Origin of the sequence: Pedobacter sp. AK017, from assembly GCF_014200825.1 — a bacterium.
Lineage (GTDB): Bacteria > Bacteroidota > Bacteroidia > Sphingobacteriales > Sphingobacteriaceae > Pedobacter > Pedobacter heparinus.
Genome location: NZ_JACHCW010000006.1, coordinates 57,672 through 288,357, shown reverse-complemented (window position 1 = coordinate 288,357; position 230,686 = coordinate 57,672). Strand labels below are relative to the sequence as shown.

General features: G+C 40.3%; 210 protein-coding genes and 5 tRNA genes (2 of these 215 only partly in view). 82 read left to right on the top strand and 133 right to left on the bottom strand.

Going from position 1 to position 230,686, the window contains the following annotated elements; genetic code table 11:
• On the bottom strand, positions 1 to 2,533 hold the 5' portion of the coding sequence (locus HDC92_RS11035; protein ID WP_183874473.1) for a TonB-dependent receptor. It extends 863 nt beyond the left edge of the window; 2,533 of the gene's 3,396 nt are visible here — the first part of the coding sequence; it begins with the start codon at positions 2,531 to 2,533; its stop codon lies off the left edge, out of view.
• A 185-nt stretch (positions 2,534 to 2,718) separates the two neighbouring features.
• Positions 2,719 to 3,870: a FecR family protein gene (locus HDC92_RS11030; protein ID WP_183874471.1), complete on the bottom strand. Its 1,152-nt coding sequence runs from the start codon at positions 3,868 to 3,870 to the stop codon at positions 2,719 to 2,721.
• Positions 3,871 to 4,039: 169 nt separating this feature from the next.
• Between HDC92_RS11030 and HDC92_RS11025 the strand changes: the two genes are divergently transcribed.
• Complete coding sequence (locus HDC92_RS11025; RefSeq protein WP_183874550.1) at positions 4,040 to 4,633, top strand: RNA polymerase sigma factor; 594 nt, start codon at positions 4,040 to 4,042, stop codon at positions 4,631 to 4,633.
• A 39-nt stretch (positions 4,634 to 4,672) separates the two neighbouring features.
• Here HDC92_RS11025 and HDC92_RS11020 read toward each other — a convergent pair whose 3' ends face one another.
• From HDC92_RS11020 to HDC92_RS10990, 7 genes are all read right to left on the bottom strand, one after another.
• Positions 4,673 to 6,088 (bottom strand): BNR repeat-containing protein, encoded by a 1,416-nt coding sequence (locus tag HDC92_RS11020; protein WP_183874469.1) that lies wholly within the window; start codon positions 6,086 to 6,088, stop codon positions 4,673 to 4,675.
• A gap of 290 nt (positions 6,089 to 6,378) precedes the next feature.
• Positions 6,379 to 6,723, bottom strand: coding sequence for a hypothetical protein (locus HDC92_RS11015; protein WP_183874467.1), 345 nt, complete (start codon positions 6,721 to 6,723; stop codon positions 6,379 to 6,381).
• Between the two features lie 37 nt (positions 6,724 to 6,760).
• Positions 6,761 to 9,418 carry a S9 family peptidase gene (locus tag HDC92_RS11010; RefSeq protein WP_183874465.1) on the bottom strand — a complete coding sequence of 886 codons (2,658 nt, stop codon included), beginning with the start codon at positions 9,416 to 9,418 and terminating at the stop codon, positions 6,761 to 6,763.
• A 15-nt stretch (positions 9,419 to 9,433) separates the two neighbouring features.
• Complete coding sequence (locus tag HDC92_RS11005; protein WP_183874463.1) at positions 9,434 to 10,834, bottom strand: RagB/SusD family nutrient uptake outer membrane protein; 1,401 nt, start codon at positions 10,832 to 10,834, stop codon at positions 9,434 to 9,436.
• Between the two features lie 10 nt (positions 10,835 to 10,844).
• Positions 10,845 to 14,051, bottom strand: coding sequence for a SusC/RagA family TonB-linked outer membrane protein (locus HDC92_RS11000; RefSeq protein ID WP_221270952.1), 3,207 nt, complete (start codon positions 14,049 to 14,051; stop codon positions 10,845 to 10,847).
• A gap of 247 nt (positions 14,052 to 14,298) precedes the next feature.
• Positions 14,299 to 15,462 carry a FecR family protein gene (locus tag HDC92_RS10995; RefSeq protein ID WP_183874461.1) on the bottom strand — a complete coding sequence of 388 codons (1,164 nt, stop codon included), beginning with the start codon at positions 15,460 to 15,462 and terminating at the stop codon, positions 14,299 to 14,301.
• A gap of 119 nt (positions 15,463 to 15,581) precedes the next feature.
• On the bottom strand, positions 15,582 to 16,193 hold the full coding sequence (locus tag HDC92_RS10990; protein WP_183874459.1) for a sigma-70 family RNA polymerase sigma factor: 612 nt from the start codon (positions 16,191 to 16,193) through the stop codon (positions 15,582 to 15,584).
• A gap of 123 nt (positions 16,194 to 16,316) precedes the next feature.
• On the opposite strand from HDC92_RS10990, the gene HDC92_RS10985 reads away from it, so the two are divergent.
• On the top strand, positions 16,317 to 16,859 hold the full coding sequence (locus tag HDC92_RS10985) for an NADPH-dependent FMN reductase (RefSeq protein ID WP_183874457.1): 543 nt from the start codon (positions 16,317 to 16,319) through the stop codon (positions 16,857 to 16,859).
• A 330-nt stretch (positions 16,860 to 17,189) separates the two neighbouring features.
• The gene (locus tag HDC92_RS10980; RefSeq protein ID WP_183874455.1) at positions 17,190 to 17,522 is read left to right on the top strand and encodes a hypothetical protein; all 333 of its coding nucleotides are present in this window, start codon (positions 17,190 to 17,192) and stop codon (positions 17,520 to 17,522) included.
• 40 nt (positions 17,523 to 17,562) lie between these two features.
• Here the strand turns inward: HDC92_RS10980 and HDC92_RS10975 are convergent, their stop codons facing one another.
• The 5 genes from HDC92_RS10975 to arr all read right to left on the bottom strand — a co-directional run bounded on the left by HDC92_RS10975 (position 17,563) and on the right by arr (position 22,359).
• Positions 17,563 to 18,321 (bottom strand): LytR/AlgR family response regulator transcription factor, encoded by a 759-nt coding sequence (locus HDC92_RS10975; RefSeq protein WP_183874453.1) that lies wholly within the window; start codon positions 18,319 to 18,321, stop codon positions 17,563 to 17,565.
• Positions 18,322 to 18,328: 7 nt separating this feature from the next.
• Entirely contained in the window at positions 18,329 to 21,058 is a 2,730-nt protein-coding gene (locus HDC92_RS10970) for a sensor histidine kinase (RefSeq protein WP_183874451.1), read from the bottom strand.
• A 184-nt stretch (positions 21,059 to 21,242) separates the two neighbouring features.
• Positions 21,243 to 21,743: a DUF6169 family protein gene (locus tag HDC92_RS10965; protein WP_183874449.1), complete on the bottom strand. Its 501-nt coding sequence runs from the start codon at positions 21,741 to 21,743 to the stop codon at positions 21,243 to 21,245.
• The gene (locus tag HDC92_RS10960; RefSeq protein WP_183874436.1) at positions 21,727 to 21,888 is read right to left on the bottom strand and encodes a hypothetical protein; all 162 of its coding nucleotides are present in this window, start codon (positions 21,886 to 21,888) and stop codon (positions 21,727 to 21,729) included. Before HDC92_RS10960 ends, HDC92_RS10965 begins: the two co-directional genes overlap by 17 nt.
• Before the next feature lie 57 nt (positions 21,889 to 21,945).
• Positions 21,946 to 22,359 carry an NAD(+)--rifampin ADP-ribosyltransferase gene (arr, locus tag HDC92_RS25315; protein ID WP_276525063.1) on the bottom strand — a complete coding sequence of 138 codons (414 nt, stop codon included), beginning with the start codon at positions 22,357 to 22,359 and terminating at the stop codon, positions 21,946 to 21,948.
• 783 nt (positions 22,360 to 23,142) lie between these two features.
• Here arr and HDC92_RS10950 point away from each other — a divergent pair.
• Positions 23,143 to 24,129, top strand: a complete 987-nt coding sequence (locus HDC92_RS10950; protein WP_255484509.1) for a hypothetical protein — start codon at positions 23,143 to 23,145, stop codon at positions 24,127 to 24,129.
• 22 nt (positions 24,130 to 24,151) lie between these two features.
• On the opposite strand, the gene HDC92_RS10945 is transcribed toward HDC92_RS10950, so the two are convergent.
• The gene (locus HDC92_RS10945; RefSeq protein ID WP_183874444.1) at positions 24,152 to 24,667 is read right to left on the bottom strand and encodes an SRPBCC family protein; all 516 of its coding nucleotides are present in this window, start codon (positions 24,665 to 24,667) and stop codon (positions 24,152 to 24,154) included.
• Between the two features lie 87 nt (positions 24,668 to 24,754).
• On the opposite strand from HDC92_RS10945, the gene HDC92_RS10940 reads away from it, so the two are divergent.
• From HDC92_RS10940 to HDC92_RS10930, 3 genes are all read left to right on the top strand, one after another.
• Complete coding sequence (locus HDC92_RS10940; RefSeq protein WP_183874442.1) at positions 24,755 to 24,943, top strand: hypothetical protein; 189 nt, start codon at positions 24,755 to 24,757, stop codon at positions 24,941 to 24,943.
• Between the two features lie 112 nt (positions 24,944 to 25,055).
• The gene (locus tag HDC92_RS10935) at positions 25,056 to 25,385 is read left to right on the top strand and encodes a hypothetical protein (RefSeq protein ID WP_183874440.1); all 330 of its coding nucleotides are present in this window, start codon (positions 25,056 to 25,058) and stop codon (positions 25,383 to 25,385) included.
• A gap of 143 nt (positions 25,386 to 25,528) precedes the next feature.
• Positions 25,529 to 25,912 carry a hypothetical protein gene (locus HDC92_RS10930; protein ID WP_183874438.1) on the top strand — a complete coding sequence of 128 codons (384 nt, stop codon included), beginning with the start codon at positions 25,529 to 25,531 and terminating at the stop codon, positions 25,910 to 25,912.
• A 350-nt stretch (positions 25,913 to 26,262) separates the two neighbouring features.
• Here HDC92_RS10930 and HDC92_RS10925 read toward each other — a convergent pair whose 3' ends face one another.
• Positions 26,263 to 26,424, bottom strand: a complete 162-nt coding sequence (locus tag HDC92_RS10925) for a hypothetical protein (protein ID WP_183874436.1) — start codon at positions 26,422 to 26,424, stop codon at positions 26,263 to 26,265.
• A gap of 225 nt (positions 26,425 to 26,649) precedes the next feature.
• On the opposite strand from HDC92_RS10925, the gene HDC92_RS10920 reads away from it, so the two are divergent.
• A complete protein-coding gene (locus HDC92_RS10920; RefSeq protein ID WP_183874434.1) occupies positions 26,650 to 27,309 on the top strand; it encodes an alpha/beta hydrolase in 660 nt (219 codons plus the stop codon).
• 18 nt (positions 27,310 to 27,327) lie between these two features.
• Positions 27,328 to 30,210 (top strand): glycosyl hydrolase, encoded by a 2,883-nt coding sequence (locus HDC92_RS10915; protein WP_183874432.1) that lies wholly within the window; start codon positions 27,328 to 27,330, stop codon positions 30,208 to 30,210.
• A gap of 53 nt (positions 30,211 to 30,263) precedes the next feature.
• On the opposite strand, the gene HDC92_RS10910 is transcribed toward HDC92_RS10915, so the two are convergent.
• From HDC92_RS10910 to HDC92_RS10900, 3 genes are all read right to left on the bottom strand, one after another.
• Entirely contained in the window at positions 30,264 to 30,959 is a 696-nt protein-coding gene (locus HDC92_RS10910) for a hypothetical protein (protein WP_183874430.1), read from the bottom strand.
• A gap of 193 nt (positions 30,960 to 31,152) precedes the next feature.
• Positions 31,153 to 31,245, bottom strand: coding sequence for a topoisomerase DNA-binding C4 zinc finger domain-containing protein (locus tag HDC92_RS25365; RefSeq protein WP_411267834.1), 93 nt, complete (start codon positions 31,243 to 31,245; stop codon positions 31,153 to 31,155).
• A gap of 30 nt (positions 31,246 to 31,275) precedes the next feature.
• Entirely contained in the window at positions 31,276 to 31,530 is a 255-nt protein-coding gene (locus HDC92_RS10900; RefSeq protein WP_183874428.1) for a hypothetical protein, read from the bottom strand.
• A 112-nt stretch (positions 31,531 to 31,642) separates the two neighbouring features.
• Between HDC92_RS10900 and HDC92_RS10895 the strand changes: the two genes are divergently transcribed.
• Positions 31,643 to 32,023 (top strand): class I SAM-dependent methyltransferase, encoded by a 381-nt coding sequence (locus HDC92_RS10895; RefSeq protein ID WP_255484508.1) that lies wholly within the window; start codon positions 31,643 to 31,645, stop codon positions 32,021 to 32,023.
• A 243-nt stretch (positions 32,024 to 32,266) separates the two neighbouring features.
• Here HDC92_RS10895 and HDC92_RS10890 read toward each other — a convergent pair whose 3' ends face one another.
• Complete coding sequence (locus HDC92_RS10890; RefSeq protein WP_183874426.1) at positions 32,267 to 32,902, bottom strand: DUF6266 family protein; 636 nt, start codon at positions 32,900 to 32,902, stop codon at positions 32,267 to 32,269.
• A 304-nt stretch (positions 32,903 to 33,206) separates the two neighbouring features.
• Between HDC92_RS10890 and HDC92_RS10885 the strand changes: the two genes are divergently transcribed.
• The 7 genes from HDC92_RS10885 (at position 33,207) to HDC92_RS10855 (ending at position 39,161) form a co-directional block, all read left to right on the top strand.
• Positions 33,207 to 33,848, top strand: coding sequence for a Crp/Fnr family transcriptional regulator (locus HDC92_RS10885; RefSeq protein ID WP_183874423.1), 642 nt, complete (start codon positions 33,207 to 33,209; stop codon positions 33,846 to 33,848).
• A 23-nt stretch (positions 33,849 to 33,871) separates the two neighbouring features.
• Entirely contained in the window at positions 33,872 to 34,120 is a 249-nt protein-coding gene (locus tag HDC92_RS10880; RefSeq protein WP_183874421.1) for a hypothetical protein, read from the top strand.
• The gene (locus tag HDC92_RS10875) at positions 34,117 to 34,710 is read left to right on the top strand and encodes a hypothetical protein (RefSeq protein ID WP_183874419.1); all 594 of its coding nucleotides are present in this window, start codon (positions 34,117 to 34,119) and stop codon (positions 34,708 to 34,710) included. Before HDC92_RS10880 ends, HDC92_RS10875 begins: the two co-directional genes overlap by 4 nt.
• Before the next feature lie 72 nt (positions 34,711 to 34,782).
• Entirely contained in the window at positions 34,783 to 37,170 is a 2,388-nt protein-coding gene (locus HDC92_RS10870) for a lanthionine synthetase LanC family protein (protein WP_183874417.1), read from the top strand.
• A gap of 13 nt (positions 37,171 to 37,183) precedes the next feature.
• Positions 37,184 to 37,609 (top strand): MauE/DoxX family redox-associated membrane protein, encoded by a 426-nt coding sequence (locus tag HDC92_RS10865; RefSeq protein WP_183874415.1) that lies wholly within the window; start codon positions 37,184 to 37,186, stop codon positions 37,607 to 37,609.
• A 159-nt stretch (positions 37,610 to 37,768) separates the two neighbouring features.
• Complete coding sequence (locus tag HDC92_RS10860) at positions 37,769 to 38,038, top strand: hypothetical protein (RefSeq protein WP_183874413.1); 270 nt, start codon at positions 37,769 to 37,771, stop codon at positions 38,036 to 38,038.
• A gap of 70 nt (positions 38,039 to 38,108) precedes the next feature.
• Positions 38,109 to 39,161: a hypothetical protein gene (locus tag HDC92_RS10855; RefSeq protein ID WP_183874411.1), complete on the top strand. Its 1,053-nt coding sequence runs from the start codon at positions 38,109 to 38,111 to the stop codon at positions 39,159 to 39,161.
• Here HDC92_RS10855 and HDC92_RS10850 read toward each other — a convergent pair.
• From HDC92_RS10850 to HDC92_RS10835, 4 genes are read right to left on the bottom strand one after another with little or no spacing between them, the layout of a single operon-like run.
• Positions 39,126 to 40,586 carry a TlpA family protein disulfide reductase gene (locus tag HDC92_RS10850; RefSeq protein ID WP_183874409.1) on the bottom strand — a complete coding sequence of 487 codons (1,461 nt, stop codon included), beginning with the start codon at positions 40,584 to 40,586 and terminating at the stop codon, positions 39,126 to 39,128. The genes HDC92_RS10855 and HDC92_RS10850 overlap by 36 nt on opposite strands.
• Before the next feature lie 40 nt (positions 40,587 to 40,626).
• Positions 40,627 to 42,030 (bottom strand): RagB/SusD family nutrient uptake outer membrane protein, encoded by a 1,404-nt coding sequence (locus tag HDC92_RS10845; RefSeq protein WP_183874407.1) that lies wholly within the window; start codon positions 42,028 to 42,030, stop codon positions 40,627 to 40,629.
• Between the two features lie 18 nt (positions 42,031 to 42,048).
• A complete protein-coding gene (locus tag HDC92_RS10840; protein WP_183874405.1) occupies positions 42,049 to 45,015 on the bottom strand; it encodes a SusC/RagA family TonB-linked outer membrane protein in 2,967 nt (988 codons plus the stop codon).
• 55 nt (positions 45,016 to 45,070) lie between these two features.
• Positions 45,071 to 45,538 carry a hypothetical protein gene (locus tag HDC92_RS10835; RefSeq protein ID WP_183874403.1) on the bottom strand — a complete coding sequence of 156 codons (468 nt, stop codon included), beginning with the start codon at positions 45,536 to 45,538 and terminating at the stop codon, positions 45,071 to 45,073.
• A gap of 527 nt (positions 45,539 to 46,065) precedes the next feature.
• On the opposite strand from HDC92_RS10835, the gene HDC92_RS10830 reads away from it, so the two are divergent.
• The 3 genes from HDC92_RS10830 (at position 46,066) to HDC92_RS10820 (ending at position 49,394) form a co-directional block, all read left to right on the top strand.
• Positions 46,066 to 46,305 (top strand): helix-turn-helix domain-containing protein, encoded by a 240-nt coding sequence (locus HDC92_RS10830; protein WP_183874401.1) that lies wholly within the window; start codon positions 46,066 to 46,068, stop codon positions 46,303 to 46,305.
• Between the two features lie 549 nt (positions 46,306 to 46,854).
• Positions 46,855 to 48,345 (top strand): ATP-binding protein, encoded by a 1,491-nt coding sequence (locus HDC92_RS10825; RefSeq protein ID WP_183874399.1) that lies wholly within the window; start codon positions 46,855 to 46,857, stop codon positions 48,343 to 48,345.
• A 2-nt stretch (positions 48,346 to 48,347) separates the two neighbouring features.
• Positions 48,348 to 49,394, top strand: coding sequence for an O-methyltransferase (locus HDC92_RS10820; RefSeq protein WP_183874397.1), 1,047 nt, complete (start codon positions 48,348 to 48,350; stop codon positions 49,392 to 49,394).
• Here the strand turns inward: HDC92_RS10820 and HDC92_RS10815 are convergent.
• The 7 genes from HDC92_RS10815 to HDC92_RS10785 all read right to left on the bottom strand — a co-directional run bounded on the left by HDC92_RS10815 (position 49,384) and on the right by HDC92_RS10785 (position 60,739).
• On the bottom strand, positions 49,384 to 50,508 hold the full coding sequence (locus HDC92_RS10815; protein WP_183874395.1) for a DNA cytosine methyltransferase: 1,125 nt from the start codon (positions 50,506 to 50,508) through the stop codon (positions 49,384 to 49,386). The two genes, HDC92_RS10820 and HDC92_RS10815, sit on opposite strands and share 11 nt — an antisense overlap.
• Before the next feature lie 260 nt (positions 50,509 to 50,768).
• A complete protein-coding gene (locus HDC92_RS10810; RefSeq protein WP_183874393.1) occupies positions 50,769 to 53,138 on the bottom strand; it encodes an AIPR family protein in 2,370 nt (789 codons plus the stop codon).
• Positions 53,135 to 54,097 carry a PD-(D/E)XK motif protein gene (locus HDC92_RS10805; protein ID WP_183874391.1) on the bottom strand — a complete coding sequence of 321 codons (963 nt, stop codon included), beginning with the start codon at positions 54,095 to 54,097 and terminating at the stop codon, positions 53,135 to 53,137. The genes HDC92_RS10810 and HDC92_RS10805 overlap by 4 nt, the downstream gene beginning before the upstream one ends.
• Positions 54,094 to 57,078, bottom strand: coding sequence for a Z1 domain-containing protein (locus HDC92_RS10800; RefSeq protein ID WP_183874389.1), 2,985 nt, complete (start codon positions 57,076 to 57,078; stop codon positions 54,094 to 54,096). The genes HDC92_RS10805 and HDC92_RS10800 overlap by 4 nt, the downstream gene beginning before the upstream one ends.
• Positions 57,078 to 58,562, bottom strand: a complete 1,485-nt coding sequence (locus HDC92_RS10795; RefSeq protein ID WP_183874387.1) for an ATP-binding protein — start codon at positions 58,560 to 58,562, stop codon at positions 57,078 to 57,080. Before HDC92_RS10795 ends, HDC92_RS10800 begins: the two co-directional genes overlap by 1 nt.
• 112 nt (positions 58,563 to 58,674) lie before the next feature.
• Entirely contained in the window at positions 58,675 to 60,246 is a 1,572-nt protein-coding gene (locus HDC92_RS10790) for a DNA cytosine methyltransferase (RefSeq protein WP_183874384.1), read from the bottom strand.
• Between the two features lie 79 nt (positions 60,247 to 60,325).
• Positions 60,326 to 60,739 carry a very short patch repair endonuclease gene (locus HDC92_RS10785; protein WP_183874382.1) on the bottom strand — a complete coding sequence of 138 codons (414 nt, stop codon included), beginning with the start codon at positions 60,737 to 60,739 and terminating at the stop codon, positions 60,326 to 60,328.
• Positions 60,740 to 61,180: 441 nt separating this feature from the next.
• Between HDC92_RS10785 and HDC92_RS10780 the strand changes: the two genes are divergently transcribed.
• Positions 61,181 to 62,191: a hypothetical protein gene (locus HDC92_RS10780; protein WP_183874380.1), complete on the top strand. Its 1,011-nt coding sequence runs from the start codon at positions 61,181 to 61,183 to the stop codon at positions 62,189 to 62,191.
• A 25-nt stretch (positions 62,192 to 62,216) separates the two neighbouring features.
• Here HDC92_RS10780 and HDC92_RS10775 read toward each other — a convergent pair whose 3' ends face one another.
• Positions 62,217 to 64,133 (bottom strand): DUF2075 domain-containing protein, encoded by a 1,917-nt coding sequence (locus HDC92_RS10775; protein ID WP_183874378.1) that lies wholly within the window; start codon positions 64,131 to 64,133, stop codon positions 62,217 to 62,219.
• Entirely contained in the window at positions 64,130 to 64,459 is a 330-nt protein-coding gene (locus HDC92_RS10770) for a nucleotide pyrophosphohydrolase (protein ID WP_183874376.1), read from the bottom strand. The genes HDC92_RS10775 and HDC92_RS10770 overlap by 4 nt, the downstream gene beginning before the upstream one ends.
• A 427-nt stretch (positions 64,460 to 64,886) precedes the next feature.
• Here HDC92_RS10770 and HDC92_RS10765 point away from each other — a divergent pair, with 427 nt between their 5' ends.
• Positions 64,887 to 65,270 carry a hypothetical protein gene (locus tag HDC92_RS10765; RefSeq protein WP_183874374.1) on the top strand — a complete coding sequence of 128 codons (384 nt, stop codon included), beginning with the start codon at positions 64,887 to 64,889 and terminating at the stop codon, positions 65,268 to 65,270.
• Between the two features lie 168 nt (positions 65,271 to 65,438).
• On the opposite strand, the gene HDC92_RS10760 is transcribed toward HDC92_RS10765, so the two are convergent.
• Positions 65,439 to 66,617, bottom strand: a complete 1,179-nt coding sequence (locus HDC92_RS10760; RefSeq protein WP_183874372.1) for an FISUMP domain-containing protein — start codon at positions 66,615 to 66,617, stop codon at positions 65,439 to 65,441.
• Positions 66,618 to 66,744: 127 nt separating this feature from the next.
• The gene (locus tag HDC92_RS10755) at positions 66,745 to 66,945 is read right to left on the bottom strand and encodes a DUF805 domain-containing protein (RefSeq protein ID WP_183874370.1); all 201 of its coding nucleotides are present in this window, start codon (positions 66,943 to 66,945) and stop codon (positions 66,745 to 66,747) included.
• 221 nt (positions 66,946 to 67,166) lie between these two features.
• Between HDC92_RS10755 and HDC92_RS10750 the strand changes: the two genes are divergently transcribed.
• The 8 genes from HDC92_RS10750 to HDC92_RS10715 all read left to right on the top strand — a co-directional run bounded on the left by HDC92_RS10750 (position 67,167) and on the right by HDC92_RS10715 (position 71,129).
• Positions 67,167 to 67,811 carry a DUF6266 family protein gene (locus HDC92_RS10750; protein ID WP_183874368.1) on the top strand — a complete coding sequence of 215 codons (645 nt, stop codon included), beginning with the start codon at positions 67,167 to 67,169 and terminating at the stop codon, positions 67,809 to 67,811.
• A 79-nt stretch (positions 67,812 to 67,890) separates the two neighbouring features.
• Positions 67,891 to 68,292, top strand: a complete 402-nt coding sequence (locus HDC92_RS10745; RefSeq protein WP_183874366.1) for a hypothetical protein — start codon at positions 67,891 to 67,893, stop codon at positions 68,290 to 68,292.
• Positions 68,211 to 68,750 carry a peptidoglycan-binding protein gene (locus HDC92_RS10740; protein ID WP_183874364.1) on the top strand — a complete coding sequence of 180 codons (540 nt, stop codon included), beginning with the start codon at positions 68,211 to 68,213 and terminating at the stop codon, positions 68,748 to 68,750. Before HDC92_RS10745 ends, HDC92_RS10740 begins: the two co-directional genes overlap by 82 nt.
• Positions 68,747 to 69,118: a hypothetical protein gene (locus HDC92_RS10735; protein WP_183874362.1), complete on the top strand. Its 372-nt coding sequence runs from the start codon at positions 68,747 to 68,749 to the stop codon at positions 69,116 to 69,118. The genes HDC92_RS10740 and HDC92_RS10735 overlap by 4 nt, the downstream gene beginning before the upstream one ends.
• A gap of 227 nt (positions 69,119 to 69,345) precedes the next feature.
• A complete protein-coding gene (locus HDC92_RS10730; RefSeq protein ID WP_183874360.1) occupies positions 69,346 to 69,558 on the top strand; it encodes a hypothetical protein in 213 nt (70 codons plus the stop codon).
• A 335-nt stretch (positions 69,559 to 69,893) separates the two neighbouring features.
• Positions 69,894 to 70,175: a hypothetical protein gene (locus HDC92_RS10725; RefSeq protein ID WP_183874358.1), complete on the top strand. Its 282-nt coding sequence runs from the start codon at positions 69,894 to 69,896 to the stop codon at positions 70,173 to 70,175.
• Positions 70,168 to 70,491, top strand: a complete 324-nt coding sequence (locus HDC92_RS10720) for a hypothetical protein (RefSeq protein ID WP_183874356.1) — start codon at positions 70,168 to 70,170, stop codon at positions 70,489 to 70,491. The genes HDC92_RS10725 and HDC92_RS10720 overlap by 8 nt, the downstream gene beginning before the upstream one ends.
• Positions 70,473 to 71,129 carry an ATP-binding cassette domain-containing protein gene (locus HDC92_RS10715; protein ID WP_183874354.1) on the top strand — a complete coding sequence of 219 codons (657 nt, stop codon included), beginning with the start codon at positions 70,473 to 70,475 and terminating at the stop codon, positions 71,127 to 71,129. The genes HDC92_RS10720 and HDC92_RS10715 overlap by 19 nt, the downstream gene beginning before the upstream one ends.
• A gap of 167 nt (positions 71,130 to 71,296) precedes the next feature.
• On the opposite strand, the gene HDC92_RS10710 is transcribed toward HDC92_RS10715, so the two are convergent.
• The 3 genes from HDC92_RS10710 to HDC92_RS10700 form a co-directional block, all read right to left on the bottom strand.
• Positions 71,297 to 71,812, bottom strand: a complete 516-nt coding sequence (locus tag HDC92_RS10710; RefSeq protein WP_255484507.1) for a C40 family peptidase — start codon at positions 71,810 to 71,812, stop codon at positions 71,297 to 71,299.
• The gene (locus HDC92_RS10705) at positions 71,731 to 72,123 is read right to left on the bottom strand and encodes a hypothetical protein (RefSeq protein ID WP_183874352.1); all 393 of its coding nucleotides are present in this window, start codon (positions 72,121 to 72,123) and stop codon (positions 71,731 to 71,733) included. Before HDC92_RS10705 ends, HDC92_RS10710 begins: the two co-directional genes overlap by 82 nt.
• Positions 72,124 to 72,282: 159 nt before the next feature.
• Positions 72,283 to 72,930: a DUF6266 family protein gene (locus tag HDC92_RS10700; RefSeq protein ID WP_183874350.1), complete on the bottom strand. Its 648-nt coding sequence runs from the start codon at positions 72,928 to 72,930 to the stop codon at positions 72,283 to 72,285.
• Positions 72,931 to 73,205: 275 nt separating this feature from the next.
• On the opposite strand from HDC92_RS10700, the gene HDC92_RS10695 reads away from it, so the two are divergent.
• Together HDC92_RS10695 and HDC92_RS10690 are read left to right on the top strand one after the other, a co-directional pair.
• Entirely contained in the window at positions 73,206 to 73,418 is a 213-nt protein-coding gene (locus HDC92_RS10695; RefSeq protein WP_183874348.1) for a hypothetical protein, read from the top strand.
• The gene (locus HDC92_RS10690) at positions 73,409 to 73,801 is read left to right on the top strand and encodes a type II toxin-antitoxin system VapC family toxin (protein WP_183874346.1); all 393 of its coding nucleotides are present in this window, start codon (positions 73,409 to 73,411) and stop codon (positions 73,799 to 73,801) included. Before HDC92_RS10695 ends, HDC92_RS10690 begins: the two co-directional genes overlap by 10 nt.
• 25 nt (positions 73,802 to 73,826) lie before the next feature.
• On the opposite strand, the gene HDC92_RS10685 is transcribed toward HDC92_RS10690, so the two are convergent.
• The 21 genes from HDC92_RS10685 to HDC92_RS10585 form a co-directional block, all read right to left on the bottom strand.
• Positions 73,827 to 75,053, bottom strand: coding sequence for a hypothetical protein (locus tag HDC92_RS10685; RefSeq protein ID WP_183874344.1), 1,227 nt, complete (start codon positions 75,051 to 75,053; stop codon positions 73,827 to 73,829).
• The gene (locus HDC92_RS10680) at positions 75,050 to 75,691 is read right to left on the bottom strand and encodes a DUF6266 family protein (RefSeq protein ID WP_183874342.1); all 642 of its coding nucleotides are present in this window, start codon (positions 75,689 to 75,691) and stop codon (positions 75,050 to 75,052) included. The genes HDC92_RS10685 and HDC92_RS10680 overlap by 4 nt, the downstream gene beginning before the upstream one ends.
• 207 nt (positions 75,692 to 75,898) lie before the next feature.
• On the bottom strand, positions 75,899 to 76,945 hold the full coding sequence (locus HDC92_RS10675) for a hypothetical protein (RefSeq protein WP_183874340.1): 1,047 nt from the start codon (positions 76,943 to 76,945) through the stop codon (positions 75,899 to 75,901).
• Between the two features lie 78 nt (positions 76,946 to 77,023).
• Complete coding sequence (locus tag HDC92_RS10670) at positions 77,024 to 77,284, bottom strand: hypothetical protein (protein ID WP_012781251.1); 261 nt, start codon at positions 77,282 to 77,284, stop codon at positions 77,024 to 77,026.
• Positions 77,285 to 77,365: 81 nt separating this feature from the next.
• Positions 77,366 to 77,917 carry a MauE/DoxX family redox-associated membrane protein gene (locus HDC92_RS10665; protein WP_183874338.1) on the bottom strand — a complete coding sequence of 184 codons (552 nt, stop codon included), beginning with the start codon at positions 77,915 to 77,917 and terminating at the stop codon, positions 77,366 to 77,368.
• A gap of 77 nt (positions 77,918 to 77,994) precedes the next feature.
• A complete protein-coding gene (locus HDC92_RS10660; protein ID WP_183874336.1) occupies positions 77,995 to 78,600 on the bottom strand; it encodes a Crp/Fnr family transcriptional regulator in 606 nt (201 codons plus the stop codon).
• A 159-nt stretch (positions 78,601 to 78,759) separates the two neighbouring features.
• A complete protein-coding gene (locus HDC92_RS10655) occupies positions 78,760 to 78,942 on the bottom strand; it encodes a hypothetical protein (RefSeq protein ID WP_183874334.1) in 183 nt (60 codons plus the stop codon).
• A gap of 169 nt (positions 78,943 to 79,111) precedes the next feature.
• Positions 79,112 to 79,534, bottom strand: coding sequence for a hypothetical protein (locus tag HDC92_RS10650; RefSeq protein WP_183874332.1), 423 nt, complete (start codon positions 79,532 to 79,534; stop codon positions 79,112 to 79,114).
• Positions 79,535 to 79,837, bottom strand: coding sequence for a hypothetical protein (locus HDC92_RS10645; protein WP_183874330.1), 303 nt, complete (start codon positions 79,835 to 79,837; stop codon positions 79,535 to 79,537).
• Positions 79,838 to 79,983: 146 nt separating this feature from the next.
• On the bottom strand, positions 79,984 to 80,304 hold the full coding sequence (locus tag HDC92_RS10640; RefSeq protein WP_012781080.1) for a helix-turn-helix domain-containing protein: 321 nt from the start codon (positions 80,302 to 80,304) through the stop codon (positions 79,984 to 79,986).
• Positions 80,285 to 80,902, bottom strand: coding sequence for a hypothetical protein (locus tag HDC92_RS10635; protein ID WP_183874328.1), 618 nt, complete (start codon positions 80,900 to 80,902; stop codon positions 80,285 to 80,287). Before HDC92_RS10635 ends, HDC92_RS10640 begins: the two co-directional genes overlap by 20 nt.
• Before the next feature lie 53 nt (positions 80,903 to 80,955).
• The gene (locus HDC92_RS10630; protein WP_183874326.1) at positions 80,956 to 81,114 is read right to left on the bottom strand and encodes a hypothetical protein; all 159 of its coding nucleotides are present in this window, start codon (positions 81,112 to 81,114) and stop codon (positions 80,956 to 80,958) included.
• A 90-nt stretch (positions 81,115 to 81,204) separates the two neighbouring features.
• Complete coding sequence (locus HDC92_RS10625; protein ID WP_183874324.1) at positions 81,205 to 81,663, bottom strand: protein-disulfide reductase DsbD domain-containing protein; 459 nt, start codon at positions 81,661 to 81,663, stop codon at positions 81,205 to 81,207.
• Between the two features lie 3 nt (positions 81,664 to 81,666).
• Complete coding sequence (locus tag HDC92_RS10620) at positions 81,667 to 82,398, bottom strand: hypothetical protein (RefSeq protein WP_183874322.1); 732 nt, start codon at positions 82,396 to 82,398, stop codon at positions 81,667 to 81,669.
• A gap of 6 nt (positions 82,399 to 82,404) precedes the next feature.
• Positions 82,405 to 83,958: a TlpA family protein disulfide reductase gene (locus tag HDC92_RS10615; RefSeq protein WP_183874320.1), complete on the bottom strand. Its 1,554-nt coding sequence runs from the start codon at positions 83,956 to 83,958 to the stop codon at positions 82,405 to 82,407.
• Positions 83,959 to 84,049: 91 nt separating this feature from the next.
• Positions 84,050 to 85,435, bottom strand: coding sequence for a RagB/SusD family nutrient uptake outer membrane protein (locus HDC92_RS10610; protein WP_183874318.1), 1,386 nt, complete (start codon positions 85,433 to 85,435; stop codon positions 84,050 to 84,052).
• A gap of 16 nt (positions 85,436 to 85,451) precedes the next feature.
• Positions 85,452 to 88,925 (bottom strand): SusC/RagA family TonB-linked outer membrane protein, encoded by a 3,474-nt coding sequence (locus tag HDC92_RS10605; RefSeq protein WP_183874316.1) that lies wholly within the window; start codon positions 88,923 to 88,925, stop codon positions 85,452 to 85,454.
• 292 nt (positions 88,926 to 89,217) lie between these two features.
• Positions 89,218 to 90,423 (bottom strand): FecR family protein, encoded by a 1,206-nt coding sequence (locus HDC92_RS10600; RefSeq protein ID WP_255484506.1) that lies wholly within the window; start codon positions 90,421 to 90,423, stop codon positions 89,218 to 89,220.
• Positions 90,424 to 90,526: 103 nt separating this feature from the next.
• Positions 90,527 to 91,123: a hypothetical protein gene (locus HDC92_RS10595; protein WP_183874313.1), complete on the bottom strand. Its 597-nt coding sequence runs from the start codon at positions 91,121 to 91,123 to the stop codon at positions 90,527 to 90,529.
• A gap of 2 nt (positions 91,124 to 91,125) precedes the next feature.
• Positions 91,126 to 91,407, bottom strand: a complete 282-nt coding sequence (locus HDC92_RS10590; protein ID WP_183874311.1) for a hypothetical protein — start codon at positions 91,405 to 91,407, stop codon at positions 91,126 to 91,128.
• A gap of 88 nt (positions 91,408 to 91,495) precedes the next feature.
• Complete coding sequence (locus tag HDC92_RS10585) at positions 91,496 to 92,086, bottom strand: RNA polymerase sigma factor (protein ID WP_183874310.1); 591 nt, start codon at positions 92,084 to 92,086, stop codon at positions 91,496 to 91,498.
• A 416-nt stretch (positions 92,087 to 92,502) separates the two neighbouring features.
• On the opposite strand from HDC92_RS10585, the gene HDC92_RS10580 reads away from it, so the two are divergent.
• Positions 92,503 to 93,027 (top strand): tetratricopeptide repeat protein, encoded by a 525-nt coding sequence (locus HDC92_RS10580; RefSeq protein ID WP_183874308.1) that lies wholly within the window; start codon positions 92,503 to 92,505, stop codon positions 93,025 to 93,027.
• Positions 93,028 to 93,406: 379 nt separating this feature from the next.
• On the opposite strand, the gene HDC92_RS10575 is transcribed toward HDC92_RS10580, so the two are convergent.
• Positions 93,407 to 93,967, bottom strand: coding sequence for a GNAT family N-acetyltransferase (locus HDC92_RS10575; protein WP_183874306.1), 561 nt, complete (start codon positions 93,965 to 93,967; stop codon positions 93,407 to 93,409).
• 613 nt (positions 93,968 to 94,580) lie between these two features.
• Between HDC92_RS10575 and HDC92_RS10570 the strand changes: the two genes are divergently transcribed.
• Positions 94,581 to 94,880, top strand: a complete 300-nt coding sequence (locus HDC92_RS10570) for a GIY-YIG nuclease family protein (RefSeq protein WP_012781061.1) — start codon at positions 94,581 to 94,583, stop codon at positions 94,878 to 94,880.
• A 91-nt stretch (positions 94,881 to 94,971) separates the two neighbouring features.
• Entirely contained in the window at positions 94,972 to 95,205 is a 234-nt protein-coding gene (locus tag HDC92_RS10565; RefSeq protein WP_183874304.1) for a hypothetical protein, read from the top strand.
• 50 nt (positions 95,206 to 95,255) lie between these two features.
• Here HDC92_RS10565 and HDC92_RS10560 read toward each other — a convergent pair whose 3' ends face one another.
• Positions 95,256 to 98,183 (bottom strand): AAA domain-containing protein, encoded by a 2,928-nt coding sequence (locus HDC92_RS10560; protein ID WP_183874302.1) that lies wholly within the window; start codon positions 98,181 to 98,183, stop codon positions 95,256 to 95,258.
• Positions 98,184 to 98,758: 575 nt separating this feature from the next.
• Between HDC92_RS10560 and HDC92_RS10555 the strand changes: the two genes are divergently transcribed.
• From HDC92_RS10555 to HDC92_RS10545, 3 genes are all read left to right on the top strand, one after another.
• A complete protein-coding gene (locus tag HDC92_RS10555) occupies positions 98,759 to 99,610 on the top strand; it encodes a helix-turn-helix domain-containing protein (RefSeq protein ID WP_183874300.1) in 852 nt (283 codons plus the stop codon).
• A 63-nt stretch (positions 99,611 to 99,673) separates the two neighbouring features.
• Positions 99,674 to 100,507: an NAD-dependent epimerase/dehydratase family protein gene (locus HDC92_RS10550; RefSeq protein WP_183874298.1), complete on the top strand. Its 834-nt coding sequence runs from the start codon at positions 99,674 to 99,676 to the stop codon at positions 100,505 to 100,507.
• A gap of 88 nt (positions 100,508 to 100,595) precedes the next feature.
• Positions 100,596 to 100,754, top strand: coding sequence for a hypothetical protein (locus HDC92_RS10545; protein WP_183874296.1), 159 nt, complete (start codon positions 100,596 to 100,598; stop codon positions 100,752 to 100,754).
• Between the two features lie 223 nt (positions 100,755 to 100,977).
• Here HDC92_RS10545 and HDC92_RS10540 read toward each other — a convergent pair whose 3' ends face one another.
• Positions 100,978 to 101,781 carry a formylglycine-generating enzyme family protein gene (locus tag HDC92_RS10540; protein WP_183874294.1) on the bottom strand — a complete coding sequence of 268 codons (804 nt, stop codon included), beginning with the start codon at positions 101,779 to 101,781 and terminating at the stop codon, positions 100,978 to 100,980.
• Between the two features lie 284 nt (positions 101,782 to 102,065).
• Between HDC92_RS10540 and HDC92_RS10535 the strand changes: the two genes are divergently transcribed.
• Both HDC92_RS10535 and HDC92_RS10530 read left to right on the top strand, forming a co-directional pair.
• Entirely contained in the window at positions 102,066 to 102,998 is a 933-nt protein-coding gene (locus tag HDC92_RS10535) for an Rpn family recombination-promoting nuclease/putative transposase (protein ID WP_183874292.1), read from the top strand.
• Positions 102,999 to 103,067: 69 nt separating this feature from the next.
• The gene (locus HDC92_RS10530; RefSeq protein ID WP_255484505.1) at positions 103,068 to 103,661 is read left to right on the top strand and encodes an Rpn family recombination-promoting nuclease/putative transposase; all 594 of its coding nucleotides are present in this window, start codon (positions 103,068 to 103,070) and stop codon (positions 103,659 to 103,661) included.
• A 108-nt stretch (positions 103,662 to 103,769) separates the two neighbouring features.
• Here HDC92_RS10530 and HDC92_RS10525 read toward each other — a convergent pair whose 3' ends face one another.
• Complete coding sequence (locus tag HDC92_RS10525) at positions 103,770 to 105,722, bottom strand: KUP/HAK/KT family potassium transporter (RefSeq protein ID WP_012781050.1); 1,953 nt, start codon at positions 105,720 to 105,722, stop codon at positions 103,770 to 103,772.
• A gap of 272 nt (positions 105,723 to 105,994) precedes the next feature.
• Here HDC92_RS10525 and HDC92_RS10520 point away from each other — a divergent pair, with 272 nt between their 5' ends.
• The 6 genes from HDC92_RS10520 to xth all read left to right on the top strand — a co-directional run bounded on the left by HDC92_RS10520 (position 105,995) and on the right by xth (position 110,975).
• A complete protein-coding gene (locus HDC92_RS10520; protein WP_143715689.1) occupies positions 105,995 to 106,510 on the top strand; it encodes a T9SS type A sorting domain-containing protein in 516 nt (171 codons plus the stop codon).
• A gap of 70 nt (positions 106,511 to 106,580) precedes the next feature.
• Positions 106,581 to 107,192 carry a fumarylacetoacetate hydrolase family protein gene (locus tag HDC92_RS10515; RefSeq protein ID WP_183874290.1) on the top strand — a complete coding sequence of 204 codons (612 nt, stop codon included), beginning with the start codon at positions 106,581 to 106,583 and terminating at the stop codon, positions 107,190 to 107,192.
• 7 nt (positions 107,193 to 107,199) lie between these two features.
• Complete coding sequence (locus HDC92_RS10510; protein ID WP_183874288.1) at positions 107,200 to 108,924, top strand: M23 family metallopeptidase; 1,725 nt, start codon at positions 107,200 to 107,202, stop codon at positions 108,922 to 108,924.
• A gap of 5 nt (positions 108,925 to 108,929) precedes the next feature.
• Positions 108,930 to 109,388, top strand: a complete 459-nt coding sequence (gene bcp / locus HDC92_RS10505) for a thioredoxin-dependent thiol peroxidase (RefSeq protein WP_012781046.1) — start codon at positions 108,930 to 108,932, stop codon at positions 109,386 to 109,388.
• Between the two features lie 222 nt (positions 109,389 to 109,610).
• Entirely contained in the window at positions 109,611 to 110,162 is a 552-nt protein-coding gene (locus HDC92_RS10500; RefSeq protein ID WP_012781044.1) for a dihydrofolate reductase family protein, read from the top strand.
• A gap of 21 nt (positions 110,163 to 110,183) precedes the next feature.
• A complete protein-coding gene (xth, locus tag HDC92_RS10495) occupies positions 110,184 to 110,975 on the top strand; it encodes an exodeoxyribonuclease III (protein ID WP_183874286.1) in 792 nt (263 codons plus the stop codon).
• Here xth and HDC92_RS10490 read toward each other — a convergent pair.
• Positions 110,963 to 112,543, bottom strand: a complete 1,581-nt coding sequence (locus HDC92_RS10490) for a response regulator (protein WP_012781042.1) — start codon at positions 112,541 to 112,543, stop codon at positions 110,963 to 110,965. The two genes, xth and HDC92_RS10490, sit on opposite strands and share 13 nt — an antisense overlap.
• Before the next feature lie 110 nt (positions 112,544 to 112,653).
• Entirely contained in the window at positions 112,654 to 113,943 is a 1,290-nt protein-coding gene (locus HDC92_RS10485) for a sugar MFS transporter (RefSeq protein WP_012781041.1), read from the bottom strand.
• A gap of 225 nt (positions 113,944 to 114,168) precedes the next feature.
• On the opposite strand from HDC92_RS10485, the gene HDC92_RS10480 reads away from it, so the two are divergent.
• Genes HDC92_RS10480 through HDC92_RS10455 form a run of 6 tightly spaced genes read left to right on the top strand, consistent with a single transcriptional unit; the run spans position 114,169 to position 118,764 of the window.
• On the top strand, positions 114,169 to 115,035 hold the full coding sequence (locus tag HDC92_RS10480) for a transketolase (protein ID WP_262495149.1): 867 nt from the start codon (positions 114,169 to 114,171) through the stop codon (positions 115,033 to 115,035).
• A gap of 2 nt (positions 115,036 to 115,037) precedes the next feature.
• Positions 115,038 to 115,997 carry a transketolase family protein gene (locus HDC92_RS10475; RefSeq protein WP_183874284.1) on the top strand — a complete coding sequence of 320 codons (960 nt, stop codon included), beginning with the start codon at positions 115,038 to 115,040 and terminating at the stop codon, positions 115,995 to 115,997.
• A gap of 20 nt (positions 115,998 to 116,017) precedes the next feature.
• Positions 116,018 to 116,578: an RNA polymerase sigma factor gene (locus HDC92_RS10470; protein WP_012781038.1), complete on the top strand. Its 561-nt coding sequence runs from the start codon at positions 116,018 to 116,020 to the stop codon at positions 116,576 to 116,578.
• A gap of 34 nt (positions 116,579 to 116,612) precedes the next feature.
• Positions 116,613 to 117,095, top strand: a complete 483-nt coding sequence (locus tag HDC92_RS10465; protein WP_012781037.1) for a hypothetical protein — start codon at positions 116,613 to 116,615, stop codon at positions 117,093 to 117,095.
• Between the two features lie 10 nt (positions 117,096 to 117,105).
• Entirely contained in the window at positions 117,106 to 117,558 is a 453-nt protein-coding gene (locus tag HDC92_RS10460) for a hypothetical protein (RefSeq protein ID WP_012781036.1), read from the top strand.
• 18 nt (positions 117,559 to 117,576) lie between these two features.
• A complete protein-coding gene (locus tag HDC92_RS10455) occupies positions 117,577 to 118,764 on the top strand; it encodes an aspartate aminotransferase family protein (protein WP_183874282.1) in 1,188 nt (395 codons plus the stop codon).
• On the opposite strand, the gene HDC92_RS10450 is transcribed toward HDC92_RS10455, so the two are convergent.
• The 4 genes from HDC92_RS10450 to HDC92_RS10435 form a co-directional block, all read right to left on the bottom strand.
• Positions 118,761 to 119,729 (bottom strand): DUF58 domain-containing protein, encoded by a 969-nt coding sequence (locus tag HDC92_RS10450; protein WP_255484504.1) that lies wholly within the window; start codon positions 119,727 to 119,729, stop codon positions 118,761 to 118,763. The two genes, HDC92_RS10455 and HDC92_RS10450, sit on opposite strands and share 4 nt — an antisense overlap.
• Positions 119,730 to 119,745: 16 nt before the next feature.
• Positions 119,746 to 120,063 carry a thioredoxin gene (gene trxA, locus HDC92_RS10445; RefSeq protein WP_012781033.1) on the bottom strand — a complete coding sequence of 106 codons (318 nt, stop codon included), beginning with the start codon at positions 120,061 to 120,063 and terminating at the stop codon, positions 119,746 to 119,748.
• Between the two features lie 123 nt (positions 120,064 to 120,186).
• Entirely contained in the window at positions 120,187 to 124,617 is a 4,431-nt protein-coding gene (gene dnaE, locus HDC92_RS10440) for a DNA polymerase III subunit alpha (RefSeq protein WP_183874280.1), read from the bottom strand.
• Positions 124,618 to 124,685: 68 nt separating this feature from the next.
• On the bottom strand, positions 124,686 to 125,171 hold the full coding sequence (locus HDC92_RS10435; protein ID WP_012781031.1) for a lipocalin family protein: 486 nt from the start codon (positions 125,169 to 125,171) through the stop codon (positions 124,686 to 124,688).
• 151 nt (positions 125,172 to 125,322) lie between these two features.
• On the opposite strand from HDC92_RS10435, the gene mdh reads away from it, so the two are divergent.
• Both mdh and HDC92_RS10425 read left to right on the top strand, forming a co-directional pair.
• A complete protein-coding gene (gene mdh, locus HDC92_RS10430) occupies positions 125,323 to 126,261 on the top strand; it encodes a malate dehydrogenase (protein WP_012781030.1) in 939 nt (312 codons plus the stop codon).
• 7 nt (positions 126,262 to 126,268) lie between these two features.
• Complete coding sequence (locus tag HDC92_RS10425) at positions 126,269 to 126,694, top strand: retropepsin-like aspartic protease (protein WP_183874278.1); 426 nt, start codon at positions 126,269 to 126,271, stop codon at positions 126,692 to 126,694.
• Between the two features lie 53 nt (positions 126,695 to 126,747).
• Here HDC92_RS10425 and gyrB read toward each other — a convergent pair whose 3' ends face one another.
• A complete protein-coding gene (gyrB, locus tag HDC92_RS10420) occupies positions 126,748 to 128,706 on the bottom strand; it encodes a DNA topoisomerase (ATP-hydrolyzing) subunit B (protein WP_183874276.1) in 1,959 nt (652 codons plus the stop codon).
• Between the two features lie 244 nt (positions 128,707 to 128,950).
• Between gyrB and HDC92_RS10415 the strand changes: the two genes are divergently transcribed.
• Both HDC92_RS10415 and HDC92_RS10410 read left to right on the top strand, forming a co-directional pair.
• Entirely contained in the window at positions 128,951 to 129,538 is a 588-nt protein-coding gene (locus tag HDC92_RS10415) for an OmpH family outer membrane protein (RefSeq protein WP_012781027.1), read from the top strand.
• A 66-nt stretch (positions 129,539 to 129,604) separates the two neighbouring features.
• Entirely contained in the window at positions 129,605 to 130,087 is a 483-nt protein-coding gene (locus tag HDC92_RS10410) for a nucleoside deaminase (RefSeq protein ID WP_183874274.1), read from the top strand.
• A 10-nt stretch (positions 130,088 to 130,097) separates the two neighbouring features.
• On the opposite strand, the gene HDC92_RS10405 is transcribed toward HDC92_RS10410, so the two are convergent.
• Positions 130,098 to 130,496, bottom strand: a complete 399-nt coding sequence (locus tag HDC92_RS10405) for an RNA-binding S4 domain-containing protein (protein WP_183874272.1) — start codon at positions 130,494 to 130,496, stop codon at positions 130,098 to 130,100.
• 74 nt (positions 130,497 to 130,570) lie between these two features.
• Here HDC92_RS10405 and HDC92_RS10400 point away from each other — a divergent pair, with 74 nt between their 5' ends.
• The 7 genes from HDC92_RS10400 to miaA are packed head-to-tail and all read left to right on the top strand — an operon-like array spanning position 130,571 to position 137,251.
• Complete coding sequence (locus HDC92_RS10400; RefSeq protein ID WP_012781024.1) at positions 130,571 to 131,389, top strand: 2,3,4,5-tetrahydropyridine-2,6-dicarboxylate N-succinyltransferase; 819 nt, start codon at positions 130,571 to 130,573, stop codon at positions 131,387 to 131,389.
• Positions 131,390 to 131,393: 4 nt separating this feature from the next.
• The gene (locus HDC92_RS10395; protein WP_183874270.1) at positions 131,394 to 132,530 is read left to right on the top strand and encodes a glycosyltransferase family 4 protein; all 1,137 of its coding nucleotides are present in this window, start codon (positions 131,394 to 131,396) and stop codon (positions 132,528 to 132,530) included.
• Between the two features lie 19 nt (positions 132,531 to 132,549).
• Entirely contained in the window at positions 132,550 to 133,596 is a 1,047-nt protein-coding gene (locus HDC92_RS10390; RefSeq protein WP_012781022.1) for a glycosyltransferase family 4 protein, read from the top strand.
• Positions 133,597 to 133,626: 30 nt separating this feature from the next.
• Positions 133,627 to 134,193 (top strand): L-threonylcarbamoyladenylate synthase, encoded by a 567-nt coding sequence (locus HDC92_RS10385; protein WP_183874268.1) that lies wholly within the window; start codon positions 133,627 to 133,629, stop codon positions 134,191 to 134,193.
• A 26-nt stretch (positions 134,194 to 134,219) separates the two neighbouring features.
• Positions 134,220 to 135,626 carry a CCA tRNA nucleotidyltransferase gene (locus HDC92_RS10380; protein WP_012781020.1) on the top strand — a complete coding sequence of 469 codons (1,407 nt, stop codon included), beginning with the start codon at positions 134,220 to 134,222 and terminating at the stop codon, positions 135,624 to 135,626.
• A gap of 57 nt (positions 135,627 to 135,683) precedes the next feature.
• Entirely contained in the window at positions 135,684 to 136,334 is a 651-nt protein-coding gene (locus HDC92_RS10375) for an IS1096 element passenger TnpR family protein (protein ID WP_012781019.1), read from the top strand.
• Positions 136,334 to 137,251: a tRNA (adenosine(37)-N6)-dimethylallyltransferase MiaA gene (miaA, locus tag HDC92_RS10370; RefSeq protein ID WP_183874266.1), complete on the top strand. Its 918-nt coding sequence runs from the start codon at positions 136,334 to 136,336 to the stop codon at positions 137,249 to 137,251. The genes HDC92_RS10375 and miaA overlap by 1 nt, the downstream gene beginning before the upstream one ends.
• Here miaA and HDC92_RS10365 read toward each other — a convergent pair.
• From HDC92_RS10365 to rpsU, 18 genes are all read right to left on the bottom strand, one after another.
• Entirely contained in the window at positions 137,248 to 137,562 is a 315-nt protein-coding gene (locus tag HDC92_RS10365) for a DUF3467 domain-containing protein (RefSeq protein ID WP_012781017.1), read from the bottom strand. The two genes, miaA and HDC92_RS10365, sit on opposite strands and share 4 nt — an antisense overlap.
• 91 nt (positions 137,563 to 137,653) lie before the next feature.
• Positions 137,654 to 141,940: a DNA-directed RNA polymerase subunit beta' gene (gene rpoC / locus HDC92_RS10360; RefSeq protein ID WP_012781016.1), complete on the bottom strand. Its 4,287-nt coding sequence runs from the start codon at positions 141,938 to 141,940 to the stop codon at positions 137,654 to 137,656.
• 92 nt (positions 141,941 to 142,032) lie between these two features.
• A complete protein-coding gene (rpoB, locus tag HDC92_RS10355) occupies positions 142,033 to 145,836 on the bottom strand; it encodes a DNA-directed RNA polymerase subunit beta (protein WP_012781015.1) in 3,804 nt (1,267 codons plus the stop codon).
• Between the two features lie 154 nt (positions 145,837 to 145,990).
• Complete coding sequence (rplL, locus tag HDC92_RS10350) at positions 145,991 to 146,365, bottom strand: 50S ribosomal protein L7/L12 (RefSeq protein WP_008243131.1); 375 nt, start codon at positions 146,363 to 146,365, stop codon at positions 145,991 to 145,993.
• Positions 146,366 to 146,427: 62 nt separating this feature from the next.
• Entirely contained in the window at positions 146,428 to 146,949 is a 522-nt protein-coding gene (rplJ, locus tag HDC92_RS10345; RefSeq protein ID WP_183874264.1) for a 50S ribosomal protein L10, read from the bottom strand.
• Positions 146,950 to 146,951: 2 nt separating this feature from the next.
• Positions 146,952 to 147,650, bottom strand: coding sequence for a 50S ribosomal protein L1 (gene rplA, locus HDC92_RS10340; RefSeq protein ID WP_012781013.1), 699 nt, complete (start codon positions 147,648 to 147,650; stop codon positions 146,952 to 146,954).
• A gap of 23 nt (positions 147,651 to 147,673) precedes the next feature.
• Positions 147,674 to 148,117 (bottom strand): 50S ribosomal protein L11, encoded by a 444-nt coding sequence (rplK, locus tag HDC92_RS10335; RefSeq protein ID WP_008243137.1) that lies wholly within the window; start codon positions 148,115 to 148,117, stop codon positions 147,674 to 147,676.
• Between the two features lie 64 nt (positions 148,118 to 148,181).
• Positions 148,182 to 148,724, bottom strand: a complete 543-nt coding sequence (gene nusG, locus HDC92_RS10330; RefSeq protein WP_012781012.1) for a transcription termination/antitermination protein NusG — start codon at positions 148,722 to 148,724, stop codon at positions 148,182 to 148,184.
• Between the two features lie 9 nt (positions 148,725 to 148,733).
• Positions 148,734 to 148,931 (bottom strand): preprotein translocase subunit SecE, encoded by a 198-nt coding sequence (gene secE, locus HDC92_RS10325; protein ID WP_012781011.1) that lies wholly within the window; start codon positions 148,929 to 148,931, stop codon positions 148,734 to 148,736.
• Positions 148,932 to 148,944: 13 nt separating this feature from the next.
• Positions 148,945 to 149,015: transfer RNA gene (locus tag HDC92_RS10320), tRNA-Trp, on the bottom strand.
• A 112-nt stretch (positions 149,016 to 149,127) separates the two neighbouring features.
• The gene (gene tuf, locus HDC92_RS10315; RefSeq protein WP_012781010.1) at positions 149,128 to 150,315 is read right to left on the bottom strand and encodes an elongation factor Tu; all 1,188 of its coding nucleotides are present in this window, start codon (positions 150,313 to 150,315) and stop codon (positions 149,128 to 149,130) included.
• Positions 150,316 to 150,436: 121 nt separating this feature from the next.
• Positions 150,437 to 150,508: transfer RNA gene (locus tag HDC92_RS10310), tRNA-Thr, on the bottom strand.
• A 42-nt stretch (positions 150,509 to 150,550) separates the two neighbouring features.
• Positions 150,551 to 150,623: transfer RNA gene (locus tag HDC92_RS10305), tRNA-Gly, on the bottom strand.
• Positions 150,624 to 150,633: 10 nt separating this feature from the next.
• A tRNA-Tyr gene (locus tag HDC92_RS10300) sits at positions 150,634 to 150,716 on the bottom strand.
• Between the two features lie 37 nt (positions 150,717 to 150,753).
• Positions 150,754 to 150,826, bottom strand: a tRNA-Thr gene (locus HDC92_RS10295).
• Positions 150,827 to 151,033: 207 nt separating this feature from the next.
• Complete coding sequence (hpf, locus tag HDC92_RS10290; RefSeq protein ID WP_012781009.1) at positions 151,034 to 151,381, bottom strand: ribosome hibernation-promoting factor, HPF/YfiA family; 348 nt, start codon at positions 151,379 to 151,381, stop codon at positions 151,034 to 151,036.
• A gap of 14 nt (positions 151,382 to 151,395) precedes the next feature.
• Positions 151,396 to 152,280 carry a tyrosine-type recombinase/integrase gene (locus HDC92_RS10285; RefSeq protein ID WP_012781008.1) on the bottom strand — a complete coding sequence of 295 codons (885 nt, stop codon included), beginning with the start codon at positions 152,278 to 152,280 and terminating at the stop codon, positions 151,396 to 151,398.
• A gap of 124 nt (positions 152,281 to 152,404) precedes the next feature.
• Positions 152,405 to 152,599 carry a 30S ribosomal protein S21 gene (gene rpsU, locus HDC92_RS10280; RefSeq protein ID WP_012781007.1) on the bottom strand — a complete coding sequence of 65 codons (195 nt, stop codon included), beginning with the start codon at positions 152,597 to 152,599 and terminating at the stop codon, positions 152,405 to 152,407.
• Positions 152,600 to 152,752: 153 nt separating this feature from the next.
• Here rpsU and HDC92_RS10275 point away from each other — a divergent pair, with 153 nt between their 5' ends.
• Entirely contained in the window at positions 152,753 to 153,124 is a 372-nt protein-coding gene (locus tag HDC92_RS10275) for a hypothetical protein (protein WP_012781006.1), read from the top strand.
• Between the two features lie 74 nt (positions 153,125 to 153,198).
• On the opposite strand, the gene HDC92_RS10270 is transcribed toward HDC92_RS10275, so the two are convergent.
• The 3 genes from HDC92_RS10270 to HDC92_RS10260 all read right to left on the bottom strand — a co-directional run bounded on the left by HDC92_RS10270 (position 153,199) and on the right by HDC92_RS10260 (position 156,014).
• Positions 153,199 to 154,371 (bottom strand): acyl-CoA dehydrogenase family protein, encoded by a 1,173-nt coding sequence (locus HDC92_RS10270; RefSeq protein WP_012781005.1) that lies wholly within the window; start codon positions 154,369 to 154,371, stop codon positions 153,199 to 153,201.
• 213 nt (positions 154,372 to 154,584) lie between these two features.
• Positions 154,585 to 155,112 (bottom strand): adenine phosphoribosyltransferase, encoded by a 528-nt coding sequence (locus HDC92_RS10265; protein ID WP_183874262.1) that lies wholly within the window; start codon positions 155,110 to 155,112, stop codon positions 154,585 to 154,587.
• A gap of 2 nt (positions 155,113 to 155,114) precedes the next feature.
• On the bottom strand, positions 155,115 to 156,014 hold the full coding sequence (locus tag HDC92_RS10260; protein WP_183874260.1) for a ComEA family DNA-binding protein: 900 nt from the start codon (positions 156,012 to 156,014) through the stop codon (positions 155,115 to 155,117).
• Between the two features lie 167 nt (positions 156,015 to 156,181).
• Here HDC92_RS10260 and HDC92_RS10255 point away from each other — a divergent pair, with 167 nt between their 5' ends.
• Positions 156,182 to 157,933, top strand: coding sequence for a lysophospholipid acyltransferase family protein (locus HDC92_RS10255; RefSeq protein ID WP_012781002.1), 1,752 nt, complete (start codon positions 156,182 to 156,184; stop codon positions 157,931 to 157,933).
• 267 nt (positions 157,934 to 158,200) lie between these two features.
• Positions 158,201 to 159,406, top strand: a complete 1,206-nt coding sequence (locus tag HDC92_RS10250) for a hypothetical protein (RefSeq protein WP_183874258.1) — start codon at positions 158,201 to 158,203, stop codon at positions 159,404 to 159,406.
• Positions 159,407 to 159,429: 23 nt separating this feature from the next.
• Here the strand turns inward: HDC92_RS10250 and HDC92_RS10245 are convergent, their stop codons facing one another.
• The 19 genes from HDC92_RS10245 to HDC92_RS10155 all read right to left on the bottom strand — a co-directional run bounded on the left by HDC92_RS10245 (position 159,430) and on the right by HDC92_RS10155 (position 180,138).
• Positions 159,430 to 159,963 carry a hypothetical protein gene (locus HDC92_RS10245; RefSeq protein WP_012781000.1) on the bottom strand — a complete coding sequence of 178 codons (534 nt, stop codon included), beginning with the start codon at positions 159,961 to 159,963 and terminating at the stop codon, positions 159,430 to 159,432.
• A 196-nt stretch (positions 159,964 to 160,159) separates the two neighbouring features.
• Positions 160,160 to 161,659 carry a hypothetical protein gene (locus tag HDC92_RS10240; protein ID WP_012780999.1) on the bottom strand — a complete coding sequence of 500 codons (1,500 nt, stop codon included), beginning with the start codon at positions 161,657 to 161,659 and terminating at the stop codon, positions 160,160 to 160,162.
• Between the two features lie 58 nt (positions 161,660 to 161,717).
• Entirely contained in the window at positions 161,718 to 164,519 is a 2,802-nt protein-coding gene (locus HDC92_RS10235) for a TonB-dependent receptor (RefSeq protein ID WP_012780998.1), read from the bottom strand.
• A gap of 112 nt (positions 164,520 to 164,631) precedes the next feature.
• Positions 164,632 to 165,159 carry a DUF962 domain-containing protein gene (locus tag HDC92_RS10230; protein WP_183874257.1) on the bottom strand — a complete coding sequence of 176 codons (528 nt, stop codon included), beginning with the start codon at positions 165,157 to 165,159 and terminating at the stop codon, positions 164,632 to 164,634.
• An 87-nt stretch (positions 165,160 to 165,246) separates the two neighbouring features.
• A complete protein-coding gene (gene rny, locus HDC92_RS10225) occupies positions 165,247 to 166,800 on the bottom strand; it encodes a ribonuclease Y (RefSeq protein WP_012780996.1) in 1,554 nt (517 codons plus the stop codon).
• A 314-nt stretch (positions 166,801 to 167,114) separates the two neighbouring features.
• Positions 167,115 to 167,405 carry a cell division protein ZapA gene (locus HDC92_RS10220; protein ID WP_012780995.1) on the bottom strand — a complete coding sequence of 97 codons (291 nt, stop codon included), beginning with the start codon at positions 167,403 to 167,405 and terminating at the stop codon, positions 167,115 to 167,117.
• A 32-nt stretch (positions 167,406 to 167,437) separates the two neighbouring features.
• Positions 167,438 to 167,728: a hypothetical protein gene (locus tag HDC92_RS10215; protein ID WP_012780994.1), complete on the bottom strand. Its 291-nt coding sequence runs from the start codon at positions 167,726 to 167,728 to the stop codon at positions 167,438 to 167,440.
• A gap of 11 nt (positions 167,729 to 167,739) precedes the next feature.
• Positions 167,740 to 170,139, bottom strand: a complete 2,400-nt coding sequence (gene pheT, locus HDC92_RS10210; protein WP_183874255.1) for a phenylalanine--tRNA ligase subunit beta — start codon at positions 170,137 to 170,139, stop codon at positions 167,740 to 167,742.
• A gap of 51 nt (positions 170,140 to 170,190) precedes the next feature.
• Positions 170,191 to 170,394: a hypothetical protein gene (locus HDC92_RS10205; RefSeq protein ID WP_183874253.1), complete on the bottom strand. Its 204-nt coding sequence runs from the start codon at positions 170,392 to 170,394 to the stop codon at positions 170,191 to 170,193.
• Positions 170,395 to 170,407: 13 nt separating this feature from the next.
• Positions 170,408 to 171,799, bottom strand: a complete 1,392-nt coding sequence (locus tag HDC92_RS10200) for a radical SAM protein (protein WP_012780991.1) — start codon at positions 171,797 to 171,799, stop codon at positions 170,408 to 170,410.
• Positions 171,796 to 172,530, bottom strand: coding sequence for a prolipoprotein diacylglyceryl transferase (locus HDC92_RS10195; protein WP_183874251.1), 735 nt, complete (start codon positions 172,528 to 172,530; stop codon positions 171,796 to 171,798). The genes HDC92_RS10200 and HDC92_RS10195 overlap by 4 nt, the downstream gene beginning before the upstream one ends.
• 8 nt (positions 172,531 to 172,538) lie before the next feature.
• Positions 172,539 to 173,384, bottom strand: coding sequence for an endonuclease/exonuclease/phosphatase family protein (locus HDC92_RS10190; RefSeq protein WP_183874249.1), 846 nt, complete (start codon positions 173,382 to 173,384; stop codon positions 172,539 to 172,541).
• A gap of 23 nt (positions 173,385 to 173,407) precedes the next feature.
• Positions 173,408 to 174,106 (bottom strand): RadC family protein, encoded by a 699-nt coding sequence (radC, locus tag HDC92_RS10185; protein ID WP_183874247.1) that lies wholly within the window; start codon positions 174,104 to 174,106, stop codon positions 173,408 to 173,410.
• 70 nt (positions 174,107 to 174,176) lie between these two features.
• Complete coding sequence (gene rpsT, locus HDC92_RS10180) at positions 174,177 to 174,431, bottom strand: 30S ribosomal protein S20 (RefSeq protein WP_012780987.1); 255 nt, start codon at positions 174,429 to 174,431, stop codon at positions 174,177 to 174,179.
• Positions 174,432 to 174,572: 141 nt separating this feature from the next.
• On the bottom strand, positions 174,573 to 174,755 hold the full coding sequence (locus tag HDC92_RS10175; protein WP_012780986.1) for a hypothetical protein: 183 nt from the start codon (positions 174,753 to 174,755) through the stop codon (positions 174,573 to 174,575).
• The gene (locus HDC92_RS10170) at positions 174,739 to 175,920 is read right to left on the bottom strand and encodes a PepSY-associated TM helix domain-containing protein (protein WP_183874245.1); all 1,182 of its coding nucleotides are present in this window, start codon (positions 175,918 to 175,920) and stop codon (positions 174,739 to 174,741) included. Before HDC92_RS10170 ends, HDC92_RS10175 begins: the two co-directional genes overlap by 17 nt.
• A gap of 38 nt (positions 175,921 to 175,958) precedes the next feature.
• Positions 175,959 to 178,409: a TonB-dependent receptor gene (locus HDC92_RS10165; RefSeq protein WP_183874243.1), complete on the bottom strand. Its 2,451-nt coding sequence runs from the start codon at positions 178,407 to 178,409 to the stop codon at positions 175,959 to 175,961.
• 165 nt (positions 178,410 to 178,574) lie between these two features.
• Positions 178,575 to 179,162 (bottom strand): GIN domain-containing protein, encoded by a 588-nt coding sequence (locus HDC92_RS10160; protein WP_012780983.1) that lies wholly within the window; start codon positions 179,160 to 179,162, stop codon positions 178,575 to 178,577.
• A 235-nt stretch (positions 179,163 to 179,397) separates the two neighbouring features.
• On the bottom strand, positions 179,398 to 180,138 hold the full coding sequence (locus HDC92_RS10155; RefSeq protein ID WP_012780982.1) for a superoxide dismutase: 741 nt from the start codon (positions 180,136 to 180,138) through the stop codon (positions 179,398 to 179,400).
• Positions 180,139 to 180,395: 257 nt separating this feature from the next.
• Here HDC92_RS10155 and HDC92_RS10150 point away from each other — a divergent pair, with 257 nt between their 5' ends.
• Positions 180,396 to 182,825 (top strand): glycosyl hydrolase family 95 catalytic domain-containing protein, encoded by a 2,430-nt coding sequence (locus HDC92_RS10150; RefSeq protein WP_183874241.1) that lies wholly within the window; start codon positions 180,396 to 180,398, stop codon positions 182,823 to 182,825.
• Positions 182,826 to 182,901: 76 nt separating this feature from the next.
• On the opposite strand, the gene HDC92_RS10145 is transcribed toward HDC92_RS10150, so the two are convergent.
• Together HDC92_RS10145 and HDC92_RS10140 are read right to left on the bottom strand one after the other, a co-directional pair.
• Entirely contained in the window at positions 182,902 to 183,186 is a 285-nt protein-coding gene (locus tag HDC92_RS10145) for a hypothetical protein (RefSeq protein ID WP_221270955.1), read from the bottom strand.
• 124 nt (positions 183,187 to 183,310) lie between these two features.
• The gene (locus HDC92_RS10140; protein ID WP_012780979.1) at positions 183,311 to 184,048 is read right to left on the bottom strand and encodes a ThuA domain-containing protein; all 738 of its coding nucleotides are present in this window, start codon (positions 184,046 to 184,048) and stop codon (positions 183,311 to 183,313) included.
• Positions 184,049 to 184,301: 253 nt separating this feature from the next.
• Here HDC92_RS10140 and purN point away from each other — a divergent pair, with 253 nt between their 5' ends.
• The 7 genes from purN to rodA all read left to right on the top strand — a co-directional run bounded on the left by purN (position 184,302) and on the right by rodA (position 192,154).
• A complete protein-coding gene (gene purN, locus HDC92_RS10135; RefSeq protein WP_012780978.1) occupies positions 184,302 to 184,880 on the top strand; it encodes a phosphoribosylglycinamide formyltransferase in 579 nt (192 codons plus the stop codon).
• A gap of 39 nt (positions 184,881 to 184,919) precedes the next feature.
• Positions 184,920 to 186,446, top strand: a complete 1,527-nt coding sequence (purH, locus tag HDC92_RS10130) for a bifunctional phosphoribosylaminoimidazolecarboxamide formyltransferase/IMP cyclohydrolase (RefSeq protein ID WP_183874239.1) — start codon at positions 184,920 to 184,922, stop codon at positions 186,444 to 186,446.
• Between the two features lie 87 nt (positions 186,447 to 186,533).
• Positions 186,534 to 187,556, top strand: a complete 1,023-nt coding sequence (locus tag HDC92_RS10125; RefSeq protein WP_012780976.1) for a rod shape-determining protein — start codon at positions 186,534 to 186,536, stop codon at positions 187,554 to 187,556.
• A gap of 45 nt (positions 187,557 to 187,601) precedes the next feature.
• A complete protein-coding gene (gene mreC / locus HDC92_RS10120; RefSeq protein WP_012780975.1) occupies positions 187,602 to 188,438 on the top strand; it encodes a rod shape-determining protein MreC in 837 nt (278 codons plus the stop codon).
• Positions 188,431 to 188,946 carry a hypothetical protein gene (locus HDC92_RS10115; RefSeq protein WP_012780974.1) on the top strand — a complete coding sequence of 172 codons (516 nt, stop codon included), beginning with the start codon at positions 188,431 to 188,433 and terminating at the stop codon, positions 188,944 to 188,946. The genes mreC and HDC92_RS10115 overlap by 8 nt, the downstream gene beginning before the upstream one ends.
• Positions 188,946 to 190,892 carry a penicillin-binding protein 2 gene (gene mrdA / locus HDC92_RS10110; RefSeq protein ID WP_183874237.1) on the top strand — a complete coding sequence of 649 codons (1,947 nt, stop codon included), beginning with the start codon at positions 188,946 to 188,948 and terminating at the stop codon, positions 190,890 to 190,892. The genes HDC92_RS10115 and mrdA overlap by 1 nt, the downstream gene beginning before the upstream one ends.
• The gene (gene rodA / locus HDC92_RS10105) at positions 190,889 to 192,154 is read left to right on the top strand and encodes a rod shape-determining protein RodA (RefSeq protein ID WP_183874235.1); all 1,266 of its coding nucleotides are present in this window, start codon (positions 190,889 to 190,891) and stop codon (positions 192,152 to 192,154) included. Before mrdA ends, rodA begins: the two co-directional genes overlap by 4 nt.
• On the opposite strand, the gene HDC92_RS10100 is transcribed toward rodA, so the two are convergent.
• Positions 192,147 to 193,130: a hypothetical protein gene (locus HDC92_RS10100; RefSeq protein WP_183874233.1), complete on the bottom strand. Its 984-nt coding sequence runs from the start codon at positions 193,128 to 193,130 to the stop codon at positions 192,147 to 192,149. The genes rodA and HDC92_RS10100 overlap by 8 nt on opposite strands.
• Before the next feature lie 98 nt (positions 193,131 to 193,228).
• Here HDC92_RS10100 and HDC92_RS10095 point away from each other — a divergent pair, with 98 nt between their 5' ends.
• Positions 193,229 to 193,810 carry a thymidine kinase gene (locus HDC92_RS10095; protein ID WP_012780970.1) on the top strand — a complete coding sequence of 194 codons (582 nt, stop codon included), beginning with the start codon at positions 193,229 to 193,231 and terminating at the stop codon, positions 193,808 to 193,810.
• Between the two features lie 56 nt (positions 193,811 to 193,866).
• Positions 193,867 to 194,988 (top strand): lipid II:glycine glycyltransferase FemX, encoded by a 1,122-nt coding sequence (locus HDC92_RS10090; RefSeq protein ID WP_183874231.1) that lies wholly within the window; start codon positions 193,867 to 193,869, stop codon positions 194,986 to 194,988.
• 205 nt (positions 194,989 to 195,193) lie between these two features.
• On the opposite strand, the gene HDC92_RS10085 is transcribed toward HDC92_RS10090, so the two are convergent.
• The 3 genes from HDC92_RS10085 to HDC92_RS10075 all read right to left on the bottom strand — a co-directional run bounded on the left by HDC92_RS10085 (position 195,194) and on the right by HDC92_RS10075 (position 196,967).
• Positions 195,194 to 195,724 carry a ferritin gene (locus HDC92_RS10085; RefSeq protein ID WP_012780968.1) on the bottom strand — a complete coding sequence of 177 codons (531 nt, stop codon included), beginning with the start codon at positions 195,722 to 195,724 and terminating at the stop codon, positions 195,194 to 195,196.
• A 103-nt stretch (positions 195,725 to 195,827) separates the two neighbouring features.
• Positions 195,828 to 196,193 carry a hypothetical protein gene (locus HDC92_RS10080; RefSeq protein WP_012780967.1) on the bottom strand — a complete coding sequence of 122 codons (366 nt, stop codon included), beginning with the start codon at positions 196,191 to 196,193 and terminating at the stop codon, positions 195,828 to 195,830.
• Between the two features lie 105 nt (positions 196,194 to 196,298).
• Entirely contained in the window at positions 196,299 to 196,967 is a 669-nt protein-coding gene (locus HDC92_RS10075; RefSeq protein ID WP_183874228.1) for a class I SAM-dependent methyltransferase, read from the bottom strand.
• A gap of 168 nt (positions 196,968 to 197,135) precedes the next feature.
• On the opposite strand from HDC92_RS10075, the gene HDC92_RS10070 reads away from it, so the two are divergent.
• Genes HDC92_RS10070 through HDC92_RS10060 form a run of 3 tightly spaced genes read left to right on the top strand, consistent with a single transcriptional unit; the run spans position 197,136 to position 199,712 of the window.
• Positions 197,136 to 197,945, top strand: coding sequence for an MlaE family ABC transporter permease (locus HDC92_RS10070; protein WP_183874226.1), 810 nt, complete (start codon positions 197,136 to 197,138; stop codon positions 197,943 to 197,945).
• Positions 197,946 to 197,954: 9 nt separating this feature from the next.
• Entirely contained in the window at positions 197,955 to 198,722 is a 768-nt protein-coding gene (locus HDC92_RS10065) for an ABC transporter ATP-binding protein (protein WP_012780964.1), read from the top strand.
• Between the two features lie 3 nt (positions 198,723 to 198,725).
• On the top strand, positions 198,726 to 199,712 hold the full coding sequence (locus tag HDC92_RS10060) for an MlaD family protein (RefSeq protein WP_012780963.1): 987 nt from the start codon (positions 198,726 to 198,728) through the stop codon (positions 199,710 to 199,712).
• A gap of 122 nt (positions 199,713 to 199,834) precedes the next feature.
• On the opposite strand, the gene HDC92_RS10055 is transcribed toward HDC92_RS10060, so the two are convergent.
• The 13 genes from HDC92_RS10055 to HDC92_RS09995 form a co-directional block, all read right to left on the bottom strand.
• On the bottom strand, positions 199,835 to 202,240 hold the full coding sequence (locus HDC92_RS10055; protein ID WP_183874224.1) for a glycoside hydrolase family 3 N-terminal domain-containing protein: 2,406 nt from the start codon (positions 202,238 to 202,240) through the stop codon (positions 199,835 to 199,837).
• A gap of 96 nt (positions 202,241 to 202,336) precedes the next feature.
• Positions 202,337 to 202,699 (bottom strand): response regulator transcription factor, encoded by a 363-nt coding sequence (locus HDC92_RS10050; RefSeq protein ID WP_012780961.1) that lies wholly within the window; start codon positions 202,697 to 202,699, stop codon positions 202,337 to 202,339.
• Between the two features lie 135 nt (positions 202,700 to 202,834).
• Positions 202,835 to 204,178, bottom strand: a complete 1,344-nt coding sequence (locus tag HDC92_RS10045) for a putative sensor domain DACNV-containing protein (RefSeq protein WP_183874222.1) — start codon at positions 204,176 to 204,178, stop codon at positions 202,835 to 202,837.
• A 13-nt stretch (positions 204,179 to 204,191) separates the two neighbouring features.
• The gene (locus HDC92_RS10040) at positions 204,192 to 205,382 is read right to left on the bottom strand and encodes a GAF domain-containing sensor histidine kinase (protein WP_183874220.1); all 1,191 of its coding nucleotides are present in this window, start codon (positions 205,380 to 205,382) and stop codon (positions 204,192 to 204,194) included.
• 231 nt (positions 205,383 to 205,613) lie between these two features.
• Positions 205,614 to 206,885 (bottom strand): glycoside hydrolase family 88 protein, encoded by a 1,272-nt coding sequence (locus HDC92_RS10035; RefSeq protein WP_183874218.1) that lies wholly within the window; start codon positions 206,883 to 206,885, stop codon positions 205,614 to 205,616.
• A gap of 44 nt (positions 206,886 to 206,929) precedes the next feature.
• Positions 206,930 to 208,450 carry a chondroitinase-B gene (gene cslB, locus HDC92_RS10030; protein ID WP_183874216.1) on the bottom strand — a complete coding sequence of 507 codons (1,521 nt, stop codon included), beginning with the start codon at positions 208,448 to 208,450 and terminating at the stop codon, positions 206,930 to 206,932.
• A gap of 19 nt (positions 208,451 to 208,469) precedes the next feature.
• Positions 208,470 to 210,281: a RagB/SusD family nutrient uptake outer membrane protein gene (locus HDC92_RS10025; protein ID WP_183874214.1), complete on the bottom strand. Its 1,812-nt coding sequence runs from the start codon at positions 210,279 to 210,281 to the stop codon at positions 208,470 to 208,472.
• Between the two features lie 18 nt (positions 210,282 to 210,299).
• A complete protein-coding gene (locus HDC92_RS10020; protein WP_255484502.1) occupies positions 210,300 to 213,416 on the bottom strand; it encodes a SusC/RagA family TonB-linked outer membrane protein in 3,117 nt (1,038 codons plus the stop codon).
• Positions 213,417 to 213,549: 133 nt separating this feature from the next.
• Positions 213,550 to 215,652: a chondroitinase-AC gene (cslA, locus tag HDC92_RS10015; RefSeq protein WP_183874212.1), complete on the bottom strand. Its 2,103-nt coding sequence runs from the start codon at positions 215,650 to 215,652 to the stop codon at positions 213,550 to 213,552.
• A 16-nt stretch (positions 215,653 to 215,668) separates the two neighbouring features.
• Positions 215,669 to 217,087, bottom strand: coding sequence for a sulfatase (locus HDC92_RS10010; protein WP_183874210.1), 1,419 nt, complete (start codon positions 217,085 to 217,087; stop codon positions 215,669 to 215,671).
• The gene (locus HDC92_RS10005; protein ID WP_183874208.1) at positions 217,084 to 220,176 is read right to left on the bottom strand and encodes a chondroitinase family polysaccharide lyase; all 3,093 of its coding nucleotides are present in this window, start codon (positions 220,174 to 220,176) and stop codon (positions 217,084 to 217,086) included. Before HDC92_RS10005 ends, HDC92_RS10010 begins: the two co-directional genes overlap by 4 nt.
• A gap of 65 nt (positions 220,177 to 220,241) precedes the next feature.
• The gene (locus HDC92_RS10000; RefSeq protein WP_183874206.1) at positions 220,242 to 224,366 is read right to left on the bottom strand and encodes a two-component regulator propeller domain-containing protein; all 4,125 of its coding nucleotides are present in this window, start codon (positions 224,364 to 224,366) and stop codon (positions 220,242 to 220,244) included.
• A gap of 143 nt (positions 224,367 to 224,509) precedes the next feature.
• Positions 224,510 to 225,154 carry a hypothetical protein gene (locus tag HDC92_RS09995; RefSeq protein ID WP_183874204.1) on the bottom strand — a complete coding sequence of 215 codons (645 nt, stop codon included), beginning with the start codon at positions 225,152 to 225,154 and terminating at the stop codon, positions 224,510 to 224,512.
• Between the two features lie 164 nt (positions 225,155 to 225,318).
• Between HDC92_RS09995 and HDC92_RS09990 the strand changes: the two genes are divergently transcribed.
• The 3 genes from HDC92_RS09990 (at position 225,319) to HDC92_RS09980 (ending at position 227,303) form a co-directional block, all read left to right on the top strand.
• Positions 225,319 to 225,837, top strand: a complete 519-nt coding sequence (locus HDC92_RS09990) for a methylated-DNA--[protein]-cysteine S-methyltransferase (protein WP_221270950.1) — start codon at positions 225,319 to 225,321, stop codon at positions 225,835 to 225,837.
• Positions 225,838 to 225,867: 30 nt separating this feature from the next.
• Positions 225,868 to 226,137, top strand: a complete 270-nt coding sequence (locus tag HDC92_RS09985) for a hypothetical protein (protein ID WP_012780948.1) — start codon at positions 225,868 to 225,870, stop codon at positions 226,135 to 226,137.
• A gap of 137 nt (positions 226,138 to 226,274) precedes the next feature.
• The gene (locus HDC92_RS09980; protein ID WP_183874202.1) at positions 226,275 to 227,303 is read left to right on the top strand and encodes a LacI family DNA-binding transcriptional regulator; all 1,029 of its coding nucleotides are present in this window, start codon (positions 226,275 to 226,277) and stop codon (positions 227,301 to 227,303) included.
• On the opposite strand, the gene nagA is transcribed toward HDC92_RS09980, so the two are convergent.
• The 3 genes in view from nagA to HDC92_RS09965 are tightly spaced (at most 13 nt apart) and all read right to left on the bottom strand, a layout consistent with a single transcriptional unit that may run on beyond the window.
• Positions 227,300 to 228,487, bottom strand: coding sequence for an N-acetylglucosamine-6-phosphate deacetylase (gene nagA, locus HDC92_RS09975; RefSeq protein WP_183874200.1), 1,188 nt, complete (start codon positions 228,485 to 228,487; stop codon positions 227,300 to 227,302). The genes HDC92_RS09980 and nagA overlap by 4 nt on opposite strands.
• Before the next feature lie 7 nt (positions 228,488 to 228,494).
• Positions 228,495 to 229,715 (bottom strand): Gfo/Idh/MocA family protein, encoded by a 1,221-nt coding sequence (locus tag HDC92_RS09970; protein ID WP_183874198.1) that lies wholly within the window; start codon positions 229,713 to 229,715, stop codon positions 228,495 to 228,497.
• Positions 229,716 to 229,728: 13 nt separating this feature from the next.
• Positions 229,729 to 230,686, bottom strand: the 3' portion of a protein-coding gene (locus tag HDC92_RS09965; RefSeq protein WP_183874196.1) for a sugar MFS transporter. It continues 368 nt past the right edge of the window; 958 of the gene's 1,326 nt are visible here — the last part of the coding sequence; its start codon lies beyond the right edge, outside the window — the gene reads right to left on this strand; the stop codon is at positions 229,729 to 229,731.

Below are 230,686 nucleotides of genomic sequence, written 5' to 3'. Positions count from 1 at the left end.
CCGTATTCAATGAAAACTCCCAGCCGGAATTTCTTACCGAGCCTATATTCTGAATCGCTGAAGTATAGCCGATATGACCTGGTATCGTTGCCTGCAGCAACAGGTCAGAAGTTATTTTACGATAATAATCAACTGTAAGTTCAATGCGGTTCTTTAAAAATCCAAAATCTAAGCCCAGATCTGTGATGGCAGTTGTTTCCCATTTCAGGGCCTCATTGGCCAGACCGGATTGATAGGAACCTTTTATATAAGTATTACCAAAGGTATAGGTACTGGAAATATCACTTTGGTTGATAGGCGACAGATAGGCATAGTCAGCAATTCTGTTGTTACCTGAAGTACCATAACTGGCCCTGAACTTTAGTGCCGAAACTGAACTGATATTTTTCATAAAATCCTCACGCTCAATATTCCAGGATACTGCAGCAGAAGGGAAATAACCCCACTGGTTACCCGGGGCAAATTTTGAAGATCCATCAGCCCTGATCACTCCTGAAAAATAGTACTTAGATTTATAATTGTAGTTTATCCTGGAAAAGTACGAACTCAAAAAATTCTGTGTCGAACCAGATGAAATGGCATAAGGAGTTCCTTCGTCTAGTCCGCTTACACCCAATACATCATTTGGCACTTTACTCGCCAGCGCCCTGCTGGTGGTCAGTTTAGTGCCTTGTATAGAAAAACCACCAAGCAAATTAAGCGTATGTTCAGTATTAAAAACCTTTTTATAATTCAGTGTATTTTCATTTACCAGATTAGTGAGGGCATAATTGTCAATAAAACCATTAGGCCCCAGTACACTGCCAGGCCCACCCTGATAGGTGAGTGCAGAATAAAAAGCGTTGCTAAGTCTTTGTGTATAATTGATACCACCCGTTACCCGGAACGTCAGCTCGGGGAGGATTTTATAGTCTATGCCAGCATTAGCCACCAGATTATTCAGGTGCGCATTGATCGTAGTATTGTTGTTCTGAACAATAGGGTTAAACGAATAAGCATTCTGTCCATCAGGATCGATGGGCAGGTTAAGCTGGTCTTCTACAGAAGATGAAGGTGAAACGGCCGGTCGGTAACCCCATATTCCATATAATAAACTCAATGATGCAGAGCCATTGGTTGGTATATTTGAAGGCGATGTGCCAGTTGTCCTGGTACGGGCGTAATTTACATTAAGGTTAAAGTCTGTTTTCTTGTTCACCTCCTGGCTGAAAACAAATCTACCCTGATAACGCTTGAAATTAGTTTGTAAAATGGTCCCGTCCTGGTCTGTGGTCGACCCTGAAATTAAATATTTACTTTTGTCTGTCCCGCCAGAAAGTGACAACGAATAATTTTGAAAAGGTGCAGTCTGGAACAATTTATCCTGCCAATTGGTATAAGGCTGGGTTTTATAGTAATCAATTGTTCTCCCGCCAGGAACATAAGCGGGCCTTCCATCCAGCTCAGGATCACCCGGCGTGTAACGCTCTTTTGCAACCACCCCGTTCCTTTCAATTACAAGTTGTACATATTCATAGGGCTTTAACAGTTCCATCAATTTTAAACTTCGCTGAAAGCCATATGAACCATCAAAGGATACCACCGGGTTTCCCGACTTCCCGGTCTTAGTAGTAACGAGTATAACCCCGTTAGCCCCCCTTGAACCATAAATGGCAGTAGACGCGGCATCTTTTAAAACAGTAATAGTCTCTACATCAGCAGGATTGATCGTATTGTTGTTTGGATTCTCAATTGGAAACCCATCAATGACCCATAGTGGTGAATTGTCCTGAGACAAGGAATTGTTACCCCTTATTACAATATTGGTGGTAGCTCCCGGCCCGCCCTCAGAAGAAGTAACCTGAACACCGGACACACGGCCGGCCAGCGCCTCCTCAAAAGATTTAACAGGGGCCTTTTGTAAATCTTCACCTTTAATAACCCCCAATGAACTGATGACATCTGATTTTTGCGTAGTCCCATAACCTGTCACAATCACGTTATCCAGATCGGTAGGCGAACTGATCAATCTTACCTTTAGCGCAACGTCATCCTTTATTACAATTTCCTGGGTTTTATAGCCAATAAAGCTCAAAACCAAAACATCTCCAATCTCCGCATTGATGGTAAATTGCCCGCTGTTATTGGTCACAATCGATTTATTCGTTCCCTTCACCCTCACAATTACACCGGGTAATGGCAGCCCATCCTCTCCCGACAATACTATTCCGTTAACCTGCATCCAGACCTGCGGCTGGTCATCGGCCTTTGCAACAATAATGGTATTTTCTTTTATCTGATAAGTAATTGCCTGGTTCGCAAAACACTTGTTCAGCACTTCTTTAAGCGTTGCATTCACCACCTTCAAGGTTACTGGTCTGGCATTCTGCAGCGTTTGAGAATCGTACATAAACTCATAGTTACTTTGCCTTGTGAGCATAGAAAATACTTCCTTTAAGGAGGTATTTTTAACATCTATATTAATATACTGTGCATGCACAGCTGCATTTAACTGGAAAGCGCCTAAGAATATTAAAACTGATAATAATTTCATCGCAAGAAAAAATTTGGGTAGGTTCCCATAGGGCATACCACGCTTATATGCAAAATATTTTTTGTACATTTGGTTAGTTAGGTTTTAACTGGTTCAAAGATTTAAGATCTGACAAATGCCTTTTGGCAACGGACAGGGGTGTTCCAGCACTCCTGTTTTTTGTCTGGTGTGTAGCAGAGGAAAAATTATCTCATCACGGTTACCCTCCTCCCCTCTATTTTAAAATGGATTCCTTTTGTACTTTCCATAATATCCAGTAAATCTGTTATCTTTTTCGATCTGGACACATAGCCCCCAAACCGTTTGTTCTCAAACTTGCCCATGTAAACCACTTCAACATTATACCAGCGCGAAACCTGGTTCATTATGGAATAAATATCTTCATCTTTAAACATAAAATATCCATTCTTCCATGCCATAGCTTCCTTTAAATCGCCTTTATTTATGTCTATCTGATGCCCGTCAAATACAGCCTGCTGTCCTGGCGAAAGTATTTTAGCATCAGGGAAGCGCTCAGCACTCACCATGATACGGCCCTCAAGTAAGGTGGTTTTAACAAAACTTTCATCAGGATAAGCTTTGATATTAAAATGGGTGCCAAGCACTTTAACCGTTTGCTTATTACTCACCACAAGAAACGGAGATTCCTGGTTACTTTTAACTTCAAAATATGCCTCTCCAATAAGCTCAACTTTGCGTTCATTTCCTGAAAATACAGTTGGGTATTTTAAACTTGATGCGGCGTTTAACCAAACCCTCGTACCATCTGCTAAAATGATCTGGTATTGCCCACCGTTAGGTGTACTGATGGTATTGCTTTCGCCGTTGTGATTTGTGCCGGAAATGGCTTTATAAAACACTTGTCCGTCAGCCGACTTTTCAATTTCTACACCACCTGTTTCTGCCAGTTGTCCATCCGAAGCAGTCTCCAGGTTAATTTGTTTTCCATTTGCCAGTGTAAGTACCGCTTTGTTACCTCCTGGTTTAATTACCGCAGCTTCCATATCCACTAAAATCCTGTTTGCCGGATTAGCAGAACGGGATTGATAAAAATATAAGCCTGCAGACAGCATCAAAAGTATAGCGGCCGCCACAGCAATCATTTTTCTTACTGAAATAGATTTAATGTTTACCGGTTTACGGATCCTTTGTTTAAAGCTTTCTTCCATCCGGTTTATAATCACTTCCTGCCCGCCAGCTTCCATGATGTACTGGTCCAGTTTCTGCTCACCATAATTAAGCTGATGATACCACTCTTCCAGTTCAGTCAGCTCCGGCCCGGATAACCCCCCATCCACATAATTTTCTAATAGATATTTCAGTCTATCTTTTTCCATAAATACACGATGTTATATTTGGCATTGTAAATAGTAAGACACCTAAAGCCGGTCTTGCCGTTAGTCTGTTTTAATTTTTTTTTGAAAAAAAAATTATTAAAAACATTGAACAATTCACAATTAAAGCTATTTTTCCCTATATTAGAGAAAACCAAATATACTTTAAGCCATCAAAGATTATACTACATTAAGCGATGCTGATTTAATCCTTTCCTGGAAAGAAGGCGATGAACAGGCATTCTCTAATCTTTACAAAATGTACGTCATGCCACTGATGAGGCTGGCCGTTTCGAAAACCAACAGCAGGGAAATAGCTGAAGAACTAGTCCAGAACTCATTTGTAAAATTATATGAGCATAAAAGGTCTATTGAAACCAATACCTCCGTCCAGGCCTATTTATTTGTAATCCTTAAAAACCAGATCCTTAATCACTACCGGAGTCAGCTGGTACGAAATAAATATGAGCTGCATATAGCAAAGCATGCGAATGCTGAAGATCATTCACTCATCGAACAGATCGAAAGCCGCGAGCTGGCTGCGCTGATCAATATGGAAATTGAAAAGCTGCCCCCAAAATGCCGGGAAGTATTCATCTTAAGCAGAAAAGGATTTTTATCCAATAAAGAGATCGCAGCAAAACTTGATATTTCAGAAAATACGGTAGAACAACACATCAGAAAAGCTATCAGTAAACTCAGAATGTCCCTCGGACAACTCATAGAGCTGGGTGTGGTCATTTATGTTTGCATTATGCTCCGTTAAATGGGGAAAGCTCAGTCAACAAACTTTATAGCACACACACTACTTCAAATGCTTGACGCTCATTTCGAGCACCTGAAGCGCTGAGGCCTGGCCTTCGGTGGCAGGTGGCAATTGGACCATTACAGACAAAATACCTGCCTTATGCCATCTTGCCAGGTCAAGCTGGGGTTCATTGAAATAACCCGATTTTGATACATACACTTCCTTCCAGTCCTGCCATCCCGATTTGTAAGTTGCTTTTACCACAACCAGTGGTGCCCCCTGGTCTTTCACATCAAAATGATCTTTACGCATAAAAACGAGGTATAAATTATTGTTCCGGTCAACTATCAGCTTAGGTCTGTTACCCATAAAGGGTAATTGGGTTTGTTGCCATTGACCATCCTTCAGATAATAATGGAAATAGGCCCCGTTTTCCATTACTGCCCAACCAGGGTTTCCATGATTTTTCTTATGGTACATTACGATATGCGGGTTCAGATTGTTGTCGATCACCTGCGATTGCTGGTTCATAATTCCCCAGCCCCGATCCAGATGCCGCACGGTAATTCCGGCACTTAATGTATTGATAGCTTCGGGCTCAGCGGTACCACGAACCGCTATCTGATCATTTTTTTTATTAAACCATGATTTGCCATTATCCTTGCTATAGGCATAACAGATATCGCGGTTACCCAACGTTGCAACGCTTTCCCGCCAGGTCCAGCTGATGTGCAGCATGCCTTTCCGGTCATAACTCAGGTTATTGAGGTACGCATTTCTATTATGACTCTCCCCCTTAAAGGGATCGCCGTAAACACCACTCCGTGAAATAAATACATGCGGGTTAGTCCAGGTACCAGATGAAGCATCATACTGCCCAATCAGACAATCTCCGTTACTGCTATACCCGTTTCTGTATGCAAACAAAAGATTGCCATCCGGGGTACTGATAAAAGTTGGATACGAAACTACAGGTATGGGCTTTCCGTTTTCCAGCCAGTCTGCTACAGGGTTAAAAAGTTTACTGGTCCATTTAAAGCGTTCGGGATTATCCAGAATCCCCTTCACTGAAACACGATAGTGCAGTGGCCCTGCATGCTGGTCAAAAGAAAGATGTATGGTCCCGTCTTTTGCACAAAGTCCAATACTGATCACGTTGTGTGTATTGTTATCCTGGTTTTTAGCATAAGAAAAACGGTAATCATTAAAACTGAGAATTTCCCATTCAGAACCGCTCAGCTTCCTTCTTCCCAGGCAAATCCGGCGCTCGGCATTGTAATAGGCAATGTATTGCCATCCCTTATAACTGGTTAGTGCATCCTGCTGAAAGCTTTGCCCGTTAATGTTGTTACCATACGTTCCTTTAAAACAAGTCAGGGCATTTTGATCCACCAGAATGACATCATCATTTTGCGCAAAAACAGGCTTTAAACTGACTATTATAGTTATCAACAATGATAATGTAAACTTCATTCTGTCCCTGCTAATTGGTTCTTATACATTTGTTAATTCGGGTTTAATCTGTTTATATCAGCAAGCCACCTGATCATATAAGAATAAGACACCTCATACAGGTATTCCCGTTAGTTCATGATTAATTTTTAATAAAAGATAATCAGGTTCCTGTTCATTATATGGATAAAATCGCATAGATATCAGCCATTTATGAACCTGATCAATAAATAGATAGCAGTACCAAGCAAAAGATAACTCAAGTCACCCCAAAGTTTTAACTATTGTAACCTAAATTTATTTACATTTTATTAGTTCATTTGTCTCACTAATCCAGTTGCTAATATCTGCGAGCGACAATTAAGAAATTCAACAGCAGAGAAGTTAAATGAAATACAAAATTCTTTTGCATCATCACTTTGTATATTCTTCCCGACTGGTCTGATGTTATTGATAGTCAGCTTTAATTCTTGAATTTCTTTTATGAAAGCTAGTATATCTTGTTCGGAAATAATAACTTCTAATACTGGATATAAAGGCTCGTTGTTTAAGTTGTTCGTATTTCTTAAACTGCTGCAACTTAAAAAAACCAAAACAAAAAGGCTAAGAAACGATTTGACTGTCCATAGACAATCTATTAATATTCTTTTATTCATTAATTTTAATTGTTTAACTCATTCGTGTCAAATAAAATTAATTAGACAGTATAGGTGCTGTACCTTTTGTTATCCATGCAATTGACTTTTTATCTTTAAGGTAGTAATCAAACCATTCTAACATTCGATTAGTTAAATCTTTCCTATTATCAGGATTTAGAAGAGCATGTCCTTCGTTAGGATATTGCAGCATAATTCCCTTTTTACCTAATCTGCGCAGCGCCAAATAAAACTCCATGGTTTGATGTGGATCAACTTGCGAATCGCTCTTGCCAGTCCATAATAAGACAGGTGTCTGTACATTCTGAACATGGGCGATTGGAGAATTGGCTTTATACAGTTCTGGCAACTCATATGGACTTCCACCCATATTCCACTGTTGATTTTTAAAGCGCCACATATCCGGCTCTCCAGTATATGGATTAATGGTATGATAAAAACTGATCAGATCTGTAATACCACCACTGGCAATAGCAGCAGCAAATAGATTTGTTTGAGTAATGATAAACGCGGTCTCATATCCCCCAAAAGAATGCCCCGTCAATCCAATCCTGGAGGAATCTACAATACCTTTTTCGATTACCCTTTTAGTTCCAGCGATCACGCAATCTGCAGCTGAAAGCCCAGGATTTCCTTCCAAAAGCTGTATATCAGGCATAAAGACAAAATATCCCTGACTATTCAGCACACTAGTATTGATGGACCCTGCTTCATAAACTGGATTTTCATATTTATGAAGCTTGCTGGATTGTAAATCATAGATATTTACCACCATTGGATATTTTATTTTAGGATCGTAATTTGAAGGATAGAATAAAGCACCCTTTAACCATACTCCTTTAGCGTTTTGGTAGGTAATCAGTTCAGATTTCCCCCAGAAATAATCCTTTTGGTGCGGGTTACTTTCAAAAAAGACTGTAGGAGTTGAGGAATAACCTGCCGCCACTAGACATGGTGAAAGATCAAATTTCTGCTCAGAGAAAAAGATTTTTTTTCTTGACCCATTATAATTAAGATGATCAACTCTACTGTCACCATAAACAATTTGCTGTTCACCAGTTTTAACATTCCATCTGTAATAACCCGTTTTTTCATCATTACCTCTTGCATGCAAAAATAGATTTTTAGACAAATCAAAAGCATCAACTACCAAACCACTAAAAATTACATTTTCCCCAATTTTGTTAGGTTCATTCGCAATCCTATAAGTAATTCCAAGCTCTTTTCCTTTTGTCAATCTTCTAGATGATTTCCCATCAGGTGTGATTGCCCAGAGATCATACTGATCGTAAAGAATGATCTCTTTATCACCTGTACTCCATCCAGGATTGCCATAAGCGGATTCTGGAACTAACAAATCCGTTTTTCCTTTGAAACGTCCACCTAAGGAAATGGTAAGGTTCACATGTGTTTTAGTAGAGATATTATATACCCACCAATCTTTTTCTTTAAAATAAACAAAATATTTACCGTCCGGAGATAGGTTTGGATATATAGGGTGATAGGGATGATTCTTTAAAACAAGTGTTTTTTCCTGTGTTTTGAGGTCTTTGATATAAAAGTCCCTAGGGCTGTATTGCTCAAATTGAGGCTCGTATGCAGTTGGACTTGATAAAACAGCATATTCAAAATTTCTTGTGATCATTAAATCTGGAAGCTCATCAGAATTAATTTGAATAATTTGATCTAAATCAGGGAGCCACATCGCTACAGGAGGAATCAAATTATAATTCGAGTAATTCAATGCTTTTTTGAAAGTGAATTTGTCATTCATGTTCCAAACTTCCACATTTGATTTTGGTTTGCTGCTGGAAATTATGGGCTTATTTTGTTGAGAAAAAGCTATTTTTTTCAAATCACCCGATATCACTATCGAGGTAATCGAGCGGCCGGAAATCGACAGGTTATTTGAAAAATATGAGTTAGAAGCAAGAACAAGTTCGTAAAGCTTATCTGCTGCAATAATGTAGTAAACAAGCGAATTGATCTGCTGTTCGGTAGATTGACGAACAAATGCTAAAGCTTCTCCATTTTTCTGCCAGGTAAAATTATCAAATTGGCATGCAGTATCTATAGCCAATTGTTTTTTATCATTTATCTTTTTAAGATTAATAAGCGTTACCTGATTCGTGTTATTTATTTTGGTTTCCAACAACAGGTGATGCCCTTTAGGACTGAGCATAAAATTTGTCACATCATCTATTTCTCTGCTATCACTTTTAGCCAGTGAACGAATAATTAAAGTTTTCCCTTGCTCTTTTGAACTTCTTATTACAATTAATTGATCAGTTTCTTTACTATAGGCAATTTTTTTTATTCCAGATATAATCTCCCTATTTCCAGTTTTTAAGTTTTGGATAGCGATTTGATTTCCTAACTGGCAAATAAAAAAATTGTTATTTGTAAAAACGCCATTCCCACCCGCGGGAAAAACGTATGTCAATTTATTATGAATATTTCTAACGAATAAGGTATCCTTGCTATTTTCGTATAGTACTTTGTAGCTTGCCCAATTTTCATCAGGAGAAATCCTGTCAAGATACACAGAATGCCACAAATGATAAACTAAGGGCGTCAATTTTGTTTTCTGCTTCACCTGCCCATAGAGTGGGCAGGTAAGCAATATAAAGAAATTAAAAGCAATCAGATTTGAATATACAAAAGATGATTTTGTAAATAATTTAGTAAAATTCATAAACTTTTAAAGATTTTAATACCCTGGATTTTGAGGGCGTAAATTTGGATTGGTATTTAGTTCTTTTTCTGGGATTGGGAATAGTCGATCTGTCGTATTCCAACCCTGTTTAACGCCAGATAAATTAAGATCTAGCTTTCCAGTACGTTTGAGGTCAAAGAAACGATGCCCGAGTTCGGCAAAAAATTCCCAACGTTTTTCCTGCAAAATCGCATCCAATAACTCTGTTTTAGAGTTTGCAGATGTATTATCTAGAGCCGCACGCCTTCTGATCTTGTTCAAATCATCCTTAGCTCCTTGCAAATTATCCAACTGAGCCCTCGCTTCCGCCCTGATCATATACTGCTCAGTCAAACGAAACAGCACAAGATATTCCTTAGATGCGGTTGTAAAAAGCCTTTCTTTATATTTGAAAGGATAATACCAAGTTGAATTTCCACTTGAAACTGCCTTAATCCATTTTGATTTGCGTAGATCCGTGTTAGAAAAAGTCTCTACAAGGCTTGCATTTAATGCAGTAAGTGAGGGAGGACCTACAGGTAATATAAATAACTCCCCTTCCCAAGTATTTCTATCGCTAGTTGCAGCCCTCAACTGCCAGATGGTTTCTTTCGATCCGATTAAAAACAAATTATTCAACTCATCTTCAAAAGTGTATACACCGCTTTGGCCAATTATTGAACTTGAAGTACTCTCAGCCTCAGTCCAAGATCCTTGATACAGATAAACCCTCGAAAGCAATGCTTTTGCCGTTAGCTGATTGGGGCGAACTTTATTAGTAGAAATATAATTGACAGGTAGCATAGCAATTGCACTTTTTAAATCTGCAATCACTAGATCATAGACCGCTTTAATTTCAGTTCTTGCCATCAGGCGATTGACTTTATAATCTGTCTGCGTTACATAAGGTACATCTCCAAAAAGATTCGACAAATTGAAATGTAACATCGCCCTAATAAAAAGTGCTTCACCTTGTAGTTGTCTTTTCTGTTCCGCGGTAAGAACAGTACTTGCTTCCGCTCCTTCAATTACCGCGTTTGCTGCATAAATCTGATTATAAGCGGAATTCCAAAAACCTGAAACAAATGTATTTGAAGGTAATAATGTATTGTTATAAAAGTTAACGTAAATTTTGGTAGAGGATTCATCATATGCTACCATTTCATCTGTATAATTAGCCAGCGCTCCAGTCAATCCAATTCCTGCTCCTTCATTGAACATACCCTGATCTCTTAAATTGCCATAAATACTGGTTAGTGCAGTAGTCGCTGTCTCGTAATTTTCATATACTGATACATTGGACAACTGAGATTGAGGCAAATCAACTTCAAGAAAAGACTCGCAAGATGTAATTAGCAATGTAGAGAGTATGATGATCCAAAACTTTGATTTTGGATTGGAATATTTTATTTTCATAATAATATCATTAAAAGGTTAATTGAAAGCCAGCAGTAATAACTTTAAGTGGAGGTAAAAATCCTGAAGTCAAAAATTCAGGATCTCCATCTTTAAAAGACGTAAAAGTCAATAGATTTTGTCCCTGCAAAGAGACTGTAGACTTCGTTCCCTTTACAATTATTGGCAGATCATAGCTTAAAGATAAATTCTTCAGCCTGATGTATGATGCATCAACAATAATGGCATCACTACTAGCATATAAACTACCCGCAGAAACCGCTTTGCTGTTAACTCCAGTAGTTAAAATCTGATAAGGAGCGGATTCATTTCCTTTTTGCCAACTATCGATCATTCGCTTAGGACGATTAAGCATCGATCCACCAGTGGTGAATTGGTAACCTTGATTGTTTTGTTTCACAAACTGAAATAGAAAATCCAATTTAAACCCCTTAAAACTGAACTGGTTTTGTAACCCTCCAAAATATCTAGGACTGAGGTCTACTACAGTCTGTCTATCATTTGGACTAGAAATTATATTATCGCCGTTCCTATCGACAAATTCATAAATTCCAGTTTGAGGGTTAATTCCCTTATATTGATAGACCAACCTTATATTTAAAGGCTCTCCAACCCTATATTGTTGGCTATAACTAGAACTCTCCAGCCCTGGGAATCGGACTAGTTTATTTCTTGAGACACTTATATTCAAGTTTGTAGCCCATCTAAAACTTTTGGACTGGATATTTTGAGAAGTAAAAGTCCACTCTAGGCCTGTATTCTGCACAGTTGCATCAAGATTAGAGTTTAGCGTTGTAAAACCAGTAATTGCGGGAAATGGAACTCCTACCAATTGATTACTAGATCTGTTTTGATACCAAGCAGCCGTTAGAAAAATCTTGTCGTCCAAGAAACCTAGTTCTAATGCCGCCTCTAATTTGTTGTTGGTTTCCCAAGCAAAATCAGGGTTGTAAAGTCGGCTCGGATTAATTCCTATTTTACCATCATAATCAACTCCTGATGCTGTATAAGTATTAAGGAACTGATAATCTCCTATTTGATCACTACCAGTTATACCGTAACTCCCTCTGATTTTACCAAAACTTAACCAAGAATCATTTTTAAGAAAGTTTTCTTTGGAGAATATCCAAGCGAGGCCTAACGCTCCAAAATTTGCAAATTGCCTTCCAGGTCCAAAGCGGCTTGAGCCATCACGCCTAGCAGTAAGATTTGCAATATAACGTTCTTTGTAATTGTAGTTGATTCTACCAAAGAAACCTTGAAAATTATATTGCACACTTTCGTCGTTTAGTATTCGGATTGTTTTAGCCGCCGCTAAATTATAGATTAAACTGTTAGAGCTAAACCCCATTCCTGACTGATAAAGCTTACTGGTATACTGTCTTTGATAAGTTCCCCCAAACAACACCTCTAATTTTGCTTTCGCTGTGGTTTTAGTCCAGTTGATTTGTGGCTCTATGATCCAAGATGATCGGTCTGTATTATTGAAAACTATTAGAGAATTGGCCGTACTCGGATTAAAAGCGGGATTATTAATGGTGGATGGAGTAACTCGCGAATCACGGGTACGCAAATCTGTTATACCAAAAGTACTTTTAATATCCAAGCCAGGAAACAGCTGATAGGAAAGCGTTGTGTTAACAATCAGGGTTTTGGTCTTAGATTCAAATTTACCATTCAAATTTCTCAACGGATTTTGCCAAGTATTGTTTTCCCAGTTGAGGTTACCCTGTGCATCATAGAGTGATGGGGCATTCGGAGCTAAACCGCGAGCCTCATTAATAAAGTCAAGTGAAGGCTGATTATTTTTTTGCAAATTATAATTTAATGAAAAATCAGCCTTAAATTTTTGATCTTCCGAACGGTGATTAAAGTTAGCTAGCGCGCCGCCTCTTTGAAAGAGAGAATTACCTGGTGCAACAGTTGACTCAGAATTATAATTTCCGCTAATCAAGTAACGACTATTTTTATTTCCTCCAGAAACACTACCAGTTATAAAGTTGTTTTTTGCTGTTCCTCCTACAAGCTCGTCTAGCCAATCTGTATATCTGGTTTGATCCCAGATGCCGTTAATATCATAAGCAGAAGCAGGATAGTTGCCAATATCATCATTAATGTAAGCTTGCTTTCGCATAGCAAGATATTCCTCTGTATTCATCATTTCGATAAATCTAGTTGCCGTGGCTATTCCTGATGCAACATTCAAATTGACCTTTGCCTTTCCAGCTATACCTTTTTTAGTCGTTATTAACACTACTCCATTTGCTCCCCTGGTACCATATATGGCTGTTGCATCGGCATCTTTCAACACCTCAATGCTTTCTAAATTATCTGGCGAAATACTATTTATCGGGCTAGAGAGTACAGGAAAGGTGCCTGAGCCAGTTTGAAAAGCACCAATCACATCAGCAGCATAAGGCACCCCATCGATAATGTATAATGGAACATTTCCTTCTGCGCGAATGCTATTTTGTCCTCGAATTTTGATGTCAAAACTTCCTCCTGGTGTTCCAGTTGTTTGTATAATAGCCACACCAGCCATCCGCCCTTGCATAGATGCCAAAACATTTGTTACTGGTTGATTTTCTATATCCTTTGAAGTTATTCGCGAAATATTTCCAGTTAATTCTCGTTGCCTTACAGAATAATAGCCTGCATTAACAGTTATCTCATCTAATTTGCCAACTGCCACTTCCATTTTTAAAACACCCAAATCCTTCGATGCCTTCACCTCTTTAATTTGGTAACCTAAATAAGAAATTTCTAACAACGTATTATCTCCAATATTTTTTAGAGAAAACCTACCTTCGTTGTCTGATATAGTGGAAATCCAAGTCCCTTTAACCTTAATCGTCGCTCCTACGATTGGCTGTCCATTTTCATCTACTATTTTACCTGTCACATCAAGTGGTGGAGTATCTATTTTAACTTGTCCAGGCTTCCTATCTATCACCACGATCATCTTCCCCTCCAACTTATAAGTAAAGGGCTGCCCCTCGAAACATTTATTTAATACCTTTTCCAGCTCATCATCATTCATATTAATCGTCACCGGCTTTGCCATCTTGACCTGCTCCCGATTGATCATAAACCCATAGCCGCTCTGCTTCTTCAATTCCCTAAAGACTTCAGTAAGCGGAGCATTTTTTTTGGACAAAGAAATCTTCTGCGCATTTGCAGCAAAGGAAATCTGCATAAATGCAATCAATAAGATCAAACATGTCAGGTTTATCCTCATAAGCCATTTTCTGATACCGGGATTCCGGGTTATCTGCCACAGACTAGCCATGGACTTTCGGATATAGCTGGTTACACCATACCCATTTGTATAGTAAAATTTATACATTTGTTTGTTTAGTTTTTTGTTGAAATTGTGTTAGTAGCATTATGATCCGATTGACTAGACATCTGAACGGGGGCGCTTCCAACGCCCCGTTCTTGTTCCAGCCAACCTCAAAAAGTTTTTAAGGCATAACCAAAACCCTCCTTCCTTCCATCTTAAAGTGTATACCCTGATTCGCCTCCAGCGCCTTTAGCAACTGAGATAATTTCATCGTCCTTGGAAAGGCACTAAAAATGCCATTCACATTTACATTCCCTTTATATTCCACATCCACATCGTACCACCTGGACACCTCGCGCATGATCGTTTTCAGGTCCTCGTCCGCAAAAATGAAGTCCCCGTTTTTCCAGGCAACTGCCTGTTCTGTATCGGCCTGTGACACCTGTATCCTATCAGCAAGCAACGATGCCTGCTCACCTGGTTTCAATAATTTATAATCCTGGCTATTGCTCTGCAATATCTTTACCGAGCCTTCCAACAGCGTGGTCTTCACTACTTTTTCATCAGCATAGGCGTTGACATTAAAGTGTGTCCCCAATACCTCAACCGTCTGACCAGACGAAGAAACCCTGAACGGAATCTTCTTGTTATGCGCCACCTGAAAATAAGCTTCACCCTGAAGCTCAATCCTGCGTTCTTTCAACGAAGCAAAAGAAACAGGGTATTTCAGTTTAGAGCCTGCGTTCATCCATACATGAGTCCCATCAGGGAGCATGATCTCATACTTGCCCCCCTTAGGAGTTTCAATCGTGTTGTATGCTACAGGTAAATTTGTACTTGAACTGTGCTCAACAGCCCTATAGGTCAATTGCCCATCTGCGGTTTTAGAAACCTGCACATTGGACTGGGTAGCAATATTGCCATTGGTCGCATCATCAAGCGCAATACGCTTTCCGTTGCTAAGCGTCAGATAGGCCTTATTACCAGCAGGCTCAATGTCCTTTTGATAAACCGCTACCCGAGATTTATCCTGAGATTTTTGATTGATGTAGAACAATCCCGCACCGAAAACCACAACTGCCATTGCAGCTGCTACTGCAATACGAGGCCAAATCCTGATCACTTTGGCAGCAGGAGCACGCTGAGCCGAATCATCAGCCAATACGCTGGTAAGCATCCGGCCCAAAATCTCATTCGGATCAGATCCTTCCTCCAGTTGCAGGATTTCATCAGCATGGCCCTTATCCCAGGCTTCAAGGTTTTGGCGCTCTTCATTCGTCAACGTACCAATCCTCCATTTATGGGCAAGTTCTCTGATATAAGCCTTACTATATTGATCTTCCATGGAATGTCATTTTCCTTATAGACAGAAAATCAAGGGTACACCCTAAGTCAGGCTGAATTATTTTTTAAGAAAAAAATAAAATAGAATAAAGTGGCCCATAGCGCTTTGAATACCCATTGCTAAAACAGATCCTTAAAGCGTTCCGAGGTCAATAGCAAAAAAGCCAAACCGGCCGAAGAACCAGCCAGATTTTCGCGTATGTCTTTAACAGCTTTAGTTAAATGTGCTTCTACTGTCTTCTCCGTAATTTTTAATTCAGTTGCAATCTGCTCATTGCTCTTTCCATCCTCACGGCTCATTTTATACACAATCCTGCACTTCTGCGGCAACTGGTCAACATATACAGCAATCCTTTCCAATAACTCCTTCTCCAATAATTCGCTATCCGCGTGAAATTCTCCCGAGCTGATCTCCATCTCTGAAGACAGCGGAACGATCGAAATAAACTTACGGTGCTGACTGTCCAAAAGGTTATAAACCCGATAGCGCACAGCCGCAGACAAATAAGTATATAAAGTATATTTTAATTCCAGTTTCACCCTCAGCTGCCAGAAACGCATAAAAACATCCTGAACACATTCTTCAGCTTCCTGCTGATTATCCAAACGATTGATCGCAACCGCTAACATTCGCTGCCAGTAACGAGTGATAATTTCAGCCATAGCCCTTTCATCGTCCTTTTTTAAAAGGAGTAAAAGTTCCTGGTCAGAAACGCCACGTAAATCCATCATTATTGCAAACCCCGATACTAAGGTAAATAAAATTCACAAAGTTAACCAAAGCCTGCAAAGATGATTTAAAATGAAACAATCATTAATGATATCTGTTCATTATATGGATAAAATCACAAAGTCATGAGCATTAAAATAGCTGCATTTTCAGGAAGTTTGAGAAAAGACTCTTATACCACCAAGCTGATAAAAGCCTTTAAACATTTGTCTCCAGACGGGGTAACAGTAGAAATTATAGATATCAGCCAGCTGCCTCTATTAAACCAGGATCTGGAAGCCGATTTGCCCGCCGCTGTCAAAGACCTTCACCAAAGTATTGAAAATGCAGATGCCATTATACTCGCAACACCAGAATACAACAGATCTTACTCCCCTGTTCTAAAAAACGCTTTAGACTGGGGCTCAAGACCCCAGGGACAAAATAAATGGGACAAAAAGCCCGCTGTTGTTTTAGGATGCACTCCCTATAACCTCGGCGCTTTCGGAGCAGTGCAACACTTACGCCAGGTATTGGTATATCTCAATATGCAACCTGTACAGCAACCGGAATTTTACCTGGCAGGAGCTGCCGATAAATTTGACGGGCAGGGAAACCTGATCGATGAACAAACAAAAAAATTGATAACTGACCTTTGGAATAAATTTATAGACCTGATCAATAAATAGACAGCTCCATATGGTGCTTTACGGACGCTTCGTATAAATTAATACCTATCGAAAAATTGATGGTTATTTCAATGCTAATAATTGCCAGTATAATGGGACTCATTGGCGGTGGGATTGCACTGTTGACAAAGAAAAAGCCTGTGAATATCTAGTATAAGATAATCAAGTCTGCTTCAAATTAATGATACCTGTTCATCATATGGATAAAATCACATAATCACCAAGCTAATAAAAGCCTTTAAACATTTGTCGCCAGACGGGGTAACAGTATTCTTAATTATTCAAACATGTTGCGCTTTGATCTGTTGATATAAAATAAAATCTACGACAATGGAAAACTCAAATGATAAGAAACATCCTGCACCGAATGCCGATCCAGGGGCTGAAATTGAGACAGTGATTCCAAATGAGGAAAAAACAGAGGCTTCGACTGAAAACTCCGATGAGAGGGCTAAACCGCTTGCAGCTGAACCTAATCAAAAGCCTTCAGATACTGGTGACAATGCTGACGATACCGATCAAGAGGATAAGCCTGAAGTAACGGAAGCGGAAAAGGACCAACCGGAAATAACAGAAGAGGAAAAACATGAACCAGAAATATCGGAGAATGAGGGAGGTGAAAGCACAACGGATGAACATGGGGTTGAAACCATCAGTCCATAAGTTAAACAAAAAAACACCAGGGAAATGAATTTTAATTAGTTTACAATTTTACTTTCATGATTCTGGATAAAACTTCATCTTTCTTTTGTCTGGATATCGGCACCTGACTCCCATCTTCCATAGCGATGTAACCACCGTCTGTTTTTACATAGGCAGATATCTTTTTAAAATTTATCAGATGCGATTGGTGGGTACGTATAAAATGATGTCCATCAAGTAATTCCTGATAGTCTTTTAAAGTTTTGCATACCAAATGATGCTTATTGTCGATAAGGTAAAAATGTGTGTAATTCCCCTCCGCTTCCAGTCTTATGATCTTCGCAATAGTGATAAATTCAATCTTATCAGCTAAAGGTATAGCAATTTTCTGTTCATCATCCCGTCGGTCTATATTGGCCACTAGCTCCCTTAGTCTTTTGTCTTCTTTCTTTGGGCCAATCTGCTTAATGGCCTTATCTACAGCGCTGCTCAATTCCAAAATATTAATGGGTTTAAGCAGGTAATCTAAAGCGCAGGCCTTAACTGCCTGTATACCATATTTATCATATGCCGTTACAAATATCAGCTCAAAATCCTGCTGACCGTTCAGGATCTTTAACAAATCAAATCCGGAGAGCTTTCCCATCTCAATATCAAGAAATAACAGGTCGGGTTTGTGTTGTGCAATTAAGGGTAGCGCTGTAGTGGGAGAATTTGCCTCTGCAATTACTTCAACAGCCGGACAATATTCAGCAAGAAGTTGCTTTAGGTTACTCTGGCTCTTTGTTTCGTCGTCAACAATTATACTTTTGATTTTCATAAGGGTGCTAATCTATTGGTATTGTTAATACCGCGGTAACGCCAGATGACTGACCGGCTAAATTACCATTTATCTCCAGATTACCTTTAGTGGCAGGTGTATTTAACAAGCTTAACCGCTCACGAACCAGCTTCAAGCCAAATCCATGATGCCCGTCTTTAACTTCCCCATTCCAGCCAGAACCATTATCGGTAATTGCTATTTTTAAGTAACTTCCACTTTTGCTAATAGCTACTTTCAAAGTGCCCGAAGTTCCTTTCTGAGCAATACCGTGTAGGATCGCATTTTCAATAAGCGGCTGAGTAATCATCCCCGGTATTTCAATCAGATTGGCATTAATGCCTTTATCGATACGTATATCGAACACAAAATCAAAACGAAGTTGCTCTAATTCAACGTATAAGGTTACGGCTTCCAGTTCATCAGAGAGGCTTACAAATGTCCTTTCAGAGTTGTTTAAAACCCGTCGTATTAGCAAAGCAAACTTCTCTAAATAGATATTCGCTTCTTTATACTGCTGGTTGTTTATTAGCGATTGAATAGAATTTAGCGCATTAAATATAAAATGAGGGTTCATTTGAGAACGGATCGCTTTCACTTCCAGCTCTTTAATTTGTCTTTTTAATGACTCTTTCCTTTTTAGGTTAGCTATCCGTGCTTTGTAAATCCAGAAGAAAACAAGGCCTGCAAACAGAATGGAGCCTGCGCTCCATCCTATCGTTTTAATCAATTCTGCTTTTTGCTCCTTGGTCATGGCACTCGAATCTATTGCCTTTTTGATCAATTCTTGCATCACTTTAGTATCCCCAGTTGTTGTATCTAATGGGTAAGTGGATATGACCCTAAAATCTGAATCAAATGTAAATGCTTTGGTCTGCTGATAATAAAGATCTAAATTATTCTGTTTGTCTCTATCATAACTTAACTCGACATAAGTAACATTGGGCAGTTCCTTTAATTTTTGATCAATGGTATCTAATATTGGCACAGTTAATTGCGCAATAACAAAATGAACCTGACTACCATTTTGCTTTTTAATAAGATCGATATAGCCTTTTAAAACTTTGGAACGATTATTATTTACAATTAATACTAAAGGCTTTCCTTTAAATTGGGTAAGATCAAGAGTGCTTCCGTCTTTTAACAAGAGTTGCTTAACAGGACTTGGATTTCCTGCCGACCACAACTGCATAGCCCTTGTCCAAAGCTCTGTGATGCGATTTGTAAGTGAAGTATTGCCGCAATTATGGATGAAATCTTCATAATAATTTTTCAACCTTCTTGTACTTTCCGGGTCACCTTTCTTAAGCTCTTTTTCGAACGCTTCAGAAATGGAAAAGTATAAAGGATATCCTTCAAAAGATGCCATAGCCGTTGCGTAACTAGCAAAGAAGCCGTACTGGTCGGCATTTACCATACCTAGTTTTGTTTGGTGATAGGAAAGTAACCATATTAGATAATAGCCATAATACATACCACCTTCTGAACCACTCAATGAAACAGGTAGTGTGTCAATACTTAGAAAGAACCCTTTTGGGAACTCATCTAAAAGCCTATTCGGTTTTTGTTTTTTACGGTATTCAGAAACATACATCAGTTTTGTTCCGGCTTGCACATACTTAAAATCATTTCTGCAATAGTCTAAAATTTCTGAAGAAACACGGTTAGCATATTTTTTTAAAATGCCATCAAAATCTTTTTGCCCCTGTTTTTGAAAAGCTATAAATTCTTTTATTGATTTAGAACGGTAATTACTTTTATTAACCCATTGGTTGTCAACAACAGCTACCAGATCTTTACTTAATGCCGCTTTCGCTGCTGCATTCCCTCCGAAAGAAACGGTGTTGTAAAAATTCAGTGCATCTGCTTTAACTGTCAGCGTATCTAATGGTTCCAACAGCAGACTAAAAGTTTTAAATCCATCAAATTCATCATCCTCATCAAATTTACCAAAAACCCATCTACGCCTTATATTTCGGCCTGCCAATATATTTGCACTAAAAGATCCGTCTTTATTAAATCTAAAAAGTTCATCATTCAATAAATCAGTAATGGAATAAAGGCTATCTGCCTTAGTTAAATTGGTAATTTTACCTTTGATAACTGCATTTCTTAGTAATTTAAAAGAAGCCGATTTTAAGACTGCATTAGCAATATTTCTCTCACCATTGCGGTTTGACAAGTCTACTGTTTTAATTTGTGTTTTGCCAACGAGTAGTGCATTTATTATTGTTTCAGAAATTTGCTTTAAATAATCCATTGGAAAAAATCTATCGACCGACAATTCTGTTCTTGGGGTATAAGATTGTCCTTTAACATCAATTACTGAGAAGCCGGCTTTTGGAGCGGTTGACAATAGCTTCAATTTTGATATTTTCCCCTGACCATCTACTGTTATTTCGTAAATCTGTTTAGTTAGATTTTTTTTTCTGTTTTCTACATATGGAGGATAGTAGGAATCATAGCCCAGCCAAGTGTTGTTTGCATCCGCATATTTCAATCTCATTCGTTCAATAGAGAGTTTAAAAGATAAATCTCCATTTTGCGTTTTATTGGAGACTTCATACCTCACATCAAAGCGATAGTCGGAGGTATGAGTTAAATTTTTGATTCGAATATCTGTTTCAAACCAATCTCCTGATTTGAGCGTTAATGAAGTACTCTGTTTTTGAGCGAAGGCTTGCGAAAGTGCAAGCAGCAAAATTATTCCAAGACTTAAAAGTTTTTTGTATTTCATGTTTTTAAGATTTAAACAAAAGAACTTAAAGCCTTCCATTGTGTTTGGCCTTACTGAGTAAATGACATCTATGACTTATTATTCTGCAATATTATCATTTCATCTGGTTGATTACTTCCAATATGCTTAAATATAAAAAAATGTACCTACAAGCTGGTAAGAACTCAAGGTGCACAAGAAAGCTTTAGAAATCGTACTTCTGACTCGCCAAATCATCAACAAAATCGGAAACAGCCTTTATAAGCAAATTACGTAGTGGATTTGATCTTAACACCAGCAGGCCTCCATAAAATTTTTCATTGTTAAACACAGAATTTTTTTGCACGTGTTCAATATCCTCATCCATTTCTTCCCTGCACCATTTATTAAAAATAATGCTTCGATGTCTGGAGTATGCGTCATCGGGATAACAAAAATATACCAGGGCTTTTTGATCGTGTTTTTTAAAAAAAATTTTAATAATATAAACTATGTTTTTTTTAATTTTTTCATCGTAGTCATGATGGAATTTCTTGTTATCAAATTTACCACTCCGATCAAAGCCAAAACTATAGATCGTATGACTATTGCTGTCTTGGTCAAAAATTTGGTAAGAAGTAAAAAATGTTGTGTATTGAATGTCAGAGTCTGTTGTAAAAAAATATATGCCGTTTCCTTTATCTATTAGATTATATCGGAGAGACAAAGTTAATGTCTTTTAACATAGACAAATCTTTTCCATTGCGAATTGCCTCGGCAATGCGCTTTTTATCCTCAATCATTTTGATAAAAGGGTTAACAGGGAATTTCTTCCCTCCTTTGTTTACAATATTTGATGATGCGTGTGACATAATACAAAGTTAATTAATATTCCTTAGAACCAGATATACTTGTTTCATTTATAATACTCAATTGATGATTTCATCTTTCTTACCAGCAAACCTGTCCCGAATCCGCTGTATCTGTTCCGGCGATGATCTTTGCCACTCTGCCAATTCCCCAACAATCTTCAACGGTTCCCTGCTCCGGTACGAACGCGTTGGATTGCCCGGAAACTTCATATTTGTCACATTGGGATCGTCTTCGAAACTGCCGGTAGGCTCTACGATGTAAACCCTTTCCGGGCCCTCCCCTGGCGCCAGCGCAGCAGCCAGCCCAGCCCCGCCAGCCAGCGCGCTAAAATAAATGTGGTTCATCACCAGCTCCGACTGATAATTAGACACACGGCCGGCAGTCAGTAAATCACCGGTATTCAATTGCGCCCGTGTACCATGATAAAACGGCCCGCTATCGGTAGGCTGGCTTACGCAAGCCTGGGCCAGCTCCCGATGCGCCGCAGCTTTCTCAAAATCACCAGCCTCCTCATAGTTCCCGGACAAATTTCTGTGCAGCGAAGGAAAAGCACTTTTAACAGCATCGTTATCTATCCTGGAAGCCAGTTCCAAAGCCCTTTCATACCACAAAATTTTCCCGGAAACAGCAGGCTGCGTCCGTGCCAAAAACCAGGCAGCAAGGAACTTTTCAAAATCACCAGCCGCAGTATCCCAGGCCTGAAGGAAAACAAGCCCAGCTTCTTCAAATTTACCCTCTTCCTCTAATTTCATACCCTGCATGCAGCGCTTAACAATCGCGTTGTCCGGATGGAATTCAGTACTCATAGTTTTCTTTTTTCGCTAAAATAAATACTTAAAAACCATAAAAAACAACATTTCAAAGTATATTTTTCCCAACGTACGATCTCAGTAATTTCTACGTTATTTATACAACGAACGTACAAATTCGCATTCTTTATCCATCTTAATTCACATCATCATGAAGGGTATTAAAATCAGTTACTGACACTCTATTCTTGCTTTTATTTATGCGCTGCCAATTCTTTCTCAGCGAACGACTTTTCTAACAGAACATCTTTATTTTCAAGATCAAATGCCAATCCTTCATTGTACAGCTTTAATGCCAAACGATGATCACCAAGGCGTGTGGATACAAGAAAGACAACCAAATTAAATTTCGAAAACCTATAAAAATTCGACGAAATGAGCTGCATATTTTCGAGGTCATGCCAGGCACTTAAACTAGATTTGCTATGTACCTAACCAGTAGATATGCCAGAAGAAATGACCATTACGGCACAGCAAAAAATTAAAACGTCCGATGATAAAAAAGAAAGCCAGGAAAAGAAAGCTCCCGCAAGGGATGACGAGCTGTGGAAAGGAATTTTAGACGACACTTTTGAATATTTCCTGCGCTTCTTTTTTCCAAACGCTGAGGAACTGTTTGATTTTAAAAAGAAGTTTGTTTTTTTAGATAAAGAGTTCAACCGGTTATTCCCACCTGAAGAAAATTCCGCTGGTGTACGGTTTGTAGACAAACTGGTAAAAGTTCATTTAAAAAATGGTGGGGCTAAATTCATATTGGTGCATGTGGAAGTTCAGGGAAGTAAAGGGCATGAAGAGTTGAGCAAAAGGATGTTCCGTTACTTTTACAGAGCCAAAGACAAGCACAACGTCTCTATTGCAGCATTTGCCGTTTTAATTGACCATGTTAAAAGTTACCACCCCAAAATATATAAAGAAGAATATCTGGGTACCAAACTTAGTTATGAATTTAACACCTACAAGATATTAGACCAGGATGAAACGAAACTAAGGGCAGACCCGAACCCTTTTGCAGTTGTGGTATTAACCGTATTAATGGCATTAAAAAACAAGAAGATCAAAGATGACCAACTCAAAGAAATCAAAATGGACCTAACCCGAGAATTGATCAAAAGAAAAGTCAGTAAAGTAAAACACGATAAAATCATGGCCTTTCTGGCCTATTACGTAAATTTTGAAAAACAGGAGATGATGCGTATTTTTGAAAAAGAAGTTCAACAATTAACCGGGAGGACGACACCTATGGGAGTTAAAGAGATATTATTAGAGCGACGAAAAAAAGAAGGAATTGAAATTGGTATTGAACAAGGCGAAGCTATTGGCCGTCATGCCGAAGCCTTAGAAATTGCCCGTGAAATGAAAAAGGATAAATTCCCAATTGAAAAAATTGCGAAACTTACCAAACTTCCTGTCGAAGAAATTCAGGCACTGTAAAATTGAAAAAGAAGTTCAACAATTAACCGAAAGGACGACACCTATGGGATTCACCCAGATCAGGTTCTACTATTGAGTTAACCAATAGCTCCTTTTCAGCATGTTCTTTTATTACCGCATTACGTTTGAGCAGTAAGTTTTTCAGGTAGCTGGAAAGGAACAAAACATCAGCCATCCGGCCCAATATACCTAACGGAGAAACATAATTAAATATATCTGTCATTAGCGTTCCACTACCCTGTTTAACAAACCGGTGCTCATGCCTGATTGATTTAAAGACTCCATACAACATCTCATCAACAAAGAAATCGGGGTTTTTAAACTCCGTAATCTTGCTGGTTAACTTTTGCGTAATGCCAAAATGCCGGGCCTGCCAGGTAACGGTTTCATTTAGTTCTATCAAACCTGATATTCGCCCTGCAATTGCCTTTTCGTTGGTATGCTTTGTAGAAATCTGGTGCAGATCAATACTCCGCGCCAGGTCGAAAACGGTTTGCTTGTCGGCATTGATATAGGTTTGGAGGGTTATTGTGGGCATGTTTCTATTTGTAAGGGTTAAATTTAGGAATTTTACAGCTGTTTATATGTCAATAGGTTGGAGTTATGGGCAGACCTCATCTTTGTGATGGAAAAACGTCACCGCAACCAACTCAGAGAAAGATTCCCTTTAATAACTGATAAGCATGTTAAGTATAACCGTGCGGTTACACGATATGAAGAAATAAAGCGAGTACAAAAAGGAAGCAATGAACATAAAGAAAAACTCCTTTTGGCACACCTGATTTCTGAATATGAAAATGAAAAATCTGAATGATGTACAATTCCATTCCATCAGTGGCCAATACAAAAGCTAATTATGAATGGCAGAACGGAAAGCTATATTATAATTATATATCATATATTGACATCCAATAAGACTAACTGCAATGAAAGAAAATTACGGAATCAGCTTTTATAAAAAAAGTAGTCCATTTAATACATTCACTAATGTTGCAACGACTTCGGTAACAGAGAATATAGATATCGCTTCTCACATTTCTAATTCGAGTATCGTTTTGGTGCAAGACCAGATTGCAGAATTAAATAAGGTATTAGATGGGATTAGAGTTCAAGAAGATTGGGGAGAAATAATGGGATCTGAACTCACCATTTTTCCTGTAGAAGGCACCGTTCAGATAGGGTATACAAATAGTAGAATCCCAATACAAGATTTTAAAGTATTGCTAGAAGAATGGTTAGAATTTATTATTAGCTAAAAGAATGAATGGAGTGCTCTCGTCCGATCCTATTACCTAATATACATTGATCCAAGTTACCAGATATTTTTTGTTTGACAAACTATGATGGATACTGTAGCGTTTATTCAGTATTTTTCGTTTATGTAGAAAACCAATCTGACATGAATAAATTATGGCTACTATGTTTGATTACCTTCATTACTCTCCTTTCATCCTGTAAAAAAGAAGATAAAGGCTCAACCGAAATCTACGGCACCTGGAAACTGACGGAAGTCTGGGACGACCCCGGAAACGGCAGTGGTAAATACACTAAAGTAAAAGGTAAGCCCAGGTATATTGTAATTGATACTGCAGGCAAACTGGAAGGTGACGCAATGCCGGGGATTGTTGGCTACAAAATCCTGGATAAAGAAAGAATGGAAATATTAAGTCCGGTATACACTTTGACAGTTTACCAGTACAAACTAACCGGCAACAATTTAGAACTTAATCCTCCATGTGACGAAGGTTGTGGTTTGAAGTTTAAGCGGATAATATTACGGTAATCATTTAGCCAGGAAACCAATACAGGTTTGCCATTTAAATCACCTTATTAAAAATAATGCTTCAATGTCTGGAGTATGCGTCATCGGGATAACAAAAATATACCAGGGCTTTTTGATCGTGTTTTTTAAAAAAAATTTTAATAATATAAACTATGGTTTTTTTAATTTTTTCATCGTAGTCATGATGGAATTTCTTGTTATCAAATTTACCACTCCGATCAAAGCCAAAACTATAGATCGTATGACTATTGCTGTCTTGGTCAAAAATTTGGTAAGAAGTAAAAAATGTTGTGTATTGAATGTCAGAGTCTGTTGTAAAAAAATATACGCCGTTTCCTTTATCTATTAGATTATATCGGAGAGACAAAGTTAATGTCTTTTAACATAGACAAATCTTTTCCATTGCGAATTGCCTCGGCAATGCGCTTTTTATCCTCAATCATTTTGATAAAAGGGTTAACAGGGAATTTCTTCCCTCCTTTGTTTACAATATTTGATGATGCGTGTGACATAATACAAAGTTAATTAATATTCCTGAATAACCACACCAACAATAACAGCCTGCCTGGAGAAAGTCGCCACCGAACTCAGCAACCGCCTTTGTGGGGGACACGTTTAAAAATTACTTTACGATCTCGTTCTACATAGTCGCACGATACTATTGGATAGGAATACTTAGGCGCATACGATACGCTATGGCTTCTTATGATTTTAGCGATTATCTTTATATTCGTGTAATGTCAAAAAAAATCTATCTGATCAGTGGCTTGGGGGCCGATAGACGTGCTTTCAGGAAGCTGATTTTCCCGCAGGATTTTGAGTTGGTTTATCTGGATTGGATTTCTCCCCAAAAGAACGAGTCGTTAGATGATTATGCAACCAGACTGGCGCTTAACATAGATACCTCTACCCCGTTTTACTTGATCGGATTATCCTTTGGCGGAATGCTGGCTACTGAAATCGCTAAGAAACTGAAGCCTTTACATACTTTTCTGATCTCCAGTTCACCGGTTTACAGCCAATTGCCCTGGTATTACCGCCTGGCGGGTAGTTTAAGGTTACAAAAGCTTATACCAATCCGCTTATTAAAAAAAGGCAATGGGATTGGGCTGAAGTTTTTAGGTGCCAGAACCGATGAAAAACGCATATTACTGAAACAGCTTGTAGTTGACAGCGATACTACCTTTATGAAATGGGCATTGACCTGTATTTTAACCTGGAGAAATAAAGATCTCCCCCTTAATCTTACCCATATAAATAATGGCGGACATTTTATGGTGTACGCCAATGCAGCAGAAATTAGTAACTATATTGTCCAAAAGATAAGTAATGAACACATTAGATCTCATATCAAGAAGATTCAATACCTTAACCAAGATAAATACCACAACAATTGACACCCTAGTTGAATAAGCATGAGAAATATAGTAAAAACTATTATCCTTTTATTTTTTGCACTTCCGGTTTGCGGGCAGAACCCGAAAAGTGTATTGCCAAAAGAAACGAATGTTATAGTTGATGCAGAATTTCAGCGACCCGGTAGTGCGTATGGTACGCGTTGTTGGTGGTGGTGGTTAAACGGCAATGTAACGCAGCAGTCTATTACCCGCGACCTGGAGGAGATGAAGGCAAAGGGCTTTAGCGGTGCCTGTATTTTTGATGCTGGCGGGGCCAACCAGGTTGGGAACAGACAGGTGCCCGAAGGGCCTATGTTTGGCAGCCCGGATTGGCGGGCACTTTATCTGTATGCCATTCGCGAAGCCAAACGCCTGGGCCTGGTGATGTCTATGAACATCCAGAGTGGCTGGAATCTTGGCGGCCCTGATGTTAGCCCTGAAGAGGCAGCTAAACAGGTTACATTTTCGGAACTGGGCATTAAAGGGGGAACAAAGATTAACCAAAAATTAGTGCAGCCGGCAATAAGGGACGATTACTATAAAGAAATTGCGGTGCTCGCCTTTCCAGATAAAAACAAAGTACATGCACCTATACATGATTTGGAGAACAAAACTGCTTCCAAAGAAGCCGGAGGCTCTGTTCCCGATACCCGGCCATTTTTAACAGACATTGCCGGGATGCCTGGTGAGGAAGATGCCCTGAGCAAACAAGTACTCAATATCAGTAAGTATTTTAAGGATGGGGTATTGAATTGGGACGCGCCTGCTGGCAACTGGAAGGTGATCCGCATAGGGTATACCACTACAGACGCCCGGACTTCAACTACCAGCGGGAAATGGGATGGCAGGGTACTTGATTTTTTGAGTGAAAAGTCATTTAACCGGTACTGGGACACGCATGTGGAGCCGCTGCTGCGCCTGATTGGCCCTATGGCAGGTACAACCTTGCGTTATCTGCAAACGGACAGTTTTGAAGGTGGGGGGATGAACTGGACGGACGGCTTTGCCGATGAATTCAAGAAAAGGAGAGGCTATGACCTGACCCTCTTTTTACCGGTACTGACTGGTAAAATAATTGAAAGCCGTTCTGTAAGTGTGCGTTTTTTGAACGATTTCCGTAAAACAATAGGAGACCTGGTTTCAGAAAAACATTACGGTACTTTCGCAAAAAGATCCAGAGCCCATGGAATAGGTATTTTACCAGAGTCTGCAGGACCACACGCAGGTCCTTTTGACGGGCTTAAGAACTACAGCCACAGTGAGGTGATGATGAGTGAATTCTGGTCGCCCAGCCCTCACCGTCCGCGGCCGATAGACCGTTTTTTTGTTAAACAAGCTGCCAGTGCAGCTAAGATTTTCAATAAGCAGCTGGTTGGTGCCGAATCCTTTACCACGATCGGGAAGCATTGGAACGATGTGATCTGGGCAGACATGAAGCCGAGTGTAGACCATGAGTTTTGTGCCGGCCTGAACCTGGTATATTTTCATACCTTCACTTCTTCTCCTAAAGAAATGGGAATGCCCGGCCAGGAGTATTTTGCCGGTACGCACTTTAACCCTAATGTGACCTGGTGGAATTATTCGACAGCATTTCTGAGTTACCTGACCCGCTGCCATTACCTGCTGCAAAAGGGAACAGCACTTTCGGATGTATTGTATTATTATGGAGACCATGTGCCCAATCTGGGCAGGCTGAAAGAAGATGACCCTGCGGGGGCATTGCCGGGATATGATTACGACCTGATCAATGAAGACCGCCTGCTCGATCTGACGGTTAGGGACGGCAAAATCGAGTTGCCCCATGGTGTAAATTACCGGGTGCTTGTTTTACCAGACCATAAGATCTTGTCATTGGCAGTGATCAGAAAAGTAAAAGCACTGGTAAATGCCGGGGCAACGGTGATTGGTTTAAAGCCCGAATCTACCAGTAGCCTGGTGGGTTATCCGGCTGCTGAAACGGAACTCAATCTGCTGGCAGATGAACTGTGGGGAAAGGGCAATACCTCAGCTGGCGAAAAAGTACTGGGAAAAGGGAAAGTAATCTGGGGTAAAACTGCGGCCAATGTATTGCTGGAAAGTGGCCTTCCTTATGATGTTAAGATTGTGGCTGAAAACAAAACAGATAAGTTTGATTATATCCACCGTTATTTGCCTGATGGAACAGACATTTATTTTATTTCCAATCAAAACAATAAGCAGGTAGCCGTTTCCTGTACTTTCCGGATGGCTGACAGGATGCCCGAATTATGGGATCCCTTAAGGGGCGAAATCAGGGATGCAAAGGCTTATCAACAAAAGGAGGGCCTGATTACGGTACCCTTGGTTTTTGACCCGAATGGTTCAGTGTTTGTGGTTTTCAGAAAGCCTCTTGGCAGTAAAGAAGGAAAGGAAACGGACAATTATCCCGGATACAAGGAGCTGGAGCAGCTTTCCGGTGCCTGGGATGTGCGTTTTGATCCCAAATGGGGTGGTCCTGCTTTAGTAAAGTTTGATACTTTGCAAAGCTGGACAGAACGGCCGGAGGATGGGATCCGTTTTTATTCGGGGACAGCAGTATATGCCAAAAATTTTAAGGCAACGAAAACAAAATCAAAAAGGCTTTTTCTGGACCTTGGAGAAGTTAAGGATGTAGGTATTGCTAAAGTAAAATTAAATGGGAAAGATCTGGGTATTTTGTGGAGCCCGCCGTTCCGGGTGGAGATTACAGCTGCGTTGAAAACCGGTGATAATAAACTTGAGGTTGAAGTTGTGAATAGCTGGCGGAACCGCCTGATCGGGGATGACAGTTTACCAGCCGATCAAAGGTTGACGAAAACGAATATTAAAGTTACTCCTGCATGGAAAATTTTACCTTCAGGATTGTTGGGGCCGGTTGTTTTGATGGAATCTAGTGAGAAATAGCATGTGAGACCTGCTATGTTTTACATCAATTGCGTTGTTACGGCTGTAATTCATCAGTCTACAATCGTCCCTTTTTCAAATGTGAAGTATAAGGTATGCGAAATTGCCGTATGCTTCAACTGATCCTTCTGAACCAGTTTAGCAATCGGCGCACGCTTAATCACCCTTAAGATCTCCGCACGAACAGCTTTAGACAAATGCGTGTTTGCGGCTAAATGATCAATAACCCCATTCTTTTTCACATTAAAAGTTACCACCAATCTGCCATGGGCAGAAGGCGGAACCTTCGCATAATTATTCACGTAATTATAGAGCGCCTGGTCAATAGGATCATTTGGCATCACCACAATACCTAAAGTATGCGACATCTGATCTGTCTGCTGGCAGCTATTTGCATTATCCTTAACCGCAACCTTCCCCATCTTCGCTTGCTGCGCATTTGCCTTACTCATCAATGACACCAAACCCACAAAAACCATTGCCGCAGTCCACCACTTTTTCCAAAACGAACTGTGCCCAATTACAGGCTCGGGACCAACTATCAACTGATCATTAGAGAACCTACCACAGACATTGTTGTCGTTATCTTGCATGATCTTCATGAAATACGCCACATTTTTATCCGTCAGGTCATAAACCTTTTTATCGCATGCACTACAAATTTTACCATCAGCCTGATCGCTCATCGCCTCCCAATTTTGATCACAAGCAAAACTTAACCGGGCTTTTATAATTTTATCTGGTTCCATAATGATCTATTTTAAACTACTTTTATAAAAGATGCATCCTATTGCAGAATTCCATAATGACCATCAGATGGTTTCGTCTTTTTAAATAGAAAATCCGGAATGGAGCATTAATGTCCGTTTGTTTTTTCTGGGATGTTTATAAATGCGCAATACTTCCAATGGGTGCATATTAGTCATTAATAGTAAATTTGCATTAAGGAAAACTACTACAACCTTTAAAGTTTCCGAATTTCCCATTTCGTGAAACTAAATTGTCTCCACATCTTGGGCATTTGTTTTGATGAATTAGCCTATTCCATGATATTCATTACATTAATTATCGATCCCGGTAATGAATGACTGCGGTATGATCAGGTGCTGTAAAGTGCCCTTTGTGAACCAGGAGGCCCAAGCCAAATACAACTACAGACAATATCCAGGGGCTTACATTTGATTTGGTAAGCATAAAGGCAATGGCAAGTGCCAGGAATCCCCAGCCCAGAGAGAAAATGATGGAAAAGATATAGCGGAATATGCGGATTCTGAAAAATAGAAAACCGATGATAAACATGCTGCTGATAAAAATCAGCATTCCAAAGATCCAATTACCTTGAAATCTACAAGAATAATCATTTGTCGATTAATGATTTATCAAATGTAATATTCTTGGTAAATTGCATAAGCAATGGTATAAAGCTACGATCATGAAAGAGGAAACCGAAAAACCAGAATTTTGGGAATCAGCCTTTGGCGAAAAAAAGGAAATGTGGGGCTTTGAACCCGCAAAATCTGCTGTATTAACAAAAGATTTTTTTGTCCAAAACTCAGTAAAAAGTATCCTGATACCTGGAATCGGTTACGGAAGGAATGCACAAATTTTCAAAGAGAACGGAATGGCTGTAACCGGGATTGAGATTTCAAAAACTGCCATTGAAATGGCCGAAAAACATTACGGAAACGATATGGTTATCTATCATGGTTCTGTAAACGACATGCCATTTGATACCTGTCAGTATGATGGGATATTTTGCTATGCTTTAATTCATTTGCTGGATAGCAGTGAAAGGGAAAAACTCATTCCGTAAAATGTTCTTTTATGACAGGGATTCCATAAAATCAGAATTTGACAAAGCCGGATTATTTGAGATTACAGAAATCAATGAGCATCAGCCATTCTTTTTAATTAAATGCCAAAAAGGGAAATCTTAACAATGGTTCGCAAACTTTTGCTCCAATACTAGCCAAACCAGACCCTAATTATCTAGCCGTCCAAGCATGCCTCCCCATACGACAACATACGACTTAATGCAGAAGATATGTCGTTTATACTAAATCTCCCCTACATACACACTATCCGAAACCATTACCCTGTCATCCGTTACAAACGTAAGGTAAGCATGCAGTACCCGACCGTTAAAATCTGAAGGTAGCTCAACAAACTGTTCCTTTGCTAAGCGCTTTACCCCGCTCAGGTCATAAAAACTCTTGTTCAATTCGGGGCAATGCACCAAAAGCATGGCTACCGATTGATTGTAAAACCGCTCGCTAATGGCATCGCAGTGCCATGAAAACCTCAACCGATTGCCATCCCATTCAACAGCCGCGTTTTCTGCCGGCTGTAAAGTGCCCATACTCAGCATCACCTTACTGTAATTTATAACCAAACCAGGATATGCTCCGTCCAGCGCATTTTTTAACTGATAGGATTTGGCCGCGTTATTGGCCGAAAAAGCCTGCCCTTGTGCTATACCCGCAAAACCAATTCCTACAAAGGCAGTCATGGTATTGATAAATTTATTTACTACAGCCATTTTTTGCCGGGCCGCAAGCTGTTTTACACTGGGCGCTTTTTTATTTTTTCGCTTTTTTGCACGGATATAAGCAATGCCATTGCGCACATAACCCTCCGCATCGCCAATTTTTCCGCTTATACCACCTAAAATTCCATTTTTAATCCTTGCCATAATTCAATTTTTTAAGCATAAGAAATTTGTTCCGTTTCACTTGCAAAACCAATTGCCGGCTGCAACACTGCAGCTGCAAAAAGCCTGTTGCATGCGTTGTTTCGCTTGATATCCGTTCAACATCCGTTTAAGAGCCGTTCAATATCAGATAGCTAAACGACAGATGTAAGGTAATAAATCAGGCGCTTACCGTCATAAAATTATTGGATCAGCAATTAAAAAAGTGGATTTAGTTGTCCTAGCGCAACTTCAGGAAGCAGGTTTAACATTTAAGTTTGTAGTCAACTAACTTAACACTTTCTCTATGTCTAAAAAAAACAAACTCATTAAAAAAGAAATCATTAGCGATAACAGCTACAACGAACTGTTCAGCTATTTAAACATCCACACCATTCATGATCAGGAGTTTCAGCCAACTTTAAAAAAAATGCTCGTTGGTTATTACACCAATGGTACTGCTAAAATAAGTTCTATAAACTCCATACATACCAAATGCTGGTTTATCAATTCAGGGATGATTGTTGGTGTATTGAGAAATAACAAGGGTAAAATCGTAGTCGTTATTTTTAAAGCTGGCGAAATTGCTATTTTGCCTGATAGCTTTTTCAACGGAGAATTTCCCAATTGCTATTTTATTGCCATACCTGATACCCATCTGCTGGAAATCAGTGCAGACAATATTAAAGTAGTTTTTGAAATGTTTCCTGAAGCCAATACCTTATCTAACCTGATCATTGCTTCCAATACCAAAAACTTTATGGAAAAAGGTGAACTGCTGCAGTTACCTGCTAAAGAAAGGATCATGGAACTGCATAAACGCTATCCGGATATACAAGGCCGTAACAGAAAAATAAAATTGCTTGACAAATGCCAGGCAAGTTATATAGGGGTAACAGAAAGCACATTCAGCAAATTACTTAAAGAGATTTATGGAGAAGAGCACTAAGTAAAAAAATTAAAATTTCATTTATGTTAGCAATATTAAAACGTATACTGGCGCTACTTGAAATCTATTTTGAAGAGCGCCGTGCCGAGCAGCAACAGCTTAAAATGGCGGCCCTTGAAGACAACTGGCTGGATTGCCAAACGGTAAAACTCATGCTCCGGAAAGGCGACCGCACCTTGTTCAACTATGTACAAAATGGCAAACTGATCTGCAAAAAGATTGGCGGGGCAAATTTTTACCTGCAATCCAGTGTCATGAAGTTTCTAAAATGAATACTACTGAACTCGTGAAACGTTTTATACTGCCGGCATTTGACCCAGATATGGTGATGGAGCAACATAAAACTGACGACATCAGTAAACGGTTCAGACTCCATAGCTGCACCAAATACCAGGAGCTGGAAATGCCGGGGCCTGCTGCCGAAGGACGTTTATGGGTTGCTTTGCAGGCTATGGTACATTGTTATCATTATCATCCTGAAAAAGGATCGAAATGCGGAATGCAGATCTGGAAAAAGGGGCAGTTTATTTTTTGTCCCTCCAGTTTGCTCGAAAATGAGGCCCGCAGCACTTACATTTCCCCGCTTGAGCATGGCCCCATCCTTTCCATAGGTTACCCGGACCTGCGGGACCTGATGGGCAGACATCATCAGGTAGATACGGCAATCAGGTCATTTGCCTTAAAACAGGAACATTATTACCGCAAAAAAAGTCAATTGCTAAATGCATGTCCGCTGGAAAGGGTAAGGCAGTTCAGGGTCCAAAACCAGGCTTTTATAAACTGCTCCACACAGGAGGTACAGGCCATGCACGTAAATATGTCGCTGCGCTCGTATATAAACCAGGTGAATAAATTGAAGTAAGCCCGGATTTGCATGTTTTTTTTATGCAAACTTGCATAACACCTGCCTTTCCCACCGCTATACATTTGGATCATGAAAAATCCAGATACCTTCAGGAGCATTCTTGTAAACCACAAATTGTCTTTCAAAAATGAGGGCATTTTTTTATTGGCCGGCCCGCCCCCATCGCCTAACAACCGTATCATCTACATTTCCATTGTTCGGTCTCAAATTGCTGAGGTATTGGCCATACTGGCATCATTATTTGCTGCCGAACAAATCACTTTCAAGGTCATCAAGAATAAGATGCTTGCCAAGCAGGTATTGAGTGGCGTATTTGGCGAAGGCCACATTGGCAAGGTGATCACCATTTACCTGTCTGGCTATGTTGATCAGCAAGAGATCATTGCACAGCTCATCCGCTTAACCAGCGGGTACAAGGGGCCGGCAGTTCCCGGCCGGATTCATCTGGGCGGGTTGGTGTATTCCAGTCTGCCCCATAAAGGTATGTCTGCTACTGGGCAGCCCTCAATCGCTAATACCCGGCGGTTTTTAAACAACAAATATATGGTTACTGCCACCCTAAAGCAGGATGTAAAAGGTGATGTATTAAAAGGCCTGTATTTTAAAGGATTTATGAAGCTGGGTAAATGCGTCATCAAAGAAGGCAGGTATTGTATGTGGTCTGATGACGATGGCAGAGATATGAAACACAGGCTGGAATGGCAGCAACATGTTCATCAGGATCTTGCGGGTGTAATCCAGATACCCAGGATCATAGCATTATTTGAAGCCAACCAAAACAGCTACCTGGTGATGGAATTTATAAAGGGAGAAACTTTAACAAAGGTGATCGACAGTATTTATAAAGGCCGGACCTGGTTACAGCTGAGCCTTAATGAACGGAACCGATTGCTGAATTTGCTGCTTCAGGTGGTTAACGCGCTGGCAAAATTGCATGAAAAAGGCTACCTGCACCGGGATGTTACACCAGAAAACTTCTTAGTTAGCCCAACGCAGGAATTATACCTGATTGACATGGAAATGGCCTATAGTGCCAGGCAGGATTATCCATCACCAGCCTTCGGCCTGGGTTCGCCGGGCTATATGTCGCCACAGCAGGAACTGACCCAAAAACCTACTGTTAAGGAAGATATTTATGGACTGGCTGCTTTGATGATTGTTTTTCTGACGAATATGCCACCCAAAAAATTCAACCTGCATAACCCGGTGCAAACCGGAGTTGGCATTTTTTTCTTTACGGGCGATTTTCCAATAGCGGGCACACTGGTAAAATGCTTAAATAAAGCCCCATACCACCGGCCATCGCTGAGTACAATTAAAAGCCATATCCATTCATTTATTACACATCAACAACATAAGGCCGACGACAGAGGCGCCTTCGAAATCGCGGTTTTTCCAGAAAAAGCGGAAGTTTTAAACCTCATCAGTTTGGCGCTGGAAGGCTTAACTATTTCAGAACTATTCAAACCTAAAACAGGCTTAGCACCAGGCATGGCCGGAATCTTATACCTGTTGTATAAAACCGGCCCTTCAGGCTGTGGTATAAGAACGCTCAATTTCTTTAGCAACTATTTAAAGCCGCACTTTGATTCCATCCTGATTCAGAAAAAACCTGCAGGCCTTCTTGAAGGTGCAACTGGCCAATCCTTGCTGTTGCATTATGGCATATCAACAGGGATGTGCTCCTGTCTGAGCGAGAACCTGGACAAAATAAAAAACAGCTTTTACACGATATCTAACCAATTTGACCTGGCCAATGGTATAGCAGGGCAAGCGCTGGCCGCCCTGCTCATTTGTGACACCGCCCCTACCGATTTCCTTAAAGAACGAATTGGGACCTACATTAAAATGCTTATACAGGTACAGAAAGACGATGGGTCATGGACTGTGGATAGCATTGCCGAAAATGCTTACAATGGCTTATACGGTTTAACCAATGGTATTCCGGGGATCATTGTTGCGCTCATCAAATGTGATGGATTATTGCCTGACGATCAAACCAAAGCAGCCATACAAAAAGGGCTTGACTGGTTAAAAAGGAGTATGAAAAATCAATCTCAGTTGAATGTATACCCACACATTGCCCTGAGCTTTTTATACGCCTATGAACATTCAGGTAATCAAACTCATAGAGATATGGCCGAGAAATTATTGTGGCAATGTCCCGGTCATGCAGTCAGCGCAAATTACAGCCTAATCAATGGCATGGCTGGTGTGGGCTTTGTGTATGCAGAAGCTGCCAGGATCTGTAAACATCCTGAATGGAAAAAAAGGGCCGCCTGGGTTTACCACGTGCTGTCCAATACCATCCATACCAAAGGAAAAAACAAAATATCCTGGCATATGGGTACGGCAAACCCGCATGACCTGAGTTTATTAACAGGAACCCCAGGCATCATTCTGTTCCTTTTAAAATTCAAGGAACTCTATAACCCTACTAATCAGTACACTCATTAAATCCATATCCTTTATGAAACTGAATAAAAATATCATCGTTTTTATCATCTCCTATCTTTTTATACTGCTGTTTTTATACGCGGCTGCAAATAAGCTACTTGATTATGAAAAGTTTAAGGCACAGATAGGGCAATCAACTATGCTGACCGGTTATGCAGCAATTTTAGCCTGGGCTGTTCCGGTTGTTGAAATTGTGATTGCAGTATTGCTGATGATACAGAGAACATTGAAGGTCGGGCTTTATGCGGCGTTTATGCTGATGGTTATTTTTACTGCTTATATCGGCATTATGCTGACGATGAGTGAGCATATTCCGTGCTCATGCGGGGGTATTTTACAAAAGCTTTCCTGGAAAAAACACTTCATTTTCAATATTGGTTTTGTTGGGTTGGGGATTATCGGGATTTGGTTAGAGGGACAAAAAGAGAAGGGTAGTTAGACATCTTTTTTTCCCGAGATTATGACCTGCGTCAGGATCTCGGGCGACTTACTATTTCCGGGCGTAGCCCGGATTAACAATATTCAATGCGCATGAATCGGGAGACGCTGAAAACCCGTGATCCAGAGTAGGCGAAAATCAAAATTTATAAACAAAACAATGAGAAAAATCCTTTTTTCTGCTTTAATGGCTACAGTAGCCTTAGGCGGAGCAATCGTATCACAAGCAGAAGCTCAAGCTTCAACGAAAGCAAACAGGGTAGCTGGTATTTATTACGACCCTAATAACAGCTGTGCAACTGTAGATTGTACTGGAACCGGTACGGATTGCAGTATATCCTTTTTTGAACTGCCAACTACTCGTACCGGTGAGCTTGGTAGCTACATCTGTGATCAGGACGTAGAATTAGTAAGTGGTCAATTCAATTAATTTTATTGCCTGGGTATTTTACCCAGGCAATCTTTTAAGCACATACTTAATCATTTAAGGTATCTATAAAATGAAAAAGATTTTTTTACTCCTTTTGCTGAGTTTGGCCGGGCTTTTAGTAGTGGTTTTTCTATATTTTTCATCAAGGCAGGGCCAGGAAATAAAAAATGGTTTTACCAGAAGTTTCCAAAAAACCCCTTTAAAACAGCTGAATGAAATCGATTTGAGATTTCCTAATTATTATATCAGTGGGATAACAAGAGGCCATGTTTTTGTGGGCAATCATAAAGCGACTTTACACGGCGTAATGCTTTCTGCTGATTTCAGCGATAGTTTACAACTTAATATTCCCAATTTTGTTAACGACACCACAATAGATGTACGTGCAATAAAAGTTGAGGTGGATTCGCCAAATGTATATTACCTGGAAAGAATGGGCCCTTCCTATGTACAGTCTTCTATTTCCTTTGAACATACCAAAAGGATCACTCTTGGAGCGATAAAATTTGACCGGGTAAAGGTGATTTCCAAAAACAGTATCATCATCAGGTCTTATCAATCTGGTAAAAGGGTGTTGCAAAAGATCATTGTTTACCCGACCTTAAAAAGGTCAGCTGTATTCAACTTAACCGATGAGTTGAACACTGACTTTGCAATTGATGGTTTTATGGCTTATAATCAGGTGAAGGGCAGGCTGTTTTACACCAATTACTATAGCAACCAATTTGTATGCCTGGACACGAACCTGAATTTGATGTATACCGCCCGTACCATAGACACCAACCGTATTGCCAAGATAAAGGTAAGTGAGATCAGGCGTAAAAAGACAAAGGAAAAGCTGATGTCAGCTCCTCCTTTGCAGGTTAATAAAAAAGGTTGTACAGATGGGAACTGGCTTTACGTTCAATCTTTATTGCCTTCGGATGGTGAATCCTTTACGGAATTTAAGTCCTATACCGTTATTGATGTTTACGATGTTAATGATGGTAAATATCATCATAGTTTTAAGGTGCCAAATTATAAAGATCAAAAAATGAGTGATTTTTCTGTAAGCGACAATCGCTTATTTGCGCTATACGAACATCACCTATTGAGCTATCAGTGCCGTTTTGATGGTTTTTAATAGTTCTGCTCCACTTAAGCCCAGTTCAATTTTAGTGATTAGGTTTCCTTGTTTGTCAATCAGGATGATGAATGGGGCAGATACAATGCTGTAGAATTTAGCAAAGGGATGTTTAACTCCTTTTCCTTCCAGATATAAGTTAATGTGGTGATCATTGGTATATTTGCCACTTTTAATCCCTGTTGTCCATCTCTCTGTACTATTGTCGGCATTCAGGCTTACAAATTTGAAATTTGGTTCATTTGCTAAATGGGGTTGTATTTCTTTTTCAAATAGCTGATAAAATTGTGCGCATCCGGAGCACCCCAGGCCCCATAAGTCTAACAGGATTACCTTGCCCTTCAGATCTGCAAGCTTAACTATTTTTCCGCTGGTATCGGGCAAAGCAAAAGGATAGGCTGCTGTTCCTGATTTAAGAAAAGTTTTTTGAGCGAGGACCTTTTTTAACCAGGGATCTTTAGTAATCGATTTGGCATCTGCCAAGCAGGCAGCAAAATCTGCAGGGTCATAATTTTCTACATATAGCATATTTCCAGGCCAATAGAGAAAATAAGCCAGCAATCTTTCGCGTAAAAATCCGCTGTATCTGGATTTCAATTTTTCATAGATTAGTTTAAAAGAGTATTTTTTACCATCGTATTCGAACCAGGTTTCAACCTGAATATGACTAAACAAGTGGCCAAGAAAGAAGGTGTCATAGCCCGCTATATCCGGACTCACTACCAATTTCGAAGGCTGATAGCGCCCAAAATTTTTAATGATCCGGGCTTTGTTATCCAAATTATTTGTCTGGCTGTATTCGGATCTAAGCGTACTGCTCCATGGTACATAGAAAGCGATATATCTTGCCTTCAGGTATTCGTACATCGCAGGACTCAATTGTCCTTTAAAATTATCCAAAATCATGATCACTTTGCCATATCCAGTTTGCAGAAATTCATATAGCTTAGTGTAATACTCGTCGCTATATCTGCAGGCCACAAACTGGTTGTATAAATTTTTTCTTTGGTTATCCCAGCCTTGTCTGAATATTGCGATGCTATCGTCGCAACGATATTTCCCCACATTATTTCCGCTGTACTTTGGCATATAGCCACTGTATTTGTTCGCCGGATTGGACACAACAGCATCGATCTCCAGGAAGAGGCTATCTCCAGGTTCAATTTCGCGTTCAAATATCATGTAATTACGACCTTTAATGACCATTCTGATAGCTGATGGCTGGTGAATGGTATCCAGCAAAATCTGAAAAAACCCATCGGCATTGATGGGGACTATCTTTTTCTTGTAGCTCCATTTGGGGTTGTCTTCGTTGATGTTGACCACGATACTGTCGTTTGAATTGAGCCCATTTATGATTTTGCCCGATATTTTAGCGGGCAGGTTTGGCCAGGTCTGTGCAAAAGCATCAGTATTTATGAACATGCCCACGCATATGCATAAATTGTAGAAGGTGCGTATTGTTTTAGTAGCCATTATTCTGTTTTACGTTAGGGTTATTGTTTCGTTCTGCCTGAGGGATGGGAAATAACTTATCGGTATTCTGCCAGCTTGCGCCTTTGATTAAAGGCAAAATTACTTCAGACCGGTTGGTACGGTTCAGGTCAAACCAGCGGTGTGCGGATTCGGAAAAGAGTTCAAACCTGCGCTCGTTTTCTACTGCCAGTAAAGCATCTGGTTTAAGCAAATTGAGTTGTAATGCAGGCAGGGGATTAGGGACGGCAATAGTTGGTGCTAATCTGGCCCTGGTTCTTAGCGTATTGAGATCTCCAATCCCCAGCTCAATTTTGTCCAGGTTGATCCTGGCTTCTGCCCGGATCAGATATTGTTCAGCCAGGCGGAATACCATCGAATATTCGCTTAGCGCGGCTACTGCGCCAACTTTGTATTTAGCTGGGTAATAGTAAGTTTTATTGTTTACCGTAATGTTCCCGATCCATTGGATCCTGCGTTTATCGGAGGGGTCAAAGGCATCAATCAGGTTTTGGGTTAAGGAAACATTGGCTGGAGTACCGGTTAACAGGAATAAGACCCCTTCATTGGTATTGCGGCCTGCGGTATTGGGGTAGAGTTGCCAGATGGCTTCGGTACTGTTTTTAATAAATACCTGGTTCAGGTCTGTTTTTAAGCTGAACATAGCGGTGTTGGCAATAATCCTGGAGGCGTGTATTTCGGCTTCGCTGTAGTTTTTGGTGTATAAGTAAACTCTGGCCAATAGGGCTGTGGCTGTCCATTTGTTGGGCCTTACCCGCTCCGTAGTATAGAAATCATTGCCCAATAGACGTTGCGCATCTAAAAGATCTTTGATGATCTGATGGTAGATCTCAGTTTGTGCAGTTCTACCGGACAGGCTGTTTGCCTGGTAATCGGTGTTTAAGTTTAATGGAACATCGCCAAATAGATTGGTGAGATGAAAATAACAGAAGGCACGGATAAATTTGCATTCTCCTTCCAGCTGCGTTTTTACTGCATCACTTAACACTGTACTTTTTGTAACGCCTTCCCATATGGCATTTGCGGTGTAAATATATTGATATGATAAATTCCAGGCAGGGGAAGAAGTGGTGGGTAGGATGGCATTTCTGTGAAATTCATCATATTGCGCAGGATAATTGATGAACTCATCTGCACACATGCCAGTGATTGTGCCGATACTGTTGATGTTTCCGTTTGGATACCCGCCACTGGCCATATTGCTGTAAATGCCGGTAATTGCCGCCTTTGCAGATTCTTCATCGTTAAATACCAATCCTCCGGAGATGTAGTTGATCGGTGGGGCTATAGAAAGGTATTGGTTACATGCACTCAGGGAGCTGAGGAGTATAGCGATGTTAATTATAATGAGTTTGTATTTGTTGTGTAGGCTCATGATAGTCGTATTAGGTGATTAAAAGGTAAGTTGGAAGCCAGCCGTCAACATTCTTAATGGGGGCAGCAGGTTAACTGATTCGGGATCTAAGCCGAGATAATTTGTGATGGTGAACAGGTTTTGTCCCTGCAGGTATATTTTTGCATTTTTTGCTCCTATACTTTTTAAGATCTTTTCAGGCATTTTATAACTAACAGTTACATTTCTGAGTTTAATGTAGGAGGCATTTCCAATGGCAAGTTCTCCATACGCACTGGCGTAGGAATGTGTTAAGGTGGAGGTTGCTGCGCTGTATTTCTGAATGTCGGTGATGTCCCCTTGTGTTTGCCAGCGCCGCAAAACGATGTCTGGCTGGTTGTTAAATGTACCTGGTGCATTGTTGGTTATGGCATTGCGCCCAATCTGGTTAACAAACTGAAAGCTAATATCCAATTCAAGCCTGTTATAACTGATCAGATTGTGTAGGCCACCTGAGTATCTTTGGCCCAACGTTCTGAAGCGTTGCCGGTCTGCAGGGCTGTTAACGCTGTTGCTCCCGTCAAAATCTGTAAAAGTATACAAGCCTGTATTTGGGTCGACACCGGTGCTTTCGAGGGTTTTAATGATATTTAACGATTGGCCGACGATGTAAGTGTTTGTATAGGTGGTTTTTTCGATTTCTGGAAAAGCTACCAGTTTGTTTCCGGGTATGGATAGGTTGGCCGACAACGACCATTTGAAATCTTTGTGCTGAACAAGGCTGGATGATAATTCGAATTCTAATCCACTGTTTTGGATAGTGGCCGGAAAGTTTTTGGCTACACTTGGAAACCCAACACTTGGTGCCAGAGAATAATTGATCAGTTGATTTGAAGACCTGTTGCGGAAATAAGTACTGGTTAGGTTGAGCTTATCGTTAAAGAAACCGAGTTGGATGGATACTTCTGCTTTTTTATTGGTTTCCCATTCAAAGTTGGGATTAAAAATGCTGCCTATGGTTAAGGCCGCGGCACCCTGGTAAGGGTTACTGGTTGGGGACCAGCGATCCAGGTAAGTATAATCGCCGATCTGGTCATTGCCGGTGATGCCATAGCTTGCCCTTAATTTACCAAAACTTAAAAATGGCAGCTTCTCCTTTAAAAAACTCTCATTGCTGAAAATCCAGGCCGCTCCGATGGCCCCAAAATTACCGTACCTACTTGCCGGGCCGAAACGGCTGGAGCCGTCCCTCCTGCCGGTAATGTTCAGGAAATATTTGTCTTTTAAACTGTAATTGAGCCTGCCATAAACAGATAAGTATCTGTAAACTGAACTGAAAGCACTACTTGTACGTATGGTGGCGGCTGCAGCAATGTTGTCCAATAATCCATCATTGACATAGCCGGTACCCTGGATCAATTGGTTACTGGCTTCGTTATTTTGAATGGTAGTACCAAGCAGGATACTGAGTTTGCCGGTTGCCATGTTTTTTGTCCAGGAGATCTGGGGTTCTACATTAATGGTCTGGTTTGAACTGTCGTAATAATTGGCTGTTCTGTTGTTTGCGGTTAAAGCCTGGGTAGGATCGCTGGCAGAAAGTGGGTTTGTGGATAGTTCGGTACGCTGAACTTTACTATAAGCAACAACAGCGCTAATTTCCAGGTCTTTAATAATGCAATACCGAATATTAGTGCTGGCCCCCAAGTGATAGGTATCGGCATCATATTTCTTGAACACAGGAACCAGGGGGTTGTTCCGGAAAGTTCCGTTTTCCCAGTTTAATTTGCCGTCGGCTGTTAATGCTGCAGGGGCGTTTGGTGCCAGCCTTATACTTGCTGTAATGTCTGAGGTAGGCAAGGCATTGTTTTCGATATTGTAATTTGCGGATACTGTGATCTTTAGTTTTTGATCTAAGGATTGATGGTTTACGCTTAATAAGGAAGATTTTTTCTGGTATTTTTTATCTCCTGGAAAAACACTGGTTTCCCGGTAATAATTTCCGCTGAGTAAAAAAGTAGTTTGCTGGCTGCCACCAGATAGGGATAGCTGGGCGTTGGTGGTATTGGCAGTTCCGCCGAAAATTACGTCCTGCCAATCGGTGTAACGGGTTTGGTCCCATGTTCCGTTGATATCGTATGCGGAAGCTGAAGGCGTAGTGCCGTCATTTTTAAATCCCTCTTTACGCATTTCGATGTATTGTTCTGTGTTCAGCAGTTTAATCCGTCGTTCAATGTCTCCAATGCCCTGGTAAAGGTTGACATTGAATTTTACGTCTCCTGCTTTTCCTGTTTTTGTGGTAATGAGTACTACGCCATTAGCCCCACGTGAGCCATAAATAGCTGTGGCATCGGCATCTTTCAGGATTTCGATGCTTTCAATATCGGAAGGGTTAATCACGCTTAACGGGTTGGCCTGAGAAAGTACAGACACATTAATTGTGGCCGAAGACATCGAAGTAGAAGGAAACGGGACGCCATTTACAATATATAATGGATCGTTTCCATTGGATAAGCTGTTTTGTCCTCTGATCTGTACTTTTACTCCTGCGCCAGGAATGCCACTAGCCTGGATAATCTCCATTCCCGCAACCCTGCCCTGCAGGGCCAATAAGGGATTGTTTACGGGTTGTTTCTCTATCGTTGCAGCAGTGATCCTGGTAATGTTTCCGGTGCGTTCTTTTTCTTTTACGGCATAGTACCCAGCATTAATTTCTACTTCTTTAAGGTTACTATTATCTTCTTCAAGTGTGATAATTAAGGGTTCTGAAATGTTCTTGAAATTGGTTTCTTTGGATTTATAGCCAGTGTAGGAAACATTAATTATTCCCTCTAGAGCGGTGGTGTTTATTTCAAATAGCCCCTGTTGGTTCGTAAGAGCTGTCGTATTATTGTGTTTTACCGTTGCACCTGGCAAGGGCTGCTGATCAGCGGTGATTACTTTGCCTCTGAGGTAATGGTTTTGTTGTGCGTTCGCGGTAAAAATGAGGCAAAGCACGGCCATTACGAGCGATAACGTCGTTTTTTTCATATATTTTTTTATGATTTTAGTTAGTTATTAGATGATACTATTTGAAGTGCAATGATCAGGATGAATCGAGTACGGGAAAACCAAAATTGCTTAGCAGCTTTGATATAGAAAAACTTTCGGTCCAATATTCTTCGTTGGTATATTTGCTGTAAGCTTTAAAATTAGCGTAGCCGTGGTTAGTGATCGTGAGCTGATGGGCTTCCAACTGATTATCTGGTACTGCAAAGTTTTCAAGTTCGTTACTTCTTAAACTTACATATGCCCAATCTTCGGCCGGATTAACCAGGGCTTCGGTAAACAATTCATTGTCAACGTTCTTATAATAACCCAATGGAGCGTCCCAATAAGTAAGATTATGGAATGAACGATCAGCTTTAAAGTTTGCTATGGCCATAAAACGCTGATGTAGTGTGTTTAGAAACTGTTTGGTTACAGCTATAATTGCAAAATCAACAAGATCCCAATGACTGTTGGTTTCAGCTTTGATTAAAATATGAGCAGAGGGCTTTGTTGATTTTTCCATTTTTTAAATCTAGTGTTAGAACATAGAGAGCCGATACCCATAGATTTCTCTATAATTTATGGTTGATGAAGGAAATGATTGATCAGCTTACAGAGCTGATCGTATACGGGTGCTAGATCGGGTTCTTAGGCTTTTTAGCAAAGAGTGATGCCTGGCGACTAAAGCCAAATGGAAGGTTAAGGAATTGACGAATGTGTTTTTTCATAACTCGCATATTTGTACGAGTCTTGGCATAGTTGCTCACAAGTAATACTTGTGGGCTCTACAAACCATGGTCACATAAAAGTTTCTGAAGCCTTAAGTTAACACGGATTTACAGCAGAGCCCACAACTATTAAGATATACAAATATAGCATATCCATGATTAGTTGTGGGTATTATACTGCTCCTTGCGTTAACGGCTTCAGAATTGTGACCGCAAGACTCTTTTAATACCTTACTAAATTTATCTAAACAAACTTAATAAATTTTCTGACAGTAAACAAATTTGTTGACCATCATTTTATATATTTCTTCAGTTTGCATGGATGGAAGATGAAGTAAAAATCTTTAGGATTAATCTGGGTAAACGAATAGCACAGATAAGAAAGCAAAAAGGCTTAGAGCAGACAGAATTGGCCGCAATGCTTAATGGAAAGGATAAGCAGTTTATAAATCGATACGAAAACCAAGGTGCGAACCCTACTGCATTTTTATTAGTTCAGTTGGCTAAGGCACTTTCCGTGAGTATGGAGGAGTTATTGGATTTTTCGAAGCTAAGCGATTAATTATTTCCATTACTAGATTTTGCAATAAATATTATGGATGTTAACTACTTCATAAATGAAGTTATTACTAATCTGAGGAAGCACACACTTGCCATCTATTGTGGTGCAGGTATTTCCTACAACTCTGGGCTTCCAATTGCAAATCAGCTGTTGAGTTGTCTATATAAGACTTTGCAATTGGATGATTAATTTATAAGTAAGCTATTTGAAAGTGAGATTCCTTTCGAAAGAGTAATTAAGACTTTACTAATTGAATCAGAATTAGACGAAATACAAGATATCTTTCTTTAAGGCACCCCTAATGCTCCAAATGCCTTTAAGATAAGGCAAATCTATAATATTAATTGTTTTCCCTAACAAAAATTCAAGAAGGCTTTGAAAAATTAAAAAGGGGTCTTCTCAGTAATGTATCTTTTTTGCAGTTTCCTAAAACATCAAATAACAAAACGATTACTAGCAACATTTTGTATTCATCGCTGCATTTACAAAGTCACTTAGTAATAAGATGGTATTTACTCCAGTTATAATTTTAAGACAAAAAAGAAATATTTGCGATTATTAATTTTAAAAAAATATATTGCATATAATTTAGCGCCAATGACAACTTCAAAAGATATACAAGAACCGATTCTACCAGGAACAGTGTCAGCCTATCCGACAAAAAAATTTTTTATGTCGATGCTTACAAGGGATATAGCATTAATTGATGCTATAATGGATTTACTCGACAATTGCATTGATGGCATACACCGTAAGAAAAAAGACTCTGCTAGGTCCACACCTTATAATGGGTTTCATGCTGAAATAACAATTAATGAAAACGAGTTTATACTTAAGGATAATTGCGGAGGTATCCCTCTCGATAATGCAATAAACTATGCATTTAAAATGGGTAGATCAGACAATTATCATGCGGATGATAATTTGCCAACGGTAGGAATGTACGGCATAGGAATGAAACGTGCAATTTTCAAAATGGGATTAGAGGCAGATATTTTTTCCCATCATCGAGACGACAGATTTTTGGTACAGATTCCTCCCGATTGGGCGACAGCTCCAAATTGGCTTTTTAACTATTCCCAGCTAACGAAAAAAAAAATAGAAGGAATATTAGAAGTTGAAGGAACTCTGATTAAGGTAAAAAATTTACACAAAAATATAAAACAACAGTTTTCAGATAAGACAGGCTTCATTAGAAACTTGGAGCTTGAACTAAGAAATCATTACGGATATATTGTCCAACAAGGCTTTCTGATAACATTAAACGGCAAAGAAATCCAACCTTTATCTCTTAATATTTTAACCTCAAATGACGGTAAGGAAAAAACTATCAAGCCATATGTTTATACATCAGATATTGATGGGGTAAGTACTGAAGTCATCATTGGCTTCTATAGACCTCTCGCGAATGATGATGAGATTCAAAGGGAATTGGATGGAGGTATTGCTAAATCTCTTACTGAAAACGCAGGAATTACAGTTATTTGCAATGATAGAGTAGTCCTCTACTGCGATAAGTCCTTTTTAACTGGCTGGGGTGAGACACCAGTTCCCAAGTATCATACGCAATTTATTTCTATTGCAGGCGTTGTTCATTTTCGATCTAACGATCCTATTAAACTCCCTGTAACCACAACAAAACGAGGGCTGGACACCAGCTCGGCAGTATATGCAGAGGTAAAAAATAAAATAAAAGACGGACTCAGAATTTTTACTTCATTTACGAATAACTGGAAGTCTCCAACCGAAGAACGAGCTAAATTATTTGAGAATTCAAGTAAAATAAATGCACTACAACCTGGACAAGCTAAATCAAATCTCTTTAAGTTAGAAGGTAAAAGAGGTGACGATGCTTTGTATCAAATTCCAAATCTCCCTAAACCAAACGAAGCAGTTAGAGATAAGTTTGTCACAATTTCATTCATGAGGGAGAAAGAGAAAGTGGACGCGATAAGAAATTACTTTTTGGATGGAGAACAACGATCAGCCGCCGAAGTTGGAGGATGGTGCTTCGATGAAATACATTTACAGGTAGAATAAACATGGAGACATTAAAAGTCACAGGAGCTACAATTCCTTATCAACTTCGCCCACACAAAGCAATTGAAAGAAATCTATTTATTGACGTTTTAAAAAAACTAGACGCTTCAACCCAATTAAATATAAAAAAATATAAGTATGTAGGTTTTGGTGCAGCATTTCTGGAAGATTTTAAGCTTCTCCATTTGGAACTGGGGATAGAAAATATGGAATGTATTGAAATGGATGATTTTGCATTTAGTAGGCAGGAATTTAATAATCCATACTATTTTTTAAAGATTCATAATACGACGAGCACTGATTTTATAAATGATATTTTCAATAGTGATATGAGTCAAATTATTTGGTTGGATTATGCAATGCCGAAAGATTTTAGCCAACAACTACAGGACATTGAATTATTAGGATCTAAGATAAATTGCTTAGATGTTGTAAAGTTTACCTTCAACTCAAAGATAAGTTCGTTTATTAATTCCCATCACGTCAAAGACTATAAAAACAAGAAATGCAAAGAAAGTGACTTTAAGACAATTAAAGAATATTTTCAAAAACATCCGACTTACGAACTATATATACCTAACAACTTACAGAATAAAGACATTGCAGATTTCTCTTCGGTTGTTCGAGCAATGGCTATTCGAGCACTTGAAAGAGGGCTTAGCAAAAATACTGCAAAAAATCTTAAATTCAATCATATTTGCGCATTTTCTTATGCTGACGGGCAAGAAATGACAACCATTACTGGAATTATTGATTCAAAAGAAGAATTTCAAAAAATATTATTAGAAACAAAACTACAGGATTGGCAATTTTATAATCAGGGTCCAAAAGCCTCGGAATTAATTAAGTCTGTAAATATTACAGTCCCTGCGATGACTGTAATAGAAAGAATGGAAATTGACAGAAAGATTCCCTCCTCAGATATCGAAGATCTAGTCAAATCTCTATCCTTTAAATATGGAACAAATCCAGATGAAAACAAACTGTTATTGGAAGGATATCATACATTTTATAAATACCTTCCTTACTATTCTAAAGTTACATATTAAGTGTGCTTTTTATCGCACGGAGTATTTTCTCAGCTGCAACCGGGCAAACACTATTACCGATTAATCTGAAACTATGCCATTTCGTTTCATGAAATTGAAACCAATCGGGAAATCCCTGTAATCGAGCCGCCTCGCGCGGAGTTATTACTCTAGGTTGCGTTGGATGGATAGGGCGCACGGCCTGAAAGCTACCTTTTGTACTATCGGTACCTGCCCTTAAAGTTGGACAAAGGCCATATTGTTTTAACTTTATTGATTTGGAAACGTTATCTTGTTCACCAGGCTTCAAATTAGCATATCTCATTGATACCTCTTTAGAATGTTTAGTTCCAAAGCAGCCAGAGACCTCTTGACGTTTCAAATAACGAGTAATCGAATCATCATCACCCACCCCCTCTATTACTTCATTTAATGACCTAAGATAGCTATTTCCAGTCATTTTCTGAACTTTTTGCCAACTGGAGCCAAAAGTACTCCAATCTTCAGATATATCTATAGGTAACCCCTCTAACGCTTGATTCACATTGCTAAGTGAATCAACTTTCAAGCTATAAATTTCGTCCAAAAGATTTCCACTATAATTAACATCTTTACGAAATCCTATAAAAAAAACTCTTGTACGTGTTGTTGCGCCTCCATATTCAGATGCGATAATTTTAATCGGTTGAAAAACTTCATATTCTTTTTCAACTATCCTTATAGCATTTTCCCTTATTTCAGAATATTTCTCTTGCAATATTCCAGGCACATTCTCAGCCATAAAAAATACAGGTTTAGCTTCACTTACAATCCGGAAGAAATCTGAAAATAATTGATTCCTTTTGTCTTCTGGATTTCCCTTTCCCATAGAGCTAAATCCCTGACAAGGTGGGCCACCTACTATACCCGCAAGTTCAGACAATCTTAAGCCATTATTTTCAAGAAGTTTTTTGCCACTCAGAGTAGAAACGTCAGCACATATGTGATTGGATTTGGGAAAATTTCTTGCATGACAATCAATAATTCTTTTTTCAAATTCAACTGCCCCAGCTAATTCAAAATTAGCTTTAGCAGCTCCTAATGATAAACCTCCGACACCTGAAAAAAGATCAATAATTTTGGGGTTATTAGGCATTTAATAAAAATAGATTCTTGTAAAGATACAATTAATAGATAATGATTGGATATATTCAGTTGGGCTACCAAAAAAGTTAGTTAAATAAACATATGATTTAATCCAAGTTAATAAATACAAGATAACATCTCAAAATCATTTATCTTAATTAATGTTTGTAATCCTTAGCAGATCTTAGGGTCCTTTGTTCCTCTCTACTTACTGTCAAATTACTGAAACGGATAATTATAATTATCATTAACATAAATATGTCATTATGACTAACTATAGTGACTATCCAACATCTCACCAACTTTATAAAGATCCGATATCAGTGGCTGCTCATTTTTTACAATAACACTACCAATATTCTTCCAGGCATTAGCTTTTGATTCGGGCATACCCTTTTTCATAGATTTAACAGTCTCAGCTTCAAAAGCTTCCTTTACCCTTGAAGTATTCTTGTTATAAATATTACTTACAGCACCAATTGTGTCAATGAGGTTCGTACTTTCTATCTTAGAACCAATAAAGTAGTCTGCATCGACCATCTGAAGTTTTTTTATCATATGGTCTTCAAAATCTACCAGATCATCATTTAAATTATGTTTAACCTGAATCTTCTGGACAATTTCTTCTATCTTCCTTGATTCTCCGGGAGTAAACTGACCCTCAAAGTGGAGTTTTAATGAAGTATAAAACTTATGTCCATTCGAATGGATTCTGCAATTGGCATTTATCAGCGAAAAATCAAATGTTTCAACCACGGTGTATCTTTTTTTGAAGTCGGCCTCCGAAAGCTTGTATTTAGCTATAATTAATTTTGTAGCCGGATCCTTTTCGAATGCTGCAACTTCAGGGCTTTTTAAGAGATCGTTCCATAAGTCTTCTTTCTTCGCGTATTCTCCAACATCATCACTTTTACTGTATGATTTAAGCCAGTCATGCACAGATTGCAGTAAACCTTTAGAAAATTCTTTCAAGTCATTTGGTAACCCCTGAGCAACCCATATAGCTCCTAAATCAAAATGATTTAACTTTTTTACTACTGTAAGTTTATACAAAAGAGAAAGAGCATATGGAACAACCGACGAACGTATCTGGCCGATTGCATTTGGCCCGGCTCCATAAAGTTGTTCAAATTCTTTAAAGAAAATTGCTTTTGATATCAAATCTTCATAAAATGCTCTTCCCAGATTTTCAGGATTCAAAGGCTTTTCATTATGATCCAGCTGTATAAAATCCATAAAATCGCGGAACACTTTCTCCCCTCCTTTTCTTACCAGGTATGGGGTCGTACCCCATGCCACATAGTATTTGGCAATTTGTTCTTTGCTGAGCCTTTTCTGTTTAGGATAATTTTTCTCAATTTGTGTTTTCTGACCAGGATATATCCTTAATAAAGTATTGAATTCGCCCCGAATACGTTCGAAAAACCATTTTGTTCCTGAAGGGTCTGTAATGCTTTCCGAAAGTTTTTTTATTTTGACCAGGTGTGCACTTCTGGAATTCAGATCGACACTGGAAACCTTGTTTTGTGAATTTGAATACTGCGATATTTTAGAGATCAGATCATCAAGGCTTTCTCTGTCTTCTGATTTTACAACATTAATTTTAGCGGTAACATTTACTTTAGAAACATCAATCCCCTCTTTACTGGTAAAATATATTGAAGCTGTTGTCTGACCACCATTAACAATCTGGAAGTCCGTCAACGATTTTATCATTGCTACCCCTCCTGTCATGTCGATTTCAGATGCAGTAGCAGTAATAGTCAATCCATTATTATAAGCGATAAACTTCTCCGGCTCATTTGTAATAGTTTCTTTAAGCTTTTTGTTTACACCTTTAAATTGCAGGAAAGAACGCACATTTCTTTCCAGCAACCTGGAACTGTAGTTTTGATAAAAATCTACCAGCAGTGTAGCTGGAATTACCGCGAGATAAGATTCGAATAAACCCACATCATCCGCTGCTTTAATAGCTGTCAGTGACGGGTTAAAATTGATAACAATTGGTTCCGAATTGGCTTCAGACACTTCAAAATTATAAATCTTCGCAAGATCAATAAGCTGATATTTAATCTTGAAACTCTTTGACTTACGAATGCCTTTTAAATTATAGTTTACAGTCAGATCCTCGTCGGCGAAGCCAAAAACCTTTGGAGACTGCGTACCCCGTGTTTCGATGGAAATTGTATTGGAAATTAAAAAAATCTCAACAACATCAATCTGATCCTGGAAATCTGCAGTTTCCAGAGATTTGATGATAACTGCTGCCGGGTCACCTGTTTGAACATCTTTCAGGTAATTTTTTACAGCTCTGGTAAAAAAGTTCTTTGATTTAACGAACAGTGAATCATAATAATCTTTTCTGGCGATAAATATATCTTCGCTGCCAGGTAATACAAGGTTGGATAGAAATAGTTGCAACCGCTCTCCTGTATCATTAATCAGATAGGCATCAACTTCTATGTTGTCTTTTTCTTGTTTATAGTAAGCATAACTTACCTCTTCAGAATCGGTTAGTCTGGACAAGTTCAGAGCCGGGAGCACATAATTCATTAATGATGTCCGGTTGATATTATTATCCTCTGTTGTAATAGTTCCTATCAGAGAGGTAAAGAATGAATTAAGTTCGTTTAGCTTCATATGAAGGGTGTGAGGTCCGTTAATTTAAACTGCTCAATGCCGCTGAGTGCAATTTCATATTTTATGTTGCGTACCGCATCTGGCAATAAAGATCGTCTGAGAGATGGAAAGTCAATGGAATTACAACTGTAGTATAACTTGTTTTGCAGCTGAAACAGATGTTTATCAAACTCATGGATATTATTTCCGCTCAGTCCTGCTTTATTTAAGGCTGTCCAGAAAAGATGTATTCGTGTTCCGGCTTGCGACCTCAAAATCTCAGCAATTTCATTTATAAGGAACGATATTGCTATACCTTCGTTAGGTTTAGAAAAGAACTGACAAACAACTAAATATAATTTCTGTCCATTGAGATAATCCAATTGGAATTCACTCGAAATTTTTACAAGTGGGATTCCTTCTGTGATGCTTTTGATTTCAAACAATCGCTCCCCCAACTCAAAATCGTGTCCTTTTCCAAAAGGGCCTTTCCACGATTCGAGAACACCATTAAATGTTAAATCTGATTGATCCAGCAGGTACCGTAAAAAAATAAGTTCTGCAAAAATTCCCTGTAATTCATACCTGCTTAGCTGCATTGGTAATGGATCAAACATTTCAAACCACTCATTACAAAGCGCTATAAACTGTGATTTAGCAGACTTATCCTCTATTACTTTGGTTTGTGAGACAATACTTAAGATAAGGTCACTGAACTGGTTTTTCAGATTATCATTCAGCAACGTCAGTATAAGCGTCGGTTTTCCAGCAACAATACTTTCCTCAAATGACAAATTTGCCATTTTGATGGGTTCAACTGGCCAGTTGTTGTTAGCTACTGGAAAATGAAAGTAAAGGCAATGTTGAATCTGATCATTTATTCCGTAGCGAAATCTATCGTCAGCAAATTCACCAAACTGAAGTAACCTTGGAAAGGTACTGTTATCATTATATAATATTTCCCATTGTAACTGCATCATACAATATCATTAACTTCGTTATTAAGATCATCAGGAATTTCTTCATCCTCGTATATAATGTCTTCCGGAGTCTGAACTGGTTGTACCTCGTTGGCCATATAAACCGCTCCCGGATCATCTTTAATCGGTGGAAAGCTCAATGCAAATCCGATAAGTGGCAGTTTTCTGTCAATTCCCTTACTATCTGCTGCAGCCTTTAATTCTTCATCATTATCAAAGATATAAAACTGATCGATCAGATAAATTAACAGTAAACCTTCATTTTCCGGTCTCATTGCTCTGTAAGCAAACCCAGGAATGGTTATTTTCCCGATTTTATTTTCCGCTTCAGCTTCACTCATGCCTGAATCGATGTAACCTTGTTTTTTATGCTGGCGAAAGTTATTTTCAGCTTTTTCAATATCTTCCTGGTTCAATCCGACTGCTTCATCCTTACCGGATGTCATAATATTCATCGACTTACCGGAGGCTGTAAATATTTGATCGGTTAATAGCGGTGTATAGTAATCAGGTTCATCATCTTTTCTCGGTGGCCTTCTGAGCGTAAGCTGAAGTGAAAAATTATCTTCATTTATCCGGTTTGCCCCTCCTGTTCTTTTAATAGCAATTTTCCACTTCGTTAGTTTACCCAGTTCGGTACACTGATCAACATAACGTAGAACCTGGTCTCGCATTATAGCATTCGGCGGAAATGTCGCTGGCAGTTTAAGAAATCTGTGCAAAATTTCTTTGTCAGCATCAAGCGTGTAAAATCCTCCTTTATCGTCTGTCGGTTTAAAATTCAGTTCATCAAATAACTTCCGGAATGAATCATAAGATTCCTTTACTCTTTCCTTTTCAATCTTAAAGGTAACCGATTGCTGAACGTGATCCTGAAACGAAAGCCGCACTTCTACAGCATTCTGAAGAATCGATGCTCTTGTTATTTTTAGTACATCAGGGTGTTTTTTAATCCTTATTTCAAATTCTTTTGGAGTCTTCTTTTGCAACTCCATAATTTCGATTTGTTCTTCCAGTTCCGTCAGAGCAGCTGTAATAAAATCATATTTCTCTTCGGTTGAAAAGTCAATAAACAAACGGCATGCGTCAATATAGCCTGGTCGGTAACCAAACCAGCGCCCCATCTGCAGTAATGCATCATAGTAACTCGTATCCCTTAAAAAATAATTGATGGTTAGCCCCTCGAGAGTGAAACCCCTGGATAGCCGGTTACCACCTACAGCAATGTATTTCTGATTCCCTCCTTCCGGATATTGCAATTTGTCTCCTGTCTGAGAATTAATAGCCTTAACCATAATATTTTTAACCGCATTGGGAATAAAGCTGGAAACTTCTTCCCAGGTTTTAGGTTCAAGTCCATCTGTGTTGTATTCATCCGGAAGATAGGATTTTATATTAATGACTTTGTAAGCAAAAAACCTGTTCCACTGCAGTCTTAATCTTTCATATATCCCATTAGGATCTGATAAACTGTCTTGACTGATTTTGGTTGTAATCTGAATTATATATTTTTTGATAGCCTCTGCTGCTGCATTCTGATCAACAATAAGTCTTGAAATATGAACTAGCATGGTATGATGATCATTAAAACCAGGTAGGCTCTGCAATATATTTTTGCGTGAATCCCTCAATGCAATTGATAAAATATAACAATCGACAGCATCCACTAATGATTTTCTTAAGCTTAATCCTGTTCCTTCGATAACCACATTTGCATCATGACCAGATAATGGAATAGTTTCAATCAATGGAATTTTCCTGTCTCCATCCTGCTCTCTTCCATTTGAAAAGAATCTTTTGGGCCCCAGGTAAGATGACGGAGCCGCAAGTTTATAGATAAACTTATCAGGAAACAGTCCTGGTGACAAACTGCACTCCAGTTCATTTACAGTACCGTTGTAACGATAGGGGATTTTCCAGGCATCATCTTTTTCGTTTGCTCCATGCTGATCCTGTAAAATGTTGGCAAAAGGAGTGGCAGTATATCCCAGATATGACCTCCGGTTGAACAAATTCAATAATGCACGCAGGTGTCCATTGACTTTACTTGCATACTCAGCACCTTTATGTCCAAGATTGTTGAGTGAAGCATTATCTGCTTCATCATCTACGACCAGCAGCGATTTAGGCAACTTTTTGCTGCCTTCCGGCATAGAAGACTTTAACCAGTAAATAAGGTTAGTTAATACCCCTACATTCTTTTTACATACTAATATCTTCTGATTGGTAAAGTCAAAATTGTAGTCGACCATGGACTTTTTAAAATCGCCTGAAGACGAGGTAATTGAAGTAATCTGATAAATACCATCTTTACCAAACGGTTGAATTTTTCCTACACCCACCGGCTGATTAATCAGAGTGCCAATTTCGCCAAGCCCAATTACATCGTTGTTTATTCTCTTTTGGGTCTGATATCGCAAATCTTCCATAATGCCTGAAAACACGATAATCATATCATAACCGGCGTCAATTCCACGGTTAATTACCCCATTAAAATTTGCAGTCTTACCAGATTGAACAGAGCCTAATACCAAGCCTTTTTGTAAGGCTTGGATGTCTTTCCTGGGATCACCAAGCCTTTCAATAATTGCTTTTGTACTCTTTTCGGTACTGGTAATCACATCTGCAGGACGGCCCAATTTTTTAAGGTATGTTACATACCGGTCAAAATAATTCCAATCTAAAGGTGCGGATCGTTTTTCTATCCATCGGTCATAGTCCTTACTTTCATCAATTACTGTATCCGGATCGATCGTCGTTACTATAACTGACTTTAGTCTAAGCTTTATCTTCGTCAGCCATTCAGTACGGATTTGGTCATCTACATTTTCGAACTCATCTTCAAAAGCATCTGAGAGCTGCATTTTACTGTAGATATCTTCAATATGATAATGAAGCTGTTCGAGTGTAATATACCCTTGGCTTCGTTTAATTTTTTCTACTTTGTTTCTGATATGATCAGATAAAAAATCCCAGCCCATTAGTTAATATTTAAGGAGTCAATAAATAATTCAGCATTTCTGTGCCTTCCAAAACTATCTAGCAATAATGTTCTGATCTCCTCCCAGGAATAATCTGACTCTTCATAGTATTTTTTAATTTTTATAATTTTATCCTTGATAGTGCCGCTCAATTCTTCGTTGATTTCAAGTGTACTGGTCTCTCCCTGCCAGATCTCGTTGAGCTTGTTTTCGAGTAAACTAACCAGTGAATGAAGAAGTTCTGACTGATCCGAACTTAATTCGCTGTTCAACCTCCTTAGCAATTCAAATTCTCCATTAATCTTTAATACGGGGCCGCCAGAACCTGTCTCCTTGACAATCAGGGACAAACCTTTTGAAGATGCCCCAGTCTTAATAACGGCGGATACCAGGCGCTCTCTATATTCTTTTGCAGCCTGAGCAGCTACATGATTTACCATCTCGTTCATTGCACGTTTCAATCCGAAAGGAATTTTAAGCGATGATTTGGCTACATTAAGATGAAACTCACTGTCATTTATGTTTGTAATATCTATTCTTATGCGGCCAAACTGAAGATAAATGGATTTCGCAATGGCTCTGAACCAACCACCATAATTAATCAGGCGTTCATTTCTATATACATATATACCTTGTAACTCTTCCAGCGTTAACCCGGCCGGAACCCAGACAGACGGAGATTCCTTAGCCTCGGCTGCCGAGCGCTTAGGTAAAATAATTCCCTGGAACCTAATGTAAACATCACCTGTCTGCCAGTAATTTTCAGATACAGTCTGTACTCCGGGAAAATGATTAGGGAATGGTTCAAAACCCTCAATCAAGGAGTTGTTTAATCGTATCTGGACCTCTCCCTTTTGAATAAACCTGTGAAAAATCAAGCCCAAGTGACTGCGTAGATCTTCCAGTTCATCATTTATTTCATTTCTCTTCAGCAGTTTTTCCAGCTTATAAAGATCCTCCCAGATAACCAGAGTATTGACTTCAAAATCTGCATTATGTTCGTGAAAGTTGGCACTGACGTGTTTATAATCTTCAATAAGGTGTGTTACGGTTTTGTTGTCTTCAATTATCAGCGTCCAGTCTTCCGTGTCTTTTAAGTACTCAACATCCCAGGTACGTCCCTGATATTTAATTGAATCTTTTCTTGATATCACAGTAAATTTCCGTGATTGCGAAAAAGATGCTGTTTTAAGCCCAAGACCGAAACGGCCTAAATCATTATTATTGCGGTCAAGTTCCAGATCAGCACTTGGAAACCGCATATTCTCCGTCAAGTCATCACTTGTCATTCCACCACCGTTATCAGCGATAAAAATCTTTAAAGGTATAATATGGGCATCCAGTAAAATCTCTATTCTGGTCGCTCCCGCGGATAGGGAGTTATCAATCAGATCAGCAATTGCAGTAGATAATGTATACCCTTGCTCTGAAATTGATCTGATAAAGAATACAGGTGGCGGAGATAAGAGTATACTTTCTGGCATTATAATATTTAAAAACGTTATATTGATAAAGTTATTAAATATTTGATATTTTTACAGAGATTTTGATTTATTGGATAATCTTACTCTTAGAATAAAAATTATTCCGCTACAGTTAAACCTGATTGTTATTTCTGACTACTTCCGTCGAAAGTAATTGATAAACTATTTCTGCTATCTTATAAGCCAGAAATGGCGGAACTGCATTTCCTACCTGATGAAACTGATCCGTGCGGGCACCGCAAAACCAATAATTATCCGGGAATGTCTGAATTCTGGCTGCTTCTCTGACAGTTAAACTACGGCATTGAATATGATCATAATGAATGAAATAATGACCGTCTTTACTGATATGACTTGTAATTGTAGTTGCCGGAGTATCTGGCATCTGGACTCTGAATCTGTCTGTAAAGTTACCAGACTCTGCGCTGTCGTGATCAGGGAGCAATTCTTCGTCGAATAACTTGTAGTCTCTTAGTTTTGGAAATCTGTTAAATTTAACAGAAAATAAAGCAGCAAAAAGGTATCTTTTTAAATCCTGTGTTAAGTGACTTCTGGATTCGTGCTGTATTACACCTTTAATTTTTGCATCAGTATACCAGCTTGCAAGAGGATGTTTCTTATTAATCAGAATTTTGGTATAGTTATGATAAAGACAACCAATAGATGACGGCACATTTTTGGGATTAACATCTGCATCCAAATCAAGCTTTTGAGAAATTTCCGTACGAATTTTTGAAGTGAGTTCAGCCCAATTCTCTGGAGAATCCTCTGCCTTAGTATAAAACCGCTTTTTCTTAAATCCACCTTTTTTTAAATCTGGCACCAGAGTGCTATGAGTGAAAGTTCTGTTCATTCCACTTCTTATTTTAGGTAACTTATCGATAACCGACTTCAGTTTCACTTCTTCTGCAAAGTTTAATATCCCAGGCGGAGTTACAACATCTTCACGGACACCTAATAAAATAACCCGGTGACGTCTCTGTGGAATACCATAATCTTCAGCTTTAATAAGATAATCCGCATCATTCTTAATATTGTCGGTAACAAGTGAATAGATTCTATAACCAGGCGAATTATGTTCTCCAAATACAGATGCCGGATCACATAAATCACGCAATATCCACCCAAATATTTTTTCACCATCGAGTTTTGCAGAGAGCAACCCCTCAACATTTTCCATTACGAAAACCGCAGGATGATGCCGGGCGATAATACGCAGGTATTCCTTATAAAGATAAACACGAGGATCATCCTTATAAATACCTCCTACCCGAGACCTGCCGGCATTGGAATAGGCCTGGCAAGGCGGACCACCGATAAGTACCCAATGTGCTTCATTTCCCACTAATTCAGCAATTCGTTGATCAACCTGTGGCTCTGCAGTCTCTCCCAAAGTTGCTAACCAGGCCTCATTTGAAGCTTCCCGAAACTCTTCAGGAAAATTTTGATACAGTTCAGCTATTTCAATTTTTCCCTTTAAGAACTCATAATATTCGTCTGGCAATCCTCCAAAAGGAAACTGTCTTACAAATGACCGAAGGGTAAGTGTCTGGTGAGCATGATAATCTTTCTCAATAGATAATTTGATTTTAAAAACACGTTCTTTGTCAGCGTCTAATAAAGAGCTGAACCCTTCAGCTAAGCCTCCTGGACCTGCAAATAAATCAATAATTGGAAAAGGCATGAATCTAAACTAAGGATCGAAGATATAAATATTAAAGTTATTGGCAATGATAATATGAGTTGAAAATACCGAAATTACACTAAACCAACAACGATAATAAATTTGAAAGTGTTGATTCAATTTTTGCCTTTTTTAAATCGCATTCCCAGATTTCTATAACTTTCCATCCACCTTCTGTTAGTGACTGCCTGGCATTAAGATCCTTAGTTATATTACCATTGATTTTATTTAGCCACCAATCAGTTCGGGTCTTGGGAACCACATAATATTTACAACCTTCATGTCCATGCCAGAAGCAACCATGAACAAATATTACTGTTTTATATTTGGGTAATACTATATCCGGTTTTCCTGGAAGATCTTTTACATGAATACGATAACGAAATCCATTTTTATGCAGAAACTTACGTACTAAAAGTTCTGGTTTGGTATCCTTCCCTTTGATTTTGCTCATGTTGTAAGAGCGGGTTTCTTTGGAGTGCACGTCAGCCATAGTTGAATAACATCATTATGTAATAATCGTTTTATCAATGCTTACATTTCATGTATAATGCATTTTCGCTAAATTAGTTGTAATAAAAAAATTATCACACCCAAAGCTTAGATAACTATGTATTCACACCACATGTACATGTCGGACTCGGAGTTTAATTATTTAATTGAACGAAACTGCCAATTAATTGACACTGCTATTAAACACTTTAAAGGCTTACCCAGTGAAGAATTTAAAATATTTGGCTTGAGATGCGGAGGAAACAACAGATCATCCTTTATGTCCTATTATATAAGACATAAATATATAGTTTATCGATGTTTCACCTTCGATGATATAAACAATACAATAAATGAAATGAAGTTAAAAATTGATAAGGAAATTGAACGGGATAAAATCCGTAGAAGTAAATTGCTAAAAATGGCATAAATTTTATATGTTATGACATTTGAACCAGTTATACCCAACTTTTATTCCTTTAAATTGAAGGTAAATGCAAGATTATTAACCATTCCTCAAAAGCGGTTCTTTTTCGATTGCATAAACAAGATCTACTATGTAAATGATAAGGTTGTTTATAGAGGTACCAAAAGGAGTCAGCTACAATCGGTATATGGCCTACAAGATTCACATTTTGCTTCTGAATTCCGTTACCCGTTGTTTACTCTTGGCGCGAAAGCAACTATGTTCGGCCCTGACGGTCTGCCAGGGATAAATGAAATTGAAATTGCCCAAACTGGTAGCAATATGTATAAGCTTCTTTTCCGTATGCTCAGCAACCTTCTCAACAGAGAATTTCCTTTTAGTGCAACCAGAAACGCATTAAAGACGTTTCGGGCGAATGAGCAAGAAGTGGCGCAATATTTTCGGAATCAAAATAATGAACGTCATTTTTTAGATCGGGTTGGCACACTTACACAAAGACAGAAAATCTATATAAGAGATCACTATCTCGCCCTTTTACATCATGTAAGCAAAAGCGAATATTACAACTCTTCATTTTTACTTAGCGCAACAAGTAGCTTTCGTCAGGCACATAGATTTGCGTGGAAAGATGAGGCAGAAAACAGCGAGAACCCCTTAATACTTTTTGGCTGGGTCCCGAAAAACTATGAGGGCTTGTTAAGCACACCGAGGTCGTCGTCGGTAAGAAGCAAGATTGATGTCGATAGACTTGGCTTACCGATATACCATCAAAGTTTCTTTCCATGGCAGCAAGAAGTAACATTAAAAGGCGGATTGCTGCCACACTACACCTTGGGTTACTTATACTATCAGGGCGGTGCCCTAATATTTGAAATCAACCCTGCTCTATTTGCTACAGATGAAACATGGAATGGAAGAGAATTGCCCGTTGACCAAAGTACGTTTCATCAACGAATTCGAAATACCATCTACGGGAAATATTTCAGCATGGATGAGAATGCGAACTTTCAACAGCACAGAGTTTAATAACTTAAAGATCCGAATATTTGACTTAAACCTTATTATTTTTCCTGATCCTGCTTCTGAAATACCTTTCCGTCTCCTTATCCATAAAATACACATAACAGGCATTCATCCCTCTGCCCAAGAGTACCCGGTAGGTATTTTTCACCAGCTGCAAAAAATCTCTACTTCCTTTTACCTGCCCATCATAACTATGTTCAGGAAAGCCCTCCCACTCTGCGGTATCTGGATTATATCGGAGGTCTTTGCCAAAGATCACTCCTGAATAATCAAACTCAAAACCCTGGGCGGTATAAACACAACCCACCTGATCTATGCCGCCTTCATCATATGCCCAGTACTGCGATTTTGGAATGCCTTTGCGCATGCCGGTAAGTCCCTCTGGCGCATTCCAGGGTCTGATATAATCGCCGATAGCTACGTCATTGACCAGTTCCTTATTTTCATCCAGCTGTTTAGACCAGGGCCAGCAGAACCCCGCACTTACCCTGGCCGTATATCCTTCTGCAACTTTAGCACGGATAGCCGCTTCAAGCGCCTCTGGTGATTCCATGATCACAAATTTGAAATTGGGCTCATCTATCCATTCGGCATGTGCGGTATTGCGGATCTTTAACATATGGTCTATCCAGTCGCTATACCGCTCGGATCCACCATTGCGAAACTGGGCCTGGAGGTCATATTCATAAACTTTACATCCCGCAGCTTCAGCATGTTCTTTAATGAATGCTGCCGAACCGATTTCGCCCTTGCGCACCACCTGGTAATCATCTATCAGAAACACCGATACTTTTGCGGCATTCAACAGATCATGCACCTGGAGCTTTCCTGTGGATTTAAAGGGATACCCGGTTTTTTCACGGATGCGGTGGGCTTCATCCATCAGCAAAACATCAATTTCGTTTGATTTGGCTTCGCCATAGGACATAAAATACTTGAGTAAGCTGCTGGAATTTGCACCCAGTATTTTACGGAGGGTTTCGGTAAATGCTTTAGATCCTGTGGCGTAGTGTGCATTCAGGCCTGATGCGGTAAGATCAGCCAGGAGTTGCAATCCTATAACGGATTTGCCAGTACCAGCTCCCCCTTTTACGATGATGGCATGTTTTTGCTGGTGTTCCAATCCTTTTTGCACGATGCTCATTACGGCATCGTATACGATCAGCTGTTCATCGAGCAGGATGTAATCGCCCTGCGCTCTTGCCCTGCCGAATAATTTCAATTCGCCTTTGAGTTTCTGTTTAATTACTGTTGAGACTTGTTTCAATAATTTCTTGGAGGGCCTTAACCTGCTCTCTTCAATCTCGGCCAGTACTTCCATACCATCGCCCTGTTTTACTTTGCTGGTGATGAAATTGGAAAGTCCGGTCCGGTCTTCGGAGGTATAGATAGGAAACCTGGTTAAAGCTTGCTGAAACCTGGCATCGATAAGTACGTCATCTTTTACATAGGTATAGTTGTGCAGGTAGCTGCAGGCCGATAGTGTTACAGGATCTTCACCTTCATAAAACACGGTACTGTTGTCTTGAAGGTAATACATGTAATTGCCTACCTGAACACTGGGGTGCAATACGGGTCGGTTACCACCGCCTACCCAGGTTACTACATAATCGCTGTCGTAATCTGTAAAGATGCATTTGTCCCACTGCTTTAGTTCTATAATTACAGCGTTCTTTTTTTGCGTTTCGTCTTTTCCGCAGATGACTACATCAATGCGTTTACCGCTTAATGGCAATTTATACTCGACCATTATACCCTGGTCTGTAAGTCCGGCACGCTCCATGATGTCCGACAGGCGGAATAAGGAGTTACGCCAGGACATGACTTCGTTCTGTGACGGATAGAAGCTAAATTGCTTGAAGAATTCTTGTTTTAACAGATCAGCAATTTGGTTGTTTACATTAAGAGCTATGAAATTTGCTGAAGAGCCGGCATATAACCTCATAGTTCGTTGTATTTGGTTGCTGTACCTTTTGCTTTGTCTACAGGGTACTTCTCTGCATTCTTCGCAATTTTTTCCATTAGCATCTGCTTTACATCGAACCCGTATTTTTCTGCCAGTAAAAAAGCATAGGCCAATACATCGGCCAGTTCTTCTTTTACTTTTTCGGGTTTGGCTTGTTCATGGTTTTTCCAAAGGAAGGCTTCAAGCAATTCCCCTGCTTCGATATTTAAGGCCACTGCAAGGTCTTTTGGGTTATGGAATTGCTCCCAGTCCCGTTCATTTCTAAATTCAATCAATTTTGCGGTGATTTCTTCAATATCTTTCATAGGGATACCAATAAGTTAGAGCTAGTACTTAATTATTGGTAAATATGATGAAATTATAGCTGCGATGCAATTCCACTATACGAATGGCTTTGAAAGTGCTTATCAATCGTATTTATTGGAATATGGGTTCTGCTGTGATGCTATAGATTTCCATAAAAATCCCAGGGGTATTTGGCATTAATTACTACCTCTACTACATCACTAACAGTACACATCCTCCCACCTTGGGATCATAAACAAAATATTCTCTGGTACAATTCACTAAAAGTTACTGAAACAGAATTAAATTTCCTTTTTTCTCACAAATTCCATCAAAGTTCCTGAAATGAAAGAACTGCTTTTAAATCAGGAAAAACCGTTATAGTATTGCAGAATAAAACTGCGTAACGCTTGAGGTATTCAGAATATGTAATTTAAAATCCAGAAAATGTTTCAAATTAAAGGCGTAGAACTTTTTGACAAACTGATGTACTATGATGATTATGATCACCTTTCAGAAAGAGATCAATATATGATAAGCCTCATGCACAAAAAACTCAGTGATGCCGTATACAAACATTCTATTGATCTATGGAAAACATGGGCAGCAAAAGCCGCCGACACAAAAGACTCTGATTTAGAAGAACCCTTATGGAACTGTAAAGAGATTACAGAAAAATTAGTGAGAAGTATCACTACAGATATTTTATCTGAAAAAGTAATGCGGTTTTATGAAGCATATATCTATAACAACCACGAGTTCAGAAGGATTTGGAAATGGGCCAGACACGAATACGGTGGTTTAAAAAATGATCTGTATTGCATAATGTAGCACTATATTCTAAGCTTTGAAAGTTCGCCAGTTTTCCTGTCTAATTTCAAACCAATCACAGGCAATCCCTTCATAATTGAGCTGGCTGGTAATGACAAGACCTGATTTTAACAAAGCATTTTTTGATGCCAGATTTTCTAGGTATGCACTTCGAGATCTGCACCTGGCTTAATCTTTTATGCAACGAACTGAAAACCCGGATGCTTTTTCGCGTTCAACTCTGTCAATATATCCTTTATTATACAAATCGTAAGCTACAGCTAAAACGCCAGTCCGGGTTTTTGTCCACCAGATACCATCATATTTAATGCTCGAGAATATACCTTTCTCATCTCTGCCACCCCCTGGCAATGCCGTAAACTGCGTAATATTGGATTGCCCTAAGTCATACTCCCAATAGGTATTTCCTTGCTGCTGGATTTTCCCTCCTTCATACCGGGTCCCGCCAATATAGTTATACAATATGGCCCATTCGGCGTCACTTGGTATATGCCATCCCTCTGGTGAAAGTTCCTTAGGGTTATTTACAGCATACCAATTATAAAGCTTTCCATATACAGCTTCATTTGCTAAATTGTTGCCGTAAATGCAATATCCCCCCGTAAGGTCTGATTGCCATATCGCCTGATCTGCTAAATTTGGTATTGGAGTTCCATTTCTGTAACGTGTGGTTTTAAGGTTCTCCATCATCCAGGTCTGTGTACCGATCTTTATGGTTTTATAAATGTTGCCGTCAATATCAACAACAATATTGTCTTCAACAGGACGAGCTATAACAACCAGCTCCGCATTCAGTTTACCTGCCATATAAACCCCGTTAGCCTCCTGGTTGGCTGTTATAGTTGTTTTTCCAACAGATTTTATGGTTACCATGTTTCCGTTTATACTTGCGACATCCGGATTACTGCTGGTAAAGGTAATTAACCCTTTACTATTGCTTTTCGGGGTAGCCAGTTCGAAAGGAGCATCGCCCAGCATTTTACTTTCTATTGTAAAATCAGACATGACCGGCTGCTGTAAAACACCTATGGGAAACGTGGCTTGTATTGAATCTCTTTTATAACCTCCGGATGAAACCTGTATAGCTGTGATGGTGCATACGCCGCCTTTTTTCAACGTAACAACATTTCCTTCTATACTGGCTAAATTGCTATTGTTTACTTTATAAATGAAAGCACCGTCACTTTTACTTTTTGGAGCAGTGAGGATGAATGGTGCTTCGCCCAAAAGTTTTGGGGTAATTGTAAAATCACTTAATTCTGGTGAAATTAAATCAGACTCTTGCTGTTCACAACTGGTAAATTGTAGCAGCAGCGCCAACATCAGAACGTTAAATAAATATTTCATTGGTTATTTTTTGTTTGTTTGCTTCTGTTTAAACACAAGTCATGCCGTTCTTATAAACTACTTACAAGCGCCAATTAAGAAGAGAAATGATAATGCAGCTGTAGAAGCGTGAAATAAATCCTCAATTTTACTCAACTTCCTTTTTACTGCGATACCTATAAATTTCCCTGGACATCAATTGTTTATACAAAGGAATAAATTGCCACCAGCCATTGCTATCCCTGTCATGACATCTCTTTGTTCCCTGGGCAAGTATGAACCATCGCATGAACACATTTATAGCTACTAAAATAACTACAAACGCTTCCATTTTAATATGTCCATTCATCTTGCGTTAGGGATTCTAAACATAATGCAAAATAAGAAATGATTTGAGTTCTACTCTATTACCGCTACACTGCACTTTTCCGAACTTCCGGCAAAGTGCCGGCAAAATCCGGCAAGACGGCGATCATCCTTAGGTTTCTATTGTTCAAGCCTTTACGTTTGTGCTGTTGACTTGCAAGGAAACACCTATTAACAGAATATTTTACTTAAAAACCTATTATTATGGGAAAATTATCAAGAGGGTTTCTGGGAGGTTTCCAGGGACAATTGGGAACGGCTTATGGCTGTTTTTGGAGGCTGATGGACTTAATTAAGGCCATGCCAAGAAAGGTAAAGCGCCCGCCCACGGAGGCGCAGTTGCCAGTGCAGTTGAAATTTGCATTAATGACGGCATTTTTAAAACGTGTGGGGGCCATTATTAAAGTTGGTTTCCAAAATAAACCGGGCAATCAATCGGCAATGAATGCGGCAGTAGCCTATAACATCGGCAATGCCATAACTGGCGTATCACCTGATTTTCTGATCGACTTTACAAAACTGAAGTTTAGTGAGGGAGAATTACCGATGGCTTTTAATGCAGAGGTACTGATAGATACGCCTGCTACGGTGAAGTTTTTGTGGGAGTTGAACGTTGCGGGATCGGAAGATGGCAAACCTACAGATAAGGCGGTGTTTGTGGTGTTTAACCCGGTTAAGAACAAGCTGGTTACCCTGAGTGGTGTAGCGGTAAGGTCGGCCCTGGCTTACACTTTAGCGGTGCCTGCGAATTTTAGTGCCGATGAGGTTCATGTTTGGATGAGCATGGTAAGTGCGGATGGCAAACAGGTGTCGGAAAGTGTGTACCTGGGGCAGTTCTTGCTGCTTTAATTCATGTGCATTCCTGGGGCGGCTGTTGGGTTTGCCCCGGGATTGCATCAATTGTAAATGTTTAAATAAAGATATTATTATGAGAACCTTGAAATTATATCAGGAAATTAAAGCCGCAGGGGTATTGGAAGAAATGGCCCAGGATAGCAGGATGAATTACAGGCCTTATGTGTTGCTGGGTGCATTGCTTTTAACCTGGCCATTGTTACAGCATTGGCTGATTGCCGGTAACCCGGCAAATGGTTTTGTTGACGCCAGCATCTGGCTGCTGATCTTATTAAGCCTGATCTGCTTTATGACGATTACGGGCTTATGCTGGTGGTTGTTACATCGCTTTTGGATGTGTTTGGGTTTGCCTGTATTGGACAATATGGTTGTACAGTTTAAAAAAATGGAATCATGGCAACAGTTAGGATTTTACTGGGCATCGTTTGGTTTGCTGCTATTGGCAGCGGTTGGGGTGTTGGCAGCGGTGTTGTAAACAAGGAGCATACAACGCGGGTAATTGAATTTGCCCGTTCCCAAATCTGGGTTAAAGAAACCAGTGAAAATAGCAGCCCTGAAATTGACAGGTACAATGCTTATGCTGGTGTTAAGGCAGCACCCTGGTGCGCATCTTTTGTTTCGTATTGCTTTGGGAAAGCTGGCTTTGCCCAGCCCAGAACTGCCTGGAGCCCGTCCTTGTTCCCTAAAGATCGGCTGGTTAAAAATCCGCAGGCTGGAATGGTATTGGGCGTTTACTTTCCCGAGTTAAAACGAATTGCGCATTGTGCTTTGGTTGAAGGAGTTAAAGGCAACTGGGTAATTGCCATTGAGGGCAATTCGAACGCGGATGGTTCCCGTGAGGGAAATGGCGTGTACCGCAAAATCAGGCATGTAAGAACCATTTATCGCTATGCGGATTGGATAAAGAATAACAAGAAAGGAGGTTTACCATGACTGCTTTGGTTCGCTGGGTTTTATTGTCCGCCATGTTTTTGTCGGGCTGCGCTTTGTTCAAAAAAACGAGCAAAACAAAGACTACAGAAACAGAACGCATAGAAAAGAAAAGCGAATTAAATATGCTGGATTTAAAATCTGCCCATCGGCAGACCAGCATATTTACACTTTGGGATAGTGGAATGGTTTACCAGTACCAGGTTATTTTGGAAAAAACAGATGAGGCAAAATTGGCGGGAATAGAAGCTAATGAAGTGGGTACGGCAAAAAAGGTGATAGATAAGGTTTCCAAGCCCTGGGATTTATGGGTTTATTTGGGTGTTGGTATAATTTTAATTGGAGTATACTGGGTTTACAGAAAAATATGAACATGATTTTTTTACCAAAAAGATGAGAATACCTTACAAAAATAAATATCGCACTTTCTGTGGTTCGACGATTCAAATCTGTATAGATTCACCTAAACTAATCTTATAATTTATGACAGAAAAGAACAGCCGTTACATTGATCCACTCACCGATTATTCGGTAGCTTTTATTGATTTTGGTCCTCATGAGCTCGCCTGCGTCTCGGTTACGGATTTAAACGCTTAAAATGTCTAAAGAAGAACGTGAATTGTACGACTCAGATGTGAAAGCAAAATCTGATTGTAATGCGGGTATTCGCTACGCAGAAAAAAAAGCAGAGGAAGAGGGCAAGCTGGAAGAGAAATTGGAAATTGCCTGCAATCTCAAGAGCAAAGCAATAGCTTTTGAAATAATCGCTGAAACGACTGGTCTTTCTATTGACGAAATAGAAAAAATATAAATTTTATAACAAATCTGAATGCCATGGATCATTCCATGGCATTCAGATTACTAATTTTTTCTCATTTTATCTATTTTAAACGGCACTCCCATTAAACGCACGTTTGAGATGTCTTTTTCCATATTGAGCAATTGGAAAAACTTCAAATCGCATAACCAAGGAAACCAGCTTACTTTATCTCATCTTTATATATTTTGCCAGCAAACTGGATGGCACGTTTTTGTTACGCTAGAGTTCACTGTGATGATTTAACTTAATATTGTTAATTTCGAATACTAAATTTTTCAACTGAGTTCAAGGACCAGATTAAATAAATCATTTTTACAGAATCTATTATGCTTAAAAAGAAAAACACTGAGGACTATATTCTATTAATCTTTGCGATACTAGGGGTTGTTATCATAATTCTTACCGTCTTCAACTTCGCTTTTCATTCGCATGTTAGTTTCTTCGGAAATATTGATAATGATAAACTAAGTGCATTTTCTGGATTTATTGGGGGAATTGTTGGAACAATATTCAGTGCAACAGCAACCATTTTAGTCTGGATGGCCTTAAAGACCCATATGAATACGTTTGTCAAGCCCGTGAAATCAAAGACTAACGCAGATGCTTAGAAAAATAGCCTTCATTTACCAGCAGCACTTTAAATTTACGATAGCATTGAATGCATTTGTAAGCATAAGCATGTTGGTAATTTTCTGGGATAAGGGCTACAATCATTATCCATTGTATATGCTTGCTTTGTTCATGAAAGCTGTGGCTTACGGAATTTGTATAGCAGTTGAAAAAATGTTTTTACAGCCAAGAAATTATCATTTCCGCAATCTGGGCTTTAGCTACAGGATGATTTTTGGCTGGCTGTATGGCGTAGATTTATTAGTTTTCCTATTGGTTTTATTGTTGACTGGACTATGCAAAGCATTTATATAGATAGTGTTGCGCATCGCTACGGAGAAAACTATGCATTGAATAATGTTTACTTAAGCTGCAATGTGGGCGAAACAGTAGGTTTATTGGGCCGTAATGGTTCCGGGAAATCTACCCTGTTAAAAATCATGTTTGGAAGTATAAAACCCGATCATATGTACATGAAGCTGGGTGAACAGAAAATTAACCGTGCATATTTAACGGGCGAGGTAGCTTACCTGCCGCAGGATTATTTTATTCCGGGCCACTTAAAAATAAAGCCACTTATCGAAATGTATACCAATAAATACCGTAAGGAACTACGGGGATTGGAGATCATTGCTGAACATGAAAACAGCAGAATTGATGAGCTTTCGGGCGGGCAACGTAGATTGGTTGAGCTGCTGCTGATCCTTTATAGTGACAAGACATTTTTGTTATTGGATGAACCCTTTAGCCAGGTTTCGCCGGTATTGATTGAAGAAATGCAGCAACACCTGTTGAGGTTTAAAGAACTTAAAGGAATCATTTTAACTGATCACTATTATCAGCAGATCATAAATGCTTCCGACAGAATTGTATTGTTGCATAACGGCTGCAACTATGCGATTAAAGGTGTCGAAGATTTACAATTGCACGGTTACCTGAGAAATATAATATGAGTTTAAAAATAAAGTTTATGGTCAGAATTGTAGAATTGTTGCCCAGAGAGGCATTTGAATTCTGCCCGAACTCAGCATTACAGAAATAAAAAATCTGTAAATAGTTAAGGGGTATAAACTTTCCTGCTTATACCCCTTTCTTTTAAAAGAAAAAGTTTTTTTATTTGTTACAACCAATCCGCATAGCGATGAATACTGCGCTTGTGCCTTACTTTTCTATACACCCCATCGCCCTCCCTTGATCCGGCCAGACTGGTATTCGCCTCCAAGCCAACTATAAAATCTCCCTGTAACCGCTCCGTTATCCCACAATGTCCAATTCTTTTTAGTTTAGGGAAGTAAAGCCCATACACTATACCCGGTTTAGCTGCAGTAACCAGCCTAGAACGCGGAAAGAGAGAAGGCGACCAGGCTGTCCGGGGCCGTGCATAACCGGCCTGTCCAAAACACCAACTCACAAACGCCGCGCACCAGGGCGCAGGCGATTTGATACCCACGTAACTAAGATATCCCTTAACAGCGACACCGCAATTTTCACAATTTGTTTCCCTAATCCCGATTTGCGAACGGGCAATTTCGATGAAATTATTCTTTTCATAACTTATAATATTGCGGCCAAAGCTCCAACTGCTGCCAGCAGCAGCAAGCCAAACGATGCCCAATAAAAAACCAATTTTTGCCATAACACAAGCGAATTAAACTGTTCAACCATATCGCCCAAAGCGGGCAAACCCAAACTCAGCCAAAACCGCTGCAGCAACCACCAGCATAATCCGGTAACCAACATAAAGCAGATCATGCTAAACAGCACCAGCAACCAGATGCTCTGGTCGATATAACCAGCCGTAGGATCCGAATGCATAAGCAACTGCCTTACCAAGGGCCATAGCAACAGCAGTATGCCCAGCAATACATACCCTGTATAACCGGGCCATCTATTTACAAATGGCTCGCTTTCCGCAACACCATTCCTTATTATTTTCAAAGTATTCATAACATTAATTTTAATTTAAGATTATAGAGCTCTCACAATGTTCGAGATGACGATTGTAATAAAGAAGGCTGCCCGGGCGCTGTTTGCACGTTGCACGTCACCCTGTGTCCGCCTAAACTGCAAATCAGCAAGCCAAACAGCCTTCCATTTCAATTCAGCTTACAGCACAATAAACTCTCCTACATAAAAGGTATCAGATACCAGTTTTTTGTGAATTACCGAGCTAAAGCTGATGTAGCAATGCACCTCATCACCGCTGTAATCGGCGGGCAGCAACAAGTTGTAGCCTAAGGCCGAACGGGCAGCAGCGCCAGGCAAAGTCACAAAGCTGTCCTTTGCCGGATTATACACCACCACATTGGCCCTGTCTGTCGCATCCTTGTACTTGCCATCAGGCACCGTGTTCAGCCAGCTGAAGTCAATACGGGCAGCCACGGTAATGGCCACTTCTATGCCATTGGCCAGCAACAGCTTGCCTTTGTTGATCTTCAATTTACTGTAGTCGATACTGAAATTGGGTGCTACACCGGTAATGGCTTCACGCAGGTGATAGGATACGGCCTCATTCATCGCACTTGCCGAGCCATTCCCCGAACCAAAGCCCAGGTCAATAAAGCTGGAAAGGCGTGCCAGAAAGCCCGTAACCAAGCCAAATTTAAACCGCTGGTTAATCTGCGCCTGGGTTGCCGGCTTGTTGCTTACCCGGGGCAAACCCCTGATCACATCGCGGTTGCGCCAATAAGCCCCCACCACACTTCCTGTTTTGTTTCGGAACCCGCCAAGGATTCCCTGTCTGATAATACCCATGATTTTAAGGATTAAAAGGTTAATAAATCTGTTAATTCGGCATTCATCCTCAAAACCCTGCAGTGTTCATCAGCAGCAATGCCGCAACAAAGAGAAATAAAATCAAAAAGCTATAACAGTCCCACGGGTACGGGTACCCCCTATCCGAAAAGCTAAAAAGCTAGCCAACTGGTAGCAAACACAACAAAATTTTTATTAAGTTAATGCCATGGACCACATTATATCCTCGAATTGATGATGTGGTTATTGTGAAAGAATTTAAGTAATTTTGTATTATGACAACATTAACAATAGACGTTTTAAACGATAAGGCTCTAAATCTATTGAAAGATTTAGAACAGCTTAAAATTATACGTGTTCGAAAAGATAAGAAAGTAGTCAATTCAAGTTCTGAAAATTTAATCACTAAATATAAAGGAGCAATGACTGCCCAACCATTAAGCGAAATCGAAAAACAATTAGACGATTTACGAAACGAATGGGAATAAATTATCTTTGGGATACCAATACAGCTATTTATTATCTTCAACAGCTTTTTTCTAAGGAAGCCGAAGATTTTATGGATGGCATCCTTAAAGAATCAATTCCTGCCGTTTCTGCTATTACGGAAATAGAGCTTCTATGCTGGAAAACAGCAACTAATAAAGACCTTACTGTACTAAAAAATTTCCTGGCAGATTCCATAGTCTTCGAGCTGGAACGAGATATTAAAAACAAAACGGTAGAACTCCGTAAAGCTTATACCATTAAATTACCAGATGCAATTATCGCTGCTACAGCACTGGTAAATGAGATTACTTTAATCAGCCGAAATGCCAAAGATTTCAATAAGATAAAAGGGTTAGATTTAATCAATCCTTTCGATCTTTAATCAGCCATTAATTGGGCAGCTATTCCTACCCCAACCCAAACTCCTCATCCAACATTTTTAACATTCTTATCAGTAATACCCGTACCGTCCTCGCCGTACTCTGCACCACCTGCTTATATTTGGTTTCAAAACTTCCGGGCGAAATACCATTCAAACCCGTTCCCGGAGTTTGAAAGATTCCTGCCAGAAAAGCAAACAGCTCCGTCTTTACCCCTGGCTCGATTACTTTAGCAGTAATTAGCAACTTGAACAGATAAGCCAGAGCATCTACACTTAAAGGGGTATGGATCTTATATACAGGTAGCTGCGCCGTGACCGTTCCTGCTCCACTTCCTTCTACCCTAGCTTTTACCGTCTGCGAAGCTCTGAATGCTTCCATTTCTGCCTTTCTGCGCTGCTCAGCTACCCGTTGCCGCATGTCTAATTCCGATTGTACAAAAGCGTGCAGCACGTCCCTGGCCCGGCTGCGCCTATGGTCGTAGCAGAAAACGAATTTACGGTACGGGCGGCTGGCCAGGTCACGCTCCAACCGCTCCAGGTATTTCAGTTGGTCATTTTCTTCTACCATCCCAACCAGGTCATCTACAACCACTTTTTTATAATAAGCAATAAAAGCCTCTGTATTATAGTTCCGTTCCACTAAAAAAAGCAACAAATCTGCAGTAATGCAAGACTTATGTGAGCGCTTGCAAAGCTCCAGCAAACCTTCCTGCAAAGCCTGCACATAAACCATCCGTTCATAAAAACAACGACTGCTTTTTTGCACATCAATCATGCAGGTCAGGATTACCTGCTGAAACTTCGCCGACACGCTAAGCATATCAAATAATACCTGGACAGCTTTCATCCCCGATGTTAGCTTTAACTGTTCGCTGCGCAGGTGTCGCAACGGCATCAGAATGTCAAACTCCAGATATTTTGAATAATCGCCCAGCAACTGTCCCACAATCTGGTCCAGGCATTTGATCACCGCAAGCCTCAGGGTTTCCATCTCTGCTGCCAATACACCCATTTTGTCAATTTTGTCCAGCAGGTAAATGCATTCCTTATGAATTTGTTGCAGCTGCCGGCAAATCATGGTTTTATTAAACAAATGACTGGTAAAAAAGTGCAGGGCTTCAAACATTTCCCTGGTAATCTCTGGCATGGTTTGCAACCATACCTCAATCTCGTGTGGGCTCATCTGGTGTTTTTCGGAATCCATAACATTCAATACCAGTTCGCGAAGGGTTTTGGTAGTATGCGTTTTCATGGCACAATCCTCCCTAAATAAACGCTGTCGGCTATTTTTTTGCGGTTTAAAGACGTTAGCCCCAAATAAACCTCCAGGGTTTTACCAACCAGCGCCGGTAAAAACTGGTACACCAAACGTTCATCTATGCGCTTAACCCCACCAATAAAGCCATCGGCCAGCTTCAGCGCGGGGCAGTACAACATCAGCATCAGCTGGTCATCAAAGGCAGCCCTTGCATCGGTGTTGTGTGCCCAGGTCAGGCCAATCACATCGGGGGCCGTTAAGGCCATCACCGGATTATTTAAGCCCGGCAAATCCCCGGTACTGATTACCATTTTGGTATAATCAACCCCCAAATTGGGATAAACACCGGTTACAGCCTGATGAAAATTGCGCGAATAAGCTGCATTTAAAGCCGTTTTGGCAATGGCAAGGTTGGCAAAGCCGATATTTACATAAGGATGGAAGGGCACCAGCAGGTTGTTTACAAACTTCATCTTTTCCTCATTGGCAAGCCTGGCGGCCGACCGCGGGGCAGGATCAGTTTTTTGTTTGGGTGCCTGACGGATGTAGGGGATCCCCATCCAGGTGGCCCCTACTATTGCGCCCAGTTTTCCGGATAAAGGGCCGAAAATCCCTTTCTTTAATTTTGCCATAGTCTTTTGTTTTTTATAAGGTTTATGATAATTGCCATCTGTAGTTCACAGGGTGATGGCCTGCTGTTCTGCCGATCTGAACAATCGCCCCATACCCGGATCAGCAAGGCCTTCCAAAGGCCATGACTGTCCTACGCAAGGCCTTTGAGAGGCCTTGGATACCCGAATGAAAATCCTATTAATAATACACTGCAACCGAGGGTGCCCTCAATAGGGCAGTTCCAGCGCATACCTGGTCAGGTATTGCCCTGCTACCGCATACAAGCTGCTCCCCAATACCTTAAAACTGCTTATGGGTACATCCTTGTACCTGGGCAGGTAAAACGAATAACGGTACACCTGTTTCTCCAGATCGTATACATCTATTGCTGCACTTTTCCTGAAAAGCGTCAGGTCTTCACCTTTACCCATCAGTTTCGATTGCACAAACAAATATTTGCCCTGGTTTGAACAGTTTGCATTTACCATCAGGGTGGGTGAGGCAAAAGTGAAAGACTTTTCGGAGCGCAGCTGATCTACCTTAAAGCGGGCCGAATCAATCGGATCTATGGTCTTTATTTTCTTCACCAGGTTCAGGTTGGTATCTATCAGCAAGATCTCGTTGCGGTAATGGTACACATAGGTCAGCATTTGCAGCTGCCGGTTATACCTCAGCATGCCATCTGTACAAAACAAACCATCTACCTGCTTTTCAAATATCCCGGTATTGCTCTTGCTTTCTCCGTTCCCTTTTACCTTGCGCAAACTGTTGGCCCGGGTATCCGTATCTATAAAACGGAAAAACATCGTTTGTGTGCCCAAAGGTTGTACCTGTGCAAAATAAGGCGCTTTTATCCCATACACCGATGCCTTCCAAACACCCGTACTGCCTTTCAGGATGCTGCGTTCCAAGCCATTGTACAGGTAAAAAGAGCTGGAATCTACATAAGCCTTATAGCTGCCCTTTAACTTTACCTCCTGCCTGTTCAGCTCAAGGCTAATGCTTACCGTATCCTTTAGCAAAGGGCCAACCTTCAGCAAATGGCCAATGGCCGTTCCGCTGGCCAGGTAAACGGAACTTCCGGCCTCACCGGCCAGGTAATACGAATTGTATTTTATATCGATGGCCTTATGGCCTTTAACCACCCCAAGCAGGTTCCTTTTAAAATTATAGGTAGCAGCGCGCTGTTTAAGCGCATAGCGGATAGTTAAATACAGGATAGGTAAAGATGAAAGTACAGCAACAATGATCAGTAAGTAGTAGAATTTTTTCATAGGCTAATGGATTACAAGGTTTGGAATCAACAGCCCGCCAAACCATTAGGTTCGGCGGGCATGTACAGCTATCAAAAACTAGTTTTGTCTGTACAGTGGGATGGTACAAAGGCCAGTCTCTGTATCCTGCAGGTAAGCATCGCCACCGGCCAGCAACTGGCAGGCATTGCCTGTGTAGTTTACATCACAGGTACCAATTACATTGCCTGGGGTAGTACACTCACCCTGGTCGTTGTAAGGCGATCCCAGTAAAACACTTGTTGTTGGTTTTGCCGTGGCAAATACAGTGCTTGCGACACATACGGCCGCAATAACGAATGTGAAAAATTGTTTTTTCATTTTTTGAATGATAAGATTAATGCCTACTCTCTTGTATCCAGGCTTTTCGGCTTCCACCTGTTCAACGCGCATTGAATATTTTTAGCACACCTCGTCGTCATGCCTAAAGCGGTCGTCCTTAACACACCCCGTCATCCTGAGGGAAGCGCAGCGACGAGGGATCTCTTGAACTATGCCTAAACAAGAGATCTCTCCCTGCGGTTCGAGATGACGTGACGTACCAGCATCACGAAACCGGCGGTAAAACCCCAGCCACAACCCAGCAATCCCCAATCCCACAAACCCTACATTAAACCACAAATGTTCCGACCATTGCATCTGCTCCAAAACACCACCACAATGGCAAACCGGCCTGTCACTGAACTTCAAGATCACTATGATGTACAAGCTAAACATGATCATCAAGCCATAACTGGCCCAAAGGGCTGGCAGTAAGGTCTGCCTAAAAGCCAAACCTATAGCAATCAAGATCTCAATAGCAGGGATACACAAGGTAACCAGCAAAGTAAAATCTGAAAGTATAGGCGACTGCCCCAGCTGCACTTTAAACTTCTGAAAGTCCCAAACTTTGCTAAATGCTGCGTATAAAAACAGCAGGATAAACAGATACCTGATGGCGTCAATCAATAACATAAGCCAAAATCGTTTTGTGTTCATACCCAAATGTAAAGCGTATGGAAGCTCCAAAAAATTGACAAATATCAAAATCGTTACAGCCTTAACCTGCTCAATGTTTCAGGCGAAATCCCCAGATAGCTGGCAATGTGTTTTTGTGGAAAATACTGTTCAATGCCCTGGCCAAATATTCGCTTAAACTCTTCATAACATGCTTTTGCAGGCAATTTTAGCATTTCCATTTTTTCCTGTCCATCCTTTTGTCCGTCGGCCAGTATGTTATTGGCCAGCGTTAAAGTTTCCGGTGCCGATAGCTGCAGCAGGTTAAAATTTTCCCGGGTAAAAGGTACTATTACTGCATCTTTAGTTATTTCCAGGTAACAATTACCAGGCTGTCCTTCAAAAAAAGCAGTCGGGTCCAGCATAATCTTTCGGGGCTTAAAAAAGTCTATGGTACGTTCAAAGGGCAGGCCTTCCTTGTCGTACAAAATCTTATACGCACGTCCATAACCCATATCCAGCCAAAAGGCCGTTTGTAAAATGTCACCAGGTTTTGCAAGCAATAATAGTTTAGGTAAAGTATCGGCATTAAGCATGGGTATAATGCCTGCACTAAATGCAGCAGTCAGTTCCGTTTGCATTTTACTTTTCAGGTAGGCCAATAGCCTGCCAACCGGGGTCCCGGTATTTTCAGTGTTCATAAGGTAGATGTTTGAGTGGTTAATTAAGAGATTAATTCAAATAATGGCTAACATTCTTTAATGGATTTAATACGCATTTGACTCCGAAAGCTGGGGTATAAGAAATGCAAAAAGCCGCTAACAGCGGCTTGCAATTGTATTCAATAATAGATATTGTGCTTATTTCTTCATGCGCTCTGTCTGGAGCTTTAAAAGTTCAGCAGGAAAACCAACTTTACTTAGAGTTTTCCGGGACTGTTCAGCTTTCTTTAAAACGTAAGGATCGTTGCTATACTCTCCAACATTGGAACTTATAGTTCCTTTAGTTTGTCCTAAATAGATTTTTTTTTCCTTTACTTTCATTGTTACCCCCTTATTACAAATATAATTATTATCTAATCAAACCTATAAATATTAATAATTAATTAATTTAATATCTTAATGACTACAAAATGTTGACTTTTCTTCCAAAATATTGTATTAATTCCATTATGTCAAAGAACTTTCCCAGCTGTTCCTGGCCAGGGTTTTATCAGTAATCTTTTTCCAGTTCGGTGATAAAGCCAACCACATCCATTACTATGGCGTAGTAAACCAGGTCTTCAGGGTCCTTTTCCGGTTCAACGGTAACCAATATCGCAAAGGCCAGTTCCATGGCCTTTACCAGTTCTCCGCTTTGCTGGTATTCCCTGGCCCGCCGCATCAGCACTGTGCTTACTTCTCTTATCCCTTCTTTTGCAATTTCATTTAACTCACCCCAGCGCTGCTGATAAATGATCAGCCCTTTCAGCAGGTAAACTGTTTCCGCGTAACTAAAGTCTAAAAAACGGAATATCATTTTGTGCAGCAAGATCCGGTCGTCCAGGGCATATTCACGAAGGGTAAGCAAATGCCCTTTTTCCGGCAATTCTGCAAGTACCTTTTCCAAAGCAGCAATGTATGGCAGTATGTTCATTTATTCAGTGTTTCCCTTCATGATATGGTATCCTGCTGTGCCGCCAATCAGCCAGGCAAACAACATGTTCAGGTCAATTTCCATCACATCATCCAGCAGTTGAACTTCCATTTCGGCTAAAAAAGCATCCAGGCCAAACTCTGCCATCATCTGTATTTCGCGAAGGTCTCCGGCTGTATTTTTTAATGTGGTAGATACCACTACAATGTTATCACCATGCAGGTCGATCTCAATACCGTCGGCAGTTGTAAACTGGTTGGCATTTGCCCAGAAACGGGCCAGTAAAATATTTTTGTCAATCATAAGTTCAATTTGTTATACACTTTATCATAATTTTTCTGCCTGTATTTCCAATATTTTGATGTGATGCGAAGTAAAAAAACCGGGAGCTGCTTACACCCCCGGCTCCATTATAAACCCACCCGTTTATGAAAGGAGAGACATTAATTTTACCTTTGTTCAAAACAAGCCAGCAATCTTTTCTGCAAGCCCATCACTTCTATATTGCTCATCCTCAATTTCTCTTTCAGCTCCTCATTCTCCTGATGCAACACAGCTTCTTCTTCGTCCAGCAACCAGCAAACCTTTACCTTCAGTATAGTAGCAAGCAGTTTTAAGCGGCTCAACGTCAATTCGGTTTGTGCACATTCTATTTTCGAATAAGCCGGAACAGAAATGTCCAGCTGCGCTGCCATATCGCTCTGTGTCCAACCCCGATTTTTCCGTAAAGCCCTCAGCTTTTGGCTGATGTTATTTACTGCTCCGGACATCTTCACCGTTTAACCAACAATTCTCATCCCACATATGGTCGCAATACCGCTCCGCATCTGTCCTTTCTTCATGCTGTTTCAATAACCGATTACGTAAATGCTGTTGTTTTTTAACAGAACTCTGCTCATCAATCATCTTGGTGATAAAATCAAAGGCTTCCTCCATAATGCATTGAAAAGTGTAACCCTCATCATATACATTTTCCATTGCCGGCTCAATCACCTTTAGTATCGCAAAAGCGATATCCATGGCTTCATCTATCTTACCATCAGCACTGCAGCTTGCAGCCCTTAAGAGCAAAGCCGCTGTAATTTTTTCTACTTCATCCTCACTATCCTCGGTAATGGTATGCCCACCGTTTTTTTCATTCTGGATAAAGCCCTGCAATAAAGCTATAGTCTCAAGATAATCCAGCGGAACAAAACGCGCTACCATTTTATACCGTAAGGTTTCATCATCAACCGCATATTCCCGTAGTGTGGTTAAATGCCCATTGTTTGGCAATGCCGAAAGCACCTTTTCCAATACGGGGACATGCCGGTCAATATCATACCTAACTGGCCTTGCCATGATACATTTCATTTTTTCAGATCCCATTAATTTCAAATTTTATTATAAAAGCATTAAATTCTTCTTTACCACCCCGGCTTTCAGCCATCCAGCGTGGGTATCAGGTCTATGATATCATCGTCAAACATTTTCCAGAGCAGGTCATTTGCCTCTTGTCTGGAGATGCCTAATCCTGCCATCAGGCTCTCGGTATCCAATACCGGTTCCTGGTTAAAGGGTATCATTTTAGTTTCTTTCATAATTCATTTTTTTTTAAGAAGCTGGAACAGCACGCTCATTTACTGCTCCGGACATTCTTAGCTTAACCACCTAGAGAGTGCTAATCCAGGTTATTTTAATTCAATTTTAAAGGGGATTTCCTCAGGTGGAAGACATTGACTTTCATCACAAGCCATAAACTCCACCATACCGGACAAGATTGTTTTCACGCCTGGCTTTTTCATCCTAACAACCTGCACAAACTCCACCTTATCGCTATAACTCCACACCTCCACACCAAACTCTTTTGAATGCTCCTTATGCAGCTTACCTAACTCAGTAGTCTTTCCACCCAATAGTATCAAGGGGTTCTTAGCAAAAGTCACTTTCGTAGCCAAAGGCCCACCATCAGGAGTGTTCTGGCTATAGATATGCCACCCCTTCTTTATTACCGCAGCCATATTCACTTCATAAATACTCGGAGATTTTTTCACGGATGTAAAACTCCACTTTACAGGTTTCAATATTTGTGCTTGCATTGTTACACCAAGCAGTACAAAACCCAGAATTATAAATAGAACTTTTTTCATAACCTAGAAGTAATTAACCACACTTATTCCAAATGGAGCTGTCCCTGTTGTGGTCCCAAACACTCCGCTAATAACCAATGCCACATTCCTAAACTTATTAGCAGATGTTGCGCTGAAATTAAAGGTGGTTACTAAAGCATCCGTATCTACTCGTCTAACTTGAAAACTGTAAGCAGTGGAAGTTAATCTTGCCGGATAAGCCTTAAAAGCAGTGATTCCTTTATAGGGCAAATTATCGACTTCATTAGTTGTTACTGTTGATAGCTTTACTTTCAATGCCGGACTGCCTACCGACAAGTTTACAAAGCGCACATTAACCACACTATCTTCCGACGGTACTTTAACTTGGTCTGTTCTTATGAATGGGTAGTTTATCTCTTCCCTAAAAATAGTATCAGATTGCACGGCTGTCCCTGTTAAATACATCGTATATACCTTCGATTGCAAATTAACGGTATTATTAAATAATACTTTTGTAGTATCTAATGCAGAAACTACATGCAGGCTTATCAAACCAGTTGTGGTATAGTAGAATTCTCTCGCACCGTATGCAACCTGCTGTGTGATATTCTTCCAACTGATAGCTTTTCCAGTAATATTCATCTTTACATTTGGCACGTCAGTTATTGCATTTATTACTGTGACGGTTGCTGTAGTAGGTTTGGTAGTGTTAAAATCTTTACATGATGTAAAAGCGATTGCCGCAATAAAGAGCAACTTATATATCCTTTTCATATTTATTCAATTAGTGGTAATTTGTTGTTTCAAAGCTTGATCGATTTGGTCTTCTAGACCTTTGGCATTTCTAAGAACAGGATAATCAGACGAAAATATTTTACCATCTTTTCCAATCAACAATGGTCTTGGATATGATTGTATTCCATAATGTTTAATGATTTCGTGATTATATCCCTGTCCCCCAGTATATAAACTAATGACATTCTGTGAGACTGAAGGTCCTGTGTATTTGCCATCTGCAATACTTTTTTTCCATAGATACTTAGTTTTATCAATAGAAACTGTTACGAAGACGACTTCATTATTATTCCTATATTTGTGTTCAAGCGGTTTCAAAATGCTTTGATAGTAATTAGAACAACCACCACATCCGGTATACCAGAAATCCATAAATACAACTTTACCGCGAAGGTCTTCAAGGCGAACAATTTTATCGTTTATATCTGGTAATGCGAATTGATAAGCCAATACACCTTTGCCATTTCTTCCAATATTTTTTAGTAGTTGCTGACATTCTTTATCCTTAACAAAGGTAATGGCATCATTTAATAGACTATCTCTGTTTCTTATTTGCGGTAAAAATCTTTTAAAATAATAAGTAATTAAATAATCTCGTAGTGAACTTGAATACATATCTTTAATATGTTGATATGCATTTGTATGTCCGACTTCATGTATAGATTTCTCTACCAATAGATGTATATAATTTGTGGGCATCAGGGCAATTCTCTCATCAGCTGGCTTTAATCCAGCTAAACTATCATCATATAATTTTTGATACTTGCTTATCTCGTCTTTTACAGTCTCCTTATCATTGGCTGAGAGCCTGACATTCAAATCTCTCTCTATATTTTCAATCGTTGCTATCTTAAAATTGTAAATATTATGGTTTACATCTGCAATAAGCTTGAGTTTTAGCAGCTCAAAGGTCTCTATTGGAAGCTTACTCTTATATTTATCTAAAATTTTACTTTTAAAAAGTAAAATTTTATAACGATTGCTAAGAATTTGTGACATTGCTGTGCTATTGGCATAATAATGATTTTTTACGCTTTCCAAATTCAGTTTCGTTTCCCTAATATTATTTACGTTATCCTTTTCAACAACTGGAACAGTAAGAATATCATTACTATCAAGTTCATGGAGAAACTGGTATTTTGCAGCACCAGTGCCAGCAAAAAAGATTTTTCTAAAACCTTCATGCATCAGCATTACTGTGTCATTGGATACAAGGCCGTTAACAGCTTTTTTAGGCATTTTTAAATATGTGCCTAATCGCATAGCTATATCATCTCCTGGCATCACTATAAAATCATTTAATATTGGTGTTCCTGTCCACTTAGGATTAGCATTTTTTAACGTTATATTATGAGGTCTTGAAAGTCCATTAATTGAGAAACGAAAATTTTCTTTCACAACTTTAGCTATCATTGATTTATATTTATATTGAAATGGGATGGTATATATCTCCAAGATTAAGGAATCAGGAATATCAACTGTATCTACGTAACTACCTTGTATTGTTATAACGCCATTATTTTTTTCCTGTGCTTTCAAGTGAAATGAAAAGCATAGTATTATCAGTACTGCTATGCAGTTTTTATAATTTAAATTCATGTACCATATTTATTTTGTGAATTGATTGTGCCTATCTTGGATTCTGAGCAATTCCGGTTAAATTGATTACATCATTTGGAATTGGAAGTACGTACCGCGGATCATTGGGTGCTAAGCTATACATTACTCCATTTACAGCTCTAGATAATGTAATGTTTTGCCCTTCCAAGTTTAATCGTCTCAAATCAATCCATCTCAGCCCACGAAATATCAGTTCCTTTCTTCTCTCCAAAAGAATTTTGGATAAAGCCTCTTGACTATTGTTAGCAGTTTGATCAATATAGGATGTAGACCCATCTGGATTTTTTTTCCATCGAGTTCTTAATAGGTCGTTTAGATCCTTCATAGCCTCGGTGGTTTTCGAAGCTCTTGCATTACATTCCGCACGGATTAAATACAATTCATCGGTTGCAAGACCACTAAACCTCGTTCTAGATGCGTAACTTCCTTTTACCCTACCAACATCAGAGAAGAATAATAACTTCCTAAGATCATTCCCGTGATACATTTGGAGTATTGAAGGTTCTACTTTATATCCACTATTAATTCGAATGTTTGTTAAGATTTGATTAGTTGTTAAGAGATTACTTTGATAAAGAACTTCCTGATTTAGAATATCAAAAGGGAAGCTTGCTGTAATCGACAAACTGTTATAATCGATCAATTTATTATAAAAAGCCAAGGAACTGTTTGCATACAATCCTGCATTTTGATAGTCTCGCATGCTTAAATAAACTCTAGCTAATAAGGCTTCAGCAGCCGATTTTGACGGCCTGTTCCTATTGGTTAATTGGAACACTTCTGGCAATAGGTTTATGGCCTGTTTTAAATCCATTATTATTTGATCATATGTTTGTTTTACGGTAGATCGAGTTGTTGCATCATCAATACCTGATGTTAATCGCAAGGGAATGCCATATGGATTTATGTCGGCATCGCCTCCATAGGCAGGAGAGAAAACTTGTGCAAGGTTAAAAAAAGCAAAAGCTCGAAGAAATAGTGCTGAACCTTTGATTGTATTCCATTGCCCTTGATTGGCATTTGTAATACCTATTTTGTTGACACCTTCAAGTGCCACATTTGCATAGAACACTTGCTGATAAGGAAAATTCCAATCAGGAACTGATTCTACCCCGGGGAAAATATCTTTTGCCCAAACATAGGCATTCCTTTCATACACATTCGTTGGGGAGGATAGATAGGATACTTCATTTATTTGATAGTCGTCGGTTGAGATTTCTCCTAAGGCTGGACATTCATTAAAAATAAACGTTTGATCTAATAACTGCTGGAAATCTTGTAATGTTGAAGGTATAACCTTTGTAGATATTGGCTTTTTTTCTAAAAACTCTTTTTTACAACTTGAAAACCCAAATGTTAGTAAAAGAAATATAATAATATGGAAATCTTTTTTCATGTCTAATCGATTTAAGTTAAAAATTAGCTCTTACACCAAATGCGTAGGTTCGTGGTAGTAATTCTGAAATATAATCAGGGTCAAAGTTTGAATTTGTAGCCTTCCAAATTACACCCAAATTATTTACATATCCGTATACCAAAATATTACGAACTAACGAGAGTTTACTTTTTAGATTCGGAATTTGATAGCTAAATTTAATATCTTGAAGACGTATATGATCACCTTTTTCAATATTTACTTCTGAATACTGATAAAATTGGTCTCTATTTGAGGCTGCGCTTGGAGTTACAAATGATGGTACAGTTGTATGAAGCTCATCCCCAGGCATTTTCCATCTATTTGCATATAAATCGTCATTTCCACCTTCCGCGACACCTGACAGAATTTGTGAATAACTAATTGAGGGTTTTCTAAAAAAATAATTGAAACTAAACTTTACATTTATAGATAATTCGAACTGTTTCCAGATTAAGCTATTACGAAAAGCACCAAAAATAATGGGTCTACCAGCCCCATGATAATTGAGGTTATCAAGGTTTGTTGAACTCGAAAAGCCAGAATAATCTTTACTGACTCTTCCATCCAAAAATCCTTGTGGATCCCCATTTATTGGATCTAACCCCGCCCATTTATAACTATAAACACCAATTACCGGATTTCCAATAATTGGATTTAATCCGCTACCAACAATGCTAGAAATACCATTTATTTTTAGGTCGTATTTTGTCACCTTATCCTTCGCATAGCTAAATAAAAAATCTGAATTCCAGGAAATAGCACCATTGATGTTTACTGTATGGAATATAAAATCTACACCTTGTCCTTCTGTACTTGCAGTATTACCAGTAAAAGTTACAACACCAGTCGTTGGGTCGATTGGGCTTGTTCCAATAAGGTCCCTACTTTTCTTCTTGTAATATTCTATAGTTCCACTGATTCTGTCATTTTTACTTTTAAAATCAATAGCAATATTGGTATTATTGATCCTCTCCCATCTCAAAGACGGGTTAGGTGGATTGTCTATAAATAAGATAGGGGCATTATATGCATTGAGAACGCCGGTATTAGTGACAGTTGTTACTGCTGAAAGACTTCTATTTAAGTTCCCGTTATATCCAGTAGTCAATCGGATTTTCAAATAAGGTATTGCACTTAAGTTATAAAATGATTCTCTACTTAAATCCCAGGAAGTTCCAATGGACCACAGAGGTACTCCACGTTGATTTGCCTTAACTCCAAACAAGTTAGATTCATCTTTTCTTATACTTGCTGACAGAGTATATTTTTCATTATAAGTATAAGCTGAATTAGCAAAATAAGAGATGTTCCGATCATATGACGCAGATGTCGGATTCAAATTTGGGTTTGTAATTTTTCCCAATGCAGAGAGTGGTAGCGTTGGGTAGTCTGCAAAATAATTTACCATTACTCCTGCTTCCATTTCTTCATTATAGCCGTATTGACGACTTCTCTCCCCATAACTATCTCTTTTATTTACCTCCATCCCACCAACTACGATCAATTGATGTTTAGCATTCCAATTCTTTTCATAATTCAAAAGACCCCTTAAATTCTGTGCCTCAAAAAAATTGTTATTTTTATCTAGAATTCCACCTATGGGAATCGCCCTGGTTACTTCACCTCCGGAAATAACTTGACTGAACTTATTAATTTGGTTCCTGCTAAAATAGCTATTCACACCATTTAGCATTTTGGTTTCGGAAATGTCTTTGTTATATTGATAGTTTACTTTTAAGCTTAAACCGTCTATAATTCTAAAATTCAAACCAGCGCTGATTCGATAATCTGTAAGTTGATTTGTATTATCACTAGCAGAAATCTCGTCATATGGACGATAATACCAATCCAGTAATTTAGTGTTTGAGAGACTCTCCAAATAACTTGATCGATAATCTATTGGGACAGACAATCCTTTGCCATTATCTCCAACCAATTTGAGATAAGGGTAGGGCGCATAAATGTTTGCAATTCCATTAGTTTGTATATTATTTTTCGAAAAATATATACCGCTTGTGAGTTCTAATCGTTTATTGAAAAGGGAATATGTATTATTTGCATTTAAAGTAATTCGATCAAATTCATTCTCTTTTACATTTTTTAAATCTTTGTCATACCCGGCCGAAAAAAAGTATTGTTGATTTTCACTACCTCCAGAAAAATTCAAGCTATGTTGTTGACTTACACTTACTCGATAAAAGTGATTATTTAAATCGTTTCGGGTATCCGTATTTCTTAAGATATCCAGTTGATTTAAAGTTTCCTGATTGGATAATTGCTTATCTCTCCGTTTAATCAATAGCTCTACAACTGGTGATAAAACGGGTTTAAGTGCACTGTTTTCAAGGGACGAATAGTATCCAGTGTTAAATAGATATTCTTCAAACTCAATATAGTTTGAAGAGCTTAACCGTGGCTGATAATACAAATCCGGTTTTTCTCCAACAGTCACATTGCTATTAATGGCAATACTTAGAGGATTATTGTACTTTCCTTTCTTAGTTGTAATAACAATTACCCCATTGCCTGAATAAGCCCCCCATATGCTTGCCGCAGCCGCATCCTTTAAAACAGTAATGTTCTCTATATCATTTGGGTTGATGGTACCGATATCTCCTGTGTATGGAAAATTATCAACAACAATTAATGGTTGAGTATTAGAAAAAATTGTACTTCGTGTTCTAATACTAATAGCAGGCTCATTGAAATTCAGGCTAGGACTTGGATTAAAAACCAAACCACTCGTTACTCCATCCAACCGATCTAAAACATTGACACTCACCTTTCTGTTCAGAAGCTTATTGTCTATCTGTACAAAACTTCCAGTGCTCCTTTCTTTATTCAACTCCTGATACCCTGTATTATACACTACCTTCACCTCCTCCAACTCCCCAGTCGCCACATTCAACTTAATCTCCAACGGCATCACCGCATCCTTCAGCACAATCTCCAAAGTCTTAAACCCCACATAACTCACCAACAACACCGCATCTTCATCTACGCCCTTGATCTCAAACTCACCATTCTGGTTAGTATTCGTAACAGCACTTTTCCCTTTTACCCGGATACTTGCGTTTGGGAGTGGTTTCCCATCCTGGTCTGTTACACGGCCTTTTATGGTAAGGTCCCTCACCACGTTCGAAATGACGGAATTAAGCTTGTCTAGCAGGGAAGGGGATCTTTCTTTTATAATTATGGTTTTATCCTCTATTTCGAAATCCAGCTGCTGATCAGCAAGAATCTGTGGCATGGCCTCTTCAAGAAGTACATTATTTAAGGCTATTTTTACGGGTTTCGCTTTGCTTAGTTGTGCAGATTGGTACAATACCTGAAAGCCTGTTTGTTTTTTAATCTCGGTAAAAATAGCCTTCAGGCTTATTGGATTGCCTTTTATAGTGATACGCTGGGCCAGCGTTGTTGCACTGACCTGCATAAGGGATGCTATTAATATAACGGTGGTTAGTCGCATAACTAGCAATATTTTATGGTATAGCCGTACAGGCCTACCAATTCGTGGTTTAATATCGTACATTTACGCTATAGTTTGGTTCTTGCATCATGCCCCTGTCGTCGAAAACCAGGCATGTTGCGGTTAAATAGTTGATATTTTTATTGGCTGATGCCAAACTTCAACCAGGTCTTCCAAAGGTCTGGTTGTTTTTTATACCCGGTTAAGGATCGTTTTTACGGCAGTAATCGAATCTCATCATTCTCTTGGCTTTTTTAATTGGTTAATATTTAATGTTTTTGTTGTATATAAATTATTTACCTGTTACCGTTACACTTTTCCCTTCAATTTTAAAATGTATGCCACCCGTCTTTTCCATTTTGTTCAGGATTTTTGAAATGTTGTCGTAGCGTGATACCCCACCCCCAAAGAGTCTGGCTTTATCCACATCCTGATAAATCACCTCTACATCGTACCACCTGGCCAGTTTTCGCATAATGCTTTCTAAAGGCTCGTCGTTAAAAATAAATTCACCGTTTTTCCAGGCTATGGCTTCACTGGCATCAACCTGTTTCAAAACCAGCTCGTTATTTTCATTCAAAACGGATTCCTGATTGGGTTTGAGCACAGTACCCGGATAAACAATTGCCCTTTCGTTTGGCTTTTTAGGCCGCGCCCTGGTAGAGGTTACAGCAACACTGCCTTCAAGCAAGGTAGTTTTAGTGCTGCCTTCTTCTTTGTAGGCACTGATATTGAAATGCGTTCCTAAAACTTCTACAACTTGCCTGCTGGTTTCTACAATAAAGGGTTTCTCCTTGTTTTTCGCCACCTCAAAATACACCTCTCCATTTATTAGCAAAATTTTGCGTTCCTTACCAATAAACTGTGAAGGGAAAGAAATTTTTGTGTCGGCATTTAGCCAGGCACGTGTGCCATCGGGCAAGGTGATTTGGTAGGTACCGCCACGCGGGGTGCTTAAACTCGTCATCTCTACAGAGCGAAACGACGAGAGATCTCGCCCTTCGGTCGGGATGAGGGTGTTGTCGTTATATTTCAAACTGTTCGCATCAACAATTACCCCGGTTTTAACATCGCTTAGGATTATGGTTTTACCATTGGCAAGGGTTAGGGTTGCGGTGTTTTTACCCGGGGCAATGTCGTTTGTATAGTTTGTAGCTCCTTGAGCAGGTTTAGGTTTACTTGGCGCTTTAAAAAAGAACACGCCAAAAACAATGGCTGCTACCGCAGCGGCAGCAATTGCAATACGTGGCCATATTCTGTAAGACTTACTCTTAACATTTACCACAGCCATTTCCGACAGCAAATGATCCAGCATCCTTTGCTTTACAACCTCCGGACCACCAGAATCATCCGACAGCAACAACAAATCATCCAAATGACTGTTTTCCCAATCATCAAGATATTGTTGTTCAACATCAGTCAGTTTGCCATTTTTCCATTTATAAGCAAGCTGTCTTAAATACGTCCTGTCAAAGTTCTCTTCCATTTCGAATGCCATTTCCTATATAGACGGCAAAAAAAGGAAGAACCCTACATTGGTATTAAATTATTTTTAAGAAAATTTTAATTAAAGTTGCCAATTACAGCCAAAACGGTATTCCCTATAAATTAGGATTAAATTTCGCAATTGGTTTTGGAAGGAAATATCCCTTAATTAGCTCCTGAGATCTAATGCATAGTTGAATATGGAGTCTAGATGTAATTGACGAGCCCTCAAATGCAGGATCTCCTTCTGGAAAGGCACAGCGGATGCTATCATAGGGTTCTTTATTATTTGCAAGATTAGATTGATGAATATAATTGATTACATCACAATCAAGAGCCCTATTCTTTCCTTTATTAACTGGCATGGCATAGCCTGCCATTGCCATAACTTTAGCTAACCCATCGTGCGCCTCTGTCAGGATTTCAAGTGATTCAGTTTCTACAAGATTAAGGCATTTGCCCAAATCAATTACAGCACCAATTACAAAAGGTGTTTTAGCAGCTTGTTTATTCCTTTGCACACCCGCTGCATTTTCAATTGCATATTGTAACGCTCTTTTCGGATCATCTTCCCAGAAATAAATACCCTCTCCTAACCAATCCCATTTATTGCTACTTGGTTTAAGTTCATCAGTTCCATTGATCAAACGCAATCCAACTTCTTTGTCACAGCTATGATAGCCAATGATATAACCAGATGATATGCTTGGCATAGTTATTTTTTAGAAATAGCTTTTTTGGTATAGGCACTTTTCGAACCGGTAGCTTTTACAGGTGAACCTACTTTATCATTGCTTACCAATTGTCTTACTGAAGTCGCGTTTCCATTCGAGTCATCCATTGATCTGGATTTCCCGAATTTTATGCCACGATAAGTTATTTTACTTATAATTCCGGCCTGACGTAAGAATTCGATAGCAGCCTTCTTAGATCTGGATGCCTTTTCCGTTGCGTCTTTAATAACGCGGACTTGATCGTTGATACTTCTTGTGGTCATTTTCAATGTTTTATATATACAAATATACTAATTTACAAATAAACAGGATTAAAGTTTGGTCTGGTATTTAATTTCAAAAGGTTAAATGTTACATGCCCATTAAAAAAACAGCAATAGGGGCAGTAACCGCAATATTTTTTCTAATGCCTTTAAAAGCCCTTGTTAAATGTGCCTCCACTGCCTTTTCCGAAATATTAAGTGCTGCCGCAATCTCTTTATTATTAAAATTTTCGTCTCTGCTCAATTTGTAAATGATCCGACATTTTTCCGGCAATTGTCTCACAGATTGTTCAATCTGCTCAATCAGTTCTTTTTCTAAAAGCTCTGCATCAGCACCAATCACATCCGGAACAATTTCTTCAAGATCAGCCAACGTTTCCTTGCCTGTTTTTAATTTACGGTGCTGCCCCGCAAACATATCATATACCCTGTACCTTACCGCCGCAGCCAGATAGGTTCCCAACGTATATTTAAGTTCTAATTTCTCCCTAAGTTTCCAAAGTTTCAGAAAAACATCTTGCACACATTCTTCTGCTTCTTCCAGATGCTCCAACCTATTCAATGCAACAGCCAGCAGTTTATCCCAATACCGATTATAAATCTCGGTCATAGCTTTTGGCTCGCCACCCCTTAACAAAGCCGTCAGTTCCTGATCAGTATAAGTACTGTAAGCACCCATTTCCCTTTAGTATTTCCCAGTATTAATTTACGAATAATAAATGCAATTCTATACATTTTTAACCAAATAAACCAAATGGTGTACTTTTGACACTCAAGCACTTAGCCACAAAACAGGCCTTGAGGTTTATTCAAAGCCTGTTTTTAAAAGAAAATAAATTTCATCGGGCAAAGCGCATAGTGGCTCCCCAAGGCTATCTGCCTGTTTATATGCATTAAAATTGTATATTTGTAAAAATTTTAAGTCATGCTACTTTTTAAACATATCCTTCAAACCCGGAATAGCCAGTCTTATTGGTTAAAGGGGATGGGTATGAAATAGCTTTCCTGCGCATCCCAGATTCATTTTCAACAAAATTCAATTTACTAACTCATTTCATCAGGCCACAGGCCCCTTGAAATACAATATATATCCTTATGGACATTTTATACACTGTAGACGAAAAGTACTTACAGGCCGTAGAAGAACTTCATTATGGGGAGTTGCCAAAAGCACTTCACTTTTTTAACGAGATTATAAACACAGATCCTGATTATGCCAGGGCATATTATCAGTTGGGCTGCATTTATTATTATCATTTTAAGAACTACCAGACAGCGGGCTTTTATTTTAAAAAGTGTACCGGGCTTGACGCCGAATTCCCGGAAGTATACGAACACTATTTAAAGCTATTGATCACTTTAAAGATGCATAAATCTGTTCAGCAGGTTGCCGAAAAAGCACTTGGTGTTCCGGGAGTATGCAAAGCAAATATCTATGAAAGTCTGGGCTTATACGCCGAAGAGAATCAAAACTTCGATCTGGCCAAAGCGCAGTACGGGTTGGCCGCAATGGCCACGTCCTGTCAAACTGATCATACCCTATATGAAGAACACTTAAAGCGCATCGCGAATAAGCTTAAGGCCAATAACCGCGTACTTTACACCTACGAGGGTAATTGACAATGTCAATTACCCTTTTTTAATTATTGATTTATCTCCTCTTTATTATATTTTGCCAGCAAACTGGATGGTACATTTTTATGACCAGGTCTAAATATATTCCTATCCCCAGCTACAATAAAACTTCTTTTGGCCCTGGATACTGCTACATATTGGGCCCCATATCAAAAAAATAACCTGATTTTACATCATTATTATATACCGGTGAAAAAATAACAATGTCTTTTTCAGCACCTTCAGAATGATCTTCTGCTAACTTATCACAAATATTGAATTTTTACACAATATATTGCTAATGGCTATGGTCTTCTGCAAGATAAGGGGGCGGGCAGTACTTAATGGCACCCATTATTTGATATTCCCGTCTTTGCGACAAATTTTATTGGCAGTAACTTCGCCAGTCTTCCCGTTTAATCTCAAACCAATCGCAATCAATTTCTTCATGACTGAGCTGGCCGGTAATGACGAGGCCTGATTTTAACAAAGCATTTTTTGACGCCAGATTTTCTACATTGGCCATGGCATATACCGCATCAAGCTGCAATTCATTAAATGCATAAGTTAAACTTGCTCTGGCAGATGCTGTAGCAAAGCCTTGCCCCCAATACCTTCTAAGCAGCCGATATCCAACCTCATAAAAGTTAATATGGCCATTTACTTCTTCAGTCCTGAACTTTAAACCTCCCCACCCAACAAAATTATCTGTGCTTTTGTCAACAATGGCCCAACGGCCGATACCATAATCAAGATATTGTTGCCTGATGTTTTTAATCTGGTTGATGGCCTGATCTATAGTTTGAATAGGAGACTTGCCTAAATAGGTATGCACTTCGGGGTCCGCATCCATTTCAAACATTGCCGGAGCATCGTTTATAGTAATCTCCCTTAAAATGATGCGGTCAGTTTCAACCATAATCCTGTCTGAGATCCCTTTTTCCATTTTTAATATTATTGACTATATAACACTACCAAATTTTCCCATTCCTCTTCAAGCGAAACCTGAGTGCTAGGCTTCCCTGCCCTGTTGTACCAGTAATCAGCATTCCAGAGGTCACCCTCCTTAAGGTGAAACCGACTCTTTTCCGTGATCTTCATTTATGATGGAATACCTTTCTGCTTCAGCGTAATCAAAAATTATCCGTCAGTTATCACTCATCTCAAAACATTGATTTTCGTCACAATATATTGCTATATATCAATATCTTACAAAAAATAAATATCGCATTTTCTGTGGTTCGACAATTCAAATCTGTATAGATTCACCTAAACTAATCTTATAATTTATGACAGAAAAGAACAGCCGTTACATTGATCCGCTCACCGATTATTCGGTAGCTTTTATTGACTTTGGTCCTCATGAGCTCGCCTGCGTCTCGGTTATTCGGTAGCTTTTATTGATTTTGGCAGGTACAGCCCTACCGACGTCGAGTATTTCACGTCATTTCGAGGAAAGCGAAGCGACGAGAAAACTCTTGAACTATGCAAATCCACGTTAAAGCATGCTCAAACAAGAGATCTCTCCTGTCGTCGAGATGACGTAATGACTGAAGATCATGGATAGAGGCGGCTGCATATACATCATGTCCAATCTTGCCAGAACAACATTTTATATCGGTGTCACTTCAGATTTATACGCCAGAATACAGGAGCACAAAACTAAAAAGTATCCCAATTCATTTACTGCAAAATATAAATTACATTTTTGCATTTACTATGAAATGCAGCCATCAATTGAAGAAGCAATAGCCAGAGAAAAAGAGGTCAAAAAATGGAGTAGAAGCAAGAAAATTAAACTGATAACTACATTGAACCCTAAATGGAATGACCTTTGGGAGGAGATACAGCAATGGTAACTTATTTACAGGCTACTTCAAGAGATCTCTCCTATCGTCGAGAGGACGCTTCAGAAAACAAAAATGATTATAAATTTTTAAAATTGCGGAGATGAGTAAAATGACTAAAGAAGAACGTGAATTGTACGACTCAGATGTGAAAGCAAAATCTGATTGGAATGCGGGTATTCGTTACGCAGAAAAAAAGGCAAAGGAAGAGGGCAAGCTAGAAGGTAAGCTGGAAGAGAAATTGGAAATTGCCTTAAAAATGAAAGCGAAAGGCACAACCAAGGAAGATATTGCTGAAACGACTGGTCTTTCTATTGACGAAATAGAAAAATTATAAATTTTATAACAATTGGAAAAACTTCAAATCGCATAACCAAGGAAACCAGCTTACTTTATCTCATCTTTAATATATTTTGTAAGCAAACTGGATGGCACGTTTTTGTTACCAAGCCGAAATATGTCCTTATCCCCAGCTACAATAAAACTTCTTTTGGCCCTGGATACTGCTACATTTAACATATTGGGGCCCATATCAAAAAAATAACCTGATTTTACATCACTGGTATATACCGGAGAAAAGATCACAATATCCTTTTCGGCTCCTTGTAAGGAATGTACAGTACCGTATTGAAATAATGAAGGCTGTAAGCCATTTAAATGCATGGCCTCTGTTAAAAACCTTTTCTGAGCGCTGAAAGGGGTAACGATTCCAATCAGATCATGGAGGGCTTTACGTTTAACTTTTTCAGGGCTTTTACTTTCTTTCAGCTCTTTACTGTAAATGAATTCAACGATTTTGTTTTCATTGGCTTTAAGCCATTTGATGATACCTTGCGCCTCTGCCCGGTTAAATCTGCTGGTACCAGACTTATCGGATTGCCCGGCAATTTTTAAAAAGCCCATGGGTGGCAGGAAGTCAGATTTTTCGTACCTCAGGCTGGAAAGCGGCTCCAGCTGATTGTTGTAAACCAGCTCATTGCAAAACGCAATAATTTGGTTGAGGCAACGGCGGTGTTCTGTAAGCAACAGCCCCCGGTCCTTTTTGCTGTAGGCAAAACTGCAGCTCTTTTGAGCAAGTTTCATCAAACTTCCGTTTGAAGACATATAGCCTGAAGCCATCAATTGCTCAATTCTGTTGTTATCTCCTTTTGTTATCAACTGGTTTCTTAACAGGTTGCCTTCATCGGTACGTCCGTCAATATTCCAGACCGGTTCAATTTGATAGTTATCTCCTACTACCAATGCTTTCTTGGCCAGGCTAAAGGATGGGGCACCAACTTCCGGACTTACCTGCCCTGCTTCATCTACAATAAGCAGATCAATGAAATCGTATAAGTAGTCAATCTGCCTGGAAGGATATCTGGTATACTGCATCATTTTGGGCAGCATGTGAAATGTGGATACAAAGCAAGGTGTGAGCATGGCAAAACGGTGTAACCTGTTCATTGTACCAGCTTCTGTATTCTTCCAGTTAGAATCATCCTGAAGTGCCGATGAGGTTTCTTCAATCCACCTGGATTCCCAGTAATGTACGGCAAACAGGAAGTTCTGGTATCGGATTTTGGTATCCAGTTTATCCAGAAAGCGATCATCTTCGGTATAATCGTCTATATAAAAATATTCATTTTTAAGTCCTTCTGTTGAATTCAGCCATTTGAAGAAGGATTTATAGTGTGAAAAAGCTTTTTTTATCTTTTCAGATTTACCTATTAAAATGGGTTGAAGCGTACTAAAGGAAGAAAAATCCCAGGTTGAGGTATCAAAAGAACAATCTGCAAATATGGATTCATAATATAATTTGCGTTGTGTTTTGACTGGTTTTAAAAAGGACAGCAACCAAAAATAAAAGGGTTCTTTCTGCCTGGCTTCCACAAGCTTTGTGATCAGCTTGCTGACATCCGAGATTTCCCTTTCAAAAAACTGGTCATTAACTCCTGAGAAATCTTTCCCTTCGTATGCTGCAGCATCATAATCAACCAGCAAATGATAAACCGATTTGAACTGTTTCCAGACTTTAAGTCCTTCTGCAATCAATTCAGATGATTTTTTAATCTGCTTTTGAAGGTATTTCTGCGAAGTGGTAATGTCGGTAAAATCAATGCCGCTGAAAGTTGACAGTTTTTCGAGGAACGAGGCTCTGGCGGTTTGCAGGTAAACTTCGTTCTCAATTTCAGTAAGTACGCTATCCCCTTTTTTAGAACTATGGTACATCCAGTTCCGCTCCTTCGATTTCTTAATCTTTTCGGGATCGCCGGAAACCATATATAAAGCAAATGAAGTGATATCTGGCAGCCATCTTTGTTCAAGCAAAGTTCCGGAATTGCCTTTGGAAAAGCTGTCAATGATATTCGTAATGGCCTGGTTGTTGGTAGAACTGGCCACGGTGATCAGCGGGTTTTGCCCGGTCATGGCAGACTTAACGAAATTATCGGCAATAACAGATTGGATCAATGTAGTTTTTCCTGTTCCGGGAGGGCCATTAACAGCCAATATTTCACCGTGTTTCAGATCAAAATTATGGGCCAGACTTTTACGTTGCGATGGTGATAAACCAAAACCATTGTTCATTTGCCCCAGGTGGCCTGCTGATCTGTTAAAAACTTCATCTTTTGTATATTGCTGGTTAAGAACGGGGCGTGCTTCTTTAATGATTGTTTTCAACAGCCTTGGAAAGCTGGATTGTTTGATCAGGCCTCGGTACAGCTCAAGAATATGATGTGATGCACCTTTAACCAGTTCATCGGGTATAAAAACCCATTGGTATTTTACTTCAAAGAATTCCTGGGCTTTAAAATCCTGGATGTCTGTGCCGGTAATATAATTGAAAATTTTATTGAGCGATTGATGGTATACTTTCCAGGTATCGGTGCTCAATTCTACTTTGGCTAGTGCCTCGTCTACCTGATCTACATTTGAAAATACAATATCCCTGTAAGAAACGGGGTCTAATATCTTTCTTGGGATCAGGGGATACATGTCTTGCCTGGGTTTCAGTTCATTTTCAGAACTCAGCAGTGCAGGTATCCAGAAAGGTGATATTTCTTCTTCGTTGGCTTTGGGAATGGCATGGTTTAACCGCGGAACAAGTGACAATGGCGAGATGAGTATTTCTTTATCCAGAACCTGGCCTTCTTTAAGGGCTTCCAGTTCATTTTTTGGCCAGAGTTCTTTAAATAGTTGATCAGGAAGCGTTGCTTGCTCAAAGTTATAAGCTTCAGTTTTGTATTTGGCATCTATTTTTGAAACATCTACATTGATGCTTTCAGCATCGGCCAAACTATCACGCCAGTATTTAATCCATTTTAATATGTCCATTCATCTTGCGTTAGGGATTCTTAACTAATGCAAAATAAGAAATGATTTGAGTTTCTGCTCTATCGATGGTGTTTTAGACTGTTGATATGTAGCGTTTATTCCATCCCTCTCGTTTATATAAAAACACCATTCAACCATGAAGAATTAGTTACCTATACAAATAATCCTCAACCGGTCATTTACAGGTACAAAGTTTCTGCTAAAGATCTGGAGCTAAATCCCCCTTGCATTGAAGGCTGTGGCTTTAAATTTAAGCGAAAGTGACCTTATGCGGTATTATTGACTATATAACACTACCAAATTTTCCCACTCCTCTTCAAGTGAAACCTGAGCGCTAGGCTTCCCTGCCCTGTTGTACCAGTAATCAGCGTTCCAGAGGTCACCCTCCTTACGGTAAAACCTACTCTTTTCCGTGATCTTCATTTATGATGGAATACCTTTCTGCTTCAGCGTCATCAAAAATTATTCGTCAGTTATCACTCATCTCATGGTTGCTGCCACAGGTTAGCGTCAATTGTAAATGTTTAAATAAATTATAAAAATGATAAAACGTTTGATTTTCTTAATTTTGACGCATGGAAACAGGAATCCCCGGATTGAGCTGGGACGAGTTGAAGCTCAAAGGTTTTAAGGTACATGAGCTATCGGCCTCGGTAGATGTGCCGGTCAGGACAGGCCGGCGCGACTTTTACAAAATGGGCCTGGTATATGGTGACATGACGATAGATCAGGATGGCCGGTTAGTTGAGGTTAAAGGTGCCTTCCTCATCTTCGTGAATCCAGCTGTACCTCATTCCATTGTTCGCCGCATCAATCGGATCAGCGGCTATGCCTGCATATTTACCGAAAGCTTTATCAGCAGCCGGGAAATGAAGGACTCACCACTATTCCGTGTGGGTGATAGCCCCGTAATTCCGCTTGATAACGACGAGGCGCTATTTATGCAAGGAATCTTTCGTAAAATGCTGACGGCCTATAATGGCGATTATCCTCATAAAGGGGATTTGATCAAGAGCTGCATCGCATTAGTGATTCACGAAGCGTTGCGGTTACAGCCATCGCAACAAACCACGCCTTTAAGAAATGGCACGGGCCGCATCACACACCTTTTTATGGACCTCTTGGAAAGGCAATTCCCGATCGAGCGCAGCAATGATCCGCTTAGGTACCGAAACCCACAGGCCTTTGCAAAAGTACTTGCTGTCCATGTTAACTATCTTAACCGCGCTGTAAAGGAGGTGACGGGTAAACCTACCTCAACACATATCGCAGCTCGCATCACAGCAGAAGCAAAAGCGCTCTTAAAGCATACCGACTGGAACGTTGCCGACATTGCTTATGCTTTAGGTTTTGAATACCCGGCTTATTTTAACAACTACTTTAAACGTGTTACCGGAACCACACCCAATTCTTTTAGGAAAGTTTGAAAATCATAGTTATTGGTTTGATTGTTGTTAACATGGTGTATGTTTTAACCGGAGCTTTGTTTCATGAAGATTTTAGTTACAGGAGCAACAGGAAAGGTTGGGAGCAGGTTTGTTCCCCGCCTTATAGCGAAAGGTTATGACGTTACGATATTGGTTAGGGATGCGGCCAAAACATTACCGGGAGCCAAAGTGGTGGTGGGCGATCTATATGACCCCAACACGCTGCCACCTGCGGTTGCAGGTATGGATGCGGTTATTCACTTAGCCGCATTATTCCGTACCTTCACGGATAATGAAGGCATCGTTAAGACCAATCATACCGGCACGGTGGCTTTGGCACAGGCTGCGATGGCAGCAGGTGTTAAACGATTCATTTTTGTGAGCACCAGCAATGTATATGGTTCAGGATATGGCCATCCCGCCAGAGAAGACGATAGCGTCAATATCAATGATCCCAGGCCTTACTCTTCCAGCAAGATCGCAGCCGAACAAGCATTGCTGAAACTTGATCTTGATGTGCGCATATTGCGTTTGGGTTTTGTCTATGGCGACCAGGATCCGCATATTGAAGAGATCATACCCATATTGAAAAACTGGGGACGCCACTCTGGTTCGAGAATGCACATGATACATCACCTCGATGTAGCACAGGGCCTGTTTTTATTATTACAACAGGATAATCTCAACGGCGAAATATTTAACATCGTAGATGACGCGCCCATCACCTTATATGAGTTAGCTGATTCCGTTGGAAAAGCGGCCGAAATCTATGATGGTAACGAAGGGCCGCTGGCCGATCCATTCGAGGGAATCATGGATATTTCCAAACTTCGAAAAATTGGCTTCAGGCCTTTGGTACCCAGCTTTTATGTAGCCCGGGATCTGGATATTTTGTAAGGTCCACTAACCGACTACGGATTTAAACGCTTAAAATGACTAAAGAAGAACGTGAATTGTACGACTCAGATGTGAAAGCAAAATCTGATTGGAATGCGGGTATTCTTTACGCAGAAAAAAAGCAAAGGAAGAGGGCAATCTGGAAGAGAAATTGGAAATTGCCCTGAAAATGAAAGCGAAAGGCACAACCAAGGAGGATATTGCTGAATTAACTGGCCTTTCTATTGACGAAATAGAAAAATTATAAGTTTTATAACAAATCTGAATGCCATGGATCATTCTATGGCATTCAGCAAGATATGGGGGCGGGATAAATTTAAATTACATAGAATGGGGCCAAAAAGTATCCTACACTAGCTGCATCACTTCAAAAGGCTCGGCTTGCGTTTAAGTTTACTATTCCCTCGCCTTAAAAGTAGATCTTAAATAGAGTGCAACAATAATAGGCTGATTATGATATTCAACATAGTCTAGATTTGACTATCATTACCTGCCACACACCTGAACCCTACTGTTGCAGAGCAGTCTTTATTACCATAACCCTGGCGCCAGGTATAATGACGATTTGCCGCGGGGCTGCTCAGCTTACCTCCACGAATAACTATACTATCAGCGCTGTATGCCTTCAGGCTTCTATGCTGATAATTATATCTTTTACCAGATAAAAGTAATTCCTTTACGCGTTCTGCTCGCTCAGCATAAGCATCCTTCTTCCATTGATCTACACAAAACTCCGAAACACTACCATCCATATCTTGCAAGCCAACACCATTTTTAGCGGCATATTCCCATTCTGCTTCCACGGGCAGGCGCTTACCCTTCCATTTTGCATAAGCTTTGGCAGCATACCAGCATACGTAAACTACCGGCTGGTCTTCTGTTCCCTTTTTATAGCTGTCCAAATCCCATTCCTTCAGGTAATTACCATTATGTAAACTATCAGAAATATAACGTTTAGCCCAATCGGGATTCGCATCTATAAATTTTTTAAAATCGGCATTGGTAACCTCATGCTTATCCATATAAAAAGAGCGTACCATTGTTTTATTAGCCGGAAATTCCTGCGAGAATGAAGACGCAGGTACATTTAATTTAGCAACCAGATCCTTTAGCTGGCTACTATCCAATCCCATATAAAAAGTTCCACCTTTAACCAATACCATCCCCTTTTTTGATATTGCGTGCTGGTCGATATGTGTCGTGTCTATAAATGCCGACAAGCTTGCCAAACAAAGAAAACAACTGAGCAGTACTAATAAAGAGAGATTTTTCATGAAGGAGTAGCGTCTTGGTTATCTGATTAATTCAAATTTTAAGAATTTAATTCAAAAAACAAAATAATTGAAAATTATTTAGCTAATAATTTAATAATAGATAAATGAATCGATGATGAGGTATGCTACCCTCTGCGTTTACAGCATCAAATTTTTGAATTTTGCTCCAGAATTCCGAAATAAACCTCAAAACATTAATCATAAAGAAATATTAAATCATTAAAGTGTATTTTAACTTGGAAATACGATAGCAATGATTTACTTTTGCTTAAAACAATCTAGTCATGCGCAGAGAAGATGCTACAGAAGATCTGCTTGCCGAACCTGTTGTTGTTTACAGCAAAGGCCAGGACGGCACACCTTATTTTATTGATCCGCTGGAAGACCTGGGCTTCAAACGCCTGTTTAGTGCCGAGCAGAACAAAGACATTACCATAACTTTCCTGAACCACGTACTCAAAGGAAAACGTGAGGTTGTATCGCTCGAATTTCTAAAGAACGAATATCCCGGCGAAACCCAGGAAGAAGGCGGAGTGATAATTGATATCGTATGCAAAGACCAGATTGGGGCTTTCTTTCTGGTCGAAATGCAAAAAAGCTGGCATCAAAACTTTAAGGAACGATCCCTTTTTTATGCCTCCAGGCTTATTACCGAACAGGCGCCACACGGCAATCGCAAAGAATGGGCATACTCCCTGAAAGATGTATATGTAATTGCATTGCTTGAAAAATTTACTATTAATGCCGGAAACAAAGGTAAATGGCTGCATGATATAGCACTAGTCAATACAGATACAGGAAAGGTATTTAACGAAAGATTGCGTTTTACCTACATTGAACTACTCAGCTTTAAAAAAACAGAAAACCAGCTGGAAACCGACCTGGAAAAATGGATTTACGCCCTCAAAAACCTGAAACATTTAAAACAGGCACCTGCTGCATTTACAGAGCCCCAATTGCTCCAGTTTTGCCAGGCTGCCAGATACATTAACTTAACAAAGGAGGAAAAGAATATGATTAGTGCAAAAACTAAAGCCCGCTGGGATTACTACTATGCAATTGACGGGGCAAAGATAATGGGGCGCGAAGAGGGAGAAACCAGAGGAGCTCATCAAAAAGCAGCGCAAATAGCCATCAAGCTTAAAAACAAAGGAGTTCCATTTACAGAAATCCAGGAACTAACCGAACTCAGCATTACAGAAATAAAAAATCTGTAAATAGGTCTTAAGGGTATAAATTTTCCTGCTTATACCCCTTTCTTTTAAAAGAAAAAGTTTTTTATTTATTTGTTACAACCAATCCATTTGACATTCTCTCCTTGTTTCAAGGTGCCATTTGGGCTCCTTAAAAAATCATACTCTTCAGAGGCTTATAACATCTCGGAAGTTTACCTGCTGGCCTTCCTGAAAAACTTTAACCTCCCCGACACCCCCAGATTTGAATACCTGCAGGATATATGCCTGGCCAACAGGCATACAGGAAAAATATTTTACGATAAACTCAGCTTTATATTTATAGAGATGCTTAACTTTGTGAAGAAGCCGCATGAACTGCATACAGAACTGGATAAATGGTTATATGCATTAAAACATTTAACAGAATTTAAACAGCGTCCTGCATATTTATCCGGCCCGGAATTTGATCAGTTTTTTGCATTAGCTAAATACGCCAACCTGACTAAGGAGGAAAGAGATATGTACAATACAAGTTTAAAGCAGAAATGGGACAGTAAAAATGTGTTGGATTATGCTGTAGAAGAAGCAAAACACAAAAAAGTTATTGAAGTTGCAACAGCTTTATTAGCAAAGAACATTGATCTCAACATCATTTCCGAAGCAACAGGCTTAAGTCAAGAAGAAATCCAATCCCTTCAAAAGTAAAAACCATACATTAAACAGCTAAACTTATATAAATTGGGATTGGGAAAAACAACCCAACTATCGTTTGGAATAAACTTGAAAATAGAATTACCTTTAAATTATGATCTCCTAAACCGGTAAGCGGTTCAGTTCTATATCATCCGGTGTAACAAAAATAAGTGGTACCTTTTCTACATCAACATAACTGGAATCCAGACCAAAACTCCTCTCTTCCGAAAGGCTTAAGCGTTTTAGTATGAAATAATAATCCATGATGGTACGCTCATAAAGGCTCAGCTTAGAGAACTTGGACAAATGTTTTTCCAACAGTACAAACCTGAAATCGCCTGCAATTTTATGCTTGTTTAATGAGGTGTACTGGCTGGTAATGTCTACTTCTCCATTTTTAACCAGTTCTTCAATCACTTTTCTATACAAAAGGTTAACCCGCTGCTCTACCCTGAAACCCAGTTTAAAATCGATACGGATCAGTTTACCAGGGATCAGAAATTCAACTTTATAATCTCTTGTAAAAGGCTCATCAACCACATCAACGTGTACCAGCCAATATACATCAGCCCTTTTTGGTTCTTTCTGAATGATGGAATAAATGATCTTAGATTCAATTTCTGTTTTAAAATTGGCACTGGTCAGGTAAACCAGCTGAGAGGAATATTTTGGAACAGAAATGTCTTCACTCAATTCTTTAATGATCTGGTAATAGTCTTCAATCTCCACATATTTAACAAACCTGTTTTTAATTTTCCGGGATACATACCAGCTCCACATTACGGTAAACAGTGCAGAACCAATTAAAACAGTTACCCAGCCACCATGAAGGAACTTAGCCATGTTACCTACTAAAAATGTCATTTCGAGCAGTACATAGATGAACAGGAAAATGCCAATAACGTATACCGGTACCTTTTTGCGTTTCATGTACGCAGCGATCAATATAGTAGTAGAGAGGAAAGTGAGATTAATGGCCAAACCATAAGCCCCCTCCATTGCGCCTGAATTTTTGAAGATTAAAACTATGGCAATACATCCTGCCCAAAGGATCCAGTTGATGGATGGTACATAGATCTGCCCTTTTTGGTTGCTTGGATAGTTGATCCGTACTTTGGGCCATAGGTTTAATCTTACCGCTTCAGAGATCAGGGTAAAGGAACCTGTGATCATGGCCTGGCTGGCAATTACTGCAGCCACAGTAGCAAGCGCAACCATAAACAACAGATAAGAAGGTGGGACTATCTCGAAAAAGGGGTTTAAACCCGTATCATAATTGCCATGATGTAAAATCCATACACCTTGTCCCAGGTAATTCAGGATCAGCATGATCTTAACAAAGATCCAGCTTACCCTGATGTTGGAGCGGCCACAATGCCCCATATCTGAATAGAGTGCCTCGGCTCCTGTAGTACATAAAAATACACCACCCAAAATGAGCATGGCCATAGGATTGTTTACCAGTAAATTAAATGCATAATATGGGTTAAGGGCTTTAAAAATGCTAAAATCCTGCACCACAAATAAGATACCTACCAATCCCAGTGCACCAAACCAGAGAAACATGATGGGGCCAAAAAGCTTTCCAACCAGGTTGGTACCAAACTGCTGTATTACAAACAGTCCAGTAATGATGGCCAGTACAATGGGAATAACACTTACTGTAGGAAATTTTAACTGCAAACCCTCTATGGCCGAAGTTACGGTAATACTTGGGGTGATAATTCCATCTGCCAATAAGGCACATCCACCAACGACGGCAGGGATGACCAGCCATTTGGCGTTTTTACGCACCAGGGAATACAATGAAAATATACCACCCTCACCTTTATTATCGGCCCTTAATGTAATAACAACATACTTAATGGTGGTTTGAAGGGTGAGTGTCCAGATGATGCAGGAAAGCGCCCCAAGAACCAGATCGGATGTAACCTCCTGCCCGCCCCCTACTACTGAATTGAAAATTGCTTTGAGGGTATAGAGTGGTGAAGTACCAATATCGCCATATACTATACCTAAACTTACTAATAATCCACCGGCGGAAAGCGTGTTAAAATTCTTATGACTCGACACTATTTTATAATATAATTGACACTATTTAACAAAACCATCGCGTTTTTGTTCTTAAAAATGATTAGATTACCATCAAAATCAGAGCGCAAAAGTACAGTAAATAAATAAAATTCAGCCTATTAATATTTAAGAAGAAATTTAACAGCAGAAACCATTAAAAAAAACAATAAGGCTATTAAACGGTTAAACATGTTAAATATTGTTAAATATTAAATTAGTATCTAAAATCATTGACTTTTTAATTTTATTATTTATATTTTTGGCTACCAAACATGAAGATACAACGAAAAATAGCGCATCTCCTGAATATTTCCTGCTTAATAAGCATGAGTGTTTTGTGCAGCGTTAGTGTTTTCGGTCAGCGGACAGACAGTTCAACCACCAGTATCAGGGCAAAAAAAATCAACAAAACCCCTCAGATTAAAGCCAGTGTACCCACTTATAAACCTAAATATGCCGTAGGATACCTGCAATACAATGATTTAATTTCTGGCAATAAGAGTTTAACCAATCCTAAACAGGAAAAGATACTTACAGTTTTAAAAGTTTATCCTAACCCGGTTGATGATCAGATCAACCTGATCTTGCGTATAGACAGGGAATCCAACCTTTCTGTAAAAATCATGGACCTGCTGGGCAATGAGGTGGTCACACTTTCTAACGAACGGATCCCTGCAGGTGAGCAAACCAAAAGTTATACCATTCCAAACCGTTTAAACAGCGGTATATATTTTCTAAAAATCATGTCCGGCGCAGAAACAGTTGTAAAACGAATCTCAGTTTTATAATTATTTTTGTAATGTCATGCTATCATGGCTTAATCCTTGTTAGCTATTTCATATAAAATACCGATCTCGCATGAAGATAATTGCCATAGGACGCAACTACGCAGAACACGCCAAAGAATTAAATAACCCCATACCCGATCAGCCGGTTATATTTTTAAAACCCGACACCGCCGTTTTAAAAGACAACAAACCTTTTTACATTCCCGATTTCTCTTCCGACATCCATTACGAGATTGAAGTGGTATTAAAGATAGCAAAAGAAGGAAAGCACATTGCTGAAAAATTTGCGCACAAGTATTATGAAGAACTGGGTTTGGGTATAGATTTTACCGCCCGGGATATCCAAAGTGCACATAAAGCAAAAGGATTGCCCGGGGAACTGGCCAAGGCATTCGACCATTCAGCAGCCATCAGCAATTTTATTCCTAAAACAGCCATTAAAGATCTCTCTGATCTTTCTTTTACCTTAAACATTAACGGAGAACCCCGGCAAAATGGCAATACCAGGGATATTTTATTCTCCTTTGAAAAAATAATCGCTTTTGTATCCCGATACATTACCCTTAAAAAGGGAGACCTGATTTTTACCGGTACCCCGGAAGGGGTTGGCCAGGTTAAACCAGGTGATAAACTGGAAGGCTGGCTGCAGGGCCAACAACTACTTAATTTTGATATAAAATAGTGCTTTAATGATTAAAAGAAATATAATTATTGCATTTATCGTTTTATTTTCAATAAACGCATACAGTCAGCAAATCTTTAGTGGCAGCAAATATCCGCTGGTAGATTTCAGGTCGCCCCTAGACATTGTACCACCCGCCCTGGCAGGCTCTTTTGGCGAATTACGGGCCAATCATTTCCATTCGGGAATGGATTACCGCACCAACCAGCGCGAAGGCTATCCGGTATATGCGATTGCCGATGGCTATATCTCACGCTTGCGTGTACAGAACAGTGGCTTTGGTCTGGCCTTATACATTAACCATCCAAATGGTTTTACTTCAGTTTACGGACATTTACAACGTTTTAACCCTAAAATAGCCCAGCAGGTAAAAGCCATCCAGTATCAGAAAAAATCATACGAAATAGATGAGTTTCCAAATTCCATACAAATACCGGTACGGAAAGGAGATGTAATTGCCTATACCGGCAATACCGGAAGCTCGGGTGGCCCCCACCTGCATTTCGAGATCAGGGACACCAAAACAGAAGCCACCATCAACCCGCTGCTATTTGGACTGGAAATACCCGACAACATCTCTCCGGTTATCTATTCCATGTATGTATATCGCTTAAACAAAAGGCCCTTTAACGAGTTTGTTCCGAAACAATACTTTCAGGTTATTGGCGGGGCAGGCACTTACCACCTGAATAAAGTGAGCACCATTAATTTAAGTGGCGAAGTGGGCTTTGGCATCATTACTACCGATAAGCACAATGGTGCATCAGGAACCAATGGTGTATATTCCATAGAACTTGAACTGGATGGCAAGCTGGTTTACGTATCCGCCCTTGAAAAATTTTCTTTTGAGAACAGTAAAGCCATTAATTCACATATAGACTATCCTACTTATCTGAATACTAAACGAAGCATACAAAAAAGCTTTGTAGACCCTGGTAATCCCCTTAAAATTTACAGCAACCTGGTTAACAATGGCCGCATCGAATTTACTGACGGGGCCTTGCACAAATTAAAATATACAGTTACCGATGGGGCAGGCAATAAAAGCACCCTGGCCTTTAATGTACAGGCAAATGCTGCTGCAGTGATCAATGTACCGGAACCTGCTGCCGGCTCCCTAAGCTTTTCTTATGCAAATCAAAACGAGTTTAACAATGATGCAGTTAAGGTAATTATCCCTAAAGGCAGTTTATACAACGACCTGAATTTTGTATATAAACGTTTGCCAAAGCCACCGGGCAATGCTTATTCTGAAGTACACCAAATCCACAATACGCTTACACCACTGCACTCAGGTTTCGAGCTCTGGATTAAGGCTGACAGTGCTTTAAACAAATACAAGGAAAAGGCGCTGATTGTGAATACAGGCAGGTCGTCGCAGGGCGGTTATTTTGAAAATGGGTATGTTAAAGCAAAACCACGCAATTTTGGAAGCTTTTTTATTGCGATAGACACCATTCCACCTACCATTATACCTGTAAATATTGCCGATGGCAAAAGCATGGCCGGCATTGGCAAAATGTCTTTCAAAATAAGGGATAACCTTTCGGGTATTAAAAGCTTTAATGGCTATATTGACGGCAAATGGATATTAATGGAATTTGATACCAAAACCGCTTCCTTATGGCATACTTTTGACGACAGGACACCTCCTGGAAAACATACCCTGGAGGTAATTGTTACTGATATGAAAGATAACAACAAGAATTATACAATTACTTTTTATAGATAAAAACGATGAGCGAATTAAAAGAGGGCCAGAAAGCACCAGGCTTTTCTGCAAAAGACCAGGATGGCAACACAGTAACATTGGCACAATTTGCCGGTAAAAAAGTTGTGCTTTACTTTTACCCTAAAGATGATACTCCGGGCTGTACGGCTGAAGCCTGCGATTTCAGGGACAACTACCAGGGCTTGACTGCTAAGGGCTATGTTGTTTTAGGCGTAAGCACTGATGATGAAAAATCGCATCAGAAGTTTATAACCAAACACAACCTGCCTTTTACTTTACTGGCCGATACGGATCAGAAAATAGTAACCGATTATGGTGTTTGGGCTGAAAAGAATATGTATGGCAAAAAATATATGGGTACCGTAAGAACTACTTTTGTGATTGATGAACAGGGCAATATTGCACACATCATTAAAAAAGTAGATACAGCAAATTCAACAGCACAGGTTTTAGCACTGGCTTAATCAAAAATACCTTTTCGGAGCAGCTTTTTTATCAGCTATATCGAAAAGGTATTTTCCGTAAGCAAGGTTGTAACCCCCCCTCATATTGTCGCGTTTGCCCCTCATTTGTGTAACTCGCCTTTTTTAAATTTGGGTGATCATTAACCTAAGAGACACTACCCGCTACGGGTGGGATTTTGGATATATAGATTAGAATAAGGAATTGATTTAAAACAAAGTACAATGAGAAAAGTAATTGCCGCATTCAATATGACACTTGACGGAATTTGCGACCATACAGCAGGAATTCCCGACGAAGAAATACACTATCATTATACTAACCTGCTAAATAACGCAGGCAGCATTCTATATGGAAGGATAACCTATCAACTCATGCAATTTTGGCAAACGCTGTTAAAAAATCCTTCCGATGAAAAATCAATGAATGATTTTGCCATTGCTATAGACAAAATTCCAAAAATTGTTTTTTCAAATACGCTTAAAAGCACAGACTGGGACAGTGCTCAATTGTCAGATCGAACTCTTGAAGAAGAAGTTTTAGAACTCAAACAACAATCGGGTAAGGACATTTTAGTGGGCAGCCGGAGTTTAATTATACAGCTCATGAAACTTAATTTGATTGATGAGTTGCAGCTTTGTATTTACCCTGTTATAGCGGGAGCAGGTTTGCCATTATTTGAAAACCTAAAAGACAGGACCATTCTTAAATTGATAAAGACAAAAACTTTTAGCGGTGGTGCAGTAACGCTTTATTATGAGCGGGGCGCCGGGTGATGCTAACCCTTTCAAGTAAAGATGAAGATCGCAAGCTATAACATCAACGGCATCAACGCGCGTCTGGACAATTTACTACGCTGGCTTAAAGAAGCCCGGCCCGATGTGGTATGTTTGCAGGAGCTTAAAGCGCCAGATAACAGGTTCCCCGCTCAGCTGCTGCTGGATGCGGGGTATCACGCCATCTGGCATGGACAAAAGAGTTGGAACGGGGTGGCTATCCTATCCCGGTACGCTGAGATCAAGGAAACCCGGCGGGGCTTAGAAGGAGATCCTGAAGATTTGCACAGCCGATATATTGAGGCATTTATAAATGGCGTTGTGATTGGTTGTTTATACCTGCCAAACGGCAACCCCTTTCCCGGACCTAAGTTTGAGTATAAACTCAACTGGATCAAAAGGCTTACTAAACATGCAGCAAAGCTGAATGCATTTGGTTTGCCTGTAGCCCTGGTTGGCGACTACAACATTATACCCACTGATCTGGACACGTATAAGCCAGAAAAATACCTGGAAAATGCATTGTTCCGTCCCGAAGCGCGAAAATTATGGACTGCACTTTTAAAGCAAGGCTGGACTGATGCCTTTAGAAAGCTTTATCCCAAGGATCGCATTTATACTTTTTGGGATTACCTGCGCAATGCCTATCATCGTGATGCTGGCCTGCGGCTCGATCACTTTTTGCTGAATGACAAATTGGTAGACAGGCTGGACGTGGCTGGTGTTGACAAACATGTACGCGGCTGGGACCATTCCAGCGACCACGCACCGGTATGGGTTGTCCTAAAGGATCTCCCCGATCAGGCGAAGTGATCTCTACCCGCAACATTTATTGCCACCAGCCCTTGTATCTTTTCATACAGTTCACTGGCATGAAAAGGCTTCGAGATGTAATCGTTCATACCAATGCTGAGGCATTTTTCGCGTTCCCCTTTTATGGTATGTGCCGTCATGGCTACAATAGGAATGTCTTTTTTACCGGATTTCATGTTACGGATGTGGATAGTTGTTTCATAACCATCCATTTCAGGCATTTGAAGATCCATTAAAATAATGTCAAAATCAGCGCTGGCGTATTTATGCAGCGCTATCTTTCCATTTTCGGCTACAGTAGTATGGTATCCTTTTTTTTGCAACAACTTAATTACCAGCAATTGGTTAATGGCATTGTCTTCTACAATTAGCACATTGATGTCCTTTCCGATTTCTGATTCTGGTGTCAGGTTAAATTCATTGTGTGCCGATTGCTGCCAGTCTTTACCCGCATGTGCTTTAAGGAAAGACAACCTGAAATAAAACTCAGAACCTTCATCGGGCAGGCTGTTCAATTGTATTACCCCATCCTGCAGGGCAATTAAATGCTTTACAATGCTCAATCCAATCCCTGTACCGCCAAATTTCCGTTTCATATGATTGGTTCCCTGCTCAAAAGGGTTGAAGATCTTTTCCTGTTTATCTAAAGGTATGCCAATGCCGGTATCTTTAACCCTGAATTCAACAACAACATGGTCATCATGATCTGTTACCGCCTTTGCCGAGATAGAAACCCCACCTGTTTCTGTAAACTTAATTGCATTAGAAGTAAGGCTCAGTAAAATTTGGGTAAGTCTTACGGAATCACCATAAATAGAATCCGGGATATTGGGATCTATGGTATAACTCAATCCTATTTCTTTAAGCCTTGCGTTAGATTCCATCAGCATGCAGATAGACTGTATGGTATCCCTTAAGTTAAAAGGAAGACACACAAAACTGATCTCTCCCGTCTCGATATTGGCAAAGTCAAGAATATCATTTAAGGTAACCAGCAAATGATCGCCCGATTTGATGATCATCTTAATGGATTCCATCTGATCTTTATCTTTAAGGGATTCCTGAAGATGTCGCGCAAAGCCCAATATGGCGTTCATAGGTGTGCGGATCTCATGGCTCATATTTACCAGGAAATATTGTTTTACTTTTTCATAATGTTCTGCCCTTTGTTGTTCCTTTTCCAGGCTTAAACTAATCCGCTCTACCTTATCTATATTTTGCTCCAGTTTAGTAGCCAGTTCGTTAAAAGTAAAAGCCAGAATATTGATCTCGTTTTTGGCATAAGCATCAATTCTGGTTTTAAGTAAGCCATTTTTAATTTGCCCGGCTCCTGTTACAATGCTGCTGATCCCGTTTTTAAGGCTCAGTTTTATGGAATAAATAAAAATTAAACTGGCGATAGTGCCCGCTAAAAAAAATATAGCCAGATAGGTCCGGGCTATTGTTTGTGGAAAATACAAAGCACAAAGTCCGCCGATGAGCAATAAGGCCACAAGGCCGCTTATAAAAAGTAATCGCTTTGATATAGATATATCATTCAACCTCCTGAATAAAACAGAAATGAACATAGACAAGCTCGTTAATAGTTTTAAAATCCCCTGTATTTTATTACAATATAGATAAAAGTAATCTTTTACCGCATAATAGCAGGCGTACCAGAGCTGTTCATTTTGTTCAACTACGCTGAGGCGTGTTTTCCTACTTTATGGCCGGCAACGGCAAAATACCAGATATAAAGGTAACAAGGCAATACACTAACGAAAAATGCCAGCTGAAAATGCATACCGGTATAATCTTTTAGATATCCATAAATTAAAGGCCAGATGGCACCACCTGCAATACCCATGATCATGATGGCAGAGCCTGTTTTAGTAAATTTACCCAGGCCTTTGATACCCAGAGGGAAAATAGCCGGCCACATTAAAGAGTTTGCCAAACCTAAAAGACCTACAAAGATGACCGAAGTATAACCATCTGTAAAGTAAGCTGCCGAAACAAAGATAACGCCTATAATGGCACATATTTTTAATGCCGCCTGTTGTGTAATGTATTTTGGTATGGTAAAAATACCGATGAAATAACCGACAAGCATACTGGTTAAAGTAAGCGTAGTAAAATACTTGCTGATATCGGCACTGATGCCCAATTCTTTACCATATACCCCAATGATATCTCCTGCCATTACTTCGGCAGCAACGTAAACAAAAATACAGAAGGCACCGAGGAACAGGTGGGGGAACTGGAAGATAGAGGTTTTGGCAGTCTTCACTTCCTCTCCTTCAATTACTTCTTCTTTATCCACATCTACCTCTGGCAAATTTGAATATTTAATGAATAGCGCAAAAGCAACAAATACAATTGCAAGTACAATATAAGGTGTGTAAACACGGCCTAAAACTTCGGCAAGTAGAGCCTCTTTTTCGGCAACTGTAGTAGCTGCATCATTGATCTTTGCCTCTATACCGGCAGCATTTTTAAGGAACAGCGTGCCCATAATGATAGGTACAATGATACCGGCAAATTTATTGCAAAGCCCCATAATACTGATCCGTTTTGCGGCACTTTCTATAGGGCCTATAATACTGATGTATGGGTTGGATGCGGTTTGCAATAACGACAGGGCAGCACCCTGAATAAAGATGCCGGTTAAAAACAAACCAAAACTTCTGGTACTTGCAGCAGGAATAAAAACAAGGGAGCCTATACCCAAAATAAGCAGACCAGTTACCAATCCGTTTTTAAATCCCAGCTTCTTTAATATCCATGAGGAAGGTAAAGCCAGGAAGAAATAGGCGATATAGGAAGCAAAAGTAACTAAAAAGGCTTCAAAATCGGTTTTCAAACCACAGGCAAGCTTAAGAAAAGGAATTAAGGTACTGTTGGCCCAGGTTACAAAGCCAAAAATAAAAAACAAGGCTCCTATGGTTACAATGGGAGAAATTACAGTCGATTTTGTTTGGGTTGTCATGATTAGATTTAGTTTTTGGGTGTTGGTTACTTTTTTAACTATTTTAAAAACTTGAAGCTCTAAAAATATAAAATTTCATGGAATTCCGTGCTTAATTAACTTTTTTAACGCAAACGTTTGTTTAAAATGAAGGAGTACAGAATTTTTCCCCGGATTTCACTGCTATCAACTGAACTTTGCGACTTAATAGCTTAAGCCCAAAGTATTTTTAATTACATTTGCCTTATTAATCAACAACCCCAATTAATGAAACATACAATTAATGAATTAGAAGATATCGCTGCTCAGGTAAGAAGGGATATCGTTAGAATGGTACATGCCTGCCAATCGGGACACCCGGGAGGATCTTTAGGGTGTGCAGATTTTATGACTGCATTGTATTTTGAAATCATGAACCACTCTACTGATTTTAAAATGGATGGAAAAGGCGAAGATTTGTTTTTTCTTTCAAACGGACACATTTCACCGGTTTTTTACAGTGTCCTGGCCAGATCGGGCTATTTTGAGGTAAGTGAACTGGCTACTTTCAGAAAATTAAATTCAAGATTACAGGGGCACCCTACTACACATGAAGGGCTTCCTGGTGTAAGGATAGCATCTGGTTCTTTGGGCCAGGGCATGTCGGTAGCTATTGGCGCAGCCCAGGCAAAAAAGCTGAACAAAGATCATTCAATTATATATTCTTTACACGGAGACGGCGAATTACAGGAAGGTCAGAACTGGGAAGCCATTATGTATGCTCCCTTTAACAAGATAGACAACCTGATTTCGACAATTGATTATAACGGACAACAAATTGACGGCCCTACTGAAAAGGTATTGTCGCTGGAAAACCTGCAAGCTAAATTTGAAGCTTTCGGATGGCATGTGATCAACTCTGATGGTAATGACATGGATGCTATTGTTAAAGCATTACATTATGCAAAATCACTGACTGGGAAAGGTAAACCAATCCTGAACTTAATGAGCACACAAATGGGCTATGGCGTTGATTTCATGATGGGATCGCACAAATGGCATGGCGTTGCCCCTAATGATGAGCAGCTTGCCGCAGCTTTGGCGCAATTAAGTAGTACCCTAAAAGATTATTAAGCATGAAGAAGTATACATACACTGAAAAAAAAGATACGCGTTCTGGTTTTGGAGCTGGATTGCTTGAAGCCGGAAAAAAGAACCCTGAAGTAGTAGCACTCTGTGCTGATCTGGTAGGCTCATTAAAAATGGATGCATTTATTAAGGAGTTTCCTGAACGCTTTTTCCAGATCGGTATTGCTGAAGCCAATATGATTGGTATTGCAGCTGGCTTAACCATTGGAGGAAAAGTTCCTTTTACCGGAACCTTTGCTAACTTTTCGACCGGAAGGGTTTACGACCAGATCCGCCAGTCGGTAGCTTATTCTGACAAAAATGTAAAAATCTGTGCTTCGCACGCAGGTTTAACCCTGGGCGAAGATGGTGCAACCCACCAGATCCTGGAAGATATAGGCCTGATGAAAATGCTGCCTGGTATGACAGTAATCAACACCTGCGATTATAACCAGACTAAAGCTGCTACCATTGCTATTGCTGAACACCATGGCCCTGTTTACCTGCGTTTTGGTCGCCCGGTAATCCCTGTATTTACAGATCCTGACCAGAAATTTGAAATTGGAAAGGCCTGGATGGTAAATGAAGGCAAAGATGTAACCATTATTGCTACCGGCCATATGGTTTGGAAAGCTATTGAGGCCGGAGAGAAACTTGCTGAACTGGGCATTGATGCTGAGATTATAAACATCCACACGATTAAACCTTTGGATGAAGCAGCAGTCCTTAAATCAGTAAAGAAAACTGGTTGCGTGGTTACCTGCGAGGAACATAATAAATATGGTGGTTTAGGAGAAAGTGTTGCAAGGTTACTTTCAACAGAGCTGCCTACACCACAGGAATTTGTTGCCGTAAACGATAGTTTTGGAGAAAGCGGAACGCCTGATCAATTGATGACCAAATACGGATTAGACAGTGTAAACATTGTTGAAGCAGTACAAAAGGTGATCAAAAGAGCCAAAAAATAATAAGCGACAAGCACATCATAATGAAGCAGGTTGAAGATTCAGAGATTTTAGAGAAGTTCTCCAATATAAAAACTCGGGATGAAGCCTTTAACCTGCTTCTAAATAAATACCAACAAAAGATTTACTGGCACATCAGAAGGCTGGTCATCGATCATGATGACGCTGACGACCTGGTGCAGGACACCTTTATAAAGGTTTGGAAGAACCTTGAAAAATTCCGCAGCGATTCGCAGCTTTATACCTGGATCTATAGGATTGCCACCAATGAATCCATCACTTTCCTAAACAAAAAGAAACAACGAAACAATACACCCCTGGATGAAGTATCGGCCGAACTTTCAGAAACCCTGATTGCTTCTTCTCATTTTAATGGTGATAAAGTTCAGTTAAAACTTCAGCAGGCCTTACTTACCCTACCGGAAAAACAACGCCTGATTTTTAACATGAAGTATTTTGATGAGCTGAAGTATGAAGAAATTTCGGAAATAACAGGGACTAGTGTAGGTGCCTTAAAAGCATCCTTTCATATCGCTGTAAAGAAAATTGAAGTTTTTATGCTAAATGAAGACATTACCTTTTAAACCTTTTGAGCTATAATGTATCAATATATCTGAGATGGATGAGAAATTAACAGAAAGCGGTTTTACTACCCCCGACAACTATTTTAGTGAACTTGGCAATGCCATACAGGCTAAGGTTGTAACGGAACGGCTTAAAGCTGTTGCAGCCAGCGATGGTTATAGTGTTCCTGAAAATTATTTTGAACAACTACAGGCCAGCATATTAAATAAAACAACGAAGGAAAAGAAGGTGCTCCGTTTATGGCGTTCCGGCCTGTTAAAATATGCTTCAGCTGCCTGTTTTGTAATCTTAAGTGCAACCGGTTTTTATTTTTACGATATACTGCAGCCACATAAAAAAACAGTTTACAGGGATTTTGCAACTGAACAGCTGTTGTATGATATAGATGAACAGGTCATCATTGACCATATACAAGCCAACGATTTACAACAAACAAAACCATCGCCTACTGAAGTAGCGCTGGAAAATTATATCCTTAACAACTATACGCAGAGTGACATTGCTTCGGGTTTATAAATATCATCAAATGAAACAGGTAATTATTGCTTTTCTATTCATGTTCCCCATTATTGCAACTGCGCAAAAGTATGGAGAACGCAACAATGAAATTGAATCGTACAAAATAGGTTATTTAACCCAGAAACTTGACCTTTCGAGTGAAGAAGCGAAGATTTTCTGGCCCATTTATAACGACTGGCAAAAAGAACAGACCGCTTTACGTAAAGAGCGTGTGCAAAAAATGATCAGCTTTAGAAAGCTCACCGAAATTGAAGAACTGTCGGACACTGAGGTACAGAACCTGATTGTGAACGACTTTAGTTTTAAGCAACGTGAACTAAATCTGGAAAAAAAATATTATTACCGCTTAAAATCGAATTTACCAATTAAAATAGTAGGTAAGTTTTACAGGGCCCAGGAGACTTTTAAAAAGGAAATTTTAGCTAAATACAGATTTAACAACAAACCGCAGCCAAATTAAATTTTTGTATTTTTGGCCATGCTTACACAACGCCAATTATTTCTGCAGCACAATGCCCAAACCACTTTAGATCCGCTTCTACTGGCATTTAACAGGGCCAAAGGAATGTATCTTTATGATGCAGATGGCAAAAAATACATGGATCTAATTGCCGGTATTGGGGTAAGTAATGTTGGCCACTGCCACCCAGCTGTGGTAAATGCGGTACAGCAACAGGCAGAAAGCTATATGCACATTATGGTTTACGGCGAATTTGTGCAAAACCCGCAGGTAAATTTTGCAGCAGCACTAGCAGCTGTTTTACCGGAAAACCTGAACTGCACTTATTTTGTTAATTCGGGAGCTGAAGCTGTAGAAGGTGCCATGAAACTGGCCAAAAGATATACACAACGTTCAGAAATTATTGCCTGCCATAATTCTTATCACGGCAGTACACAAGGTGCCCTAAGCCTGATGGGCAACGAAGAATTTAAACAGGCCTACCGGCCGCTTTTACCAGACATTAAATTTATAAATTACAACAGGATTGAGGACCTGGACCAGATTACTACCCGCACCGCGGCAGTGTTTATAGAAACCGTACAAGGTGAGGCAGGGATTAGGGTGGCTGATCCATCTTATTTTGAAGCGCTGAGAAAAAAATGTACAGCAACAGGAACTTTGCTGGTATTGGATGAAATACAGTGTGGTTTTGGCCGGACGGGTAAAATGTTTGGCTTTGAACATTTTGGCATTGTTCCGGATATTTTGTTGCTGGCAAAAGGCATTGGTGGCGGTATGCCCATAGGTGCTTTTATCAGCTCGCGGGAGATCATGATTTCATTGGCAACAAATCCAATACTGGGCCATATCACCACTTTTGGAGGGCATCCGGTGAGTTGTGCAGCAGGTTTGGCAACTTTACAGACCATCATTACTGAAAACATTGTAGAGGGGGTTACGGCTAAAGCTGAACTGTTTAAAAAACTACTGGTACACCCGGCAATTAAAGAAGTAAGGGGCAAAGGCCTGATGATCGCCATAGCATTTGAAAATTTTGAGCTCAATAAAAAGATCATCGATGCCTGTATTGCAGACGGGCTGATCAGCGACTGGTTTTTACATTGCAGCAATGCCATGCGGATAGCGCCACCGCTTATCATTAGCGAGGAAGAGATAAAATGGGCCTGTGCAGTGATTTTGAAGAATGCAGACGCCCTGGTTTAACTCATTTTTTGACGCTTGATTAGATAAGCCTGTAATATGGGATAAAATCCTTTGGCAATATCTGCATCAACCATATCAATTTTGTACTGTGCACATTTAAGCTGAATGGCCTGCCTGTAGGCCTGCATCTTTAACAGATAGGCATCTTTAACTTTTGAGGTATGTGCTTTTAGTATAGCACCCGTTTCCATATCAACAAATTGATAAGGACGGTTCTCAAATTTAAAATCTACTTCTTTTGCTTTGTCTATCACATTAAAAATGATGACTTCATGTTTATTGAACTTCAGGTGCTGAAGGGCCGAGAATAAACCTTCGATCTGATGTTCATCCTGAGCAGTACTGAGCAGATCACTAAACACAACCACCAGGGAACGTTTATGGATCAGCTCTGCAATTTGGTGTAAAGCCTGGTCAAGATTGGTCTTTACGTTCATCTGCTCGGCTTTTAAAATTTCTTCCAGTCTTGCGAACAGGTATTTTTGATGGGTGGTGGTAGATTTAGCCGGGGTATTCAATACCAGCTGATCGGTAAAAAGACTTAGGCCAAAGGCATCGCGCTGCCTTTTTAGCAAATAAACCAATGCAGCAACCGCCTGTACAGAAAAATTAAGCTTATTGTATGCTTTTAAAGGGAAATACATGGACGAAGAAACATCGATGATGAACTGACAGCGCAGATTGGTTTCTTCTTCATAGCGTTTGCTAAAAAGCTTGTCGGTCCTGGCATAAAGTTTCCAGTCGATGTTTTTAACATTATCGCCAACATTATAAAGCCGGTGTTCTGCAAATTCAACAGAAAAACCGTGAAAAGGGCTTTTGTGCAATCCGGTAATAAAACCTTCCACTACCTGCCTGGCCAGTAATTCAAGGTTGCCATTAAAATGTAAGGTTGTTTCATCAATTGGCGACTGCATGCTGTAAATATAAAAAAAGCGTTCATAATAATTATGAACGCTTTTCATTCGTATATAATTGTGTTTACAACTGTTTGTCTAATTTTTGGGCCAGTACAGATTTAGGCACGGCGCCAACTTGTTTGTCTACCACTTCCCCATTTTTAAAGTACAATAAAGCAGGGATATTACGGATGCCAAACTGAGTAGAGATTTGAGGGTTGTTGTCAACATTCACTTTTCCTACAAGCGCTTTACCTTCGTATTCTTTTGAGATTTCATCTACTACCGGACCTACCATGCGACATGGACCACACCATTCTGCCCAAAAGTCAACTAAAACGGGTTTATCTGATTTTAATACAACTTCCTCGAAGTTAGCATCTGTGATTTCTAAAGCCATAATTCTATTTTTTAATATTAGTTCTCTTATTTAGCTTGCCCGATCTGTTTACATGCAGGTCTTGCAGACTACAAATATATCATCAATTGTGATGCCATCAATCCGGCCAGTGCCATTATGACATTAGTTCAACTTAGAACTCACATTTAAGGCTTCTATCTGACTCAGAAAATCGTTGGTGGGGTTAATTTTTAACGATTTTGAAGGCAATTTGACCATCACATTCTGTTCCCTGTCGTACACATCGAACAGCAATTGACAGTTTTGCTGCTCGGTAGTTGCTTTATTATTTTCCAGAATGGCCAGGATCTGCCCCATAAAGTCGTCGTTAACACGTTCAATAGGTACTTGTATGGTTACACTTTTGGCCAGTTTATCCCTTAGTTCTGACAAAAGATTAATGGAAGTAATCTTAAACTCCCAGTCGCCCTCTTTTCTAAACCGTTCAGCTACCCTTCCACGGATCTGTAAAAAATAACCATCGGTTAAAAACTGCTTAAATTTGATAAAATCATCGCCAAATAAAGCCAGCTCACAACTGTCGTCATAATCTTCGAACACCAATGTGCCAAAAGGTTTTCCTGTTTTTGTCATGCGCTGTGCAGCCACTACCACCAGGCCTCCAACCACAAGTTCCCTGTTTTTTATGCTTTCAAACTCGGCCAGTACCTCTTCGTTGGTATCGCCTGTCCTGATTTTATTTACGAGCGACAGGCATTTTACTTTATGCTGGCAGAATTCTTTTAATTCTAGCTTATAATTGTCCAGGGGATGCCCGGACAAAAAGATTCCGATGGCATCTTTTTCGTACTTCAGCTTATCAATTAAACTCCATTCAGGCGCAACAGGTAAAGCTGGCTCCAGGATCAGATCGGCTACAGAACCACCAAACAGGGAAGATTGGGAAGAAGATTCATTGTTCTGAAAATCATTGGCATATTTAATTACTTTTTCTATGCCATTCATCTTATCGTTAATGCCCACAAAGAAATACTGGGCACGATGATATCCAAATGCATCAAAAGCCCCGCTATACACAAAACTTTCGTAGGCTTTTTTATTTACGGTTCGGGTATTAGACCTTCTGGCAAAATCGTAAAGGTCTTTATACATGCCTTTCTCCAGTCTGTCTTCTATAATACTTTCTACTGCTTTTTCTCCTACCCCCTTAATACCCGAAAGGCCAAAGCGTACCTCGCCCTGTGCATTTACCGAGAATTTAATGTCAGACTCATTTACATCAGGGCCCAGTACCTGAACACCCATTTGCTTGCATTCTTCCATAAAGAATGCAACCTGCTTGATGTCGCTCATATTGTTGGACAGTACTGCCGCCATATACTCGGCAGGATAATGGGCCTTTAAATAGGCAGTCTGGTAAGCAATCCAGGCATAGCAGGTAGAGTGCGATTTGTTAAAGGCGTAAGAGGCAAAAGCTTCCCAGTCTTTCCAGATTTTCTCTAATATCACCGCATCATGGCCCTTCTCTGCTGCCTGCTTTATAAATTTCGGCTTCATCTTGTCCAGTACATCCTTTTGCTTTTTACCCATTGCCTTACGCAATACATCGGCCTCGCCTTTGGTAAAGCCAGCAAGCTTTTGCGACAAAAGCATCACCTGCTCCTGATATACCGTAATCCCGTAGGTTTCTTTTAAATATTCCTCACAGGCATCCAGATCATATTTAATCTCCTCTTCACCATTTTTTCTGCGCACAAAACTCGGAATATACTCCAGGGGGCCCGGCCTGTACAAGGCGTTCATGGCAATTAAATCGCCAAATACAGTAGGCTTCAGCTCTTTCATGTATTTTTGCATCCCCGTACTTTCGTACTGGAAAATACCAATGGTTTCCCCACGCTGGAAAAGCTCGTATGTCCGCTCATCGTCAATCGGAAAATTATCGGGATCCAGGTCTATGTTATGCCTGGATTTAACCAGTTTAACGGTATCCTTAATGAGGGTTAAGGTTTTTAACCCCAAAAAGTCCATCTTTAACAGACCTGCACTTTCCACCACCGAGTTGTCGAACTGGGTAACATACAGATCTGAATCCTTAGCGGTAGCAACCGGAACAAAATTGGTAATATCGCTTGGTGTAATAATTACCCCACAGGCATGGATACCGGTATTTCTTAAAGAGCCCTCTAAAATCTGCGCCTGCTCCAGTGTTTTCGCCCCCAGGTCTTTGGCACCCGCCAGGGCTTTAAGCTCCAGGATCTTTTCATATTCATCAGCACGAAGTGCCTCTTTTAAACTCTTTTCATCGAGGGTAAAAATCTTAGCCAGCTTCATATTCGGAATCAGCTTGGCGATCTTCTCTGCCTCAAAAAGTGGAAGGTCGAGCACACGGGCCGTATCCTTTACAGAAGATTTGGCGGCCATGGTTCCATAAGTGATGATCTGGGCAACCTGGTTAGATCCGTATTTTTTGATTACATAATCCATAACCCTTCCACGGCCTTCATCGTCAAAGTCGATATCAATATCGGGCATGGATACACGATCGGGGTTAAGGAAACGCTCAAAAAGGAGATCGTATTTAATTGGATCTATATTGGTGATACCCAAACAGTAGGCCACAGCAGAACCTGCAGCTGATCCCCTTCCGGGGCCTACAGATACATCCAGGTTCCGTGCTTCGGCAATAAAATCCTGTACAATGAGAAAATATCCGGGATAACCGGTCTTTTCAATGGTCTGCAGCTCAAAATCCAGCCGCTCCGCAATGTCGTCTGTAATTTCTCCGTATCTCTTTTTTGCACCAACATAAGTCAGGTGCCTTAAGAATTTGTTTTCCCCTCTTTTGCCTCCGTCTTCTTCATCTTCCTTAACTAAAAACTCCTCAGGAATATCAAATTTAGGTAAAAGTACCTCCCGGGCCAGTTTATAGGCTTCGATCTTGTCTACTACCTCCTGTATATTGCTAATCGCTTCCGGCAAATCAGCAAACAGGCTTTTCATTTCTTCAGGAGATTTGAAATAGTACTCCTGGTTAGGTAAACCAAAACGGTAACCCCTTCCGCGCCCTATTGGGGTAGCCTGTTTCTCGCCGTCTTTTACACACAATAAAATATCATGCGCATTGGCATCTTTTTTATTGATGTAATAGGTATTATTGGTGGCGATCAGCTTTACCTCATGTTTTTTTGCAAGGTTTACAAGTGTGGCATTTACAATATCTTCATCTTCCTGGTTGTGCCGCATCAGCTCGATATAAAAATCATCGCCAAACTGGGATTTCCACCAGAGCAGTGCTTCTTCGGCCTGCTTTTCACCCATGTTTAAGAGCTTACTGGAGATCTCTCCATATAAGTTACCAGATAAAACCAGGATATCCTCTTTATATTGTTCAACTATGGCCTTATCTATCCGGGGGATGTAATAAAAACCCCTGGTATAGGCAATGGACGACATTTTAGCCAGGTTATGATAACCGGCTTTATTTTTGGCCAGGAAAACCACCTGGTAACCATCGTCTTTTCTCTTTTTGTCTTCATGGTTTTCGCAGACAAAAAATTCACAGCCTATAATTGGTTTAATGGTCTGCTCCTCTGCCGTTTCACCTTTTTCTATTGCAGCAGCATTTCTGGCTTCTACCCCTTTATTGTGGTTAAGCACCTGGCTTACAAAATGGAATGCCCCCATCATGTTGGCATGATCTGTTATGGCTACGGCCGGCATTTTATGGGCTGCCGTAGCTTTGATGAGGGAAGGGATATTGATGGTAGACTGCAATACCGAAAATTGGGTATGGTTATGCAAATGCACAAAAGCAGCATCTTTTAGCGCTTCTTTATTTTCTTCTAAAGTACGTTTGGAGATTTTTCCTCCATCATCTTTTTGCAGGCGTTTCCTGATCTCATCAGAGGCCGCTTTCAGGTTGATGTGGTTCAGGCCAACACGTTCAAATACCTGCGGGGTATTTTGTTTAAAACGGGTTATGTATTGCTGATCGGCCTGCAACTGCTCTGGTCTGAAGGCATCTATTTTGATCAGCTGTAAAAAACAACGGGTAGTAGCCTCAACATCGGCTGTAGCATTGTGGGCCTCGGCAAAAGGCTCACCAAAAAGATACTGGTGAAGCTCTGTTAAGTTAGGCAGTTTAAATTTACCCCCACGCCCACCTGGAAGTTTCAATAACTCGGCTGTAATTTCGGTACAGGTATCCAGCACAGGCATTTGCGCCATCGGGCTTTCTACACCCAGCCTGTAAAGCTCACAGCCCATAATGTTGACATCAAAACCTATATTTTGCCCAACAACAAATTTAGCTTTGGATAAAGCAATATTAAATTTCTCTAAAACTTCAGCCAGTTCTATCCCCTGCTCTGTAGCCAGCTCTGTAGAGATTCCATGAATACGCTCGGCGTCATAGGGTATATTAAAACCATCGGGCTTCACCAGGTAATCCTGATGCTCTATCATATTTCCCAGCTCATCATGCAATTGCCAGGCGATTTGAATACACCTTGGCCAATTGTCAGTATCGGTAATTGGCGCATTCCAATTGCGTGGTAAACCTGTGGTTTCGGTGTCAAATATTAAATACATAGCAGGAACAAAAATACAGAATTTTACCTGCGCTTATATTGGCGGTTTTAATTTATATGGGAAAAGATTTAAACATGTTCTTTCTCAGGGGCCTGCTGAACGGCCTTATGTTCCTGCGATACAAGTTTAGAAGTTTCATAGCCTTTTTTTGTACAGCGTTCTGTAATTTCTGCATACAATGTTGCAGATATTTCAGGCTTCCGGGCCATGATAAATAAGTGCTTATGTTTGGGATGCCCAACTACTACATAGGAATAATCATCTGCAAGCTCTATAACCCAATAATCTTCCTTAAAAGGCCATACAAACTGGGCCTTGAATACCGCATTGTTACTGCCCCTTACCACAAAAAGTTTGGACCGTATGTATTTGCGTTTGTCCTGACCTGTAACCTTATATGTAGTAAACACGGCATAATATCCATCAGGGTGAATTACATAAGTTTCTACCTTTTCTCTCCAATGTTTATCCATAAAGGTTGGAATAGAATACAGCGAATACCATTTTCCCGCATATGCCATAATATCTACTCGTTGTACAGGTTGGTTCTCCATAAATTTTCCTCCGATGATCTAGTATTTGGCAAATGTAAATTCTTTATCATAAAACCCGCAAGGAAGAATAAAGTTTTCAAAACCATTTTTTAAACTCATGTAATTTTATAACTTCGAAGGGAAGGTAACATACATAAAAAAAATTACTTATATGAAGATAACGGTTGTAGGTGCCGGTGCCGTAGGTGCCACTTGTGCAGATAATATTGCCAGAAAAGAACTAGCTGAAGAATTGATCTTACTGGATATTAAAGATGGCTTTGCCGAAGGTAAATCAATAGACATGATGCAAACAGCCGCTTTACTGGGCTTTGACACCAAAATTAAAGGTGTTACCAACGACTACGCAAGTACTGCGGATTCGGAAGTAGTTGTAATTACATCCGGATTGCCTCGTAAGCCTGGAATGACAAGAGAAGAACTGATAGGTATTAATGCGGGGATTGTAAAAGGGGTAACCGAGAATATCCTCAAATTCTCTCCGGGTGCAATTATCATTGTCGTTTCCAATCCAATGGACACCATGAACTATTTAACTTTAAAAACTTCCGGTCTTCCTAAAAACCGGATTATAGGTATGGGTGGTGCCTTAGATTCATCAAGATTTAAATATTACCTGAGCCAGGAGCTGAACTGCTCCCCTTCTGACCTGAATGCAGTGGTTATTGGCGGACATGGTGACACAACCATGATCCCCTTAATAAACCACGCTACCTGGAACAGCATCCCGGTTACACAATTGCTGAGCAAAGAACAACAGGATAAAGTGGTAAAAGCTACAATGGTAGGCGGCGCTACTTTAACAGGACTAATTGGCACTTCTGCATGGTACGCTCCTGGTGCTGGTACTGCTGCAATGGTTGAGAGCATTGTACGGGATGAGAAAAAACTGATTTCTTCTGGTGTATATCTGGAAGGTGAATACGGACAGGAAGATATTTCGTTGGTGGTACCTGTAATATTAGGCAAAAACGGGGTAGAGAAAATCCTTGACTTTAAACTGAGCAGCGAAGAGCAGGCCACTTTTAACCAAAGTGCCGATGCTGTACGCGCAATGAACAATGTACTTACAGATATGAAATTGATATAGGGAATAAATGAGGTCTGTTTCAATTCCCTTAACATTAATAAATTTACAAGACGACGGTTTCCACCTTTTGGTGGAAATTGTTGTTTTTGGACAAAAATTATTGGCTGTGGTTGATACCGGAGCTTCCAGATCTGTTTTTGACATGGCTTTGGTCAAAACCCATATCAGAGACCTGGAGCATACCGAAGAAACCCAGGCCACTACCCTGTTTACCACTTCGAGCACCTTACAGGCTGTCATTCCCAAAATAAAGATAGGCAGGTTGGTTTTAAAGGACTATGAAGCTGTGGCACTGGACCTGGAAGCGGTTAACCAGGCTTATGAAAGTCTGGGCCACCCGACCATTAAAGCTATTATTGGCAGTGATCTTTTACTGAAATATAATGCCACCATCAATTACAAAAAGATGAAACTTTTTCTTTACGAAGCATAAAAAAGAGGGGTACTGATCAGCACCCCTCTTTTTATAAATTGAAATAAATTTTACTAAGCATCAATCTTCGCATACTTCGCATTTCTTTCAATGAAATCCCTGCGTGGTGCAACTTCGTCCCCCATCAGCATAGAGAAAGTATGATCACACTCAGCAGCATTTTCAATTGTAGCCTGCATTAATGTACGCGTAGCCGGATTTAAGGTAGTATCCCACAATTGTTCTGCATTCATCTCTCCCAAACCTTTATAACGTTGGATGTGCACACTTTCTTCCTTTCCTGCACCCTTTAAACGCTGTACAGCGTCATCGCGCTGCTTATCGTTCCAGCAATATTCAAACTCCTTACCTTTTTTAACCTGGTAAAGCGGTGGTGCAGCAATATATACATAACCTGCTTCAATCAGGGCTTTCATATACCGGAAGAAGAAGGTTAAAATAAGCGTAGTAATGTGAGAACCGTCAATATCAGCATCCGTCATGATCACAATCTTGTGGTAGCGCAGCTTGGCTAAATTTAAAGCCTTATCGTCCTCTTCAGTACCAATACTCACACCCAGTGCCGTGAACATATTTTTGATCTCGTCATTTTCATAGATCTTATGCTCCATTGCCTTTTCTACGTTCAGGATTTTACCTTTCAAAGGCAATATAGCCTGGAAATTACGGTCGCGCCCTTGTTTGGCAGTACCACCGGCCGAGTCACCCTCTACCAGGTAGAGTTCACATTTTTCCGGATCACTATCAGAACAGTCGGCCAGCTTACCTGGTAAGCCCGAACCACCCATTACACTTTTACGTTGTACCATTTCGCGGGCCTTACGGGCCGCTGCACGTGCTGTAGCGGCAAGAATAACCTTGTTAACGATCATTCTGGCCTCTTTAGGATACTCTTCCAGATAAATACCCAAAGCTTCACCAACGGCAATATCAACTGCCCCCATCACTTCAGAGTTGCCCAGCTTGGTTTTGGTTTGCCCTTCAAACTGAGGTTCCTGTACTTTAACCGAAATTACTGCGGTTAAGCCTTCCCTAAAGTCATCACCGGTAATCTCAAACTTCACATTCTTCAGCAGGCCTGATTTATCGGCATAAGCTTTTAATGTTCTGGTTAAGCCTCTTCTAAAACCAGCAATATGTGTACCGCCTTCATGTGTATTGATGTTGTTCACATAAGAGTGCACATTTTCGGAATAACTGTCATTGTATTGCAGGGCAAGCTCTACTGGGATACCATTTTTTATGCCCTCAACATAAATAGGCTCAGGAATCAGAGATGGTCTTGTACCATCCAGAAACTGGACAAATTCTTTTAAGCCGCCTTCGGAATGGAAAAGTTCGGAAAGAAACTCGCCGTTTTCCAAGGTTTCACGCTCGTCAGTCAGCGTAAGTTTGATACCTTTATTCAGGAAAGAAAGCTCTCTTAATCTTGAAGCCAGTGTATCATAACGGTACTCTGTTGTTTGGGTAAAGATCGTCGGATCCGGAGAAAAGGTAACGATAGTCCCCCTTTTATCGGTATCACCTACAGATTTCACCTCATAGAGTGGTTTACCGATATTGTATTCCTGTACCCAGATCTTTCCTTCACGATGAACTTCGGCTTTTAAATGGGTAGATAAGGCATTTACGCAACTTACCCCTACACCGTGCAATCCGCCGGATACTTTATAAGTATCCTTATCAAATTTACCACCGGCATGTAATACGGTCATTACAATTTCAAGAGCCGACTTTTGTTCCTTGGTATTGATCCCGGTAGGGATACCACGTCCGTTATCTTCAACCCTGATTGAGTTATCTTTTAAAATATTTACATAAATGGTATCAGCATGTCCTGCCAGTGCTTCATCTATAGAGTTGTCTACAACCTCATACACCAGGTGGTGCAAACCTTTAATTCCGGTATCTCCTATATACATCGAAGGGCGCTTACGCACCGCTTCCAAACCTTCTAATACCTGTATATTATCTGCCGAATAATTTGACTTTGGATCTTTTTCTTCGCTCATATTTTTTAATAAAACAATAAGATTCAAATTTAACCAATTATGGTCAATTTAAGGCAAATGTGGATAACTATTTGAGTAAATAAGGATTGAAAAACGCGCTAAAAAACATATTCCTTAGGATACTAATTTTGAAATTTTATATTTGTTGAAATTTATCGGTAAAGGATAGACCATGCGGGATTCAAATGAGCGCCACAGGGCTTATAAAGAACGCTACATTTGACAATTAGAATAATTTAAATAGATGAAGACAACATTAAAATTAAGCAGCATTGCTACTGCGGTAGCCATAGTTTCAGTGATGGCATCGTGTCAGAACAAAGAAACAAAAGGCACTACAACTAAAACAACTGATGCTGTGGCTGTTTCTGACAGTGAGAAAATTGTTTACGTAAATTCAGACTCACTGCTAACAAAATATCAATATTTTAAGGACCTGAAAGTAAAATTAGATGGAAAATCTAAAACAGCACAATCAGACCTGGTAGCCAAACAGGATGCTTTTAAACGCGAAGTAGCACAGTATCAGCAGCAGGCAAATACCCTACCTGCGGATCAGCGCGCCGCCACAGAAGAAAGACTGGCACGCAAGCAACAGGAATTACAGGCCTATTCGCAAAATGCAGGTGCTGCACTTCAAAATGAACAGGCCGCCGAAAATGAAAAACTGTATGATAAAGTGGCTGATTATTTGAAAGTATACGCAAAAAAGAAAGGCTATAAAATGGTGTTGGGCTACTCAAAAGGAAACGGTACAATTCTATTTGCCGATGAAAGCTTAGATGTAACCAGCGAAGTTATTATTGGCTTAAATGAAGCTTACAAAAAATAAACACTCACAATGATATGAAATGCCTCCGGTAAAACCGGAGGCATTTTTTTTTGTATATTTATAATTATGGAGAAGAGGGATCAACACGAAAAATTCATGAAAATGGCCATACAGCTTTCAGAAGAAAATGTGCTGGATACAGTTGGCGGCCCTTTTGGCGCAGTAATTGTTAAAAATGGAAAAGTGATTGCAAAAAGTGCCAACAAAGTAACCTCAACCAACGACCCTACGGCTCATGCGGAGGTATCGGCGATAAGGATGGCCTGTAAAAAATTAAAAACATTCGACCTGAGCGGTTGTACCGTTTACACCAGTTGTGAACCCTGCCCTATGTGCCTGAGCGCCATATACTGGGCCAAAATAGATGCGATTTATTTTGCCAATACCAAAGACGATGCGGCTAATATTGGTTTTAGCGACAAATTCATTTATGATGAACTGGATAAATCTATGCACAAAAGGAAGTTGCCCATTAAACAATTGATGAGGGATGAGGCCATTCATGCATTCAGGTTGTGGGAAAAATCGGCCAGACGTGCAGATTACTGATCCCGTTTCCTTACTCTTCTTCAAACATCCCGCCAATCAGGTCATCCGTTTCACGGCGGTCCTTTTTGGTTGGCCTGCCAGTGCCCCGGTCCCTTTTTAATGTTGGGGCATGAAACATCGATTTAAATGCATGCGTCTCTTCAACAGGTGTAATGTCCTTATATTTTGTTACTGCAATTTTTGCTTCCACCCTGTTGTACAGTAACTCCACCACTTCAATCATTTTTTTTTCTATTCCTTTTGATACCTGGTACACATCGCCGGGCTTCACAATGGCCGAAGGTTTAAGGTTCTGACCTTTAAATTTAACGCGCCCTGCTTTGCAGGCCTCTGTTGCCAGGCTCCTTGTTTTAAACAGTCTTATTGCCCATAAATATTTATCTATTCTTAATTTTTCCTGCTCAGTCATAACATTCAAAAGTAGATAATATTGAAGGATTATGATAAAATTCATTTATTTTGTCAAAAAAATAACAAACAATCATGATAGCAGAATTAAAAAAGTTAGTAGAAGCCGCTTGGGAAGACAGAACTTTATTAGAATATAGTGAGCATTGCGAAGCAATAGAAACTGTAGTAATGCAGTTGGATAAAGGAGAACTGCGTGTGGCAGAGCCTATTTTAAACTCCTGGGGTGTAAATGAATGGATCAAAAAAGCAGTTATTCTTTACTTCCCTATCAGACAAATGAAGGTGATTGAAACCGGTCCTTTTGTGTATCACGACAAAATGAAACTTAAAACCAATTATAAAGAATTGGGTGTAAGAGTAGTGCCGGGTGCCAGTGCACGTTACGGTGCATATTTAGCAAAAGGGGTAATTATGATGCCTTCTTATGTCAACATTGGTGCTTACGTGGATGAGGGTACCATGGTCGATACCTGGGCTACAGTAGGCTCGTGTGCACAGATTGGAAAACATGTACACCTGAGTGGTGGCGTGGGTATTGGGGGTGTTTTAGAACCCATACAGGCTGCTCCGGTAATTATAGAAGACAATTGTTTTCTTGGATCAAGGGCCATTGTAGTTGAAGGTGTAAAAGTAGAAAAAGAAGCGGTATTGGGTGCCAATGTAGTATTAACAGCTTCTACAAAGATTATAGATGTTACTGGTCCGACTCCGGTTGAATATAAAGGCATTGTGCCGGCCCGCTCTGTGGTTATCCCTGGTTCTTATGCAAAAAAATTCCCTGCAGGAGAATACCATGTACCCTGTGCGCTGATTATTGGTAAGCGTAAAGAATCAACAGATAAAAAAACTTCGCTTAATGATGCATTGAGAGAAAATAATGTAGCAGTATAAGCTGATGAATATTGGTTTTGATGGAAAAAGAGCGGCAAATAACCTGACGGGTTTAGGCAATTACAGCCGCTCATTAATTGCTCATCTGGCAAAATATTTCCCTCAAAACCAATATTTTGTTTATAGCCCGAAAGTAAAAGACAATCCGCAGATCAGGCTTTTTAAGGAAACACCAAAGGTTCATTTAAAACTACCTGAATCCAAAGGACTGTTCTGGCGAAGCCTGGGCATAAAAACCCAGCTGCAAAAAGATAGGCTTGCCCTGTATCATGGCCTTAGCCATGAACTTCCAATCGGCATCCACAAAACGGGCATCCCATCCATCGTAACCATACACGATCTTATTTTTATCAGGTTCCCTCAGTATTATGGGTTCATTGACCGGCTTATTTATAAATTTAAAACGAAATATGCCTGTAAACACGCCAACAGGATCATTGCCATCAGCGAGCGCACCAAACAGGATATTATTGAATTATATAACATAGCTGCAAATAAAATAGAAGTAATTTATCAGAGTTGCGATGACAGCTTTAAATTGCCCGCTACTGAAGCGCTGCAAGAGCAGGTTAAAAAAAATTATACTTTACCTGATCAATACATTTTAAATGTGGGTACAATTGAGCAGAGAAAAAACCTGCTGACCTTAATAAAAGCACTTAAAAATGTCAATTCGGATTATAAACTGGTAGTCATCGGAAAAAAAACAGGATACTTCACAATGGTTGAAAATGAAATAGAACTGCTCGGATTGAAAGACAGGGTTCTTTTTTTACAGCATGTTCCATTTACCGACCTTCCTGCCATATATCAGCTGGCTACAGCTTTTATTTATCCCTCTCTATATGAAGGTTTCGGCATTCCGATTATAGAAGCCTTGTACTGTAAGGTTCCGGTAGTCGCAGCCCGGGGTTCCTGTTTGGAAGAAGCGGGTGGTGAAAGTAGCTTATATATAGCCCCTGAAGATGATAAGGCTTTAGCCCAGGCTATAAATAAAATACTGGATAACCCTGAACTGCAAATGGAGATGAAAGAAAAAGGCAGTGCTTATGTTCAGAAATTTAACAATGAAGACATCAGTGCGCAGTTGATGCAATTATATCTCAAAACGCTCCATAACATCAGGACAATTAGAAAATAAATAACTCAAAAAATGCTTTATGAAAATTGTTTTTGATGCAGAAAGAATGAAATATCCATTTACAGGACTGTTCGAATATTGCCTGCAATTGGGTGAATCCCTTCTTCAGATCAAACCTAAAGACGATAGACTTGCATTTTACATGCGCAGGGAAGATGAGGAATATTTTGGTCATCCCATTCATACATTAAACCAAAAAAGCTTCCACAAGTTTATTTTTCCTGGGTATAAACATATAGACATCTGGCATACTACTTACCAGTCTACCTCATACATCCCTAAGGATAAGAAGATTAAAAAAGTACTCACTATACACGACCTTAATTTTCTGTACGAAAAAAAAACCGTTCAAAAGCAACAAAAATACCTGAAAAAAATTCAACAGAATATCAACCGGGCAGATCACATTGTTGCCATATCTGAATTTACCAGACAGGATGTTATCAAACATCTGAAAGTTGGAAATAAACCCATCTCTGTTGTCTATAACGGATGTGAGGTAAAATCTTTTCCCGACTATAAAAACACACAAATTACGGATGCAAAACCATTCTTTTTTGCCCTGGGCACTGTAATACCAAAGAAAAATTTCCACGTATTGGTTCCTTTACTTCAAAATAATGATCTTGAGCTGATCATTGCAGGTAAAGCCGATGAAGCTTACAAATGCCTGATCATGGAACAGGCTGAATTGTATGGGGTAAGCGAACGGGTAAAAATAATCGGCCCGGTTTCAAACCAGGACAAATACCTGTATTATAAGAACTGTAAAGCCTTTCTTTTCCCTTCCATTGCCGAAGGCTTTGGCATACCTGTTATTGAGGCCATGTTTTTTGGGAAGCCTGTTTTTATCTCCAACAAAACCTCTCTTCCGGAAATAGGCGGCAACCTGGCCTATTATTTTGAGAGCTTTGATCCGGAGGCCATGCAAAAAGTACTGGTAAATGGCCTGGAACATTATCAGCAAAATAATCCCCAACAGGCAATTATCAGTCATGCCATGCAATTTACCTGGCAAAAATGTGCAAAAGCATATTGGGCAATTTACGAAAGCCTGAATGTATAAACAGTAAGTATAAAATTGTAATTTTACCTTATGCTAAGAACAGAAATTGAAAAAGCACTTGCTGTTTTAAAGGATGGAGGCGTTATACTTTATCCCACCGATACCGTATGGGGCCTGGGCTGTGATGCCACAAATGAACAGGCTGCTGCAAAAATAAATGCAATTAAAGGCCGTGCGGAGGATAAGAGTTTTATTGTACTTTTAGATACTGACGCTAAAATCCAAAGTTATGTTACTGAAGTACCTGATGTAGCTTATGACCTTATCGAGTATGCAGAAAACCCGCTTACCTTGGTATTTCCAGGCGCAAAAAACCTGGCAAAAAATGTAATCAATGCCGACGGCAGCGTTGGGATCAGAATTGCCAGACATGAATTCTGTCAGCAACTTATCCAGCGTTTTCGAAAACCCATCACCTCTACTTCTGCCAATGTATCAGGTGCAGCAACTCCAGGCTTTTTTGACGAAATCAGTGAAGAAATAAAAGTAGCTGTGGATTATGTGGTTGATTGGGAACAGGAGCTAAAAATCAGTAAAAAACCATCAACTATTATGAAATTGGCTCCCGGCGGGCAATTTTCCTTTATTAGAAGGTAAGTTTTACTACTTTTGTAAACTCATCAATGGAACAACATTTACAACACCCTGTTTTTAAATCTCTTGCCCGTATAGCCGACATGCATCACATCGAGGCTTATATTGTTGGCGGGTATGTAAGGGATATTTTTCTGAACAGGCCGTCTAAGGACATTGATATTGTTGTGCTGGGAAATGGTATTGAATTTGCCGAGCTTGTTGGTAAACAGCTTCAGAGTAAAGTAGCGGTTTTTAAAAATTTTGGCACTGCCATGTTAAAATATCAGGATCTGGAAATAGAGTTTGTGGGTGCCAGAAAAGAATCTTACCGCTCCGATTCCCGCAAACCAATTGTTGAAAATGGAACAATTGAGGACGATCAGCTGAGAAGGGACTTTACCATTAACGCGCTTGCCATATCCTTGAACAAGGAAAATTACGGGCAACTGGTTGACCCATTTAATGGAATAGCCGACCTGAACAATAAGCTGATCAGGACACCCTTAGATCCTGAGCTTACTTTTTCTGATGATCCCCTGCGCATGATGCGCGCAATCAGGTTTGCTACCCAACTCAATTTTACCATAGATGCTGCAGCAATAAATGCCATTAAAAAACAAAAAGAACGCATTGGCATCGTATCCAAAGAACGGATTACCGACGAACTGAATAAGATAATTTTATCTGAAGTCCCATCCATTGGTTTTAAGTATCTATTTGACACCGGACTTTTGCAACTGGTTTTCCCTCAAATGGCCAACCTTTATGGCGTTGATATCATTAACGGAAAAGGACATAAAGATAATTTCTATCATACCTTACAGGTGCTGGATAACATTTGTGGAACCACTTCAGACCTCTGGCTCCGTTGGGCAGCAATTTTACATGATATTGCTAAACCTGCTACCAAACGCTTTGAAGAAGGCCATGGCTGGACCTTCCATGGTCACGAGGACAAAGGCGCAAGGATGGTCCCAAAAATTTTTGCACAGCTTAAACTACCACTTAATGAAAAAATGAAGTTTGTGCAGAAGCTGGTACAACTCCACCTCCGTCCCATTGTCCTGGCCCAGGAAGTGGTAACAGATTCGGCAGTAAGAAGATTATTATTTGATGCCGGAGAAGATATTGAAAGCCTCATGCTGCTCTGCAATGCTGATGTAACTACAAAGAATGAATATAAGGTAAAAAAATACCGTAATAATTTTGAACTGGTTAAACAAAAACTCAGGGATGTAGAAGAACGCGACAAGATCAGGAACTGGCAGCCTCCTATTTCAGGCAATGATATTATGGAGACATTCGGGTTAAGCGCAGGAAAGGAAGTGGGCTTAATCAAAAATGCCATCAGAGAAGCGATTCTTGAAGGCGAAATAACCAATACGTATGATAACGCATTACAGTTTATGCTCGAAAAAGCTAAAGAGTTCGGACTTCATCCAATAAAGCGTTAACACAATTGTATAAAGTATATTTTATTTTTTAATTTTATACCTAGAAAAGAGGCTCAAATGGCAATTTATAGATTTAGAATAAGTTTCGAAGATTTCGATGAAGTAGTAAGGGAAATAGATATCAAATCAACCCAAACATTTGAAGATTTACACAAGGCAGTTCATCGTTCAACCGGATATTCCGCTGAAAAATCTTCTTCATTCTTTGTAAGTACAGACAATTGGATAAAAGGTGATGAGATTGCCTATCTGCCGGTTCAACGCAAAATAGATAGGGGCGTTGCATTAATGGAAAACTCTAAATTGAATAAATTTATTGAAGATCCTCATCAGAAATTCTATTATATCTATAATTTCGATCGCCCCTTTGATTTCCATGTAGAACTGATTAAGATCATCTTGGAAACAGATCCGAATATCGAATATCCTTTTTTAGTAAAAAGTACAGGTGAAGCACCTAAAATAATCGACAAAAATAATACTGGTGCTATTGCAGTATCGGCAAACCCGGTGTCTACAGAGTTTGATTTCCTTAACGAAATGGATTTTGTACCGGAAGATACTGAAGAACTTGAAGCAATGGGCGGGAGAGGTATCAATGCAGAAGAAAAAGCTGATGATGATACCGATGAAGAAGCTGATGATAGCGATGAATTCTCCGAAAATGACAATTACGAAGACGAAGAATACAAAGAAGAGGATTATTAATGCCAGCGATGGCACAAAATAAAACATTAATTGTAATTGTTGGCCCTACAGGAATAGGAAAAACTGCGCTGGCCATTTCCCTGGCCAGGCATTTTTCCACTGAAATTATATCGGCCGATTCGAGACAATTTTTTAAAGAGATGGAAATTGGCACAGCTAAACCTTCAGCCGAAGAACTTAGTGCAGCACCCCATCATTTTATCAATTCCCATAGTATAAAAACCTTTTTCAGTACTGGTGATTTTGAGGTACAGGCAATTGAGCTCATCAGTCAGTTATTTAAAGAACATGATTTGTTGATCATGGTAGGAGGCTCTGGTCTTTATATTGATGCCGTATGTAAAGGACTGGATGATTTGCCTGAAACCGACCTCAACATCAGGGAACAACTGAACCAGCAATTGGCAGCAGAAGGCCTGGAATCTATAAAAAAAATGCTGAGCGAAGCCGATCCTGAATACTATCAGAAAGTCGACCAGTCAAACCCCCAGCGTATCATCAGGGGCCTGGAATTTTACCTGTCAACAGGGACAAAACTATCTGCCCATCTCACCAACAGTAAAAAAGTCAGACCTTTTAACATCATAAAGATCGGTTTGAATATGGAGCGTTCCGAACTTTATCAGCGGATCAACCAACGTGTAGATCAGATGATGGAAATGGGTCTCCTGGATGAAGTGAAAAGTTTACTGCCGTACAGAAAATATAATGCACTCCACACAGTTGGTTATACTGAACTGTTCTCCTACCTGGATGGTGAAATCACTTTACAGCAAGCTATAGACCATATCAAACAAAATACACGCCGGTTTGCTAAACGACAGCTCACCTGGTTTAGAAGAGATGACAGCACTGCCTGGTTTCAACCCGGACAGGGTGCTGCCGTCATCAAATATATCATAGAAAATAAAAATTAAGCCTGGGCAGTGGGCCCACCAAAATTCATTGGAAAACCTGGGGGCTCTTCCTGCGTTTTTATCCTTCCATTTACTGCTTCATATTTTTCAATATTGTCCTGCATCGCTGCTACCAGCCGTTTCGCATGCTCCGGTGTAAGTATAATCCTTGATTTTACCCTGGCCTTGGGTACACCAGGCATTACCCTGATAAAATCAAGTACAAACTCTGTATTAGAGTGTGTAATGATAGCCAGATTAGAGAATATACCTTCTGCGATTTCCTCAGAAAGCTCAATATTCAGTTGATTGTCGTTATTTTGTTCTTCCATAAAGCAAACTTAGATAAAATTTTAGTATTGGGTTTCAAAAAAAATCCCCCGGCTTTTAAAGCCGGGGGATTTAGAAAAATGTATTTGATAATTAAGCTTCTATTTCTTCTTGTTTTGAAGCTAATAATTTATCGTATTCTTCCTGAGAACCTACAATAATACGCTCATATCCACGTACACCAGTACCTGAAGGAATCAAGTGTCCAACAATTACGTTTTCTTTCAATCCAAGCATGTTATCACGTTTACCGGCAATTGCAGCTTCGTTTAGCACTTTTGTAGTTTCCTGGAACGATGCAGCAGAGATAAATGATTTAGTACCTAATGAAGCACGTGTAATACCTTGCAGCATAGAACTCGCAGTTGCAGGTCTTGCATCACGAACCTCTATTTGTTTCAGATCTTTACGTTTCAATTGAGAATTTTCATCTCTTAATTTACGTAATGAAATGATCTGACCAGGTTTTACAGTATTGGAATCACCAGCCTCAACCACAACTTTTTTGTCGTAGATCTCATCATTCTCAACCATAAAGTCCCAACGGTCAACAGAGTTATTCTCTAAGAAACTGGTATCTCCCGGATCTTCGATATGAACTTTCTGCATCATCTGGTGTACAATTACCTCAAAGTGTTTATCGTTAATCTTCACACCCTGTAAACGGTAAACTTCCTGAATACCATTTACTAAGTATTCCTGTACAGCTGCCGGACCTTTAATGGCCAGGATATCAGCAGGAGAAATTGAACCATCTGATAAAGGCATGCCTGCTTTAACAAAGTCATTATCCTGTACCAGGATATGTTTAGACAATGGAACCAGGTATTTTTTAACCTCTCCATCTTTAGATTCAATGGTCATCTCACGATTACCACGCTTCACACCGCCCAAAGTTACCACACCATCAATCTCTGTTACTACAGCTGGATTAGATGGGTTACGTGCTTCGAACAATTCTGTTACACGCGGTAAACCACCTGTAATATCCCTTGTTTTTCCGGTTGCACGAGGTATCTTAACTAAAATCTGACCGGTTTGAACCATCTCACCTTCATCAATCGCAATGTGTGCACCAACAGGAATGTTATATCCTCTGATCAGTTCACCTTTTTTATCTACAACTCTTACAGAAGGGTTCTTCGTTTTATCACGGGTATCGATAATTACTTTTTCACGGTGACCAGTTTGCTCATCTGATTCCTCACGGAAGGTTACCCCTTCAACAATGGCATCAAATTCAATCTTACCAGCAAATTCCGAGATAATAACCGCATTGTATGGATCCCATGAACAAATCCTGTCACCTTTGGCGATTTTTGCTCCATCCTCAACGTACAAGAACGAACCATAAGGAATATTATTGGTCATGATCACTTTACCTGTTCCCGGCTCAACAATTTTAAACTCACCTGAACGGCCAAGTACAATTTGTGTATCGCCTTCTTCAGTTTTAGTAGCTACCGTACGAACGTTCTCAAATTCGATGATACCATCAAACTTGGCAATAATCTGAGATTCCGCAGCAATGTTAGATGCAGTACCCCCAACGTGGAAAGTACGTAAGGTTAACTGCGTACCTGGCTCACCGATCGACTGTGCAGCAATTACACCTACAGCTTCACCTTTCTGAACACGTTTACCAGTTGCAAGGTTACGCCCGTAGCACAGTGCACAAACTCCCCTTTGGTTTTCGCAGGTCAGTACCGAACGAATCTCAATACCTTCCAACGGCGATTCTTCAATTTCTTTCGCAATTTCCTCAGTTACATCCTGTCCTGCACCAACTAATAATTTTCCATCTAAAGGATTGAATACATCATGTAGAGAAATACGACCTAAAATTCTGTCATATAATGGTTCTACAATGTCTTCATTATCTTTCAATGCAGTAGTATACATACCCCTCAATGTACCGCAATCCTCAGAATTAACGATCATATCCTGGGCTACATCATGTAAACGACGTGTTAAGTAACCAGCGTCGGCAGTTTTTAAAGCGGTATCAGCTAAACCTTTACGCGCACCGTGGGTAGAAATAAAGTATTCCAATACTGACAATCCTTCTTTAAAGTTAGATAAGATTGGGTTTTCGATAATTTCACCACCTGAACCTGATTTTTGGGGCTTAGCCATCAAACCACGCATACCGCATAGCTGACGAATCTGTTCTTTCGAACCACGAGCCCCTGAATCCAACATCATATATACCGAGTTGAAACCTTGATTGTCGCTCGATAACTGGTTCATCACGAATGAGGTTAAACGATTGTTGATACGTGTCCAGATGTCAATAATCTGATTGTAACGTTCGTTATTGGTAATGAATCCCATGTTATAGTTATTCCTTACCTCATCAACTTCTGCAGAAGCTTGCTCCAATAAAGCCTGTTTCTCTACAGGGATATTTACGTCCTGTAAGTTAAATGATAAACCACCTCTGAATGCCATTTGGAAACCTAGTTCCTTAATATCATCAAGGAATCTTGATGCACGTGCCATACCGGTAATCTTAACTACCTCACCGATAATATCCCTTAAAGATTTTTTCGTTAGCAATTCATTGATATAGCCTACTTCTTCCGGTACCATCTGGTTAAACAATACACGTCCTACAGTAGTTTCAATCAGTTTATTTGCAATCGTGCCATCTTCCAGTTTCACATTTACCTTAACTTTGATAAATGCATGAAGATCAACACGCTTTTCATTATAAGCAATGATTACCTCTTCCGGAGAATAGAAAGAGAAATCCTGTCCTTTAACAATACGGGATGCATCAGTTCTGCGGCCCTTGGTAATGTAATAAAGCCCCAAAACCATATCCTGGGAAGGTACAGTAATCGGTGTACCGTTTGCAGGGTTCAGGATATTGTGTGCAGCAAGCATCAATACCTGTGCTTCTAAAATTGCGGCATGTCCCAATGGTAAGTGTACCGCCATCTGGTCACCGTCAAAATCCGCATTAAAAGCTGTACACACTAATGGGTGTAACTGGATCGCCTTACCTTCAACCAGTTTAGGCTGGAAAGACTGGATACCTAGCCTGTGCAAAGTAGGAGCACGGTTAAGCAATACAGGGTGTCCTTTTAAAACGTTTTCCAGAATATCCCAAACTAAAGGATCTTTTCTGTCTACTATTTTCTTTGCAGATTTCACTGTTTTAACAATACCCCTTTCTATCATCTTACGGATGATAAATGGTTTGAACAGCTCAGCTGCCATATCTTTAGGCAAACCACATTCGTGTAATTTAAGGTTAGGACCTACAACAATTACCGAACGGGCCGAATAATCCACACGTTTACCCAATAAGTTCTGACGGAAACGACCTTGTTTACCTTTCAAAATATCTGACAGGGACTTCAAAGCACGGTTACCTTCAGTTTTTACCGCATTAACCTTACGTGAATTATCGAATAACGAATCTACAGCTTCCTGTAACATACGTTTCTCGTTACGTAAAATAACTTCCGGAGCCTTGATCTCGATCAAACGCTTCAAACGATTGTTCCGGATGATCACACGACGGTATAGATCATTCAAATCCGACGTCGCGAAACGACCACCTTCCAATGGTACCAATGGACGCAATTCCGGTGGAATAACCGGAACGATCTTGATGATCATCCACTCAGGGTTATTCTCGATCCGCGTTTTTGAACCACGGAAAGCCTCAACAACCTGTAAGCGTTTTAAAGCTTCATTTTTACGTTGCTGAGAAGTTTCGTTTGCAGCCTGGTGACGAAGATTGTACGATAAACTATCTAAATCAATGCGTTTTAATAAATCCTCTAATGCTTCAGCGCCCATTTTAGCGATGAACTTATTGGGATCCTTATCATCCAGATATTGGTTTTCTTTAGGTAACTTATCCAGAATATCCAGGTACTCCTCTTCAGTTAAGAAATCCATATACTGAATACCTTCCTCTGCCATGAAACCAGGCTGGATTACCACGTAACGCTCGTAGTAAATGATCAGATCCAGTCTTTTTGTTGGCAAGCCTAATAAGTATCCGATTTTATTTGGTAATGAACGGAAGTACCAGATATGCGCAACAGGAACCACCAGATTGATGTGTCCCATACGTTCTCTACGTACTTTCTTTTCCGTTACCTCAACACCACAACGGTCACAAACAATACCCTTATAACGAATACGTTTATATTTACCGCAATGACATTCGTAATCTTTTACCGGACCAAAAATACGCTCACAAAACAAACCATCACGTTCAGGTTTGTAAGTACGGTAATTAATAGTCTCAGGTTTCAACACCTCACCACTTGAACGCTCTAAGATAGCTTCCGGTGATGCCAAACTAATGGTAATCGAGGTGAAATTGCTTTTTAATTTATTATCCTTTTTGTAAGACATAGCTCTTTTGTTTTAGCAGCCAGTAGTTAGTAGTTAGTAGTTAGATCAGCTAAATGCCTATTTCTAAATACCAACTACTTCATACTAAATACTTAGTCTAACGTAATATCTAAACCTAATCCACGTAACTCATGTACCAATACATTAAATGATTCCGGTACACCTGGAGTAGGAAGGTTCTCGCCTTTTACAATCGCTTCATAGGTTTTGGCCCTTCCGATCACATCATCCGACTTAACGGTTAAGATCTCTTGCAGGATATTGGCCGCACCAAATGCTTCCAATGCCCAAACCTCCATCTCACCAAAACGCTGACCACCAAACTGGGCTTTACCACCCAATGGCTGCTGTGTAATCAATGAGTATGGTCCGATTGAACGGGCGTGCATCTTATCATCAACCATGTGCCCCAATTTCAACATGTAGATGATACCTACAGTTGTTGGCTGGTCAAATTTCTCACCCGTTAAACCATTATGTAAATAAGTTCTGCCCGAAGCAGGTACTCCCGCCTTAGCGATCCAATCCTCTACTTCGTCATGTTTGGCACCATCAAAAATCGGAGTAGCAAATTTTACACCCAATTCTTTACCTGCCCATGCCAGTACAGTTTCATAGATCTGACCTAAGTTCATACGTGAAGGTACACCCAGTGGGTTCAACACAATATCAACAGGTGTTCCGTCTTCAAGGAATGGCATATCTTCATCACGAACAATACGGGCTACAATACCCTTGTTACCGTGACGTCCGGCCATCTTATCCCCTACTTTTAACTTACGTTTCTTGGCAACATAAACCTTGGCCATCTGTACAATACCAGATGGAAGTTCATCACCAACACTAATGGCAAATTTATCACGTTTGTAAGCACCCAGCTCCTCGTTTACACGAATACCGTAGTTGTGCAACAACATTTTGATCTGCTCATTCTTGTCGTCATCAGTAGTCCATTTGTATGGATTGATGTGTGCGTATTCAAGGTCTGATAAGCTTTTCTGCGTAAATTTCGCACCTTTAGGGAACAATAGCTCTTTATAAACATTGTATACCCCCTGCGACGTTTTACCGTTCACAATCTGGAACAATTTATCTACAAGCTCATTCTTAAGGTTTAAAACAGCCAGATCATATTTCTTATCTAGTTTTTCTATTGCAGATTTTTCTTCTGCTTTAGTAGTTTTCTTAGCTCTTGAGAACAATTTGGTATCAATTACCACACCCCTGATAGATGGAGGGGTTTTCAAAGATGCATCTTTAACATCTCCTGCCTTATCTCCAAATATAGCACGCAACAACTTCTCTTCCGGTGAAGGATCAGATTCTCCCTTAGGGGTAATCTTGCCAATAAGGATATCACCTTCTTTCACTTCAGCACCGATACGGATGATACCGTTCTCGTCAAGATCCTTAGTTGCTTCCTCAGAAACGTTAGGAATATCTGGAGTCAATTCCTCTTCCCCACGTTTGGTATCGCGTACTTCCAGCTCAAACTCTTCGATGTGTAAAGAAGTAAAGATATCTTCACGGACAATACGCTCACTGATTACAATCGCATCCTCAAAGTTATATCCCTGCCAAGGCATGAAAGCAACTTTTAAGTTTCTTCCCAATGCCAACTCACCATTTTCAGTAGCATAACCTTCACACAACACCTGTCCTTTTACAACCTTCTGGCCTTTTTTAACAATTGGCTTTAAATTGATACAGGTATTCTGATTGGTTTTTTTGAATTTGATTAACTTATAGGTTTTACTGTCACCTTCAAAAGAAACTAAACGATCACTGTCATTACGCACATATTTAATGGTGATCTCATTTGCATCAACGTATTCCACCACACCGTCACCCTCAGCGTTAATCAGCGTTCTTGAATCGCGGGCTACCCGACCTTCCAAACCTGTACCAACGATAGGAGCCTCAGGACGTAACAATGGTACGGCCTGACGTTGCATGTTCGATCCCATCAAGGCCCTGTTCGCATCATCATGCTCAAGGAAAGGAATCAAGGAAGCTGCAATTGAAGTAATCTGATTCGGCGCCACGTCCATTAAGTCCAGTTTCTCTGGCTCAATAACCGGGAAGTCACCCTCATAACGTGCTTTTACACGTGAAGTGGTGAAATTACCTTTATCATCATAAGCTGCATTTGCCTGCGCAATGGTTTTACCATCTTCATCCTCAGCAGATAAGTAAATCACCGGTTCATCAACCGAAACAATACCGTTCTCTACTTTCTTATAAGGAGTTTCAATGAAACCTAAATTATTGATCTTCGCATGAACACACAAAGAAGAAATCAAACCAATGTTTGGTCCCTCTGGCGTTTCAATTGTACACAAACGGCCATAGTGCGTATAGTGAACGTCACGTACCTCGAAACCTGCACGCTCACGCGACAGACCACCCGGGCCTAAGGCCGACAAACGACGTTTGTGCGTAATCTCTGCCAAAGGATTCGTCTGGTCCATGAACTGTGACAACTGGTTTGTACCAAAAAATGAATTGATCACCGATGATAAAGTACGGGCATTGATCAGATCAGTTGGTGTAAATACCTCGTTATCTCGGATGTTCATACGCTCACGGATGGTTCTTGCCATACGTGCCAGACCAACACCAAACTGAGCGTACAATTGCTCACCTACTGTACGAACACGACGGTTCGACAAGTGATCAATATCATCCACCTCTTCTTTAGAGTTGATCAGTTTGATCAGGTACTTAACAATGGCAATGATATCAGCCTTCGTTAAAACTTTTACATGATCGGGAGTATCCATTTTCAACTTACGGTTAATGCGGTACCTGCCCACATCACCCAAGTCATAACGTTTATCCGAAAAGAACAAACGCTCAATGATACCTCTTGCAGTTTCCTCATCAGGTGGTTCTGCATTACGCAAAGCACGATAGATGTTTTCAACAGCCTCTTTTTCTGAGTTAGATGTATCCTTTTGTAAAGTATTATATATAATGGTATAATCAGCCTGGCTAGCACCATCATCCTTAGATAAGATGATCGTCTTCACACCAGCATCAATGATCATATCAATGTGGTCGTCTTCCAATACAGTATCCCTGTCTAAGATCACTTCATTACGATCTATTGAAACTACCTCACCAGTATCTTCATCTACAAAATCCTCTACCCACTTCCTCAATACTCTTGCTGCAAGCTTACGCCCGATATATTTTTTCAAGCCGGATTTGCTGACCTTTACCTCATCGGCAAGATCGAACAGCTCCAGAATGTCCTTATCAGAATCGTAACCAATAGCACGCAATAAGGTGGTAACCGGGAACTTTTTCTTACGATCAATGTAAGCATACATCACGTTGTTTACGTCTGTAGCAAACTCGATCCATGAACCTTTAAAAGGAATTACACGGGCTGAGTACAATTTAGTTCCATTTGTGTGGCGGCTTTGGCCGAAGAACACACCTGGCGACCTGTGCAATTGTGAAACAATTACACGCTCTGCTCCGTTAATCACAAATGTACCTTTTGGGGTCATATAAGGTATGGTCCCTAAATACACATCCTGAATAATGGTTTCAAAATCTTCGTGCTCAGCATCATTACACGAAAGCTTTAATTTAGCTTTCAACGGAACACTATAAGTTAACCCACGGTCAATACACTCAGGTATATCATAACGCGGCGGGTCAATAAAATAATCAAGGAATTCCAAAACAAAGATGTTTCTGGAATCTGTGATTGGAAAATTTTCAGCAAATACCTTAAATAAACCCTCTGTATGACGGTTATCCGAAGTGGTTTCTATCTGAAAAAATTCTCTGAATGATTGCAACTGCACATCTAGAAAATCCGGGTAATCTATAATATGCTTACTACGTGCAAAATTTACTCTTTGGTCGACTTTATTTGCCAATGGACTAAAGTTAATTTACTTTAAGAATAAACTATTTGTTTGATTTGCCGTTAAATGCATCTCATCAATCAAACTAAATGAAATGTTTATAAACAGGTATAGACTCCGACTATATAGTCGGAGTCTATGTTTAAGTTATATTAAAATTAAGCTATTACTTAATTTCAACTACTGCTCCAGCTTCTTCTAATTGTTTTTTCAAAGCTTCAGCTTCGTCTTTAGCAACACCAGCTTTTAATTCTTTTGGTGCACCATCAACTAAATCTTTAGCTTCTTTTAAACCTAAACCAGTTAGGTCTTTTACCAATTTAACAACTGCTAACTTCTGACCACCAGCTTCTTTCAAAATTACATCGAAAGTAGATTTTTCTTCAGCTGCAGGAGCAGCATCACCAGCAGGACCTGCAACAGCAACTGCAGCAGCAGCTGGTTCAATACCATACTCGTCTTTTAAGATTTGAGCTAATTCGTTAACTTCTTTAACTGTTAAGTTTACCAATTGCTCAGCAAACGCTTTTAAATCTGCCATTTTTATAGATTTTTAAAAATTTACGTAAAAATAATTATTTAATATGAACTTTTAAGGTGTCCTTAACCTTCTCTCTCTTGAAGAGTTTTAACAATTCCTGCAATTTTGCTACCACCAGACTGTAATGCCGATATAACGTCTTTAGCTGGCGACTGTAGTAATCCAATGATATCTCCAATAAGCTCTTCTCTTGATTTCAGGCTTACTAAAGTATCTAACTGGTTGTCACCGATAAATACTGTCGAATCGATATAAGCTGCTTTAAGCACAGGTTTATCAGAACCTTTCCTCAACGCTTTGATCAGCTTAGCAGGACCATTGCCTACTGTTGAGAATAATAAGGCTGACTGACCTTTAAGTGCCACGAAAATCTCTGATGCATCGCCTTCCAATCCTTCAATCGCTTTTCTGATCAAAGTATTTTTTGCAACCTGCATTTCAATCCCGCTTTCAAAACATTTACGACGGATACTGTTTACTTTCTCAACAGATAAGCTCGATGTATCAGCAATATAAAAATTGCCAAACTCCTGCATCTTCACTTGAAGCGCAGAAACTAATTCGTGTTTTTCTTCTCTGTTCATAATTAGATCCCCGCTACTGATTTAGTTTCGATTGCAATCCCAGGACTCATAGTTGAAGAAACATGAATGCTCTTAAAATAAGTTCCTTTTGCAGCAGATGGTTTTAGCTTAGAAATTACCTGAAGTACTTCTAATGCATTTTCATATATTTTTTCTGCCGGGAATGATACTTTTCCTACTGAAGCGTGTATAATACCACTTTTGTCAACTTTAAAATCAATCTTACCGCCTTTTACATCAGTAACTGCTTTACCAACTTCATTGGTTACAGTACCTGATTTTGGGTTTGGCATAAGGTTACGTGGACCCAAAACTCGGCCCAGTTTCCCTACTTTTGCCATACAAGCAGGAGTAGTGATAATAATGTCAACATCAGTCCATCCACCTTCAATCTTAGCTACATATTCGTCTAAACCTACAAAATCTGCACCTGCTGCTTTAGCCTCTTCTTCCTTATCAGGAGTACAAAGAACTAATACACGTACAGTTTTACCTGTACCGTGCGGTAAAGTAGCGATACCACGAACCATTTGATTCGCTTTACGCGGATCTACACCTAAAGCTACATCGATATCAACCGATGCATCAAATTTAGTTGTAGTAATCTCTTTTACCAAAGCAGCCGCATCCTTTAAAGAATACGTTTTACCAGATTCTAGTTTAGCATGTGCCTTTTTTTGATTTTTTGTTAATTTAGCCACTGTTGTAAACTGTTTTTTGTTAATTAATTTGTCCAAGGTGCATCACCGCTAACGGTGATTCCCATACTGCGTGCTGTACCGGCAACCATACTCATTGCCGATTCGATAGTAAATGCATTTAAATCAGTCATTTTATCTTCAGCAATTGACTTAACCTGATCCCAAGTCACCGAACCAACTTTCTTACGGTTGGGCTCAGCAGAACCACTCTGTAATTTAGTAGCATCCTTTAACTGGATAGCAACCGGAGGGGTTTTGATGATAAATTCGAAAGACTTGTCAGCATAAACAGTAATTACAACTGGTAATACTTTACCGGGCTTATCTTGGGTACGAGCATTGAACTGTTTGCAAAACTCCATGATATTCACCCCTTTAGCACCCAATGCAGGTCCTACCGGCGGCGATGGATTTGCAGCTCCACCCTTGATCTGTAATTTAACAAGCGCACTGACTTCTTTTGCCATTTTCTGTTTTGTTAATAGTAATACTCAATGTTATAATGTTGGAAGCATGTAACATTTAAGGTCTTTATTCTTTTTCTACCTGCATATAGTTAAGTTCCAGCGGAGTTTTCCTTCCAAAAATCTTAACCATAACTTTTAATTTTTTCTTCTCTTCATTAACCTCTTCAATAACGCCGGTAAAACCATTAAATGGTCCATCCATAACCTTAACGTTCTCTCCAACATAATAAGCAACATTCATGGTTTCACCTTGCTGGCTCATCTCATCAACTTTACCTAAAATACGGTTAACTTCCGCCTGGCGCATAGGAACCGGATTTCCGCCCTTATCCCCTAAAAAGCCAATCACACTATTAATATTCTTAATAATGTGTTCCAATTCTCCATCTAAAATAGCTTCTATCAAAACATAACCCGGATAAAAGTTGCGCTCTTTGGCAATCTTTTTCCCGTCCTTCATCTGATAGTATTTTTCCATCGGTATCAGTACCTGAGGTACCAGATGAGAAAAACCTAAACGACTGATTTCAGAATCTATATACTGTTTTACTTTCTTCTCTTTACCGCTAACAGCTCTAACTACATACCATTTCAACTGACCGTCCATCTAGCTATATTAATTAGAAAGTGATTTATAAAAAGTATCCAACACAAAAGTAGACCCTTTATCCATTGCAAATACAACACATGCAATGATTAACGAAGCTACCAAAACCAGCACTGCAGAATTTTGCAATTCTCCCCATGTAGGCCAGGTAACCTTCTGGGTCATTTCCTCGTATGATTCTTTAATAAATTGAACTACTTTAGCCATAATTATTTTTTTGCACGGGAACAAGGATTCGAACCCTGATCAAAGGTTTTGGAGACCTCTATTCTACCATTGAACTATTCCCGTGTGTATTAAATTCTTATTTTAAGAATCAGAACTTTTTTTAGAACAAAGTACTCAGGCAATCAAAGCCCAAGTACTTTGCTTTATCATCTCTATTTCCCTAAGGAGATATTGACTATTTCAAAATTTCAGTTACCTGACCGGCACCTACTGTTCTACCACCCTCACGGATAGCGAAACGCAGACCTTTTTCCATTGCAATAGCGTTGATCAATTTAACAGTGATCGTAACGTTATCACCTGGCATAACCATTTCAGTTCCTTCAGCCAGTGAAATCTCACCAGTTACGTCTGTAGTACGGAAATAGAATTGCGGACGGTATTTATTAAAGAATGGAGTGTGACGTCCACCTTCTGCTTTCGACAATACATAGATCTCAGCTTTGAAATCAGTGTGCGGATTTACCGAACCTGGTTTACAGATAACCATACCACGACGGATATCAGTTTTCTCAATACCACGTAATAATAAACCTACGTTATCACCAGCCTCACCATAATCAAGGATCTTACGGAACATCTCAACACCTGTTACAGTTGATTTAAGATTTTCAGCACCCATACCCAGGATCTCAACAGGATCTCCAGAGTTGATTACACCGCGCTCAATACGACCAGTTGCAACAGTACCACGACCAGTGATCGAGAATACGTCCTCAACAGGCATTAAGAATGGAAGGTCTGTCAAACGCGGAGGAATTGGAATATAGCTATCTACAGCGTCCATTAATTCCATGATTTTAGCAACCCATTTTGGATCTCCGTTCAAGCCACCTAGAGCCGAACCTTGAATAACAGGAATATCATCACCAGGGAATTCATAGAAAGATAACAATTCACGAATTTCCATCTCTACTAATTCTAGTAACTCAGGATCATCAACCATATCCACTTTGTTCATGAATACAACCAATGAAGGTACACCTACCTGACGAGCCAAAAGGATGTGCTCGCGAGTTTGTGGCATCGGACCATCTGTAGCCGCTACAACGATGATAGCTCCATCCATTTGCGCAGCACCAGTAACCATGTTTTTCACATAATCCGCGTGACCTGGACAGTCAACGTGTGCATAGTGACGGTTAGCCGTTGAATATTCAACGTGTGCTGTATTAATGGTGATACCTCTTTCTTTTTCCTCTGGAGCAGAGTCAATAGAATCAAATGAACGCGCCTCAGATAAACCAGCATCAGATAACACTTTAGTGATAGCTGCTGTTAAGGTTGTTTTACCGTGGTCAACGTGACCGATTGTGCCGATGTTTAAGTGCGGCTTGCTGCGGTCAAACTTTTCTTTTGCCATGTTTTTATACTTATTAGTAGGTTAACTTTTTATTTATTATTTGTTTTGATACTATTTCAACACGAAAAACCTTGTTCAGCTGCTGTCTATAAACAGATTCACAAAGCATCTCTTTTTTTTGAGCCAAAGATGGGACTTGAACCCACGACCTCTTCCTTACCAAGGAAGTGCTCTACCGCTGAGCTACTTCGGCTTTTTATTCTTAGCTGCAATCTGCCCAGCTTTTTCCATTTTGAGCGGAAGACGAGGTTCGAACTCGCGACCTATAGCTTGGAAGGCTATCGCTCTACCAACTGAGCTACTTCCGCTTCTTTATTGTGGGGAGAGAAGGATTCGAACCTTCGAAGTCTTGCGACAACAGAGTTACAGTCTGTCCCATTTGGCCACTCTGGTATCTCCCCATTTTAATTATCGCATATTCCTATACTATATTAAAAGAGCCTCCTATCGGGATCGAACCAATGACCTACTGATTACAAGTCAGTTGCTCTACCAGCTGAGCTAAGGAGGCTTATATTATCCACTGCGTCAATTTAAGCAATGTATTCTACAATATTAATCTTTCACAGAACATTCCCTTTTTCTTACCAGGGCAACGCCCTCTCTGAAATGGAATGCAAATCTACAAGAATTTATATACTACACAAAATTATTTTCAAAAAAAAACTGGCAGAAGTAAATCTGCCAGTTTCATATTAAAAAGCTTGAAAATATGTATCTAATAATCAGACACTTCATTCTCATTCAAAAGCACCTTGTGCTCACTCAGCTTAATTCTTGTCTTATCTTTATGTTTGGTTATTTGTTTTCTCAAGGATTCTATCGCCAAATCCGTCGCTTCTTCGAACGACTTACACTGCTCTTTCGCAAACATCGTACCCCCAGGAACAATCAGTTTGATCTCACTGATCTTATTGGCCTCATCTTCTACGTTCTCTAATTTTAAATACACTTCACCACTGATAATCTGATCAAAGAACTGATCTAACTTATCCACTTTTTTCTGAATAAAATCTAATAACTTCTGGTCTGCATTGAAATGGATCGATTGAACTGTAATTTTCATATTTTCCTCCTTTTTTACGCCTTTGGATGGGCCTGTTTATATATTGTTTTTAATCTTTCTACTGAATTGTGCGTATAAACCTGCGTTGCCGCTAAGCTTGCATGTCCCAATAATTCTTTAATGGCATTCAAATCGGCCCCTCTGTTCAATAAACTAGTGGCATAAGAATGGCGCAACACGTGGGGACTTTTTTTATCTTGTGTCGAAACATAAGTCAAATAACGCTGCACAGTTCTGTATATCAGTTTAGGGTAAGCAGCAGCTCCTTTATCAGTAACGAATAACATGGTCGTTTTGTTATCAAAATTTTGTAATGTTTTAAGTTCCATGTAAACCCTGAACTGTTCCCTAAGCGTTTTACCTATTGGAACGATCCTCTCCTTACTTCTTTTCCCCATCACTCTGATCGTAGATTCATAAAAATTAATATCTGTTTCCTTTAACGAGAGCAGTTCGGCCAAACGGATCCCGGTACCAAATAAAGTTTCTATAACCGTTTTATCGCGCAGTGAAGGAAAGCTACCATCAAAAAATTCTTCTGAATCCAGCAGCAGGTCAAGTTTACCTTCATCCACAAATACAGGTAATCTCTTAGGTACCTTTGGTGCCTTAACAAGCGCCATTGGATTTGAGGACAATACATTTTCGCGCAACAGATACTTATAAAAACTGCGTAGGGCAGATAGCTTCCGGCCCACAGAATTCTCAGAAATTTCATCTTCCATCAGTGCAACAATAAAATTTCTTATATGCACATACTTCACCTCAGTTAAGGGCAGTTCAAAAGTTTGCTGCATAAAATCAGTAAACTGTAGCAGATCTGTTTGATAAGACTGGATGGTATGTGAAGAATATCTCTTCTCGTGCTGAAGGTAGGTCAGAAAATGCTCAACAGTCATAGAAACGCTTAGTAATGCTCGTTAAGTGAATATACAAAACAATAATTTAATAAGCGTTTTTTTAAAGTAAAAAAAAAGCCACCTAAATCCGGCGGCCTTTTAATATTATATAAACCATTCAGAACTAGATCGTTCCTTCAAGTTGCATGTTTTGCTTGTAAATGGCGTGTTTCACCTGTGTACGACGTGCTACAGATTTTTTCTCATAAGCTTGGCGGCTACGTAATTCTCTTAACACCCCTGTTTTTTCAAATTTCTTTTTGAAACGTTTTAACGCCTTATCTAATGATTCGCCGTCTTTAATATTAATAATGATCATAACGTAAAATACCTCCTCTCGTTGTTTTTAGGACTGCAAAGATAAAGCTTTTATACGATAATCAAAACAATAAATTCATTTTAATTAATAACCATCCATCATCTTATAACTATATTATTTATATATCTTTATAAAACGTCAATTTGTTTAGCTATGAAATCTAAAAAAACACTGTTCATTGTACTCGGCATAGTTTTCCTGATCTTAGCAGGCTTTCTGTATTACCGGTACTATTTTGTATTTGGAGAAGGCGTAAAAGCCGGTCAACTCAATTATGTAGTAAAAAAAGGCTATATGTTTAAAACTTATGAAGGCAAGCTTATCCAAAGTGGATTCCGCACCGGACAACCTGGAGCCATCCAGTCCAATGAGTTTGAATTTTCTGTTGCAGATAAGGCCGTTGCCGAAAAAATGATGTTAAACAGCGGAAAAGTATTCGAACTGCATTATAAAGAATATGTAAGCAGCTTACCCTGGAGAGGATATAGCCCCTTTGTGGTCGACAGCATCATTTCAGTAAAATAAAAAAGGATAAATCCGGCGTGTAAAATAGCCGGATGTACCCTTTTTATACGAATCAGCATAATGCAAATGGAATACTAGTCTTTCAGTACTTCCCGTGCAATTACAATTTTCTGAATCTCTGAGGTTCCCTCTCCTATTGTGCACAATTTGCTGTCGCGATAAAACTTCTCAACAGGAAAATCTTTGGTATACCCATAGCCCCCAAAAATCTGAACTGCTTCAGTAGCGCATCTTACGGCAACTTCCGAGGCGAAATATTTAGCCATTGCCGATTCCTTCGTCATCTGCAGTCCTCTGTTCTTTAAATCGGCCGCCTGTCTGATCAACAGCTCCGCAGCCTCAATCTCAGTGGCCATATCTGCCAGCTTAAAGCTAATCCCCTGAAAACTGGCTATAGGCTGTCCAAACTGATGACGTTCTTTTGCGTATGCAACTGCAGCCTCATAAGCACCTTTGGCAATACCTAAAGACAATGCAGCTATCGAAATCCTGCCACCATCCAATACTTTCATCGCCTGTTTAAAGCCTTCACCAACTTTCCCCAAAAGATTTGCTGCCGGAACCCTGCAATTGTCAAATATCATTTCCGTCGTTTCTGAGGCTCTCATGCCAAGTTTATTCTCTTTTTTACCTGCCGAAAAACCAGGTGTACCACGTTCTACAACAATAGCAGAAATTCCTTTTGAATCACCTTTTTCACCGGTACGGACCATTACCACAGCCACATCACCTGTTTTACCATGCGTAATCCAGTTTTTAGCGCCATTAATTACATATTCATCACCATCAGATACGGCAGTAGTCATCATCCTTAAAGCATCCGATCCGGTATTTGCTTCTGTTAATCCCCAGGCCCCTATCCATTCTGCAGTTGCCAGCTTAGGCAACCATTTTTGTTTTTGCTGCTCATTGGCAAAAGCCAGGATATGACCTGTGCACAAAGAATTATGTGCGGCTACAGATAAACCTATGGAACCACAAACTTTTGCTACCTCTACAATAACATCTACATATTCCTGGTAGCCGAACCCCGAACCGCCGTAGCTTTCCGGAACCAATACACCCATCAGTCCAAGTTCACCAAGCTTTTTAAAAACTTCAACAGGAAAATATTGTGCTTCGTCCCATTCCATCAGTTTTGGTCTGATATTTTTTTCGGCAAAATCTTTTACCATGCCCCTGATCATCTCCTGATTTTCTGAGATACTAAAGTTGTATCCTACAGAACCATCCATCATTTCTAACATATCTTATTGTTTGAATCCAGGCAATTATAAACAAATAAAACCAGAGCATCACCAGTCAAAAATTCGCTAAAAGATAGAACGAAATGGTATTTAGTCCATTAACCTTACCCTGTCATTTTAGACAAAATAAATACAGCCAAAAAAGATTTTTATTATTTTTTTTCCCCGGCGGGTAGTAACGGCTGATACTGCACAAAAGTGAGAGAAGCTTTTTTAATAGGAAGCCAGCGAAAAGATCTGCCTGGTATAGGGCTCCAGCCGCAGCCTTCCATTTAAAAAGTCAAGCGCGATGATAAAAGAATAACCGGTCACTTCTGCACCCAGCTGCATGACCAGTTTAGATGCCGCCACAACAGTACCCCCGGTAGCCAGCAGATCATCATGGATCAATACTTTTTGCCCTTTCAACAGGGCATCTTCATGAACCTCAATCGTTGCCTTGCCGTATTCCAGGTCGTAAGATTGCTGCACGGTTTTATAAGGCAGCTTTCCCACTTTACGTATCGGCACAAAAGGCACATTTAACAGCTGCGCCAGCGCAGGCCCAAACAAGAAACCCCGGCTTTCAATACCGGCAACCACATCTATTTCAACCCCCTTAAGCTGTTCCGCCAGTGCCCTTGTAATGTTTATACACAAAGCCGGATCCTTTAATATCGGAGTAATGTCCTTAAAAACGATTCCAGGTTTCGGAAAATCGATCACATCCCGTACAGTAGCTTTTATTTTTGTTTCGATCATGGTTAAAATTCAAGATAAGGTGCCAAACGGTTTATTGTTTCCTGGTTCATAATGACAACTTTATATAAGTCTGCAATATTACTATAATTTCCATGTTGTTTTCTATATTGTATCAATGCATTCACCTGTTTATATCTTATATAAGGATGGTTTTTGAAATCATCAAACAGGGCTGCATTGACATTTATCTTTTTAAGCCTGCCGGCATCAACCTTTATCTGCCCTTTAATCTCCTCATACTTTACAGAATCCAGACCAAATACCTCCATCAGCTGTTCCTTTTTATAAAATCCACCCAGGCGTTCCCGGTATTTCACAATCCGGTTGGCAAAGCTCATCCCAATCCCTTTTATTTTATCCAGTTCAATAGTATCGGCCCCGTTTATCTCCACAACAATATCAGGTTTTACAAACTTAGTTTTCAAATTAAATTTTCCCGGATGATCAGGTACTTCCGCGGCTACAATCTTTACATAAGGAATCAGTTTTGCATATAAAGCATCATTTATGGTATACATTTTTTGCAGATCTTCTACTTTCCTGAACTTCCCACCCTTATCCCTGTATTTTAAAATTGCCCTGGCCTGTCCAGGCGACAGGCCAAACTTTTCCCAACCGGCCTGCCCAATGGTATTCGGATCAAAAACAAACAGACTGTGTTTCTTTTTTGCCGGGTATCTAAAATATTTCTTGTCATAGCCCTTGTACGCCGGCTTTTCTTTCTCGGCTGCCAAAAGTTTCAGTACAGCCAGCTGTTCCTCCTCAGTAAAGGTTTCCTCCCCCCTTATCCATCCATAAGTGTATGGCCACAGCATCACCAGAAAAATAAGCGATATCAACACCATCAGCCCATTAAATTCCCGTCTTGTAAAATCAAAGTAAAGGTTTAGCCATTTCATCATCTTTGCAACCTGATTAACTATAGCTAATCTAACCAGATAATTTAACACCCTCCACAGCTTCCGGCATTTTATACTGTTATTTCCAGGTTATTTTTAGCTTGTCATGATCTTTAAAAATATAAATCTTATTTTTGAAATTGCTTTACGATTCATTAATCAAAATTTAAATGAAGATCATAACTACCAAAGAGTTTGCAAAAGCCACAAAGATAGATAAATTAGGTGTACCAGGCTTGGCAGCTCTGCTCATGGAGATGATGAAATTAAACGACATCAACAAAGTTTTTTCTCAGAATGAACATTTTAACGGACTTGAATTTGTCGACAAAATATTAGAAACTATTGGTGTAAGTATCGATTTTGATGAAGATGACCTTAAAAATATACCAAAAACCGGAGGCTTTATAGCCATTGCCAACCACCCTTATGGTGGTGTTGAGGGACTTGCTTTAGTAAAACTACTTTGTACAGTCAGACCAGAAGCCAAGGTTATGGTCAACTTCATTCTAAAAAAGATCCCCAATCTGAGTGAGTTCTTTGTTGCGGTCAATCCCTTCGAAAACGTGCAGCACACTTCCAGCATCAGCGGGTTAAAAGCAACGTTCGACCTGTTACAGAGTGGCACACCCATTGGCATCTTCCCCGCAGGCGAAGTTTCTACTTTTAGCCTGGATAAACAGGAAATTACCGACAGGTTATGGCATCCTGTAGTGGGTAAACTGATTGCCCGGGCAAAAGTGCCTGTAATACCCATCTATTTTCATGGCAACAATGGGGTATTGTTTAATATATTAAGTTTTATACACCCCACCTTAAGAACAGCAAAACTACCTTCTGAATTTTTAAACAAACAGGGACTTAAAATAAAGGTCAGAATTGGCAAACCTATAAATATAGAAGACATCTCTTACCATAAAAATACGAATAAGCTGCTCGATTTTTTACGTGCGCGTACTTATGCATTGGGTACCGGACTGGAAGAAGAAAAAAAACTGTTCAACCCCATCAACCTGTTTAAAATCAAGAAAAAACCAGAGCCTATTATTGAGGAAACAGACCGAAACTTAATTGTTAACGAAATTGAAGAGCTGGAAGGTTTCAGGGTATGGCAGGAAAAAAATTATGAGGTATATATTGCACCTACAGTAGCCATACCTAACGTTTTAAGGGAAATTGGCCGCCTCAGGGAAATCACCTTCAGGGAGGTTGGTGAGGGTACCAATAAAAAAATAGATCTCGACAATTACGATATCTATTACCACCATTTATTTATATGGGACAAAGAGCTGCAGAATATTGTTGGGGCTTACCGCATTGGTAAGGGAGATGAGATCCTAAACACCATGGGCAGAAGAGGTTTTTATCTTTCTGAGCTTTTTAAAATTAAAGAGCCTTTTTATCCCTTGCTAAGAAAAGGCATAGAACTCGGACGCTCCTGGATCCGTAAAGAATACCAGCAAAAGCCACTTCCCTTGTTCTTATTGTGGAAAGGCATTTTAAAGTACCTGCTGGATAACCCCCAATACCGGTACATGTTCGGGCCGGTTAGCATCAGCAACAACTTTTCCAAGTTCTCTAAATCGCTGATCGTTGATTATATCACTAAAAACCACTTTGATTACGAACTGGCCCATTACGTAAAACCAAAGAACAAATTTAAGGCCGACCTGTCCGCCATTGATAAGGACCTGCTGATTGAAAGCAGTGAATCTTTAAAAGATCTTGACAGCCTGATCTCTGATATTGAAAACTCTCACATCAAAATTCCGGTACTGTTAAGGCAGTACATGAACCTGAATGCCAAGATTATTTGCTTCAATATAGACCCTAAGTTTTCCGATTGCCTGGATGGCTTTCTGGTAGTCGATATGCAGAATATCCCAGCCGAAATGCTGGAGAAGATCGGAAAGAATTTTTAAACAAAAAAGCCACGACATCCATCGTGGCTTTTTTTGTATCAACTAAACCTAAACTTTATAAATACTAACCAAATATTTATATCACAAAAGTAAAGTCATGATGTTAAGGCTTTGTTAAAAATTAATTATGATAAAGATTTCCTGTGTGTTAATAAAAAGCTCATTAAATCTTTGTTAACTATTGCCAATAAGCAACTGAAAGCTTAATACACATATCGGGTTACTTTTATGTATATTTAATGTTATCTTATAATAAAACAATGTATCATGAACCATTTGCTCAAAATATTCGGTTCGCTCTGCTTGATACTGGCTCTGCAACAGGTGTATGGTCAGCAATCGGGCTATTACACAAGCTTTGACTTTTATAATGATACGTTTAACCTTGAGGTTGATTCTTCGATAATTGTTGATAACAGCACAACGCTATCCGAACAATACATTAATACCTGCTACGAAAAGGCTAGTAAGGGCAGGTATAGGGATATAGTCAACACCCTGCTCACTTACAAAACCCGGCAACAGTTAAACGACTGGATGTATTATCAGCTGATCCGGAAAACCGCCCAGGCCATTAGCCCAAAGAAGGAGAACTATGAACGCTATACTTTTTATAAATGGTTTTTACTGTGTAAGTCTGGCTATGATGCAAGGCTAACCATTGCCGACAACCGGATCATATTTTATGTATATAATGATGAGGACATTTCGGATATTCCTTTTGTGATGTTTGAAAACAAAAAATATATGTGTTTAAACCATCATGATTATGCTTATGCCGATTTAAATAAGGTCCCGCCTTACGGCATGATCAGTATGCCCGAAGCAAAAGGCGCCTTTTCTTACAAAGTAACCCGCATGCCCGACTTTAAACCTGAAGCCTATTATGAAAAACAACTGCAGTTTAGCTACAAACACAAAGTTTACCACTTCAACGTTAAACTAAACCCTGAAGTTGAAACCATTTTTGCCAATTATCCGGTTGTAGATTTTGAATCGTATTTTAATATCCCCTTAAGCAAGGAGACCTACGGGTCCCTAATACCAATCTTAAAAAAGAATGTAAAAGATATGAACCAGAAAAAGGGTATTGACTACCTGATGCGTTTTACGCGGTACTCTTTTTTATATGAAGATGATGATAAAAACTTTGGTAAAGAGAAACGCTTATCACCCGAAGAAACGCTGTTTGCAAAATACAGTGATTGCGATGACAGGGCAGCCTTGTTCTTTTACCTGGTAAAAGAAATTTATAATCTGCCCATGATTGCCTTGTTATATCCTACCCACATTACCATGGCCGTTCAATTTGACAAACCTGTTGGTTCACCTATATTTTACAATGGCAAAACTTATTCTGTATGTGAACCTACCCCGCAAAAAGAGGACCTGAGCATAGGACAAATCTCAACCAAATTAAAAAATATACCTTATAAAGTTGTTTATGCTTATGACCCGGGTTTAAAACAATAAAGGGGCGGCGCCCCTTTATTGTTTTAATTGTAAACAAAATTCGGATAAAAATATTGTTTAATCAGTAACGTTTCCAGATTTGGAGATCCCTCAATCCTGCTGACTATCTTTATCTCCAAAAGCCATTTTGTCTGATCGGCAGGTCTGTCTGGCGTTAAGTTAATTCCTTTAACATATCCGTCTACAGGTTTAAAAGGGGCCGTTAAACAAGCAGGGCATGAAGTGAACAATTCCACCCTACCATCCAGTATATCAGCTTTTCCCAGCAAAAATGTGTTGCTATGCATAGGTGCCTTAACATAAATTCTTGCAGTCATTCCCGGACTTTGAACTTCGGACCAGAATATCCTGTAGTCGCCACTTTTAAATATTGCAGGCTGCTCGCTGACATCGGCATACTCTGTAAACAGGTATTGACAGGTGCCCTTTTCCGGACATACAGTTAAATTGGTTTCATCAATTTCAATTTTAGGTTCCTGCTCCGTTTTCTTCTTGCAGGAAAAGCTGATTAAAACAATGGTGAATAGCATTGCCAGCTGAATAAGTGTTCTTTTCATAATTTGTTTTGATTTATTTATAGCTTATACGCAAGTATGCCTGTTAATGCTACAGTTGCTGTGTTAAGCTTATATTAAGTTTTACTAACTACAGCCGTATAGGTATTCATCCACTACTTTTATATATATCCTGCAGGATAAACAAAAAGGGCCTCCATGTAAATGCATGAAGGCCCTTTTTATATAGTTTAAAATATTATTTTACAGCACCAGGCGTAGTGTAAGGTAAAGATTGCGGATCGAAATGAGCCCAGCCTGCAGCCCAGTTATCAGTACCAAAAGCACCTCTGTAAGCTACAGATGTAAATCCTGACGCTAATTTTGCGTTGGTAAATGCAGCACCTGAAGCTGCGGCAGAGCCAGTTTTTACAGTAAAATCTGGTGTACCAACTCTGGCGGCTGCAACTAAATCTGCAGAATATTTATAAGGACTGATAAAGATACTCTCTGCTGTAGCACTTGCATCAAATGTATTCGCAACTGTTAACAATGGAGTAATTACACCTAGCGCTGTTGCATTAGATGCTTTAATCTGATTGTTTTTACTATTGCTGTTATAAACTAAGTTGTTAGCAAATACAGATCTACCCGCCGTAAGGTTAAGGGAGGAATTCAAAAGAACACCACCTACAGGTGTAGTTGGCAATCCATCATCATAAAACACACCTTCTGTGTAACCAACAATTACTGAGTTGAATAAGCTCATTGCAGAGTTGCGACGGATTTGAGCGCCATGCTGAAAGTTAGCATTAATACTGCTGCCACCAGAGGCTACCGGACCTAAAATGGTCATATTTGAAAACACAGCTGATGTTTGTGGTGTAGCGTTATCACCAGCGGCATTGTTATCTGATTCAAAACCGTTTGAACCAGAAACGTCGGCAGTTACAGCTAAACGCTGTGCTAACCCGAATTGAACTTTACCAGAGAAACCGTTATCTGTATCAAAATCATCATCCCAGCTGTCGATAGCCAATAAGTGAGAACAGTTAACGGCACCACCGAACCATTCGTAAGCATCATCACCCGAACGATACACCTCGATATAATCGATTGTAGTACCAGACCCAACAGACCCAAAAGTTAAACCGTTGATTTCGTTATCCGGACTTAGCGCAATACCTGCAAATTCTATACGTACATATTTCATTATACCCGAATTATCAGTATTATCCGTACCACCGTGTTTACCTTTATCAGTTGCATCAGAAATACCTTCAATCGGCACTGAGGTACCCAAATTATTTTGCGCTTTACCCAATAAAATTACACCGCCCCAATCTCCTTCTTTACGGGCACCAGCAGTAATGCTTGAAGTAAATACAATTGGTTTCTCAACTGTACCAACAGCCATAATTTTAGCGCCTCTGGTAATGATTAAAGCACCTTTAGTACCTTTATCACCTTTGATAATTGTCCCTGGCTCAATGGTTAATGTAGCATTATTGGTTACAAAAACATTTCCTTTTAAAAGGTAGATTTTATCTGCACTCCATGTTGTGCTTGTCGTAATATCTCCTGAAACCTCAACCGTACCCGTGGCAGGTGGATTTATATCTCCATCATCATCAGTGCTTTTTGAGCAGCTTGTTAAGAATACAAGCAGGCCAAAAATAGAAGCTAGTAACTGTTTTTTCATTTTTATATGTTTTAATTTATTATATACAAAACTGTTAATTAGATGTAAATCAGACATTAATAGCTGTTTAAATAATCATTAAATATTACCGGTCACTATTAATCTTTACTTAACATTAGAATGTGTAATTAAAGGATACAGAATAATTGCTGCCTGGCTTGTAGCTGCTGATCGTTTCATCACCTTTAGCTCGGTTGTATTTTTTATCCGAATCGTTATCGTAATATTGCGTAATACGGTTATTCAGAATATCGCCTGCGTTAAATTTAATTTCCCCTTTGTTTTTGATTACTTTCAACGCCACCTGTAAGTCGACCACGTTTCTAGGTGCTTCCCAAATTGCAGGAAACAAAACACCCCCAGCAACATTTAACTTACGGCCTACTCTATTATAAAGTGCGTTAAAATTCAGTTTATCGCTTAAAAAACTATGTTGTAAACCAGCATTGATAATATATGGTGCTTGCCCAACCATTGGTCTGCTTGTATCTTTTAGGTTGATACCCGTATTATTTGTTTCAACTTTCGATTTAATTAAGGAAAGGTTGGTATAAAAAATAGTTTTCTCCAAGAAATCGGTTTTGGCAATAAAATCCAGGGATTTACGGAATTCCAGTTCAACTCCATATACATTCACCTTATCTGAATTAATATAAGTGATGATTCTTGATGAGCCGCCGTCGCTGTTAAATGATTCGATAGCATTGTTGAATTTTTTATAAAAAGCAGATACCGAAATGATTTGCCCTGCCTGTGGATAGAATTCGAAACGAATATCAGCATTATCAATTTTTGCCTCCTTCAGATTTGGATTACCTTGTTGCAGGGCCAATAATTCATAATCGTAAATAGAAGTAGAAGCCAACTCTCTAAACTCTGGTCTTGCCAGGGTACGGTAATAAGAGGCCCTTAAGTTGATTTTATCTGTTAAGCTATAAGTATAATTTGCCGATGGTAAAACGTCTATATAATTGTCATCAACTGATGTTTGTGGAGTAGGAACTTTAGCGTCCAATACTACATTAAATTGTTCAACCCTTACACCCCATACCAATCTGGATTTTTCTCCGAATTTGTTATCCAACATTAAATAACCTGCATTGGTTAATGAATGAGCAGTATAACTATCTGCATCCGCCGAAATATCATCCAAAAAATAGGCGCCGCTATTGATTGCATCTTTAGCATACAAACTCCTTAACGGTCTTCTGCTTATCGCATCTGCATCTGGCGAACTTGAGTTTGCCCTAAACCCTATGAATCTTGCATCAAACTTACGATCGCGATAGATAGAATTTAAGCCGGTCTTAAATGTTGCCCCCTGACCAAACATCTTTACAGGTAGCGTATAATTTAATCCACCACTAAAGTTGTTTTCATTTAATTTTGAGAACAACCTCGAATTTTCTTTACTTACTGTACCTGTACTTGCTATATAAGCATAGTTATCAGTACCGATATCTGACGGATTTCTTTGGTAAGAAATCTTCTTCTGATCTGGCTGATCGTTTAAAATGTTGGCATAACTCAAGGACCAATTGATTTTTGAATTATTTTCACCCAATGCATGTGTACCTTCTAATGTAGATTTAAATAACGATTTTTGCATTAAATCGAATGCATAGAACTTGATATCCCGGTTTCTATCACTATTATACCCAGCTCTACTCAAATATTGATCATCAAAAGTTCTGTTATAGATATTTTTAAATGTGATCTTACTTTTACCATAGGTATAAGCGAAATTTGCCAGTGCACCTATATTGGTTGAGAATTTATAAATATTATCATGATAATCAACATTTACATAATCGCGTATTACATCATTACTGATTGTCTGCGAATTTCTGTAGGTCAACGAGATTAGCGCACCAAACTTATTGTTGCTATCTTTAAAATCCTTAACCCTACCCAATGTAAATTGGTAGTTTTGAGTGGGTAAAGCAGTATTATTGTACGTTTTCCAATCAGACGGAAGACGGTTCATCGCGGCAATACCCTGTTCTGTTGTTAATGCTCCACCTATAATCCTATTACGTGACGGAAAATTTGAAGGTAATGATTTATCGCCATTGTCAAAGCCGAAATAATCGGTTGCTGTTCTTACTCCGCTTTTAAAATTTTTAAAAGTAGAAGCAGAATTATAACCTGCACCCACACCAATGCTGATGAAGTTATTATCTGGAATATCTTTAGTCGAGATCTGGATTGCACCACCCGTAAAATCTGCAGGAAGATCGGGTGTAGCCGTTTTACTCACTATTAAATTTTCTACCAGGTTTGAAGGGACAATATCAAAAGAAAATGCTTTACGATTAGGTTCTGTACTTGGCAATGAAGCACCGTCAAGTGTGGCAGTATTATATCTGTCACTTAAACCGCGGATCACTACAAACTTATTGTCTTGTATTGTTGCTCCGCTTACACGTTTCAAAACATCCGATGTATTCTTATCTGGTGAGCGTTTAATAATCTCAGATGAAACACCATCAGAAATTACCGCACTGTTTTTTTGTTGTGCATACAATGCATTGATGCTCTCCTTTTTAAAGCTCCCCTGGATCACAACTTCATTCAGCTTCTGCCCTCCAGCTTCATCTAGGATCACATCAAATATGGTATTCTTTCCTGTCACCACTTCAACCCCGCTAATCTCTTTGCCCGTATAACCTACATATTGAAAAACCAGGATGTATTTTCCTGTTGCCAATCCGGTTATAGAATATTTTCCATCTACATCGGTAGCCATCCCTTTTGTTGTACCCTTAATTTTAACCGTAACACCAATCAGTGTTTCACCGGTTTTCTTATCCGATACTTTACCCGAAATTTTTCCAGTTTGCGCAAATACCGTTGCGCCGATAATTACAAATAGAGCCGTAATTAATGCTTTTTTGAGGTGTAGTTGTGATTTCAATTTGCCGTATATTAATTTCCAGCAAAGCTATTACCACAATGTTAGCTATGTGTTAGCAACAAATTACCATTCGTTTACCCAAATGTTAATTTAATATTAATACCATTTCAGATCAATACCTCAAGCCTGCTTTTTTGCAGATGAAATGCAATAACCAAATAGGGCCAATTAACAGGAACTTAACATCTTCCAGAAACGAAGGCTTCTTTCCTTCTATTTTATGCCCGATAAATTGTCCGATCCAAGCAAGTACAAAAATCACCAGACAAACTAACCAGACCGCAGGGCCTCCACCGGCCTGCCAATATTCCAGCTGAACGATGAGATAACTCATCAGGCTGATTACCCACAGCATCAAAAAAGACAATACGGGCGACAAAGTAAAATAATAGTACAGGGAAAATGCAATCAGAAATGATGCCCAGTTCAGAAAGCCATTAAACTTACCCAGAAACTCAAGATATGGAAACGGAATTGCCCATACCAAACCAAGCAGACTAAAAACAATTAGCGGAACACAAATCCAGTGAATCAATTCATTGGTAGGGTTTTGGTGACTTTCTGCATACTTGTCAAAAAGCACATCCACAGCCTTTTTAGATACTGCGGCAACCGTTCCTTTATTTTTCGCCTTCTTCATCTTATTTTAATTTACGTATGTAAAAATAAAAAAAGCGATGGAATAATCCATCGCTTTACTAAATCTTATCTGCAGTTCAGGAGATCGCTATTTTGCGAAAGCTACCGATCTTGTTTCCCTGATTACTGTTACCTTAATCTGTCCGGGATAAGTCATTTCCGTTTGTATACGGTTAGAGATATCTGCAGCAAGCAGTTCCGCCTGCTGGTCTGTTACCCTTTCACTTTCTACCACTACACGAAGCTCACGACCTGCCTGTATGGCAAAAGTTTTTTCTACTCCGGGATAAGAAAGTGCCAGTTCTTCCAGTTCCTTTAAACGTTTGATATAACTTTCAACAACTTCACGGCGGGCACCCGGACGGGCACCGGATATGGCATCACAAGCCTGGATAATCGGCGAGATCATTGAAGTCATTTCGATCTCGTCGTGGTGAGCGCCAATTGCATTGCAGATTTCTGGATGCTCTTTATATTTTTCTGCCAGCTGCATGCCCAAAATTGCGTGTGGCAATTCAGGATTATCATCAGGCACCTTACCTATATCATGCAACAATCCGGCACGCTTGGCCATTTTTGCATTTAAACCCAACTCGGCTGCCATAGTAGCACAAAAATTAGCTACCTCACGCGAGTGGTGCAATAAATTTTGTCCATAAGAAGAACGGTAGCGCATACGTCCAACCATCCTGATCAGTTCAGGGTGCAAACCATGGATACCTAGGTCAATAACCGTCCTTTCGCCAATCTCTACAATCTCATCTTCAATCTGTTTCTTGGTTTTGGCAACCACTTCTTCAATACGAGCAGGGTGAATCCTGCCATCTGTTACCAAACGGTGCAGGGCCAAACGGGCAATCTCTCTCCTTACCGGGTCAAATCCCGATAAAATGATGGCCTCAGGAGTGTCATCTACAATGATCTCGATTCCTGTAGCAGCCTCAAGTGCACGAATGTTACGACCTTCGCGGCCAATTACACGGCCCTTGATCTCATCACTTTCAATATGAAAGATAGACACCGTGTTTTCGATCGCAGCCTCTACCGCAGTACGCTGTATGGTCTGGATAACCACCTTTTTAGCTTCTTTAGTCGCAGTCAGTTTAGCCTCATCCACAATGTCCTTTACCTGGATCATGGCCTGAGTACGGGCTTCCTGTTTCATGGTCTCTACCAATTGGCTTTTGGCTTCCTCAGCACTTAAACCGGCAATTGTTTCCAGTTGGGTAACATGCTGGTTTTTTAGTAAGTCAACCTCTTCCTGTTTCTTTATGGCAATTTCAGTTTGCTTTTCCAGGTTTTTCTTATGGTTATCCAGTTCCTGTTCTTTGCGGCTGGCATTTTCCAGTTTAGAATTTAAAGATTGTTCTTTTTGCTTAAGGGAGTTTTCGCGTTGATTGATCAGGTTGTTTTTTGCATTTACTTCCTGTTCGTGTTCCGACTTCAATTGTAAAAATTTCTCTTTTGCTTCCAGCAGTCTGTCCTTTTTTAAAATCTCAGCCTTGCTTTCAGCATCTTTCAGCATCTTTTTTACTTTGGTCTGGGCTGCAATTTCTTGCGCTTTGAGCAGGTTCCTTAACAGGTACCTCCCCACCAGAACACCAACCACAAGGCCGGCCAGTACATATCCTAATATTTCCATTCTCTATTTTTATTTATTGTTTAATCAGATACAATCCTTTGAGCAGTATCATCCCTCCGGGACGTTAATCCTATCTGATCATTTATATTTTATTTTAAAAAAAAACCGCAACTAATTCCTTGGGCCCCTCGTTTTAAAAACCTCAACTAATTAAAATTAGGATTTAAGTCATTTTCAGGTGCACGAATGCAGATGAAATACACCCTCTCAATCCTATAAATATTGAAGTGTTAAGTTTTAAAAATAGTGAAACCCAAAAACCTAGCTGCGGCTATATCTTTGTGCTAATCTTAACTTATATAAAGAACGTACCTCTATTTAGAAAAAAAATCGTTTAATAAACTATCCAGTTCTTCCACCTTCTCGGCAACAGCTGTATCCTGGTGCTGAACTTTATTCTCTACCCTCAGTACTGCCGTTGCGTAATGCAATACTGCCATAGAAAGTAAATCCTGCTTATCTCTGACCGCATAATTTTCCTGATAGTCTTTTATGCGCTCATTAATAATTTTGGCTGCCCGCCTTACAATTTCTTCTTCTTCCGTATTCACCTTTAAAGGATAAATACGATCAGAAATAGTTATTTTTATCGAGATTTCTCCCATTTCTTAGCTTTGTTTCACTTTTCTGATATTACTTATTTTTTAAGCAATACAACACACTTATCTATTTCACGCACAAAATCGTTAATTTTTTGCTTTATATCAAGTGTCTTTTCACTTGTACCTTCAATACTTTTCGCCAACTTTAAAACCCTGAGCTTTTCTTCCAGATCTGTATGCTTATTTCTGGAAGCATTTAGCGCAACTTTTACGGATTCATTTTCCAGTTTCAACAGGTCATTTTCTTCTTGTAATGCACTACAAAGCTCTATTAAGCGAGCTGTTTTCTGCAATACGGAGGTTAATTGATCTGCAACTGATGACATGAAAGTATTTTTTATTTTCTAATTTCTGCATTAACTGTTTGTGCTAAGTTATACATAATTTTTTGCATAACCGCATCAATCTGTTTATCGGTTAAGGTCTGCTCTTCATCCTGAAGTGTAAAGTTAAGGGCGTACGACTTTTTACCCGCTGGCAGTTTATCTCCGATGTATACATCAAATACCTGTACATTCCGGATCAGCTTCTTCTCGGTCTTAAATGCGATAGATTTTAACGTGTCAAACGTTACATCTGTATCCACCAGCATAGACAGATCTCTGCGTACTGCCGGGTATTTCGGCACTTCTTTATTTACAATTTTATTTTTCCTTACCAGGTCTAAAAGCAAAGCCCAGTCAAAATCTGCATAATAAACATCCTTATCTACATCGGCTTTCTTTTTATCTGCCGCTGTTGCCGCACCAAAGCTTACAAGCGTTTTATCCCCTCTGAAATACCTAAGTCCGAAAGCAAAACGCTCATCTTTTACTTCCTCCAGCTGATAAGTAGCAATACCCAAGCGACCAATAACAGCATCAACAGCAGCCTTTAAATGATAAAAACTGACCGGGGCCGGTTTTTGGTTCCATTGCTCGGCCTGGTTATTACCAGAAAGCAATATCAATAAACGCGGACGCTCTACGTATTTGCCAGCTATTAAATGATAAGTTTTACCAAATTCATAAAACTTAATGTCGGCTGTTTTCCTGTTCTGGTTATAGGCAACACTTTCCAATGCAGGCATCAACAGTTCCTGACGCATTACATTCAAGTCTGAACTTAAAGGGTTTAAGATCTGTACGGCTTCATCAGGAGCTTTTGAATAGGCCCCTTTAGTTAATGAATTGCACCAGATCTCTAAAAAACCATTTGCAGTAAGCATATCCGCAATCACATGCTGTGTCTGCTCTTTATCAGGTTTCGAGCTGTAGGATAAGGAAGCATTTATTTTGCTTGGGATTTCGATATTGTTGTAACCGTAAATCCTGAGCACCTCCTCGATAATGTCACATTCCCTTGTCACATCTACCTTAAAGGCAGGAACCTTCAGGCTAAGGCCATCTGCAGTTTCAGCTGCAACATGAATTCCTAGTGCAATGATAATGGCTTTAATTTCTTCAGCAGGAATTTCGGCACCGATTAACCTGTTGATATTGCTGTAATTTACATCTACCTCATAAGGTTTTACCGGTTCAGGGTAAATATCCGAAACCGGGGAGGAGATTTTCCCATTCCCAAGTTCAGCGATGAGCAAAGCAGCACGCTTTAAAGCAACAACCGTCATATCCGGATCGGTACCACGCTCAAACCTGAAAGAAGCATCGGTTTTTAAACCATGTCTTTTCGAGGTTTTACGAACCGATACCGCATTAAAATAGGCGCTCTCTAAAAATATGTTGGTTGTGGTGTCGCTTATACCAGAGTTTTTTCCGCCAAAAACACCTGCAATACACATCGGTTCTTCCGCATTACAGATCATCAGGTCTTCTGCAGATAATTTGCGTTCTACACCGTCAAGCGTTACAAAAGGGGTTCCTGCTGCACATTTTTTCACAATAACTTTAGCTCCTTTGATTTGGTCTGCATCAAAAGCGTGAAGTGGCACACCAAGGTCGTGCAACACATAATTGGTAATGTCTACGATATTATTGATCGGCCGGATACCGATTACTTTTAATTTATTCTGCAACCAGTCTGGTGATGCCTTAACAGTAACTCCGCTAATGGTTACACTACTGTACCTTGGGGCGGCAGCAGTATCTTCAACTTTAACGTCTATCAGCAAACTTTCCTCATCTGCCTTAAAGCCGGAAACATCAGGCATCCTGATGTCCGTACGGAAATAAGCAGCCAGATCTCTGGCCACACCTAAATGCGATGCGGCATCAGCCCTGTTTGGGGTAAGGCCAATTTCATAAAGAAAATCATCTTCAAGCTTAAAATATACTTTAGCGGGGGTACCTACCTGTGCATCCCCGGGCAATACCATAATGCCATCATGAGAAATGCCCAAACCGATCTCATCCTCGGCACAGATCATACCTTCAGAGACCTCTCCCCTTATTTTTGATTTATTGATCTTAAAAGGTTCCCCTTCATTCGGATAAACTGTAGTGCCCACTGTTGCAACTACTACCTTTTGGCCCTGGGCCACATTAGGAGCTCCACAAACAACCTGTAAAATTTCCGGTCCGCCAACATCAACCGTAGTTACCCGCAGGCGGTCGGCATTCGGATGCTGCACACAGCTCAGTACATGGCCTATAACCAGCCCTTCCAATCCACCTGCAACAGCTTGTACTGTCTCAAGGCTCTCCACCTCCAAACCTATATTGGTCAATATTAATGAAAGTTCCTGCGGTGTTTGATCTGTTTGAATGAACTGTTTAAGCCAACTGTATGATATCTTCATTTTTTATGCTGTAAAACGCAAAGATATTATTTAATGCTGAAAGCAGAAAGCCTATATGACACTAATACCACCAAGAATGGCAGCACATGCACCCACACCAATAACCAGCATGATGACCGAAGCGATCACCAATTTTAGGGCAGGCTTAACAGGCTTATTGTCTGCAGAAGCTACAATAATCTTAATAATCCCTATTAAAAAAACCACAGCAACAACAATCCAGTAAATCACAGATAATAAAACAATGCCTTCCATATGGTAAATATAACTAATTGAGATTTAATTTTTCCCGGATGGTATCTATTTTATGATCACGGTAGAAAATGTTCATGGTCTCAAAAGGAATGATCTTCATCTTATCGCTCACAATGTGCACACATGATTTTTTAACGGCCCGCACGTCAAAATCAAGTGGATCCATAAAGTTCATGATGATAATCCTAAACAGGTTATTGTAATTTAAATGGTCCGACTGTACCCTCGGCAAACAGCACATCAGTTCACCAAAGGTACCTTCTGCACAATCAACTGAGACGCCCGTGCTGAACAAATTGAGCAGATGTTCTTTTAACCTTTCATCGTGTTCAAATACAATCGTGTTCTTTGAATTGTTCAGCAGGTCTTCCGGATTAACCAGATGTGTCATCGGGATCACTTCATCATCCAGCTTTAATGCATAGGCCATACAAAGGGCATCCGGGTTGCAGGGCACCGGAATCAGATCCTGAGGGGTAAATAAAGGATATTGCTCATAAATTTTCCGCCGTACTTCTGTCAAGGTGATCCTGCCCTGCTGGTCGTTATAATTGTCATTCCTTCCCGCAACCTGGGTTGGCTGAAAAGTTACCCCCCGCACGCATTTCTGCTTTAGGGCATAATTCAGAATATCGCCAATTTCATGATCATTTACCCCTTTCTGAAGAGTGACTACCAGGGTGGTCGATACATTAAACTGGTTTAAATGGTCGATTGCCTTTTTCCTTACTTCCGTTAAGTCCTCCCCACGCAATTTTTCCAGCACCTCAGCACTAAAACTGTCAAACTGCAGGTAAATCTCAAAATCGGGCATATAAGTTGCAAGCTTCTCTACAAAACCAATATCCTTCGCAATCCTGATCCCATTGGTATTCACCATCAGGTGCTTGATGGGCTTGGTTTTAGCCAGGTCCAATATCCTGAAAAAATCGGGATGTACAGTAGGCTCTCCACCGGAAAGTTGTACCACATCCGGTTCTCCTTCATTGGCCACCACTACATCCATCATTTTATTGATCTCTTCCAGGCTACGGTGCCGGCCATAATTTGGCGAAGACATGGCATAACAGGTCGGGCAGCTTAAATTACACCGGTCGGTTACCTCTATAATGGTTAAACAGGAATGCTGTTCATGATCTGTACAAAGGCCACAATCATAGGGACAGCCATAATGCACCTTTGTATTAAATTTTAAAGGCATTTCCGACTGTTTGTTATAATTCCTGATCTGTTTATAATATTCCACATCATCAGCAATCATTACCTTGCTGTCGCCATGCGTTCTGCAGTTCTTCAGCATAAATACCTTTGCGTCCTGAAACACAATTTTGGCATCGCAGAGTTGTAAACACTCCGGGCACAGACTTTTAGTATAATCGTAATAAATATAATCTCTTACTTTCATAATTGTTTCACAATGCGGATGATGAATTTATAATAATACAGCAATATAAACAAAGCAGACCAATGGATGCTGCTTAAATTTAACACCAGCGGCTGGTAAGGTTTAATAAACTCAATACCAAAACGATACAAAAAATACAGCACCATAAACAGCTTGAAGCGGTCGCCATTCAGCAGCTCTTTCTTTCTTATACCAATAAAAAAGAGCAGCAACAGCACCATATAAATCATTTCATATAGCGCTACAGGATGTCTTTTTAAGCCGTCCCCCAGGTCCATTCCCATAAAAAAAGAAGTTTCTTTGCCAAACACCGGCTCATCAACCCCCATCAGGAAACAACCTATCCGGCCTATAAACAGTGCTACAATTATGGGAACAACATAAATATCACCTGAGGCTATTTTTACCCCGATGATCTTTTTGATCAGTTCAACCCCAAACAAACCGCCCAGCAAGCCCCCCACTATGGTTTTACTCTGGTATAAGGTAAAAAAGCTGATCTGTCGTATATGCGCAGGGTCTTCCAATACAGCAATTACCCGCGAACCAATTAAGGCCCCGAGCATCGCTCCCAGCATAATCCATAGCCGGTTCTCATCAGAAATAGGATCTTCAATCCCTTTCTTTAAAAAATAGTAAAGCCGTACTCCCACAAAAAAGGCAAACACTTCAAAAATGTAATGCCAGTGATAGATTTCATCAAAAAGAGTAAACTGAACAGGAAAAGTCAAAACACCAGTTACTTAAAAAACAAGCGCGCCATGATAGGCAGATGATCTGATGGATAACGCTGGTTTTTACTATCGGTAAGCACGGCAAACTTTTGCACCTTAAAACCTCTATTTATAAAGATATAATCAATTTTCTCTTTAAGCGGGGCATTAAACTTAAAGCCGTTAAAAGTCCCTTCCGGCCCATAAGCTGGCTCTTCCGACACTTCTTTGCTATCCGTTAAAAAAGTTTTTATGGTAGTTATGGCTTCTGTTTCAGGTGTAACGTTTAGATCACCTGTTAAAACAACCGGCAAAGCTGGTGCAATTTCCTGGATCTTCTTTTTAATAAGTTTGGCCGATTCAATTCTGGCCTGTACACCAACATGGTCGTAATGGGTATTAAAAACCATAAATTCCTTCTTATTCCATTTGTCATATAGCCTGACCCAGGTACAGATCCTTACTATGGCTGCATCCCAGCCTTTAGATGGTTTTTCGGGCGTATCCGACAGCCAGAAGGTACCACCATCCTTTTTAACAAATCTGGTTTTGTCAAAATAAACAGCAGAAAATTCCCCTTCACGTTTTCCGTTAGTGCGCCCTACACCGGCCATTTCGTAATTTGTATTTTCCAGCAACTGGTCTGCCTGCAAAGCCAGGGCCTCCTGCACACATAAAATATCGGCATCATGAAACCTTACGAGTGCCTTTACCTCATCTTTTCTGTTTGGCCAGGCATTCTCCCCATCTTTATCATTGTTATAACGAATGTTATAACTCATTACATTGATATAATCAGCGGGTTTCCGTTGGGCCTTTACCGTTACCACCAGCAACAGCATAGCCATACACAATTGAATCTTGATCTTCATAATGCCAATTTACAGCTTCAATGTTAAATTAAGCCCTCATCCCCAAAACTAAAAAATAATTTATTCGTTACAATCAGATGGTCAAGCACTGGTAAATCCAGCATTTTACCGGCTTCAACCATTTTTTTAGTGATGCTCAGGTCCTGCGCACTCGGCTTCAGGTTACCAGAAGGATGGTTGTGTGCCAGAATAATAGAAGTGGCATTATGTTCCAGCGCAATTTTAAAGATAACCTTCGGATCTGCTACTGTACCGGCCATTCCACCCTTGCTGATCAGCTGTTTGCCAATGATGTAATTAGCCTGGTTTAAGATCAATATCCAAAACTCCTCATGGTTCAGGTCGGCAAATACCGGAAGCAAAGCTTCAAAGGCATCTTTTGAAGAAAACACCTTAACCACATCCCGCCCTTCGGTTTCTTTTCTTCTCCTGCCCAGTTCCAAAGCAGCCACTATGGAAATTGCTTTTGCGCTGCCAATCCCTTTAAACTTAGAAAGGTCTTTTACCGAGGCCTTACCCAAGGCATCCAGGTCGTTATTATAAAACAAAAGCACCCGCTTACTCAGGTCAACCGCCGTTTCGTTCTTATTACCTGAACCGATTAAAATGGCAATCAACTCTGCATCTGTAAGGTGCCGCCTTCCATTCAGCAATAATTTCTCACGGGGCCTGTCGGCTTCTGCCCACAGTTTAATACCTAATTTCTCCGGATATGCCTTCATTTTTAATTTCTTAGAACAAAAAAACGGGATATGCAATGCATATCCCGTTTATAATATTGTAAAGCTATGTTTATTTTAAGCCATTAACAAATTTAGTCAGCTTAGATTTATTGTTAGCTGCTTTGTTTTTATGGATCACATTCTTTTTGGCCAAACGATCCAGCATAGAAACTACTTTAGGAAGTAATTCTAATCCTGTTTTTTTATCTTCTGCAGCACGCAATCTTTTGATAAACGTACGCGTTGTTTTTGCCTGATACCTGTTACGTAAACGTTTAGCTGCGTTAGCTCTAATTCTTTTTAGTGAAGATTTATGATTTGCCATTTTTTGTTCTTAATATTTTAATCCAGGCTTACGCCCTTTTATTGTTCTAATTTTCGGACTGCAAATATAGAATTAATGTTTTTAAAATGCAAAAGCATTATGCAAATATTTTTTTGTCTGTAGAAAAACATACCATGTCCGCTATTTAAAAAACCTTAACCCATACCTGACCATGATGTAAACCGGAATACTTAGTGCCGTCCATGAAAAAACATGCCATATACCTATACCCATTATAGCCAGCAACAGACCTATAAAGGTGATCACCGACAACAAAACAGGGACACCCCATACTTTAAAAAACGATCTATTTTTTTTCTGCATTTTCCTGAACGGTTGATAAAGTTAACGATCCGGATTCCCCCGTCAGTCTTTTCAGCTGTGCGGACCTCGATTTGCGCCTGGCAAGCCAGAGATAAATCCCTGAAATCAATACGATAATGGTAGCGATATCAAAAATAGCCCAAAGCACCTTCATAGGCATTCCCCCATAATCGCCAAAATGAAAAGGCTGAGAGATAAAGATTGTTTTCAGGTACCAGGGAAGATCACGAATAGCTGTCAGCTCCCCTGTTTTGGCATCTATTAAAGCGGGCTTAATGATCCTTGAAGTTAAGGGAGTAGTCCCTGTCATGTACACCGCATAATGATATTTACTGGAATATAGCGTACCCGGATAAGCTACAAAAGACACATCCATGCCGGGCGCTGCAGCCTTAGCTGTTTTAACAGCTGCATCCAGGGAACTTAATGTGCCTGTTACCTTTGGTTTATCCTTGTATCCGGCAACCATTTCAGCAAGCTGACTTGCCTTCCATCTGTCCAGTGCCGGATCTACCAGTGTATTGATCACTCCCGTAAGCCCTACAACCGATGCCCAGGCCAGTGTTACAATTCCAAGCAGGTTATGCAGGTCCAGCCATCTCAACCTTGATGATTTCTCCGTACGGATCATACCAAAATCAAAACGCCTCATGATCGGACCGTATAACACCACACCCGAAACGATGGCCACAATAAAAAGTAAGCCCATTAAACCCAGAAAAAGTTTACCGGGTATACCTGCCAGCATTTCAACATGGAGGTAATACATCACCAGCATGAAGTCCATTTCATTAGGCGGCGTGGCCATTACCTTTGCCGTATACTCATTCATTGTCAAATAATGGTCGGCCTGAACAGGTGCCTCACTTGAGTCTGCCACCACAACAAACATCTGACCAGGGTGCTCTTTCAGGTCCCATGACACATACTTCACCGCCTTTACGGGCACCTGTTTTACAGCCTCTTCCAGCACAACATCTTTCGAAATTGTCGGTGTTCCGGGCGCAACGGCAGGCAATTCCAGTTCCTTGCCCAGCAAATGGTCAATTTCCTCATAAAATATAAGCGGCAGACCTGTCAGGCACAGCATGAGCAAAAAGACCGTACATATCAGACTGGTCCATTTATGAACATCAAACCACTTCTTTATTGTTTTAGCTTTCATATGTACACGATAGGAACATGGATTATGTAATATTCTAGTTAAAACTTGTAAGCAAAACTAGCAGCAAAGTTTCTTGGTTTCTGCGGGTTAACAGACCAGTAACCAATATAGTAATCTTCGTTGGTCAGGTTGTTCATATTAAAAGTAAACCTGTATTTATCTGAATTATAAAATAAACTGGCATTGATCAGGGTATAACTTGGCAATTCAAAAACTCCCGTTACACTATTGTCTATTACTTTATATACCCCGGCATAGTTTCCGCCTAACCCAATACCAAAGTCTTTCAATTTGCCATAGCCAAATTTATAGGTGGCCCATAAATTGGCCAGGTCCTGAGGGCCTTGTCCGCCCGGACTTCTGCCCACCTCGTTGTAAAAATCTGTAGGCGTACCTGTATTACCTTTAAGCACCTTAATGCTCGAATGGCTAACTCCTGCAATCATATTAAAACCAGGAAAGGGATTTGCACTTACATCAAAATCAAAACCTTTACTTCCTGTTTTTCCACCTTGCACAGCAGTAATGGGCGTATCATAAACCCTGTTTGATACCTTAATGTCATATACAGAGAAAGTGGCAAACAACTTATCAGCAAACAGATTGGCTTTCACACCAAATTCCCATTGGTTGGCCTGTTCCGGCTTAAATGACTTTACGCCCTGGCTTACTTTATTATCATCAAATACTTCACGTGGATTTACATTAAAAAATGCGTTCATATAATTCGCAAAAACAGATACCTTATCCAGAACAGGCTGAAAAACCACGCCAAATTTAGGCGACAGCGTCAACTGGTGATAAGCATCTGTAGGATCTTTAGGCTTGTTGATATCGCCTTTAGCATCAAAATAATCCATCCTCAGGCTAGCCATTACGCTTAACGAAGGGGTAAAATTAAGCACGTTCGATACATAAGCACTAGATATACTGTTTTTAATATTGGTGTGGCTTCCACCCCCGGCCTCTGCCAATGCTTTGTCTACCACCGCCTGGGTTAAAAATACCGGGTCAATTTCATGGCCATCTTTATCAAGTTCAACTTCGCTGCTTTGAGGAGTAATCTGTCTTACAGCTGCCCATCCAGAGCCATTGTCAATCACATTGCGGCTGTAATAATCCAGGCCTATCAACAGCCGGTTTCTCAGGTTTCCGATCTTAAAATCAGCATTAAAATTTTGCTGTATGTCTGTCGTATTGGTAGTTTGCTGTTCTTTGTGGAAATACTGGTCAAAATAATTATCCCTGTTGGCACCTGCTGTCTCCAGATATGCGTCATCCCAGACATAGGTATAATAGCCATCTGATTTTACATTTCCTCTGGAAATCACAGTTTGTGAGGTCCAGTGGTCCGACAATTTGTACAGCATCTGGCCCTGAAGGTTATACCTCGGATTCTTTATCCCAACATCATTACTGGTAAAAGAGAGGTTCCCGTTCAGGTTCAACTCCTTCAGGTTTTTAAAAATGAGTGTAGTGTCTCTATTGGAGTTGAAAAATACCGGTGCAACTGCCCTTTCTTCTTGCAAAATCTCAGTAAAAACATGAAAAGAAAGCCGGTCATTCACCTCATAAGCTAAACTCGGCGCAATGTAAAAAGATTTTTTAAACCCTGCATCCTGGAAACTATTTTCTGTATGGTAGGCCGTGTTTACACGCAGTGCTATTTTTTGCGTTTTACTTAAAGGCGCATTAATGTCTGCCGTAATCCGGTTTAATCCAAAACTTCCAAAATTGTAGGCCACTTCCCCACCAAAGTGATCATAAGGTTTTTTGGTAATGGTATTGATGATCCCGCCATAGCCATAAAAGCTTGCGCCAAATAAGGTACCTGAAGGGCCTTTCATTACCTGTATATCTTCTACACTGGCAGGATCCAGGTTACCGCTGGTTAAGCCCGGCAACCCATTGATCAGGCTTGGCTGTGCTTCAAAACCACGTAAGGCAAAATAAGAGGCGCCATCACCACCCCTTCCTGTAGATTCCCACGTTCTCGATATCCCAGGGATGTTCCGCATCGCATCATCATAGTTACTAATGGCTTGTTGTTTCAATATTTCTGAAGAAACAGAACTATACACCTGTGGGTTTTCCAGGTTTTTTAGAGGCATTTTTGCTATCGAAGCTGTTACTTTATTTACATTTCTTGAAGATATGATCACTTCTTGCAACTGATCCGAATTTTCGTTCAGGATAAAGTCGGCTGCTGTTGCTTCACCGGTTCTCACTTCAACCGTCTGTTCCTGTTTTAACAAACCGATAAATGTTGCAATTAAGCTATATGTACCCGGCTTAATGCCCTTTAGCTGATACGCTCCCCTTTTATCGGTCAACGCTGTTTTTCCTGTGCCTTTAATGTTTACCGTCACCAGTTCAGCTGGCTTTCCATCTGAAGTTTTTACGGAACCTTTGATATTTCCTGTTTGTGCAAAGGACAGACTTGCAGAAAGTAAGAGCAAGACTATACAATTGGTAATGATTTTTATCATGGTGAATATTGTTTGATTGGCACAAACCTACTATTTAAAACAATTCTAAACAACACTATTTAAAATTAATCCAGATAAAATTAATTCATAGCAATAAAATAAAAAAGCGGCAGATTTTCACCTGCCGCTTTATACTTACCCGCTCTATCCACTCATCTTATCTAATTACAATCTACTTTTAACTGCCAGTGCCAGCAGTGTATCTTGCTGATTTACACCCAGACATACAAAATTATCAAACCTCACATTTTTCGGGTTACTGGCAATTAAAGTATGCTGATCTGTCGTGCCACTCATTCTTAATTTGGCATCGTCACTTATATTGGTGTACAAACTCCCTGTTACAGCATTTACTTTTGCAACAGCACTCTGGCTTAATATCACCTGCAAACATTTTAAATTAAAATTGTTATCTGTAACCACTACTGCCATTCCCGCCGCCTGTATCCTAAGCAGATCTTTCATAGCAACCCTGATGATCACCTGCTGACGCTCGAAAGAATTGACATATAATGTTTCTCCCTTACTCAACACTGATGTTTTTTCAGCGTTAAAGTCCTCACCTACAAATACGCCTTCTTTTTCACTTTGTGTCAATATGATTTTAACGTTTCCGCTCACCCATATTTTTTTAAATCCTTTGGCAGGTTTTACAAGCTCTATTTTACCTGCAGCTAAGGTTGCTATAGATGAAGAGGTTAAAAGTATTGCTGCGAATACTGTTGCGAATAATGTTTTTGTAAGGGTTTTCATAATTTATGTTTTAAGGTTTTTCCTAATTGTTTGTAATTAAGACCACATCAACAGCAAAACGTTTCAGCCTCTTCTGTCGCATTATACCAGCTATCTAAACCTCACGACAAACTCCCGAAACTTCTCGACAAACCCGAAACATAACCGACAAAAACCAAGGCTTTCTTAGGGTAAAAACAAAAGGGCCAGACATAAAAATGCCCAGCCCTTTTGTTTGAAGCTAAATTAGCTTATGTTATTTTAACCTTTTTGCTACTACATCCCAATCTACTACATTCCACCAGTTAGAAATATAATCCGGACGTTTATTCTGATATTTTAAATAGTAAGCATGTTCCCAAACATCAAGTCCCAGCAAAGGTGTACCTTTTACCTCTGCATTGTCAAATAAAGGATTGTCCTGATTGGCTGTGGAAGTAATTTTTAAAGTTCCTTTATCATTTACCAGCCAGGCCCACCCTGAGCCAAAACGCGAAGCTGCAGCTGCCGAAAACTGTTCTTTAAATTTATCATAAGAACCAAAGGTTTTATCTATAGCAGCTTTCAGTTTTCCCTGCGGGCCGGCCGAAGGGCCTGATTTTAATGTTTCAAAAAAGAAATTATGGTTCCAGGCACCACCACCATTGTTACGTGCCTTGGCCGAAAGTTTGGAAGCATTGTCAAAAAATTCTTTTTCTGTTGCATAAGGTATATTTTCAGCTGCAATGGCATCGTTTACATTCTTAATATAAGCCGTATGGTGCTTGGTATAATGAATTTCCATAGTTAACGCATCAATATTAGGCTCTAAAGCATTGTATGCATATTTTAAAGGAAGCTGCGTAAACTTCAATGCAGCACCTGTATATTTTTCTTCAGCAGCAAGGCCCGCAGCCGCAGCAGTGCCCCCTTCTAACAGAACAGGTGTCCCTATGGCAACAGCCAAAGAAGCAGTTAATGTATTTTTAATAAAATTTCTACGCGTGTTTGTTTCCATGATCAATATATTTATGGGTATAAAACAAAGTAACTTTATTTTACAGTAAAATGTTCTTTGATCTTATAATTTTTACAAAACATCAGCAATATTTTCCAAAAGCATTCTAATTTAAACACCCTGATTTTACCCCCGGCAAACCTAAAAATGAAATGAGTACCAGTTTTGCATTGGGTTCTATAGTAATAATGGGTATTTTAACAGCGGTTTATACCATTTCGATCATAGAACCAATAAAATACCTTAAATTATAGAAGATGATTAATCGGATTCACCTGATAATTACAGCAATTACCTTATTTGTTGGAATAGAAAATCCAGCTTCCGCACAATCTGATCACCTCCTCTGGTACAACAAACCTGCTCAATTTTTTGAAGAAACTATGGTGCTTGGCAATGGCAAGCTTGGTGCGGCAGTATTTGGAGGTATAAAATCTGATAAGATCTTTTTGAACGATGCAACCCTTTGGTCTGGAGAACCCGTAAATCCATATATGAACCCTGAGGCTTATAAGCAAATTCCGTCAATAAGAGAGGCACTTAAAAACGAAAATTACAAACTTGCAAACGAACTGAACAGGAAAGTACAGGGCGCTTTCTCCCAGTCCTATGCACCTTTAGGTACTATGCACATTAAATTTAACCATACCGACTCTGCATCCATGTACCGCCGAGAACTGGATATCAGTAAATCCCTTTCAAAAATAACATATAATGTATCGGGAGTCACTTTTACAAGAGAATACTTTATTTCAAAACCAGCCAGGGTAATGATGATAAAACTTACCAGTAGTAAGAAGGGGGCCTTGAGCTTCAATGTCGATTTTGAAAGCCTTTTAAAATTTGAAATAACAAACCAGGGAAACACGCTGAGGGTTAAAGGTTATGCCCCCTATCATGCAGAACCTGTATATAGGGGAAACATCGCAAATGCAGTAAAGTTTGACGAAAACCGCGGCACCCGTTTCAGCAGCCTTTTCCGTATTAAAAATACAGATGGACAAGTCATTATACAGCATGGATCTATAGGGTTAAAAAACGGTACTGAAGCAATCCTATACATCGCTATTGAAACTAGTTTTAATGGATTTGATAAAAATCCTGCCACTGAAGGCAAAAGTGATGCCTTACTGGCCGACAGCTGTTTAAAAAAGGTTGTCCCAGTCAACTATGAGTCCGTAAAGCATGCCCACATCAACGATTATCAAAATTATTTTAACCGGGTTAGCTTCAATCTGGGAAAAACAAATGCTCCTGAACTACCCACTGATGAACGGCTGAAACGATATGCAGAAGGAAAAGAAGACAAAAACCTTGAGATCCTTTATTTTCAGTTTGGCCGCTACCTGCTTATATCCAGCTCCAGAACAGCCGGTGTACCCGCTAACTTGCAGGGCATCTGGAACCCTTACATCAGGCCACCCTGGAGCAGCAACTACACCACCAACATCAACCTGCAGGAAAACTACTGGCTGGCAGAAAACACCAACCTTTCTGAACTTCATGAACCATTGATGAAATTTATAGGGCATGTGGCCCATACCGGTAAGGTAACGGCAAAAACATTCTACGGTGTTGAGGGCTGGGCACTTTGCCACAATAGTGATATATGGGCAATGAGCAATCCGGTTGGGGGCTTTGGCCAGGGCGATCCGGTCTGGGCAAACTGGAATATGGGCGGTACCTGGCTTAGCACACATTTATGGGAGCATTATATATTTACGCTTGACAAGAATTTTTTAAAACAAAAGGCATACCCCCTGATGAAAGGTGCTGCCCGGTTTTGCCTGAACTGGTTGGTAAAAGACAAAAAAGGAAACCTGATTACCTCACCCTCAACCTCACCGGAAGCGAGCTTTATTACAGCAGATGGTTCTAAAGGTTCAACATTGTATGGTGGAACTGCCGACCTTGCGATGATCAGAGAATGTTTCCTGCAAACCATCAGGGCATCGCAAATTTTAGGTACAGATATCACTTTCAGAAAGGAAGTTGAATCTGCACTCAGGCAACTTCAGCCCTATCAGGTCGGGAAAAACGGCAATTTACAGGAGTGGTATTACGACTGGGACGATGCCGATCCAAAACATAGGCATCAGTCTCATTTATTTGGTCTGTTTCCCGGACACCATATCACGCCCGGGTTAACCCCTGAGCTGGCAAATGCCTGTAAAAAAACACTGCAAATTAAAGGAGACGAAACAACAGGTTGGTCTAAAGGATGGCGGATCAATCTTTGGGCGCGGTTACTTGATGGAAATCATGCCTACCAGATGTACCGTACTTTATTGAGCTATGTAGATCCTGATCAATATAAGGGCCCTGATAAAAAGACAGGAGGAGGCACTTATCCTAACCTGCTGGATGCACATCCCCCCTTCCAGATAGATGGAAATTTTGGTGGGGCAGCTGCTGTAGCCGAGATGCTGGTGCAATCAAACGAAAACCAGATCAGACTGCTTCCTGCACTTCCTGATGCCTGGGATACCGGAAAAATTAAGGGCATCTGTGCCCGCGGAGGTTTTGAGATCGAGATGGAGTGGCAAAACAAGTCAGTAAAAAAATATACCATCACCTCAAAAAAAGGAGGAAAGACACAATTGATCTATAACGGAGTAAAAAAAGAAATTCAGCTTAAACCTGGAGGCAGTTTAACAATTCAAACAAGCACCACTGCTCCTAAATAAACAGTTGCACTTACAACGTTCCCCCCGGCATTTACAAAATGCTGCCAGCAATGAATAGTATCGTTTAAAGGAATACCTACCTTCTAACCTCCAGACTGGAATACCAGTTTACCGGCTGAGATCTTAACCTAAATCCATCACTTTCTACATGATAAAGAATCAACGGGATACTAAAATCAACCAATCGGTCCATTTTCATAGAAAGGGATTCTGAAAAATCCAGGCTCGAGATCCCTTCTTTCAGATACACATAGATCACTGTAGCGGTCTTAAACTCAAAACGTTCAATCTTTCCCGGCCATTCTGCCCTGATCCTGCTAAGAAAAGCCGGAATTTTCTTTTTTTCTTTTAGATCTTCCATACGCTTAAAGAATTGATTACCTATAAAAATAACAAATTGGGCCGAAAAACAGCAACTGTAACAAACCCTATACAAAAAATTTCCTTTTTTATATTTGCAGTGGGCATTTCAACCAGCCTACTGTTTAATCCATATTTTTTTTATGCCGCAATACCGACCATTCAATACCCTGCTTTAACAATTTCCTGTAATTGGGATTCTTGAAGGCTTCCGGTCCATGTCCCAATTGGATAAACAGGACATCAGTGCGACCATAAGTATTGATCCATGCGATGTAACGGGAACTCCCCGGATGAGTGGTACTAAGCAATGGCCTGATATTTGGCTGCGTACCAAAATGCCCATATACTTCATCGTAGATTTCGAAATCTTTAAGCCCTCTGGTAACAGGGTGCTTAGGGCTTTCTATTTTCACCGGGATAATGACATCGTGCTGGTAGCTCGATTTTATGGTATCACCATTTACAAGTGTTGCCTGCTCATAATATTTACCCCCAATGATCTTTTGAAATTCATCCCAATCCTGGTAAGATACCAAAGAATGGTGCAGAAATAGCATTGCCTTTCCTTTCTTTAACAATTGCTGATAAGCCTGTTTTTGTGATGCAGTAATAGAATTGTACATATCATAAAAAACAAGTGCATCATATTTGTCGACAGCTGCTGAGGCGATCAGTGCATTGGCTGCCGGTTGTTCCAGTTTATCGTAACTAATATGACTACCTAATGAATCAAACATCTGGTAAAACGGTACCTGCTTAAATCCATGTCCCCCGGTAATGATCAGGATGTGTATCTTTTTCTGCGCAAAACAAGTCCCACAAATGATGCACAATATAATGGTTATACCTAGTTTTTTCATAATTGTGAATTTAACAATAATGCTGGTGTTCCACCATCTTTTATTTGTATTTGATTGTTTTTTCCATTTCAGTTAAGGTAATGGAAGGCCGGGATACTGTGGGGATAAAAGGTACTTTTAACCCTTAAAAGCCCAACAAACCTTCGGAAATTCCTAATCAGCCCGAAAACTATTTCAAATTGTGATAAATTTTTATCTTTGGACACCAATAAATGGGCCTATTATTGCTATATAGCCTAAAAACCATCTCTATATGAAAAAGCGCATCGCCATATTTGCCTCAGGATCAGGATCAAATGCTCAAAAACTTATGGAACTTTATAAAAAAAGTCCTGATGTGGAAATTGCACTTGTGCTGACCAACAATCCCGATGCCTATGTATTACAGCGCGCAGATAACTTTGAGATCCCTTCACATATTTTTGATAAAAAGGAATTTTATCAAACAGACAGCGTGATTGATATGCTTAAAAACTTAGAAATAGACCTGATTGTACTGGCCGGTTTTCTATGGCTGATTCCTAAAAACCTGATTGCAGAATATCCGGGCCGCATCATCAACATTCATCCCGCATTGTTGCCCAAATATGGTGGTAAGGGCATGTATGGCGACCATGTACACCATGCCGTGATGGCAGCCGGAGAATCCGAAGGGGGCATTACCATACACTATGTGGATGAAAATTATGATGAAGGCGAATACATTTACCAGGCACGTTATAAAATTGAAAAAGACGACAATCTGGAGATGGTCAAATTTAAAGGACAGCAACTTGAACATCAGCATTATCCGCGTATAATTGACTCAATTGTCAGGAAGATAAAAAAGTAAAAAATAAATCTTAATTTTGCGGCTCAAAATTTTTCACCAATGAGTCAATCTAAAAAGATCAAAAACGCTTTAATTTCAGTTTATTATAAAGATGGTTTAGAACCTCTGGTTCGTTTACTTGCCAGCCAGGGTGTACAGCTATTCTCTACCGGAGGTACAGAACAGTTTATTAAAGACCTCGATATACCTGTTACTGCTGTTGAAGACCTTACCGGCTACCCTTCTATTTTAGGAGGACGTGTGAAAACTTTGCACCCTAAAGTTTTTGGTGGCATTTTAAACCGCAGGGCACTCGGATCGGACCAGGAGCAGATTGCCCAATATGAAATACCTGAAATTGATCTGGTTATTGTAGATCTTTATCCATTTGAAGAAACTGTTAAAGCTGGTGGTTCTGAATCAGAGATCATCGAAAAAATAGATATAGGCGGCATTTCATTGATCAGGGCTGCAGCCAAGAACTTTAATGATGTGGTGATCCTGGCTTCTAAAGATGATTATTCCACTTTACAACAACAGCTGGAAGCACAAAATGGTGAAACGACTTTAGCCCAGCGTAAGGCTTTTGCTAAAAAAGCATTCCATACCTCTTCTAACTACGACACGGCCATCTTTAATTATTTTAATACAGAAGAACCACTTACAGTATTTAAACACAGCATTGCACAGGCACAGACGTTAAGATACGGCGAAAATCCGCACCAGCAAGGCGTGTTTTATGGTGATCTGGAAGCCATGTTTACCAAGCTGAATGGTAAAGAGCTTTCGTACAACAACCTGGTTGATGTAGATGCAGCCGTTGCCTTAATTGATGAGTTTGAGGAGCCTACCTTTGCCATCTTAAAACATACCAATGCCTGCGGTGTGGCTTCAAAACCAAACCTGCTGGATGCATGGAATGTGGCTTTGGCCTGCGATCCGGTATCGGCATTTGGCGGTGTGCTGATCGCCAACAGGGAAATTGACCTGGCTACGGCTACCGAGATCAATAAATTATTTTTCGAAGTATTGATCGCCCCATCTTACCAACCTGAAGCAATTGAGCTGTTTCGCGCTAAAAAGAACAGGGTGATCTTGCAGCGTAATGATGTTGAACTGAGCAAAAAACAGTTCAAGACTTTATTGAACGGCGTGATTGAGCAGGATAAAGACCTGATTATTGAAGGCCCTGAACAAATGAGCCCGGTAACTGATAAGGCGCCGACCACACAGGAATTAAAAGACCTTTATTTTGCCAACAAAATTGTAAAACATACCAAATCAAATACCATTGTATTTGTTAAAAACGATCAGTTACTGGCTAGCGGTGTAGGCCAGACTTCAAGAGTTGATGCTTTAAAGCAGGCTATTGTTAAGGCCGATGCCTTTGGCTTTGACCTGAAAGGTTCAGTTATGGCCTCGGATGCCTTTTTTCCTTTCCCTGATTGTGTAGAAATTGCTGCCGAAGCAGGGATTACTGCCATTTTACAGCCGGGTGGTTCTATTAAAGATGCCGATTCTGTAAATATGGCCAATGAAAAAGGAATTGCCATGGTTACTACAGGTGTAAGACATTTTAAACACTAATTTATTTATCCACGAATACAATAAAAAGCCGTAGTTTTACATTACTATAGTACACAGAATTATTAATACTTAAATTATCACCTATAAATGGGTTTATTTAATTGGTTTACACAAGAGGTTGCTATCGATTTAGGCACGGCAAACACCTTGATTATACATAATGACAAAGTAGTAGTTGATGAACCTTCAATAGTTGCTTTTGACAGACAGACAAATAAAATTATTGCAATTGGCCGGCAGGCCATGCAGATGGAAGGTAAGACCCATGATAATATCCGTACCGTCCGTCCGCTTAAAGACGGCGTGATAGCAGATTTCAATGCTGCTGAAGCCATGATCAAAGGAATGATCAGGATGCTAAACGGTGGTAAAGGCTGGATGTTCCCTTCGCTGAGAATGGTAATCTGTATCCCTTCAGGAATTACAGAAGTTGAAAAGCGTGCGGTAAGGGACTCGGCAGAGATTGCCGGTGCCAAAGAGGTTTACCTGATCCATGAGCCTATGGCTGCTGCAGTAGGCATTGGGATTGATGTAGAAGAACCAATGGGAAACATGATCATCGATATAGGTGGTGGTACTACTGAAATAGCAGTTATCGCCTTATCGGGTATTGTGTGCGACCAGAGTATCCGCGTTGCGGGTGACAATTTCGACTCCGATATTGTAAATTACATCCGTCGCCAGCACAACATCATGATTGGCGACCGGACTGCCGAAAAAATTAAAATAGAGGTTGGTGCTGCATTGCCTGAACTGGCAGATCCACCGGCAGATTTTGCCGTTCAAGGTCGTGACCTGATGACTGGTGTGCCTAAGCAGATTACCGTTTCCTATACCGAAATAGCACATTGCCTGGATAAATCAATCTCTAAAATTGAAGAAGCTATCCTTAAAGCCTTAGAGATCACGCCACCCGAGCTTTCTGCTGATATTTATCAGACAGGTATTTACCTGACAGGTGGTGGAGCATTGCTGCGTGGTTTAGATAAACGTGTAGCGGCTAAAACCAAACTGCCCGTACACGTTGCCGAAGATCCGCTTCGTGCCGTGGTACGCGGAACAGGTATAGCTTTAAAAAACATTGGCGGTTTTAAATTTTTAATGCAGTAAAGTTTGGGTTAAACCCAAACTTTACTGCCTAAACTGTAAATCAAAATGCGTAACCTTTGGATTTTCATAAACAGATATAACGCATTTTTTCTATTCATTATCTTTTTTGCAATTGGAATTATCCTTACCGTAAAAAACAACGCCTACCAGCGCAGTGTAACTGTTAACTCTACCAACGAGGTAGTTGGCGAGGTATACCAAAACCTGAATGTTCTGAAGAAATACATTAACCTGGGAAATGTGAACGACAGTCTTGCTCAGGAAAATGCAAAGCTGAAAACAGAACTGCTTACACTCAAAAGTATAGACAGCGCTAAAAAAATTACCGTTAAGGATACGCTAAATAATCCGCAATACACCTATTTGTCGGCCAGGGTAATTAAGAATTCCATTACACTCAGAAACAACGTCATCACTATCAATAAAGGTACCGCAGATGGGATTGCACGCAATATGCCGGTAATATCGCCGGGCAAAGGGGTAGTGGGCTTTATAATGGATGTTTCAGAACACCTGGCAACAGTACGTTCCCTACTGCACAAGGATACCAAAATAAGTGTAAATATAAAAAGTAATAATGCCCTGGGCTCATTGGTTTGGGGCATTGGCAATTCCGATTTTACAAAGGCTTATGTAAAAGAGGTACCCAATCATTTTAAGGTAAACCTGAAAGATACCATTGTAACTTCCGGTTTTTCATCTTTTCCTCCGGGGATCCCGGTAGGAATAGTGACCAATACAGCAGTACCAACGGGTGACAATTTTATGTCCGTAGAAATTAAACTTTTCAACGATTTTAGTACCTTACAATATGTGTACGTAATTCTTGATAAATATGCCGCAGAACAGAAAGAATTAGAAGCAAAATTGCCAAATGAATAGTAAATTAGTATTGGTAAACATAGTCAGGTGGTTTGTACTCCTTTTAATTCAGATCCTGTTGCTGAGGAACCTGAGCTTTTACAACATCGCTACACCCTTTGTATACATCCTGTTTTTATTATTGCTGCCCTTTGGTATCCCTAACCTCCTGCTGTACCTGATTGCCTTTATAACCGGCCTTGCACTGGATGCTTTTTACGATACCCTTGGTGTTCATACTGCTGCCTGCATAGCTCTGGCCTTTGTACGCATCCTGTTCATATCAGTAACCGTAAACCGAGATGGCTTTGATGAGCCTGAACCAACTTTAGGTAACATGGGCTTTAAATGGTTTATCATCTATGCCCTGCTCTGCACTTTTTCCCACCACCTGGTGCTGTTCTTTTTAGAAACATTCAGACTGGCAGAGTTCTCTTACACCTTGATCAGGTGCTTGTTTAGCAGTATATTTACCTTGTTTAGTGTTGTATTGATAGAATTCATATTCTATAACAGAAAGATGCGCTGATGGATAATCTGTTTGGCCGTAAATATGTAATACAGGGTTTATTCATTGCCATTGGTTTAATCTTGCTGGGTACCCTGTTTTATATTCAGATAGCGAGTGATAAATATTTTCTTTCTGCAGAATTTAACGTACTGCGCAAGATCTATACTTTTCCGGCACGGGGGGTAATATTTGATCGTAATGAAAAACCACTGGCCCAGAATGAAGCTGTATATGATTTAATGGTGATTCCCAACCAGGTAAAGGAAATGGATACATTAGCGCTGTGCAATATTATAGGTATAGATACGGTCGCTTTCAGAAAAAACCTGAAAAAAGTTTCCAACCAATCGAGGTATCAGCCAGGCATTTTTGAGCGGCAATTATCCGTCGAAACTTATGCCACTTTATCGGAACAGCTTTCCAGGTTTCCCGGTTTTTTTGTACAAAGCAGAACGATCAGGCATTATCCTGATAGTGTAGCCGCCCATTTCCTTGGGTATATTAAAGAAGTATCTTCTACCGACATTCAAAACTCTGAAGGCTATTACCGCTCTGGTGATTACATTGGTAAATCAGGAGTAGAAAAATCGTACGAGACTTTGTTAAGGGGAGAAAGGGGCGTGGTTAACATGCTGTACGATGCCCGGAATGTTCCTAAGGGAAGCTACGCAGAGGGCCGGTTTGATACTGCAGCGGTGTCTGGCGACAGGCTCATCTCTTCTCTCGACCTTAAGCTCCAGAAGCTTGGTGAAGAGCTGATGCACAATAAAGTGGGCAGCATTGTAGCCATAGAACCAGCATCCGGGGAAATCCTGGCTTTTGTAAGCAGTCCGAGTTACGACCCCAACCTGATGGTAGGCAGGCAATCAGGCAATAATTATATGAAAATATTGGTTGCACCGAACAGACCTTTCACCATACGTCCGATACAAGGTTACTATTCACCTGGATCTTCTTTCAAACCTTTGGACGCTTTGATCGGTCTGCAGGAAGGTGTTATAGACCCAAACACCACATTCAACTGTCCCGGATATTTCCGCGTAGGGAACCACACAGTAAAATGTGAGCACGTAGATGGCAATATCGCTTTGCGAAGGGGGCTTGCCAGATCCTGTAACACTTATGCCTGCTATGTGTTTCAAAAGCTGATTACACAGCGGAAATACGCAAACCAGAAGCTTGCCTATGACGACTGGCAAAAGAAGGTCAGAAAATTTGGTCTGGGCGAAAAATCAGGGATAGACCTGCCATCTGAACGTGCCGGACGTTTATACGACGCCGCCTATTATTCTAAAAAATACAGTAAATACTGGAACTTTGGCACAGTGATTTCCCTGGCCATAGGACAGGGAGAAATGGATGCTACCCCACTACAAATGGCCAATATTATGGCCATTATCGCCAACAGGGGCTATTACATTAAACCCCACCTGGTAAAAGCCATCGGTAAAGACAAGGTGATCAAAAAAGAATACGTCAAAAAGAATTACGTAGATGTGGATGCGGTACATTTTGACCCTGTAATTGATGGTATGCAGGATGCTGTAAATGCACCATGGGGAACCGCTATCCAATCGAGGATCGAAGGCATTCTGATGTGTGGTAAAACCGGAACGGTACAAAATCCACGTGGTAAAAACCACTCTGTATTTATTGGTTTTGCCCCGCGGGACAATCCAAAAATTGCGATTGCCGTAATTGTGGAAAATGCTGGTTATGGCAGCACTTACGCTGCCCCCATAGCCAGCTATATTGCAGAACAATACCTGAAAGGAAGCCTGCCTAAAAATAAACTGGCCCAGGTAGAATGGATGAAAAAACAGGTGATCCTTCCGGCACCGCCTAAGCCAAAGGTAAAACCCAAAGTAGATACAACCGACTCGACATTAAAAATAATTCCGCAGGTAATAAAGCCAGACAATAAATCAACAGAAAAAACGGTAAACAAACCCACTACAAAATGAGCAATCAGCAAAGCAACAGGTTCTTTTTTAATGTAGACTGGGTAACCGTTCTGATCTATATCGCATTGTGTGCAATTGGTTTTGTAAACATTTATGCTTCAGTATTTAACCCTGATGAGTCGGCCACATTCAACTTCGCGTCCAACTATGGCAAACAGCTTATTTTTATCATCACCGGCCTGATACTGGGTTTATCTATATTACTGCTTGATGCCAAATTTTTCAGTGTTTTCTCGCCCATCATTTATGGGGTTACCATGCTACTGCTGCTTATAGTACTGGTTGTAGGCCGCAATGTGGGTGGCAACCAGGCCTGGATCCCACTGGGCTCTTTTAGGTTACAGCCCTCTGAGCTGGCCAAATTTGGCACAGCCCTGCTGCTGGCCAGGTATATCAGCTCCTTTAACCCAAAACTCACCACCCTGAAACCAGTGCTGATGGCTGCAATAATTATTATTTTGCCCATGTGCCTTATTATGCTGCAACCGGATGCAGGCTCTATGCTGGTATTCTTATCGTTTATGTTTCCGCTTTATCGTGAAGGCTTACCAGGCTATCTGCTGGTGATTTTCTGGGGAATGGTATTGTTGTTTATTCTTAACCTTTTCCTTACCCCCTGGATACTGATCTCTGCCATTCTGGCTATTGGCGGCCTGTTCATTTATTTTAACAAAAGAAAACAGCAGAGGATGATTACCATCGGTGTAATTACCCTTGCGGCAATAGGCTATCTGTTTATTGCCAAATTAATGTTCGAGAATGTATTGCAACCGCACCAGCGTACAAGGATCGAATTGATACTTGGCCTTAAAACTGATCCACGTGGGGCAGGATATAACGTAAACCAGTCAAAAATAGCCATTGGTTCAGGACAGCTTACCGGCCGTGGATTTTTAGAAGGTACGCAAACCAAATATGGTTATGTACCTGAGCAAAGTACAGACTTTATTTTTTCTACTATCGGGGAAGAATGGGGATTTGCAGGTTGCTTCGTTGTGATTGCCTTATACCTGTTTATGCTGTTGAGGATCATCAACCTGGCAGAAAGGCAACGTTCTACCTTCTCACGTGTTTACGGATACTGCGTAGCCTGCATTATCTTTTTCCATGTATTCATCAACATCGGTATGACCATTGGAATTGTACCTGTAATAGGGATTCCCCTGCCCTTTATCAGTTATGGGGGTTCTTCATTATGGAGTTTTACCGTATTGCTCTTTATCTTCCTGAAACTTGATTCAAACAGGATGGGTTTTATTTAGAAGGAAAACGCTGGTTCAGCAGTTCATAAAACTGATCAACAGTGCCTTGTTTTGCCGCCCAGTTGTTTTTAACGGCATAGTTATTCTTTAAAAAAGCATCGGCCGTTTTAAAATCAGGCATTTTATTGATCAGTTCAATGGCCTCTGCATAAGCAAGGTTATAGCCATTAAAAAGATCTTTAATATATAATAACTTCTCATTAAGGTTGATGGCCTGTTTCAGATCAGTTATCGGCGGCTTGCTGCTGCCCTCATTAAAACTGGCAGGCTGGTGATTTTTACCCGCCAGCAGATCGTTTAAAGTCGGTTTTACCGGATTGGGTTCAATTATTTTTTCTGCTGCCTGGTCCATTAAAGGTTCTGGTGTAACCGGGAGCACAATTTTTTCCTCAACCTTATCGGGTATCAGTTCTGTTATGGGTTCAGGTTTTCCTGATGCCGGGAAAAGTTCAGGTTCTTTTTCTGTATGCGGCTCAACCCGGGTGTACATCTGCTGTTGTTTTTGCGCAATGATCTGTTCTTCTTCTTTACTTAAGGGCCTGTCAAAAATAGCATCAACTGGTTTCTCTTCAAACTCAAACTTATCGGTCTCCGGTGTTTCACTTAATATAAATTCAAACTTTAAAGGTTCCCGTGTTTCTTCATAAACCTCTTCAACAATTTCTTCAGCCTCCTGCACAGGTACTTCTTCTGTTGCTGTTACAGGTTCAGGTAAAGAAATCTCATTTTCAACCTTCTGCTGAGGTTCTTCTTTAACCTCAGCAGCCGTATGCTCAGGAATTGCTTTTATTACTTTATTGCTATTAATTTTTCTTACTATCTGAACATGATCTGATAAAAAGTTTGCATTTGCCAGAAAGAGCTCCAGTTCTAATTCATTGAGTTGCTTCGGATTTTGAGCTAAAAACTCGTACTGATCCTGAAGTTCGTTTAATATCTGCCCTACTTTTTTGAAAATATCCTCTTGGTTCATCATAACTTAATAACGGTAGAATTGATGTTTTATGTTAGTAACTTGACACTCAAAAGTACTACAAAATTTCGATATTAGCAGGCTTTAAGATCCTATTATAAATGTTATTCAGCGAACAAAATTACAGGCGGGGTGAGTATTGCGGCAGCATTGAGGTGATTTGTGGCTCTATGTTTTCGGGTAAGACCGAAGAATTGTTAAGAAGGCTAAAACGTGCGCAGATTGCTAAACTGAATGTAGAGATCTTTAAACCCAAAACAGATACCCGCTATGATGAAACCGCTGTAGTTTCGCACGATCTGAATTCCATCCAGTCTACACCGGTCGAAAACTCTGCTGCAATTCTGCTGCTGGGTGCCAATACACAGGTTGTTGGTATTGATGAAGCACAGTTTTTTGATGATAACCTGCCTGAAGTTTGTAATAAACTTGCCCAGAAAGGGATCAGGGTAATCGTTGCTGGTCTCGATATGGACTTTCAGGGCAAACCTTTTGGCCCAGTACCCGCATTAATGGCTATTGCCGAGCTGGTAACCAAGGTAAATGCAGTATGTGTACGTTGTGGAAGTCCGGCTGTATACTCTTACCGTACAGCTGCCAGTGAAAGTACGATCCTGCTAGGCGAAAAGGATAGTTATGAACCCAGGTGCAGGCATTGCTATCATTTGGGCGACATGGCTTAGGTGATTATTGGCTTATCACAATTATATTCCCGAACTTTGCAGGTTAAGCAAATGAGATGAATATTGTTATTGAGAAAAAAGACATTAAAGAAGTTTATGAAACTGCCATTATCCAGCAAACAGCATTCTGGTCTGAAGTAAAAGCCAAGCAAGGCCTGCAATCAAAAGCATTTAATTTTAAGGTAGAAGATGGAAGCATTTATACCAGTGCCTTAAACAATACCTATACCCATGCCGATTTCCTGGTACTGTTACAACCTTTAGACCGTGAACATACTGTGGCCTATGTACCATATGGCCCGGAAATAGAACCTAATGAAGAATACCAGGGCAAATTTCTGGAAGAACTTTCAGAATCTCTTCGTCCCCATCTGCCCTCAAAATGCATATTGATCAGGTACGATCTGGCCTGGCAGTCCCATTGGGCTAAAGACAATAATGATTTTGATCAGTTGGGTAACTGGAATGGACCTCCTGAAAAGAAATACCAGGAATTCCGCTTTAATTTTAACACGGTTAACTGGAACCTGAGAAAAGCAAATTCGGATATCCTTCCGTCAAACACCATATTCCTGGATCTGCAGAGCGACAGCACCCTGCTGCTCGACGCCATGAAGCCAAAAACAAGATACAACATTAACCTATCGTACAGAAAAGGGATTAATGTTAAAAAAGTAGGGATGGAGAACCTGCAGGTATGGTATGCACTGTACCAGGAAACAGCCTTGCGCAACCGCATCCATATCAACGACATTACCTATTTCAAAACGGTATTAACTGCACGCGCCGAAAATACCGCTTCACCTGCCGATGTGGAACTCTTGCTGGCTGAACTGGATGGACAGCCTTTGGCCGCAATGTTCCTGGTGATCTCTGGCAACAGAGGTACCTATCTGTATGGGGCCTCTTCTTCTTCAAACCGCAACTACATGGCCACCTACGCCCTGCAGTGGGAAGCCATGAAAATTGCTAAAGAAAAAGGCTGCATAGAATATGATTTGTTTGGTGTGGCGCCCAGGCCAGACCCTGCTCATCCCTTGTATGGATTGTATAAGTTTAAAAGTGGTTTTGGCGGACAGCTGTACCACAGAATGGGTTGCTGGGATTATCCTTTAAACAACAAGCAATATCAGCGTTTTATTGCAACAGAAATGCACAGCCAGGGTTATCACATTTAATCTAGGCATTTGGACAGTTTTTACACCTTTTTCCTGTCAGATACTTTTCACAGCATTCCTTTTTCTTTTTATCCTTTTTCTTCTTTTTATCTTTTTTCTTTGACATGGCCCCATGGATAAATTATAAACAAAAAAAGGTACATACTGTTTTGCCTGTTGCATGAGTATGTACCTTTATCACCGGAAAACCCGGGAACAATATTTATTAGGCTTCGCTGCTGTAGGTAATTTGTCCTACATGCTTGTCAATCTGCCATCTTCCCGTTCCTTCTTCGCCAATCACATCAAACAATTCAAGGGCACGACGTGCTTTGTATTCTTCTTCTCTTTGTTCTCTGAAGAACCAGTTCAGGAATTCCAGGGTTACATAATCCTGTTCTTTGTGACAACGGGCCGCAATGTTCTTAATGGATTGTGTAACGCTAATCTCCTGTTCCAAGGCCTCTTCAAAAACTTCACGGAAAGAATTGTATTCAGCTTTAACATTTGTTATTTCAGGAGAAACAGCATTGCCACCCATATCGAGTACATACTTAAAGAATTTAAGCTGGTGCATTCTTTCTTCTTCTGCCTGTTTAAAGAAATAATCAGCAGAAAAATCATAGCCATTTCTGTTGCACCATGATGCCATTGAAAGATAAATAGCCGATGAGTGTGCTTCTTTTTTTATTTGTTGGTTTATAAGTGTCTCTACATCTGAAGAGAGTAAACACTTAACACGCATGATGTCTTTCATAATACTATATATTAATTTTCTTATTTCCTTATACAAAAATACGGCTAAGAATTTACAATGGTGAAAATAAGGTTAATATGGAAAGAATCTAATTCCAGCCTGATCAGCTGATTAGGCGGCAAAGCCGGTCATGAATGATGTGGTTAAGTTCAAGCATAACGAACATGCCCTGCAACAATTCCTTCAGTTCAATGATCTGTATTAAGGACAACACATAGCAGTGATCGCAGGCACATATAAAAATGATCTCTACATCGGGCGATTTGGTGTTATCAAGCAGCATGGCCTCAATATCGATATGGTATACTGCCTTTTTTAGCTTCAATATGTTACGATAATCAAAACGGGCCAGCTTGCCTGCAAAGTCTACATACCAGCAGTTCTCGCTATCCGATTGAAAAATAGCACCGGCACTAGTACTAAACACCTCAACAAAATCGACTGAAGACTGAATGGTTAAGTTTTGCATTGATCATTATGGATTGACACAAAGGTGATTATTATTTAGATTTATTCCAAATCAACTGAAAGAATTTTGTATTTTTTTTAAAAAAATCAATTCAGGACTTATTTTTTAATCTTTTGTCGCAGTTACAAGAATAATGTCGCGGTCTACCTCATCTCCGGTATGGCTGGTGGTCAGGTCTTTTTCTTCCACTATATTTAAGATAGCAAAACCTGCTGCCTTCAAAAGCTGCTCAACTTCCATCTTCTCATATAGCTTAAACTTATATTTTGTAAAGGGCAGTCCTTTCATAAAAGCGGCTGTTGCAATGGCCAGACAAAACACACCACCAGGCTTTAACACCCGCAGCACTTCCCGGGCATACAAAAGCGGGTTCTCCCAGAAGTAAAGCGTATTTACTGTTAAAATCCTGTCAAAAAACCCGGCAGTAAAATTCAGTTGGGCAGCACTGGTCAGTTTAAAAGAAACTTGTCCGCTGCTCACTATCTTTTCATTTATTTTATGGGCTTCGGTAATCATGGTATCGGAAATATCCACCCCATAATAGCGCAAACCGGCCGCAGTGCTCATTAAATGCATGACATGTCTGCCATTACCCGGCCCTATTTCAAGCACTACATTTTTATCAACAATATTCAATGCTTTAATGGCTGCATTTGTCATGTTATTATTGGTATGCGCCATACGTTCGGCGGTTAAAATACCATCTACCCCTTCCGGCTTGCTCAGCTGGCTGGCAATATACATCAATACTTCTTCACTAAGTGCTTCTTTCATAATGAGCTGATTCTGATACAAACTTACCAACTTTTTATAATCATTCTAAATAAATAAAAAACGGTAAACCAAACTATAAATTTACATTCAATTTATAATGCAAGCACTAACTTTACAAAATTCTGGCTTATGGTTTGATAGTAACGCCCTAAAGCAAGAGCCTGATTCATGGAGAAAAAAGCCGAAAGCCCAGCATTAATGCAAGAAGAAGTTAAGGGACCGGGCAAATTAGCCCGAATGTTTTTAACCTTATATGATGTTTATAAGTTTATTACCCGCTTTTTTAAAGAGGGTTTTCTTCCACCTTATGAAGCAAGAGAACTGTTCCGCCAATGCTATGAAATTGGTTATCGCTCGGCCTTGCTCATCTCTACCACAGGCTTCATTACCGGTATTGTATTTACCAAACAATCCCGCCCTTCATTATCTGAGTTTGGTGCCACTTCATGGCTGCCCTCTCTTGTTGGAATAGCTTTATTGCGAACCCTGGCCCCCCTATTAACCGGTTTGATTGCAGCTGGTAAAGTGGGTTCAAGTATAGGGGCCGAACTTGGATCTATGCGCGTTACAGAGCAAATTGATGCCATGGAAGTTTCGGCAACCAATCCTTTTAAATTCCTCGTTTCTACACGCGTACTGGCAGCAACCATTACCATACCCATTCTTACTTTTTATACTGCGATGGTGGGGATGCTGGGTGCTTTACTTAATGTTTCTTTAAGTGAGGGTACCAGTGCAAGAGCCTTTTTTCAGTCCTCCCTGGAACAAATCACTTTCCTGGATATCACTGCATCCACAGTTAAAGCTATTCTTTTTGGCTTTACCATTGGTATGGTTGGCTGCTATCAGGGCTATAATTCGTCTAAAGGAACTGAAGGTGTTGGTAAAGCGGCTAATTCTGCCGTGGTGATTGCCATGTTCCTCATTTTTATAGAAGAAGTGGTTTCCGTACAATTTTTTGGTTTATTCAGAAGCTGATCATAAATTATGGAAAAGAAATCATTTCATCAGAACGAAAAGGTAATAGAGATCAAAGGACTGAACAAATCTTTCGGCAACTACCATGTACTTAAAGGTGTAGACCTGGATTTGTATAAAGGAGAAAACCTGGTTGTTCTTGGAAAATCCGGAACCGGGAAATCAGTACTGATTAAAATCATAGTAGGATTGCTTACTCCAGACGCCGGTATGATTAAAGTACTGAACCAGTATGTAGATCAGATCACTTATAAAGAACTACTGGCCTTAAGGCTAAAAGTGGGTTTCTCTTTCCAGAACAGTGCCCTCTATGACAGTATGACTGTGCGGCAGAACCTTGAATTCCCACTGGTAAGAAACCAGAGAAACCTCAGCAAAGCTGAAGTAAACCTTGCTGTGGAAGAAATGCTGGATGCCGTTGGCCTATTGCAAACCATCAATCAAATGCCATCTGAATTATCGGGTGGACAAAGAAAAAGGATTGGTATAGCGCGCACACTTATTTTACGGCCTGAAATTATGCTGTACGACGAACCTACAGCAGGTCTTGACCCCATTACCTGCCTGGAGATCAATAGCCTGATTAACCAGGTACAGGAGCGTTTCCATACCAGTTCAATTGTAATAACACACGACCTTACCTGCGCAAAAGCGGTAGGAAACCGGGTGGCCATGCTTTTGGACGGGCAATTTCAGCGCCTGGGTACATTTGAAGAAGTATTTAACACAAACGATGAAAGGGTGAAACCCTTTTACGATTATAATTTTATTCAATAATATATGCAAGTAACAGACAACCGTAAACAGATAACAGTAGGAGTTTTTATACTCCTGGGCCTGGTCATATTCGTTTTAGGGGTTTTCACTTTAGGAAGCCAACGAAAAGCGTTTGTAAAAAGCTTTACTGTGAATGCTGTTTTTAGCGATATACAAGGTCTTAAAGCCGGAAATAATGTATGGTTTTCAGGTGTTAAGATCGGAACGATCAAAAAGATCCAGTTTTACGGCATTTCCCAGGTCCAGGTGTTTATGAACATCGAAGAGGATGCCCACAAATATATCCATAAAAATGCGGCAGCAAGCATCAGCTCTGACGGATTGATCGGAAACAAAATTGTAGTCATCAGTGGAGGAAATCCGAAATTTCCTTTTGTTGAAGATGGAGATCAGCTTCAGGTGGCCAGCACACTGTCTACAGACGATATAATGAAAACTTTCCAGGTGAACAATAAAAACCTGGTTGATGTAACTTCTGATTTTAAAGTACTGGCACAAAATCTTGTAGAGGGCAAAGGCGCAGCGGGTGCATTGCTTACTGATGAGCAGATTGCAAAGAATTTTAAAGCTATTGTAGAAAATCTGAAAACTACAACTGAATCGGCAAACAGAATGGCTGCTGAGATGAATACGTTTACCAAAACCCTGAACACCAAGGGTGGCTTAACAGATAAACTTATGACAGATACGGCTGTTTTTGCAAAATTGCAAACTGCGGTAAATGAATTGCAAAAAACTGCGGAATCTGCTTCTGCAATGACAGAGAACCTGAATAAGGCAACCTCAAAATTTAACCAGACAGATAATGCAGTAGGTTTACTCATCAATGACCAGCAAACCGCCGACCACATAAAAGGCATTATGAAAAACCTGGAAACCAGCAGCCAGAAATTAGACGAAAATATGGAGGCACTGCAGCATAACTTCTTGTTGAGGGGATTCTTTAAGAAAAAAGCTAAAGCAGAGGCAGCAGCGGCAAGTCAAAAATAACCATGCTCTTCAAGAGCTGCATTACTTCGCTGAAGAAGCGAAGAACGCTTAGGCTCTTTCTGAGAAGGTAATTTTTGTTTCAAAGCAGAGAGGTCCTGCAGGTTGCATGATCTGCTCGGGTTCTATTTTACTGTAAATTCCTCTTTCAGTTTAATATCTTCTGAAGAGTTACCAATCATGACAATGAATTTTCCGGGTTCAACAGTCCGGTTCATGTTTTTATCAAGGATGGCCAGATCGTCCGGATGAAGGGTAAACTTAAGGGTTTTGGTTTCACCGGGTGCCAGACTCACACGTTCAAATCCCCTCAATACAGATTCATAGGTAGTCACGCTGCTGACTACATCTTTCAGGTACAGTTGTACCACTTCATCACCCTTGCGCTGACCGGTGTTTTTCACATCAACACTGACGTGTACATCGGCCTGGTTATGGATTTCTTTCTTGTCCAGATTTAAATTACTGAACTCAAAAGTGGTATAACTTAAGCCGTATCCAAATGGGTACAGCGCACCAAGCACCCTGGTTTTTCCGTTCCCGTTTGGATCGTCATTTTTACCCTGACCAGCCTGCGATCCTGGTTTGAAAGGGAAATTCAGCTCAATTTGCCCGATAGATTTTGGATAGGTCATTGTCAGTTTACCTCCGGGATTGTTATCACCGAATAATGTTTCGGCTACTACTTTACCTGCTGATGGCCCGGGAAATCCTGCCTGCAGGATGGCCGGCAAGTAGCGGTTTTCCCAGTTGATGGTCAAAGGACGTCCGTTCACCATAACCATTACTACAGGCTTGCCTGTAGCATGCAAGGCCTGTAACAGCATTAACTGGCGCCCCGGCAAATTTAAGCCGGTTCTGGATTTACTTTCCCCAACCTGTTCATCGGTCTCTCCTACTACAGCAATAATAACATCTGATGCTTTTGCAGCTGCCACAGCCTGGTCAATTTGCAGCTGTTCTTCAGTGGTAAGTTCGACAGGAATAATCTCACTTTCCGGCCACTTGGCGTCAATCACCTCACAGCCTTTACTATAGGCTATTGTTGAATTTTTACCTGCATAAGCTTTTATTCCATCAAGGATAGAAACAATAGGGTTATTTGAGGGGCCATACCTGCTGGTGGTGTAATTTATCTCTGTAGCCAATGGTCCGCTAACCAGGATGCGCTTATATTTAGCAATATCAAGTGGCAACAGGTTTTTATCGTTTTTTAACAATACCATAGATTCCCTGTTCAGTTGTACCGCCAGCTCTTCATCCGCCCTGGTATGCACCTTTTTGTCTGCAGCGGTCGGGTCTTTTACATAAGGGTCATCAAAAAGGCCCAGTCTGAACTTTACACGCAATACATCAGCCACACGTTCATCAAGCGTTTTCATAGATACCGAACCTTCCTTAACCAATTCTCTTAGCGGAAGGATAAAGTTTTCGGGCTTGGTAAAGTGGGTACGCACATTTAAGCCAGCCTCTATAGCCTGTTTAACAGCCTGCTTGTAATCTTCTGCCACATGATGTTTACCCGAAATAAATTCTACCGCTTCACTGTCCGAAACCACATAGCCATCAAAACCGTATTGTTTACGCAGCAGCTCTGTAAGAAAATAATAACTTCCGGTTACAGGTTCTCCGTTCCAATCATTATAACTGCTCATGATGCCCATAGGTTTAGCTTCCTGGATTACTCTTCTGAACGGATATAGGAACATTTCATGCATTTCCCTTGGCGCTACATGCGGATCAGTACGTGCCTGTCCGTCGCGTCCGCCTTTAGGCACACTATATACAGCATAATGCTTTAAGGTAGCAGCAGTTCCCTGGTCCTGGATACCCATGGTCATTTGTTTACCTAATTCTGCAATCAAAAAAGGGTCTTCTGCATAACATTCCACTACCCTTCCCCAGCGCTGGTCGCGGGCAACATCAAGGATCGGTGCATATACATTGGTATAGCCCAATGCCTTTGCTTCACGGCCAACAATACTTCCTGCCTGGTACACAAGACTTTTGTTCCAGGTACTGCCGATATTCACAGGGGCCGGAAAAGGGGTAGCCCGATCGTGGCATAAACCATGAATACCTTCATTACTGAAATCTACCGGAATACCCAGGCGGGTTTCCTCTACAAACCACTTTTGCACGGTATTAATGGCATGGGCATGTTTGCTAAAAGGGAAAGAATATTGTGTAACGGCCTTTTTATTATAAGGCAGGCTATTCAGTTCCTCATCTATATTTGCGATACCATCTTTCCAGATACTCGTTTTCCATTCCGCTGTCGGCATTTCGTCTTTTAGAACCCTTCCGTAACCATAAAGTGTTGCTGTCTGACAGGTTTTCTCGTCCAGGTTCATTTGCCCCAGCAAATCTTTCACCCTTGCATCAACAGGCCTTGACGGATCTTCAAAAACATCCATCCTCCCATTTTTATTAAAATCTATCCAGCCCTTATGATAGATATTTTTGATCTGCGCATCGGCAGTTGTTACCAAAAACACAAAAGCCAGCATAGAAAATGATTTATACTTCATACAGCCATTAAATTGCGGTTAATAGAAATCTCTAAATTAATATATTAACCGCTTTTCAAATTGGCTATAGCTTCAGTGATTTTGGCATTAATGAAATTAATTGTGCACATAATGCTCAATTCTGTTGGCAAAATCATTCAGGTCAAATGGCTTATTGATAAACTCATCCGCTATACATTTCGCCTTTACCTTATTCAGGTAATTGTTGGCCGACATCATCATTACCGGAATGTCATGGGTCTTTACATTTCTTTTCAGTGTTTCACAAATTTCCAGTCCGCTCCCATCCGGCAGCATGATATCAAGAACTACCATGTCGGGATTACGCTTTTGCATCTGTTTCCAGAAATCATTAACAGTAGGCGATGCCACTACTTCATACTCATCTTCAGTCAGCATGTATTCAATGATATCTCTGATTGCCGCGTTGTCTTCTACAACATAAATACATTTTTTCATCTCTATACAATTTATGTCCAATGGTGTTGAAGTCTTTATAATGGTTTCAACACATCATGAATTTGATGTATAAGCTTAACATTGCTAAATTTTAGATGTTTACAATACTTTTCAACCTTTGGTAAGTTATCAACTTTAGCGGGAGAACTTTCTTGATGTCAGCCTAGGCATTTTATTGCTCCTCAGGAACTGGTAAACCTTAATATTTTCCCACATCATAACTTTACCGTCTACACATTTTATTGCCCTGATTTCCCCATCCTGTGAAACGACGAACCCCAGACTATCGGCATGTTTGTAACAATAGGCGAACATAGACTGGTGCCTGGTGCCAAAATGGGACGGGTCAATTTTAATACTGGCCTGTGTGGGTTTAGAAGATCTGTTTACCCAAACCTGGGGTGGTTGCTCTTTTTCAGTAATGACAGTGCCAAAGCCTTTAACTTCCAGGTGGGGTGACATCAGTACCAAACCATCTACACAGCTTAAGGATGATACAAATCTGATGGCCCCGATCAGCTCATTATAGCTATCCTCTATGTCCAGCTCATTATCTTCACATTCTTCGTGTAATATTACAGGCATCAATCCCTTTTGCCGGTTCAGTGCTTTAATCTCTTCTACTAGCAGATCGCTGTGCGTAACACTGGTCAGTATGTTCATGATCGCGGATTCAATCCTGTCGTATGTCAGCCGGTACTTGGTACTCAGGTCCGTTTCAAAATCTTCCGTGATTAATATTGCGCCGCCATGATCATAATTTTTTATTTTGAGCAGGATCCTGCTGATCGACTGGATCACATATTCAAAAATAATGTCGTTAAATATTTCGGTTTCATTTGCATTTAGCCGATGTTCAAACTTTTTTTCCAGAAAAGCATTTGAATATTCAGCTTTTTGCTGGATAAATGTCGAGACCGGACCATATTCAAAAACATTAGGATAGAGTTTGACCAGCGAATGCTGGTTCAGCGTAGCAAGAGGATGGTAATCCAACATCACGTTCAGAATACCAATGCCATTGATCATCGTTTGAATAATCCCCGGATATAAAGGTTTTTCTTCCCGCTCGTAATTTAGAAAGCTCTGATAATGCACTGTCTGATCAACCATACCGTAAATAAAAAGCTTATTGTGCTCATCATAATAAACGGACAGGCTCGAGCTCCATGGATCAGCGGCTTTTGACAATTTTACCAGATTTTTGATTGAAAATTCTATAGCAGGTTCAAAAGGGAAAAATTTCCAGTTGTCAAATCTTTCCATTCCCTCTTCAGAAAGATCAATAGTTTTATGGTCAAGCAAGGTGACAGTAACTCTGATGAACTGCCCTTCTTCAGTCTGCAGACTGGTATAATACAACGTATTAAACAACTCATTCAGGATGGCCTCAGCAGGTTTTTCTTCCCTGATCTTAGCGCGCTTCAGTTCTTTAAAAACAAAAGCAGCGAGGTCGCTCGGAGTAAAATGTTTAACCATATTTTATTGTAAGTTAGTCCAGTTCTTTAACCAATGGGATTTTCAAAGTAAAAGATGTTTGATAGTTTTCAGACACGACCTCAAGTGTCCCTCCATGTGCTTTCGCAATTTCTGAAGAAATGAAAAGCCCTAGCCCAAGGCCGTCATGCCCTGGTCTTACTTCACCGCGGGAAAAAGGCTGAAAAAGACGTCCCATAGCTGCCGGGGAAATCTCTTCTCCAAAATTGGACACACAAAGTGTAAATATTTCCTGCCCTGTAACCGCACTGATTTTAACAGGTTGCTCCGGATCGCCATGACTTAATGCATTTCCCAACAAGTTTGAAAACAGCTGGGCTATCCTTAACCCATCGCAGCTTACCACTGAACTTAACCTGAAATCAGTTTCAATACTCCTGTCGGGATAGCTGAGCTGGAGTTCTGTAATGACGTTAAAAAGCATTGTTCCCAATGAACGTTCTGGTTTGAAATTAACCTGGATCCCTTCGCCAAGCCGGCCTCTGGCGAAATCAAGAATATTTTCAATCAACCCCTTAATGCGCAAGGAAGAATCTTGTATGATACCTGCAAGTCTTCTCATCCGGTCGTCCAGCGGCATCCTGAGTAAGAGCTGTGCAGCATTCGATACCGCCCCTACAGGATTACGCAGGTCATGACCAAGAATAGCAATAAACTGCTCCCTGAGTTCAGAGGTTTTTCTTTCCTCAAGTAAACTGGACCTTGTATCATCAACCCTTTCCTGAGCTTCCAGCTGTACCGCAATCAGTTCTGCAAAGTTCTTAAACATACCCATGATCTGTTCATTCCTGAGTTTTCGGGGCAAGGGGTCGATGGCACACAGTGTGCCAAAGAAAGTGCCGTTACTTAACATAATCGGCATAGAGATATAGCTTTGAAAACCATACATTTTTGGTGTATGATGATCTGCAAAAGCAGCGTCTATGGCTACATGATCAATCACAACTACCTCGTGGTGCCTGCGGATCTCATTACAGATGGTAGTTTCCAATACCAATTCTCCTCCCGGTTTCAATCCAAAACTGATTTCATCTTTTACCGCACAGGCTACCCATTGCGTTTCGGTAACCCTTGCCACTGCGGCAAAGCCCATACCAGTAGCGCGGCAAATAATTTCCAATATTGAATCTATTGCAGCAATGCGGGCGGTAGTATTAAGATCGTCCAGGATGTTAACAGTTTCCATGATCAATTTTTGTAACGCATAAAGAACGTAATAATTTATCACATTTTAGCTCCCTCCTTCGTTCTTGATTATCCTATGGTTCGGCCTTTTCTTCGCAAAAAGGTAATTTTGAGAACAAAGGCCGAATCATCCCCGAACAAAGGTGGAATCAGGTTACAAAAACAAGTTTATTTGCCCCAAACAAAAAAGGCGAGGTATTTTTATACCTCGCCTTCATTGCTTCAGCAAAGTTTAACCATGCAATTTCTGATACCTCAGCAAGGCTTCTAAAAAGTAATAATCGGCATAAATTAAGGGTACGTCAATTTCAGAATTATGTGGCAGACTGCCTACTGAATGCTTCAGGATAAAACCTGAATTGGTACCTGGTTTAGCCAGGTATTCACTTCCGGATAAAGATTTCAGCATCTGCTCCGCAGATTTGAAATACTTATTTCCGTTTTTAGCAAAAGTACTTAATTCCAGCAAGCCAGATGCGGTCAATGCCCCGGCCGAAGCATCACGCGGAATATAAGACAGCTTATTGGCATTGTAATCAAAATCCGGAGTATAACCTTTTTGTCCTGCATTAAAATCCCAGTAAGGAATTTTATCTTTTGGCAAATTAGGGTGGCTGATGTAAAAATCGGCCGCTTTTTGAGCTGCCTCCAGAAAACGTTTATCTTTCGTTTCCCTGTACATCATAGTGAAACCATATATGGCCCATCCCTGTCCCCTCGACCAGGTAGAGTTATCTGCGTAGCCCTGATTGGTTTGCTGGTGCAGCACTTTTCCATCAGGCGCATAATCTACTACATGATAAGTACTGAAATCGGGTCTGAAATGATTTTTCATGGTGTTTAAGGCATGACTGATGGCCACATTCTTATATTTCGGGTTACCTGTTAACTTAGACACATAACAAAGCATCTCCAGGTTCATCATATTGTCTATGATCACTGGGTATTGCCAGGTCGTTTTATTGTCCCATGATTTTTTAGCATTCCAGGATTTAATTAAGCCCACTTTAGGATCAAAGCGGGTTAAAGCCGATTCGGCCGACTGGATCAATATTTTATTGTATTGTGCTAACTTCACAGGGTCTTTTTCAAACTTCATGGCATTGCCATAAGAACAGTACATCACAAAACCCACATCATGGTGCTGCGTTAAAAATTGTGCCTGCTCCAATGCTTCTGTCCATTTGGTCGCTGCAGCTTTCCATTCCGGTTTATTCGTATATTCATAAATATACCACAAGCTACCTGCAAAAAAACCTTGTGTCCAATCCCAAACATCGGTCGTCTTTACTGAGCCATCCTTGTTTGTCGTGCGGGGAAAAGCTGTAAGATCTGTTGATGTTTTGAGCAGCTGGGTATATTGTTTTTCTGCAACGGTAAAATCTTTTTTGATCAGTTCCGTCTTCGGCGAAAGCCATAAAAATGCAGAAGCCGATACCGAGACAGCAAGCGCAGAAGCCAGTAGAAGGCTACGCCTTTTACCATTGAAATTGATTGGTTTCATTTGTATTTGTTTTATAGGTTATCAATTCACCGGGATGATCTATCTCAGTGCTCTTTATTTCTTTTAATTACGGCTTTAAACTTTGCAGCCCTGACTGCAGAAAGCCTGGCCGTTAAAGCATACGTCCCGGGCATTTCTTTTAACCAGTAGGGCCTTACTTCATCCCAGCTAAGGGGCTTTCCTGTAATGCCTTTGCTGATCAGCGCATTGAGATCAAGAGCGATTCCTTCTATGGGCTGGATATCTTTAATTTTTACCGGCTTATAGGCAGACCTATTGGCCGAAATGTTAACAGGGATTCCCTTTTCCGCACCTGAGGCTACATTACCAGTCCAGCTATTTTTCCCTGCTATAAAATAATCATCTTTAAAAAATGGGTAAACATAAGGTTTATCCTTAAAGAAAAGATTGCCTTTTAACATTAGCTGGTGCGGGGTTTCGAACTTAAGCCCATTGGCTGCACAATATTCTTTTCTGCGCTCATCCAATGGATTAAAATGGATGGCATACCCATTTACATTGATGAAAGCGTTGTTGGCTATCAACATATCGAAAGCAAGAGCATGCTCCGAAGCCATAGCACCGGGGTTTAAATACAATGCGGCGTTCCCCCTCGACTTTATGGTTTCGGACAGCTCAAAATAATTACAGGCTATGACATGCCTGCTTCCCCAAACAAACATTCCCCCGTATCCAAATCGCTGGTCATTGCCTATATAAAAATTGTTAATGGCCACCTGATGATCACCGTGACGAAAGTTCATGGTGCCCTGGCAATTCAGGTAAGTATTACCATAATAAACATTTTCCTGCGATTTGCTGGTGATGATCTCTGCTTCCGAATCCTGACGCATAAACAGGTTAGAGTCTACCAGACAACGGCCTATATCATTACGGTAATAGCCAATCCTGATTCCCCCTCCGGCATTACCCGGTTTTTGCGGATTGGAAAAAAAACAGTGATCAACACGATGGTACATCGCCGGTCCTCCCACCGAACCGTCTTTAATAGCTCTGGCTGTATTGTTCAGGTTAATTACCTGGTCAAAAGTGATCTTATCGGTAAAACTGCAATGGTCTATGCGGCAATGTTGAGGTACCTTTCCGTCTTCGGTAAGCGAAGTAGTAATGTAAGCAGAATTGGCTTCATCAAAACAATCAAATACACATGCGGTAATGCGGTTATAGCTACCATATATAGCCACCAATCCGGGTCCATGTGATTTCCATGCCTGAATAGCTCTGTTCCCGTCTTTAAACCAGATGCCTTCCAGTATCAGGTGCTCGCCCCTCAGCTCTACTTTAGCATCTCCGGTAAAAAAAACCTTACCCGGGTTCAGGGCTTTAATGGTGATGGGCAAACCAGATTTTCCTGAATTGCTGACAATCAGCTGAACATCTTTATAAGTCCCATCGGCAATCTGTACCAGACCACCGGGTTTTACCTCCTTTACAACCTGGTATAAAGTTTCATTTGAAGCAACAACCTGACCTAAGCATGGTGCCACATTCAGCAGCACCATGATCGGCAATAAGTATCCGGCTAGTTTATTCAGCATCTTCATCCAATTTTCTTAACCAGTATTACCAGCCTGTATTGTTAGGCAGCAAAGCCGGATTTACAGAAGTTTCATATAATGGTACCGGCAACAACAGGTGTCTGACGTTGGCATTGTTGCCTGCAAGAGCTGCATATTTAAATGCCGTTGGTGCACCTGCAGTAATTTCTGCGGCTGTACTTTGGATATTGGTCATGAAATCGCCCCAGCGGATCAGGTCATTCCGGCGTAAAGCTTCAAAGCAAAGTTCTTTGGCCCTTTCATTTTTAATTACTGTCAGTAAAGCTGCTTTAGATGCTGTTTGAGCTGGTTTAAGCACTTCATCATTGGCAACAGAAATGGTAGCTGTTGCCACAGCACCGCTACCGGCGCCACCAGATATCGTTACCGTAGGTGCAGAAGTATAAAAAGCACCATTGTCTGTAAGGGTTATGGCTGTAATTTTACCACTTGTTATGGTTACAGTAGCTGTTGCATTACGTGTGGCACCACCACCACTAATGGTAACAGTAGGTAAATTAGTAGCTAAATAACCTGTACCGCCGTTAGTAACGTTAATGCTGCGGACCTGTTCGCCAGCCAGTACTTTACCAAAAGCCCTTTTTCTTACCTGGTTGATGGCATCAATGGCCTCTGTTGTTGGCCCGTCTACATAGTTTGCAGCCTCGGCAAGCATCAGCAATACATCCGCATAGCGTAATAAAGGAAAATTTTCAGGTGTATAGTTTTTTTGCTTTTCAAGCAACTCATATTCCCTTCTGAATTTGCCGGTATTGCGCTGATAGATTTCTGCAGGTGTCCAGTTTGTTCTGGCAGTAGTGGCTCCCACATATTTAAATGGCGCAATTGCCCAATCCCTGCGCAGGTCGCCAGCTTCATACAATTTAAACAAAGTAGGTGTAGCAGCAATAAAACCATAGCTATAACCTTCTTTTTCATTAGAACATAAAATACCGTTGGTATTACCTACCCTACCTGCTTCTGTATAGGCGTTGCCGATGCGGTTACCCCAGAACTCAACTTCCCAGATGCTTTCCTTAACATCGTACTTATCCTGGGCATAATTGATAAAAATTTGCTTATAGTCGTTGTTTAAACTATGTAAACCAACTGTCGAAACAACTTTCCTTGCCCATTTCAATGCTTCTGCATACCTGGAAACATCATTTACAGGGGCACCAGCCATATACAGATTTACTCTGGCCAGGATGCCCTGAACTGCACTTTTGCTTACCCTGCCACCAAAACCAATATCAGAAATAGATTTGACCAGTCCTTCGGCCTTTGTCATATCTGCAATAATCTGATTATACACCTCTTTAGCAGGTGTACGGGCCACATCTGTAGTGGTGATAGAGCTGGTAGGTTTGATGATCAAAGGCACATCGCCCCAGTTGCTTACCAGTAAAAAATGATAATAGGCCCTTAAAAATAAGGCTTCGCCTTCTATCGCCCCTCTTTTTGTTTCATCCATTGCAGGTTTATTGATATTTGCCAGCACCAGATTGGCCCGTTCAATCCCTTCATAAAGGGACTTCCATAATAGCCTTACATCGGTATCTGATGCATCAAAGTTTAGTACCTGGATACCGGTCGACTGGGTATTCCGCTGGTAATAACTTTCATCTGTTGCTGCAGTGATCCGGGTAAAAATTGAGTTTCCATATACGTTTTCACTACCCATCACATCGTAAACACCAGTTAGGGCGGCATTCATTTCCGACTCAGTAGAATAATAATATTCAGGAGCAGCGGTTGTAGGCTTGGTATCCAAAAACTTTTTACAGGAACTGAATCCTATAATCAGCAGGATCGATAAATATTTTAAAGCTTTCATATCTTGAGTTTTTTAAAATTAAAATGAAGTATTCAGGCTAAAAACAACTGCCCTTGCCCTTGGATAAGCCGAGTAATCAAATCCAGGGGTCAATGCCGAATTCCTTACAGATACTTCAGGATCCATTCCGGTATATTTTGTAAAAGTGTATAAATTTTGCCCCGAAGCCGAAACCCTCAGACTTTTCAGTTTAATCCTTTTCAGCACATCAGCGCTAAAATTGTATCCCAGGGAAACTGTTTTGATCCGCAGGAAAGATCCGTCTTCTATTACCCTTGAAGAATATACTGCCGGGCCTTGTCCTTTAACCCTGTAAAGTGTATTGCTTGGGTTATCTGGTGTCCAGCGGTCTGCATAGCTCGCAAACTGGTTCAGGTTCTTTTTGTCCAGCATATTTCCTTCAAACAACATCCTGTTGGCGTTGTAGATATCGTTGCCATAAGACCATTGTAAAAATACGCTCAGGTCAAAGTTTTTATAGGTAAAGTTATTGGTAAAACCACCTACATGAATGGGCTGGCCGCGACCAATTACTTTGCGGTCTTTAGCATCTACAACCAGGTTCCCATCCAGATCCTTGTATTTAATGTCGCCAGGTTTAATGCTGTTTCTCGCATTCCCGTTGTTTGGCACATCATCTTTCAGTGTAAATACACCGGGACTGTTTTCATTAAAATCACTGTACTGGTATACACCATCAAACTCATAGCCATAAAACTGGGCAATTGGCTGGCCAACATTTGCAATATACAATGGTGTGGCATTATAGGAATTCTCCCAGCTGATCGGTGTGGTTTTAAACGATTGTCCCGCATTCAGGGCCATTACCTTTGAACGGTTAAAGCTGATGTTAAAACTGGATGACCATTTAAAATCTTTATTGTCGATGTTCCTTGTGTTTAAGGTAAATTCAAGGCCTTCGTTTCTTACTTTACCAATATTTTTAAATGCTGTTTCATAACCGGTAGTATAAGGTAAATCAGCATTCAGCAATAAATCGTAAGTGCTTTTACGGTAAACGTCGGCAGTAAAACCTACCCTGTCCTTAAACAGGCTCAGGTCATACCCAATATTGGCCTGGGCTGTACTTTCCCATCTCAGGTCAGGGTTGCCATAAGTTAAAGGAATAGCACCTATGCTCACCGTGTTGTTAAAACCATAAGACCCACCAATAGGGAATCCCAATACAGAAAGGTAAGAGAAATCGCCCACCCTGTTATTACCGGTTACGCCATAGCCCACCCTCAGTTTGGCATCATTTACAAATGGAAGGGCTTTCATAAAGTCTTCGTTGCTCATTCTCCAGGCAATTGATCCCGAAGGAAAATAACTGGTGCGCTTACCTGGTAAAAACTTAGAAGAACCATCGGCCCTGAAAGAAGCACTTAATAAATATTTAGACTTATAATCGTAGGTAACCCGGCCTAAAAAAGAGAGCAGCTTGCTGTTCGAGCTTTCTGCTGTAACCGGCAGCGGTGTACCCTGAGATAAACCATCCAAACCGGCCGACTCATTCGGTAACTGTATAGCAGCCAAACCATATCGCGAATATTTATCCTCCTGCATGGTAATACCTGCTACTATGTTCAGGTTGTGAACCTTATTAAATCTTTTGGCAAAAGTTAAGATGTTTTCATTTAGCCAGCTGGTATTTTGTGTATAAATGATAGATCCGTTTACTTTATTGGTACTGCTTGGTCCACCATAATAAGTTTGGCTGTTATAAAAAACATCATTTCTGCGCAGGTTATTGGAAATACCACCCGAAACCTTCAGGGTCAGGTTTTTATTGAAAGCATATTGTGCATAAGAGTTTATGCGTAAATTATTGGTTGTTGCATTCCGCAATTCGTTGTTTGACGACAATACCGGATTTATCCTGTAATCGTTCAACCCATCAATTTCAGGATCAAACAGCTGGTCCAGCAGGTTACCGTCCGATCCCATAACAGGTCTGTAGCCCCATACACTATACAACAGGTTGTTGGTAGCCGAATTGGTTCCGGAAGTAGGAATAGTACCGCTGGCCTTGATATTGCTGTAATCGATACTCGCGAAAACCTTCAGTTTATCATTAACTCTTTGAGTAATGGCCATTCTGCCCTGGTAACGGTTAAAGCCTGAATTGATGATCACTCCGTCCTGGGAATTGATAGACCCTGATATAACATATTGTGTTTTTTCGGTTCCACCAGTTAAAGACAGGTTATGCTCTGTTGAAGGGGCCGTCCTGAATACCTGGTCCTGCCAGTCGATTCCTTTAATGTCTTTATAAGAGTCGAGTGTTTTTCCGTCTTTATAATAAAGAAGCGGGGTATTGATCGGGTCAATCTCTTCCTGCAGCCGTACAAATTCGTATGGGCTCATCACATCCATTCTTTTTGTGTTTTGCTGAAAGCCCACAGTACCGGTATACGAAATAACAGGCGCACCTATTTTTCCGCCCTTTGTTGTAATCAGGATCACACCATTCGCACCTCTTGCTCCATAAATTGCTGTTGCTGATGCATCCTTCAATACTTCAATAGATTCAATATCTGCAGGATTAATGGCATTGTTGTTAGATACCTCCAAAGGAAAACCATCTACCACGTATAATGGCGAATTGTCCTGAGTGATGGAGTTTTGTCCACGTACTACAATGTTAAATGAATTACCAGGCTGCCCGTCGTTTGATGCCACCTGCACCCCTGCAACCCGGCCCGCCAAAGCTTCATCAAAAGATTTAACAGGTGCCTTTTGCAGGTCTTTCATATTTACGCTGCCTACAGCACCAGTAAGATCTCTTTTTGCGACCGTACCATAACCAATTACCACTACATCGTTCAGCACTTTACTATCTTCGGCAAGGCTTAGATTAACCACACCTTTATCGCCTACGCTCATCTCCCTTTGAAGATAGCCGATATAACTAAAAACAAGTGTGCTGTTTCCCTGCGACGGAACCTGGATGGCATAACGTCCATCCCTATCCGTAGTTGCGCCTGTTTTAGTTCCCTTAACCAGCACACTGACACCAATTAAAGGATCGCCCGAGGTCTGGTCTGTCACCTTCCCTTCAACCTTTCGTGTTTGCTGGGCAAGAACACTAAAGGCACAGATCATACACATTAAAAAAAGGTAAATCTTTCTCATACTTAAAAAGTTTAAAATTTGGTTTCTCGTAATAATCCCCCTAGATTACTACCATCAAAATTGCGCATGAACCCATTGAAAAAGGGGGTACAGATTAATTTATATAAGGGTAATAATCAGTTAATATTGGGCTCTATTTCAGTTCAACCGTTGCACCTGCAAATTCCTGTTGCGGAAAATCAATTTTTACCCGATTTGTTTTTCCTGTTTTTAAATCCCTGATGCTCAATACTGCAGTCTTTTCTTTTTGCAATGGATCGGCAGCCCAAATTACCTGCTTGCCATTGATGTGCTTGATCAGCACTGCACATGGCTTATCTGTTTCAATTTCTATGCCCGCTACGCTTAATTTTCCAGCTGCATAGAAGATAGCCTGTACCATATCTAACTGCTGATGATAAACTGCCTGCAGCTGGTTGGTATTGGCAAGGACTTTCGGTGCCGTTCCATTATATTTTTTAATTTCTTCCGGCTTGTTTATTCCCGGCAAAACGATATAAGCATACTGCGCATTTTCTGGCCTGGCACCATGGTTGATCCAAAGCTTAAATACATCACCAGAAACTTCATCTTTTGAATGTGAATTGTTGATGTGGAACCAATTGCCTTTTTGCGACTGGGTACTCAGACTAAGGTTGGCCCCTTCAGGAAAGTAATAACCAATCGCATCGTGCAGCAACCAGAACTGTCCCTGTGCTTTAAACGTTGTTATTTTACCCCGGCCGGTTTTACCTGCAGTACTTATAACCGGGCCATTTAACCAGCTCTGGTTAAGGGTAGTGGTAATGTTTTCAGGGGCATTGCTGTTGATACCGGCACCAAGACATACAATCTCTTTGTCAAAAAAGAACCAGGCTTTCTTTGCCTGTAAGCTATCGTAATCCAATGCGTAGGCACTGGCCCCGTATACACCATCAGATACCCCTCCTGCAAAGTCATTGCTCCCCTGCTCTCCCCAAAGCTTCGTCAAAGGTCTGTCGGTTAAATAATCACGGCTGGTTATGCCAGGAATCTTGTCCCATTCCCATACCGGCATAATGTTATAGTATTCTGGTCCGCGCAATTGTATGTTAGTAGCCCCATCAGATAAATACCTGCCCAGCAGGTTTTCTTTATTGCCGGATTCACTGCGTCGGGTCCGCTTACTCACCATACGAACATTAAAAGAATAGGCAGGTCTTAAATGTTGCACATAATCACCATTCCAGAACTGATGGTGATAGGGCTCAATCTTATAGCCGGCCGCAACTGTGCTATCTGTCCTGGCTATCGCATCAGCCCATTCTTCAGTATGCTTAAGATCGATCATCTTCGCCACCAGCAACTTCTTTTTTTCTGCCTTTTTATTTAGAATGTCTGGCCGGCTTACTCCGCGGCCTTCTACGTTAAAATCCATATAACTTCCACGGATAGCTTTCAGATAACTGTCGCGGTAATACTTTGAAAATATAGCCAGTTTCTCGGTACTTAAAGCATAAGGGGTATCCCTAACGTAATTGGCAAGTTTCAGTACCCCGGTAATAAATACGGCACCGTAGCTCGATATCTGCAATTGCGGACCGTGCTGCAGGTAGGAATAATCGTATTGCAGGCCTTCCTCATAGTGTACAAACTGTACGGGATAAAACAGTTCTTTTACGGCGAAGGAAAGCAAAGCCTCATCAGACGTTAACAAAGCACGATAAAAGTAATGCAGGGCGATATCTGTTTTGTTGGCCCCCGTTTTCTTCTCCGGTTCGCCCCGCTTCATTCTTTCGGTCAATTTATGCACCAATGCTTCGTCAAGCGGCTTTTTACCGTAATGCATCAGGATCAGCATTTCACCAAGGGCCTGCGGAGTGGCAATTTCATTGTGCCACCAGTTGCGGCTTTTCGGGTCGCTGTCATACCAATACTTAAAAGCTTTGGAAATCTGGTCAAACACTTTATCGTCGCCATAATAGTGACTATCTTTTTCAATATAAGCCTGTATAATGGTTTCCAGTTGTAGCAGGTGGTTGTTTGGCAACCAATTGGTCATGGCATCATCTTTATAAGGCACATCCTTCCAGCTACCGTCAGGCTGCAGCGTATTCAGGTTCTTTTCCGCCACCTTATCCATATTGCGCAAAGGCTTTTTAAGGTCCAGCATCACCCGCTTCATAATCAGTTCTGCAGTACCGGTCTGCTGTGCCATAAGCAGAGCAGGACATAAAATAGAGAAAAAGACTATACAGGTTACAAATAATTTCTTCATGGATTTGTTTATTGGTTTAAGGGTACATTCTCTCCATCTCGCGGCCTGTAGTTTCCATACGGTGCTTCATGATCTGGTTCTGGTCGCCGTAAGAACTATACCAGTGCGGCTGGTCCAGTCCTTTTTCCCATTCAGCAAGTTTGACAAGCAGCTCTTTTACTTTGGCAGGATATTTTTCCGACAGGTTTTTAGTCTCTGAAAGGTCCTTACTCAGGTCAAACAACAATACATTCTGTACGGTGGGGCTTTCCTTAACCCGGATCAGCTTCCAGTTCCCTTCTCTCATGGCTGCGGCTACGCCTCTTCGCCAATATAGCGCCTCGTGGGGTGTCATTTTATTACCCGCACTTAAATAAGGAAGTAAGTTTACCCCATCCAGCTTTTTTGTACCCTTTTGTTTACCTTTTCCGGCACCAATGGCCGTAGGCAGGATATCTAATGAGCTTACCGGACGGCTATCTGTTTTATTTGCAGCAATATGTCCGGGCCATTTCATCATCATGGCCACACGGATGCCACCTTCCCATTTTGACCCTTTCATACCCCTTAACGGCCCGTTATCAGAAGAGTTTACTGTAGCGCCACCATTGTCGTTGATAAAAATGATCAATGTATTTTTATCCAGCTGATTTGCCTTAAGTGTGGCTATTACCTTACCAATTCCATCATCCAATGAGGTCATCATGGCTGCGTAGGCCCTGCGTCCGGTATCGGCTATACTTGCATAACGCTCCATCAGGTCTTTTTTCGCATTCATCGGCGTGTGTACTGCATTGTAAGAAAGGTACATAAAAAAGGGCTTGTCTTTATTTGCTGTAATAAAAGACGTAGCCTTATCGGTAAACATATCCGTCAGATAGGTAATTTCATTTTCCGGAACGATCTCTTTATTGTTGTACAAAGCATGTTCATTGGTTCTTTTGCCTTTATAGGAAAAAAAATCACGGTGCCCCCCTGTAAAACCATAAAATTCGTTAAAGCCCCTGTTTAGCGGAAAATGTTTAGGTTCATCACCCTGGTGCCATTTACCAATTGCAATGGTTTTATATCCATTTGCCTGCATTTCATTTCCAATGGTCTGTTCCGAAGGATCCATTCCTACATCAGTTATTTTATACCCCGGGGCCAAAACATTTGATGTATTGTGCTCAAAGCCAAAGCGCTGCTGGTAACGTCCGGTTAAAATTCCGGCCCTTGAGGGGGCACATACTGAAGCCGAAACATATGCATCAGTAAACCGCGTACCCTGTTTGGCAATGGCATCAATATTGGGTGTGGGAATCTGTTTACCACCATAACAACCAAAATCTACATATCCGGCATCATCGCTAACAATGACAATCACATTGGGCTTGGCCGCAGTTTTTACCTGTGCAGCACTAATACCTGTCCAAAGGGCCAGCAACAAAGTACTTATCGTTTTTATTCCTTTCATTTTACATTCTCCTTATTATTACTTTTAATTAGTTGGACAGATGACACCAGGCCATCTTTACAATTTATACTGACAAGGGTATTTCCGCCAGCCTGAGGTATTGCTTTTAATACTTTGTTAGCTGGATCTGCAGTCCAGCTGCCTTTGATCAGCAGCTTTACTACCGAAGGCTTGGAGGGTGATCTGTACCAGCTGCGCGAATAAATACTAACTTCTTCTCTTTTGCCGGATGGGCTAATCGGACTATCATCTGGCCCTTCATAAAAAGCAAGGTCAGGATCGGTGACCGACATAGACAAACTACTGCCCTCCCTATGGTACATGAGCAGACAGGGCCTGTTGTTGCCGATCAGCAGGGAATCATTCAACTGTTTGTTGCTGTTAAAAACAGCCATTGCGGTAAGTTGTTCCGGCGCATACCATACGGTATGGGCAATACTGTCTTTTCGCAGCACTTTATACAAAGGTTGTTTGCTTTGCATCAACGAGACCATTTTTTCCATTTCCTGCTTATCTGTTTTAACCAGCATGGCGTATTCGTAGCCTGCATTTACAGGTGCATTTCCATGTTCAAGTATTAATTTAGCAAAATTACCAGTAGTTTCACGTGTATCTTTCTGGTCTCTCGACAATTGTTTTGCTTTTGTAAGTAAAGCCGTTGTAGCATCTGGAAGATAATAACCAATACCCCGGTTATCTATCACACTTAAGGCTTTCCCTTTTTGTCCTTCTTCTTTATAGGGAAATGCAGTTACTACCCGCTCATTTACCACAACCGTATCACTGTTTTTTTTCAAATAGTTTTGAAAAAGGGTAGTTTGTGTAGGATAATCAGGGATAGTATTGCGAATATCCGAGCCCAGGCATACCACCAGGCTATCAAACATAAACCAGGATTTTGTGGCCCTGAAACTTCCCATATCATATTTATCATGTCCATGCAGTTTCATGGCAAACATACCTTGTTTTTTAAATGTGGTTCCTCCGGCAAAGCGCTCATCAGTGATCAGCATTTCTTCAATGCCACTAAAATCATCCGCATTTATGATGTTTGCCCTCAGCTTTGCGATAGGCACATGCAGGGTAGTAGTACCGGGGATGTTGTTCCAGTCCCAGCCTTCATCCCGAAAATTGCTGCCATCATCCGTTTTGGTTTCCGGAAAGAGCACCTCCAGCTGTCCATAGGCTACATACCTTCCAAATACATTTGCCCCAGGGTAGGATTCATTGCTGATCAGATAGCGGTTATGCCCCCTGATGGTCAGCAACCAGTCCTTCCTCCTGTGAATGTCGAAAAGGCCATAATTCAGGTTCCAGTGCCCGCTGCTGTAGCCAGCCGGTTTAATCTTAGCTGCTTTAAAAGCTGCAATCCACCTGTTTTTTTTGCCTTCATTCAGCTTTAAATAAATTGCCGCCATCAGGCTATCGGTTTTGTTTTTTCCGTCGGGTGTACCTGCCATGGCCATATAAGCATAAGGCAGATCGGCGATGCGCCAGCTGCCCGTAGGATGCCGCCCTGCCACACTAACCGGCCATTTAAATGGATGGGTATAATAATGCATCATCAGCAAACTATTCCTTAAACTTTCATGGGCCTCTTGGTCCATCCGGAAGCTTGTACCACTTAGTGCAAAAACGACTGGCGAAATGCCTGTATAACCACCAATTCCGTAGGCTGGGTACAGGTTCCCATGATGAAACACAGCCCCATCGGGTTTAAAGGCCCCTTCTATGGTATGATCTGGCTTAACATTTTCAGACAACCAATTGGAAAAACTATGCAGATAACGCAGTTTTTCGGGCGAATTGTCCATAATTAAAATGCTGGAAAGCATACTGCCCAGCAGTGTATTAAATACATCTATATTGGACGAAGGCAATGGCCGTTGTAAAGTACGGCCCAAACCACTAAACCAACTCATGCTCCGAAAAGTACGTTCCAGTTTACCTTGTCTTTTAATTACGTCTTTCATTAGCAAACAGGACGGATAATAGCCTTCCAGATTGTAACCATGGTGATGTAAAGCCCCCATCCCACTGCCATAGGCCCATCCCTGATCTTCAAGATGGTCCAGCATATCCATAAAAATATTTTCCAGCCGCAGCTTTTCTTTCGCATCAGTACCGGCATGAAAAGCCTGTGCTACCTGCAACATCAATTGTGTATACCGCTTAATGCCAGATAAGCGGTTGGCTTCCTTTACATTTTCTGCAGGTGATAAAGATACCAGTTCCGTATCGTTCATGGAATAGACCGGCCTGCCACTTATTCTGCTGCCTTCGCGGCGAATGTTCCAGTAGGCAAAACCTTTTTCTATCTCTTCAAGCATGTTTTTTACCAAAGTGCCTTTTACAGGCATGATCATGTCTATGTACCGACTGCTGATCAGCTCCAGGTCGAGCAGTTCCTGCCTGCTTACTCCTTCTGCAAGTGTTAAATAATGAGGACTATGGCTAAAATTATACAGTGCGTTCCAATGCGCATTGGCCGCTTTATCGGCATCGGGATTAATAAAGGGCAATTGTTCATCACGCATGGGGGAGCGGGGGTTGATGGTTACATCATACATCAGCTGATCTAAAAAAACAGTCCCGTTTTTTACGGAAGCAGGCGCTATGACCTGCATGGCATTCATTCCTTCAACAGGCTTACCCTGCATATCCCTGTGATACATTACCCATGCCGTACGCCAACCTTTAAAGTTCAGCTTAAATTCAAAACCAGAGGCGGTTTTAACTCCACTGCCAAACTGAAACAACAACTTGTCATTTATTGGTGTTTCATTGTATATCCAAACTACAAAAGTACTTCTCGGGTTGCCGGCAACCGCTTCAAAAGCTTTATCACTAATGTGCAACCGGCTTTTTTGTCCTGCTGTCCAGGACCATTTTACAGCTTGTTTGCCCAGCTTAAAATGCTGGTCGCTAAGCGATAATTTCCCATTCACAACCTGCCAGTTTTTGGGCAGTATATTTTCGCAAATATCGGTCTGCATTTGCGCATAACCATTTACAGTGATGCTGCAAATCAATAAAAAAACAAACAACAGGCGGTTCATATCTGGTCTTTCTCTGAAAATTGTGTTCATACAAGATCCAAATATTGAATTAATCTGCTTGGGCGGCGGGCGACAGATCGGTTCAAAAGGGGGTACTAATCTGTTTTTCCGTGATAATCTGAAGGAGCAACGCCAAATTGCTTGCGGAATTCTTTACTAAAATACTTTCTATCGTTAAATCCTACAGAATAGGCCACTTCAGCAATGTTCAGCTGATGGTCTGACAGTAACTGAGCTGCCCTTTTTAAACGCTGTGATTTGATAAAATCAGTAATGGACAAACCGGTAAGCGCTTTGATCTTTTTATACAGCACGGTCTGGCTCATTCCAATATCTTCAACCAGACTACCTACGTTAAAATCCGGATCTTCCATCTTATCCTCCACCAGCTGCATGAGTTTATTCAAAAACTTCTCATCCGGAGATTCAATTTCCAGCTTTCTGGGGCTCAGCATGATCTGCTTCATGTATTTTTGTTTCAGCCCTTCCCTACCCTGCAACAGATTCCTGATGCTCAGTTCCAGCACTTGTATGCTGAAAGGCTTGGTAATGTATACATCTGCTCCTGCCTCCAGTCCATCTACCTGGTGCAGATGTGAGGCCATGGCCGTCAGCATGATCACCGGAATGTGATTGGTCTTTTCTTCCTGTTTTAATTTTAAACAAAGTTCCAGTCCGTTTAATTCAGGCATGGTCACATCGCTTACGATAATATCAGGTACATTTTCAATTGCAGTTTCCCAACCTTGTAAGCCATTGATACTTTCCAGTATATGATAAGTATTTTGAAGCGACTGTACAATAAAACCCCTGAGTTCGTCATTATCTTCTACCACCTGGACGGTATATTTTTTCTCCGCAAGTACCTCCAGCCCGCCTTCTTCCATCGGTACCGGACCTTCTGTTACAGGAACATCTGTTACAGTTTTCATCAGCAGGGGTGTATCAGTCAGCTCTTCAGCCTTAAAATGAGCCTTTCCTAAAGACAATGTTACGGTTAAACTGGTTTTTCCTGGTTTACCTTCTGCTGCAGGTTCACTGAAAACAGTAAGCTCTCCTTTATGCAGGTCCACTATGTTTTTTACCAGGGCCAGGCCTATACCCCAGCCTTCAGCAGCAATAGTACCCGATTTTACCTGATAAAAGTTAGTAAATATCTTTGCCTGTGCATCCACAGGGATGCCGATACCCGTATCAGTAATCTCCACTTTTACCCGGTCATTTTCTTTTGTTAGGTTAAAGCTGATCTTTCCGCCATCGGGTGTATATTTAAAAGCATTCGACAGGATGTTAAAAAAGACCTTCTCCAGCTGACTGATATCATAATATGCCGGGATCCGCTCTTCGGGACTATAAAAACTATAAGTGATATTTTTAACCTCTGCGAGACTCTGATAGGCATTATAAATGTTACGGCAAAAAGCCACCAGATCATTTTCTGAGACCTGCAGACTGGCATTGCCACTTTCTATCTTTCTAAAGTCGAGCAGCTCACTGATCAGCCGTAACAACCGGTCAGTATTTCTTTTAATACCCAATAACTGCTGATTAACGGTGTCGTTTTCTTTAGTCAGCTGAATCAGTTTCTCCAATGGTGCAAAAATGAGTGTCAGTGGCGTTCGTATCTCATGCGAGATCCTGGTAAAGAAATCAAGCTTCATCTGGTAAAGCTCCTGCTGCCGTTCGTTGTTCAGGTGCTCATAATACAATTCCGATTCCAGCTTTTGCTGCCGCCGGGTAAAACGCAGTACAAAGTACAGCAAGGCACTGCCCGCAATAAAGTAAAGCAAATAGGCCCACCAGGTTTGCCACAGGGGTGGCAGAATACGGATTTCCATAGCGGTTGGCGTATTGTTCCATAAACCATCGTTATTGCTCCCTTTTACCAGCAGTTTATACTTTCCTGAAGGCAGGTTGGTATAGGTTGCAGACGGAATGTTGACGTAGTTCCAGTCTTTTTCAAAACCTTCCAGTTTATAGGCATACTTATTACGCTGTGGCTGGATATAATTAAGTGCCAGAAAATCGATGGTAAAAATGTTTTGATCGGCAGAAAATGTAATCTGTTTAGTAAAACTGATATCTTCTTTCAAAAGTTTATCCGGTCCGTTAATGGCTACTGGCTTGTTAAACAGCCGCAGACCTGAGAATACGGCTTTAGGCAAAGCTGTATTTTCTTTGATGTCACGTGGTGTAAAAGTCACCAGTCCGTTATAACTACCAAAATATAACTTGCCTGACTTATCCTTATAGGCCGAATTGATATTAAATTCATTAGTAGGCAAGCCATCCCCCGTATTGTAGTTCTTAAAAGTTTTTCTGCGCACATCAAACTTGGTCAGCCCCCTGTCTGTACTGATCCAGAGGTTACGCTCATTGTCTTCCAAAATGTCAATAATGTTATCGCTCGCCATACCATTCGCCCTGGAATAGGTAGTAAAAGAACGGCTTTCAGGATGGTATAAACTTAGGCCGCCACGTAACGAACCAATCCAGATATTCCCCCGGTGATCTTCCCTGATACAACTGATCTGATTAGACTTCAGGCTATCCGTATGACTACCCCTGAAAAAAACCTTGAACTGGGCAGCTCCGGGTGTTAAAAGATTCAGTCCTCTTGGTGTACCTACCCATACATTCTTTTTACTATCCTGATAAGCAAATCTGATATAACTGCTGCTGAGTTTTAATCCTTTGGTTGGTAAATCGCTGAGCAAGCTAAGTACTCCCTGCTCAGGATCAAAAATATTCAGGCCTTTTGAAGAAGTGCCCACCAGCAAACGGCCATGTTCATCTTCAGCAATGCTGCTCACGTAACCAAAACTCAGAGAGTTGGCATAGCGCGGATCATGCGGATAGTGTTTAAACTTACCGCTTGCCGGCATAAAAAGTTCCAGTCCACCCTGATATAGTCCGATCCATACCCTGCCTTTGCTATCCTTAAAAATAGCCTTAATCGTATTGTTACTTAAGCTACCAGGATCTCCGGGGTCATTTATATATTTTTTAAACAGCCCTGTTTTAAGGTCTAGATAATTCAGTCCCTGTCCTTCGGTACCAATCCAAAGGTTCCCCTGTGCATCCGCTTCAATCACACTGATGATGTCGCTGCTGATACTGTTCCGGTACTTGTTATATTTGTATACCGTAAAAGGAATGGTATTGTGATGGGTAACATTAACCCCTCCAAACATGGTACCTACCCATACCGAGCCCTGTTCATCTTCATAGATCTCTTTGATGGAATTGTCACTCAGGCTTTTCCGGCTATCGGAATCATGCTTATATGCCGTAAAACGGAATGTTTGCGGATCTAATATATTCAGACCATTCATTGTGGCTATCCATAGACTGCCATTTTTGGCCACCATAATTTTGCGGATGATGTTGTTACTTAAACCATCAGCAATAAGAGGGTTATATTTAAAATGGACAAAGGAACCCGATACCGGCACATAAAGGTTGAGCCCCTCGGTTTCCGATCCTATCCAGATTCTGCCCTGTTTATCTTCTGCAATGGCTTTTACTGAACTGCCACTAATGCTGTTCGGATCTGCGGGGTCATGACGAAAGGAAGTAAATGTATAACGCCCGTTTTTTAGTGTCATCATCGTCAGCCCTTCCGTAGTGCCTACCCATATATTTCTTTTACTGTCCTCAAATACAGTATATACCGAATTTCCCGCTATGCCATCCTTCTGATAAAACTTTTTAAATTTTCTTGAGGCCGGATTCTCCAGCATACTTAACCCCTTATTGGTCCCAAACCATACCTGTCCTCTGCTATCTGCCAGTATAGAAAGAACAATTTTATCACTGATGCTGTTTGGGTTTTTAGGTTCGTATGCAATCCTTTCAAAAGCATCCTTTTCGGGGATATAGCGGTTAAGCCCATTCTGGGTACCAATCCATAGGTTTTTTTGCCGGTCTTCCAGCAGCGCATAAATATAATCTTCCGCACTTATGGTGGCCGGATCATCAGGATCTGTTCTGTAGATCTTCACACCTTTACCATCATACCTGTTCAGGCAATCGCGTGTTCCAAACCACATATAGCCCCTGCTGTCTTTGCAAATAGACAAAACCGTACTTTGGGACAAGCCATTGCCAACAGATAAATGGTCAAATGAGAGCTGGGCAAATGCGGTATTGCCAAGCAACAGGAATAGCATAAATACCATCCATTTGGTTAATAGCTCTCTGGTTAAGTACCTTCTCATTGCGGGTTATAAAGATAAAGCAAAAAAAACATATCCAGGTACAACCTGTCACCTGCATGAAGAGTAAAAAAGCGACATAAAAAAAGTGTCCTCGGCCTAAGCCTCAGACACCCTATATTATTTTGTTTGGTTTGTTGCTGAAATTAATTAATTGAGACCAAATAGTTTTTGCTGAAGTCGGCAGCCGGTTTTACTTGATTCATTACCGTTTTAGTATAGTTTTTAGCAGCAGCAGGGTTAATATTTCCCACAATGGTCAGAAAAGTCAGGGCCGGTTTATTGATCTCATTGTAATAAGCATTTACATCGGCAAGGCTCAGTTTGTTCAGACTCGCTGCATTTACCGTTTCAGGAAAATACCTGTCCTGTGCAGTAAGGTGGGCAAGTAACTCAGCTTTTGCTTTGGCTAAAGCTGCTTCTGTAAACCCAGGTGCGTTGATATAAGCATACATTGTTTGCAGTACAGCTTCAAGGCCGGCACTTGTTGTAGCCAGGTTAAGGCCCTTATCGCTGTAGCTTAAACCTGCATCTAATGCAGTCAGTTGCTGGTTTAACAAAGTGGTAGTCACTTCCTGTACTGCAGCCTTTTCAGCTACATATACTTTTGCAGCTTCAAAGCTCAGATTGGCATATACTTTAGGTGTGGCCTGGTTTTCAGCAATGATAATGGTCATTCCATTTTTTAAAGTATAGCTTACCGGATCTTTCATTACGTCCGACTGGGCGAAGCCAGATGAGGTACCGATTAAAAGTGCAATTGCAGTTGTAGTTGTTTTTAAAATTTTCATGATAGGGATATTTAGTTTTATATTTTAATTAATTGATGGGTCAAAAATAGATCGGCCCAATAACCCCTGAAATGATGAATAGGCAGAAAGGCAATTTCACCCGATGAAATGGTAAATCAGCAAGACGGGTTTTACCGGCTGTTTTATGAATTATACTTATCTTTATGAAAGAAAAGAAGTCCATGAAATATTACCATAAAATCATAAAGTCACCTGTAGGAGAATTAAAACTGGTTGCAAGTGACCAAGGCCTTGCAGCAGTACTTTGGGAAAACGATGATCCTAAAAGGGTGCCAATTGGCGAAAGTACAGCAAGCAGCAACAACCTGATATTACAGGAAGCAGAAAAACAACTGAACGAATATTTTGAAAAAAAGAGAACCGTATTTACAGTTAAGCTGGATTTTTCAGGCACGCCATTCCAAAAGAAAGTATGGGAAGCTTTATTGAACATCCCTTTCGGGGAAACCCGTACTTATGGTGAAATCGCCAGGGAGCTGGGTGACATAAAAGCAGTGCGCGCCGTAGGTGCTGCCAATGGTAAAAACCCGATTTCCATTATTGCACCCTGCCACCGTGTAATAGGTGCATCGGGTAAGTTAACCGGCTTTGCTGGTGGACTTGACAACAAAGCCCGTTTACTTCAGATGGAAGATTCAAGAAAAAACCCAACACTCTGGTAATTAAACACTACCTTGTGCCTTATTCATAACATGAGCGAAAATACACCTACAACGCAAATCGGAAATACCGATAAAAAGAAACTGGCTTTTGAAGAAAAGATGCAGGAAATCGACAGCAAATATTCGAGATGGTTCAATAGCCGGATAAGTGCATTTTCGGACGGGCCTGATAAACTCAATAATTATTACCGTTATTTTTATAATTCTGAAGGAGAAATTCAACTCTACCTGAAAGAGGGTCTGCCCCTTGAAATTGGCAAAGATTGCAGAAACGCTTTCAAAGCCGTATTTTACAATTAGCATTTTATTCTAATTCTATTAGCCAATACCTGCTCATCATATAGGCAGCCCCTAACAATTACTTAACGCTTTTCCTTTTTTTTATTAACTTCGGGTATAAACAACTGTAACCAACCCTTAATTCCCGTATCATCAGTATGGCCCGTCATTATGTAACAATAAAGGATATTGCAAAAATTTTAAACATCTCTGTTTCTACAGTGTCCAGGGCCTTAAGAGATACTTATGATGTAAATCAGGAGACCAAGGAAAAAGTACTGGCACTGGCTGCAGAGTTGAACTACAAACCCAATTTTAACGCAACCGGGCTGGCCAAAGGCAGCACGCACAACCTGGGCGTAATTTTACCTTTTATTACCAATTATTATTTTTCTACCGTTATCACCGGCATCCAGGAGGTGGCTTATAACAATGGATATAACATCACGCTGTTCGTAACCAATGATTCACCGGAGCGGGAACTGGCTATTATGGAAAATCTTTCTGTTTCCAGTCTGGATGGCTTGCTGGTTTCTATTTCTTCCGATTCCGACTCCTGTAACCACTTTCAGGAAATCATAGATGAAGGAGTACCAGTCGTGTTTTTTGACAGGGTAGCCAACGAAATTGACACCTCAAAAGTAATGCAGGACGATTACAATGGTGCTTTTGAGGCAGTGGAACACCTGATCCTGAACGGATATACAAAAATAGCGCATATTGCCGGCCCAAAAGGCATGAGTTTTACAGAAGCACGGCTAAAAGGATATATAGATGCATTGACCAAGCACCATTTAAGTATTAATGAAGATTGGATTGTGTACTCCGGCTTTTCACAGGAATATGGCGAACAGGATACCTATCAATTGCTGCAGCTGAAACAACAGCCCGATGCCCTTTTCGCGGTAAACGATAGAAAAGCGATTGGTGCCATGATTGCACTTAAAAACAAAGGCATAAAAGTTGGAGAAGAGTTTGGGGTAATTGGTTTTACCAATGACCCCATGTCTACCATCATTTCTCCTGCGCTGTCAACCATTGCAGAGCCAGCTTTCGAAATTGGCAAATTAAGCTGCGAGCTGCTGATCAAACACATCACCAAACCCAAATACTTTCACGGCGAAGAAATTGTTTTGCCAGGCAAGCTGATTGTCAGGGAATCCAGTATGCGAAAAGCTAAACATTAACGGCTGTAAATCACCCGCCCGCCTACAATGGTATACTGAATATTGATTTGCTGATCAAATATCACCACATCCGCATCTTTCCCAGGAGTAAGTGAGCCTTTTATATCTTCAATCCCCATAATCCTTGCCGGGGTTTTAGTGATCATCCTCACCGCCTCTTCTATAGAAACGTTTGCCATATTGATCATATTCCTGACCAGCCTGTCGGCAGTAGCTACACTACCGGCAAAAGAGCTTCTGTCGGGCAGCTTGGCTACCCCATCCTCTATAATCACCGGCAATCCGTTTTTTAAACTGCCCAGGGTACTTTCGCCTGCCGGCATTCCAGCTGCACGCATTGCATCTGTAATCAGTGCCGTACGGGATGCTCCTTTTATTTTATAGATCAGCTTTAGCAAGGGTGCAGGCAAATGAATGCCGTCAGCAATGATCTCTACATCCATTTCATCAATCAGGTAACCACTTTCAATTACCCCTGCATAACGGAAACATTCCCGTCGGGTAACACCAGACATACCGGAATAGAAATGTGTAGCCAGCGTATAGCCATTTTCAAAAGCTTCCAGCACCTCTTCATAAATGGCATCCGTATGAGCAATCGCAGCAAGTACCCCCTTAGTCTTTAAATACTTGCCAAATTCAATAGCCCCTTTTAATTCAGGTGCAGCGCTCCACCTTTTAATCACCCGGGTAGCGGCCAGTATTTCCTTATACTCGGCCGGATCTGGATCACGTATATAACGTGGATCCTGTGCCCCTCGCTGGCTCAGCGCAAAATAAGGGCCTTCCAGGTGCATCCCTATAAATTGTGCCCCTTTATCATTTAATTGAGCAGCCTCTTCATATATCCTTAAGGTTTCCAGCAGATCTTGCTTTTCGCTGGTCAGTGTTGTAGGGCACATTGCCGTAGTTCCATAGCGGGCATGTGTTTCAGCAATGCCTAAAAAAGCTTCCACTGTATTGTCCATAAAATCATGCCCGCCACCACCATGGATGTGCAGGTCTATAAAACCAGGTGCAATATAATTTCCCCTGGCATTAATTTCATGGGCGTCGGGAAAATCTGCATTGCCCTCCTGCAGCCCCACAATCTTTCCATCTTCAATCAGCAGGACTCCCTGCTGAATTGTTTTATAGGGTGTGATCAGTTTTCCGTTATATATTTTTAACCTTTTATGGTCCATAAATTAACTAGCTAGAATATTCAGGTTTCCAAATTTGCATCGTTTCCGTTTCGGCCGCTGTATTGCCCATGTGAATCGCTATGGACGAATCCTTCGCTGTAGTCGCATTGGATGCAGGTTTGCTTTTTGTTAAAATACAATTTACGAAATCTTTCAATGCATACACCGTTGGCTCTAAGGATTTCTCTCCAGGTTTTTCAAAAACCAGTTCATTGCCCTTGCCCTGCGTAGTTATAGCAATAGTTGCCCCGGTTACCCCATCAACCGTGCCCCGTTTATTGCTCAGCACCTCCGGATAAATAAAAGCCTTATCGCGTTGTATTTCCAATGTGGCCTTGTCACCTAAAATGCGGATGCCATAGCCATTATAGGCATTGGAAAGTACAGAAGTAACACTCACTTTAATGTCTTTAGGGTATTGATAAATGGCCCTGATGTTGTCGTAGGTATCCCTGCCATCCTTCCAGTAGTTCACACTGCCCATGGCCGTCACTTTTAAAGGATGGCTGTCTGTAAGGTAATGCACTGCATCTATGGCATGGGCGCAGAGTTCTGATAATGGTCCCCCGCAATATGCTTTATACATTCGCCAGTTGATGGCCCGTTCCATTTTAGGGTCGCTCACCGGAAATCTCCAGTTGGAATTCCTGTTGTACTGACATTCAAAATGTGTGATGTTACCCAGCCAGTTCTGGACCATAACTTCTTTTACTTTATGGTACAGGCCATAGTAACGGTACTGATAACCTACCTGGAATACAAGTTTAGATTGGTTCACTTTTTTTTCCAGCTCTATGGCCTGGCTTATGTCATAAGTCATGGATTTCTCCAGGTAGATGTGTTTTCCTGCAGACAAAGCAGCTACAGCCATCGGATAGTGCAAATAAAGTGGTGTTGCGATAATTACGGCGTCAATATTTTTATCTTCCAGTAACGTACGGTAGTCGGTATAAGCTTTGGCCCCTCTGGCAGCCTGTTTGATACCATTTGCAAGATGTTCGGCAATGGGGTCACAGCAGGCAACAACCTGCATCTCGGGAATACCTTGTATCAGCTTTATTAAACCTGTGCCCCTAGACCCCGTGCCGATCAGTCCAACCCTGATCACTTCATTTTTAGCCTGTGCCTGTGCCCATAAAGGCAAACCAGCATAACTTAAGGCGATCCCTGATAGCGCAATCGCATTTTTGCTTAAAAACTGTCTTCTCGAAAGTTCTTCCTTTTTCATATCCTGCTCTTTTTTACTTCAACCCCCAGCTGCGGAGCTGGTGTCCCTTAAACGCATAAAACATTAAATATAGATAACATGGGAACAATACCCAATAGGCCGTCCTAAGATCATAAAGATCAGCAAAGTAACCATAAAAAAGTGGCATAATTGCATTGCCGCAAAGTCCCATGATCATAATAGAGGCCCCAAGTTTCGTATACCGGCCCAGCCCATCAAGGGCCAGAGGCCAGATACCTGCCCATACCAGCGAATTGGCAAGTCCCAGCAACACTACAAACCAAATAGATATGTCGGCCGTATGCCCAAGAATGCGTACCGGTCCATGCCCGAAAATGATCAGTAAGGTAAATAGCCCCCCCAGTATGGCGCAGATGCGCAGTACGTTTACCTGACTGATCAGTTTTGGGATAATAAGAATACCTATGGTATATCCACATATGGTTGCAAATAATGTATAAGAAGGAAATACCTTTGCTTCGAGCAACTGGATGTTCATAGAACCGGCATACCCGATGATGGTGTCAATGGCAATTACCTGCGTACCCACATGCAGGAAAATGGCAATAGCACCGAGTATCAGGTGCGGGAACTGAAAGATGCTGGTCTTTCCTGAATTTGCCGCCGCCACCGCCTCACTCTCCTGTTCGGTATCAATTTCCGGCAATGGCGAATACCGCACCATCAGCCCCAGGCCAACCAATACAATACCTACACAGGTGTAAGGAACAATTACCCTCCTGATCAGCTCATCCAGTGCCACACTTTTCTCTGCTGCATTCATCAGCGGCAATTGTTTAAACAGTGCTCCGTCTGTAGCTTTTAAAATTACTGCTGCAAATAATAGGGGTGCCAGTATACCAGCCCCTTTGTTACAGATCCCCATAATACTGATGCGCTGGGCAGCCCTTTCCTTTGGCCCTAAAACTGTAATGTAAGGATTGGCCGCAGTCTGAAGGATGGCCAGACCC

Coding starts and splice junctions, on each gene's coding strand:
- mreC (WP_012780975.1), top strand. CDS start 187,602: ATGCGTAACCTTTGGATTTTCATAAACAGATATAACGCATTTTTTCTA.
- HDC92_RS10935 (WP_183874440.1), top strand. CDS start 25,056: ATGAAAGAAAATTACGGAATCAGCTTTTATAAAAAAAGTAGTCCATTT.
- HDC92_RS10875 (WP_183874419.1), top strand. CDS start 34,117: ATGAATACTACTGAACTCGTGAAACGTTTTATACTGCCGGCATTTGAC.
- HDC92_RS10570 (WP_012781061.1), top strand. CDS start 94,581: ATGGATAGAGGCGGCTGCATATACATCATGTCCAATCTTGCCAGAACA.
- HDC92_RS10995 (WP_183874461.1), bottom strand. CDS start 15,462: ATGGAAGATCAATATAGTAAGGCTTATATCAGAGAACTTGCCCATAAA.
- HDC92_RS10000 (WP_183874206.1), bottom strand. CDS start 224,366: ATGAGAAGGTACTTAACCAGAGAGCTATTAACCAAATGGATGGTATTT.
- HDC92_RS10835 (WP_183874403.1), bottom strand. CDS start 45,538: ATGGAAAAATCAACAAAGCCCTCTGCTCATATTTTAATCAAAGCTGAA.
- HDC92_RS10655 (WP_183874334.1), bottom strand. CDS start 78,942: ATGAAAGTAAAGGAAAAAAAAATCTATTTAGGACAAACTAAAGGAACT.
- HDC92_RS10460 (WP_012781036.1), top strand. CDS start 117,106: ATGAAACAGGTAATTATTGCTTTTCTATTCATGTTCCCCATTATTGCA.
- rplK (WP_008243137.1), bottom strand. CDS start 148,117: ATGGCAAAAGAAGTCAGTGCGCTTGTTAAATTACAGATCAAGGGTGGA.
- HDC92_RS10205 (WP_183874253.1), bottom strand. CDS start 170,394: ATGGAAGGCATTGTTTTATTATCTGTGATTTACTGGATTGTTGTTGCT.
- HDC92_RS10690 (WP_183874346.1), top strand. CDS start 73,409: ATGGGAATAAATTATCTTTGGGATACCAATACAGCTATTTATTATCTT.
- HDC92_RS09970 (WP_183874198.1), bottom strand. CDS start 229,715: ATGAAAAAGGAAGAACTTTCGAGAAGACAGTTTTTAAGCAAAAATGCG.
- HDC92_RS10695 (WP_183874348.1), top strand. CDS start 73,206: ATGACAACATTAACAATAGACGTTTTAAACGATAAGGCTCTAAATCTA.
- HDC92_RS10915 (WP_183874432.1), top strand. CDS start 27,328: ATGAGAAATATAGTAAAAACTATTATCCTTTTATTTTTTGCACTTCCG.
- HDC92_RS10160 (WP_012780983.1), bottom strand. CDS start 179,162: ATGAAAACCCTTACAAAAACATTATTCGCAACAGTATTCGCAGCAATA.
- HDC92_RS10745 (WP_183874366.1), top strand. CDS start 67,891: ATGAGAACCTTGAAATTATATCAGGAAATTAAAGCCGCAGGGGTATTG.
- HDC92_RS10010 (WP_183874210.1), bottom strand. CDS start 217,087: ATGAAAGGAATAAAAACGATAAGTACTTTGTTGCTGGCCCTTTGGACA.
- HDC92_RS10470 (WP_012781038.1), top strand. CDS start 116,018: ATGAAGCAGGTTGAAGATTCAGAGATTTTAGAGAAGTTCTCCAATATA.
- HDC92_RS10175 (WP_012780986.1), bottom strand. CDS start 174,755: ATGCAGAAAAAAAATAGATCGTTTTTTAAAGTATGGGGTGTCCCTGTT.
- HDC92_RS10960 (WP_183874436.1), bottom strand. CDS start 21,888: ATGTCACACGCATCATCAAATATTGTAAACAAAGGAGGGAAGAAATTC.
- rplJ (WP_183874264.1), bottom strand. CDS start 146,949: ATGAACAGAGAAGAAAAACACGAATTAGTTTCTGCGCTTCAAGTGAAG.
- HDC92_RS10970 (WP_183874451.1), bottom strand. CDS start 21,058: ATGAAATACAAAAAACTTTTAAGTCTTGGAATAATTTTGCTGCTTGCA.
- HDC92_RS10680 (WP_183874342.1), bottom strand. CDS start 75,691: ATGGCAAAATTAAAGAAAGGGATTTTCGGCCCTTTATCCGGAAAACTG.
- HDC92_RS10510 (WP_183874288.1), top strand. CDS start 107,200: ATGATTAAAAGAAATATAATTATTGCATTTATCGTTTTATTTTCAATA.
- HDC92_RS10585 (WP_183874310.1), bottom strand. CDS start 92,086: ATGGGTGCTTACAGTACTTATACTGATCAGGAACTGACGGCTTTGTTA.
- HDC92_RS10975 (WP_183874453.1), bottom strand. CDS start 18,321: ATGAAAATCAAAAGTATAATTGTTGACGACGAAACAAAGAGCCAGAGT.
- HDC92_RS10930 (WP_183874438.1), top strand. CDS start 25,529: ATGAATAAATTATGGCTACTATGTTTGATTACCTTCATTACTCTCCTT.
- nagA (WP_183874200.1), bottom strand. CDS start 228,487: ATGGACCATAAAAGGTTAAAAATATATAACGGAAAACTGATCACACCC.
- HDC92_RS10145 (WP_221270955.1), bottom strand. CDS start 183,186: ATGGAAGATCTAAAAGAAAAAAAGAAAATTCCGGCTTTTCTTAGCAGG.
- mrdA (WP_183874237.1), top strand. CDS start 188,946: ATGGATAATCTGTTTGGCCGTAAATATGTAATACAGGGTTTATTCATT.
- HDC92_RS10755 (WP_183874370.1), bottom strand. CDS start 66,945: ATGAATGGACATATTAAAATGGAAGCGTTTGTAGTTATTTTAGTAGCT.
- HDC92_RS11030 (WP_183874471.1), bottom strand. CDS start 3,870: ATGGAAAAAGATAGACTGAAATATCTATTAGAAAATTATGTGGATGGG.
- HDC92_RS10045 (WP_183874222.1), bottom strand. CDS start 204,178: ATGGTTAAACATTTTACTCCGAGCGACCTCGCTGCTTTTGTTTTTAAA.
- HDC92_RS10085 (WP_012780968.1), bottom strand. CDS start 195,724: ATGAAAGACATCATGCGTGTTAAGTGTTTACTCTCTTCAGATGTAGAG.
- HDC92_RS10250 (WP_183874258.1), top strand. CDS start 158,201: ATGAACCATTTGCTCAAAATATTCGGTTCGCTCTGCTTGATACTGGCT.
- purN (WP_012780978.1), top strand. CDS start 184,302: ATGAAAAAGCGCATCGCCATATTTGCCTCAGGATCAGGATCAAATGCT.
- HDC92_RS10605 (WP_183874316.1), bottom strand. CDS start 88,925: ATGCGACTAACCACCGTTATATTAATAGCATCCCTTATGCAGGTCAGT.
- HDC92_RS10230 (WP_183874257.1), bottom strand. CDS start 165,159: ATGAAGAAGGCGAAAAATAAAGGAACGGTTGCCGCAGTATCTAAAAAG.
- HDC92_RS10750 (WP_183874368.1), top strand. CDS start 67,167: ATGGGAAAATTATCAAGAGGGTTTCTGGGAGGTTTCCAGGGACAATTG.
- HDC92_RS10635 (WP_183874328.1), bottom strand. CDS start 80,902: ATGGGATCTGAAAAAATGAAATGTATCATGGCAAGGCCAGTTAGGTAT.
- HDC92_RS10035 (WP_183874218.1), bottom strand. CDS start 206,885: ATGAAACCAATCAATTTCAATGGTAAAAGGCGTAGCCTTCTACTGGCT.
- HDC92_RS10850 (WP_183874409.1), bottom strand. CDS start 40,586: ATGTTCATAAATACTGATGCTTTTGCACAGACCTGGCCAAACCTGCCC.
- HDC92_RS10715 (WP_183874354.1), top strand. CDS start 70,473: ATGCAAAGCATTTATATAGATAGTGTTGCGCATCGCTACGGAGAAAAC.
- HDC92_RS10895 (WP_255484508.1), top strand. CDS start 31,643: ATGAAAGAGGAAACCGAAAAACCAGAATTTTGGGAATCAGCCTTTGGC.
- HDC92_RS10365 (WP_012781017.1), bottom strand. CDS start 137,562: ATGGAAGAACAAAATAACGACAATCAACTGAATATTGAGCTTTCTGAG.
- pheT (WP_183874255.1), bottom strand. CDS start 170,139: ATGAAGATATCATACAGTTGGCTTAAACAGTTCATTCAAACAGATCAA.
- HDC92_RS10020 (WP_255484502.1), bottom strand. CDS start 213,416: ATGAGAAAGATTTACCTTTTTTTAATGTGTATGATCTGTGCCTTTAGT.
- HDC92_RS10780 (WP_183874380.1), top strand. CDS start 61,181: ATGACATTTGAACCAGTTATACCCAACTTTTATTCCTTTAAATTGAAG.
- HDC92_RS10425 (WP_183874278.1), top strand. CDS start 126,269: ATGAGGTCTGTTTCAATTCCCTTAACATTAATAAATTTACAAGACGAC.
- HDC92_RS10860 (WP_183874413.1), top strand. CDS start 37,769: ATGAGAAAAATCCTTTTTTCTGCTTTAATGGCTACAGTAGCCTTAGGC.
- HDC92_RS10265 (WP_183874262.1), bottom strand. CDS start 155,112: ATGATCGAAACAAAAATAAAAGCTACTGTACGGGATGTGATCGATTTT.
- rodA (WP_183874235.1), top strand. CDS start 190,889: ATGAGCAATCAGCAAAGCAACAGGTTCTTTTTTAATGTAGACTGGGTA.
- HDC92_RS10775 (WP_183874378.1), bottom strand. CDS start 64,133: ATGAGGTTATATGCCGGCTCTTCAGCAAATTTCATAGCTCTTAATGTA.
- HDC92_RS10810 (WP_183874393.1), bottom strand. CDS start 53,138: ATGAAGCTAAACGAACTTAATTCATTCTTTACCTCTCTGATAGGAACT.
- HDC92_RS10625 (WP_183874324.1), bottom strand. CDS start 81,663: ATGAAAAAAGTTCTATTTATAATTCTGGGTTTTGTACTGCTTGGTGTA.
- HDC92_RS10710 (WP_255484507.1), bottom strand. CDS start 71,812: ATGGCAAAAATTGGTTTTTTATTGGGCATCGTTTGGCTTGCTGCTGCT.
- HDC92_RS10060 (WP_012780963.1), top strand. CDS start 198,726: ATGCAAGTAACAGACAACCGTAAACAGATAACAGTAGGAGTTTTTATA.
- cslB (WP_183874216.1), bottom strand. CDS start 208,450: ATGAAGATGCTGAATAAACTAGCCGGATACTTATTGCCGATCATGGTG.
- hpf (WP_012781009.1), bottom strand. CDS start 151,381: ATGAAAATTACAGTTCAATCGATCCATTTCAATGCAGACCAGAAGTTA.
- HDC92_RS10790 (WP_183874384.1), bottom strand. CDS start 60,246: ATGCCTTTTCCAATTATTGATTTATTTGCAGGTCCAGGAGGCTTAGCT.
- HDC92_RS10390 (WP_012781022.1), top strand. CDS start 132,550: ATGAAAATTGTTTTTGATGCAGAAAGAATGAAATATCCATTTACAGGA.
- HDC92_RS10765 (WP_183874374.1), top strand. CDS start 64,887: ATGTTTCAAATTAAAGGCGTAGAACTTTTTGACAAACTGATGTACTAT.
- HDC92_RS09990 (WP_221270950.1), top strand. CDS start 225,319: ATGAAAGAAAAGAAGTCCATGAAATATTACCATAAAATCATAAAGTCA.
- purH (WP_183874239.1), top strand. CDS start 184,920: ATGAGTCAATCTAAAAAGATCAAAAACGCTTTAATTTCAGTTTATTAT.
- HDC92_RS10285 (WP_012781008.1), bottom strand. CDS start 152,280: ATGACTGTTGAGCATTTTCTGACCTACCTTCAGCACGAGAAGAGATAT.
- HDC92_RS10385 (WP_183874268.1), top strand. CDS start 133,627: ATGCTAAGAACAGAAATTGAAAAAGCACTTGCTGTTTTAAAGGATGGA.
- HDC92_RS10705 (WP_183874352.1), bottom strand. CDS start 72,123: ATGAATACTTTGAAAATAATAAGGAATGGTGTTGCGGAAAGCGAGCCA.
- HDC92_RS10465 (WP_012781037.1), top strand. CDS start 116,613: ATGGATGAGAAATTAACAGAAAGCGGTTTTACTACCCCCGACAACTAT.
- HDC92_RS10620 (WP_183874322.1), bottom strand. CDS start 82,398: ATGAAAAGGATATATAAGTTGCTCTTTATTGCGGCAATCGCTTTTACA.
- HDC92_RS10610 (WP_183874318.1), bottom strand. CDS start 85,435: ATGAAAAAAGATTTCCATATTATTATATTTCTTTTACTAACATTTGGG.
- HDC92_RS10990 (WP_183874459.1), bottom strand. CDS start 16,193: ATGATGGATTTACGTGGCGTTTCTGACCAGGAACTTTTACTCCTTTTA.
- HDC92_RS11005 (WP_183874463.1), bottom strand. CDS start 10,834: ATGAAAATAAAATATTCCAATCCAAAATCAAAGTTTTGGATCATCATA.
- HDC92_RS10065 (WP_012780964.1), top strand. CDS start 197,955: ATGGAAAAGAAATCATTTCATCAGAACGAAAAGGTAATAGAGATCAAA.
- HDC92_RS10980 (WP_183874455.1), top strand. CDS start 17,190: ATGGAAAACTCAAATGATAAGAAACATCCTGCACCGAATGCCGATCCA.
- HDC92_RS10435 (WP_012781031.1), bottom strand. CDS start 125,171: ATGGAGAACCAACCTGTACAACGAGTAGATATTATGGCATATGCGGGA.
- HDC92_RS10880 (WP_183874421.1), top strand. CDS start 33,872: ATGTTAGCAATATTAAAACGTATACTGGCGCTACTTGAAATCTATTTT.
- HDC92_RS10095 (WP_012780970.1), top strand. CDS start 193,229: ATGTTATTCAGCGAACAAAATTACAGGCGGGGTGAGTATTGCGGCAGC.
- nusG (WP_012781012.1), bottom strand. CDS start 148,724: ATGGACGGTCAGTTGAAATGGTATGTAGTTAGAGCTGTTAGCGGTAAA.
- HDC92_RS10055 (WP_183874224.1), bottom strand. CDS start 202,240: ATGAAGTATAAATCATTTTCTATGCTGGCTTTTGTGTTTTTGGTAACA.
- HDC92_RS10630 (WP_183874326.1), bottom strand. CDS start 81,114: ATGAAAGAAACTAAAATGATACCCTTTAACCAGGAACCGGTATTGGAT.
- HDC92_RS10865 (WP_183874415.1), top strand. CDS start 37,184: ATGAAACTGAATAAAAATATCATCGTTTTTATCATCTCCTATCTTTTT.
- HDC92_RS10855 (WP_183874411.1), top strand. CDS start 38,109: ATGAAAAAGATTTTTTTACTCCTTTTGCTGAGTTTGGCCGGGCTTTTA.
- rpsT (WP_012780987.1), bottom strand. CDS start 174,431: ATGGCAAATCATAAATCTTCACTAAAAAGAATTAGAGCTAACGCAGCT.
- HDC92_RS10920 (WP_183874434.1), top strand. CDS start 26,650: ATGTCAAAAAAAATCTATCTGATCAGTGGCTTGGGGGCCGATAGACGT.
- HDC92_RS10600 (WP_255484506.1), bottom strand. CDS start 90,423: ATGGCATTCGAAATGGAAGAGAACTTTGACAGGACGTATTTAAGACAG.
- HDC92_RS10805 (WP_183874391.1), bottom strand. CDS start 54,097: ATGATGCAGTTACAATGGGAAATATTATATAATGATAACAGTACCTTT.
- HDC92_RS10475 (WP_183874284.1), top strand. CDS start 115,038: ATGAAGAAGTATACATACACTGAAAAAAAAGATACGCGTTCTGGTTTT.
- HDC92_RS10275 (WP_012781006.1), top strand. CDS start 152,753: ATGAAATCTAAAAAAACACTGTTCATTGTACTCGGCATAGTTTTCCTG.
- HDC92_RS10940 (WP_183874442.1), top strand. CDS start 24,755: ATGGAAAAACGTCACCGCAACCAACTCAGAGAAAGATTCCCTTTAATA.
- HDC92_RS11020 (WP_183874469.1), bottom strand. CDS start 6,088: ATGAAGTTTACATTATCATTGTTGATAACTATAATAGTCAGTTTAAAG.
- trxA (WP_012781033.1), bottom strand. CDS start 120,063: ATGGCTTTAGAAATCACAGATGCTAACTTCGAGGAAGTTGTATTAAAA.
- HDC92_RS10490 (WP_012781042.1), bottom strand. CDS start 112,543: ATGTTCATTTCTGTTTTATTCAGGAGGTTGAATGATATATCTATATCA.
- HDC92_RS10380 (WP_012781020.1), top strand. CDS start 134,220: ATGGAACAACATTTACAACACCCTGTTTTTAAATCTCTTGCCCGTATA.
- HDC92_RS10580 (WP_183874308.1), top strand. CDS start 92,503: ATGGACATTTTATACACTGTAGACGAAAAGTACTTACAGGCCGTAGAA.
- HDC92_RS10830 (WP_183874401.1), top strand. CDS start 46,066: ATGGAAGATGAAGTAAAAATCTTTAGGATTAATCTGGGTAAACGAATA.
- HDC92_RS10535 (WP_183874292.1), top strand. CDS start 102,066: ATGCGCAGAGAAGATGCTACAGAAGATCTGCTTGCCGAACCTGTTGTT.
- HDC92_RS10485 (WP_012781041.1), bottom strand. CDS start 113,943: ATGACAACCCAAACAAAATCGACTGTAATTTCTCCCATTGTAACCATA.
- HDC92_RS10565 (WP_183874304.1), top strand. CDS start 94,972: ATGAGTAAAATGACTAAAGAAGAACGTGAATTGTACGACTCAGATGTG.
- HDC92_RS10665 (WP_183874338.1), bottom strand. CDS start 77,917: ATGTTATTGATTGACGCCATCAGGTATCTGTTTATCCTGCTGTTTTTA.
- HDC92_RS10400 (WP_012781024.1), top strand. CDS start 130,571: ATGATAGCAGAATTAAAAAAGTTAGTAGAAGCCGCTTGGGAAGACAGA.
- HDC92_RS10985 (WP_183874457.1), top strand. CDS start 16,317: ATGAGCATTAAAATAGCTGCATTTTCAGGAAGTTTGAGAAAAGACTCT.
- HDC92_RS10650 (WP_183874332.1), bottom strand. CDS start 79,534: ATGAACATACTGCCATACATTGCTGCTTTGGAAAAGGTACTTGCAGAA.
- HDC92_RS10550 (WP_183874298.1), top strand. CDS start 99,674: ATGAAGATTTTAGTTACAGGAGCAACAGGAAAGGTTGGGAGCAGGTTT.
- HDC92_RS10050 (WP_012780961.1), bottom strand. CDS start 202,699: ATGAAAAAATGTATTTATGTTGTAGAAGACAACGCGGCAATCAGAGAT.
- HDC92_RS09980 (WP_183874202.1), top strand. CDS start 226,275: ATGGCCCGTCATTATGTAACAATAAAGGATATTGCAAAAATTTTAAAC.
- HDC92_RS09985 (WP_012780948.1), top strand. CDS start 225,868: ATGAGCGAAAATACACCTACAACGCAAATCGGAAATACCGATAAAAAG.
- HDC92_RS10125 (WP_012780976.1), top strand. CDS start 186,534: ATGGGTTTATTTAATTGGTTTACACAAGAGGTTGCTATCGATTTAGGC.
- HDC92_RS10455 (WP_183874282.1), top strand. CDS start 117,577: ATGCTTACACAACGCCAATTATTTCTGCAGCACAATGCCCAAACCACT.
- HDC92_RS10885 (WP_183874423.1), top strand. CDS start 33,207: ATGTCTAAAAAAAACAAACTCATTAAAAAAGAAATCATTAGCGATAAC.
- HDC92_RS10815 (WP_183874395.1), bottom strand. CDS start 50,508: ATGCCTAATAACCCCAAAATTATTGATCTTTTTTCAGGTGTCGGAGGT.
- HDC92_RS10200 (WP_012780991.1), bottom strand. CDS start 171,799: ATGAAAGTAAGAGATTATATTTATTACGATTATACTAAAAGTCTGTGC.
- HDC92_RS10520 (WP_143715689.1), top strand. CDS start 105,995: ATGAAGATACAACGAAAAATAGCGCATCTCCTGAATATTTCCTGCTTA.
- HDC92_RS10165 (WP_183874243.1), bottom strand. CDS start 178,409: ATGATAAAAATCATTACCAATTGTATAGTCTTGCTCTTACTTTCTGCA.
- HDC92_RS10395 (WP_183874270.1), top strand. CDS start 131,394: ATGAATATTGGTTTTGATGGAAAAAGAGCGGCAAATAACCTGACGGGT.
- rplL (WP_008243131.1), bottom strand. CDS start 146,365: ATGGCAGATTTAAAAGCGTTTGCTGAGCAATTGGTAAACTTAACAGTT.
- gyrB (WP_183874276.1), bottom strand. CDS start 128,706: ATGAGCGAAGAAAAAGATCCAAAGTCAAATTATTCGGCAGATAATATA.
- HDC92_RS10115 (WP_012780974.1), top strand. CDS start 188,431: ATGAATAGTAAATTAGTATTGGTAAACATAGTCAGGTGGTTTGTACTC.
- HDC92_RS10080 (WP_012780967.1), bottom strand. CDS start 196,193: ATGCAAAACTTAACCATTCAGTCTTCAGTCGATTTTGTTGAGGTGTTT.
- HDC92_RS10070 (WP_183874226.1), top strand. CDS start 197,136: ATGGAGAAAAAAGCCGAAAGCCCAGCATTAATGCAAGAAGAAGTTAAG.
- HDC92_RS10590 (WP_183874311.1), bottom strand. CDS start 91,407: ATGACCACAAGAAGTATCAACGATCAAGTCCGCGTTATTAAAGACGCA.
- cslA (WP_183874212.1), bottom strand. CDS start 215,652: ATGAAGAAATTATTTGTAACCTGTATAGTCTTTTTCTCTATTTTATGT.
- HDC92_RS09995 (WP_183874204.1), bottom strand. CDS start 225,154: ATGAAAATTTTAAAAACAACTACAACTGCAATTGCACTTTTAATCGGT.
- xth (WP_183874286.1), top strand. CDS start 110,184: ATGAAGATCGCAAGCTATAACATCAACGGCATCAACGCGCGTCTGGAC.
- HDC92_RS10820 (WP_183874397.1), top strand. CDS start 48,348: ATGGAGACATTAAAAGTCACAGGAGCTACAATTCCTTATCAACTTCGC.
- bcp (WP_012781046.1), top strand. CDS start 108,930: ATGAGCGAATTAAAAGAGGGCCAGAAAGCACCAGGCTTTTCTGCAAAA.
- HDC92_RS10645 (WP_183874330.1), bottom strand. CDS start 79,837: ATGATTGACAAAAATATTTTACTGGCCCGTTTCTGGGCAAATGCCAAC.
- HDC92_RS10255 (WP_012781002.1), top strand. CDS start 156,182: ATGAAGATCATAACTACCAAAGAGTTTGCAAAAGCCACAAAGATAGAT.
- HDC92_RS10700 (WP_183874350.1), bottom strand. CDS start 72,930: ATGGGTATTATCAGACAGGGAATCCTTGGCGGGTTCCGAAACAAAACA.
- HDC92_RS10270 (WP_012781005.1), bottom strand. CDS start 154,371: ATGTTAGAAATGATGGATGGTTCTGTAGGATACAACTTTAGTATCTCA.
- HDC92_RS10870 (WP_183874417.1), top strand. CDS start 34,783: ATGAAAAATCCAGATACCTTCAGGAGCATTCTTGTAAACCACAAATTG.
- HDC92_RS10760 (WP_183874372.1), bottom strand. CDS start 66,617: ATGAAATATTTATTTAACGTTCTGATGTTGGCGCTGCTGCTACAATTT.
- HDC92_RS10450 (WP_255484504.1), bottom strand. CDS start 119,729: ATGAAAAGCGTTCATAATTATTATGAACGCTTTTTTTATATTTACAGC.
- HDC92_RS10800 (WP_183874389.1), bottom strand. CDS start 57,078: ATGGGCTGGGATTTTTTATCTGATCATATCAGAAACAAAGTAGAAAAA.
- HDC92_RS10670 (WP_012781251.1), bottom strand. CDS start 77,284: ATGAAAAAACAATTTTTCACATTCGTTATTGCGGCCGTATGTGTCGCA.
- HDC92_RS10220 (WP_012780995.1), bottom strand. CDS start 167,405: ATGGGAGAAATCTCGATAAAAATAACTATTTCTGATCGTATTTATCCT.
- HDC92_RS11010 (WP_183874465.1), bottom strand. CDS start 9,418: ATGAATTTTACTAAATTATTTACAAAATCATCTTTTGTATATTCAAAT.
- HDC92_RS10540 (WP_183874294.1), bottom strand. CDS start 101,781: ATGAAAAATCTCTCTTTATTAGTACTGCTCAGTTGTTTTCTTTGTTTG.
- HDC92_RS10685 (WP_183874344.1), bottom strand. CDS start 75,053: ATGAAAACGCATACTACCAAAACCCTTCGCGAACTGGTATTGAATGTT.
- HDC92_RS10730 (WP_183874360.1), top strand. CDS start 69,346: ATGTCTAAAGAAGAACGTGAATTGTACGACTCAGATGTGAAAGCAAAA.
- HDC92_RS10245 (WP_012781000.1), bottom strand. CDS start 159,963: ATGAAAAGAACACTTATTCAGCTGGCAATGCTATTCACCATTGTTTTA.
- dnaE (WP_183874280.1), bottom strand. CDS start 124,617: ATGTATTTAATATTTGACACCGAAACCACAGGTTTACCACGCAATTGG.
- HDC92_RS10770 (WP_183874376.1), bottom strand. CDS start 64,459: ATGAAAGATATTGAAGAAATCACCGCAAAATTGATTGAATTTAGAAAT.
- HDC92_RS10720 (WP_183874356.1), top strand. CDS start 70,168: ATGCTTAGAAAAATAGCCTTCATTTACCAGCAGCACTTTAAATTTACG.
- HDC92_RS11015 (WP_183874467.1), bottom strand. CDS start 6,723: ATGAATAAAAGAATATTAATAGATTGTCTATGGACAGTCAAATCGTTT.
- HDC92_RS10025 (WP_183874214.1), bottom strand. CDS start 210,281: ATGAAAGCTTTAAAATATTTATCGATCCTGCTGATTATAGGATTCAGT.
- HDC92_RS10410 (WP_183874274.1), top strand. CDS start 129,605: ATGGAGAAGAGGGATCAACACGAAAAATTCATGAAAATGGCCATACAG.
- radC (WP_183874247.1), bottom strand. CDS start 174,106: ATGAAGGCATATCCGGAGAAATTAGGTATTAAACTGTGGGCAGAAGCC.
- HDC92_RS10795 (WP_183874387.1), bottom strand. CDS start 58,562: ATGCCAGAAAGTATACTCTTATCTCCGCCACCTGTATTCTTTATCAGA.
- HDC92_RS10785 (WP_183874382.1), bottom strand. CDS start 60,739: ATGGCTGACGTGCACTCCAAAGAAACCCGCTCTTACAACATGAGCAAA.
- HDC92_RS10735 (WP_183874362.1), top strand. CDS start 68,747: ATGACTGCTTTGGTTCGCTGGGTTTTATTGTCCGCCATGTTTTTGTCG.
- HDC92_RS10240 (WP_012780999.1), bottom strand. CDS start 161,659: ATGTCTGATTTACATCTAATTAACAGTTTTGTATATAATAAATTAAAA.
- HDC92_RS10740 (WP_183874364.1), top strand. CDS start 68,211: ATGGCAACAGTTAGGATTTTACTGGGCATCGTTTGGTTTGCTGCTATT.
- rpsU (WP_012781007.1), bottom strand. CDS start 152,599: ATGATCATTATTAATATTAAAGACGGCGAATCATTAGATAAGGCGTTA.
- HDC92_RS10075 (WP_183874228.1), bottom strand. CDS start 196,967: ATGAAAGAAGCACTTAGTGAAGAAGTATTGATGTATATTGCCAGCCAG.
- HDC92_RS10925 (WP_183874436.1), bottom strand. CDS start 26,424: ATGTCACACGCATCATCAAATATTGTAAACAAAGGAGGGAAGAAATTC.
- HDC92_RS10040 (WP_183874220.1), bottom strand. CDS start 205,382: ATGGAAACTGTTAACATCCTGGACGATCTTAATACTACCGCCCGCATT.
- HDC92_RS10500 (WP_012781044.1), top strand. CDS start 109,611: ATGAGAAAAGTAATTGCCGCATTCAATATGACACTTGACGGAATTTGC.
- HDC92_RS10260 (WP_183874260.1), bottom strand. CDS start 156,014: ATGATGAAATGGCTAAACCTTTACTTTGATTTTACAAGACGGGAATTT.
- mdh (WP_012781030.1), top strand. CDS start 125,323: ATGAAGATAACGGTTGTAGGTGCCGGTGCCGTAGGTGCCACTTGTGCA.
- HDC92_RS10725 (WP_183874358.1), top strand. CDS start 69,894: ATGCTTAAAAAGAAAAACACTGAGGACTATATTCTATTAATCTTTGCG.
- HDC92_RS10945 (WP_183874444.1), bottom strand. CDS start 24,667: ATGCCCACAATAACCCTCCAAACCTATATCAATGCCGACAAGCAAACC.
- HDC92_RS10515 (WP_183874290.1), top strand. CDS start 106,581: ATGAAGATAATTGCCATAGGACGCAACTACGCAGAACACGCCAAAGAA.
- HDC92_RS10150 (WP_183874241.1), top strand. CDS start 180,396: ATGATTAATCGGATTCACCTGATAATTACAGCAATTACCTTATTTGTT.
- tuf (WP_012781010.1), bottom strand. CDS start 150,315: ATGGCAAAAGAAAAGTTTGACCGCAGCAAGCCGCACTTAAACATCGGC.
- HDC92_RS10375 (WP_012781019.1), top strand. CDS start 135,684: ATGGCAATTTATAGATTTAGAATAAGTTTCGAAGATTTCGATGAAGTA.
- HDC92_RS10005 (WP_183874208.1), bottom strand. CDS start 220,176: ATGAACACAATTTTCAGAGAAAGACCAGATATGAACCGCCTGTTGTTT.
- HDC92_RS10890 (WP_183874426.1), bottom strand. CDS start 32,902: ATGGCAAGGATTAAAAATGGAATTTTAGGTGGTATAAGCGGAAAAATT.
- HDC92_RS10950 (WP_255484509.1), top strand. CDS start 23,143: ATGCCAGAAGAAATGACCATTACGGCACAGCAAAAAATTAAAACGTCC.
- secE (WP_012781011.1), bottom strand. CDS start 148,931: ATGGCTAAAGTAGTTCAATTTATTAAAGAATCATACGAGGAAATGACC.
- HDC92_RS10405 (WP_183874272.1), bottom strand. CDS start 130,496: ATGACTGAGCAGGAAAAATTAAGAATAGATAAATATTTATGGGCAATA.
- rny (WP_012780996.1), bottom strand. CDS start 166,800: ATGGAAATATTAGGATATGTACTGGCCGGCCTTGTGGTTGGTGTTCTG.
- HDC92_RS10555 (WP_183874300.1), top strand. CDS start 98,759: ATGGAAACAGGAATCCCCGGATTGAGCTGGGACGAGTTGAAGCTCAAA.
- HDC92_RS10840 (WP_183874405.1), bottom strand. CDS start 45,015: ATGAAAAAAACGACGTTATCGCTCGTAATGGCCGTGCTTTGCCTCATT.
- HDC92_RS10575 (WP_183874306.1), bottom strand. CDS start 93,967: ATGGAAAAAGGGATCTCAGACAGGATTATGGTTGAAACTGACCGCATC.
- HDC92_RS10900 (WP_183874428.1), bottom strand. CDS start 31,530: ATGCTGATTTTTATCAGCAGCATGTTTATCATCGGTTTTCTATTTTTC.
- HDC92_RS10595 (WP_183874313.1), bottom strand. CDS start 91,123: ATGCCAAGCATATCATCTGGTTATATCATTGGCTATCATAGCTGTGAC.
- HDC92_RS10090 (WP_183874231.1), top strand. CDS start 193,867: ATGAATATTGTTATTGAGAAAAAAGACATTAAAGAAGTTTATGAAACT.
- HDC92_RS10215 (WP_012780994.1), bottom strand. CDS start 167,728: ATGTCATCAGTTGCAGATCAATTAACCTCCGTATTGCAGAAAACAGCT.
- rpoC (WP_012781016.1), bottom strand. CDS start 141,940: ATGTCTTACAAAAAGGATAATAAATTAAAAAGCAATTTCACCTCGATT.
- HDC92_RS10675 (WP_183874340.1), bottom strand. CDS start 76,945: ATGAAAAAATTCTACTACTTACTGATCATTGTTGCTGTACTTTCATCT.
- HDC92_RS10910 (WP_183874430.1), bottom strand. CDS start 30,959: ATGGAACCAGATAAAATTATAAAAGCCCGGTTAAGTTTTGCTTGTGAT.
- HDC92_RS10660 (WP_183874336.1), bottom strand. CDS start 78,600: ATGAACACTGAAAATACCGGGACCCCGGTTGGCAGGCTATTGGCCTAC.
- HDC92_RS10845 (WP_183874407.1), bottom strand. CDS start 42,030: ATGAGCCTACACAACAAATACAAACTCATTATAATTAACATCGCTATA.
- HDC92_RS10560 (WP_183874302.1), bottom strand. CDS start 98,183: ATGGACATATTAAAATGGATTAAATACTGGCGTGATAGTTTGGCCGAT.
- miaA (WP_183874266.1), top strand. CDS start 136,334: ATGCCAGCGATGGCACAAAATAAAACATTAATTGTAATTGTTGGCCCT.
- HDC92_RS10100 (WP_183874233.1), bottom strand. CDS start 193,130: ATGATGAACCAAGAGGATATTTTCAAAAAAGTAGGGCAGATATTAAAC.
- HDC92_RS10155 (WP_012780982.1), bottom strand. CDS start 180,138: ATGGAAACAAACACGCGTAGAAATTTTATTAAAAATACATTAACTGCT.
- HDC92_RS10190 (WP_183874249.1), bottom strand. CDS start 173,384: ATGAAGATCAAGATTCAATTGTGTATGGCTATGCTGTTGCTGGTGGTA.
- HDC92_RS10170 (WP_183874245.1), bottom strand. CDS start 175,920: ATGAAAGCTAAAACAATAAAGAAGTGGTTTGATGTTCATAAATGGACC.
- HDC92_RS10140 (WP_012780979.1), bottom strand. CDS start 184,048: ATGAAAAAACTAGGTATAACCATTATATTGTGCATCATTTGTGGGACT.
- HDC92_RS10415 (WP_012781027.1), top strand. CDS start 128,951: ATGAAGACAACATTAAAATTAAGCAGCATTGCTACTGCGGTAGCCATA.
- HDC92_RS10640 (WP_012781080.1), bottom strand. CDS start 80,304: ATGTCCGGAGCAGTAAATAACATCAGCCAAAAGCTGAGGGCTTTACGG.